The sequence below is a fragment of the Rhodococcus globerulus genome (genome assembly GCF_019334125.1).
Taxonomy (GTDB): domain Bacteria; phylum Actinomycetota; class Actinomycetes; order Mycobacteriales; family Mycobacteriaceae; genus Rhodococcus_F; species Rhodococcus_F globerula.
The window spans coordinates 5001966-5232651 of sequence record NZ_CP079698.1; the positions used below are offsets into that span (position 1 = coordinate 5001966).

Sequence of the window (230686 nt, forward strand, 5' to 3'; positions counted from 1 at the left end):
CATCCCGGAAGATGTTCTCCTGCTCGTCGCGCAGTGCGACTACCAGGCGGTGCCCCGGCTCATCGAGACTGCGCAGCTCGGTTGCTCCGACAAGAGCGTCTTCGCGCCGCGTCGTGTGGAACATGACCCAGGCGCGAACCAGCGCTTGCAGTTGGTCTTTCGGCTCTCCGCCCGAGCGGAGCAGCGCGCTACGCGTCATGCCGTGAGCGTCTCGCAGTGCCTGGAGCATTATTTCCTGCAGAATGTCCTGCTTGGATTTGAAGTGGTGATAGATGGATGCGACTGTCAGATCGGCGCCTGCAGCGATGTCGCGCATGGATGTGCCGTGGTAGCCGCGTTCGTTCATGTTTCGGACGGCGGAATCGAGAATGAGCTGCCGGACTGCGGCAGTTTTTGCCACGCTCATTTTTCGAACTCCTCGCGTTCTGCACGTCTTCCGGTATCCGGACACAGCGTAGTAGCCGAACGATCACAAGGTTCGACGGGCAGCAAATATCCGCCGTGAACTGTGAAGATCCACGTCCTGTGAGCTTATCGTTCGTTAACAAGAGGAGAATTGCCTGTGCAGCACATATCGCTGACCGTGGACGATGGCATTGCCGTCATTACTCTCGATCGACCGGACAAGCTGAACGCCTTCACCACAATCATGGAAAACGAGCTGATCGAGGCGTTCAACAACACCGATGCTGACGACTCCGTACGCGCCGTGATTCTGACCGGAGCAGGCCGAGCGTTCTGTGCCGGCGCCGATCTGTCCTCCGGGCCGGATACCTTCACCGCATGGAGCGCCGAGCAGAACGGCGCAGAGGAGAGTAGTGCCGGCGAACGGCGCGATGGCGGCGGTCGTGTGGTGTTACGGATGTTCGACTCGCTGAAGCCGATCATCGCGGCGATCAATGGTCCTGCGGTCGGCGTCGGTATCACCATGACTCTCGCAGCGGACTTCCGATTGGCGGCCGACGACGCCCGGATGGGGTTCGTCTTCAATCGCCGAGGCCTTGTGCCGGAATCTTGTTCCTCATGGCTGCTGCCGAAGTTGGTTCCGCTGCAACGAGCGCTCGACTGGATTTACTCCGGGCGCATCTTTCCGGCTACCGAAGCCCACGCCGCCGGATTGGTCTACCAACTCTATTCTGCCGACGATCTGCTTGGCGAGGCTATTGCCCTCGCGCGCAGCCTTACTCGCCACAGCGCTCCGGTTTCTGTTGCTCTCTCGCGTCAGATGGTCTGGCGCCTGCTGGGCGCCCCACATCCCATGGTGGCGCATCGGATCGAGAGCATCGGGATCAACGCCAGAGGGGCGCAAGAGGACGTCCGGGAAGGCATCAGCGCCTTCCTCGGCAAGCGTGACGCGAACTTCCCGGATCGGTGCAGCGACGCGATGCCTGACCTGTTCTCGGAACATCTCCCGCGACCGCAGTGGTGATGGAACCACAGTGGTGACGGAAACCCGTACCCGCCACCGGAATCGAGGATTCCGGTGGCGCATAGGGAACGGCTCAGCGGCCGGTCCAGACAGCCGGGCGCTTCTGTGCAAAGGCCAGCGGGCCTTCCTGTGCGTCGGCGCTGGTGAAGACCACCTTCATTGCAGCGGCGTTGGCTGCCCACACATCAGGCTCCCAATCCGATGCCGTTGCGGTTCGATGGATCATCGACTTCGACTCCCGCACCGACAGCGGCGCGTTTGCCGCAATCTGCTCCGCCAATTCGAGTGCAATGTCCAGTGCGGTTCCCGCCGGTGCCACTCGGTTGACCAGGCCGAGTTCCTTGCCCTGAGCGGCCGTGATCGGTTCGCCGGTCAGGGCAATTTCGAGCGCCACCTTCCGTGGGACTTGTTGCTGCAGCCGGATTACACCGCCGGCAGCGGCGAACAATCCGCGCTTGACCTCGGGCAGGCCGAGCTGCGCGTTCTCGTCGACCACTGCAAGGTCGCTCGCGAGCACCAGTTCGGTGCCACCGCCGAGTGCAAATCCGTTGACCGCGGCTATGGTCGGCTTGCTGATCCAGTGCTGTACGTAACCTGCGAAACCCCATTCGGGATGGCCGTCGGCGTCGGTGCTCTCTCCCGCCGACAGCGCCTTGAGGTCCGCGCCGGCGCAGAACGCGCGGCCGGAGCCGGTGATCACGACGACGCGCACGTCGGCGTCGGCTTCGGCCTGTTCCAGCAAGGTGCCGACCGCGGTCGACAGAGCCGCGTTCACCGCGTTCAGGGCCCGCGGCCGATTCAGGGTGATGATCGCAACCTGCCCACGAACCTCGTACAGTGCTGCTGCTTCGGATGTCTGGTGCTCGGGCGTGATTGCCATGGACTGCCTCTCGTCGTAAAGTCTTACCTAGCGCTCGTTAAACTGTTACCACGGGCGTGCCCGAACAGTCAAAGATGTCGGATCACCACGAGGAGCATGTATGCGCGCGGTCCAGCTAGCCGAATTGATCGGACCGGAAGGGTTGCGTTCGGTGGATATCGCCGAGCCGACAGACCCGACGCGGGTAGTGGTGGATCTGCATGCCGCCGGAGTGTGTTTTCCGGATCTTCTGCAGACCACCGGCAGTTATCAGATGGCGCGTGACTTGCCATGTGTTCTCGGATTGGAAGGCGCGGGAGTTGTTCGTAGTGTGCCGGCAGGGTCGGATCTGTCCCCGGGTGACCGCGTAGCTGTGTTGTCCACGGAGGACGGATCCTGGCAGCGTACTGTGGCCGTGAAGCCGTCCTCGGTCTTCCCGCTCCCTGATTCCGTTTCTCTCACAGCAGGATCCGGATTTCTGGTCAACTACCTGACTGTGCATTTCGCGCTCGACGAGCGAGCTCGGTATCGAGCTGGTGAGACGGTGTTGGTTCACGGCGCTGCTGGTGGAGTGGGTATTGCCGCATTGCATGTCGCTGCCGCGCTCGGGCTCGAAACCATTGCGGTCGTGAGCACGCCGGAGAAGGCCGCACTGGCTGCCGAGTCGGGAGCATCGCATGTCGTCTTGGTTGACGGCTGGAAAGATCAAGTTCGCGAGATCACGAACGGTCGCGGCGTCGATATCATTCTCGACCCCGTCGGTGGTGATCGTTTCACGGACAGCTTGCGCAGTCTCGCTCCCAACGGTCGCCTGATCGTCTTGGGCTTCACTGGCGGTGAGATACCGACTGTCAAGGTCAATCGACTTCTGCTGAACAATATTTCGGTGATGGGCGCCGGATGGGGTGAGTATCTGCGAACCGATCCCGGATACCTTGCCCGTCAATGGAATGTGCTTTACCCTTTGCTCGAGTCCGGAGTTCTGCGAGTGCCCGAACCGACTCTCTATCCGTCAGATCGTGCCGTGGATGCGTTGACATCCCTGAAAGACCGGTCTGCTGTCGGAAAAGTGGCTCTGTCCTTCGAATGAGCTGGAACCATTCATCTTCCGTGAACGAAACCTTGGAGTGAAAACCATGTACCCCGGAGCCTATGTCGCAACAACCCCGGACAAAGCTGCTGTCATCGTCGCGGAGACCGGTGCGGTGGTGACGTTTGCGGAGTTGGAAGCGAATTCGATTCGCATCGCGCGTGTTCTGCACGAATTGGGTTTGCGACGCGGCGACAATCTGGCGGTACTCGCGACCAACAACATTCAAGTTTTCGACATCTACTGGGCCGCCATGCGGTCGGGTGTTTATCTCACGATGGTGAACTGGCATTTGACCGCTCCCGAGGGTGCCTACATTGTCGAGGATTGTGACGCCAAGATTGTCATCGTCGATTCAGCGCTACCCGAATTGGCGGGAACATTGGCCGATCTCATTCCGGCGAATGTGATTCGGTTGTCCTTCGGCGGCGAGCTCGAGGGATATGCCTCGCTCGACGCGGCGGCGGCGCTCGAGTCCGATGTGCCGTTGCCGGATCAGCCTCGTGGTGCCGACATGTTGTACTCGTCGGGAACGACCGGTCGGCCCAAGGGGATCAAGCCGGCGTTGCCTGATCGTCAGATTCAGGATGCCGGTGATCAGATGACGGTGATGAATCAGACTGCTTGGGGCGTTACGGATTCCGATGTCTATCTTTCGCCGGCTCCGCTGTATCACGCTGCACCGCTTCGTACCTGTGCATCGGTACAGGCGTTGGGCGGAACCGTCGTGGTGATGAACAGGTTCAATGAAGAGAAGGCACTCGAGTACATCGAGAAGTACCGCGTGACGTACAGCCAGTGGGTTCCGACGATGTTTGTTCGGATGCTCAAACTTCCACAGGAAACGCGAGAGCGTTACGACATTTCGTCGTTGCGTCTGGCGGTGCATGCTGCGGCGCCGTGCCCGGTTGACGTGAAGCGTCGGATGATCGAGTGGTGGGGCCCGATTCTCGACGAGTACTACTCGTCGACGGAGTTGAATGGTATGACTATCGTCCATTCCGACGAATGGTTGCGTAAACCGGGAACGGTGGGCCGGGCGGCCTTGGGTGTTCTGCATATCTGCGGCGAGAACGGTGAGGATCTGCCTGCGGGAGAGGTGGGAACCCTGTACTTCGAACGTGATGCACTTCCCTTCAATTACCACAACGCACCTGAAAAGACCCGGGAGGCACAGCATCCCGAACATCCGACGTGGACAACGACGGGTGATGTCGGATATGTCGACGAGGACGGCTATCTGTTCCTGACTGATCGTAAGTCGTTCATGATCATCTCCGGTGGTGTGAACATCTATCCGCAGGAAATCGAGAACGCGCTGATCGAACATCCGTCGGTGTTGGATGCGGCAGTGATCGGTGTTCCCGACGACGAGATGGGCGAGATCGTGATGGCAGTTGTGGAGCCTGTTCCCGGTCTGGAGGCAGATGATGCGCTTCGCGACGAATTGCTCGATCATCTGCGGGGGCAGATTGCGAAGTACAAGCTGCCGAAGCGGCTCGTGTTCAGCACCGACCTTCCGCGCACCCCTACCGGAAAACTTGTCAAAGGCACACTGCGTGCTCGTTATTCAGACAATGCCGGCGCACGATGAGCGGCCCGTTGCATGGAGTGCGCGTACTGGAGTTCGCCGGCCTCGGGCCGGGACCGCACGCTGCGATGATGCTGGCCGATCTAGGAGCCGATGTCGTCCGCGTCGAACGTCCGTCGGGCGGGCTGGAAATCTCGCCCAAGGATCAGGACCAATTGTTGCGCGGTCGCCGCTCGATCGAGGCTGATCTCAAGACCGACGCGGGACGGGAACTCGTCAGGGCCCTCATTGCGAAAACCGATGTGTTGGTGGAAGGTTTCCGCCCCGGCGTTACTGAACGGCTGGGGTTCGGTCCGGACGACTGCAGGAAGATCAACGACCGACTGATCTACGCCCGCATGACGGGATGGGGTCAGGACGGCCCACTCGCTCAGCGTGCGGGTCATGACATCACCTACCTTGCGCTGACCGGTGTCCTCCATACGATCGGCCCAGCCGACAAGCCCGTGGTCCCGTTGAATCTCGTGGGCGACTTCGGTGGTGGCTCGATGTTCTTGATCCTGGGAATCGTCTCCGCGCTGTACGAACGCGAGAAGTCCGGTAAAGGCCAGGTGATCGACGCAGCCATAGTCGACGGAACATCAGTACTGGCACAGATGATCTGGTCGCTGCGGGGCAGCGGTCAGTGGAGTGATTCTCGCGCAACCAATCTGCTGGACGGTTCGACTCCGTTCTACGACACGTATCGCTGCTCGGACGGCAAGTTCGTTGCTGTCGGTGCACTCGAGCCGCAGTTCTACCGAGCGCTGCTCGACGGTCTGGGATTCGATTCCGCGTCACTGCCCGAACAGATGGATCAGGATGGCTGGCCTGAACTGCGCGAGCGATTCACCGAAGCGTTTGCCGCACGTACACGTGACGAGTGGACGGCGCTCTTCGAATCGACGGATGCGTGCGTTGCGCCGGTGCTGAGTCCGGCGGAAGCTGCAACTCACCCACACCTGGCGCACCGTGGAACTTTGGTCGAAGCCGACGGAATAGTGCAGTCGGCGCCGGCACCGCGATTCTCCCGGACAGCAACGACTCAGCCCGCGGGGGCGCCCAAACCCGGCGCGGATACAGCAGCCGTGTTGAGCGACTGGCTTGGGGCCTGAAGTGGCGGGCACCTGAAATGGGGGGACCTGAAGGCAGGTCCCCCCAGGTCGTCAACGCCGCCGGTAGGTCGGAGCCCGCTTATCGAGAAATGCCGCAGTAGCTTCTGCAGCGTCCTCGGTGAGAGCGGTAATGACCTGCTGGCGGTTCTCGAACTCGATCGCCGCATGCAGGGTCGGGGTTTCCAGTGCCAACCACATGCCCTTCTTTGTCATCTCGACCGAGACCGGCGGATTGTTCAGGATCTCACCGGCGATTCGAAGTGCTTCGGTGAGAAGGTTTTCCGAGTCGACAACTTGGGAAACGAGCCCGATGGATCGCGCATGCGCGGCGTCGAATCGACGCCCGGTCAGCATCAGTTCGTGTGCATTGCCGGCCCCGATGATGCGTGGCAACAACCACGAGACGCCAATATCGCACGCCGAGTATCCGGCGGTAATGAACGAGACCGCAAATACTGCCTCGGGTGCGGATATCCGGATGTCACTGGCGCAGACGAGTGCTAGTCCGCCACCCGCCGCCGGCCCGTTCACCGCGGCGATCACAGGCTGGGGGAGTGAATTGATTCGCTCGGTCAGATGTGCAATGTCCTGCTGTCGTCCGAACGCCGCAAGGGTTCTGCCTTCTGCCTCGTCTCGCTCGGAGTCGCCGTAGCCCTTGAGGTCGAGCCCGGCGCAGAACGCTCGTCCCGCACCGGTGATGACCACGACACGACATGTTCTATCCGACGCGATGTCGTCCAGCGCTGCAGTTAGTGCCGCGACCAGATGGACGTCGAGCGCGTTGAGTCGTTCGGGTCGATTGAGAGTGAGCAGGGCAATGCCCGGCGTTGGTGTACTGATTTCGAGTAGGTCGGACATAGTCTGTTTCTCCTTGTTACTTATCGCTCGCTAAGGTATGAATATCAGTGAATCGCTTACTTCGGCAAGACCCTTCCGTCGCCGCTTCCTGCCCCGACCGGACGACTGCCTGAACGACAAGGACCCGACATGACTGCAACACGACCAGACGTCTACTCGACCCATGACAACGGCGTACTTCGTGTTGTGATCAACCGCCCGCATCGAATGAATGCGGTGAACACCGAAGCGTTGCAGAATCTCTCTACGATCTTCGACGATCACGCGCGTCGCGGCGACGTACGGGTAGCGGTACTCGAGGGAGCAGGCAGAGCATTCTGCACCGGGGCGGACCTGGCCGATGCAGTGTTGTCGGGTCCGCCCTCCGCGGACACCATCGATGCCGCCAACGACCTGGCGCGTGCCATCAGGTCGTTCCCCACCCCCGTGATCGCAGCGGTGCGAGGTCCCGCTGCAGGAGTGGGTGTTTCACTGGCATTGGCGTGTGATCTCACCCTAGCTGCGGAGTCCAGTTACCTCCTGCTCGCCTTCACCAAGGTGGGCTTGATGCCTGACGGCGGTGCAACAGCTCTTGTTGCGGCGTCGATCGGCCGGGCTCGGGCCATGCGAATGGCACTCCTAGCGGAAAAACTTTCGGCACGAGACGCTTTCGACAGTGGACTGATCTCGCAGGTCTGCCCGGACGACGCATTCGACGACGAGCTTGCGGAGCTGATTCGTCGCCTGGGTAGCGGGCCGGGCAAGGCATTCCAGCAGACCAAGGACGCGATCAACGACGCCACCCTGACCGAACTGGACTCTGCCTTCGAGCGTGAGCGTGCCGGACAGATCTCACTACTCGCCGGTGCTGATTTTGCGGAAGGTGTCGCGGCGTTCCAAGGCAAGCGGGCGGCGGTGTTCGGCGGGTAGCGGTAGGCCGGGTGAACTGAGCGACGGGTTGCCGTCCGTGAATATTTGCAATACATCTCAGCTTTGACGTGGCACACTGGGTGACTCACAGCCGACGCACACGATCAGGAAGGACGCTCGAATGCACGCCAGCTTGTACTCGTACCGCAAGTCGCAGTCGATGATTCATTTCCTGGACCGGCTGGCGGAAAACTCCGGCACGGCCGCCGGATTCCGCATGTGCTGAAGCCCCACCACTCGGGGCGTGTGCGTCCCGATACCAGCTCACCCAACGGGTGACCTCACGGCCGACCTCGGCCACCCCGGACGATCACACCTCGAGAACCACCACTCCCTCTGTGAGAGAACAAGGTTGTCGATTGTCATGCCTCGCCCACCCACCGCCATCACCACCCGAACCTGGATGAACGCGCAAGTGCGAGTCCTCAACGCCACTTACGAGGACTTCGACCTCGTACCTGCCGCTCGCGCGGTCGTGCTGCTCGTCGAGGATCTTGCACTCACTCTGGTCGAGCATTCTCCGCGCTTCGTCGTGCGCTCCCAGCATGTGGCAATCCCGCTGCCGCGGACGATCCAGCTGTTCGAGTACGTGCACACCCCGCCACGTCCGACGATCGACGACGACACCCGCGCGAGTTTCGCCGGCGTTCTGGCGCGCGACCACTATCGGTGTGCGTATTGCGGCGTGGCGGGGGCGACGACGGTCGACCACGTGTACCCACGTAGCCGAGGCGGAAACAACAGCTGGTCGAACCTCGTAGCGTGCTGCCTGACCTGCAATAACGCCAAGTCCGATCAGACCCCGGAAGAGTCAGGCATGCCGCTCCTCTGGGTACCTCGAACGCCTCGCACCGACCGCAAACGCCAACACACGATCTGGCGTGAATTGACTCCTCATCTCTGAATTGCCTTGGAAGGAGGCACATCCCATGACGACGATGATGACCTTGGCTGACCTGCTGCCTGTCTCGGAGGAGGTCGGAGACTGGGCCGTCGCCGCCTGCCGAGGTGATCGGCACCCAGACCGGTGGTTCCCCCACCCGAGTGAGGCGTTCGACTACGCGGCCGAGACCTGCGCCCGGTGCCCCATCACCATCGCGTGCGGCGCCTACGCGGCCGATACTGCGCAGACCGGGGTCTGGGGCGGCTGTGAGTACCGGCAGGGCAAGATTGTCCGCTGACTGCACGTCGGACCCATACCAGTGGTGGTGTGGGTCCGACGGTTTCGATCGTCTCAACGCCTGTCAGTTCTTGGCGATGTCCCGACCGATGATCTCCTTCATGATCTCGGTGGTCCCACCGTAGATCGTTTGAATTCGACTGTCGACGTAAGCTCGCCCAATCGGGTATTCCATCATGTAGCCGTACCCGCCGTGCAATTGGACGCATCGGTCCACGACACGCTTTTGTAGTTCACTTGCCCACCATTTTGCCTGCGCCGCTTCGACGGCGGAGAGTTCCCCGTCGTTGATCGCCAGGACTGCATTGTCGACGTACGCCTGTGTCACGTCGATTTCGGTGAGCATCTCGGCGAGCGCAAATCGTGTGTTCTGGAAGTCGCCGATGGGCTTTCCGAAGGCACGGCGGTCGAAGGCATAGGCCTTGGTCCATTCGTAGGCTGCACGTGCCACGCAGATTGCGCTGACGGCAATCGAGAGTCGCTCGCGGGGAAGTCGTTCCATCAAATGGATGAGTCCGCCGCCCTCTGTACCGAGTAGGTTGCTTGCCGGAAGACGGACGTTCTCGAATGACAATTCGGCTGTGTCCTGGCCTGCAAGACCCACTTTGTGGAGCTTGCGACCGCGGGTGAACCCTTCCATCCCACGTTCGACGACCAGGAGGCTGAAGCCGCGCGATCCTGCGCTGGGATCGGTACGGGCAGCGACGATCACGATGTCGGCATGGATACCGCTCGTGATGAATGTCTTCTGGCCGTTCAAGATCCAGTCGTCTCCGTCACGAACGGCAGTGGTCTTGATGCCCTGCAGATCGCTACCGGTTCCCGGTTCGGTCATCGCAATGGCGCAGATGATCTCTCCGGCAGCCATTCCCGGAAGCCAGCGTTGTTTCTGCTCGTCGGTACCGAGATCGGCGATGTACGGGATGACGATATCGTCCTGGAGTCCGAGCCCGGCGCCGAACGAAGTGGTGGCGCTACGGGCGATCTCTTCGGCAACGATGTAACGGTAGCGGTAGTCGAGTTCTCCTGACCCGCCGTACTGTTCGGGTACGGCCAAGCCGACGATGCCCATCTTACCGGCGGCAAGCCATGCCGATCGGTCCACGAGACGGTTTGCTTCCCAGTCGTCGTAGTGTGGGCTCACCTCACGGGCGATGAACTCGCGGACGGAATCTCGATAGGCTTCGTGATCTTCGGTGAAGAGTGTGCGACGCATACTTCCCCTCCTGTCCTAGACGGAAACGCGTTCGGTCATCGAGCGCAGACGCGCTCCGATGATGTCCTCGGCTTCGGAGACCATGCGCTGCACCATGTCGTCGACGGTAGGGATGTCGTGGATCAGCCCCTGCGAGGTTCCGACGGTCCAGATGCCGGCGTCGGGATCGCCCTTCTCGTAGACGGTGCGTCCGCGGGCGCCGGCGACCAGTTCGCGGACGTCTTCGAATTGTCCTCCACGTGAGAGGATGTCGACCACCTCGCGGCTGACCGTGTTGCTGGCGACGCGAGCGGTGTTGCGCAGTGGCCGGAAGATGAGTTCGGTCTGGGTCTCGTCGGCGGCGACGATGGCTTCTTTGATGTTCTGATGAATCGGCGATTCGACGGTGCACATGAAGCGTGTGCCCATGTTGATGCCGTCGGCGCCGAGAGCCAGGGCGGCGACGAGTCCGCGGGCGTCGGCAAATCCGCCGGAGGCGATCATCGGAATCGAAATCTTCTCTGCCGCTGCGGGGATCAGAACCAACCCGGCTACGTCGTCTTCGCCGGGGTGACCGGCGCATTCGAAGCCGTCGATGCTGATGCCGTCGACACCGAGGTCCTGAGCCTTCACCGCGTGGCGCACGGTGGTGCACTTGTGGAGCACCTTGATTCCGGCGTCGTGGAACATCGGCAGGTGCGGTCCGGGGTTGGAGCCGGCGGTCTCGACGATCTTCACGCCCGAATCGACGATCACCTGGCGGTACTCGTCATATGGCGGCGGTGTGATGGACGGCAGGATCGTGAGGTTGACGCCGAAGGGCTGATCGGTGAGGTCACGGCAGCGGGCGATTTCGTTGGCCAGGTCCGCGGGTGTCGGTTGTGTCAATGCGGTGATGAATCCGAGTGCGCCGGCATTGGCTACGGCAGCAACGAGTTCCGCTCGCCCTACCCACTGCATACCGCCCTGCACGATGGGATGGCGAACACCGAACGTTTCCGTGAATGCTGTTGAGATCATGAGGGTCCTTGCTGTTGCGTCGGAGTGGAAGTCGGTCAGAGGTGGCTGATTCCGGCCAGGTCGCTGACGTAGTTTCGTGCCTTCGTGGAATCGAAGGAGCGTGCGATCTGCAGTTTCTCGGCTTCTAGTGAGCCTTCTGCGTGGGTTGCGAGTACGGATTGGTATCCGCCGTAGTCGCGGGCGGTGAGGTCGGCGATGAAGTTGAGTAGCCTCAAACGCTTTTCGGCAGGAACTGCTGCAGCGTAATACTTTTCGAGTACTGCGCGAATGTCGGGGTTGTCCCAGTCTTCGCCTCCGGGACCGGTGGCGAGCAGGCCGCCCGAGAGGTCGGTGAGTATTGCGACCGCGTTGTGAAATCCGTGGGCGAAGTGGTATTTGGCCATGTTGACGGCGAGCGGATCGGGCTGCTGAACGCCGTGCGCACCCGGCTTGGACCGGACGGCGGCCAGTTGCGCCAGCCCACGGACGGTTTCGCTCCAGGTGATCAGTTCCGTGATCTTGCCTTTGACGTGGCCGGCTTTGCTGATGCCGTTGGCTTCGGCGATCAGCGATGCCGCGCCGACCATGATGTCGAGCAGTGGCAGTTTGTAGTTGATGGCGGTGAAGCGGTGGTAGTCGACGAAAGCCAGTGCGAGCGGGCCGGCGAGTTCGGGTTGGCGGTTGAGGAAGACCCGATTCTTCGGTACGCGTACGTCGTTGAAGACGGTGAGCGATTCGAGCAGCTTGTGCTTCGTGGAGATCGGGAACTCGAACGAGTTGCGTTCCCCGGCAGCGTACGGGGAGACGTACAGTTCGAGGCCCGGCGTGTCGATCGGGATGGCGAAGGAGACCGCGTAGTCGGCGTCGTCGGGTCCCATGGCGCGGGTGGGTAGCACGATGAGCTCGTCGGCGTTCGCGGAGAACGAGGTGTGGCATTTGGCGCCGCGCACGGTGATGGAGTCGGCGTCTTCGTCGACGATGTGCAGGTAGAGGTCGGGGTCGGCCTGTTGACGCGGCGCGAGTGAACGGTCGCCTTTGACGTCGGTTTGGGCGACGGCCAGGGACAGGTCGCCTTCGCACACCCGCTGGTAGAAGGCGCGGGCGTTGTCGAGCTCTTCGCCGGTGGTGGCGCGTAGGAGTGCAAACAATGCGTCGCTGCCGACCTCTTTGAGGACGATGGTTCCGCCGCCGCGTCGTGATACCTCTTCGATGAGTGCTCCGCGGCGCACGAGGTCTTCGGCGGAGTTCGGTGCGACGTAGAACGCGCTGACTGGTTCGCCATCCACGTCGGTGATCGCGAGGTCGGGTCGGTCGTCGGCGATGTCGTAGCACAGTGCCGAATGATCCACTGCAAGAGTCAGTTCAGGCTCCGCGTAGACGTCGGATATCTTCTTCCCTCGGTAGAAGACCCGACGGTCGTCGTTGAGGCCTTTTCGGTACTGGTCACTGGACCGTATGCCCACGGGATACTTCCTTGCTCTTCGGTCGCGGTTATTGCCCTGAACATAGCTTAGCGATCGCTATATAAGCTATGTTGCACGGTCTTCAGATGTCAATGGGTTGGGTGAACGGCCATGCATCAGCGTGGTGACCCGTTCGGCGGCTTCGCGCACAAGTACGCCGAGTTCGGTAATGCGTTCCCCGGTTACGGATGACGGTGCGTCGACCAGGCAGAGAATCAGTGCGGGTGATGTGTCTTGATCGAATGCGGTCGCGTTCACGGACAGCAGTTGGTAGTGCGCGTTCGGGTCGATTGTTCCCACGGCAACGTCCGCGGACAGCAGTCGACGTGCCTCTCTCAGTGCGAGCGCGGCCCGCTGTCCGCCGACCCCCGGTGTGCGCAACTCTGCGACCGCATCGGAGATCGAACGGTCCTGTTGCCAAAGGCATTCCACGGCAAATCCGCGCTCCCGGACAGTGTCGAGGATCGGTTCGTACTCTGCCTGTAAAAAGTCGGTCTCCGTGCTCAGGGCTTTTGTACCGAGTTGGAGCCACTCGTCGAGTTGATCCTGCCCGTACCAAGCTGCCAGTGCGGCGCCTAATGGTGGTGCCATCAACACCTTGTCGCCGACGCGTAGTCCGAGCGTTCCGCTGCGTCCGGAGATCGGTTGAACAACTTCTGCGACAACCAGATCGGCGCCTGACCGGATGAATCCCAGGCATGCCAGTTCTGACGTGTCGGCCAATTCATGCATGACGGTTCGGGCGAGATCGACGACATCGGTTGCGCGAGAGGCGGCCTGACCGATCGGGACCAGGGCGGGGCCGAGTTGGTACGTCTTGCGAACGGGATGGCGGACGAGCCAGCCCGACTCCGCCAGCGCGACGACCATGGGATAGCAGGTTGCCTTTGCGACCCCTAGGTGCCGAGCAATGTCGGCGAGGCTTCGCCCCGTTTTGGGATCGGATGCCAACAGTTCGGTGAGCATGACGATGCGATCGGTCTGCGGTGAGTTACGTGCCATGTGTTCGCATAATGCCACTCTGGCGCCGCACTGTGACCCACGCTACTGTTCAGGTACTTAGCGATCGTTAATCAAGCGCCATGATTTCCGGAAGGACAACACATGACTGTCAATGGTGGCGAACTACTTGCCAGAGCCCTGGCCGAAGCTGGAACTACCGAGGTATTCACCCTGCACGGAGGGCATTTGGATGCTTTCCTCGTTGCCTGTCGGCGAAACGGCATTCGGCTCACCGACACCCGTCACGAAGCCACTGCCGGACATGCCGCCGACGCCTACGCGCGGGTGACCGGGACGTACGGCGTTTGTGTCGTCACGTCCGGTCCTGGCTTTACCAACGTCTACACCGCGCTGACAAATGCGCTCCTCGATCGCACCCCGACCATCTTCGTTGTGGGAGCTCCGCCGATGCGCGAGACCGAGACAAATCCGCTGCAAGGTGGGTTCGATCAGATAGCAGCGGCCACACCGGTGACCAAGTGGGCCTATCGCATCACCGACCCCGCACGCGTGCCCGAAATCGTTGCTCTGGCTATTCGTAAGGCTACGACCGGAATTCCGGGTCCGGTACTGCTCGAAGTTCCGATCGACGTGATGTTCGGCGAGGCCGACGAAAACGCCGTGAGATTCCCCGCGAACTACACAGTCGACGCCCGGCCCGGTCCAACTGCCTCGGCCGTCGAAGCCGCACTCGATGTTCTTGGCGAAGCGAACAATCCTGCGATAGTCATCGGCGGTGGTGTCACGTTCTCCCGCGCCGGCGAGGCTCTGGTGGCATTCGCGGAAGCAGTGGATGTACCCGTGTTCTACCCGGGAAAGTCGGATGGAGCGATACCCGCAAGTCATCGTCTCGCCGGCGGTGGACTGTTGGCGATCGGGTCTTTGCCTGCGCTCGGACAGCCCACTCCCGACGTAGTGCTGATAGTCGGAGCCCGGGCCGGAATGTTCACCGGCGGGCGCACCAGTTTGTTCCCTGGCGCGCGGTTGATACAGATCGACGTCGACGCGTCCGAAATCGGACGTATGCAGGATGTCGAGGTTCCGATCCTCGCCGACTGCCGCGAGGCGCTCGTTGCGTTGAAAACTGCTGCTGATCAACGTCAATGGCCCGACTGGAGGAGCTGGGTCGAGGCCGCCACCAGTGCGAAGCACGCACATCGTCATGGATTCACGGATGAGCAGACGCAGACCGGCAAGGCGCATCCGTACTTTGCGGCGCGCGCGATCGTAGAGGCGTGCCCTCCCGGCACGACCTTTGTCATGGACGGTGCCGAGGCGCCGTCATGGGGTGAATTCTTCACGACGACAGAACAAGTGGGTGGCGTTCTGCGCCTCGGATATCTCGGTTGTCTGGGAGTCGGGCCGGGATTTGCCATCGGCGCACATCGTGCGCGCCCGGAATCACCCGTCGTGCTGATCACCGGCGACGGTGCTGCAGGATTCCACATCCAGGAATTCGACACCATGGCCCGTCACGGAATACCCGTTGTGACAGTGGTATTCAACAACGCAGTGTGGGGGATGTCGATCCATGGTCAGGAAGCTGTGTACGGGGATGAAGGTATCGTCGTGTCAGAGCTCGCGGACAGCGCATATGAGAAGGTTGCCGAGGCCTTCGGCGGGTACGGCGAGCGAGTGAAGGATGTTGCATCCATCACCGACGCGATGAAGCGCGCATTCGACGCCGGGGTGCCCGCATGCATCAACGTCGAGGTGGATCCACACGTCGTCCACCCCATTACGACAATGATGCTCGGCGACGTCACCAGTACGGACGAAATCGTGGTCCCCTACTACGAGAACATTCCTCGCTGATGTCGACACGTGTTGCGGGGAAAGTAGCGGTTGTCATCGGCGGAGCATCCGGCATCGGTTGGGCAACAGCGCAATTGCTGGCGTCAGAAGGCGCAACTGTCGTGATCGGTGACATCGATGTCGACGGTGGACGGTCCCGCGCCGTCGAACTCGGCAGGGGAGCCGAAGCCGTGTGCGTCGATGTTGTCGACGAGGAATCGGTTCGCACGGTCTTCGAAGAAACTCGGGCGAGGCTCGGTCGGGTGGACATTGCGGTCAACTGCGCCGGCTTGAATCTGCCCGGATTCATCACCGAGTTGGACGCCGATACGTGGAGGCGCACGGTGGATATCTGCCTGACCGGTGGGTTCTTCGTCATCAAACATGCTGCCCGAGCGATGGAGGCCGGGGGAGCGATCGTCTCGATCACCTCTCTGAACGCACGCCAGGCTGCCGCAGGGTTTGCGGGATACTGCTCCGCCAAAGCAGGTCTCGCCATGCTCACCGAGGTTGCAGCGCTCGAGCTCGGTGAGCGCGGAATCAGGGTTAACGCCGTCTCACCCGGTCTGGTCGAGACACCCCTTGTCGAGGGGCTGACATCTGTCCCGGTCATCCAGGCAGATTTCACGGAGAACACCCCGCTCGGACGTAACGGGTCGCCGCGCGATGTTGCGGAAGCTGTGCTCTACCTGGCCTCCGACGCGTCGTCGTGGACAACGGGGGAGGTTCTCGACGTCAATGGCGGTGCGCATTTGCGTCGGTACCCCGATGTCATGAAACACCTCGGGGCCCTGTCGTAGCGGCAAGCTTCGAGGCTGCCCTGCCGCACATGAATCCGCTCCTTCGAACTGAGAAAGATCTACTCACATGATTACGGACTACCGCCTCGCCGACGAGAGTCGTCGTCATGCTCTTGCTCGACCCGACGCCCTTGCTCTGACTGGCCGTGATGGTTCGATCACTTTCGCGGAGTTGGACATTCGAACAAACAGGCTTGCGAATGTTCTGATCGCGCTCGGTTGTGGTCTGGGCTCTCGGGTGGCGGTCGTGGACAGAAGTTCCACGCAGGTGGTCGAGGCAGTGCTGGCCGCGGCGAAGATCGGGGCAGTGACCATCCCGGTGAATTGGCGATTGTCCGGTGCGGAGGCCGCCGAGGTGCTCGCCGATTCGGAAGCGCAAGTGTTGTTCTTTCACAGTGAATTCGACGGGGTGGTCTCCGCAGTCCGGGAATCCGGAGCGCCGATGCAGCGGTTGGTTCAGATCGACGGCACCGGCCCATTGGACTACGAAGCTCGATTGGCTGGTGCGAGCGCGGTGGATCCCGGTTGGCGTGGAGGCTCGGATGACGTTGTTCTGCAACTCTATACGTCCGGTACGACGGCAAAGCCCAAAGGTGTTCTCACGTCGAACCGGAACCTCGGGGCGTGCACACAGACCGGTGGCCCGTGGGGATTCGACGAATCATCCGTCAGCTTGTGTGCGATGCCGCTGTTTCACATCGGTGGATTGGGTTGGGTCCTCGTCGGTCTCGCGAACGGCGCGCACAACGTGATTCTGTCGGAGTTCACGCCGCCTGACCTGCTGGACGTGTTGGAGACCATGAGCATCACGAATACATTCCTGGTGCCTTCGGTGATCGGGATGATGGTCGAAGTACCGGGCGCGCGAGACCGAGATTTTGCAGCGCTCAGATCTATCGCCTACGGGTCCTCTCCGATCACACCGGCAGTGTTGAGGCGAGCTCTCGACACATTCGACACCCCGCTGTTTCAGGTCTACGGTTTGACCGAAACACACGGAGCTGTAACACAACTCGATGCGGCCGACCATTCGGTTGACGGAGAGAGAGCCTCGTTGTTGCGGTCGGTGGGCAAGCCGTACCCCTGGGTGGAGTTGAAGGTTGTGGGCCCGAGCGCATCCGAGGTAGCACTTGGAGAGGAGGTGGCACTTGGAGAGCCAGGGGAGATCTGCATCAGATCCGAGCAGACTACGCAGGGCTACTACGAACGTCCGACTGAGACGGCGGCTGCGATCGATGCAGACGGTTGGTTTCACACCGGCGATGTCGGACGGATCGACGACGATGGATACGTCTACATCACCGATCGGATCAAGGACATGATCATCTCCGGTGGCGAGAACGTGTACCCCGTCGAGGTCGAATCGGTGATCGCCGAATATCCCGGCGTTTCACAGGTTGCCGTTGTCGGAGTGGAGGATCCGGTCTGGGGTGAGGCAGTCAAGGCGGTGGTGGTCGCTGCTGCAGATCACGAACTCGATGCCACCGCGATACTCGCATTCACGCGAGCACGTCTCGCCGGATACAAGTGCCCGAAATCGATCGACGTCGTTGCTGAACTTCCACTTGGCGCTACCGGAAAGATACTCAAGCGCGAACTTCGAGCGCAGTACGCAGCACTGTGAGAACTAGCGAGTCCGCTTGCGGCGAGGCTTGTATCCCACCGTGTTCAGGGCGATCTCTGCGTATTTCTTGGCGACTTCCTCCGGGCTGAGTTCGCCTTCCGCGTGGTACCACCGCGGAATGGACTGACACATGGCGAGTAGTGCGCGAGTGGTCTCGGCTGTATCGGCGACAGAGAACACTCCTCGTTCGACGCCATCGCTGACGATGCCGAGGGCGAGTTTCTCGATACCCTTGCGGACAACGCGGTATCGCTGGCGGTTCTCGGGGCTGAGGTACCGCACCTCACCTTCGAGGGCCGCCAGGCGCGATCGGGTTGTCATGCGCAGCACGATTGCTTCGACGACATTCGTGAGCTGTTCGCACGGGTCGTCACCGCCGTCGGCCGATGCGGTGTGTGCACGCGCGAGCACGTCGCCGGTCGAGATCTCCAAGAGCGCGAGGAGAATCCCTTCCTTGCTCTGATGGTGGTAGTACAGCGCAGGAATCGTGACACCGACGCGACGCGCGATGTCTCGCACTGAGGTGCCGTGGAAGCCGTTGTCGTAGAATCCTTCGAGGGCAGCTTGGAGGATGGGGCTCAGTTCGAGTGGCTCGATCCGTCGCCAACTGGCCTCGGTGGTGGCGGTTTTCGCCGAATTCTTCGTGACCATGACTTCTCCATTAGCTATCGTTCGATAAGGCCTGGGGGGGATCGTACGCTGCGGAGGTCCGCGCTCCTTCGTGCGCCGGACTACGGACAAGGCGGTTGGTTTCCGCGACCAGGCCCTTCCCGATGTGTCGGAAAATCGCGGCGGGTGCACAATATTGAAATGCCGAATTCAAGTCCTAAGTCCGCCTGGAAGTCCCTCCGTGAGGGAAACGAGCGATTTGTGGGCGGCGAGTCCATCCATCCCAGCCAGGGAATCGCGGATCGCGCGAAGCTGGTCAACGAACAGCACCCCACCGCCGTGCTGTTCGGTTGTGGTGATTCACGTGTTGCCGCCGAGATCATCTTCGATCAGGGGTTGGGTGACATGTTCGTCGTCCGCACTGCAGGTCACGTGCTCGACGATTCCGTTCTCGGCTCCATCGAGTACGCCGTCCATGTTCTCAACGTGCCTCTCATCGTTGTGCTCGGGCACGACGGCTGTGGCGCCGTCAAAGCCACGCTCGACGCTCTCGACAAGGGCGCAGTGCCAGACGGTTTCATTCGCAGTGTGATCGAACGCGTTGCGCCGTCCATTCTCATGGGACGCAACGAAGGCCTGAAGACTGTCGACGAACTCGAGGGCCGGCACGTTGTCGAGACGGGCTCGCTCATCATGCAGCGGTCACGAATCATTGCCGACAAGGTGGCCAAGGGAGAGTGCGCGATCGCAGGTGTCACCTACACGCTGTCCGACGGACACATGCGCCTGCAGGGCGTAGTAGGCGAAATCGGCGAGTAGGCCGGGATAATCCCCGCAGTCCTTCGTCACACGGTGCCGACACGCCGTCTCAGCTGACCGTTTGTGAGCCTTTCGCCAACTACCGTTGAGACCGTGTTGGAACCGAATGGACCACTGCCCCCTCAGATCTACTGGCGTCGCCGGGCTCTGGCCATCGGTGCTGCCGTTATCGCCCTGGTGTTGCTGATCTGGGCGATTTCGGCACTGGTCGGTGGGGGAGACGATCCTGCCGAAGCAGATGCCGCGGCGGTGACTTCCTCACTGACGTCGGAGGTGTCGTTCACGCCGAACCCGTCAGGAAGCAACAGTTCCGGCGGCAACGGTGGCGGCGGCAGTGGTGATTCCGGTTCGAATGGTTCTGCGACGTCCGCTGCTGCGAGTTCGACAACCTCGGCGACCAGTGCGGTTCCGGTGCCTGCTGGGCAGTGCGCCGACTCGTCCCTCGCAGTCAAGGCAACCGCAGACAAGCCGACCTTCGCCGGTGGTGAGGAACCGACCTTCACGATTGTCATCACGAACATAGGTTCCGCCGCGTGTGACCGCGACCTGGCCGGTGGACTCCAGCAGGTGCTTGTCTACAGCATCGACGGTAAGAACCGACTGTGGTCCAACGTCGACTGCTACCCGCAGCCTGCTCCGGATGTGCGCAACCTCGAACCGGGTGAGCAGGCCGCCTTCAAGGTTGCCTGGTCCGCCACGACGTCGACTCCGGACTGCGCCACTTCGCAGAATCCGCAACGCAATCCCGTGGGCCCCGGCGCGTACACCGTGGTCGGCCAGCTCGGTGCACTACGTAGCGGCGCGGAGCCGTTCAATATCGCCTAGTAGCGGCGCGGAGCCGTTCAATATCGCCTAGTAGCGGCGCGGAGCCGTTCAATATCGCCTAGTTGAACGAACCGGTAATCGAAGATTCGGCGAGCCGTGACAGACCTTCGCGGATGTGACGAGCCCACAGCCCACCGATACCTTCGACGGACTGAAGGTCGGCCGCAGTAGCAGCCAACAGAGCTTGCAAGGTGCCGAATGATCCGACCAATCGGTGGATCTGATGGAACTGAAGCCGCGGTACCCGCATGAGAACCCGGTATCCGCGGGGCGTCATCGGGGTATCGAGGGCTTCGATCGTGCCCGGGTAGCCGAGCACTCGGGCGAGTGTTGTCAGGTCGAGGAGATCGGCATCGGTGACACGGTCCAGGGCAGCGAGCACATTGTCCATCGCGGCGGTTCCGACCGGCTCGGGGCCGGCAAGGTAGTCGCGAACGATGAGCTGACGCGCAATGTCGTTGTCGCCGACCAGTTCTTCGAGCTGAAGGGCGAGCTGGCGACCGTCGGTGCCGAGTTCGAGGACGTCTTGTTCGATTTCTAGCGATACGCGTCGAACCATCTCGAGTCTCTGCACCACCGTCAATGCGTCGCGCAGAGTTACGAAGTCCTCGATCTCGACGACGGACAGTGATCTGGTGACCTCGTCGAGACGCGCCTTGTATCGCTCGAGTGTCGCAACGGCCTGATTTGCCCGGGAAAGGATCGTGGCGGAACCTTCGATGACGTGTCTGATGCCACCGACATAGACGCTCACGATCGACATCGACTGACTTACCGACACGACCGGGTATCCGGTCTGGATTGCCGTGCGTTCCGCCGCCCGGTGCCGAGTGCCGGATTCGACGGTCGGGATCTTGTGGTCCGGAACGAGTTGAACGTTTGCGCGGACGATGTGCGAGCCGTCCGTGGACAGCACCACGGCACCGTCCATCTTCGAGAGTTCCCGAAGGCGGGTGGGCGCGAACTCGACGTCGAGGTTGAAACCACCGTCGCAGAGCGCTTCGATCTCGTCGTCGTAACCGAGGACGATCAGGGCGCCGGTGCGACCTCGAAGAATGCGTTCGAGGCCGTCGCGCAGCGCGGTTCCGGGGGCCAATCTGGCGATGGTTTCTCTCAACGCCGGCGACGACTGGGGATCCGCCATCGCACTGATCATTGAGAAACTCCCTGCTGAGGTCGATGTCACTAAGTCCGGGTCCGATAGCTGGTACTGGCAGATCCTTCGATTAGATTACCTATCCGTGAGTAGCTCCTGGACTTTGCCTGACGACCTGACCGTGCCCGTGCCCGTCGAATTCTTCCCGGCGGCGGGTGAGAAGTTGCCTCAGCACTGGTCGAAGTGCTTCGGTTGCGGCGACGATCAGCCGGCCGGGATGGCGATGAGTTTCAAGGCGGGCGAGGGCCTCGAAGTGACCGGACGCCTCGAAGTCGCGAAGAAGTACCAGGGTGGACCCGGAGTCATTCACGGCGGAATTCTCTCCACCGCTTTCGACGAGGTGCAGGGCGTGGCATGCATGGTCCTCGGCACTCCGGTGGTGACCGGTCACCTCGAGATCGACTTTGCTCGGCCGATTCCGCTTGGTTCGGTTCTCGAGTTCCGGGCTCGCGTCGAGGGCACCGTTCGCCGCAAGGTCTACACCAGCGCAGAAGCTGTCATCGTCGAAGGTCCGGCGGCTGATCCGGACGTCATTGTCGGAACGTCGCGTGGACTGTTCCTGACCATCACGGCCGAGCATTTTGCCAAGACCCAGGAATTTGTGGACGGCGTTCCGACCTCGCCGTTCGGGACCTCGTCCGTCTGATTGCCCTGTGCTGAGCACCTCCGTCATTTGACGGGGGTGAGCTTGGGTCGAGGCGCGCCCTGCTTGCCACCGAGCAAACCGGCGTAGGTCAATGCTTCGGCTATGTTCGTCACTTCGTTGACTCTCATACCGGGAATGTTCGGCCCGGAGTCGACCGGCACTATTGCGCTCGTGAATCCCAATCGGGCAGCTTCGATCAGTCGTCGGTTGACGCCGGCAACTCGGCGAACCTCACCGGCGAGTCCGACTTCGCCGAGGATCACCATTCCCTTGGGAACTGGCTTTCCCTTCACCGCGGAGGCGACGGCAATGGCGAGGGCCAAATCGGCACCTGGTTCCGTCATTCGCATGCCTCCCACGGTTGCCGCGTAGACGTCGGCTTTGGCGATCGATACTCCGGCGCGTCGCTCGAGTACCGCCAGAACCATGGCGACGCGCGCGGTGTCCAGGCCGCTCACAGCGCGGCGGGGAGTGGGGAGTGGGGTAGGCGCCACTAACGCCTGTACTTCGCCGAGCAGCGGGCGTTTGCCGTCCATCATCACGGTGACAGCAGTGCCCTCCACCATCTCTTCCCGATGGTGGAGGAACAATCCGGACGGATCGCTGATTTCGTTGATGCCTTGTTCGGTGAGTTCGAAACAACCCACCTCGTCGGCTGCTCCGAATCGGTTCTTCACGCCGCGGACCATGCGAAGCGTGGAGTGTTTGTCTCCTTCGAAATGTAGGACAACGTCGACGAGATGCTCAAGCGACCGTGGGCCGGCCACGGCTCCGTCCTTGGTGACGTGGCCGATAAGGAGTACGGGGATTCCGCTGGACTTCGCCAACGACGTGAGCGCGCTGGTGACCGCTTTGACCTGTGTGACGCCACCGACAACGCCGTCGACGTCGGCCGCGAGCATGGTCTGCACGGAGTCGACGATCACCAGGGTGGGTTTGACCTGCTCGACGTGGCCGAGGATGGTCGCGAGATCATTTTCCGCGGCCAGATACATCCGTTCGTGGACGGAATTGGTGCGATCGGCCCGGAGCCTGACCTGCCCGGCCGACTCCTCTCCGGTGACGTACAGCGCGCGGTCTTGCGGACTCCGCATCGCCCACCGGTAGACGACCTCAAGCAGGAGCGTGGATTTGCCGACGCCAGGTTCCCCGGCGAGCAGGACGACCGACCCGGGAACGACACCACCGCCGAGAACTCGATCGAGTTCACCGATCCCGGTGGGCTTGGCCTTGGTGCTCTGGCTGTCGATCTGGGTGAGCGGAGTGGCGGGTGTGGTGGGCAGGACAGCGGCCGATCCGGCCTTGGCGAGCGATGCTCCCGCGCGACTGGCGACCGGAGCGACGACGGACACTTCGGACATGGAGCCCCACGTGTCGCACTCGGGGCAGCGGCCGACCCATTTGGGCACGACGGATTTGCATTCGGAGCACCGGTAGTTCGATTTCGCTTTGGCCACCGGAACAGACTAGAGGCGAGGTCCGACATGGACCCCGCCTCTAGTGTGGCAATTCGTGACCTTGGCGAAACGCAGTGTCCGCCTGAGGTTTACAAGCTCAGTGTCCTGAGCCCTCGACCGGTGACTTCTCGGACACGTCACGCTCGAGTTGCGGGCCCGCATCAACAGGGACCTGAACCGTGACGGGGCCGGCCTTCTCGAAGGTGAAGGTGATCGGGATGGTCAGGCCCGGGCGAACGCCGGCCTTGATGTCTTCGAGGACCACGAGCACGAGCGCTGCGGGAGCGTCTGTGTTCTGGTCCTTGTTCTCGATCTGCTTCTCGGCTTCGGCCTCAGCGGACTCGCCCGCGGGAAGCTCTCCGGCCTGCAGGGATGTCTGCGGCTTGAGCACCAATCCGGCGACCTCTTCACCGGCGACAACGCTTGCAGCGTAGTCAGTGGTGATGCTCACCAGCTTGTCGGTCGTCTCCGTGCTCTCGTTCACGATCGTGAAGGCCAGCACGGCCTTTCCGCCGGGTTCGATGCTGTATTCCTCGGACGAGGGGTAAGCGATATGCACGTTGCGCAGGGCGATGTCACCAACGGTGGCACTGTTGCCGTTCACGGCGGCCTGCTGGACGGCAGTCTGGCTCACCTGTCCCGAGCCGCATGCGGACAGCGCGATGGCTGCGCCTGCAGCCAGTGCAATGGCGGTAGCGACTCGGCGAGTCGGCTTGCGGATAGCAGTCACGGTTTGTCCTCCAGGGCGTCAGGTTCGCACTCCACTAGGCAGAGTAGTAGTCAGCTCTCGCGGGCCGGTCGCTGGGTAGCCACAACGGTTGTCCGCGTGGGCTTTCACGCCGCCGTGAACAGGCCGTCGACGCTGGTTGAATGCACGTCCAACAGGCACTGTCAACCCCTACGCTCGAGCAAGGATGCCCCTGACCTGCGCCGTTGATGCATGGCTGGTTCTTCGACGTGTTAAACTAGTGGAATCGAAAGGGGCACGGGACACATGATTTTCAAGGTCGGAGACACCGTCGTATACCCCCATCACGGTGCGGCGCTGATCGAAGCTATCGAAACCCGCACCATCAAGGGTGAGCAGAGGGAATATCTCGTTCTGAAGGTTGCTCAAGGCGATCTGACAGTTCGAGTTCCCGCAGACAACGCAGAATACGTCGGAGTTCGCGACGTCGTCGGCCAGGAAGGCCTCGACAAGGTTTTCCAGGTTCTGCGTGCACCGCACACCGAAGAGCCCACCAACTGGTCTCGTCGATACAAGGCGAACCTCGAGAAGCTTGCTTCAGGTGACGTGAACAAGGTCGCCGAGGTTGTTCGTGACTTGTGGCGTCGTGAGCAGGATCGTGGACTTTCTGCTGGTGAGAAGCGCATGCTTGCCAAGGCTCGTCAGATTCTCGTCGGGGAGCTCGCGCTCGCCGAGGGCACTGACAACGAAAAGGCCGAGATCATTCTCGACGAGGTCCTGGCGACCGCGTCCTGAATCAACACCACAACAAAGCTGACAGTGTCGGTAGTCGCACTGGTTCCTGCCGCAGGTCGGGGATTGCGCTTGGGTGAGCAAATACCCAAGGCATTCGTCGAACTCGGTGGGCGCACCATGCTTGCACGCGCGGTTGACGGGCTCCGGAAATCCGGAGCGGTCGACCGCGTTGTTGTGATTGTGCCGCCTGAACTTCTCGGATCAGTCAAGGCTGATCTCGGGCGTAGCGACGACGTCGACGTGGTTGCAGGTGGAGCAGAGCGCACGGATTCCGTGCGGGCCGGGCTCGAGGCGGCCGGAGACGCAGAGTTCGTACTCGTGCACGATGCTGCGCGAGCTTTGACTCCGCCGGCGATGATTGCGCGGGTTGTCGCAGAACTGAAGGCGGGTAGCGCTGCGGTCATTCCCGTGCTGCCGGTCACGGACACCATCAAGTCCGTCGATGTTGTCGGCATGGTTACCGGTACCCCGCTTCGCAGCGAACTTCGTGCGGTACAAACTCCCCAGGGCTTTTCCGCGCAGGTATTGCGCCAGGCCTACGATGCCGGTGATCTGGCGGCAACGGACGACGCGTCGTTGGTCGAGCGACTCGGCGTTTCCGTACAGACCATCGCCGGTGAAGCTCATGCCTTCAAGATCACGACGCCACTCGACCTGGTACTTGCCCGAGCACTTCTGGACGCGGATTCGTAAGGACGGAAACTAGATGCGAGTCGGTCTGGGGACGGATGTTCATCCCATCGAGGTAGGACGGCCGTGTTGGATGGCCGGTTTGTTATTCGAGGATGCTGACGGCTGCTCCGGGCATTCCGACGGCGATGTTGCCGTTCACGCGTTGTGTGACGCTCTTCTCTCCGCGGCGGGATTGGGCGACCTCGGATCCGTCTTCGGTACCGGGAGGCCGGAATGGGACGGAGTGAGTGGCGTCCGGATGCTCGCCGAGGTTCGGCGGTTGCTCGAGGAAAACCAGTTCACGGTGGGCAATGCCGCAGTTCAGGTCATCGGGAATCGCCCCAAGATCGGTCCGCGTCGCGATGAGGCGCAGCGGGTCCTCTCCGAGGTTCTTGGTGCCCCGGTTTCGGTCTCCGCCACCACCACCGATGGACTCGGTTTGACCGGGCGCGGCGAGGGGATCGCCGCCATGGCCACCGCGTTGGTCATGACAACCGGCAACGACAGGTAAGATCGCTGGTCGTGACCCTGCGCCTATACGACACCGGTACGCGGGCCCTGCGGGATTTTGTTCCGTTGGTCCCCGGACATGCATCGGTGTACCTGTGTGGGGCGACAGTCCAGGGTGATCCTCACATCGGACACGTGCGTAGCGGCGTCGCATTCGACGTGCTGCGCCGGTGGTTGCTGGCGCACGACAACGACGTTGCATTCGTGCGCAATGTGACGGATATCGACGACAAGATATTGAACAAGGCTGCCGACGCCGGCCGTCCCTGGTGGGAGTGGGCCACGACGTTCGAGCGTTCCTTCACGTGGGCGTACGACCAGTTGGGTGTATTGCCGCCGTCGATCGAACCGCGGGCCACCGGTCACGTCACGCAGATGGTCACGATGATGGAGCGTCTCATCGCGAACGGTCATGCGTACGCCGCGGGCGGTGACGTCTACTTCGACGTGCAGAGCTACCCCGAATACGGCGCTCTCTCCGGGCACAAGCTCGACGACGTCCATCAGGGTGAGAGTGCTGCCGAGGGCAAGCGTGACCCGCGTGACTTCACGCTGTGGAAGACGGCCAAGCCTGGCGAACCCTCGTGGCCGACTCCGTGGGGACCCGGCCGTCCCGGTTGGCATCTCGAATGCTCGGCCATGGCGGAGTTCTATCTCGGCGCCGCATTCGATATTCACTGCGGTGGAAGGGATTTGGTCTTCCCTCATCACGAGAACGAGATTGCCCAGGCAAAATGCGTCGGCGACGATTTTGCTCAGTACTGGCTGCACAACGGCTGGGTCACGATGAGTGGCGAGAAGATGTCCAAGTCGCTCGGCAATGTGCTGTCGGTGCCGAATGTCTTGAAAAAGGTTCGCCCGCAAGAACTTAGGTACTACCTCGGTAGTGCTCACTACCGTTCGAATCTCGAGTACTCGGACGAAGCCCTCGAAGAGAGTGCCAAGTCGTACCAAGGACTCGAGGCGTTTGTCCTGCGTACGCACAAGCGCGCAGGTGGCGTCGAACTCGGAACGTGGACAGAAGGTTTCGCGGAAGCGCTCGACAACGACTTGTCGGTCCCGATCGCGTTGGCCGAGATTCACGGCAAGGCGAGTGCGGGCAATACCGCGCTCGCAGCGGGAGACCTGGGCGCGGCGCGCGTGGCGGCAGGTCAGGTGCGAGCGATGCTCGCCATCCTGGGCGTCGACCCCCTCGACGCGCATTGGTCGCAGTCCGGTGGCGACACCGAGGCGGCAATGGAAGCTTTGGACGTGTTGGTGCGCGCCGATCTCGATCGGCGGCAGCAGGCACGGACGGAAAAGAACTGGGCGGTGGCGGATGAAGTCCGTGATCGCCTCATCAAGGCGGGTATCGAAGTAACCGATACTCCCGACGGACCCGAATGGTCCCTGAAGGCAGGGCAGTAACAATGGCTGGAAACTCGAGCAGGCGCGGCGCAGTCCGTAAGGGCGGCACCAAGAAGGGCCAGGTTGCCGGTTCCGGCGGTAAGCACCGTCGCGGTCTCGAAGGGCGTGGCGCTACGCCACCCGCCGAGGCACGCACCAAGCATCCCGCGGCGAAGCGTGCAGCGCGCGCCGCACGGGCCGACGAGAAGCAGGGTCGTGGTGGCCGTCCGGGTCCGGGCCGCAAGGTTCTCGACGGTCCCGAGACAGTGCTCGGACGTAACCCGGTGGTCGAGTGCCTGCGCGCTGGCGTTCCGGCGACGGCGCTGTGGGTTGCCGTCGGCACCGAGAGCGACGATCGCCTGAAGGAATCCGTTCAGCTTGCCGCTGATGCCGGAATCTCCATTCTCGAAGTACCGCGCACCGATCTGGATCGCCTGAGTGCCAACGGTCTTCACCAGGGCATCGCGCTGCAGGTTCCGCCGTACCGCTACGCACATCCGGACGATCTCCTGTCCGAGGCGCGTAAGCACGCCGAGCCGCCGTTGCTCGTCGCGCTGGACAACATCACCGACCCCCGCAACCTGGGCGCCGTCGTGCGCTCGGTCGCGGCTTTCGGTGGACACGGCGTCGTGATTCCGGAGCGTCGTAGCGCGAGTGTCAGTGCCGTCGCTTGGCGTACCAGTGCCGGTGCTGCTGCTCGTCTGCCGATTGCTCGCGCCACCAACCTCACTCGCACGCTCAAGGACTGGGCGTCCAAGGGTGTACAGGTTGTGGGCCTCGACGCCGGTGGCGACACCACTCTCGACGATTTCGACGGCAGCGGTCCAGTGGTGATCGTGGTCGGTTCAGAGGGCAAGGGACTCTCACGTCTCGTCCGCGAGAACTGTGACGCGATTCTGTCCATCCCCATGGCTGGACCGGTCGAGTCGCTCAACGCTTCGGTTGCTGCCGGAGTTGTGTTGGCCGACATCGCGCGTCGTCGCCGTAGCAGCTAGGGCCTTCGGCCCGGTGCGCGTTTCCGGTAGTGGGAACGACCAGAAACGCGCACGGGGGCTTAGCCGAATTCGATCGACGTGTTGATTTCCTCGACCTGGTCGGAGAGCGCCATGTCTTCCTTATCGGTGAACTGATTCGCGAAGCTCACCAGGTACACGGGAGACGATTCGTCAGCCTGGTAGGCGATGACGGTCATGACCGCCAACAGGGGAACGTCAACGTTCGGCGGCGACCAGGTTCCGGCGATGCGGATCGCCTTCTGTCCGTCGATGTCGAGGTCGACCTTGTTCACCTCGGTCCATCCGTTGAGCATGCCGAGCGACGCCTGGGCGCCGGCAAGAACCTCGTCGGGGCTTGCGGTGCCCTGGCTTTCCACCGTCAATGTCGTGTTCGGCATGAAGCCGTTTGCATCGGCCTGGTTGCTGGACAGGATGTCCGTGACGCTTCCGGTGGTGACTTTCTGGGTCTGCGACCATCCGTCCGGAAGGCTGACGCTGATGGCCGGTGCGTCGGCGTCGGTGCCGGAGTTGAGGGTGACACGTTCGCCGCTGAAGCTGATGCTGTCATCCGACGTTGTTGCCGCGGCGGCCGAGGTAGTTGCGGAGGTCGCTACCGAGGTGGCCTCCGAGACAGCCTCGCCGTCGTCGGAGCTGCTGCATCCCGAGAGAACAAGTGCTGCGGTGATCAAACTGGCTGCGCTCAGAGCGATTGTGCTGCTCTTCATACTCATATGTCAGTTTCCTTCGGCTTATTCACGACGGCCATGCGCCGACGCCAGCAGTGGCTGAGACTATCAGCGCCGCCTACGCCGCCCGGAAGGTAACCGAACTTCCCGGTCTCATTTGCGCCAGCGTGGCGATTCCGGGGTCGGTGACCACTGCGATCACCGGATACCCGCCGGTTACGGGATGATCAGCCAGGAATATCACGGGGTGACCGTTCGGGGGCACTTGAACCGAGCCGGAGACGACGCCTTCGCTGGGCAATTCGCACGTACGTGAGCGATGCAGCGGTCCGGGGCCGCGTAGCCGAACGCCGACTCGATCGGTGTCTTCGGTGACGGTCCAGGCGTGGTGCAGCAATGCGTGGACGGAGGCGGGTGTGAACCAGTCGTCGCGCGGTCCGAGGGTGATGCCGAGCGGAACGGGGCATGGGGTGGGCGCCGGCGGTGGGATGAAATCCTCGATCGGCCACTCGGCTTCGCCAACTCCGACGAGCAGGTGATCGCCCGCGCGGACGGGCGCTGGGCCGAGTTCGGCGAGTGTGTCGGTGGAGCGAGAGCCGAGAGTTTCCGGGACGTCGATGCCGCCGCGGACAGCGAGATAGGTGCGCAGTCCGGTTGTGCTGTAGCCGATTTCGAGGAGGTTGCCGCCATCGAGTCGGAGGGTCGAGTAGTCGGCAACGGGACGTGCGTTGACTGTCACCGGTGCCCTCGCGCCGGTGACTGCAACGGTCAGCGGCCCGACGGCCTGTGCGGCGAATCCACCTGTCGTGATTTCGAGCGTGGCGGCATGAGGTGCGTTTCCTACCAGCCTGTTTGCCGCGTCGTGGGAGATCAGATCAACCGCGCCGGAGCGGCCGACGCCGCTGGCCGCGCAACCTACCCGTCCATGGTCCTGGACGGTGGTCAACGGGCCGGGGCGAACGACATCGAGCCATGCCATGAAGCCATTGTCCCTCAGCGAGGAGTGCGGGCGCAGGAATCAGGTGAAGGGCGTGATCGTCACGTCGGACGCGGTGAGCAGTCTCCGGATTTCGGTGGCCATGTCGACGGCGGCCGGGGTATCACCGTGGACGCACACCGAGTCGGCGCGGACCGTCACGCGGCTGCCGTCAATGGCGTCTACGACGCCCTCGAGCACTATCCGGCGCACGCGTTCGGCAATGGCAAGAGGGTTGTGAAGCACTGCCCCTGGCTGGTTTCGGGGCACCAACGTCCCCTCCGGCGTGTACGCGCGGTCGGCAAAGGCCTCGGTCACAACTGTCAGACCGGCCGCTTCCGCTTCGGCCAGGAACACCGAACCCGGGAGCCCGAGAACGGGGAGGGACGCGTCGTAGCTACGAACGGCGTCGACAACGGCGCGCGCTTGTTCACGGTGATGCACTATCGCGTTGTAGAGCGCGCCGTGAGGTTTGACGTACGTGACGCGGGAGCCGGCGACACGGGCCAGTCCGTCGAGTGCCCCTAGTTGATAAATGACGTCGGCCGCGAGATCGGTGGGTGAGACGTCGATGAAGCGTCGGCCGAATCCCGAAAGATCGTTGTATCCGACCTGCGCGCCGATCCGTACGTTCTGCGCCACAGCGGAGCGGCAGGTCGCCAACAGTGTGGTCGGGTCACCGGCGTGAAACCCGCACGCGATATTGGCGCTGGTGACCACGGTCAGCATGGCGTTGTCGTCACCGAGCGTCCAGGCGCCGTATCCCTCGCCGAGGTCGCTGTTGAGGTCGACGCGGATCGTCATGCGTGCGCCGGAATCCGTCCGGCATTCTTGCGTCGCGCAGAACCGGTGAGGCGGCACACCAGGTAGATGACAAACGACACCGTGGTGACAAAGCTGGACACCGGAACTCCGGGTGCGAGGGAGAGCAGGATGCCGCCGACAGCGGCGAGTTCTGCGAAGACCACGGACAAGATGGTGGCCTTGAGCGGGCTCGCGGTGACGTAGGCGGCCGCAGCGGCGGGCGTGATGAGCAACGACATCACCAGCAGCGCGCCCACGATCTGCACACCCAGAGCGGCCGTGATGCCGACAAGAACCGCAAAGACGATGGACAGCGCGCGTACCGGAACACCGCGTGCCGCAGCCACTTCGGGATCGGTGCTGGCGAACAGCAAAGGGCGGTAGATGAATCCCAGCGTGCCGATCACGAAAACCGCGCACAGAAGAAGCAGTTCGAGTCCGCTGTTGCCAGGTGCCACGATCTGACCGACCAACAACGAGAAGCTGGTTCCGGTGCGGCCGTCGTACGCCCAGAGGAACAGCACCGACAGTCCGAGCCCGAAGGCCATGATCACGCCGATCACCGAATCGCGGTCTCGCGCTTTGGCTCCCAGTAGTCCGAAGAGAACTGCCGCGACCACCGAACCCACAATTGCTCCGGCGCCGACACTCACTCCGACCAGCAGGGCGGCCGACGCGCCGGTCAGCGACAGTTCACTGGTTCCGTGAACGGAGAACGACATCTGCCGGCTCACGATCAGCGGGCCGATGATGCCGGCCAACAATCCGAGGATCGCGCCGGCAATCAATGCCTGCTGGACGAAGTCGTACTGCAGAAGGTCGACAGTGGCGGACACGTCGAACATCCGCGACATCGCATCGGTGAATTTGTTGCTCACGCGTGATCCTCATCGCTGTGGTGGACGCCTTCGCCCGGACGCAGGCCGCCCGCGCTGCCGAGAGCGTCGATGGCGTCGCCGGTGCCGACGACAACCAGGCGGCCACGAACCTGCAGTACCTCGACGTCGGTGTTGTACAGATCAGAGAGAACCTCGGACGTCATCACCTCGGCCGGCGTTCCGATGCGGAACTTGCCGTCGACCAGATACAGCACCCGATCGACCAGCGGAAGGATCGGATTGATCTCGTGGGTCACGAACAGTACGGCCGTGTTGTGGGTGCGTCGACGCTTGTCGATCAACGTGGACACCAGATGCTGGTTGGCGAGGTCGAGGCTGAGCAGCGGTTCGTCGCACAGCAGGATCTTCGGATCGCCGACCAGTGCCTGCGCAATACGCAATCGCTGTTGCTCACCGCCGGACATGGATCCGATGGGGGCGTCCGCGAACGCTTCGGCGCTGACCTGCGCGATGGCGTTGTCGACAATCGCGCGCCGACGCCCCCGCCGAAGCAGGCCGGTGCCCCACTGATGTCCGTCGACCCCGAGACCGACAAGGTCGCGCCCGCGCAGCGGAAGTCCGTCGTCGATGGATTTCTGCTGCGGGATGTACCCGACGTGCGAGTTTCCGGCGCGGGCCGGGGTTCCGGCGATTTCTGCGCTGCCGCCGCTGAGTTGTAGCTGCCCCAGCAGAATCTTCAGAAGTGAGGTCTTGCCGGAGCCGTTAGGGCCGAGCACGGCGATGAACTCGCCGGGCTGAACCTCGAGGTCGAGGCCGTCCCAGAGGGTGCGGGCGCCGAAGGACAATCGGGCGTCCTTCAGGGCGACTGCTGGCACGGAGTTTGTTGCCGGCGCCGTTGTATTCGCGGAGGTTTCTGTCACAAGCCGATCGGTTCTTCTCGGAATTGAGTGGGAAAAAATTACTGGGCAGAGAGGGCGTTGGCTAGCGACTCCGCGGTCTGCGTCTGCCACTGAATGTAGTCCAGGCCTTCGGGGAGAGTCTCCGTAACCTCGACGACGGGCACGCCTGCTTTCTCGGCGGTGGAGCGCATGTCCTGCGTCACTTTGTCCTGCGTCTGAGTGTTGTAGACGAGGGCCCTGGCAGCCTTGTCCGACAGCAATTGGCGCGTTGCGGCGATCGCGGCCGGTGACGGATCGTTGCCGTCTTCGATTGCGCTGGTGAATTCCTCGGGGGTTGCGTCCTTCAGTTCGGCGGCAACCAACAGGTAGTGCGCGATGGGTTCGGTCTGCGCGACCGACTCGCCGCCGTGGGCAGCGGCAATCGAATCGGTGACAGCGGTGACGCCGGCCAGTTTCTGGCTGTATGCCTGCGCGTTTGCCTCGTACGTCGACGCATTGTCGGGGTCGAGGGCACTGAGTTGGTCGGCGACGGAGTGGGCCACTGCGTCGACGGTGGGGATGTCGAACCAGACGTGCTCGTTGACGGCACCGTGCGTGTGACCGTCGTGCGATTCTCCCGAGGTCTCGCCTGCGTGGATTCCACCGTCGAGCAGGTCGTACGCGTTGACGGTCTTCTGGTCGCCCTTGCCTGCGTCGAGGATGTCGGTGACAAATTGGTCGTAGCCACCACCGTTGTAGACGACAAGCGATGCGTCGGTGATCTTGGCAGCCTGAGCCGGGGTGGCTTCGAAGGAATGCGGATCCGCGGACGGCTCGTCGATGATGGAGGTGACGGTGAGAACGTCACCTGCGACGGCCTGCGCAACGTTGCCCCACACGTTTGTGGAGGCGACGACGGAGATGCCATCGTCCCCGGTCTTTTCGGAGCCGCAGGCCGTCAGTGCCATGGCCGCTGCGACCGAGATGGTGGCGAGGGCGGCGATGCGGATTTTGGACGACGAGCGCACGAATTTTCTCCTGAACGAAGGGTGGGCTAAATGCTATTGGAAACCGTTACCGTTACACATTAGCGCATAGTCGCTGGTAGGTCATGTTCGGTTCAGCCCCGTCGTGCCGACTTTGACGGGTACCGATAACGTCCGTCTATGCCCCGGTCCCGTCAGCCACGCCGTCAAGCCACTTTGGCGTCGCTCGCCGCCGAGCTCAATGTGTCGAGAACAACAGTCTCGAACGCGTACAACCGACCCGATCAGCTCTCCGTCGAGCTTCGGGATCGAGTGCTCCAAGCGGCCAAGCGACGCGGATATCCCGGACCCGATCCGGTCGCCCGTTCCCTACGTACCCGCAAAGCCGGTGCCGTAGGACTTCTCCTCACCGAAGCGCTCAGTTACAGCTTCCGTGACCCGGCTGCCATGAGCTTCCTGGCAGGCCTCTCGGAATCCTGCGAGGAAGCTGGGCAGGGGTTGCTCCTGATTCCTGCCGGACCAGGGCGAGACGACGTGGATGCCGCCGCGGTCGTGCAGCAAGCCGGCGTCGACGGTTTTGTCGTCTATTCGGTTGCCGACGACGACCCGTATCTTGCCGCCGTCCTCGAACGTCACATCCCGATCGTGGTGTGCGATCAGCCGCGCGAGATTCCCGGAGCGTCTCTCGTGGGCATCGATGACCGCGCTGCCATGCGCAAGGTTGCCGATTACCTCATCGGTCTGGGCCACACCGAGATCGGTGTGCTTTGCATGCGGCTGGGGCGAGACCGGATGGATGGTGTTGTCAGTCAGGAGCGCCTGAAGTCGCCGCATTTCCACGTTCAGCGTGAGCGGATCGAGGGAGTGCGCGACGCGATGTCGACGGCGCAGATTGATCCGTTTTCTCTGACTGTGATCGAGCGGTACGTCCACACCACGCAGTCCGGGCACTCCGCGGCAGCGGAGGCGCTCGCGACCAATCCGAAGATCACGGCACTGATCTGCACCACCGACGTACTTGCCCTCGGCGCTTTGGACTGGGCACGCTGGCAGGGCATCGACGTGCCCGGTCAATTGTCGATCACCGGATTCGACGGCGTGGGCGAGGCGCTTCGTGAATCGCTGACCACCGTGCGCCAGCCTCAGGAGGAGAAGGGCCGGCGCGCCGGTGCACTGCTGATGTCACCGTCCGGTTCCGGTGTGCCGATCATCGAGATGCTCGAGACGGAACTACTGGTCGGCCGTACGTCGGGTCAGGCCAAGATCTGAGCGGGTAAGTCCAAGAGCTGAGCGCAGCGTAGTAGGCCGAGATGGCTGTAAGCCTGGGGATGGTTGCCAAGTGACCGTTCTGCGACCGGGTCGTACTCTTCCGCGAGAAGACCGGTAGGACCTGCTGCTGCGACCAGTTGGTCGAACAGCGCCTCTGCTTGCAGGCGTTGTCCGATCAGCAGGTACGCCTCGACCAACCAGGCCGCGCAGAGGTGGAATCCACCCTCGATGCCGGGCAGGCCATCGTCGTGGTGATAGCGGTACACCGTTGAACCGCTACGCAATTCGGCTTCGGTGGCGACTACCGTCGCGGCAAATCGCGGGTCCTCCGGATCGATCAGCCCGGACAGTCCGATGTGCAGGGTTGCGGCGTCGAGATCTACGCCGTCGTATGCGGCGGTGTACGACTGGACGTCGTCCTTCCATCCCTTGTGGCGCACCTCGTCGGCAATCTGATCGCGCAATTCGGCCCACTCGGGCAGTGCCGTTCGGCCGAAGCGGTCGGCCAGTTTCACTGCGCGGTCGACGGTCACCCACCCCATCACCTTGGAGTAGACGTGATGGCGCGGGTTGTCGCGGATCTCCCAGATGCCGTGATCAGGTTCGAACCACCGTCGTTGCACGGCTTCGACCATTGCGCCTACCAGTTCCCAGTCGCGATCGCTCAAAGGCTCGGCAGCTCCGGCCTTTTCGCGGGCATCGGCAAGGTGGACGATCAGTTCGACGATGGGGCCGAAGACGTCGAGTTGGACTTGCTGATTGGCAGCGTTGCCAACCCGCACCGGGCGGGAGCCGGCGTACCCGGGCAGGGAGTCGATGACGGCCTCAGGCGGCAGTGACGTGCCGTTCAGCGTGTACAGCGGGTGTAGACGCTCGGGGCCCGGCAATGTTTCGAGGACACGGTGGACCCAGTCGAGGTACTCCTCGGCTTCGTGCGTCGACCCGACACTCACGAGAGCTGTTGCGGTGAGCGCGGCGTCACGCAACCAGCAGTAGCGGTAGTCCCAGTTTCGGACGCCGCCGATCTCTTCAGGCAGTGACGTGGTCGCCGCAGCCATGATGGAGCCTGAGTCGGCGTGGACGAGTCCACGCAGTGTGAGAGCGGAGCGTTTCATCAAGTCCGGCTTGAGTTTCGGCAGCTCGAGGGTTTTAGCCCAATCGGACCAGTAACTTTCCGACCTGGCGCGGCGATCCGCTTCGGGCGCCGGTGACGGGTCCATATCTGTTGTGCCGCAGCGCAGTTCGAGAACGATATCGCCGGCTGACGGCGTGACGATTGCATGGGCGGTCTGTTGATTGCCGTCGGTGGCAATATTCCACTGCACACCGGGGGATCGCAGCACGTACGGCTCGTTGGTGCCCAGGACGCGGATGCCGTCCTCCACGATCTCGAGGGTGACTTGAGCTTGGCCGAACTCCGGGCGCGGTGCAAACGAGACCACGGCGTCGGCTCTACCGGAGATGATGCGGGTGAAGTCGGTTCGGCCCTGTTGCACGTCGTGGGGGAGATAGTCGGTGACAGACAGGCTGGCCCACCGAGTTTGAACGGTCATGGTGCCGTCGAGGTACTTCTGGCTCAGCGGCAGCGCAGTCCGCCGTGGCCCGACGCTGAAGTGCCCGGCTGCTGTCCCGCCGAGCAGGTGGGCGAATACCGCTGCAGAGTCGGGTTCGGGGTGACACAACCAGGTCAGGGTGGCGTCGGGCGTAACCAACGCAACAGTGCGGGGGCTGGCAAGCATGGACAGCCGCTCGATGGGCGGCGCGTCCGCACCCGAAAGCCACGTGCGGCGCTCTTCGAGCAGAAATGCCAACGCGGCCGCGACGTCCTCGGTGCTGTCGACGCGGAAGGCGGCCATGGTGTCGCCCGGGCCGACCTTGACGCCGATGTCCGGGCCGGACAGCCTGGCGAACGCCTTTTCATCGGTGACGTCGTCGCCGATGAACACGGCGGCGGTTGCGCCGTCCTGGTGCCGGATGAGATCAAGCGCTTGGCCTTTGTCGGTGGCGATGACAGCCAGTTCTACGACGGACTTGCCTTCCGTGACCTGCACTCCCGGCCAGAGCGCGGATTCCGTTCGCACCGCGATCAGGGCTTTTTCGGCGTCGTCTTCGGGGGAGTTTCGAACGTGTAGAGCGATGCTGGCAGGTTTCTTCTCGACGGTCGCGCCGGGAGTGCGGGACGCGATCCGGGTCAGTTCGGTGCTGATCTCGCCGAGCAGTTTCTTGGCGTCGGCGTCGATGGCGTGAACAAATCCGATGTCGAATTCGGAGCCGTGACTACCGACCAGCTGTACTTCGGCGGGGAGTCGGGAGAGCGCGGCGAGGTCTTTGAGGGCACGTCCCGAGATGACGGCCGCTGTCGTGGAAGCCAGGCTGGCGAGCGAGCGAAGGGCGCGGACCGATTCCGCGCGTGGATACGCCTTCTCCGGATCCGCGACGATGGGCGCCATGGTCCCGTCGTAATCGGAGGCAACCAGCAACCGTGGCGTCTGCGCCACGGCTGAGAGGGCTCGACGGAGTTCGATGGGGAGATCCTGTGCGCTCACCTCTTCAAATCTAGGTGATTGCGAGCGTCCTGGCTCGGTACGTCGGCTCGGCAGGTGCCCAGAACCGATTATCGATCCGGATTATCCCTATGCGGGTCTGCGGGATCCGTCGCCGAGCAACAGTTCAACGGTCAATTCGAGTCGATTGGCGACGTCGGTGGCCGATGATCGGCGTGTGAGCCAAGCCACGAGGTTGGACAGCCACACATCGGAGATCACGCGGGCGATAGCCAACTGTTCGTCGTTCGGTTCCTCTTCGGTCATCGCGCGTGCAAACAATCGGTCCATCAGTTGGCCCACGTGATCGACCTCGGCAGCAGCAGACGCGTCGGCGAACATGAATGCGCGGGTCATTGCTTCGGTGAGCAGTGGATCGCGTTGCATTGCTCGGGTGATCAAACTCAGGATCAGCTGCATGCGCTCGAGCGGGCTTGTTCCGGGCGGAATCTTGCCTCTGGAGTCGATCTTCTCGAACTCACGCGCCAGAGCGGAAACCAGGAGGTGCACCTTCGACGGAAAATATCGGTAGAGCGTTCCGACGGCAACATCCGCACGCTCGGCCACCGCGCGCATCTGAACGGCTTCGTATCCGCCCTTGGATGCCAATGTCAATGTGGCATCGAGAATCCGCTTGCGACGTTCGCGTTGCGCGTTGGAGCTGAGATCGTCCTCTCCGAGCGTCGCGGATGCGACGGCAGTGGAGCGGGATCGAGATGTTGCGGTCATCGACAAATTCCTTCGCGCCTTGACTCATGGCCAGGTGTCATATTAGAACACGTTCTAAACAATTGTGTCACTAATGGAGAGGTGGGAACCAGTTGTGACTATCGCCACGACCGATGAACAACGGGCAGTCCAGGAGTCGATCGAGGCGTGGGCGCGATCAGCAGCGCCGATGGACATGGTACGCCGTGGACCAGCGAATTCGTGGCGCCAGGGTTGGCCGGATTTTGCCTCGTTGGGGCTTTTTTCCGTTGCTGTGCCCGAGTCGGTGGGCGGCTCAGGAGCTGAGATCGTCGATCTGGCGGCGATGATCGAGCAGGCTGCGATTGAACTCGTTCCGGGTCCTGTTCTCACTACGGCACTGGCCGCGTTGGTGGTCGGGCGCAGTGCAACTCCCGCGGCAAAGCGCTGGTCCGAGGCGCTTGCAGACGGTGCGATTCCCTGCGCCGTCGTATTGGACGAAAGACCAGTTGCTGCAACGGCTACCGAATCCGGAGGGCTCGAACTTCACGGTGACGGAGGTTTCGCGTGGGGCGCAGATGCCGGCGTGTCAGTACTGGTTTCCGCCGACAACGGCAATGACGTCGTGTGGGTGCTCGTCGACGGTGAATCGAGTGGAGTCACGTATGACGCGCTCGACACGATCGACAAGTCCCGTCCGTTGGCGAAGGTCTCCTTTGATCGTGTGGTCGTGGATGCTGATCGGATCATCGGCGACATAGCGACGGGATCGGTGGCTGATCTCGCTGCGACGCTCGCGTCGGCAGAGGCTGCCGGAATTGCCGCGTGGAGCCTGCGGACTGCGGTGGAGTACGCAAAGATTCGTGAGCAGTTCGGCAAACCGATCGGTTCCTTTCAAGCGATCAAGCATCTGTGTGCCGAGATGCTGTGCCGGGTTGAAAACGTCGGTGCAGTCGCCTGGGACGCTGCCGTGGCGGCAGAGTCGGGTGACGAACTTCCGATCGCCGCAGCAGTAGCCGCCGCGGTGTCCCTGGATGCGGCAGTCGACACGGCCAAGGATTGCATCCAAGTGCTCGGCGGCATCGGGTTCACCTGGGAGCACGAGGCGCATTTCTACCTTCGTCGCGCCGTGTCGCTGCGCCAGATGATGGGCGGCTCGTCTCGTTGGCGCGCCAGGGTGGCGGAGTTGACGCTCGCGGGATCGCGTCGTCACCTGCAGATCGATCTCAGTGCGTTGGAGTCCGATCGCGCCGAAATTCGCAGTGAAGTAGCACAACTGGTCGCTCTGCCGGAGTCCGAGCAGCGCACTGCCTTGGCTGAATCGGGTTACCTCGCGCCGCATTGGCCGGTGCCGTACGGCAAAGGGGCGAAGGCAGCTCAGCAGATTTTGATCGAGGAAGAGTTGGCCGCGGCAGGCGTCGGCCGACCTGACCTGGTCATCGGATGGTGGGCCGTGCCAACCATTCTCGAGCACGGCAGTGTCGAACAGATCGAACGGTTTGCCGTCCCCACCTTGAAGGGGGACATCACGTGGTGTCAGTTGTTCAGCGAGCCGGGAGCTGGATCCGACCTCGCCGCGCTGCGCACCACTGCCGAGAAGGTAGACGGTGGATGGAAGCTCAACGGGCAGAAGGTGTGGACTTCGCTTGCGCGTGAGGCTGATTGGGCGATCTGTCTGGCGCGTACCGATCGTGGTGTACCCAAGCACAAGGGCATCACGTACTTTCTGCTCGATATGAGAACACCGGGGATCAGGATTTCGCCGCTGCGGGAAATCACAGGCGATTCGCTGTTCAACGAGGTGTTCCTCGACGACGTTTTCGTCCCGGACAACTGTGTCGTCGGAGAGCTCGGTGGTGGTTGGAAACTGGCCAGAACCACACTCGCCAACGAGCGGGTCGCGATGAGCGGTGGCTCGTCACTTGGTGGTGCGATGGAGGAATTGCTTGTTCTGGCAGGAAGTCCGGATCCCGTGGTCGCGGACAAGCTGGGCGGTTTGATCGGCACCGCGATGGTGGGATCGCTTTTGGAGTTGCGAACCACATTGCGGCAGTTGGATGGCCAGGATCCAGGACCGGCGTCGAGCGTCCGCAAACTGGTCGGTGTTCGGCAGCGTCAGACCGTCGCGGAATTCGCGATGGAGTTGGGCGGTCCGGCTGGTTGGGTCGAGGGGCCGTTGTCCCGGGAGTTCCTCAATACGCGTTGCCTGTCCATCGCCGGCGGTACGACGCAGATCCTGCTGACCGTCGCGGCCGAGCGAATTCTGGGGCTACCGCGGGAGTAGTAGGTCTACAAATTTGGTCCCGTTGGTGATACAACTAGAACACGTTCTATATCGACGACGGGAATTTGCCAGCGTGGACTTCACCAGAGATGAAACCCAGGATGCGGTAGCCGAGGTGGCTACCGCACTCCTGGCGCGCGAACTACAGCCGGATGCCTTGTGGGCGGCCTTCGCCGAGGCGGATCTGCTCACGTTGGCGCTACCGGAGCGACTCGGAGGGGAGGGTCTGTCCGTCACCGACGTGGGCGCCTTGCTCACCGAAGTCGGCCGAGCTGCAGCGCCGATTCCAGCGCTGGCCACACTCGGATTCGGGGTGCTGCCCATAGTCGCGCTCGGCAGCGACGCGCAGCAGGATGAACTTCTGGCCGGTGTTGCCGCGGGACGGGTGTTCACGGCTGCCTTGGCTGAGCCGGGCCGCCAGTTTCCCGAGCAGCCGGCTGTTACGGCAAGGAAGACCGGTGAGAAGACCGGTGATCGGTACCGCGTCAACGGGACTGTGCTCGCGGTCCCCTTCGCTGCGAGTGCGCACCGCGTATTGGTTCCGACAGACGTCGGTGTTGTGTTGATCGACCCGAACTCGGCAGGTGTGACGCTTACGCCGACGCCGAGTTCGTCCGGCAGCCCCGAGTTTGCGATTGTTCTCGACGACGCCACGGGTGAGCTGCTGGGCGCCGGTACGGAAGCCGTGCAGACGCTCTATCGCATTGCGTTGGCGAGCATCGGAGCTGTGGTCGACGGATTGGTTTCCGGAGCCGTGGATCTCACTGCTGCCCACATCGGATCCCGCGAGCAATTCGGTAAGCCGCTCGCGACCTTCCAGGCCGTCGCACAACAGATCGCCGACGCCTACGTCACGTCCCGGACACTGCACGTTGTGTCGCTGTCGGCATCGTGGCGCGTGTCGGAAGGGCTTGATGCGCAGTCCGATCTGGATGTGATGGCGTACTGGATAGCTCAGGAAGTTCCTGCGACCATGCAGGTTCTCCATCATCTGCACGGCGGTTTGGGAGTGGATGTCACCTATCCGCTTCATCGCTATTACGGGGCAGCAAAAGACTTGGCGCGCCTGCTCGGTGGCGCTTCGCATCGACTCGACCTCGTGGGGGCCCGGTGTTCATCGATCTGACCGACAGTCAGCGCGCGTTGCAGGCTGAACTTCGTCGCTACTTCTCGACTCTGATCTCGCCCGACGAGGCGAAGATCATGCGTACCGAACGGCACGGACCCACCTACCGCGACGTGATCCGCCGAATGGGCAAGGACGGGTGGCTCGGTGTCGGCTGGCCGGTCGAATACGGCGGGCGAGGCTTCGGCGAGGTGGAGCAGCAGATCTTTGTCAACGAGGCTGTGCGAGCAGATGTTCCACTGCCGTCGGTTACGTTGCAGACGGTCGGACCGACGTTGCAGAAGTACGGTAGCGAGGAGCAGAAGCAGAAGTTTCTTCCCGCCATCCTGGCCGGCGAAGTGCATTTTGCCATCGGATACACCGAACCTGAGGCCGGAACCGACCTTGCGGCTTTGCGTACCGGTGCCGTCCGCGCGGGTGACGAGTACATAGTCAACGGTCAGAAAATCTTCACCACCGGTGGACATGATGCGGACTATGTGTGGCTGGCTGTGCGAACGGGAGCAGTAGACTCGCGGCACCGGGGCATCTCGATCCTGATCATGGACACGAAGGATCCTGGGTACACCTGGACGCCGATCATCACCTGCGACGGCGCCCACCACGTCAATGCCACCTACTACGAGGACGTTCGCGTTCCGGTGAACATGCTTGTGGGCGAGGAGAATCAGGGCTGGCGCCTCATTACCACCCAGCTCAATCACGAGAGAGTCATGCTCGGACCAGCAGGCCGCGTCGGTGGCATCTACGATCATGTCTTCGACTGGGCTCGCCGCGAGAATCTTCTCGATCACACCGACGTGCGACGCACGCTGGGGGAGATCCACGCAACCTATCGACTGAACGAACTCCTCAATTGGCAGGTGGCATCGAGTGATTCGGACTCGGTTGATGTTGCCGACGCCTCCGCGACCAAAGTATTCGCCACCGAGCGTATTCAGCGAGTCGGCCGACTGGCCGAGGAAATTGTCGGTCGATACGGCAACCCTCTCGATCCGGAGACCGCTGATCTCATGGAGTGGTTGGACATGCAGATCAAGCGCAATCTGGTGATTACCTTCGGCGGCGGGGTCAACGAGGTGATGCGTGAACTGATCGCGACCGCAGGCTTGAAGCTGCCAAGAGTTCCGAGATAGGAATTGACTGTGTCAGATCCCATTCTTACTGCTGCAGAGCAGGTTCGCGCCGCCGGACCGAGCGCGCCACGCACCGGCCGAGATCCCGTAAACGTGCCGATGGTCCGCAACTGGGTCGAGGCGATCGGCGACAAGAACCCGATCTATGTCGATGAATCCGCAGCACTCGCCGCCGGGCATGGCGGGCTGGTCGCTCCGCCGGCCATGGCGCAGGTGTGGACGATGCGAGGACTGGGCGCTGTACGCGAATCCGATGATCCACTCGGCCGTATGACGGAGATCCTCGACGAAGCCGGCTACACGTCGGTCGTTGCAACCAACTGCGATCAGACCTACCACCGCTACTTGCGACCGGGTGAGGACGTGACGATCTCGTCTGTCTTGGAAGACGTTGTGGGGCCCAAGAAGACGGGCCTCGGTGAGGGCTGGTTCTTCACAACTCGAAGCCTGTGGCATGTCGGTGACGAATTGGTGTCCGAGATGATGTTCCGGATCCTGAAGTTTGCTCCGGCGGCCGGTGAGACGGTTCCATCGGATGTGCCCGAGGATCTGGATTCTTCTCGAATGCTGCGCCCCACGCCGTCTCTGGACACACAGTTCTTCTGGGACGGAGTTGCCGCGCACGAGCTTCGGATTCAACTGCGTCCCGACGGTAGCGTGCAACATCCACCGGTGCCCGCGATCTGGAAGGACAAGTCGGCGCAGACCGACTACCTCGTGGCTTCCGGGCGGGGAACCGTATTCAGCTTTGTCGTCCATCATGCGCCCGCAGTGCCCGGTCGCTCTCTGCCGTTTGTGGTTGCACTCGTCGAACTACCGGAAGGCGTGCGTATGCTCGGCGAACTTCGAGGTGTCGCGCCTGTCGATGTGTCGATCGGGATGTCCGTCGAAGCAACGTATCTCGATTTTCCGGGAGATGAAGAGACTGGCGGAACTCCGTGGACTCTGTATGCGTGGGTACCGGTTTCGCAGCAGGAGGATGCTCGATGACTTTGGTTTCGGACATCACTGTGGGAGAGCAGCTTCCGGCGTTGGAGATCTACGGCGACCCGACGTTTGTCGTGTCCACGGCTTTGGCAACGCGCGATTTTCAAGACGTGCATCACGATCGCGACCTGGCGCAACAGCGCGGCTCGAAGGACATCTTTGTCAATATCCTCACCGACACCGGGTTGGTGCAGCGCTTTGTCACCGATTGGGCGGGGCCCCGTGCCGTCATCACCTCGATCAAGCTCCGACTCGGGGTGCCGTGGTACGCGTACGACACTTTGTCGCTCAGCGGAACCGTCACCAGCTTCGACGAGACGCTGGTGACCGTTGCCGTGGTGGGCAAGAACAGTCTGGGTGATCACATCACCGCCCAGGTCATGCTGACATTTACCCCGCTGACTTCCACGACGGCCGGAGATATCGAATGAATGCACTGTCGGGGAAAGCCGCAATCGTCGGTATCGGCGCGACGGATTTCTCGAAGGACTCCGGCCGAAGTGAACTTCGCCTGGCGGCGGAGGCCGTCCAAGCAGCTTTGGACGACGCGGGCCTGACCCCTGCCGACGTGGACGGGCTCACCTCGTTCACGATGGATACCAATACCGAAGTAGCCGTGGCACGTTCGGTGGGAATCCCGAACCTGAAGTTCTTCAGTCGCATCCACTACGGCGGCGGGGCTGCTGCGGCTACGATCCAGCAGGCTGCCATGGCTGTCGCGACAGGAGTCGCTGACGTCGTTGTTGCCTACCGTGCTTTCAACGAACGCTCCGGTGCCCGGTTCGGCCAGGTGAACTCCGGTCTTGTGGCACAGGTCAATTCATCAGGATCGGACAACGCTTTCTCGTACCCGCACGGCTTGGGAACTCCCGCTTCGTTTGTCGCGATGGTGGCGCAGCGGTACATGCACGTCTACGGTGCGTCGAGTGAGGACTTCGGCCGCGTTGCCGTTGCCGATCGCAGGCACGCTGCCACAAACCCCAATGCCTTCTTCTACGGAAAGCCGATCACACTCGAGGAACACCAGAATTCCCGCTTCATTGCCGAACCGCTACATCTACTGGACTGCTGTCAGGAATCCGACGGCGGTGTTGCCATCGTGGTCACCTCAGCCGAACGGGCCAAAGATCTGAAGAACACCCCGGCCGTCATCGCGGCCGCAGCTCAGGGCAGCGGGGCCGATCAGTACATCATGACCAGCTATTACCGTGACGGTCTGACCGGACTGCCGGAAATGGGGCTTGTGGGTGATCAACTCTGGGCGCAGAGCGGTTTGCGGCCGGCGGATATGCAGACCGCGGTTCTGTACGACCACTTCACGCCCTATGTGCTGATGCAACTCGAAGAACTCGGCTTCTGCGGTAGGGGAGAAGCCAAGGACTTCATCGCCGGTGGCGCGATCGAACTCGGTGGGAAGCTTCCGATCAACACTCATGGCGGTCAACTGGGCGAGGCATACATTCACGGGATGAACGGCATAGCCGAGGGTGTCCGTCAGATCCGCGGGACTTCCGTGAACCAGGTCGACGCTGCCCAGAACGTATTGGTCACTGCCGGTACCGGCGTGCCGACGTCGGGACTGGTTCTCACTCGGTAGGCAAAGTCTCTGCTGTGTCATTGTCCATCGGGACAGGTGACCCGGCCCGGTTGTGATGCGATACTCGGAACATGTTCGAGAATGCCTTGCTGATCGACGCGGCGGGTCGGCAGACCCAGCGGCACCACCAGGCCTTTTCTCAGGACTGGGACCGCATCAAGGAGTGGTCCGACAACGTCTACATGCCGTATACGGTCACGCCCATCGGTAGTCGACTACGTCCGGCGTCAGACATGTATTCGGCTACAGTCGGTCGGATCGACGTCACCCGTTTCTGCTACGGCATTCCCGTCACGGTGGGTGAGTGTTCGCCCGAAGCAGGGAACATTCTGGTTCTGACGACGATTCGCGGGAACGGGCGGCATGCCCTTGGTGGGGGTTCGTCCGTGAATACCGCTGTCGGAGAAACGTTTGTGGCGGACTGCAGTCGTACGGACTACTTCGTGGAGTTCGACGAGGATCATCTGCAGTTGAATCTGACTGTGCCGCATCAGCTTGTCGCCGATCATGCCCAACAGTGGTACGGCCGGGCGCCGGATGATCGTCTGTGGCAACACAAGTGCTCGATCGGTGGGCGCGGATCGAGCTGGCTGGCACTGATGGATTACGTGGTGCGGGCGGTCGCAGAGTCGCCCGAAGCCTTGTCGCGCGAGCGGTTGGGGGCGCGGGTACAGGAGCTGATCACTGCGCAACTGCTCGAGGAGTGGGCGGCGCAGGCCGGTATCGCACTCGGTGCGGGTATCGATTCTGCGGAGCCCGTGTATGTACGAGCGGCGGAGGAGTACATCGACACTTTCGCTCGTTCGGTTCCGACTGCCTCGGAGATCGCGGCTGCGGTCGGAGTCAGCGTTCGGGCACTCACCGCGGGCTTTCGCCGATACCGTGACACAACACCCGGCCAGTTGTTGCGGGAGCGTCGGCTTACCGGAGTGCGCAGTGAACTCCTGTTTTCGGACGGAAGAACAATTTCCGATATCGCCAACGCCTGGGGGTACGTCAACCTGGGCATTTTTGCTGCCGGATACCGGAAGCGATTTGGGGAATTGCCGTCGCAGACCAGGTCGCGAGTCTGAACGTGTGGTCTTGGGGAAGCCGTGACACCCCGTTTGCCTCTCCGAGGATCTAGGTCGATCCGTTGTTTCTTGTCGGAGCCTTCTGCAAGGATTGACGGTGAGAGTGACAGCAGGCCCGGAACATCAATCAGACCTCGCATTAGGAGCTCAGTCATGGCATCTCGACTCAATCCGTACATCAGTTTCAACGGCGACGCCCGTGAAGCGATGGAGTTCTACAAGAGCGTTTTCGGTGGCACGCTCGCGCTGAACACCTTCGGTGAATTCGGACAAGAGGGCGCCGGCTCGGACAAGATCATGCACGCAATGCTCGAAACCGACGAGGGCTACACCGTGATGGGCTCGGATACTCCTCCCGGCATGCCGTACAACCCGGGTGACAACATCACGGTCAGCCTCAGCGGCGACAACGGCGATGTACTGCGCGGCTACTGGGAGAAGCTGTCTTCCAGCGGAAACGTGTCGATGCCGCTCGAAAAGCAGATGTGGGGCGACGAGTTCGGAGCCTGCGTCGACAAGTTCGGAATTAACTGGGTCGTCAATATCGGCACTCCGCAGAGCTGAGTGATCCGGTCCGGTTCTGCCGAAATCAGACGGAACTTCTGCCGTTTCGAGGCAGAGCCGGGCATGTGATCGTCGTTACATTCTCTCTGACAGAAGAGTTTTCAGTCGGATGGAGAAGTGTGATGACGATCGAAGATGTTGCAGGAAAGGCTTTTTCGAAGGAGCGTTTCGACGGTCTGTTGGCAGATGCCGTGCACGGACCCGCTGGCGTCCCCGGTGTAGTTGCCATGATCACCGATCGTGACGGCAACGTCTACGAGGGTTCCGCAGGCGAGCGCGCTGCAGGCTTCGGAGACCCGATGTCCACGGATTCGGTCTTCGCCCTGTTCTCGACAACCAAGGCCATCACCGGAACTGCGGTACTGCAGTGCGTCGAGGAAGGTTTGCTCGATCTCGACGCGCCGGCGGCCACGTACGTTCCGGAAATCGGTGAGCTGAAGGTTCTCGACGGATTCGGCAATCAGGGTGAGCCGATTTTGCGGGAACCGAAGCGAGAGATCACAACTCGCATGTTGATGCTTCACACAGCGGGATTCGGCTACGACTTCTTCAACGAGTCGTACAACCGCCTCTCGCAGGAACATGGTCAGCCCAGCGTGATCACCTGCACCAAAGCTGCGCTCGCCACCCCGCTGCTGTTTGATCCGGGCGAGAAGTGGGAGTACGGAACCAACATGGACTGGGCCGGTCAGGTCGTGGAATCCATTCGTGGACAACGACTCGGCGACGTCATGCGAGAGCGGATCTTCGAACCGTTGGAGATGGCGGACACCGCATTTTCGATGACTCCGTCGATGAAGGACCGCCTTGCAACCATTCATCAGCGAGAATCCGACGGAACGCTCACTCCGCTCGTAGGATTCGAACTGCCCGCAGAGCCCGAGGTACACATGGGTGGACACGGGTTGCACGGCACCGTCGGTGACTACATGAAGTTCATCCGGATGTGGCTGAACGACGGTGCCGGCAGTCAGGGGCGGGTGTTGTCGCAGGAAACGGTGGCAGCAGCAACCAAGAACGGCCTCGAAGGCCAACATGTCGGTCTTCTGCCTGGCGTCATCCCGACATTGTCCAACGACGCCGAGTTCTTCCCCGGAGTGCCCAAAGGATGGGCGTACTCGTTCATGACAAACGAGGAAGTGGCTCCCACCGGGCGACCAGCGGGTTCACTTGCCTGGGCGGGACTGGCCAACCTCTACTACTGGATTGATCGCCAAAGCGGCGTTGGTGGATTCTGGGCAACGCAGATCCTGCCGTTTGCAGATGCGGGTTCGGTTGGCGGGTACTTGGATTTCGAGTCGGCCGTGTATCGCTGACGGCAACAGCTCCCGCTGTTCGGGATCGGAGACGGGAACGCTTGGAGTTCGGAGTACTCATGCAGTAAGCGAATATGTACAACGAACTAGGAGATGGCATGAACAGCCTCGAGGGTAGTTTCGAAGGCAAGGTTGCACTGATCACCGGTGCCGCTCGCGGGCAGGGACGAGCTCACGCAGTTGCGTTTGCCGAGCGCGGCGCCGACATCGTGATCTGCGATCGCTGCGAGAACAGTGACGCCGTCGCCTACCCTCTCGCGACCGAAGCTGATCTCGCCGAAACAGTGCGTCTCGTCGAGGCCACCGGGCGTCGTTGTATTGCAGTCAAGGCAGATACCGCCGACCGTGAGGCAATGGACGCCCTGGTGGCCCGCGCGGAAGCCGAGTTCGGCAAGGTCGATATCGCTGTCGCCAATGCCGGTGTATCCGTTCCAGCCCCCATTACGTCTATGACGTCGGCGCAGTGGAACGAAGTCATTTCCTCGAACCTCACGGGTGTTTTCAACACCGTCGCCGCCGTGTCCGGCGGAATGGCAAAGCGTGGTTACGGCCGTATCATCACGATCTCCTCGATGATGGGTCGATCCGGTGGCACTCAGATGGCCGCATACGGCGCCTCCAAGTGGGGTGTCATCGGACTGACCAAGAGCGTGTCCCTCGAGCTCGCGAATTCCGGCGTCACAGTCAATGCGATTGCGCCGGGCAATATTTCGACGCCGATGATCCACAACGACATGATGTACCACATGATGCGTCCGGATCTCGAAGAACCGACCATGGCCGACGTCGAACCGGTATTCGCGACATTGCACGCGCAGCCCGTCGGGTGGCTTGATCCGTTCGAGATTACCCGCGTCATTCTGTTCCTCGCGGCTGATGCCAGTGCCCACATGAGTGGCATCGTTGTTCCTGTCGACGCCGGAGTCGCTGCTCGTTCGAACGCTTGACCACAGTGTCGTCCCGCCGACATGTGCGGGCGTCGTGGGTTGTCGGAGTCTTGAGTCTGAGCGGTGTGGTGGTCGCACTGCAACAGACTTTGGTTGTTCCGCTTCTCCCTGAGTTCGCGACGGCATTGGGAGTCTCCAACTCGACTGCGTCGTGGTTGGTGACATCAACTTTGTTGACCGGTGCCGTCGCAACTCCACTTATCGGCCGGCTTGCCGATATGTACGGCAAGCGGGCCATGATGTTGCTGTGTCTCGGCGTCATGGTCGTGGGCTGCTTGATTGCCGCGACCAGTCAGAGCTTCCTCGTTCTTGTACTCGGTCGATCGATGCAAGGATTTGCCTCGGCGTTGTTGCCCGTGGGAATCAGCATCATGCGCGACGCACTGCCGCCCGAAAAGCTCAGTGGTGCAGTTGCTCTCATGAGCGCGACCGTGGGTATCGGCGGGATGGTCGGCATGCCGATGGCAGGGGTGCTCTCGGCACATTGGGGCCTGTCCTCGCTCTTCTGGGTGACCGGTGCCGTCGGAATTGCTGTCGCAGTTGTACTGCCTTTTGTCGTACCGGAATCGGCGGTGAAAAGCCGCGGACGCTTCGACTTCCTCGGCGCAATAGTCTTCACGGCCGCAATGACCAGCCTGCTTCTTGCCATCTCCAAGGGCACGGAATGGGGTTGGGGAAGCCCGGTCATTCTCGTGCTCATTGCGGCGGGAATTGTGTTGCTGAGTTCGTGGGTACCGTGGGAACTGCGCGCGTCGGCGCCGCTCGTGGATCTACGAACATCGGTCCGCGCCCCGATCCTGGTATCGAATATCTGCGCGCTGCTGCTCGGATTTGCCATGTTCATCAGTTCCCTGGCTGCTACGCAGGAACTGCAGCTTCCCGCGGAATCCGGATTCGGACTCGGGTTGTCTGCGTCAGCAGCGGGACTGGCAATGTCGCCGGGTGGGCTCTTGATGGTCCTCCTCGCGACGGTTTCACCTAAGGTCACTCGCCGCTGGGGAGCCAAGACAACACTGGCGACCGGTGCCATCGTCATCGCTTTCGGCTATGCCCTGCGTGTATTCCTCGCTCCGACGCTGTTCACCATCATTCTCGGCACAGCGATTGTGTCTGCAGGCGTCGCATTTGCCTTGGCGGCGATGCCCACGTTGATCACCGAGTCGGCTCCGCTCGACCAGACTGCTTCCGCGAACAGCGTCAACAGCCTGCTCCGTTCCGTGGGTACTTCGACCGGAAGTGCAGTCGCTGCTGCGGTATTGGCCAGTTCGACCGTGTTGATCGGCGCCGCGGTTGTGCCGACGCTGCATTCGTTCGAGGTTCTCTACTCGATCGGGGCGGGAGCTGCGTTACTGGCTGCGATAGTGACAGTCGCGGTTCGTGTCGAACGGAAAGGCGATGTTCAGCGGGATCGCTCCGCAGAGAACGTTCAGTCCGCAGAAGCTGTCCGCGAGTAATTCCGTAGAAATCTGTCGGGGCTCTGCGTCACACTGGGGTCTCGGGTTGGATTCGTGCTGACGCGGGAGGACGCATGACCGGAGCGATTGTGGCCGAGGGACTGGTCAAGAAGTACGGCGAGTTGACGGCGTTGGGCGGCGTAGATCTGGAAGTGCGCGAAGGCTCGGTGATGGCACTTCTTGGACCCAATGGCGCGGGAAAGACTACAGCGGTTCGCATATTCACCACGCTGCTCACTCCTGACGCCGGCCGCGCCGAAGTCGCCGGGCTGGACGTCGTCCAGGATGCGCGGGCCCTGCGATCCAAGATCGGGGCCTCAGGTCAGTACGCCGCAGTCGACGAATACCTCACCGGGTACGAGAACCTCGAGATGGTCGGACGGCTGTATCACCTGGGAGCAAAGAAGAGTAAGGCGAGGGCGCGCGAGCTACTTGACCAGTTCGACCTGGTCGAAGCCGGTGATCGCCCGGTCAAGGGCTATTCCGGCGGTATGCGCCGACGCCTCGACCTGGCCGGTGCCTTGGTGGCCCGGCCGCAGGTTCTTTTTCTCGACGAACCGACAACAGGACTCGATCCGCGAGCGAGGCTCGGCCTCTGGGATGTCATCGAAGGACTGGTGGCACAAGGCACGACACTGCTGCTCACGACGCAATACATGGAGGAAGCCGAAAGGTTGGCCGACCAGATTGCGGTGATCGACCGCGGTGTGGTGATCGCGCGTGGAACGTCCGATCAACTCAAGGCACGGGTTGGTGGCGAACGTATCGAACTGAGCGTGCACGAGAACGAACATCTCGACATCGTCCGGGAGGAATTGAGGGCACTGGCCGTCGGGGAGATCCAGATTCAGGAGAACGTCCGACGCATCACCGTGCCGGTCGACGACGGAACCGATGCATTGGTCACCGCCCTCAATCTGCTGTCGGCTCGCGGAATCAAGGTATTCGATGTCGGGTTGCGTCGGCCGACACTCGACGACGTTTTCCTCACGCTGACCGGGCACCAGGCTGAATTGGAGGACCAGAAATGACGGTGCAGATGGCACTCGAAGACGGCCTGACCATTGCCAAACGAAACCTGATCAAGATCAAGCGGGTTCCCGACCTTCTGGTGTTCACGACACTCTCGCCGATCATGTTCGTGTTGTTGTTCGCGTACGTGTTCGGCAGTGCGATCTCCGTTCCGGGGACGTCGTACCGCGAGTTTCTGATCGCCGGAATCTTCACGCAGACAGTTATATTCGGTTCCACCTGGACTGGTCTGGGTATGGTCGAGGATCTGCAGAAGGGGATCATCGACCGCTTCCGTTCCCTGCCCATGGCTCCTTCAGCGGTGCTGATCGGCCGCACGTCCAGCGATGTCCTGATCAACGTGATCAGCCTGGTGGTCATGTCGATCACCGGTCTGCTCGTGGGGTGGCGCATTCACTCCAGTTTCTTCGAAGCGCTGGCCGGATACCTACTTCTCTTGTTGTTCGCGTACGCGTTGTCCTGGGTCATGGCAGTGGTCGGCCTGTGGATCAGGACGCCGGAAGTGTTCAACAACGCCAGCTTCGTCGTCATTTTCCCGCTCTCGTTCATCGCGAATACATTTGTCGAAACCACCAACCTGCCAGGGCCTTTGAAGGTGATCGCGGAGTGGAATCCGGTGTCGGCCGTGACTCAGGCGGTGCGCGAGCTTTTCGGCAACACCAACCCCGCCATGACCGTTCCCGATGCATGGCCACTGCAGAATCCGATTCTCGCGTCGCTGTTGTGGACGGCCGGCTTGCTGATTGTCTTCGTGCCGTTTGCAATCCGTCGATATCAGAAAGCCGTCAGTAGGTGACTCGTGCTGCGGGTTTGGTGCCGGTCACCACTGTCGACGAGGTGGCATCGTGTGCGGAAATTTTCACGAGAAGTCCTCCGTGAGTGAATGATTCCACGGTGCGGTCCACCTGTTCGTTGCTTGTTTCGACAAGCAGGTGCCCGCCGGGTTTGAGCCACGTCGCTGCCTCGTCGGCAATCCTTCGTTGGATATCGAGTCCGTCGACACCGCCGTCGAGGGAGACACGGGGTTCGTGGAGTCGCGCTTCGGGTGGCATGAGACGGATCGAATCGGTGGGGACATACGGTGCGTTTGCCGCTATGACGTCGATCCGTCCGCGGAGTTGGGTGGGCAGCGGATCGTAGAGATCGCCAGCGAGAACCTGGCCAGGCTCGGCGATGTTGCGCCGTGCGCAATGAACCGCAGCGGGTTCGATGTCGATGGCGTACAACTCGATCGCCGGGACGTTCGCCTGCAGGACCGCCCCGACTGCACCCGAGCCGCAACAGAGATCAACGGCAACACCGCCAGGGGCAGTCAACGAACATGCCTGCCTGGCCAAGAACTCAGTGCGTCGGCGTGGCACGAATACCCCGGGTTCCAGCACTATTCGCAAGCCGCAGAATCCTGCCCAGCCGACAATGATCTCGAGTGGTTCGCCGGCCACCCGCCGAGCGATCATGACGTCAAGCTCGGCGGGGGATTGTGCGGCATTCAGTAGAATTCGCGCTTCGTCCTCGGCAAATACACATCCTGCGCGGCGCAGGACGGCGGTGGTGGATTTTTGCCGAGGACGAGAGTGCATCGGTGCGGACATAGGAGAGTGCCTTTCGGGAATTACCGTATGGGCGCTCTCGACCGCTACCGGAAGCTGAACGGAGGAGGCGGCGCCACTACTGACCTAGCGGTAATGGGACTCACCTCCTGAGTGTCTGCGTATCGACTGTGTCTGCATGTCGACTGTCTGCATGTCGACCTGCGCGTATTGAACGTCGATACTCTATCGAATCATGGTCGTCTGCGCGCGCCATTGAGCGCATTCACTCTGAATTCGGCGGCGATTTCCGGGTTGTCGAGCGGCCGAACCATCTGGTCAGACGGGTATTCAACTCCGCCTGTGTGTCGCCAACCCAGGCCACATGGCCGTCGGGACGAAGCAACACTGCGGGAGCGTCCAATTCGGTACTGGTGTCGACGATGTGGTCGACGCGATCGTTCCATCCATCGACCGACAGTTGACCACCCTGGTCGATCAGCAACCCTCGGCCGGAGTGCATCAGGTCGTAGAGGTTGCCGCGGGTCAACGCGATGTTCTTCAGCCGCCGGCCTAGTAGGTCATGGTCGTCGCCGAAGTCGTAGCGAATCGAGATCGCCGTGATCTTCTCGGTCAGGTAGCGGTTGACGTCGTCGAAATTCATCAGCTCGGAGATCAAGCGCCGCACAGCTTGTGGGCCCGCCGCGGTGGAGATCAACTCCGCCTGTGCGCGCGTGTTGTCCAGTACGTCGGAGGCCACCGGACGCCGTTCGGATTCGTAGGTGTCGAGCAGGCTTTCCGGTGCCCATCCGTTGATCTCTGCGGCGAGCTTCCAGCCGAGGTTGAACGCGTCCTGGACGCCGAGGTTCAGACCCTGCCCGCCTATCGGCGGGTGGATATGGGCGGCGTCGCCTGCGAGAAATACCCGGCCACGGCGGTAGTGATCGGCCAAACGTGTGGCGTCACCGAAGCGCGAGAGCCAACGCGGCGAGTGCACGCCGAAGTCGGTGCCGGCGATGACACGTAGCTGTTGTTTGATGTCGTCGAGGGTTGTCGGGACGGCACGACTGTCGGCAATATCGGCTGCGGGCACCACGACGCGATGAGCACCATTGCCGGCCGGGCCGATTCCGAATCGCTTGTGAGTTTCGCGGATCTTGGCGACCACGGCTGCCAGTTCGTCCGCCGGCATGGTCACGTCCATTTCGCCGATCAACGTGTCGGCCGTCGACGGCTCGCCGGGGAACCCGACGTCGATCAGCTTGCGCACGGTGCTGCGCCCACCGTCACAGCCGACTAGGTAGCGCGCCTGAAGTGTTGTGCCGTCGTCTAATTCGGCAGTTACGCCGTTGTGGTCTTGCCGGACCGCGACGACGCGCTTCCCACGCCGAATGTCCGCGCCGACTTCGGTGGCGTGTTCGGCAAGAATCCTGTCGATCTCGGGCTGGGGTATGCCCAGTACGTAACCGTGCTCGGTATCCAAGTAGGTGGGTGCGGGTTTGGAGATACCCGCGAAGAATCCGCCGAGTGGATACTTTCGGCCGTGTGCGAGGAATCGGTCCAGCAGCCCGCGCTGCTCCATGATCTCGATACTGCGCACATGGATGCCGAGGGCGCGGACAAACGGAGTCGGCTGCTCGGCCTTGTCCAGCACCACGACGTCGACACCCTGAAGCCGGAGCTCACCCGCCAGCATCAATCCGGTTGGTCCGGCACCGACAACGATGACGTCACTCATGTAGACCCCTCCTGTGGGCAAGGCATGCGCTTGCTCGCAGCGGCGAGTCTGCACCATCACCCGGGCCTTGCCGCAAGCCCCGGGGTACGCGATATGGTGAAAGGGGCGGAGGTTCGAAGGCCCGGAAGTTCGACGGCCCGGAAGTTCGACGGCCCGGAAGTTCGACGGCCCGGAAGTTCGACGACTCAGTGCCGAGCGGTTGCGGTGTCCGTTCCCGCGGTCCCTCGACTCATGGCCAGAACCGCGTCACGGCGGTCGATGCTTCCGAACGGTGACCCGCCGGTCGGGTTCTCACTTCCGAACAGCCAGGTGGGTCCGTCGGCCAGATGGTCGAGAGCTTCCCGGGCAACGTCGGCGGGATCGGCAAGGTCGGCACGCGATGTGGCCCGCGCGCCGAGTGCACGATGGAGAGATGGGGTGTCTGTTGCGCCAAGCACGAGGGACAGAACGTCGACGCCCTTCGGATGCCATTCCGCCCAGAGACTTTCGGCGAGAATGAGATCGAATGCCTTGGTGGCGCCGTACGTGGCGTGTGTTGCGCCCCCGGCCCAGGCTGCTCCGGAGGTCAGTAACACCACGGCGCCCCGTCCTCGGGCGACCATCGGCGCGCCGAAGCGGTAGGTGGCCTCGAGCACGCTGGTGCAGTTCCGATGAACGAGAGACAGATGGTTGTTCAGATCCTTGTCGAGGAATTCGGCGCTGTAATCGTCGCTACCGGCGTTGTACACAAAGAGTCCGACCTCGAGATCGGCTGTTATCCGTTCCAGTTCGGACATTGCGGCCGCTGCGCTGAGATCTAGTGCAACCGTGCGTACTTCGACATCGTGCTGTGCGCGGATGTCGTCGGCGAAAGATTCCAAGACGAGCGCTCGCCGGGCGACAAGAACGATGTTCACGCCGCGAGTGGCCAGTTCGTGAGCGAATGCGGCACCAACCCCGTCGGATCCGCCGGCAATGATCGCCCACGGTCCGTACTTCTGTGCGAGATGTGTTGGCATTGTGTGATTCCTTTCAATGTGGACTCTGTTCGACGTGTGTGGTCAAAGCGCGAATTGTCGTGCTGGTGCATCGCTCACGTCGAGGGCGCCAGCATGTTGCGGTGCTCGGGCGTCCCGTCCAGGTTGGCATTGATTCGCTCGACGGTTCGCCAACCCTCCGCGGTGCGCACCCACCGCCAGGTGTTGGCCGAGACGCGAGCCACCCAGAAGCGGTCCGCGTCACTGTCCCAACGGATGTTGAGTGCGTAGTTGCGTCCCGTCGCGTTGTCGCCGTCGATCTCGATGTGCGGTGCGGTCAATACATGACCGCACCCGTTGCGGATCAGACTCTGGTGACCGTCGCCGAGCACCATCTCGGCGATTTCTTCTCGACCCTTCATGTGACGTTGGGGGACGGCGTCGAAGGTGCCGTCTTCGGTCCAGAGTGCCGCAGCAGCCGCACCGGAACCACTGTCGACGGCCGGACCGTACTGCGCGACGAGTTGCATGATCTCGACCTGGTCTTCAAGAGTGCGAACTCGGTTCGTCAGATTCGTCACCGCGGTCCGAAGGTCTTCGTTCTCAACCATTTTCACACCTTTCCAGGAACGACGACTATGCGTGCCGGACCGTTGGCGTCGCGCGACGCATCGAGTGCCTCCGCGACTTCGTGGAGTCCGACCGTCCTTCCGAGCATCGGGCTGATGTCGACCTCGCCGGAGCACACTGCGTGGAATGCTTCGTCCCAGTGGGCAGGAAGTGGGCCTCCGCCGAATTGGATGTTGAGGCCCTTGCGCTTAGCGGTGAGCGTGTGGAGGTGATCGCCCTCCGGCGGTCCACCGGAGGAGAATATCCTGGTTCCACGCTCGCATCCTTTGACGATCGAATCGAGAACACCTGGTATTCCGACACATTCGAAGATGACGCAGCCTGGTAGTGCGGCTATCGCCATCATGTCCTTCGTTGTATCCGGCGATCCGTGTGCCACATCTCGCCAGGCTTGGTACGGGGAGATTTCGGCGGGATCTATGACAGCGTCAGCCCCCATTGCCATCGCGGTCTCGCGGCGAGAGGCAATGAAATCCACGGCAATGATCGGGCCGATTCCGAGACGTTTGAGGTTCGCAATCGTAGAAAGGCCGATGGCACCGCAGCCGATGACCAGCGGAACCTCGCGGGTACCCATCTGCGCACGTGCTGCTGCGGACCATCCGACCGAGAGTGCGTCGGCAACGCAGATCACCTCGCTCGGAAGGTCCGAGCGCACCACGCGTGTAATCGATTCGTCGAGGAGTAAGAACTCACCGAAACCGCCGGGCGATTCGGGATTCTGCCCGATGATCTTGCGGCCCAAGGGTGTGGCGAGCACCGGGAGGGAACTTACTCGGGTGCCGACGGGGATTCGCCGGTCGGTGCCGGGTCCGTAGTCGACGACTTCGGCGCAGTATTCGTGGCCCATGACGATGTCGACGTTCTGATCGTACGTGGACATTCCGCTGTCGTCGTGGATGCCGGCGTCCGGGTTGTCCATGAAGTGAAGGTCCGACGCACAGATTCCGCAGGCCAGCGAACGAACAAGTAATTGGCCGGGGCCGGGAACCGGATCGTCGACCACTCCGACGTCTACGGTGCCTTCTCGCAGTACTGCAGCGCGCATTCGATTCTCCTCCGCGAATATGTAGTTCTCATTCTGTGGGTGAACTGTATCCATGGATTGGCACTTACGGAAGACTCTCTCCTGTAAATTTAATAGAGCAATATCTCCTGTAAAGGTGCTGCGCACTTGCTGGCGGTCACTACACTCACTGGCATGTCAGAACCTCATCGCCGTCTGGGGCGACCCCGCGACATCAGCATTGACGAGCGAGCTCTCGAGGCGACGCGCGCACTCTTGATCGAACGAGGCTTCGAGGCGACGACGATTCAAGCCGTTGCCAGTCATTCGGGCGTGCATTCGTCGGCGATCTACCGCCGATGGTCGTCGCGGATCGAGTTGATCGAGGAAGCGGCGTTCCCTCGATTCACCTTTGCCGGCATCGTGCCGAGTGGGGATCTTCGACGCGACCTTCGCAGGTTCATCCGTGCGTACGTCGCGGCCTTCAGTGCGCCGGCGGCGCGAGCGGCCGCTGCGGGGCTTCTTGCTCATCACCAGAAGCCGGATCGCGATGCGTCATCAGAGGTGTATCCGAGGATGTCGGTGCGGCCGCTGTTCGAGGACATTCTGCGCGCCGCAGCTCCCGGAAGTGTTGATCCCGCAGTCGATCCCGACGACGCCTTCGACATGCTTCTCGGTGCAATTCTCACTCGCACAGTGGTATTCACGCCGACGTCGAGGCAGCGTCCCATTGAGCGCACGGTCGAGATGATGGTGCGATTGTTACGCCCGGTCGACTGAAGGTCCCTTCGCTAGCGGGCGCCGCGCAGATACGCATCGATCGGGATCCTCAGTTGAAGAACGAATTCCGACGATTCGGCGTGATGGGTCGGGGTTGATCTCGCTCCGATGCATCGATCGAATATCAGTCCTTCCAGCAAACTGACAAGATCGGTTGCCGCGCTCTCCGGATTCGTCACGCCGTGACGTACGAAGATCTCTTGCGCTCTGGCCGTGGAGAACAGGCTTTGCGCCAGGGCGTCGTGCAATTCGCGATTGCTTCGCGTCTCGAGGAGGAGTGCGTACCGGGCGATCAACTCGTCGCGGCGACGGGACAGGAGATCGCCGAGATATCGGGCGATCAGAGTTGCCGGATCGGAATTCGTCTCCAGCAGTTCGTCGAATGTCGATTGTGACCGTTCGACGATGTGTTGCACTGCCGCTGTCAGCAGCGCTTCTCGGGTTCGAAAGTAGTACGAGGTTGAACCCTGCGGGATACCCAGGGCGGCATCGACGGCGCGATGAGTCAATGTCCGCGGACCGTGTTCAGCGATGATCGTGACAGCGCACGCTCCGATGAGGTGTCTGCGATCTCCATTCATGCCTATCCCGTTCTGCGTAGTGCGGATCACGTTGACTTGGCTCCGAGCCGGTCTCTAGCCTCAACTCTACAGATGTAGAGGAGGGTCATGCGACTAGACGAAGAGCAGTTGTCGGCACGTGCATCACTCGACGCCCTGCGGGCCCGGATTGCGATCGGCGGCATCGGGGGTGGGATCTACCTCTGGGGTGGTGTCGGACGTGGAAAGACCATGCTGATGGACGAGTTCTATAACAGTGTTCCAGTGGCGAAGCGGCGCATTCACTTTCACCAGTTCTTTGCCGATCTGCACACCCACGCGCACAGTCTCGGGTCGATGGGCAAGGCGCTGGATCAGGTGGTCGACGGGATTCGGCTGCTGTGCTTCGACGAGTTCCACATCGACGACATCGCTGACGCACAGTTCATGGCGAGAGTTCTGGAGAACATTGTTGCGAAAGATGTGACTGTTGTTGTCACGTCCAATGTTCCGCCGTGCGATCTCCTTCCCAATCCACTTTTTCACGATCAGTTCGTGCCGTCCATCGAGTTGATCGAGAGGGTGTGGGAGGTGATCGAGTTGGGTGGAGCGGTTGACTACCGAATGCTGGGGGAACCGCGTCAGCGGGATCGACGGTTCGCGTCGGGAGCTTTCCACTCGAGTGCAGGTGCTTTTGACGGTGAACCGGTCGAATTAACAGTGGGGTCACGCACATTGATGTGCTCTGCGCTTCGCGACGGAGCCGTGTGGTTCGATTTCGATGTGCTGTGCGGTGGTTCGACGTCGGCGGCCGACTACCTCGATCTTGTCACCCGCTTCGATGAATGGGTGATCCACGGTGTGCCGATCCTCAGCACCGCAACGGAATTCGCAGTGCGGCGTTTCGGGAACGTCGTCGATGTTCTCTATGACGCCGACGTGCGGTTGACATTGTTCGCCGAAGGAGGCCTCGAGGACGTAGCCGGCCACCTTCGTGACGCCGCGGGGCTTGCCCGGCTGTTCAGTAGGTTGTCGCTGCTTCAGTCGATGGGGGTCATGGTGCGGTCAGAACAGTAGTCAGCGCGCTCGACAGTGCTGCCTTCACGTATGGCGTGAGGTTCTCGACGAGCCGCGACGCGATCGCGGTGGCGACCTCCGCCGGCTGTAGCGGAACAGTCGGTGATTCGGGAAGGCCAGGCTGCGGCGGCGGAGTGCTGTTGGTCATCATCGGCTGATACGTACCGTGTTTCGTGAAGTAGCCGAAAACCGAGTCCACAAACTCTTCCGGTGCATCGCGTGGTTTGGGCATGTTGCAGATGCCGTCTCCTTCGATGCATACCTCCTGGACGGGTATGTCGCCGAAGCCGGCGCGCGTCCCGGACATCGTTGCACCGGGAACAACATTCGGGATCACGGTTTCGATGCCGCCGTGAGAGTTTCGCGGGTCTGAATACAGGACGCCGGTCACCTGGGATTGGGGAATTGACCCGTCGCGGGCGATGTCACCGAGAACGTCGCCTGCAATCCGTGCACCTTGGGAGTACCCGGTGATGACAACGTCGCTCCCGGGGCATTGGCTGTGAAAGGTATCAACTTCAGCATGAAGTGCTTGGACGCCCACTGCCACGCTGGCGTCGTAGGTTTGGTCGCCGAGAGGCCAGAAACTAGCGGGGTAGCTCACGGGTTTTGCGACGTATCCCTGGGCGGCATAGCGATCGGTGACGGGTTGTGTGGTCTGGCCGGTCGGGTCCCAGGTTCCACCAACTGCGAATACCGCGCCGGTCGGGCATGAGTTCGGTGATGCCGTCGCAGCATTGGCGGACAGCAGCGCGGTCCCCAGGGCGAATGTGCACACCACTGACAGCGAGTATTTCCTCATCGGGCCGTCCCAATCCATCTTTTGCTCTCGTAGCTCCACTGGGAAGCTCGCGGTCCGACGCGGGTTGTTCGGTACTGAGCGCAATGGTGACGGTGTGATGAGTCCTGGAGGTATTCCTCAGGTAAATACGACGTTGCCAGTCACAAGAATGGCAGTGACAGAGAAAACTTGCTCTTACGGCCCTGGCACCTGCGGCGGGTTGTCCGGAACCATGACAGCACCGATGGCGTTGCTGATGGGGACAGCGTTGTTGCCGTTGGCGTTGGCTGTGGGGCCGAGGGTGGCATAGATGACAATGGTGGTTTCGGACTTCGGTTCGTAGAGCGCAACACCGTTGTATCCGCCGTACGACGGGTTCATGACAAGCCACCCGCCCAGGTGCGCCGTTCCGAACGTGAAGAACTTGTCGTCGGTCAGAGGTCCGAGACCTGCGGTTGTCGGGGCCATCTGTTCGTCGAAGACTGTGTCGGAGAGCAGCTCGCCGGTTCCGAGGGCGCGAACCCATTTCCCGACGTCGGTGACTGTCGAATTCATATTGCCGCTGTGTAGGAAGGCCGTGGGATTCCAGAACGTCGAGTCCTCGAAGACACCGCGTTCAGTGGTGTAGCCGTGCAGGACGGGATCCGGGATTTGCGGGTTGAGCGCAACCCGACTGTCGGTCATGCCGAGTGGGTCGAAAATACGCTGTTGCAGTAGGTCACTCAAAGATTGCCCGGTCGCCTTCTGGACAACTTCACCGAGCAGGGTCAGGTCGCTGTGTGAGTAGGCAAAACTCGTTCCGGGCGCGAACAGCGGTGGACGGGTGTTGGCGAGATCGAGGATTTCCTGTGCGGTCCACCCCAGGATCGGGTTGGCGTAGAAACGCTTCTCGAATTCGGGGTTGGTCACGTAGTCGGAGATTCCGGTGGTGCTGTTGGCGAGCATTCGCGGTGTGATCTGGTCGGAACGCGGAAAGCTCGGTTCCCACTTGGCAATCGGTTCGTCGAGTGGGAGAGTGCCGGACTCGTCGAGTTGGAGGAGGACGGTCGACAGCATCGGTTCCATGGGCTGTCCGACGCGTAGTTGCATATCGGTTGTTGCTGGCACGCCGAGTGGGGATTCGCCGACAGCGCCGGTGACCACGTTGGTGTCACCGCGCCACACCCCGTACACCGCGCCGCTGAGGCCCAGTTCGGTCACCTGGGTGCGGACAATGTCATCGATCTTCTGTGATTCGGGGCTGACGGTGCTGGACGCGGGACTGCTCGTGCCAGTGGTGGTGTCCTCGTTGGATCCGCAGGAGGCAAGAACTGTCACGGCGAGTGCAATCACGGCCAATCGAGTTCGTCGCTGTCGCGAGGTGGACTTCATCCGTGGCGATCCCTTCGTGTCCTCAGCGGAAAAGGAATGTCGCAATTGACTGAATCTACCGCGACCGGACAGTGCTCGTCGCTGAATTAAACGGGTGGAGTCAACAGAAAAGCCCGGCACCTTCGTAGAAGGTGCCGGGCAGTGCTGATCGAGGGCTTGTCGGCCGAAAACTACGGAAGTAGTTGGTCGAGGAAGGTGTTGCTGAAGACCTTGTGCGGGTCCAGTGCGTTGAAGGCGGCGTTGGCAGTGTCCCAGTTGTCGCTGGTGGGGACGCCGTCGCGGTAGGTCTGGGGGAGGGCGTTTTCGATGATCTGCGTGTCGGTGTACGGCTTGTCGGCGCTGAATGCCCAGCCCTTGGACCATTCGGGGCGGAAGGTGGCGTCGTTGTTGTTGTAGTGGCCGCGCATCCATTGCTCCATTTCGCGGTAGAACGCGAACATGCCGGGTGTTCCGGGGACTCCGAGGACGTTGAGCCAGATGGCGGTGTCCCATTCGGGGTGGTCCGGTCGCGGACGCATAGCGGAGATCGTGGGGGCGCCGGCGGATGCGACTTCGACGTCGGATGACTCGTCGAGGCCGCAGCATCGGATTTCGACGGGTCCGTTGAGAGGGAATTGCCCGATGGAGCGGTAGTACTCCATGCGGCCGTTGAACCACTGCGTGAAGTCGTGGATGACCTGGCCGATGTTGGCGCGGGACGTGATGACGGCGCCACCGCCTTCGGTCAGGCGCAAGGTGGTGGCCCGGATGTAGAACTGAACGTCCTTGGACCATCCCCATAGGTCGTTGGCGAAGGTCGCGGCAAGGCCGGCGACGGTGGTGGCGTACATAATCTGCCCGAATGCGGGTGCGATGCCCGGGTTTCCGGAGTTGATCTGTCCGATCATGTCGGTGATCGGTTCGGGGAGGTTGTCGGAGAAGATGTAGTTGTACGGTCCGGTGACTTCGCGGGAGAAGCGAGGCTTTTCAGGAGCGAGGGACCACACCTTCATCCACGGGCGTTCGGTGAAGGGGTACCAAATTGCCTCTGCGCGACCGTTTTCGCGGACGAACTTCTCGAAGGTACGTCCGGAAGCCCCGCGAGCGCCGAAGAGTTCCTGCCAACCGATGTCCGTGTGGCTGACGCAGCGCATGCGGTAGTTGGGCGCAGCCTGCAGTGTGACTGAGGTGAGGAAGGTGCGGCCGAGGTGAGTCAGGAGTGGCTTGATGGCGGTATCGGCCCGCGAGTACGTCTTCAGTGCGTATTCGTTGCCGTTCCAGACCACTGCGGTCAGGGAGGTGACGAGGTTGGAGAGTGAACCGAAAGTTTGTCCGGGAACGTGTGCTTCGCCTTCCGCGGGAAGGGCTGCGCCGTGGGCGTCGACGGCGAGGCAGCCTGCGATGGACAGGACGCCGGGCGCGGGGAGATTAGCGAAGCCAAGGCCCTGGGCCTGAAGTGCTGTGGTGATGGCGTCGAGGGTGGCACCGGGTCCCGCGGTGACCGTCGCCGGTGACCCGCCGGCGTCGACGTTGACCCAGTTCAGATGAACCATGGTGTCGGCGAGAATGACCTTGTCGATGGAAGCGCCGTTCACCACGGTCAGGGGTGTCCAGCCGTGCATGGCTCCGCGGGGCCGGATGGTGTAACCGTTGGCATGTCCCCAGTTGGCCAGGCGTACTACGTCTTCGGGTGTCTTGGGAGCACAGGTCCAGATGGTGTCGAGCATGATCTCTTTGGACCAGTTCTGGTATGCCTGCTGGTAGAGCGCGATGCCTTCCGGGAAGGCCGGGGGTGCAGCGAGGGTGGGTACTTGTCCGCCACTGGATCCGAACGGAATGGCGTAGGCGGGGGTCCAGCTGCCGGCAAGGGCGGTGGCGGCGACTGCGCCGGCTCCGGCGGCGAGGAATCCTCGTCGGGACAGTCGGGTTGTTTCGTCTTGGGCCGTCATCTTCGGGCTGCTCCATCGGGGGTTGGGAACTGCAATGAGTTCGACAGGTGAATCTCAGGCAAGAGTGAGAACTACGTCAGCTAGGGCGGGGGCGTCGCGCTCTGCGACAGATGCGGAGATCAAGAGTTGCCCTTCGCCTTTCCAGATTCGGATGCTCAGGTTCTCACCCGGGAATACCACCCCGGCAAAGCGTGCACGGAACCCGGCCACCTGCGTGCTGTCGCCGTCGAGCATTGTGTCCACTGCGGCCTTGCAGACCATTCCGTAAGTACACAGTCCATGCAGGATAGGCGCTGGAAAGCCTGCAGCGGAGGCGAATTGCGGATCCGAGTGCAATGGATTGCGATCGCCGCACATGCGATACAGCAAGGCCTGCTGCGGAAGTACCGGTATCACGACCTCACCGTCGGGCCTGTGATCAGGCAACGGAATCGACTCCGACGGCCCGCGCTGCCCACCGAATCCTCCTTCGCCGCGCGCGAAGATCGACGAACGGGCAGTCCACAACGGGTTGCCCTCCACGTCGACGGTGACTGATTCCTGCACGATGACTGCAGCTTTGCCCTTGTCCCAGATCTCGGCGATCCGAGTTGTGGTTCGCCCCGTGCCGCTGGCCGGAATCGGCTGATGGACCGTGACTTCCTGGCTTCCGTGAACAACTTTCGCGAGATCGATCTCGACACCGGGGAACGAGACCTTCGGTGCTTGGGTGGCGTGAAAGTTGGCCGCGACGGTGGCGAAGGTGGGCAGCACTTGTGGCTTCTCGTCGTCGAGGTATCGCAGTTCGTTCGGATCGAGCGGACGAGCCCCAGCGCCGAGCGCCAGGTGGTAGTGCTGCACGTCCGACGGCGTCCACGAGAACTCCTGTGGCGCAAGCTCTGCGCCGAGTGCGACAGAAGGATCAATTGGCATGATCGACCGCCGTGTTTGCGGCCTCGGAGGCCTCAGGGGTCTCGGCGGCCGTTGCGGTTTCTGTGACCTCAGCGGTCTTCACGCGCTCTGCGATGTCCAGCACTGCCAGGTAGCCGAAAGTCATTGCGGGACCGATGGTCGCGCCTGGTCCGGCGTACGTGTGACCCATGACCGGTGCGCTGGCATTGCCTGCGGCGTAGAGACCTTCGATGACGCTGCCGTCTTCACGCAGTGCTCGGCCGTTGACGTCGGTGCAGATTCCGCCCTTGGTACCGAGGTCGCCCGGAACCATCTTGATGGCGTAGAACGGGGCCTTGCTGATTTCGGCGAGGCTGGGGTTCTTCAGTCTCGGATCGCCGTAGTACGCGTCGTAGCCGCTGTCGCCGCGCCCGAAGTCCTCGTCCTTGCCGTTGCGCGCGAAGCCGTTGAACCGCTCCACCGTTTCGGTCAGGGAAGCGACGGGAAGTCCTGTCTTCTCGGCCAATTCGGCGATCGTTCCCGCCTTGACCACGATGCCGGCCTTGAGCCAGCGGCTGGGGAAGGGGGACCGGGGAGTAATGCCGGCAAACGTGTAGCGGTTGCGGTAGCGCTGATCGAGGATCATCCAGGTCGGGATGTTCTCGCCGGGGCCTTTGCCCTGGCCGTACTCGCCGCCGTACATCGCATGCGTTGCCTCGACGTACGGCGCCGCCTCGTTGCCGAAGCGCTTGCCCGACAGGTTCACCATCATGCAGCCGGGAAGAGTGCGCTCGGACAGGGCGAACCACGGTCCACCGGTGAGTGGGATGGACGGGCCCCACCAGGCGTCGTCCATGAAATCGACTGCGGCGCCGATCTCTTGGCCCGCTCGGATGCCGTCGCCGGTGTTTGCCTTAGCGCCGACGGTCCATTCGGTGCCGATGGGCCCGCGCTGGTACTTCTCACGCATTTCCTTGTTGTGCTCGAATCCGCCGGAGCCCAACACGACTCCGTGGCGAGCACGGATGACCTGATCTTCGCCGTCGACGAGAACATTGACGCCGCGAACCACGCCGTCTTCGGTGTAGAGGGACGTCAGGGGTGTGTTCAGCAAGATGGGAACACCGGCGGACTGAAGGCCGAGTCGAATGCCGGCGACGAGTGCCTGGCCGCGAACCAGCAGATCCTTCTTGGTGGCCTTGGCTACGAGGAATCGCATGCCTACCTTCATGGCGCGCAGAGGTCCGCGAGGATTGCGCATCAGCAGGTTGAGCCACTTGTAGTCGGCCTGGGTGATGACAAAGTTCTTGGGTGCCTTGACGTAGTCGGGTTCGAGATTCTTGCGATCGGCACCCAACTTGTTGCCGTCGAAAGGGGTGGGCTCGACACTGCGTCCACCGAGGCGTCCGCCGGGAGCTTCCGGGTAGTAGTCGGAGTAGCCGGGTACCCACTGCAGTTGGAGCGGAGTGTTCTTCAGAACGAACGAGAGCATCTCGGGCCCACGCTCGAGGTAGGTGTCGATGCGCTCGGGAGCGACGACGTCGCCGATGATGCTGTGCAGGTAGGAACGTGCGGCATCGGGTGTGTCGGTGACACCGTCTGCCTGCAGTGCCTCGTTGTTGGGGATCCAGACTCCGCCACCGGAACGGGCGGTCGATCCGCCGTAGTGGGCGGCTTTCTCCACGATGACCACACTCAAGCCCTGATGGGCTGCGGTCAAGGCCGCTGTCATACCTGCGGCACCACTGCCGACGACGACGATGTCGTATTCCTGCTTGCTCATGTAGAACACGTTATAGAATGATGGGGGTGTCAGTCCATGCTTTCTGCCAGGAAGTATTTGCGAACGTTGCCTTCGATAACGAAACGCGTTGCAGTAAAATTGAGGATGGTGCAGTGTGACCTGGGATACTTCGGTTGATGTCCTCGTTGTCGGATTCGGCGTGGCGGGGGCAAGCGCCGCACTCGAAGCGGTGGCGGCCGGTTCATCGGTGATGGCGATCGACCGGGCATTGGGAGGTGGCGCCAGCACCATTTCCGGTGGAATCTTCTATGCCGGTGGCGGCACCGCGATTCAGAAAGAAGCCGGTATCGAGGACACTCCGGAAGCCATGCTCGCGTACCTGAACCGCGAGGTCGGTGATGCGGTGACGCCCCAGACCTTGCGTCGGTTCGTGGAGGAGAGTCCGGCGACAATCGACTGGCTGCGCGGTCACGGTGTGCCGTTCGAGGCGTCGCTGTGCCCGTACAAGACCTCGTATCCGAGCAACAAGCACTACCTGTACTTCTCGGGCAGTGAATCGGCCGGCGGGTTCCGGGACATCGCCAAACCTGCTCCGCGTGGGCACCGTGCCAAGGGCCGAGGAACGTCGGGGAAGATGCTCTACGGCCCGCTTGCGAAGTCGGCCCAGGCCAAAGGTGTGCGGTTTCTCGGTCAGACCCGAGCAGATCGGTTGATCATCGAGGACGGCCGGGTGATCGGCGTCGAGGCGCTGACGCTTCGGGATGCACCCGCCGGGGTCCGGCGGCGTCACGCTGCGCTCAGTTCGATTTCCGCCAAACCGGGTGTGTATGCGCCCCAACTGCGTTCGATTGTCGACGCCCAAATCAGCAAGATCGAGAAGAAGTACGCCAAGAAAATCCGCATAAAGGCGCGTGGCGGCGTGATCCTCAGCGCGGGTGGATTTGTATCCAACCGCGAGATGATGCGCACTCACGCACCCGCGTACAAGGGTGGGATCCCGCTCGGCACGTCGGGCGACGACGGCAAGGGAATCAACCTCGGAATCGAGGCGGGCGGCGCCACCGACAAGCTCGGTAACGTTTCCGCATGGCGGTTCATCGTCCCGCCCAGCGCTTTTCTCGGTTCGATACTGGTGGGCGAATCCGGAGCGCGAATCGTCGACGAATCGCGTTACGGTGCGGCGCTGGGGCAAGCAATGGTCGAGAAGAGCAACGGAATCGGTTGGCTGCTGGCGGATTCCGACCTCGTTCGTGAAGCGAAAGCGCAAATCCCCGATCAGTCCATGTGGTTTCAGCGGGTGCAGACCGCCGGCATGATGCGTACCGCAGTACACGGCAACACGATTGCCGAAGTGGCGCACAAGGCGGGAATCGATGCAGCCGGCCTGTATGAAACGGTCGATGCGCACAATACTGCTGCGGCGAACGGTCAATCCGATCCGATGGGCAAGCCGTCCGACTTCATCAGACCGATACTCAACGCCCCGTTCACGCTGTACGACGTCTCGATCAAGCCCAACATGATGAATCCGTGTCCCATGCTCACACTTGGTGGATTGGTGGTCGACGAATCGACCGGCCTGGTGAAAAATGAAGCCGGGGAATCAATCCTGGGACTCTATGCAGCCGGACGCACAGCCGTCGGTATTTGTTCCAATTCGTATGTGAGTGGCTTGTCGCTCGCTGACTGTGTGTTCTCCGGCCGTCGCGCCGGACTTCATGCGGCCACGGTCACCGCGATGGCCCGTATCAGTTCACCCCCCAGCTTCAGCTCATCTAGGGAGTAGTCATGACCAAGGCAAGTGTGGCGATTGTCGGGTCGGGAAACATCAGTACCGATCTGCTGTACAAACTGCAACGTTCGCAGTGGCTGGAGCCGCGGTGGATGATCGGAATCGACCCGGAGAGCGAAGGATTGGCGCGCGCCGCCGCGATGGGGCTCGAGACCTCCGCCGAGGGGGTCGACTGGCTGTTGAATCAGGCGGAGAAACCGGACCTGGTATTCGAGGCGACGTCGGCCTACGTTCACCGTGACGCGGCTCCGCGTTACGAGGCCGCGGGAATCCGCGCTGTCGACCTCACCCCGGCTGCTGTCGGCCCGGCGGTAGTTCCTCCGGCCAACCTCCGCGAGCACCTCGACGCGCCAAACGTCAACATGATCACCTGCGGCGGGCAGGCAACTATCCCGATCGTGTACGCGGTATCTCGTGTGGTGGAAGTGGCTTACGCCGAGATCGTCGCCTCCGTTGCATCACTGTCAGCCGGACCGGGAACCCGCGCGAACATCGACGAGTTCACCAAGACCACCAGTCGCGGTATCGAGACGATCGGCGGCGCCCAGCGAGGCAAGGCGATCATCATTCTCAATCCCGCCGACCCGCCGATGATCATGCGAGACACCATCTTCTGCGCCATCCCCGAAGATGCAGACCACGCCGCGATCACCGACTCCATTCATCGCGTCGTCAAGGACATCCAGCAGTACGTGCCGGGCTACCGGTTGCTCAACGAGCCGCAGTTCGACAAGCCGAGCGTCGTGTCCGGCGGATATGCAACGGTCACAACGTTTGTCGAGGTCGAAGGTGCAGGCGACTTCCTGCCGCCGTACGCCGGAAACCTCGACATCATGACGGCGGCAGCCACCAAAGTGGGCGAGGAGATCGCCCAGAAGCTTCTGAGCGTGAAGGCATGAGCGACATGATTCACTTCGATTCGAGCTGGGACATCCGCGTCACCGACACCTCGCTGCGCGACGGTTCCCATCACAAGCGTCATCAGTTCACCCTCGAGGAAGTCCGGGCGATCGTCGGTGCCCTCGACGGAGCCGGTGTGCCGGTCATCGAGGTCACCCACGGTGACGGTCTCGGCGGGTCCTCCTTCAACTACGGCTTCTCGAAAACGCCCGAGCAAGAACTCATCAAAGCTGCTGTGGAGACGGCAAAAAACGCAAAGATCGCCTTCCTGATGCTGCCGGGGCTGGGTATCAAGGACGACATCGTCATCGCTCAGGACAACGGCGCGTCCATCTGCCGTATCGCCACTCACTGCACCGAGGCGGACGTCTCCATTCAGCACTTCGGCCTTGCTCGTGAGCGTGGACTCGAGACCGTCGGATTTCTCATGATGGCTCATTCGATTCCGCCGGAAACGCTCGCCAAGCAGGCTCGCATCATGGCCGACGCCGGTTGCCAGTGTGTATACGTGGTCGATTCTGCGGGGGCTCTTGTTCTCGAGCAGGTGTCCGAACGGGTCGAGGCGCTGGTCCAGGAACTCGGCAGCGACGCTCAGGTCGGTTTCCACGGACACGAGAACCTCGGTTTGGGTGTCGCGAATTCGATTGCCGCCGTTCGCGCTGGGGCCAAGCAGATCGACGGCAGTACCCGTCGTTTCGGTGCCGGTGCGGGCAACGCGCCGGTGGAGGCGTTTGTCGGAGTCTGCGACAAGATCGGCGTCAAGACCGGTATCGACTTCTTCGCGATAGCCGACGCCGCCGAAGATGTTGTGCGACCGGCCATGCCACAGGAATGTCTCCTCGACCGCCAGGCGCTGATGATGGGTTACGCCGGCGTGTACTCCAGCTTCCTCAAGCATGCCGAGCGTCAAGCCGAGCGGTACGGCGTGTCCTCTGCCGAGCTACTGGTGCGCGCGGGGAAGCGCAAGTTGGTTGGCGGACAGGAAGATCAGCTGATAGATATCGCGTTGGAGCTTCAGCGGGAGGCCGCCGCGTCGTAGACTCGGTGTGTGGCTGACGTACTGGACGGAAAAATTGCACTGGTGACCGGCGCGTCCTCGGGGTTGGGGCGCGCCGTCGCCGAGATCCTGACCGGCAGAGGCGCCAAGGTTTTCGGAGTTGCCCGGAGCAAGGACACATTGCACCAGGCAATGACCGAACTGACGGGAAGTGACGGTGCGGGCCGTTATTCGGCTTCCGACGTTTCCGACTCCGCTCAGTGCGACGCCGCTGTGCAGGCTTGCGTCGACGCCTTCGGCGGAATCGACATCCTCGTCAATGTGGCTGGTTCACATACCATCCGCCATACCGCAGACATTGCCGATGACGACTGGGCACATGACCTCGCGGTCAACCTGAACGGGCCGTTCTTCCTGTCACGAGCTGCGCTGCCCCATCTTCTCGCGCGTGGCGGCAACATCGTCAACGTTTCCTCGATCGCTGGACTCGAAGGGCAGGCATACTCGGCAGGGTACTGCGCTGCCAAGCACGGGCTGATCGGGCTTACCCGAGCGATGGCTATGGAGTTCACCGGAAAATCTCTGCGCGTCAACGCAATCTGCCCTGGCGGCATGATGACTCCGCAGGTCACGGGATTCACCTTCCCGGACGGCGTCGATTTCGATCTGATCATGAAGGTCGCGTCACCGCGCGGACTGATGGAGCCGGAGGACGTGGCGAAGATGGTGGCCTTTCTTGCTTCCGATGATGCCTCTGCGATTCACGGCGCGGTGTATTCGGTGGACAACGGAAAAATGGCATGACCCCGCTGGTTTCGGGACCGATCTTTCAGATCTGTTGGGTAGTAGCCGACATCACCGCAGCGGAAGAGGAGTTCTCCGAGAATTGGGGCGTTCAGCGATGGCTACGGATGCCCGACCTTCACTTCGGTCCGGAGACCACGACTTATCGGGGCCAGCCCGCCGATTACACAGCCCACATTTCCCTTGGTTATGCGGGAACTCAGCAAATTGAACTGATCCAACCGGTTTCGGGGCGCAGTCTCTATTCGGAGTTCCTCGACACCCACGGTGTTGGCGTTCATCACCTTGCATTTGTTCCGGACGATTACGACGAAACCTTGGCGGAGGTAGAGCGTCGGGGAATGTCGGTGTTGCAGCAGGGGTGCATCGAAGACGTGGGAATGGAATTTGCCTACGTCGACGCAGGCCCGATGGGCGGCTACGTGGAACTCATGAAGCTCTCGCCCGAGATCCGTTTGATGTTCGATTCGCTCATCACGTATTGAACGCAAAGACTTTCGATAAGTAGCCGGAGATACCGGCGCAGTCACCTCGGTATCCGAGGTACCCGTCCGGTCGGATTACCAACGCACAGTTCTCCTCCACGCCGTAGGCGGCACACAGCTGGGAATCGGAATCTCGAATGATCGGCAGTGTCGAATAGACGGAATCAGACGACGGTGGTGCGATCACGTACACATCGAGCTGTCCGTGTGCCGCGTGAACAGCAGCGGCAGAATGCTTTTCGCAGTCACCGATGCTGTCTTCGGATCCGTCCGAGCAGAGAAGAAGCGTGTGGTTGACACCGGCCAGCAATTCGAACAACCGGATGGGGAACTGCACGCAGTCGCGGGTTAGCCCACGTGCGTCCGGTGCCCGTTCGCCGGGGTGAACGTTCGAGACGTTCCCGGTTTCTCCGCCGTTGAGCGGACTGTCGGGATAGGCAACCAGTAGTTGTGCCTGCCGACGCATCGCGGTCTCGATCGAGGACTCTCCGGCGCCGATCCCTTCGCGGGCGTTGCGGACGGTCATTCCGACAACTTCTTCACCAACCGGCCGTCTCTCGGCGTCGTAGGTGTCGAGAAGGCCAGGGGCGGCGAAGTTCTGTGTTGCCAGTGCCAGTTTCCACGCGAGGTTGTGCGCATCCTGGATTCCGGTGTTCATACCTTGTGCGCCGGTAGGCGGATGAATATGCGCGGCGTCACCGGCGATGAAAACCCTTCCGCGACTGTAGGCATCGACAATTCGGTGGCTGATCCGAAAGACCGACGACCACCGCATCGCCGAGGCCGTCGCAGGTTCGGGCGACAATCGGTCGAGCACAGCCTGAATGTGGTGGAGTTCGGGCGCCTTTCCGGACGAAAAGCCGTGTGCAATACCGTCAGGTCCGGCAGGATCCGGGAGAAGCTCGTCGGGAACCAGCATCGACATCCGATATCGTTTGTGACCGGGGAGCGGGATACACACCAGGAGATCGTCGGTAGCTCCAGCGTCGTCGACATGACTGGCGCGAATCGCGTATCCACTGGGCATCGACCAGTCAACTTCGACGTCGCCGAGCATGTAGCTTTCGGCAAAAGCTCCACCCTCGAAGGTCAATCCCAAGCCCTTACGGACAACACTGTGCGCACCGTCGCATCCCACCAGATACTTGGCCCGCACGGTACTTCCATCGTTGAGTATGCAACTGACTCCGTCGTCGCTGTCCTCGAAACTGTCGAGTGAGAGCCCGCGTTCGATCGAGGTTCCGAGTTCTCGCAGCCTGGCCGTCAGGATTCTTTCGGTCTCGTACTGGGGGAGTCCGCAAAAGGTGTACGGCACGTCGCCGGGGAGTGTGAGATCCATCCGCCCCACTTCGGAACCGTTGGTGTAGCTGATCTGCCCGCGCAAGATGGTGGCGGCATCGAGAACCTGTCGCAGTACGCCCATGTTCTCGAATACTTCGAGGGTGCGGGGTTGGATGCCAACTGCTTTGGCGTACTGCGGAGGTTCGCCAAGCGGGTCGACGATCCGAACGTTCACCCCGCGACGGCGCAGTTCGATGGCGGCGGTCAGCCCGATCGGGCCGGCGCCTGCGACGAGTACATCGATATCCATGTGCACCTACTGGGTAGGGGGAAGCCTCCATTCCAGTATGGCGACCGAGATTATCGTCCGCGGGAAATCTCGCAAATCCGGCATCGCGCCATTCGAGTGAAAAAGCGTGGATGCAGAACTCAGGGAATCGGGGTCGACGCGTCCACACTGGCTCGAATGCTCTCCATTCGCTTCTCGACGTAGTCGAGATACTGCGGGTGTGTGACGATGTACGGGAGATTCTGCGCTATCCCTCGCGCAACGTATGCGCCTGCGGTCGCGGGCTCCATGCCGATGTTTCCCGTTCCTTTGATGTGGCTGACATCCTCGACCTGACCACCCAATTCGGTGGTGTTCCGATCGAGATTCGACATGACCAATCCCGGGCACAGCACGGAAACGCCAACACCGTGTGGCGCCATCTCGCTGCGCAGTGCTTCGGACAGAGCAATGACTGCGCTCTTTGCGGCACTGTATGCGCCCCGCCCGGGAGCGCCTGCGGTCAATCCCATGACGGAAGCGGTGTTGACGATATGCCCGTATCCACGTGCTCGCATATCCCCGCCGAAGGCGGACACGCCGTTGAACACTCCGGTCAGATCGATCGCGACAAGATTGTCGAAGGTCTCCGGATCCATGTCGACCACGTCGCGCCCGTTGAAACCGATGCCCGCGTTGTTGACGAGGATATCCACCGGGCCGAAAGTATCTTCGGACGTTGCCTTGGCCGCTGCCCAGGCCTTACGATCACGGACGTCGAGCGAGACACCACAAAATCCGGCGCCGCGTGACGCGATCACCGAATCCAGAGACTGCCGATTGATATCGGCGACCGTGACGGATAACCCGCGCTCTGCCAGCGCGTCGGCGATGCCGAGGCCGATACCGCTCGCGCCGCCGGTAATGAATGCGTGCCGCGCCGAGGACAACTCCATGCCTTTTCCTCCAGTGAATACTGTTCGATCAGAACTCGGTGACACCCGCGTCGGGTGCTAATTCGTGTGCGGTGATGTACTTCGATTCGTCGGATGCCAAGAACAACACCGTGTCTGACACATCTTCGGGTGCGATGATGTCGACGGGCAGCATGTTGATCATCATCGCGCCGATACGACTGTTGCCGGCAATCGCCTTGTCGAGCTGCCCGCCGAGGCCACCGTCGTTGACCATGGGCGTGTTCACTCCGGTGGGATGGACGCTGTTCACCCGAATGCTGTGTTGAGCGAGTTCCGCGGCGAACGCTTTTGCCATTCCGCGTACTGCCCACTTGCTCGTGGTGTACGGCATGGTGAACGGCTGAGCCTTCAATCCCGCTGCGGAACTGATCAAGATGATCGATCCGCTACCGCGCTCGACGAGATGTGGGGCCGAGACCATGACGGTGTTCCAGACACCGGTCACGTTGGTACCTATTGTGTCCTCGAAGGATTCGGGGGTTACCTCATGCCAGGGAGCGGCAGAGCAGATCGCCGCGTTCGCGACGACGACATCCAGACGGCCGAGACGAATGACGGCATCGTCGACGATCCCACGAAGCTTCTCGAGGTCCCGCACGTCGACGATCGCTGAAATTGCCTGCTGTCCAGTCTTTTCCACCAGTCGAACGGTCTCCTGTAGATCCTCGGGGGTGGCCGGTGCATACGGGACACCTCGGATGGGTGCGCACAGATCGACGACAATGACGTCTGCGCCCTCGGCCGCCAAGCGAACGGCGTGCGCTCGTCCTTGTCCGCGGGCGGCACCGGTGATCAGGGCGACTTTGCCGGATACACGCCCGTTTACGCGCTCGGTCATAGGTTTACCTTTCAGGCCGGCGACTTGGCGGGGTGGTTCGAGAACCACAGGTTCTCCTCGGTCACCCGAGCGCTCTTCCAGCCGTCGGCGGTGCGAACGACCTCATGGTGGTAGTTGCCGCCGCAGTAGGTCATCTCCGCAGCGCCCGGGAGTTGCATCGGGTTGTAGAACATCGCCCGTACGTTGGCGGTGTCACCGTCGAGTTCGACCTCGACGTTGGTGACAAAATGCTGAGTCATCGGAACCTGGCCGAGTGCTTGTGTGAGCAGCGTCAGCACTTGGTCCCGGGATCCGGCCGGGTAGCCGACGGCGCTGTAGTCGAGATGCGCATCCTCGGTGAACACGGTAGTCAGCAATTCCCAATTCTTGGTGTCCACGGCGCGGGCGTATCGGTAGATCAGTTCGGCGATCTCGATCTTGTCCTGAACAGTCTGCAGATCCACGAAGTTCCTTTGCTGACGGTGGGTTCCTGGCCCTCGTTTGCTCGATGAACTCTCGGCGAGGCGTCACGTTCATGAGAACGCAATTCTCATAAAGTAGAACATGAAGTGTGAAAAATCCATCGCCGCCGGATCTGGTGACGGGTTGCGGCTTCTGTCGACCTATGTGACCTCGTGCGAATTGCGATTGGATGTACCGATTCGACTGTCGAACAGCGTTGTGTTCCAGTACTCTACGCTGCTCATTTCGACGTAGCCGCACTTGGTGAATGTGTTCGGTGTTGCAACCAGAAGGATATTCTTGAGATAGAGAATTGCCTTTTCAAAGTGTGGTCGAATCAGGCATGATTCACCTATGAGTACCTTGGAACATCTCCACGACCTGACCGGCAAAGTTGCGATAGTCACGGGTGGATCCCGCGGGATCGGCCGAGCGATTGTCCAGATTCTTGCCGAAGCGGGAGCTGACGTTGTCATCGCGTCCCGCAAACTCGACTCGTGTGAACGCGCCGCCGACGAGGTCATGGCGTCGACCGGGCGAAAGGTTCTGCCGGTTGCGTGTCATGTCGGACGTTGGGACGATTGTGAGCAGTTGATCGACCGGACGCTCGAACACTTCGGCCGACTCGACGTGCTGGTGAACAACGCGGGTATGTCACCCCCGTACAAGAACCTCGACGATATTACCGAGGACCTGTACGACAAGACTCTCGGCGTTAATCTCAAGGGGCCCTTTCGTCTTGCCGTGCGCGCCGGAACGTACATGGCCGAGAACGACGGCGGTTCGATCATCAACGTCGGCACCGCGGGCTCCCTCGTCGCCAGCGTTCGAGAGTTGCCATACGCGTGCGCCAAGGCGGGCCTCAATGCCCTCACTGTCGGACTGGCTGAGGCCTTTGCGCCGACGGTGCGCGTCAACGCAATTCTTCCCGGGCCCTTCCTGACGGATATCTCCAAGTCCTGGGCTCCGGCCGAGGGCGAAGATGCGCCATTCGTGCCGCTCCGTCGGATGGGCCGTCCCGAGGAGATCGGTCCACTTGCACTCCATCTCGCAAGTGCGGCTTCCAGTTACACCACCGGGGCGATCATCCGCGTCGACGGTGGAGTTACCCGCAAGGTCTGACGAAAGGGAAACATGACCGACAACCTCCTACTCGAGGGCAAGGTGGCCATCGTTACCGGTGCCGGCGGCGGGATCGGCCGCACCTACTCTCAGGGACTCGCCGAGGCCGGCGCCGCCGTGGTGCTCGCTGACGTCAACCTCGAGGCCGCCACTGCAGCAGCAGGCGAACTGACGGCGGCCGGTCACCGTGCCCTTGCGGTGCATGTCGATGTCCGGGACGAATCGAGTACGACCGAGATGGCGGCTACCGCGGCCCGGCACTTCGGGTCCGTCGACATTCTCGTGAACAACGCCGGATTGATGGCCGAAGTGGTGGGCGAGGGATCCCTGACCACTATGGATCTCGAACTCTGGAACCGCACGCTGGCAGTCAATCTCACCGGTCCGCTCTTGTGCGCCCGCGCGGTAGTGCCCTATATGAAGGAACGCGGATACGGCAAGATCGTGAATCAGTCGTCGAGCGGTGCATTCATGGCTGCGCAGGCGTACGGCATCACCAAACTCGGCCTGGTGAGCATGACTGTGTCGTTGGCGCGAGAGTTGGCGCCGTTCGGTATTCGTGTCAATGCGATCGCTCCGGGAATGGTCAACACCGAAGCGGGTTCGATCGCGTCACCGCCGGAACTCAAGGAAATGGTCAAGCACGCCATTCCGTTTCCGTTCGGCGAGCCGGAAGAGCTGATTCCCGGTCTGTTGTACCTCGTCTCGTCGGGTAGTGACTGGGTGACCGGCCACACGCTCAACATCGATGGCGGTTGGGTTGTTCGAGTCTGAATCTGCACTGCCACCAGTACTTCTCACAGTGAGGATCCACATTGAAGCATTATCTGGTTGTCGAATCGCATCCCTCTCATCCGGATCGGCTGGACGAGTTCAATCGGTGGTACGACGAGATCCACATACCTGAAGTAGTGGCTCTTGACGGATTTGTCGGCGGCACCAGACTGGCGGCTGCTGACGCAGATGGCGGTCCTTCCGTGACGCTCTACGAGCTCGAGGGTGATCCCCATGAGGCCAAAGCGAAACGTTCATATCGCCGCTGCGGCAAAGAAGTTGAATATGTCGGACTCGCTGAGCTATGGCCCGATTCCGAAAATGCGGATCATGGCCGTGCAATCGGAGTATTCCAAGCCGCGTTGATCGTGCAAGGCACAGAAAAGGATCCGAGGCCGCCGCCGCACTGCGACGGCGGCCTCGGATGGTGTGGGCGGTCAGCTCGGCAGATTTGCCGGGATCCAGTTGGGGTCGCGCTTTTCCATGAAAGCGCGCATTCCCTCACGGGGCTCCGGTGACGTTTCGAGCGCGCCGAACATGGTTTCGTAGTCGAACAGTCCGTAACGCTCGTTGAGCATTCGCTTGACCTGGGCACGGGCCAGTGGCGCGCTCTGCAATACCTCGCGTGCGGCCTGGAGCGCGGCAGTTCGGAGATCCTCGTGCGGCACGACGCGGGAGATCACTCCGAGCCGAAGTGCCTCTGCGGCATCGAATTTACGTGCGGAGAGCATCAGATCGCGCGCAGCTGCAATGCCGACGTGAGCGGGCAGTACGGCGGCATAGGTCGCGTCAGGGATTCCTCGCAGAAGTTCGGGAACGCGGAATGTGGCCCGATCGCTGGCGACGGCGATGTCGGACATCATCGCAACAAGGAGGCCGCCGGCCTGACAGATTCCGTTGACCGCGGAAATCACAGGCGCGCGGCTGTCACGGATGGTCATGAACGGGACGACGTCGTTGCCCGAAAGCCCCTCCGGCATATTGTCTCCCGGATCGGAGCGTCCACCGAGATCGCCGCCGGGCGCAAATACGTCGTCGACGCCGGTGATGATCAGTGCTCCCAGATCAGGATCGGAGTTCACGAGGCGAACTGCTCGTTTCAGTCCGTAATACATTGCGGGGGTGAATGCGTTTCTCGCCGTTGGTCGGTCGATGGTGCACCACCCGATCGCGCCTTCGCGCTCGAACCGTAAACCGTCTGCTCCCAAGTCGTCTCCCATACGAAGAGCATACGTCATTCTCTGATGTAAGAATCACAATCTCGTCAAAAAGTAGGGCCCAGGAACACTGCTGTTCCCGGACCCCACTGATGACTTCTGCCTGTCAGGACGTCAGGTCGATGAGGACCTTCCCGACCGCCTGGCCGTCGGCGACCATCCGAAGAGCATCAGATGCCTTGTCCAGCGGGAACTCGGCACCGATGTGGGGAACTGTGCGGCCGGCGACCAGTAGATCGGTGAGTTCGGCTTCATTCCGACGGTATTCTTCCGGCGGTATGTCCTTGAACTGGAATCCGTTGACCTGCACACCCTTTACCAAGATCAGATTGAGCGGAATCTTGGGGATGACACCGGACGCGTACCCGATGGTGACAAAGCGGCCGCCCGGACGCAAAGCACGAAGCGCAGGTTCGGAGAGGTCGCCGCCGACTGGATCGGCAACAACGTCTGCTCCATGCGGGAGAGCCTTTTTCAGTGCCGTGCGCAGGTCCTCGGTGCGATGGTTGACGAGGTGCCCGGCGCCGTACGACGCCGCGACGTCAAGCTTGTTCGTGCTCGACGCGACCGCAGTGACCGACGCCCCGAGCGCAACACCGAGCTGAACGGCGGCAAGGCCGACACCGCCGCCGGCGCCGAGAACGATCAACTCGTCCCCGGGTTTGATATGAGCTACGGATCGGAGCGTGTGGTACGCCGTGCGGTGAGCCACACCGAAAGCGGCGGCAATGCGTGTCTCGACACCGTCCGGGATGCGGCCCAGCGTGAGTTTGTCGGAAGCTATGACAATTTCTTCCGCAAACGCACCGACAAAACCGGTTCCGGTGACGCGGTCACCCACGGAGACAGCTGTGACGCCTTCGGCAGTCTCGGACACGACTCCGGCGAACTCACTGCCGGGCGTGAATGGCGGTGGGACACTGACCTGATACTTGTTGGCAATCAACAACACATCGGAGAAGTTGACGGCTGCGGATTCGATACGGATCCGAATCTGCCCGGCCTCGAGCGGAGCCGAGGGGAGTGTTTCGACGGTGACGACCTCGGGAGGTCCGTACGCCCCGCACACAGCAGCGCGCATCGCAGGTTACCTACCCTGCCAGATCGGTGTGCGCTTCTCGATGAAAGCAGCAGCACCCTCCTTGGCGTCACCACTGCTGAACACCGTTGACTGCCATTGCCCGAGTTTCTGTGCAGCGCTGGTTGAATCGGTTACCGCGAGGCGGACGAGTTCCTTGCATGCAGCCAAGCCGAGTGGAGCGTTTGCGGCGACGCGTTCGGCATATCCCACTGCGGCCTCCAGAACCTGGTCCGGATCTACGACGGCGTTGATCAGTCCGAGTTGGTAGCCCCGGTCAGCCGTGATGAGATCGCCGGTGAGGGTCAACTCCAGGGCGACGTGCATCGGGATTCGGGTTCCGATGTCGGTGCCGCCGCCGCCGGGGAACAATCCCCGTTTCACTTCGGGGAAGCCGAATTTCGCGGCCGACGACGCGATGATGATGTCGGAACCGAGGAGGAGTTCAAGCCCGCCGCCGATGGCGGTGCCGTTGGCGGCACCGATCACCGGGGTTGCGAGTTTGCCCGCTGCGAGTCGAGCGAAACCTTCGGAGGTGAAGGCTCCCTCGCCTTCCGTGGCAAACGCCTTCAGGTCCATGCCTGAGCAGAATGCGCGGTCACCGGTGGCGGTGATGACGATTGCGCGGATGTCCGGGTCGGTGTCAGCGGCCAGTACTGTATCGCCGAGTTCGCGATACAGGCTGCCGGTGAGCGCATTTCGTGCGTCCGGACGGTTGAGACGCAGGATCAGGATCTGTCCGCGTCGTTCCTGGATCAGTTCGGGGGTTGTGTCGGTCATGACTTGTACTCCGTTGTCTCGGCGAGTTCGGCAGCAGCGATCATCGATTGGGCGACAATGGGACCGAACGCGAGGAGCTTCTCGTTGTCACCGGCGCGCTGGAACCCCTGTTCGAGGATGATCGCGAGCTTCCACTTGGCGAGGATGCGGTAGTAGTCGAGGTCGTCGACCTGACGGCCCGAGATCTCGGAGTAGTGCCCGGCCAACTGTTCCATCGACGGTATGCCCTGCAGGTTGACGTAACTGCTGGTTGCTGCCTCTGGAGCGCTGGTGTCCTTGGGCCAGCCCTCTAGCATCCAGGCGAGGTCCAGTTTGGGGTCGCCGACCGTTCCCATCTCCCAATCGACGATGGCGGAAAGCCGGGCAGGTGCGCCGTTTTCGAACATCACGTTCGCGAACTGGTAGTCGCCGTGCATGATTCCGGGGATGAAGTCGAGCGGCTTGTGGTTCCGCAGCCACTCGGTGGCGACTTCGATTCCTTCGAGTTCGCGGCCCTTGATCTTCTCGAACAAGCTGGTCCAGCGATCGACCTGACGCTCGTGGAAACCGTCGGGTCGACCAAGATCCTGGAGGCCCTTGGCTTTCCAATCGACCTTCGACAGAAGTGCGATGCCTTCGGCCAGCTGGTAGCCCAGTCCGCTCCGTGCTTCGAGGTCGCTCTTGAAGGGCTCCGGCCAATTCCGGTCGTCCATGGGGGACCAACCGTCGACAAATCCCATGAGATAAAACGGCCGGCCGAGTACGGATGCGTCCTCGCACACGGCGATTGCCTCGGTGTGGGGCACATCGGTGCCGTCGAGTGCCGAGATGATCTGCCACTCGCGGAGGATTCCCTTGTCGCGGTTTGCGGGAGCCTCCGGCGGTGGTATCCGGATCACGCAGCGAAAGTCGTCACGGGTGAGTTCGTAGATTTCGTTCTGGGTACCGCCGGAGAGGTATCGGTGCTCGAGCGGCGCACCCTTGCCGAGGCCCTCGCCGTCCATCCAGTCCGAAAGCCGTTGAAAATCGATCACAGGTTCCCCACTTCCAGTTCGATGTAGTCGGCGTACTTTGCCTTAGCGGCTTCTTGCTTGCGTGGGATCCATTCCGTAGGCCAGAGGTCGTCACTGGGGCTGTAATCCCGCAGTACCTGCTTGGCGACGGTGGTCTTGTGTACCTCGGTCGGGCCGTCGGCGAGGCCCATCACTGCGGCACCGTGAATCATCTGGAAGAGCGGAAGCTCGTTGGTGACACCGAGCGCACCGTGTATTTGCATTGCCCGCCAAGCGATGTCGTGTAGCACAGTCGGCATGATGACCTTGGCGGCGGCGATGTCCTTGCGGACCTTCTTGTAGTCGTTGTACTTGTCGATCTTCCATGCCGTGTGCAATACGAAGAGCCTGAACTGAGCCAGTTGGGCGTAGGAGTCCGCGATGTAGCCCTGCACGAACTGCTTGTCGGCGAGCCGGCTGCCCGCGGTTTCGCGGCTCAGTGCGCGCTCGCACATCATGTCGATTGCCTTCTGTGCAAGGCCGATCGTCCTCATGGCGTGGTGGATTCGTCCGCCGCCGAGGCGCGTCTGTGCCACGGCAAATGCCTGACCTTCGCCGCCGAGGAGTGCATCCTCGTGTACCCGGACACCCTCGTAGTGGATGAGGGCGTGGGTGCCGTCGTTGAGGGGCTCACCGTACAGACCCACGTTGCGGACGATGTTGATTCCCGGTGTGTCCGACGGTACGAGGAACATCGACATGCCCTTGTACACACTGACATCGGAGTTCGTGACGGCCATGACGATCAGGAACGACGCGGTTCTCGCGTTGGAGGAGAAGTACTTCATTCCGTCGATGACCCAGTGGTCGCCATCCTTGACTGCGCGCGTGGTGAACTGCGCGGGGTCGGCACCGGCCTGTGGTTCGGTCATGGAGTAGGTCGAGAACATCTCGCCGTCGAGTAGTGGCTGCAGGTAACGCCGCTTCTGCTCTTCGGTGCCGTAGTGGGCAATGATCTCGGCATTGCCGGTATCCGGTGCCTGGCATCCGAATACGATTGGTGCCCAGGATGATCGACCGAGAATCTCGTTCAACAGAGCCAGCTTGAGTGCGCCGTATCCCTGGCCGCCCATGTCGGGTCCGAGATGCGTGGCCCACAGTCCTTGCTTCCGAACCTGCTCCTTGAGCGGGTCGATCGCTTTACGCCTGGCTCCGTCCAACGGCACGAACTGCTCGTGCGGCCAGACCAGGTCGAGCGGCTCGACCTCTTCACGTACGAACTTGTCCGCCCAGTCCAGTTTCGCTTGGTACTCGGGGTCGGTCTCGAAATCCCACGCCATGTGCGCCTCCTTGGTTACTTGGAGAATAGCGTTCTTATTGATAAAAATGCAATTCTTTTCGGGCAAAATTCTAATTCTTGATCGCCCCGACGGTCGGTGTGTGATCCAGTCAAACCTGTTGGGCTGGTGAGGTTCTCCAGCAGGCGCACCGCCCGCGTGTGGGTACGACAAATGCCGCCGACACGGGTGTCGGCGGCATTTGTCCAAGCATGGAGGCTACGAGTTGGCGAGCTCGTAGCGTCGACGGTATTCGGCCTTGGATGTCTCGCTGATATCGACATCGGTTGCCCGTGCACGCAGGGCGCCCACGGTGGCGTCCTCGCGCTTGATGTGCTTGAAGGGATCCCAGTCGAAGAACCGGGCAACGTTTCCGAAGGTGATCTTGTCGATCTCCTCGTCGGTGAGCTTGGCGTCGACGAGTTCTTCCATCAGCATCTCCGGCGAAATCGGCCAAGTGGAGTCGGAATGGGGGTAGTCGCATTCCCAGGCGATGGTGTCGATGCCGAGGCGGTCACGGTTGTTCAGTCCGCTCGGCTCGGTGATGTAGCACGCCAGGAAGTTCTTGCGCCACACGTCGGTTGCCGTCATTCCCTTGGGTAGGAAGCTGGTTCCGGTCCAGGACTGGTTGACGACGTGGCGTTCGACGCGGTCGAGCCACGGTGCAACCCAGCCGACGCCACCCTCGCTCATGGCGACCTTGAGATCCGGGAACTTCTGGAAGGCTCCGCTGAGCATCATGTCGTTTGCCGCGATAGTCGAAATGAGCGGTGTCAGAACCATCATGTCGTCGATGTTGAAGCCCTCGGGGCGCTTGACCAAGCTGAAGCCGCCACCGATGTGCAGGCTCAGGACGATGTTGGTCTCGACGCATGCCTTGAAGATCGGATCCCAGTAGCCGGACTTGAAGTCGGGGTAGCCCTCACCCACGCCGTACGGAGTCTCAGGGATGCTGATGGATCGGCAACCCATCGCGGCGAGACGGTGGATCTCCTTGACGGATTCCTCCACGTCGAAGAACGGGATGATGCCGAGGGGGATGAAGCGCCCGGGGTGAGCATTCGGTACCTCACCGACGACCCAGTCATTGAAGGCCCGAGATGCCGCTAGGGACAACTTCTTGTCCGGCAGGCTCGCAAGGTGGGTTCCGGCGAATCCGGGGAAGGTGGCAAAAAGTGTTGCGGCCAAGGTGCCGTTGGCATCCATGTCGCGTACACGCAGGTCCATGTCGTAGACGCCGGGACGCATCTCGGCGTAGCCCGTGGGATCCATGCCCCATTCTTCCTTGGGCCAGGAGACGACGGCGTTCAGGCCGGAACTGCCGACCACCGTGTCCTGGAAAAGCCAGGCCTGCACGTTGGGGTTGCGGGGGTGGGCCGTCAGCTTGGGGGCCTGGTCCATGAGGCTTTTCGGGAAGTGCTTTTCGAAGATGTCAGCCGGTTCGACCACGTGGTCGTCGATGCTGACCATCACCATGTCGTCAATGTTCATTGAGAATCCTCTCCTGCGCTGCGCAGAGATGCCCGGCAGCGGCGCCTACTGCAATGAGAATATTGTTTTCGCTATTGAGAATCAATAGCTGGACGAGCGGAGAATCACATATTCGCTGTGTCCGGTCACCGCAACACCGTGCCGCCGTCGACGTTGACGACCTGCCCGTTGATCCACTCGCCGTCATCCGACATCAGGTAGGCGACCATGCTCGAGATGTCGCTGGGTCTGCCTCCCCGTGTACTGCGAGAACGCGCGATCAACGACTGCAGCAGTTCGGGCGACGCGCCCTCCTCGATCTCTTTGGTGAGGATCAGGCCGGGAGTGATGGCGTTGGCGCGGATGCCGTCGCGGCCCCAGCGCGACGCGACGTGCCGGGCCAGGGAGTTGATAGCGGCTTTGGTTGCCGAATAGGCAGGACGCTGCGGATCACCCGTGAACGAAGCGATCGACGATGTATAGACGATCGTGCCGCCACCGCGTGCGAGGAGTTCGGGAATGGCGTGCCGGGTCACGAGCATGTGGCCGCGGAGGTTGACGGCGATGGTGCGGTCCCAGACCTCGAGGTCGATGTCGACGATATCGGTGTCCTTGGACACCGAACCCATATCTCCGGCATTGATATGGACGGCGTCAAGGCCGCCGTAGGTCCGGACGCTGAATGCCACCAATTTCTTGACTGACGTGTCGTCGGAAATGTCGAATTGTGCTGCAACGGAACGCCCACCGGCTTCGTTTATTGCCGCAGCGGTCTTTTCGGCACCTTCGAGGTTGAGATCACCGATCACGATCTGTGCGCCCTCGTTTGCCAGTCGCTGCGCGGAGGCGGCGCCGAGGCCGGTGGCGCCGCCGGCAATCAGAATGACCTTGTCTGTCAAACCCTGCACGAGGGTCTCCTGTTCTGTCGTCAAGCGATAGGGGTGACGTTGCTCGCCCGATAACGGTCACGCAACAGGCGCTTGTACAACTTGCCGTTGGGATCTCGGGGGAGGGCGTCGACAAAATCGATACTTCGGGGGCATTTGTACGACGCGAGCGCTTTGTGGCAGTACTCGATGAGCTCGGCGGCGAGGGTAGCGTGGGCTGCCGCTGGATCGACCAGTTGCACAACAGCCTTCACCGACTCGCCCATCTCGTCGTCGGGTACGCCGATGACTGCGACATCGGCGACGGCAGGATGCCCGGCGAGTTCGTTCTCCGCTTCTTGCGGATAGATGTTCACTCCACCCGAGATGATCGTGTGCGCCTCGCGGTCGGTCAGATAGAGGTATCCGTCCTCGTCCAGACGTCCGATGTCGCCGAGTGTGCGCCACCCGCGGTCGTTGGTGACGGACGCGGTTTTCTCGGGATCGTTGTGATATTCGAACGGACGGCCGCCGGAGAAGTACACCGAGCCGACCTGTCCGACGGGGAGTTCCGCTCCGTCCTCGCCGACGATGTGGCATTGCTGCATCGGTCGCCCGACGGATCCGGGGTGCGTCAGCCACTCCTCGGGTGTGATGGTCGAAGCGCCGACATCCTCGGTGCCCGAATAGTATTCGTGGATTATCGGCCCCCACCAGTCGAGCATCTGCTGCTTCACGAGGATCGGGCACGGCGCCGCTCCGTGTATTGCGTTGCGCAGGCTCGACAGGTCGTATCGCGCTCGCTCCTGCGGTGACAACCGAAGCATGCGCACGAACATGGTCGGCACGAACTGCGCGCTTGTCACTCGGTGACGCTCGATCAGTTCAAGGCATTGGAGTGGGTCGAAGTTCTCCATCACCACGACCGTGGCGCCGAGACGGTGCCATGACATCGAAAAGACCAGGGGCGACGCGTGATACAGCGGTGCGGGCGACAGGTACACCGCATCGGTGACGGTGTTGCCGGCCATCAGGCCCCTGGCGATCAAGACGGGTGCGGCACTCGGATCTCCGAACGCCGTTCCTGGCAACGGTTTACGCACACCTTTGGGACGTCCGGTGGTCCCGGACGAATACAGCATTTCGCGGCCCTCGCACTCGTCGTCGAGTGGTGTGGCCGTCTCGCCGGCCAGCACGTCGTCGTACCGATCGAATCCGGAGATGTCACCGAGCGCCGATATCCGGATGGAAATACGCGAGACGTCGAGGCCGGCCACGACGTCGGCAAGTGCTTCGCTCGAGATCAAGGCGCGGGCACCACAATCGTCGAGAACGTACTGCACCTCGAGCGGGCGTAAGTGGCGGTTGATCGCGGTGTAGTGAATGCCGGATCGCTGCGCTGCCCAGGCAATTTCGAGAAAGGGGCGGTTGTTCTCCATCAGGATCGCGATGTGGTCGCCGACGCCCAGCCCGCGTGCCCGCAATGCCCGCGCAAATCGCGTCGAGCGTTCGTCGAGTTGGGCGTATGTCGTGACCTCACCGCTCGACGCCATCACGATGGCCGGGGTGTCCGGGCTCCGGCGAGCGTGGTAGCTGGGTGTCATCGTCGCGGTCGTCATTGACGCGCCTCCACTATCGATCCGTTCGAAGGAGCATTGCGCCGCCGGGGGACAGGCCACCCGTGGCCGCGACGGCGACCTTGGCGCCGACGACCTGACGTTCACCGGCCTCGCCGCGCAACTGTGTGACCGCTTCGTGAATCAGCCCCATGCCGTGGGTGCGGCCGTGTGAGAGTTGTCCACCGTGCGTGTTGAGTGGGATCACGCCGTCGCGGGCAATGTTGTGGCCGCCGTCGAGGAAGTCCTTTGCTTCGCCGATGCCGCAGAAGCCCAGCGCTTCGATCCAGGACAGGCAGTTGAACGAGAATCCGTCGTAGAGTTGCGCGACGTCGACATCACTGGGGCGCATCGTGGTTCGTGTCCACAGGTGAGCAGCTGGGCCGAGAACCTGAGGCTCGTGTGTCAGTGTGCTCTGATCCCATTCGATACGTTCGACAATCTGCGTTCCGACAGCTTCGACGAGTACCGGCGGCTTGGCAAGATCGTGTGCTGCATCGATGGCGGACACGATTACTGCGACCGAAGCGTCGCACGGTACGTCGCAGTCGTAGAGACCGAATGGCGTGGTGATGGTGCGGGCCGAGAGGTAGTCGTCCATCGTCATCGGGTCGCGATAGATCGCGCTCGGATTGAGTGCGGCATTGGCTCGTTGGTTCAGCGCAATCCAGCCCAAGCTTTCGCGAGTTGTGCCGTACTTGTGGAAGTGGCGCTGCGCATTCTGCGCGAGAGTGTGTGCTGCGGAGGTCGCTCCGAACGGGAACATCCAGCTCGGGGTGCGACTCGGCGCAGGTGGGCTGATTTCGCCCAGACGCATCAATTCGTTGTGGGTGGCTTCCCAGACGGTTCGGTAGCACAGCACGTGGCGGGCAAGGCCGCTGGCGACGGCGATCATCGCCGCGATCACCGAACCGCTGGGGCCGAAGGTTTCAATGCCGCCGTTATGCCAGGTCGGCCGGATGCCGAGAGCCGCCTCGACGCCGGTCACCCCGCCGCCCTCGCCGAACCCCCCTACCGGTCCGGCGCCGGGATAGCTTGCGAGACCGTCGATGTCGTCCATCGTGAGGCCGGCATCGGCGACAGCGCGTTCGCACGCCTGCACCGTCAGCTCCATGGGGGAGAGCATCAAGCGTCGGCCGATCTCGGACATGCCGATGCCGGTGAGCGCCGCCTTGTCCTCGAACTTCACGGTGGTGGACATCGGTCGCACGCGTCGCCGGATCTCTTCCGGATCACCCTCGGCCTGTGGCAGCGGCGCAGGTTCTGGTTGCTCGGCCGTCGGCCGGAACAACGGGAGCCACACATCCCCGTCCTGGTGGAAGACAACTTCCATGCGCATGCCCAAGTGCAGCTGCGCAGGATCGCACTCGATGACGTTGGTAGTCAGCCGAACCCGAGGATCGTCTTCGATCGCGACCTGAGCCACCACGTAGGGTGCCGGAAGCCCAGGCATGCTGAAGCGTTCGTTGACCGTGAATCCGATGAGGGTGGCGTAGCCGGAAACCACGCGCACGCCCATCTGATGTGAACGGCAGTACCTGCAGACCGGCTGCGGCGGATGGATGAGAGCCGTACAGGACTCGCACTCCTGTACGCGCAGCCGGCCATCCGCGCCGGACGTCCAGTAGAACCGGTTTTGCCGGGTCACAAGGGGAAGAGGACGCCCCGACTCGGCTACCTTGTTCTCGTTTACCGGATCGACTACCGCGGAATCAGTCACTTACTTCAGTTTCCTTACTTCTGCGCAGTGATCGGTGCGGCGAGTCCCTGCTCGTCGACGATCAGTTGGATTTTCTCGAGGGTCTCGTCGAGGCCGGCACCGAGACGCGGGCCGGGGGTGAAGGTCGCCGGGAGGTGACGCATGCCCTGGATGACGCCGATGGAGTCGTAGTGCACGGTGCCTTCGGGGTCGCACGTGAAGTCCGGCATCCGGTCGAACACTGCGACGAGCATGCGCTTGAAGACCGTTCGGGCCAGGTTCGAGCCGATGCATCGGTGTACTCCCAGACCGAAACTGAAGTGTCGGTTGGCCGTTCGTTCGAGGTCGACGGTATTCGGGTCCTCGAAGAGTTCGGGGTCGCGGTTGGCCATTGCCCAGGAGAGCCAGAGTCGATCGCCCTCTTTGAACTGCACGCCGCCCAATTCGCCGTCGGCGGAGAAGGTGCGGCCGTCGCCCGGTGTCGGGCAGAAGAAGCGGAGAAATTCTTCCGTTGCCGAGTCCAGCATGGTGTCGCGTTCCCGGCTGAGGATCTCGCGCTGATCCGGGTTCTGTGACAGCCACTCGAGTGCGTGTGACGTGAGCGCCGTTGTCGTGTCGAACCCGCCGCCGATGAGCAGGCTGAGGACTCCGAGAAGTTCGAGATCGTCCGGCTTTTCGCCGTTGACGGTGGCTCGGGCGATCGCGTCGACCATGCCGGGCCTGGGGTTCTCGCGGATCTGGTGGAGATTGGTGAGGAGGTCCAATCCCATGGCGCGGTGGAGTTCACCGATCCGGGCGATGTCAGGTGAATCCGGCGGGGTGTACATAGCCGCGTGTACCGGCTCGCAGTAAACGGACCATTTGACGACGGGGATACCGAGCATTGCCAGCGTGATGACGGCCGGGACGATGTTTGCCAGATCGTCGATGAAGTCGATCTTGCCGGACTCGATCTTCTCGTCGAGGCTGGCGCGGATCACCTCGTCGATCAGCGGAACCCACTTCTTGATAGCAGCAGGAGACAGGTAGGGGTTGAGAACCGCACGGAACTCGCGATGCTCGGGGTCGTCCATTTCCAGGATGCCGCCACGGACACCGGACGCGCGTTCCGCGGTCGGAATCATGATTCCCTTGTAACCACGACGAACTCCCTTGAGGTCGTGATCATTCGAGATGTCAGCGGACCGAGCGAGAGCGAAGACCTCGTCGCCGCCCGACGCAACCCAGTGCCCGCCGTGGGTATCGGACCAGGCCATCGGACACTTCGAGTGCATCTCCTGGGTGATGTCCAGGAAGTTGTCGCGATAGTCCGCTGCGTGCCGGTCGAACTGGAATACGGGCTTCTCGTGGTTGTCTTGCGCTGGCGCATTGTCGATGCTCATGGAGCTGTCCTCTCTGGCGTCTTGGCGTCGGCGTTCTCGGAGGCGGAGTTGCTCGCAAAGATGGTGATGGCCTGCTCCGGGCAGGAATGGGCAGCTTCCCGCACCTTGTCCTCGAGATCGGCAGGAACATCGCCTTCGATGGCCGTAGCGTGGCCGTCGATGTCGCTCAGTTCGAACACATCCGGTGCAGCCATAGCGCACAGTGTGTGCCCTTGGCACAGTTCTGGGTCGACCTTCACCTTCACAATATTCCTCCTGTTTGCACGTGAATCTTTTTGTTATTCAGGCTGTTTCGACTAGCTGATCGGGGATGGCCGGCAATGACGATGTTGATCGAACTTGCGTCGTAGACGGACGGAAGGTGGGCACAGAACGTGTCCATGCCGCGAGATGGGCTGGGCTGGGAAATGGCTCGGGCCTGAGTGCGTGACTCACCGGCGACGGGGCTGCCGTCGTTACAGGTGAGCGTTCGAGTGTCGCATTCTGGTTCACAAGAATCTCCAATTCAATTTTGGAGAATCCTACTCTCGCTCTGACGTGGCCGCAAGATCCCGAGTAGAGACTGCTCAGGTGCAATGCAACCTTTCGGTGGGGGGTATGCGTACGACTTCACAGTTGCTACATTCACACCACCAGGATGCAATATTCTCGAATATGAGAACTCTATTTTCATACTTTAGTGAGGAGAACGGATGTCATCTCAGGAAACGGTGTCGGCCAACGAGGGCACCGCCGTGCTGGATGTCGATCGGCGCTTGCTCATCGACGGAAAGCTCGTGACAACAGAGCAGACGTTTGCGTCGATCAACCCCGCTACCGGTGAGATCCTCGGTTACGCACCGAATGCGGGTGTCGCGGAGGCAGAAGCCGCTATCGCAGCAGCGCGCAAGGCCTTCGACACCACCAGCTGGGCAACCGATGTGGAATTCCGCATCAAGTGCCTCGACCAGCTGCATCAGGCAATGCTCGACAATCTCGAAGAGTTTCGTGCGCTGACGATCGCCGAGGTCGGAGCTACCTACCTCAATACGCAAGGCAACCAGCTCGAGGCGCCTATCGGCATCATTCGCTACTACGCTGATCTCCTGCGCACCTACCCGCTGACCGAACAGCTCGGCGAGGTAGACATCAAGGGGCAGAAGCACAATCGCTGGATCGAGAAGGAAGCCGCCGGAGTTGTCTCCGCGATCATTGCGTACAACTACCCGAATCAGCTGGCGTTTGCCAAGCTGATTCCGTCGCTCGCCGCGGGTTGCACGATCGTCCTCAAGGGCGCTCCGGACACACCACTCATCACGTTGGCGCTGGGTGAACTGATCGCCAATCACACCGACATTCCGGCCGGTGTGGTCAACGTACTGTCCTCGTCCGACGTGGAGACCGGCAAGATCATGACCACCCACCCCGACGTGGACGTGGTCACCTTTACCGGATCCACACCCGTCGGCGCGTCGATCATGGCTGCGGCAAGCGCGAGCCTGAAGAAGGTCTTCCTCGAGCTCGGCGGGAAGTCGGCATTGATTGTGCTCGAGGACGCGGACTTCGGCACGGTTGCACAGTTCGCGGCATTCTCCATCTGCTCCAACACAGGTCAGGGTTGTGCGCTCACCACCCGGTTGCTCGTGCCGCGGGAACATCACGACGAGATCGTCGCGAAGGTGGCCGGAATGATGGCGCACGTGCCAGTCGGAGACCCGACCAACCCGAAGATCTACATGGGCCCGCTCATCAGCGAGAAGCAGCGAGACAAGGTCGACGGTTTGGTTCAGCGGGCCGTCGAGGCGGGCGCGACGCTCGTGACCGGTGGCACGCGGATCGATCCCGGCTACTTCTACGCGCCGACCCTGCTGGCAAATGTCCACCCGGACAGCGAAATTGCGCAGGAAGAGGTCTTCGGACCCGTGCTCGCAGTCATCCCGTTCGATGACGACGATCATGCCGTGGAGATCGCCAACAACTCGAAGTACGGACTCTCCGGTGGCGTGCTTGGTGCCGACGACGATCGCGCGATCGCCATCGGCCGCCGTATCCGCACCGGAACCTTCAGCGTCAACGGTGGCAACTACTTCACCCCCGATGTTCCGTTCGGTGGCTACAAGCAGTCGGGCATCGGCCGTGAGATGGGTACCGCCGGACTGGAGGAGTTCCTCCAGACCAAGGCTTTTGCGACGGTGGTCAAGTGAAGCCACTCGAGGGGATCCGCGTTCTCGAGGTCGCGATGTACGGCTTCGTTCCGTCGGCGGGCGCAGTGCTCGCCGACTGGGGCGCCGAGGTCGTCAAGGTGGAACACGCCGTCACCGGTGACCCACAGCGCGGCCTTCGTCAGGTCGGTGCGTTGAAGGTCGAGGGGGATCCCAACCCCAACGTCGAGCACGCCAACCGAGGCAAGCGCAGTATCGGCATCGACATGGGAACCGCCGAGGGTAAAGAGGTGTTGGATGCACTGATCCGCACAGCGGACGTGTTCCTCACAAGCTTCCTGCCCCAGGCTCGGACCAAGTTCGGAATCGACGTGGACGACGTCCGCGCCGTGAACCCGAAGATCGTCTACGCCCGCGGCAGTGCACTCGGGCCGCGCGGTGTCGAGTCCGACAAGGGTGGGTACGACATGACGGCCTTCTGGGCCAGGGCCGGAATTGCCGCTACTCTCACGCCTCCTGGAGTGGACGGCATGATCACCCCGCCGGGGCCGGCGTTCGGTGACACGATCTCCGGCACGAACCTTGCCGGCGGTGTTGCGGCAGCGCTGCTCAAGAGAGAACGTACGGGCGAGACCTCGGTAGTCGACGTCTCCCTCCTGGGCAGCGGCGTGTGGGCCATGGGACACGGGATTGCGTTGTCGGCGCATCTCGACCAGGCCATGGTGGCGCCGGTGCCGGGTGGTCATGGTGCACTGACCAATCCGTTGTCCGGGTTGTACCGCACATCGGACGGGCGCTTCCTTTCGTTCGTGATGCTCCAGGCCGGCAAGTACTGGGCCGATGTGTGTCGCCACATCGATCGCCTCGACCTCATCGACGACCCTCGTTTTGCCGATTCCAAGCAGATTGCCGCCAATACCGAAGCCGCAGTGGCTATTCTGCGTGAGGTGCTGGGCAGCCGCACACTTGCGGAATGGTCGGAGAAGTTTGCCACTCTTGCCGGTCCGTGGGCGCCTGTGCAGGACTCGTTGCAAGTGTCGAGCGACGCGCAGGTTCTGGCCAACGAATATCTGCTCAAGGCAGGGGAACTCGAACTGGCCGCAAACCCGGTGCAGTTCGACGTCACTGCACCCGAGCTGCGTGCAGGACCGGAATTCGCCGCTCACACAGACGAAATTCTGACTGAGTTGGGATTCGACTGGGAACGTGTCATCGCTTTCAAGATCGCGGGAGCAGTTACCTAGGAACTGTGACCACACCTGACAAATGAGGGCCGACCCGTTGGGGTCGGCCCTCATTTCAGTTCTCGTGCAACTGTTCGCGGTGCTCAGCTGTTTTCGGCGTCGCGAACCGTAATTGTGCCGTCCCTGACGGCGTCGGCGATGCTCTCATGGAGCATCGGGCAGCCGTCCTTGAGTGCAGATTTCTGCCCCGACGCGATGGCGTCCTTGAACGTGTGACACCGACGTGCCGGGTCGGAGGTCCACTGAATGCTGGTGTGCTTGTACGTGTTCTTGCGAACCAGTACGCACGCGCCGCATGTCTTGCAATCGACTTCCTGCATCCCCGAGTCGAGGTATTCCTGCTTGTCCTCGACGGTCTGGGCTTCGATTGCGCCCCGCCGTTCCGGTTGCCCGGCAAAGTCCGGAGCCTTGGCCCAACGGAGGTCACGGATCGAGGCGCTCACGACTAGACCTCTGCTTCCTTCTTTGCAGCGGCTTCCTTCTCGGCCTTCTGACGGGCGAGGTTTTCCTCGACCTCAGCGTGCCAGGCTTCGTTGGCCTTGGTGGTGTCCACTTCGAACTCGAAGCGCTGCGTCATCTTCTCGGTGACGTCGGCCTTGTCGACGTAGAACTGCTCGTACCAGCGTCGTAGCTGGTAGACGGGGCCGTCCTCCTCGCAGAGGAGTGGATTTTCGATCTTGGTCTTGTTCTTCCAGATCGCGACGTCCTGAAGGAATCCTTCGCTGATGCCCTCGGTGAACTTGCCGGCCAACTTGTCGGCCATTTCGTCGGAGACGCCCGTCGGCTTCTTGACCGTCACGCCCCACTGCAGCACGAATGAATCCGGGCTGATCGGGTAGTGGCAGTTGATCAGGACGCTTTCGACCTCGTATCCGCTGTAGCTGTTCCACAGAGGATTGACCATGTACGACGGTCCGTAATACGCAGCCTCGGAGCGAAGTAGCGTATCGCCGCCGTACTGGGATGCCATTCCGATGTCGGGACGGCCCGTGGTGTTGAGGTACTGAGTGGCGATCTCACCTTCGAAGACGTTCTTGAAGTACGTCGGGAAGGCGTAGTGGATGTAGTAGAAGTGCGCCATGTCCACGACGTTGTCGATTATCTCGCGGCAGTTGGAACCCTCGATGACCATGGAGTTCCAGGTCCAGTCTGTCCACTCGTCGCTGTACGCGCCCTCGATGCGAGGGATCACGATTTCCTCGGGCGGAGGATTGCCCTCCGGGTCGTTCCAGACGAAGAGCTGAGCGTTCTGTTCGAGTGTGTGCCACGCCCGGGTGCGGGCGAGCGGGGGCACGCGGCGGGCGTAGGGAATGCCGGTGCACTTTCCGTTTCCACCCCAGCGCCAGTCATGGAACGGGCACGCGATGGAATCGCCTTTGACCTCGCCTTGGGTGAGGTCACCGCCCATATGTCGGCAGTACCCGTCGAGGACTTTGATATCGCCCTTGCTGTCGGCGAACACCACGAGCTTGGTACCGAAAGCCTCGATCGCGTGCGGTTTGCCGTCCTTGAAGGTCTTCAGAAGACCCAGGCAATGCCATCCACGCGCGAACCGTGTCTGCACCGTTCCCACGTCGATCTCGCGAATCTGCGCCATAGTGACCTCACATCCCTTCTAGCTGTTAATAGAACACGTTATAGAATGAACTCTGATTTCGCTAGATTTCGGAAGCACTTGTTACAGCGTTGCGGCCCTCAATGACGCGATTTGCGACATCTCGACAGAAAAGAGAACGTGTTCTAGTCTCAAAGGTAAGTGAACTATCCGAGCGAGACAGACGGGAGCGTCGAAGTGGGTAACCATGAGAGCCACGAGGTGATGCAGAAGCTCGACGCATTGTTGCCGGCACTACGTGAGCGGGCGCAGGAGACCGAGGATCTTCGTCGTATCCCTGACGAGTCCGTCAAGGCATTGCAGGAGACCGGTTTCTTCCGTCTACTGCAGCCGAAGCAGTGGGGCGGATACGAAGCCGATCCGGTCCTGTTCTACTCGGCGGTCAAAAAGATCGCGAGCGCCTGCGGATCGACGGGGTGGGTCTCCTCGATCATCGGTGTTCACAATTGGCACCTGGCGCTGTTCTCTCAGCAGGCGCAGGAAGACGTGTGGGGCAAGGACTCTGACGTTCGCATCTCGTCCTCCTACGCGCCCATGGGTATGGGTGAGGTAGTCGAGGGCGGATACAAGGTAAACGGCGCGTGGGCGTGGTCGTCGGGTTGCGACCATGCAACGTGGGCAGTTCTGGGCGGGCCGGTCTTCAAGGACGGTCGCGCCGTCGATTTTGTCAGCTACCTGATTCCCCGCGAGGACTACCAGATCGACGACGTCTGGAATGTGGTCGGACTGCGCGGAACCGGCTCCAATACCGTTGTGGTCAAGGATGTATTTGTTCCGACCCATCGCGTGCTGAGCTTCCGGGCGATGAGCGAACTGACTGCTCCCGGACTCGAGAACAACACCGCTCCCGTCTACCGGATGCCGTGGGGCACCATTCATCCCACTACGATTTCGGCCCCGATCGTCGGAATGGCCTACGGTGCTTACGAAGCGCACGTCGAGCATCAGGGCAAGCGGGTTCGCGCAGCCTTTGCCGGCGAGAAGTCCAAGGACGATCCGTTTGCGAAGGTACGTATCGCCGAGGCATCCAGCGACATCGATGCAGCCTGGCGTCAACTGTCCGGCAATGTCGCCGACGAGTACGCGTTGATCCTTGCGGGCGAAGAGGTTCCGATGGAACTGCGTCTACGAGCGCGACGCGATCAGGTCCGGGCCACCGGTCGCGCGATCGCGTCCATCGACAAGCTCTTCGAGAACTCCGGAGCAACAGCACTGCAGAACGGCACGCCGATTCAGCGATTCTGGCGCGACGCTCACGCCGGACGCGTCCACGCAGCCAACGATCCAGAACGCGCATACGTCATGTTCGGAACAGGCGAGTTCGGTCTGCCGATCACCGACACGATGGTCTAGGGGAGACGTCCGTGACAACCACCGAAGAAGTGTTCACCTACGAATCCACGTCGCGTTTTGCGCAGGTGCGCCCCGATCTGAAACTGCATTTCCACGAGGCAGGCGTCGGAAACGACAAGACCATCGTGCTGCTGCACGGCGGTGGCCCAGGCGCATCGTCGTGGTCGAACTTTGCCCGCAATATTCCGGTGTTGGCGAAGAACTTTCACGTCATCGCGGTCGACCAGCCCGGCTACGGACAGTCGGACAAGCCGACCGAGCATCCGCAGTACTTCGTGCACAGTGCGTCGGCGCTCAACGACCTCCTGGACACGCTCGAGATCACCGGTCGCGTTGATCTTCTGGGCAATTCGCTCGGTGGTGGCGCTGCTGTTCGCTTTGCGCTCGACTACCCGGACCGTGCCGGCCGGCTGGTCCTCATGGGGCCAGGCGGTCTGAGTGTCAATCTCTTTGCGCCGGACCCCACCGAGGGCGTCAAGAACCTCGGGAAGTTCAGCTACCAGCCCACACGTGAGAACCTCGAAGCATTCCTCCGGATCATGGTCTTCGATCAGAAGCTGATCACGCCGGAACTCGTCGACGAACGTTTTGCCGCAGCCAGTACTCCCGAGTCCCTGGCTGCGGCCAAGGCGATGGGTAAGTCCTTCTCCAGCGGTGACTTCGAGCTCGGCATGCTCTGGCGCGAGGCGTACAAACTGCGCCAACGGGTGCTGTTGATCTGGGGCCGTGAAGACCGCGTCAACCCGCTCGACGGCGCACTGGTGGCGCTCAAGATGATTCCGCGCGCGCAACTGCATGTCTTCGGTGGTTGTGGGCACTGGGCGCAACTCGAGAAGTTCGACGAATTCAACCGGCTCGCAACCGACTTCTTGCTCGACGGAGGTAAGTGATGGGTATTCGATCTCTGGCATACATGCGTATCGGGGCCACCGATATGGGCGCATGGCGCGAGTACGGGCTCAAGGTTCTCGGCATGAGCGAGGGCAAGGGCGTCGACCCCGATTCGCTGTACCTTCGCATGGACGATTTCCCGGCACGTCTGGTCATCGTTCCGAACGAGTCGGATCGTCTGCTCGTCTCCGGGTGGGAGACAGCGAATGCGGCTGAGCTGCAGGATATCCGTGACAGGTTGTCGGCAGCCGGGGTTCCCTTCAAGGAGGGCACGTCGGAGCAGTTGAAGGACCGTCGCGTGGTCGAGCTGATTGCGTTCGAGGACACCTCGGGGAACTTGCTCGAGGTGTTTCACGGTGTAGCGCTCGAACATCGACGCGTCGTGAGCCCGTATGGACACAAGTTCGTCACGGGGGAGCAGGGGCTCGGACACGTCGTGCTCACCACCGATGACGACGACGCGTCGTTGCGCTTCTACCGCGACGTCCTCGGATTCAAACTGCGAGACTCGATGCGTCTGCCACCGCAGATGGTCGGCCGACCCGCAGACGGCGATCCGGCGTGGCTGAGGTTCCTCGGCTGCAACCCGCGTCATCACAGCCTGGCGTTCCTGCCGTTCCCCAACCCGACGGGCATCGTGCACCTGATGCTCGAGGTGGAGAACTCAGACGACGTCGGACTGTGCCTTGACCGTGCGCTGCGCAAGAAGGTCAAGATGTCGGCGACCCTCGGGCGCCACGTCAACGACGAAATGCTCTCGTTCTACATGAAGACTCCCGGCGGCTTCGACATCGAATTCGGTTGTGAGGGACGCGAGGTCGAAGACGAGAGTTGGATCGCGCGGGAAAGTACGGCAGTGAGTCTGTGGGGTCACGACTTCACGGTCGGACTGAAGCCGTGAGTGCCCCTGCACTCGACCCGCGGCAGTTCCGTACCGTCCTGGGCCAGTTCTGTACCGGTGTCACCATCATCACGACCGTCGACGACGGCGTGCCGGTGGGTTTTGCGTGTCAGTCGTTTGCCGCGCTCTCCCTCGACCCGCCCCTGGTGTTGTTCTGCCCCACCAAGGGTTCTCGGTCGTGGGCGGCAATCGAGAAGACCGGAAAGTTTGCCGTCAACGTGTTGGCGGAGGAACAACAGTCGGTATGCGCGCGCTTCGGTTCGCGTGAGCCGGACAAGTTCGCCGGTATCGACTGGACACCGTCGCCGTTGGGTTCACCGATCATCGACAAATCGCTCGCGCACATCGACTGCACCGTCGAAACCGTCCATGACGGCGGCGATCACTTCGTGGTCTTCGGTCGGGTCTCGTCGATGAGTGAGGTCAAGACCGAGCGTCCACTGCTGTTCTATCGCGGGCAGTACACCGGGATCGAACCGGACAAGACCGTCCCCGCGCATTGGCGGGACGATCTCGAGGCGTTCCTGACAACAACGACGGAAGACACCTGGCTGTAGGGGCCTGCGGCCGCTGTGCGCCTTTTTGGTAGTGGGGACTGCTGGAAAGGCGCACAGGGGCGGAGCCCCTACAAGGAAAAACACGTCTGGCAGAAGTCCTCACCGAACGGCGTGAGCAGGATGCTACGACGCACTATCTTGTTGGACCGGCCCGCGCGTCGCACGGCGTCGATCACCGCGGGCTGGACTTCGACGACCTGATATCGATCCGCTTCGACAGGTTCTCGAGAGAACGACACCAGCCCGAGTCGGTGCAGGTTGTTGAGGTAGGCATTCGTACGATCCAGGTGCCGGCACCCGGCGAGATCGCCGATCATCGACAGGCCTTCGTCGATCATTTCCGACCCGACGCCGAAGGGCCGGGCTGTCCGGACGTCGACGCTCGGTTGTGCGCCCGACAATGCGAGCAGGCGCAGGATGCGTGCTTCGTCCGGTGCAATCTCGTCGAGGATTCGGTCGTAGGCGGGGTGAAGATCGTCGCGGTCGGTGACGTCGGCGGAACGGTCGAGCAGGTTGTCGCCGCGCTGGCGAAGGGCCGCGAGCATGGCCTCGGTGCTCTGTTTACCGGTGGGGCGAGCACGCATGGCCGATCGCAGGTTTTCGGATCGGGAGGGCCCGGCACTTGCCGTTCGCTTTGTCGAAGGTTGAACGTTGGCGGCTTCGGCGGCCTCTGCTGCCGCGTCGGCGGCGGCTGCAACGATCTGCCGCGTCGCCTCGCGCGCTGTGCCCAACGCCCATCCCGTTATTTTCAGGGAGGTGAGTGTGGTGGTGGCGGTCAAGCCGACCAGGCTACGGATCAACCGCTTTTCGACGGATTCTTCGGTGCCCGTGTCGATATCCCAGTCATACGTGGGTTCTTCGCGCTGCTCACTCATTCTCATACTCCGAATATCGCGAGGTGCAGGAAACCGGCCAACGAGCCGAGTACCGCTCCGTGGACGAACAACAACCATTCATCTTGTTTGACGGCAGATCTCAGCAGTTCGCTGAAGTCTTCCGGTGACAGTTTGTTCATTTGCGCCGTGACGAATATCCGGATTTTCTCGGACTGACTTTCGGCAAAAGCCGCGTCCTCGAATACTCGTGGAACGAGGTCGAGCACTTCGGTTGTCGCGAGGCTCGGCAGACGCTTGTAGCTTTGCGAGCCGACCGTCATTTTCACGACGGATCGTGCCCATCCGACAGCGTCGTCGACGGATTCACGCAGTACCTGATCGAGCATTCGGCGGGTTCGGTCCGAGCGTGGTCCTTCGAGAAGTTCTGTGCCGATGTTCTCGAGTGTGATGACGTGATCGGCGAGCGTTTTTGCGTACCCCTCGATGATCTCGGTGCGTCGTTTGAGGAAAAGACCTTGCCGCCACGGCACCCATCGGCTGGGCGCGATGGGCTCGAAGATCATTGTGATTCCGAGGTAGTTGACGATGTAGCCGATGATGACGCCGCCGATGGGCAGGATCCACCAGTACGGCAGGAAGTGCAGTACGGCCACCAGGACAAACCCCATCGGAAACCCGAAGTAGAAACCGAAGTTCTGCATGAATCGCAGTTCTTTGTTTCCCATGGTCCGGAAAATGTCGTTGAGTAGTTTCGGGTGCGACGACAGGTACCGGATCACCATGAGTTTGGCGTCGATGAATTCGTCGATGTTCTCTTCGATGCGGTCCGTGATGGTGCGGACGCTGGCCGGCAGATCTTCCTCGACCTTCCGGAAAACAGCTTCTTTCACCGGGTTCGGAAGGTTGTGCCAGAGCTGAGGATTCTCGGCGGTCATGATTCTGGTGACCACGCCGCGGACTTCGCTTCGCGAGATGGTGACCAGATGTTCGGCGATGCTGTCCGGATCGAGTTCACGGTAGAAGTCGGCGATGCTGCCCACTTTTGCCAACGATTTGTCCACTGCGATCGACGCCATTTTCTCGGCCCGGGAGGGCACAATTCCTTGCCAACCGAAGCGGCCGTCGCTGGTGATCGCCGGGATTACCTGGACCCGGCGCGGGAGCAGTGGGAACAGGATCTTGAGGCCCGGAATTCTGACTCCGTGGAATTCGAGTGGGGCGAAGAGCATCAGCACGCCCGACCAATTGGTGATGTACCCGATGATTCCCGTGAACAAAGGAATGGTGATCAACTGTTCGAGCAAGTGGTCCGGCACCGTCGCACATCCTCCTCATATCCGAGAACCTCACGTTCGGACATGATTGCCGAAACTTCGCTCTTCGTGGGTGTTTCGTTGGCTACTGCTGCGCCTTCCCAGTTGCGTCAGCATAGAGGCCCGACAATTCGGGCTGTAGGTGGGTAGGAAGTTGATGTAACCTCACGTACATGGTCAGTATTGCGCACAACACGACGACGCCGGTTCTCTTCCGGCGCATCGTTTAGCAACTGCTGACCGAACCCTTTCAGCCCCGGGAGTTATCGCCCCGGGGCTTTCCTGTTTCGTCGCTCCGTGTGCGTCTCCCCTTGAACGATTTGGAGAGCTCTCATGAGCGTTGACCACCGCGAACTCGGGCGCGACCTGGAGTTTTTCGCTACCACCCCCATAGTCGGAGCCGGCCTTCCACTCTGGTTGCCGGACGGCGCCGTCATCAGGAACGAACTCGAAAAGTTCGCCGCCGAACAAGCAGCGCGCTCCGGTTGTCGGGGTGTCTATACCCCCGTTATGGCGAAGAAAGAGTTGTACGAGAGATCTGGTCATTGGTCCAAGTTCTCGGAAGACATGTTCCCCGAAATGAAGATAGGCGGAGAGTCATTTCTCCTTCGTCCGGCTAACTGTCCTCATCACGCTCAGGTATTCGCCGCTCGCGGTCGTAGTTATCGCGAGCTACCTTTCCGCGTTCGTGAACTCGGCTCGATGTTCCGTAGCGAACTCTCCGGAGTTCTCAGCGGATTGAGTCGAGTCCGACAGATCAATCTCGACGACGCACATGTCTTCTGTAGTCGTGAACAAGTGCAAGCGGAAGTGATCGTCGCGCTCGACGCGATCGAGCGCTGCTACTCGACTCTGGGGATTGCCGAACGGGAGTACCGCCTCTCGATCAGAGGGGGAGAGGGGCAGTACCTCGGCACCGACGAGCAGTGGGTGGACGCCGAGGATCACCTTCGCGAGGCGCTGAATGCACGCTCGATCGAGTACGTGGAAGCGAAGGGGGAGGCAGCGTTCTACGGTCCCAAGATCGACGTCCAGGTGCGAGACGCGCACGGCCGCGAGGAAACACTCTCGACCGTGCAACTCGACTTCAATCAACCGGAGCGGTTCGACCTCGAGTACACCGCTGAGGACGGATCCAAGGCTCGCCCCGTCATGATCCATCGGGGCTTGCTCGGGTCGATGGAACGCATGACTGCGCTTTTGATCGAAAGGTTCGAAGGGCGGATGCCGCCGTGGCTGGCACCCAACCAAGTCTCGATTCTGCCCGTCGGCGACCGGCACCAGGTTGAGGCCGAGCGTCTACGGGCAGATCTCGAGGCTCGCGATGTCCGCGTGGCCGTTGCGTCCGAAGGGTCGTTGGGACGCCGCATCCGCGAGGCTCGTACTCACCGGGATTCGTACGTCGCCGTGATCGGGGACAACGAAGTGCGGGGCGGCACCGTCGACACTCTGATCCCGGCGCGGGATGAGCGGGCCGTCGTCGACGCGGGAGTGTTTGTCGATCAGGTGGTCGCGGACATCAACGAGCGTGCCCTGCTTCCGGCAGGGTTCTAGCCGACGGGAAGTTCGTGGAGCGCCCGCACCAACGGCGCGAGTTCGGGTGTCTTGCATGCCTCGTCGAGTGCGGCTTCGAGGGTGGCGTCGTGCGTCGGCCGTGCACTTTCGAGAAGCTCGCGGCCGGCCGGCGTCAACTCGGTGTAGATGCCTCGACGGTCGTCGGCGCACAGGATTCGGGTCAGTAGTCCACGATCTTCGAGACGGTTGACCAATCGCGTCGTGGCACTGCTGCTCAGCGCGGCAGCGCGAGCCAGCTGGGCCATGCGCATGTGCCAGCCGTCTTGGCGGCTCAACGCGTCGAGGACTGTGTATTCGACGACGGACAGTTTGTGCTCACGCTGGAGAGCGCGTTCCAATTCGGTGTCGAGGGCGCCGTGCAGCGCTGCGAGCGTGCGCCACCCTTGCGAACGGATTTCGACGGCGTCGTCGGCGATCCCCATGTGATTCTCCTTGTCCGATTCCTGCCGCTCCAGGTTACCAGCTTGCGCATGTAGCGCGCGCGTGCAACTATTTATAGCGCGTGTGCAACTACTGCACACGCCCGCTAACGGCTTACGCGTAAATCTGTGAAAGGAACATCGAGATGCCATTGGGTCTCATTGCCCTCGCTATGGGCGGGTTCGGGATCGGCCTCACCGAATTTGTCATCATGGGCCTGCTGCCCGAGGTCTCCGCCGATTTCGAGGTCACCGAAGCCGTAGCGGGCTACCTGATCTCCGGCTACGCACTGTCCGTCGCGATCGGTGCAATTCTGGTGACCGCGGCCGTCATCCGGTTCGAGCGCAAGAAGGTCCTACTCTCGCTGATGGTGCTGTTCATCATCGGCAACCTGATGTCCGCGCTGGCCCCCTCGTACGAGGTGATGATGGGTGGGCGCATCGTTGCGGCCCTGTGCCACGGCGCGTTCTTCGGCATCGGATCGGTGGTCGCCGCCGGAATGGTCGCACCGGACAAGCGTGCAGGTGCCATCGCAATGATGTTCTCCGGGTTGACCATTGCCAATGTTCTCGGCGTTCCGTTCGGCACGATGCTCGGCCAACAGTTCGGATGGCGCTCGACCTTCTGGGCGATCACCGTCATCGGCATTGTTGCACTGATCGGGATCGCGGCTCTGGTGCCTACGACGCCGGCACCAACGGCGGGCGGCGGCCTGCGTGGCGAACTCGGAGCCTTCCGCAACAAACAGGTGTGGCTCTCGATCGCGATCACGATTCTCGGCTACGGCGGAATGTTCGGCGCGTTCACGTACATCGCGTTCACTCTCACCGAGGTGAGTGGCTTTGCAGCGTCCAGTGTTCCGTGGTTGCTGATCCTTTTCGGTTCCGGTCTGTTTGTCGGCAACGTCCTCGGTGGGAAGGCTGCCGACCGTTCGCTGACGAAGGCGCTGGTCTGGATTCTCGCGATCTTGACCGTCGTTCTGATCGTGTTCGCGGCGACTGCGGAGAGCAAGGTCATGACCGTGATCTCACTGTTCTTCATGGGCGCCTTCGGTTTTGCGATGGTACCAGGGCTGCAGATGCGGATCATGAATTACGCGTCGGAGGCGCCGACTATGGCATCGGGCGCCAATATCGCCGCTTTCAATGTCGGAAATGCATTGGGCGCGTGGCTCGGTGGTCTCACCATTGCCGCCGGGCTCGGCTTCACCTCCCCGATCTGGATGGGAGCGGCAGTTACCGTCGCCGGTCTACTGGTCCTGATCGTCGCCGCCAAGATCGATCGCACGACGGTGTCAGAGCAGTCGGGGCAGACCACCTCGCTGCACCCGACCGCCGTGTGAACCTTGCCCATCGCGTGAACGTATCGCTCCCCCTGTCAGACAAGGGCAGCGATACGTTCACGCGGGTCAGGTGAGGCGGAATTCGGACGTCACTCCGGAAAATGGCGTGATCGCGCCACTACCCCGAGCCTTCGACGCGCCGAAGTGCTGGACTCGATAGGTACCAGCCGGAGTATCGGCCGGGACATCCCACGTGATGCGAACGACGGAACCGTTGCTCCCGACTCGGCGCCAGTGCAGTTTGGTGGACCAGTCGTTGTCGTCGGCGACCCGCGTCCAGGATCCACCGGTATTGCGCTGGATCTCGTAGAAGGTCCCGTTTCGGTGAGTGTCGTTCTTGGGGTGACCCGTGACGAACTCGACCGCAACCTGCCCGCCTGGTGAGCTGTCGCCAGGCTGAACGGTGGTATCGCCGAATTGTGTTCCCGGCAAAGGTTCGTCGAAGTCGACGCCAGGGCCGAAGCTGGGTTGGAACCCGGACAGGTTGGCGGGCGCAGGGCCTCGAGGAGGTTCGTTGCCATCGCGCATCGTGGCCGCGAGGGTGGCATACCCCTGCTGATAGGCCGGCAGCGTGTAACGGCCGAACATCGTCGAACCGCCCTCGTACTGCTGCGAATCGTATTCTTGCGGCGTGGTGCAGTAGCTGGAGTACGAGTTCGCGTATCCCTGGAAGATGACGTTCTCGAGGGGTATACCGAGTTCTTCGGCGACGGTTCTGCGCACTCGTAGGCCGGCGACAATGGTGAATTCCGCAGGGCCGCCGACGATGTAGAACTGGCCGATCCGCAGGATCTGGATCTTCAGCACGTTCGGCACCCATCCGCTCGGTGGCAAAAGGCCGACCGGAACGACTACGAGTTTGGGGGCCTGTGCATCCTGAAGCCATTGAGGCACAGGAGCATCCATGCCGCCCAAGGCGTCGATCATGGGGTTTCGGGTGCCCTCGGGGAAGATCGGAATTGCCGGCCCGTCCTCGACGCTTCCGGCACTCATCGCCGCACCGATCGCGGCCGGAGCGGTGCGGTGCTCGCGTCCGTCCGGGGTGAATCTTCCACTCACCACCTGATCTGCCATGTCCAGGTACATGATCCGACTGTCCACGCCGCTGGCGACGGTTTCGGAGGCCGAGTCGAAGGCAGTTTGAGCAGCCGCTACCTGGCGGAGCCCGATGATCCGTGCATTCTCGAATTCGTCGTCGGTCGGTCCGCGGCCGGGCTCGAGGAAGAGGTTGGGTGACATGTCGCCGCTGTTGGTCTGCGGAAAAGCAGCAATGAAGCTGGTGTCGCCGTCGAGGTAGCGCACACCCTGATCATCGTGCTCCCAGAAGTACGCCGCGGCGCCCTTGTTGTCCCCGGAGATGAGATGGTTCTCGTTCGTGAGCGAGGCGCAGTGGGTGGCGAACCAGTTGATCGCTCCGATGTCCTTGCTGCCCCGGCTGATCCGCATGACACGCATATGGTGATCGTTGCCGCCGGGGTAGTAGGCCTTGTCCTCTTCGGGATTGAGGTCGAACGCCACTCGTGATCGGTTGACGCTGGCATCGGTGAGATCGGACCGGCCGAAACGAACGGTGCCCGGCGCCAGGTTCTCGTGGGCGGCGCTGATCGCCTCGACGATGCCGTTGACCTCGGCTTCGAACACCTGCAGTTCGAATCCGAGAACTGCGAGGTTGTATGCGTAGTTGTGCGACGCCCCACCGCACGCCGCGTGTGAATGGATAGCGGTCAGCATGACATTGCGTTCGGTGTAGATGTCACCGAATTTCCCGGCCAGTCGGCGCAGGACCTCGTCGTGAACGGACTGGAAGATCATGCAGTTGTCGACGCAGACGTAGGCAATCCGCGACCCGCCGGACTCGAAGACGAAGGCGCGTGCGCGCATTCGCTGGTGCAGGCCTTCGGCGCGTTGGTCGAAGCTCGAGTAGCCCATCATGCCGACCTCGGCGACCGGTCCGGTCACGTCGGAAATTCCGACGCCCACCTGCAGCGAGGATGACGACTTGTCGGTGCGTGCGGGTGAAACGGTGCGTGCCGGCGACGCTGCGACGGCCGGGCTCGTCGACAGAGCGGCGAGCGCAGGTGCGGCGGCAGCGCCGGCCAGTACGGTGCGTCGGGTGATCTGCACGAGTGTCCTTTCGGGCGGTCTGACGCGAGTTGGTCAACCGTCCAGGAGTGTAGCCTGAGTCACACGTGATCGAAAGGGGTGCGTCGGTCCACCGTGCCCCAACCCCAGCGAGCGAACGTACCTTTCGGCGCATCCAAGGCGCCGAAAGGTACGTTCGCTCGTTCGGGCAGGAGCCCTGGCAGCCGCAACCGCCTTCCTGTTTAGAACGTGATCACATCGCCCACGAAAATCTGGTCAGGATCAGTGATCCACGCGTTCATCGCCCAAACCTCTTGCCAATTCTTCCCTCTCGTTGAAGCAAGGTCGAACAGTGTGTCGCCCTCGGATACCGTCACCGTGTCGCCGACTGCCGATTCAACTGGATTTGGTGCCGGAGCATCCAGCGCGGGTGCAAAGATCGGTGCGGGAGCGACGCTCGCCCCGGTGTCGCATGCACCGACCGACTTCAGGAATCCGACGGGGTCGACTGCGCCGCCACTGTGGATGCGGAGATGCAGGTGCGGGCCGGTTGAGCTACCGGTATTGCCCGTGGCGCCGATTTCGTCGCCGACCTGGACATGGGTGCCTTTGCCGACCCATGTTTCGGAAAGGTGGCCCATCTGAATCTGCTCGCCGGTATCGGCTTCGAGCTGGATATAGGTTCCGTATCCGCTAGGATCAAATGGTCCGGCAACCGAGATCGTGCCAGAGGTCGGGGCATGGAGAACTGTTCCGACGTCGACTGCGAAGTCCGCTCCATCGTGTCCGGCATGGAATCCCTGCGAGATTGCCCCATCGACCGGCCACTCCCAATTGCACCTGGTATCAGTATGAAGTGCTGCCGGGGCCACATGGACGGCTTCTCCGGCAGAAGGCAGAGTTGATACGTCGCCTGAACCGGGAGTGACACCACCCCAGCCGAGGTGTGTGCCGCACACCGGCCACGCACCGATGCCTTGAGCGTCGAGGGTTGCCTCCGCTGCCGCGACTTGATCCGCGATCGATGCCATGTCGGCACGGGCGGGTGCACCGTCGGGTTTGTAGGCATCCCACGTCGACTGTGTGAATTGCAGTCCGCCGTAGAATCCGTTGCCCGTGTTGATGCTCCAGTTTCCGGAACTTTCGCACATGGCTACTAGTGACCAGTCGTGTGCGCTGGCCACGCCCGTATTTGCGAAGGTGCCGATGGCTGTAAGAGCTCCTGCTCCTGCCGCTAGTGCGACGAATCTTCTGGCGCGAGGTCGATGTTGTTTCCTGTGTTTTCCCATGATTTTCCTTGATCGGGGTCGGCAATCTCGCCGCACGCGTCAGCGATCGACTGTTGGGCAACGTTGTTTGCGAGATCGCCTATGCTGGAGGGCGATTCAGGTGAGTTGGCAGCACGTGTGCCAACAGTTCTCGCTATCCGTGGACAATTATGTAGCTGGTGACTGAACCGATCAGACCAATATCCCTGTTGCAGTGCGAATCTCGTGAAGAGGATGCGTGTCGGGAAACCTGCTGCGTGTCCATTCACTGTCGAGGACGCCGATAGTTCCTTCCGGTCTGGGACCTGAGTGATTCGCGTCCCGTCGGGAGACGCAACTTACCCGGAGCGTCGGGGAGAATCGGTGAGGCGTGGGCAAGTCTCATGGTCACGATTTGTGAGTCACGACAAGGCTGTTGCCTCACGCAGGTGGCAACAACGGCCCAATTACCCGGTGGCATACCTATTTTGCGGATCATCCCAAGCTTCAGCGGACTGAACCAGGACGACCGGTATCACGTATCGATGAGGCAACTGGTCGATGAATTCCACCTGACCGGATTGGTGGAGTTGTCGCAGGCATGAGGTATTCCACTGTGCCAGAATCTTTCTGGGTGGGATTTCCGGCCGGGCGAAGGTTGCGGCCTGGTCGGTCGGTTGCAGGTCAGGGCAGGCGCGAGATTTCACCCGCGGTGCGAGCAGCATCGCGTGACCGGAGGTCTACGACAACGGCACGCGTCAAACTGTTTGATTGGACCTTCTCCGTCGGCGCCGGCGGCTGTGGTGACGCTCGACAGCCCGAAAACAGGTACCCGAATGGGTCATTCGACCCGTGTGACGAATAACGGCGGATGCCATGGTGGATCAACACCGAAACGGTCTCGTCCGAAGCCGTTTTCCAACACTGAAGTTTCCAACACTGAAGTTCTCCAACACTGAAAGCATGCGACACGCCGTGCGCTCCTATCGATCGATTGGCGCCCCCTTGTGAGGGATCTGTGTCGCTCCCTCAGGGTCGCAGTCTTTGCGCCCGGGGATGAGCCCTCCTGCGGAGCCGACAAGGTGGCGCCGCAGGAGGGCATTCAGAACAGGTGCGCTCGATCAGGCGGACGCCGTCAGATCGCTGTCGACTCCCCGAACGTCATGGCGAGGTTGGAAATCGTGGTGGTCATCAAAGCTCGTTTCGGCAGGCCGAGGCGTCGTAGTTCGGCGGCCATCGGGTGGGTGCCAAGCTGGAGCTCCGCACCACCCGGGCGAGATTTGACGCCGGTGGGAGCCATGTCCCAGGACGTACAGCGGGTGATGCCGTCGAGATGTGAATATGCGGCAAGTGACATGTTTGCTCCCGAGCCGGGAACGCTCACTCCGGGCTTCACGCTCAACTGCGCGATGAGTCTGCCGTCGTGAGATACCGAACCGCGTTTGACGGATCCGACATGCTCGGTATCGAACTCCGCCATCACCTTCGGGAATCCCCAGATCTCACGGCCGGCGGCCTTGGTGAACTCGCCGTCGACGGGCAGTTCATGGATGAGGGCCCCCGCTGTGCCGGACGTGAGCGCACGAAGGTCGCCCAGCACCGAAATCTCCGGTGGGGCGGTATGGCTTCGCACCATGTATGTCACGCCGAATTCGTTGTACGGTCCCAGATCTCCGTCCACGTAGTCGACAAATACCAGTCCGCACAGTGCGCGCCCCGGGCGGAATTGCAGAACGGTCAGTCCGGTGTGGTTGATGATCGACTGGGCAGTAACACTCGGAACGGAGAACATCGCCATGAACGCGGAGGCGGTACGGACTTCTACGGGCATCTCGACGGTCTTGCCCAGGATGGTATAGCTCATGCCACCACCCCGCGGAGTCCGTCGGCGCCGTACACGGATTCGAGCATCGAGCGGAAATCCGGTCCGCGACGCAGCATTTGACCGCCGTCGACGTTGATGATCTGTCCGGTGATCCACGTGGAGTCCGGTCCGAGGAGGAATGTCGCGAGTGCTGCGATGTCCTCCACTTCGCCGACACGTGCGAGGGGAGTGTTGGCCATGTAGTCGTCGAGAATCGGTCCACCGTCGGTGATGAGCGCGACCAGATCGGTCCGGGTGAGGCCGGGACGAATCGCATTGACTCGAATATTGCTGGCACCCAGTTCATCTGCCGCCAACTGTACGAGATGGTCGACGCCGGATTTCGACACGCCGTACGCTCCGAACCATCGATGTGTGTTGCTGCTCGCGATCGACGAGATCGCCACGATGGAACCACCGCCTCCGGAGACGAGGGCACGTGCGCCGTGCTTGATCGTCAGCATCGTGCCGGTCACGTTGAGGTCTACCGTGCGGCGCCACGCATCGACGTCGAGTTGGGTCACCGGGGCGATGGTTTCGTTGCCACCGGCGCAGGCAACAACGCCGTCGAGTGTTCCCGTTGCCTCGACCGCGGATGCGACTGCAGCGATGACCTCGGCTTCGACGGTTATGTCGGTGGGTACAGCAGTGACGGAGCCGGACCCGTTGCGGGCACGAATCGAGTTGGCCGCAACATCGAGTTTGTCCTTGTTTCGTCCGCAGATCGTGACGTGGGCACCGGCTCCGGCGAGCGCACCGGCAATGCCGAATCCGATGCCGCTTCCGCCGCCGGTCACAAGTACCGATCTGCCTGCAAAGGCGGTGTTGTCGCCCATGTCCATCTCCCGGTTGTCGTCTGCGCGGTGTACACGGATCGAGGTGCGCCGAAGAACTTCGGCAATAACGCCCCGAGCTCTATAGGAACAGGTTCTACTTGTTGAGGCAAGGGTTTCTCGAGAGAGGACGGCGAGATGGCGAATCGGCCGAACTTCGACCTGATCGACGGGCGCTTCTATTCCGGTGACCTCGGCGATGTGCGCGACGCATACGCGTGGATGCGTGAGCACGAACCCGTGTACCGAGACAGCGCGAACGGCATCACCGCCGCTGCAAGCTACGCCGCCGTCATCGCGGCCGAGCGAGACCCTGCGTTGTTCTCCAATGCCGGCGGCATCAGACCCGAAACCGGTCCGCTTCCGCAGATGATCGACATGGACGATCCAGAGCACCTCACGCGTCGACGCCTCGTCAATGCCGGATTCACCAAAAGGAAAGTCGAAGCAAAACGCGATCGGATTCGACAGATCTGTGACCAGTTGATCGATGCTGTCTGTGAGAGCGGGGAAGCGGACTTCGTGGCCGATCTTGCCGCGCCGTTGCCGATGGCGGTCATCGGCGACATGCTCGGTGTGCGTCCGCAAGAACGCGCGGTGTTCCTGCGGTGGTCGGACGATTTGGTGAAAGCGCTGGGTAGTAACGCTTCCCCAGAGCAACTTCAGGCGATGATGGCGGCGTACGTCGATTTCACCGAGTACATGACCCGGACGATCAGGGAGCGTCGGTCAGCCCCAGCAGACGACTTGATCAGCACGTTGATTCACAGCGAGATCGACGGAGAGGAGCTGTCGGACCAGGAAATTGTCAACGAGTCGTTGTTGATTCTGATCGGCGGCGACGAAACAACGCGCCACGTGCTCAGCGGAGGGATGGAACAACTACTGCGCCACCCCGATCAGTACCGAACGCTGGCCGCCGACCCGGAGATGATTCCGTTGGCGATGGAAGAGATGCTGCGATGGTCGTCGCCGATCAAGAACATGGCCCGCACACTTACCCGCGACACGGATTTCTTCGGTGCGCGTCTGAAAGCGGGAGAGAAGATGCTGCTGCTCTTCGAGTCGGCGAACTTCGACGACGCTGTGTTCGTGGATGCGCCGCAGTTCGATATCGGTCGGACACCGAACCCACACGTCGCGTTCGGGTTCGGCACGCATTTCTGCTTGGGTAATCAGCTGGCGAGGCTGGAAGGAACGATCATGTTCGAGCAGCTTTTCCAGCGTTTACCGGGGATGGAATTGGCGACGGACGAACCACTACCGCGTCGCGCCGCCAACTTCGTGTCCGGCATCGAATCGATGCCGATACGATTCCCGCTCGCCAATCCGCTACCCGGGTAGTTGGCAGTTGGGCGCTGCCGCGTCCTCGGACAAGGGACTGCCCGTGGGGTTGACGTAAACGACAAGGAGAACCAGGGGAGTGGTCTGCGAATTGTTGCCGATGTGAACGTGATCCGATCCGCTCGGTTCGATGAGGGTGTTACCGGTCTGATAGATGCCGTCGACCGAGCAATCGGATCGGTAGTGGCTCAAGGTGCCGCCGGCAACGGCGGCGTACAGAACACCGTCGTGGAAGTGCCAGCCGGTGGATCCACCCGGGTCGACAGTGATTTTGCGCAGCACATAGTCCTTGTCGCCGAACGTCACCTGCCCGAGGATTTCGCCGTGCACCCCGGTGCTCGGTGTCGCCGACGCGACGGTGGGAGTCACCGCAAGACCGCAAGCTGCAGTCAGAGCAAGTAGAACTCGATGTCGTATACGCATGAGCAGGCCTCTCGAATGGGTGTGCTCATGAGTGTCCCCCGGCAATGCTTGAATTGTCGGATATTAGGGACTGTGGTTGTAAACAGTCAGGCGTATTACGCGGACAACGCAGTTGGTACGTGAAGTTCTGTTTCGGTAAACCCGTTCCTCGTCCGGAACGTTGCCTCCGAGGTGATGTCCGTGGTGTTACCCGTGCTCGGTGTGGGACTTTTCCGAGTCGGGACGATTGAACGCATCAGTTGCGGCACGGTGGTGCAGATCCGTCACCGTGGAAATCTGCTTGGATACCAGTGCATTGAGTTCGCGATGCTGGTCCTCGGTCTCGCCGGCCGGGATATCACGCAGAACTTCCCACATCGCACTTTTTCCGCAGAGCGCGGTTCGCATGACTTCCAGGGCAGCTAGTTTCACGAGACGACGCTGCCACAGTGCATCGATGTGAACCAGTTTTCTCAGCCGATTCAATCCCGCATCGATCACCGGATAGCGAGGTAGCGAAATTTCCTGAGTGTCTTCGATCAGTTGCAATAACTGTCCGATTTCGTACTCCAATTCGTTCGGCAGCGAATCCAGCCGTCCCTCCGCCCACGATCCGTAGGAGTCGACGAGCGATCTCGCGAGCTGTAGACCCAACGTTGCACCACAGAGGTGTGTGACCAGGTAGGCCGTGGCGATGTGTTCCTCGGATGATCGAGATCGATTTCCGAACATGTTCGCCCTTCCTTGATGCTGTGTGCAGTGTTTTCCTTCGCGAGATGCTCGCGATCAGCTGAACGCGGTGGCGCCGATTTATGCGTGGAGCACGGCATATGTGGGATTGTGCTTGCTGATTCTTCGTTTGCCGACAGTGGCTTCAGGGTATTCCGAGAGTGGTGATCGCGGTAGAGCAACTAGCCGTGTGTATCCGTCGATACTACAGTCGCGCGCGACTTGTCGGGACTTGATCGAGCGGCCCCTGGTTCGCGCACGACAAGGAGTGGAATCATGTTTCGTCAGAATGCATCTCGGCACGAGAGGCATGAATCGTCTGCAGGCGATGCAGCCCCGGCAAATGATTACGCAGCCTCTGATCGCGCGGCGGTGCCGGTTCGAGAAACAACGCCTGGTCGGATGTGGGTGCCTCGCACCCGTGGTGCTGTCAGTGGCCTGGCCCTGATTCTGCTTGGACTCTGGGGAGCGTTGATACCGTTTGTGGGTCCGTACTTCTCGTTTTCTTTTACGCCGGATGAGGCGTGGACCTGGACTTCCGCCCGGGGTTGGCTCGAAGTGTTGCCGGGTGCAGTGACCGTGGTTGGCGGGATCCTGCTCTTGTTCAGCGCCAACCGCGCCGTCGCCGGCTTCGGCGCGTGGCTCGGTGTTGTCGGCGGCGCATGGTTCATCGTCGGACCGGTGCTGGCGCCCGTGCTGCACATGGGAGACCCTGGAAGCCCGACAGCAACCCGGCCCGGGATCCAGGCTTTGCAACAGTTGGCGTTCTTCGAAGGCCTCGGTGCGGTGATCCTGTTTTTCGGCGCGGTCGCTGTCGGGCGTCTTTCCCTGCGAAGTCATCGAGACGTGCGACGCGCGCAGCGACTCGCAGATACGCACGTTGCAGATACGGCAGCCCCGTGACGGCGAACTTCGACGGCATCATGAAGGCATGATGCCGTCCACCCATTTCTTGCCGTTTGCCTGTCCCAGGCGAAGCTGAATCTGCTTGTCGAACATAGTCATCAGTGGAAGTGGATCGATCATCCCGCCATGGAGCCCGCTCAGCGAATTGCTGCCACTCATTCGCGTGCCCGAAACTGCATGGATGCAAACACAATCAGTCGGGGTTACGGTGAATGGGACGGATCCGAGCTGAGAGCCAAGGTTGTTTTCACTGGGGCAGACTTCGAACAACAAGGAGTTCACATCGTGAGTGCAGCGTCGAAAGCTATGTACAAACCACTTTCGCTCGCAACGAGTGTTCTCGGCGGAATCGCCGCCGGTGCTGTGTTTCAACAAGTTTGGAAGCGTGTCGCGCACGAGGGCGAAGCGCCTGACCCGCACGATCTGACCAGGTCAAGCAAGGAGGTTCTCATTTCCGCAGCACTGCAGGGAGCAATTTTTGCAGTGGTCAAAGCGGCAGTGGATCGCATGGGTGCAAAAGGCTACCGCGCACTCGCACATGAGAATCCGGTCTGACTTCGGCTTCACCGCGACCACACCGACGACGGTAGGGATAGATTGATGAGCGAACAGCTACTGAACCGGCTTCCGAAGAATTTGGCGAGGACCGGAGCGTTTACCACCGTCACGGCTCTCGTCGGGTCTGCGGCCGGCCGTAGCCCCGAAAAAACATCGTGGTTCAGGAACTTGCGCAAGCCGGCATTTCAACCGCCGGCCGTTGTTTTTCCGGTCGTGTGGACCGCCTTGTATGCCGATATTGCTGTCAGTTCCGCCATCGCACTTGATCGACTCCAAGAGGAGGGAGACCGTGCCGATGAACGAAGGTTGGCACTGTCGCTGCTGGCTAACCTCGCCGTCAATGCAGGCTGGAGTTGGGTCTTCTTTCGCTCACATCGACTCGCTGCTGCACCCGTCATCGCGGCAGCCCTAGCCGTCAGTAGTTCTGACCTGGCGATGCGAGTTGGGCGCGTCGACCGCTCTGCAGGCCTTGCACTGGTTCCGTATCCGCTGTGGTGCTCGTTCGCCACAGTCCTCTCTGCTGCAATCTGGAGAAACAATCGCTAAAAGTAGGATTGCGAGATGCACAAAGTTGCGAGTCGACGCCGGAGTCAGCCGCCACCCGCGCGGTTCTTGTTCGAAGCTCTGATCGATCCGCATCGGGAGCCGGTTCGGCACTGGCTCGATTTGCGGGACAACGAGATTGAGCCGAGGATTATCGAGGCGGTTGAACCGGAGTTGGTGGTCTGGTCTTCGATCTGGCCCGACCGCCCCGATGCGATAATCCGTTTCGACGTCGAGGCGGTCGGCAACATCGGTCAGTAGCGTCAGATGAGATCCGGGTTCTCGGCGTACACCTCCTCGAGGATCGACAGGTCAAACAGTTGATCTGCTGAGATCTCCAGTCCGGCTTTGGCCAATGCCGCGATGTTCTGTTCGATCAATGCCGGGGTCATCGTGAATAATCCGTTTGCCTTGGTGTCGGCCGAGACCACAAGATCGTTCTGTGCGGTCGCTTCCTTGGTCTGTTCCTCGAGTTCGAGGTTCTGGTCCTTGCCGTACACCTCGACTGCGAGGCGGGCGGATTCTGCGGGATCGGCGACAGCGTCGCGCCAGCCCTGAATTTCGGCCTTCAGGAAGGCTTTGAGCTTGTCTCGCTCGTTGTCGATGGTCGATTGTAGGACGGTGAACGATTCGGCTACGAGTGGCAGATTGTAGTCCGCGAACAAGAAGTGGGCGTTGGGAAAACCTTTTGCCGCCAGGGTGATCGGCTCGTTGGTGACGTAGGAGACCCAACCGTCTACCTCGCCGTTGGCCAGTGGGCTGGGGTCGAATTGAGCGGGCACTATGGTCATCTGACTTTCGGTGAGCCCGTTCGCGGCCAGGAGAGCGCCGAAGACCAGCTGGTTGGAATCCTGGACACCGATCTTCTTGCCGATCATATCCTGCGGCGAATTAATCGGTGCTGCAGCGGAACTGACTATCGCAAACGGATTCTTCTGGAAGGTTGCGCCGACGATCTTCGCCTCGAGTCCGTCGAGAACAGCGGGAGCGGTGAGCTGCGGAGCTGACATGCCGATCCACACCTTGCCGGTGTCCAATCCGGCTTCGACACCGGTGCCGGCGGCGCCGCCCGCAACAAGTTCGACGTTCCCGAATCCGGCGTCCTTGTAGTAGCCCTTGTCGAGGGCGAAGTATTCACCGGCAAATTCGATGTTCTTGATCCAGGACAATTGCACTGCAACAGTTCCGAATTCGGATCCGTCGTCGGAGGTGCCACCGCTCGAGGCTGTGGAATCACTACTGCAGGCGAGCAATGACGCGCTGCCTGCCACAGCGATGCCGGTCAGTGCGGAGTAACGGAAGAAAGCTCGGCGGTCCACCTGGCGGACGGGCTTGAAAGGCGTCATGAATCGGAACACTAGGGGCAGTCGATTTCGTCGAGTTTGCTTGGCGGACACTATTTGTTGAGGTTGTGTTAACAGTTCTCACGCTTTGCCTGCCGAAGGACCGAAATGGGACAGAGCGAGGTTCTCGAAGATTCCGACAATGGCGTAAAGGATGATCGACACGACCGTGATCACCACGATGGACGCCCACAACTCGTTGTACTGGTAGCGCGGAATCGCCTTGATCATGCTCGATCCCAGGCCTTGCCCGCTACCGAGCCACTCGCCGATCAGCGCTCCGATCAGTGCTCCGGGCACGGAGACGCGCGCGGCGGCGAACACTGCGGGAAGTGCCGAGGGAACCGACACCATTCGCAGTGCAGTCCAACGACTCCCGCCGTATGCGGCAATGAGGTCCTGAGCTTGCGTTGGCGCTGCCCGCAATCCGACCATTATCATGACCAGTGCGGGGAAGAATACGACGATGGCGACCATTACTGTGACGCCGACGATTCCGCGTCCGAAGATCAACACGATGATCGGGGTCATCGCGACGAGCGGCACGGACCGCAGCAGCATCGCTACCGGCATGAATGTCTGTTCTACGGTGCGGGATACGACAAAGATCGAGGCTACGACAATCGCGGCCGTCATTCCGACGGCAAATCCGACACCCGCATCGCGCAGGGTGATGAGCAGATCGTCGAGGATTCCGGCCCTCGCGTCAGCGGATTTCGGTCCGGAGAACAGGTATTCCCACACATCGGCCGGTGTTTTTCCCACGCGCGGTCCGACTTGGGGAAAGGCGTTGAGAAAGACGACCCAGATGACGAGCAGCAGTGCGGACGCAACGGCGATCGGAGCGAGGAATCTGAATGTTCCTCGTACCGCGGTCATTTCTGTGCTCCCGGAGCCGACGTCCACGGTGTCACGATCTTTGCGACCGCGGCAACGAGGGCGTATCCCAGGCCGGCGAGCAGAGCTGCGGCGATAGCCATTCCCCACGTCCGAGGGACGTTGTACGACGATTGCGCGGCCGTCAAGGCAACTCCGATTCCGCTGTCGACACCGCCGAGGTACTCACCGAGGATGGCGCCGAGGACAGCCGACGGCGCGGCAATCTTGAGAGCGGCAAATGTGCTCGGAAGTGCGCTCACCAGTTGTACTTTGGTGAACTTCTGCCAGCGCCCACCGCCGTATGCGGCGACCAGGTCGAGGCTCGCTTTGTCGGCGGATCGTAGGCCGGCGAGAGTTCCGACCATGGTTGTGAAGAAGCAGTACATCGCCGCCAGGAAGATCGTCGGGGTCCGTCCACCGAAGACCACCAGGATGATCGGGCCGAGGGCGAGCAGTGGTGTGCAGTAGCTGAGGATCGCAAGTTGAGTGGCGAGACTCTCGATCGGCGGGATGAGAACAACCAAGACTGCCAGGATGATCGCCAGCAAGTTTCCCCACAGGAAGCCTTGTAAGGCGCCGTAAGCGGTGACAGTGAAATTGGGGCCGTAGAGCGCCCAACCGTCGTCGAACATCGTCGAGATCACAACCCACGGTGTGGGGATCGTGCCGCCCGCAACGCCGGCAGCCGCGAGAATCCACCAGATTGCTATCAGCCCACAGATTCCGATGGCGCCGCCGAGCCAGGTGGGACGCGTGAAGCCCCGCCGCCTCGTCGGAATGGGTTCTGCAGCTGCGGTGGCAACATTTTCGATGTCGGTAATTGTCATGCAACGCCTGCTTTTCCGAACAGGAGACCCGACAGGTAGTCGTGGATCGCGTGGAATTCGGGCGTACGCATCATCTCGGGGGTGCGCGGACGAGGGAGATCGATGGGAACAACTTCGAGGACACGTCCGGGCCGAGGACTCATGACGGCAACAACATCCGAGAGGAACACCGCCTCCGAGATGCCGTGAGTCACCATCAACGTTGTCGCCGGTTTCTCGGTCCAGATTCGAAGTAGTTCCATGTTGAGACGTTGGCGGGTCATGTCGTCGAGCGCACCGAATGGCTCGTCGAGGAGGAGGACACTCGGCTTGACGACAAGCGAGCGAGCGATCGAGACGCGTTGACGCATACCGCCCGAGAGCTGAGCGGGTTTTGCCTTCTCGAATCCTTCGAGGCCGACAAGAGCGATCAGATCGGCTATCAACTCCGGGTCCGGATCGATTCCGGCGACCTGGAGTGGCAGCTTGATGTTGGAAGTCACGGTCCGCCACGGGAGGAGAGCAGAATCCTGGAAGGCGATTCCGAGTTCCCGGCGTTTTGTCAGTTCGGCGGGCGTTTGCCCGTTGACCAGCGCAGTTCCCGCGCTCGGAGTGTCGAGTCCGGCGAGGATGCGCAGGACAGTGGACTTACCGCAGCCGGACGGCCCGAGCAGGGACAGAAAAGTTCCCTCGCTCGTCTGCAATGAGACGTCGGTCAATGCGGTCACCGACCGCCGTCCCATCGTGAAGGTCTTACCGAGGCCCGATATGTCGAGACCTGTTCCGAGAGGACGAGGTGTGGTGATGGGACTGGTCATTTCCGCACAGTACGAAGGTTCGATTGCAGGCATGTTGCCTGCTCGTCACTGCTGTGTGAGGGGCTTGCGGCCGCGGGTGCGAGTTCGTGTCGCACTCGCGTGGTGAGATGGACGCATCCGAGTTCAGGACATCGCGGGATCGAAAGGGGCGAGGGTTGCTGAAGTTGTATCGTGCCGAGCGGGCCGACACATTGGTCTGCGCTCTGTCCACTCTTCTCCGCTCGCCGTTGTCGGATCCGTTTGCCCGGGAGATAGTCGCTGTGCCGGCAAAAGGGGTGGAACGCTGGCTCAATCAGCAGCTTTCCTCACGATTGGGCACTGCGACGGAATCCTCGCAGGACGGCATCTCCGCGAACATCAGTTTTCCCTCTCCGGTTCGACTGGTCGACGACGTCCTCGCTACGGTGAGTGGTGTCGGCGCGGACAATGATCCGTGGGCGCCGACGCGCTTGGTGTGGACAGTTCTGGGTGCCATCGATGATTCCATTTCCGAACCATGGTGCGGCGTGCTTGCCAAGCATCTCCGTGGGCTCGGGGTGGGGCGACGCTTTGCGTCGGCGTCGCATGTCACCGATCTGTTCTCCAGTTACGCGGCGCAGCGTCCCCAGATGCTGATCGAGTGGGCGGCCGGTCGGTTCACCGACGGCCACGGGTTACCGCTTGCCGAGGACTTCGAATGGCAAGCCAAGTTGTGGACGGTTGTCGCGGATCGAATCGACGTGGCAGGTCCGGCCGAGCGACTCATGTCGGTGTGCAGCAGGCTGAGTGATGACGCTACTGTTATTTCTCTACCGGAACGTATTTCGGTGTTCGGTCCCACCCGACTTCCAGTTGATCAACGAATGATTCTCGAGGCCTTGGCGACCCATCGTGACGTGCACATCTGGCTGCCGCATCCAAGCCCCGCGCTGTGGGACGAGATGAGCTCCCAGTTGTCGTCGGGGGCGGTCGCCACTCGCCGTTCGGACGACAACTCTGCGTTGATCTCGCCGAACCCACTGTTGTCCAGTCTTGCCCGTGATGTTCGTGAAATGCAATCAAGTCTGGCAAGCATCGATCTCACTTCGGAATATCTGCCTGCCACATCAGGCGCACCGACCCTTCTGGCGGCAATACAGGCGGACATCGTGTCCGATCGTGCCCCTTCGGGTGGAGTGAAACCCGATGGGAGCGTACAGGTTCACGCGTGCCATGGCGCGGCTCGTCAGGTCGAGGTCCTGCGAGAGTGCCTGTTGCGGTTGTTCGAAGACGATCCGACGCTCGAACCCCGTGATGTCCTGGTGATGTGCCCGGATGTCGAAACATATGCGCCGCTGGTGCGTGGCGCGTTCGGGCAGGGTGTTCACGGACACCCCGGTCACCGCCTTCGCGTCCGCCTTGCGGATCGTGGTCTGCGTCAGACAAATCCGATGCTGGCTGTGCTGGGCACTCTGCTCGAACTGGCAGACGGCCGCGCCACGGCCAGCCAGGTTCTCGATCTTGCCACCAGCATGCCGGTACGTACCCGATTCTCGTTCTCCGACGACGAATTGGAGCGTCTGCGAGAGTGGACCGGAGCGGCCGGGGCGCGATGGGGCATCGACATCAGGCAGCGGGCAACGTTCGGTCTGGCCGGTTTCAAGCAGAACACGTTCAACACCGCCGTCGACCGTATTCTGTTGGGAGCCAGTGCAGACGAGTCGGAAAATGCGTGGCTGGACCTTGCATTGCCCCTTGACGACGTCGAAAGCACAGACATCGACCTCAGCGGGCGCTTTGCCGAGTACATCGACAGACTGGCGGTTTCGTTGCGTGATCTCGCGGGCCCCCATTCGCCGTCGGAGTGGCTTCGGGTGTTGCTCAGAGCGTTGGACCTTCTCACCGATGCGGCACCGGACGATGCCTGGCAGAGCGCGTCGGCCCAGCGCATTCTTGCGAGTGCGGTCGAGTTCGGTTCGGACACCACACTTCAACTCTCCGACATCCGTGCACTTCTTTCGAAGAGTCTGGCGGGGCGGCCGACTCGGGCCAATTTCCGTACTGGTGAATTAACCGTGTGCACCATGGTGCCGATGCGGTCTGTACCGCACCGGGTTGTTGTACTGCTCGGACTCGACGACGAGGTGTTTCCGCGTTCCGGCGGCGTCGACGGAGACGACATCCTGGCTCGCGATCCTGTTGTCGGGGAGCGGGATCTGCGTAGCGAAGACAGGCAACTGCTGCTCGACGCGGTGATGTCGGCCGGTGAACATCTACTGCTGCTGTACACCGGTGCAGATCCCGTCACCGGTGCATCCCGCCCACCGGCTATTCCGCTCAGCGGGTTGCTCGATGTCCTGAAGTTGGCGGTGAGGCCGAACGGCCTGGACCAGGTTGTGACCCGGCACCCGTTGCAGTCATTCGACAAACGGAATTTCGAGGTGGAAAGTCCGTTCAGCTTCGACGCCGCAGCGTTGGCAGGTGCCAGTGCCATCACCGGAACGCCGATCCCGCCGCCGTCGATCCGCTCGGCGTCACTGCCGTCGATACCGCCACGCGACGTCAACCTCGCGGACCTGTCATCGTTCCTCACCCACCCGGCCCGCGGATTCCTGCGCCAGCGACTCGGTGTGCGGGTACCGGAACTCGGCGACGACATCGCCGATTCACTCGACGCGGAACTCGACGGGCTTGCGACCTGGGAGCTGGGAGATCGAATGCTCCTCTCTCGCTTGACCGGACGCAGTTCGGCGGACTTCCGGGCTGCCGAATGGCGGCGAGGCACGTTGCCGCCGTACAAACTGGGCAGCGCCGTGCTGGGAAACATCGAGTGGGTAGTGGATCAGTTGGCGTCACTCGCACTGCCACACATGGCCGGAGATGCCGCTTCCGTCGATGTTGCCGTCGATCTTGGTGGAGGTAGACGGCTGAGCGGAACAGTGACGGGACTGTACGGAAATTCGATTGTGCGGGCGCAGTACTCGTCGTTGGCGCCCAAACATCGGGTGAGCGCGTGGGTCAATTTGCTGGCGCTTGCCGCTGCCGGCGATCACGGGCAGGTCAACGCGATCACGGTGGGGCGCGGTGGAAACCAGCGCGCGGCAACACGTTCCGTTCTGTCCGCTCCCGAGAACCCGCTCGATATCCTTCTTCAGTTGGTCGATCTGCTCGATCGGGGCTTGCGCGGTCCGATTCCGATGTGGGTCAATACCACCGCCGAATACGCGAAAAGGCGCTTTGCCGGACAGTCGATCGACAATGCCATGAGCAGTGCCGAGGCCACATGGGGGCGGCAATTCAGCGACGGTGACGATCCCAGCAATGTCTACGTCTTCGGTGAATCCAGTTCCTTTGCCGACCTCGCCGCTACGGCGCCACTCGAGGACGAAGGTGTCTGGGCCGAGGAGCCAACCCGGTTCGGCGTCCTTGCCAACCGGTTGTGGTTGCCCTTGTTGCTCAACGAAAGTGCGGAGTAGTCATGGACTTCGACCTGCTTGGCCCCCTTCCTTCCGGCACAACGGTATTGGAAGCAAGCGCGGGCACGGGTAAGACCTACGCCATTGTGGGTTTGGCAACTCGGTGTGTCGCCGAAGGTGTGGCGGATATTTCGCAGGTATTGCTGGTGACGTTCAGTAGGGCTGCAACACAGGAGCTTCGGGAGCGGACGCGTGAGCGGTTCGCTGGTGTATCGGCTGCGCTGGCAGACCCGGACGGTGCTCGTCACTCGGAAGACGTGTTGGTTCGTCATCTGGCATCTGCCGGCGACGAAGAGGTGGCACGTCGCCGCCGCCGACTTCTGCAGGCACTCGCGGAGTTCGATTCCGGCACCATGACCACAACGCACAGCTTCTGCCAGCGGATGCTCGACGGTCTGGGTATCGCGGGTGAGCGCGAACCGGATGCGACGTTTGTCGAGTCGGTCGACGATCTGATCGACGAGGTTGTGTCCGATCTCTACCTCGTCCGCTACAGCGCGCTGGATACGTCCCCACCGTTTTCTGTGAAGGACGCACTGGCGATCGCGCGGAGTGCGGTCGCAGACGGGCAAGCTGTACTCGAACCCGATGCCGACGAGGACACCATCCCGGGGCAGCGGGTGTTGTTCGCGGCGGCAGCGCGGGATGAGGTCGAACGACGCAAACGTGCCAGGGGGATTCGCGACTTCAATGACCTCCTGACGTTGCTGCACGGGGTGCTCGCCGACCCCGACTACGGACGGGAAGCCTGTCGCCGCGTGCGCGAGAAGTTTCGTGTGGTCCTGATCGACGAATTCCAGGACACCGACCCGCTGCAGTGGGATATCTTGCGCCTCGCATTTCACGGGCACACCACGCTGGTTCTTGTCGGTGACCCCAAGCAGGCTATCTACGCGTTCCGTGGAGCCGAGGTGCTGAGCTACCTCGACGCCGTACAGCAGGCCGATTCGCATCAGGAACTCACTACCAATTGGCGCAGTGATCCGGGTCTGCTGGCTGCGCTCGAGCATCTGTACGGCGGTGCCGCGCTGGGCAACGACAGCATCGTCGCTCATCCGGTTGCGGCGTCGCACAAGGTTTCTCGGCTTCCTGGACAGTCGCCGATGCGTTTGCGTTATCTGCCGCGCACCGGCGCAGGTCCGCTCAATCGGTCGCAATTTCCCGCGGTCGGCAGATTGCGGAGCCGCATTGCCGACGACCTGGCCGCCGACGTCGTGCGCGTGCTCTCGAGTGGTTCCGAGCTGAGTCTCGGTGGTGTGAGCCGGCCGGTTGTACCCGGCGACATTGCAGTCCTGGTGCGTAATCACAAGCAAGCCGAGATGATTCGTGGCACGTTGGAACTCGTCGGTGTTCCGTCTGTATTGACCGGCGGCTCCAGCGTCTTCGCGACGGCGAGCGCAAAACACTGGCTGTGGCTGTTGCAGGCCGTCGAGCAGCCTCACCGTGCAGATCGGGTGCGGCTGGCTGCGCTGTCGCCGATTCTGGGCCATACGCCCGAGGCGATGGATTCCGATGGCGACGCCGTCGTGGCTGCCGTGTCCGGGCAGTTGCGAGTGTTTGCCGAGCTGTTCCAGCGAATCGGGTTTGCGGCGGTGTTCGAAAGAATATCGGGTGAAACAGGTTTGGAGCGAAGAATCCTGTCGTCGCCGTCCGGCGAACGTGATTTCACCGATCTGCGTCACGTGGCGCAATTGCTGGGCCGAGTCGCGGCCGAAGAATCGTTCGGCCTGAGCGCCCTCGTACGGTGGTTGGGGGATCGGATCAAGGACCCGGCGTCGGGAAGCGTGAGTGATCGCAGCAGACGTCTGGACAGCGACGCAGCGGCAGTGCAGATCGCCACGGTTCACGCCAGCAAGGGCCTCGAGTTCCCGATTGTGTACGTGCCCTTCGGTTGGGACAGCGTCGGCGGATTCGCCGCTGCGACCCAGATGCTCCACGACGGCGACGGACGCCGGATTCTCGACGTCGGTGGGGCTGAAGGGCCGGGTTACAACACTCGGAAGCTGACTGCTGAAACGGAGGGAGCGGGCGAAGAGTTGCGTCTGCTGTACGTGGCGCTCACCCGGGCGCAGTGTCAGCTTGTTCTTTGGTGGGCACCGGCATACGGTACGTCGCGGTCTGCGTTGCACAGGTTGCTACTCGGGCGTACACCCGGAATCGTGGAGCCCGCCCGAGTGGTGAAAGTACTTGATGACGGCGCCATTGCCACGCGATTGGAATCGTGGCCGGCGGACCACTCGAACGTGATTTCCGTCGAGTCGGTCGGGCCGCACCCACCGTCGGTCGATCGTTGGTCCGAATCCGTCTCGGAGACCTACGAGTTGGAGGCAGCCCGCTTCGATCGTGACCTGGATACGCTGTGGCGCCGGACGTCGTATTCGGCGTTGACGGCGGGCGCTCATCATGCGCCCACCACCGGCAGTGAGGTCGAGGATCCGGGGAAGGACGACGAACCGGCGGACTTCGTGGACGTCGGACCCGTGGAAGCCTCACCGCTGGAGGCATTGCCGTCGCCGATGAACGGACTTCCCGCGGGCGCCGCGTTCGGCACGTTGGTTCACGAAATTCTCGAAGTTGTCGATACCTCCGCTGTGGACTTACGCAGCGAACTCGAGATGCGATGTGCACAGGCGGTTTCTGCGCGGGCTGCGGACCTGGACCCAGTGGCGCTGGCGAACGCGCTCTTTGCAGTCATGCACACGCCACTGGGCTTCGGAACGCTGGCGACAATCGATCCTTCGGATCGACTGCCGGAGTTGGACTTCGAATTGCCGCTGGCCGGTGGTGACGATCCGGTGTCATTGATGGTCACGCTGCGTCAGGTGGCCGAACTTCTCCGAAAGCATCTGCCGCACGACGACATTCTGGCGGGTTATGCCGATCACCTTGGGCGGGTCGACGCCATACCGATGCGGGGATTCCTGACCGGCAGTATCGATGCAGTACTGCGCATTCCGGGGCCGTCGTTCGTGATCGTCGACTACAAGACCAACAGGTTGGGGCGCGGTGATCTCACGGCTGCGCATTACACCCGGGACCTGATGGCAGCTGAGATGATTCGCTCGCATTACCCGCTTCAGGCTCTGTTGTACTCGGTTGCATTGCATCGCTATCTGCGGTGGCGACTTGCGGATTACGATCCGGGGCGGCATCTGGGCGGAGCGCAGTATCAGTTTGTCCGGGGGATGCTCGGACCGGAAAGTCCGCCGGAATGCGGTGTCTTCGAGTGGAAACCACCGGCCGCGCTCATCGTCGAGTTGTCGGATCTGCTCGCGGGTCGATCTTCGCCTGACGTACTGGAGTTCTCATGACCGAAGCGCAGTTGGCCCAGCGAGCACGTGGGATCGTGCGCACGTTCAACGAGGCCGGGGTCCTTCTGGCCGCCGACGTCCACGTTGCTGTCAGATTGTGCACGCTGGGCGGGGAACCGTCGCCAGGCGTGATGTTGGTGGCCGCGTTGGCGGTTCGGGCGGTGCGCTCGGGATCGGTTTGCCTTGATCTACGACGCATGCAGGATGTCAGCGTCGACGGGGCCACCGAAGCCGAACTTGCCGCGTTACCCTGGCCGGAACCTGAAGCGGTGATCAGCGCGTTGCGGTTGAGCCCCTTGGTGATCGGCGGAACTGCCGGGCCGTTGCGACCGCTGCGACTGGTGGATAGCGACGACGGAGAGTTGCTGTACCTGGATCGGTACTTTTTGCAGGAGCAGACAATTCGGCGGGTGCTCGACGAGCGAGCCGAGACGCATCCGACAGTCGACACCGAACAGTCGCGCACCCGATTGCAGACAACTTTTCAGGGGGATTCAGGCCATACCAGTGGCCCTGACCGTCAGCGCATTGCGGCAGCCCTGTCGCTTACACACTGGACGACGGTTATCGCGGGTGGCCCGGGTACCGGCAAAACTCACACGGTGGCACGTATTCTTGCGCTGCTTCTCGAAGAGCACGGCAGCGAGTTACGAATCGGTCTGGCTGCGCCCACCGGCAAAGCGGCTGCGCGATTGCAGGAGTCGGTGCGCGAGCAGGCGGAGCAGTTGAAACTTCCGGCAGACCTCACGGCGATGACGCTGCACCGTTTGTTGGGCTGGCAACGGGGCAGCGCCAGCAGGTTCAAGTACAACGCGTCCAACCGCCTGCCGTTCGATGTGATCGTGGTGGACGAGACGTCGATGGTGTCGTTGACGTTGATGGCTCGATTACTCGAGGCCGTGCGTCCTGACGCGCGACTGCTGTTGGTCGGAGATCCGGATCAGTTGACGTCGGTGGATGCCGGCGCGGTCCTCGCGGATCTTGTTGCACGACCGTCGAATGCGGAGGGAAACAAGGCGCTGGCCGACATTGTCGGTGCGGACTTGGAACCTGGAGGTACTGCCGAATCACTCACCGCGCACGATCGTGAACGTCTCCGCGGCGGCATAGTTCAACTTTCCCGTGGCCGACGATTCGGCGGAATCATTGCGCAGTTGGCAAGCGCGGTTCGGGAGGGCAAGGCAGAGGAGGTTATCGGCCTTCTTCGTAGCGGTGATTCCGCCGTGTCGTTTCACGCGCCCGAAGACCTCGACGCGCTGCGTTCCGATATCGTCACGAGCGCTGAGTCCGCGACTGGATTCGCGAAGCAGGGTGACGCGATGAGAGCGCTGAAAGCGATGGAATCGCATCGGCTTCTGTGCGCACACCGCGACGGCCCGTACGGCGTCAGTCGGTGGGCAAAACAGGCCATGGACTGGGTGGGGGCTGCGGCAGGGGAGTTCCTGAATCCTGAACAGTGGTATCCCGGCCAGCCGCTGTTGGTCACAGCCAACGACTACGAGGTCGGCATCTACAACGGAGATACCGGAGTGATTGTCGAGGGCGAGGGCGGAGTGCTCATGGCAGCCTTCCAGCGCGGCGACAACAATTTCCAGTTGCACCCGAGCTCATTGTCGTCCGTGCAGACGGTCTATGCGATGACCATCCACCGAAGCCAGGGCAGTCAATACGACACCGTCTCCGTCATGTTGCCGGCCGAGGCGTCGTCGCTGCTCACTCGGGAGTTGTTGTACACCGCGATTACTCGCGCGCGAACTCATGTTCGCGTGATCGGAACAGAGGAGTCCGTGCGCGCCGGCGTCGAACGCCAAGTGCTCCGGGCCAGCGGCTTGCGTCGTGCCATCCGTCCCTACGACGGTTGAAATGGCTGCATAAGTTCCTCTGGAAGCCCTCGACCTTCAGGTGAGATTGAGTGCGTTTGTATCTGGGTATGTACTTCTGTGCATGCTCCGCTGTCGATGCTTCATCGAGAGATACGAGACACTAGATGGACTCTGCTGATGCTGAACCCCTCAGTAAGTCGGAACGCGCCGAACTCGAGAAGTTACGCGCCCAATTTGCGGCTACCAAGCCGACTGAGCGGCAACGGGCTGAGCATTCGGGGCTTCGGTGGATCGGCGTCTGGATCTTGCTCATTTTGATTCTTGTGCTGTCGTTCGCCGGTGTTCTCGCGCGTTATGCACGCAGCGAATTGCTCGATTCCGAACGCTACGTGCAGACTGTTGCGCCGCTGGGGTCGAATCCTGTCATCCAAGGTGAGATCACCAACCGGATCACGGATGAGATCGATTCACAGCTCGACATCGAGAAAGTGACAGCGGACGCGTTGGCAACGCTGACCGAGAATGCGGAGCGGGTGCCACAGGTAGTGGTCGGTCTCGCGCCGGTCATTGCTGATCAGGCAAAATCGTTCATCCACCAGACAGTCGGCTCCGTGGTGTCCTCGGACGCATTCGAGAATCTGTGGGTCGAGGCGAATCGTGAAGCCCACCAATCCTTGACGGCGGTATTGACCGGCGACACGCGAGCTGCGGTCGATATCAGTGACAAGGGTGAGGTCAGCATCTCGCTGGCCCCGCTGATCGAGAAGGCGCGCAGCGCACTCGTCGATCGTGGGTTTGCTTTTGCCGACAAGATTCCCGATGTCGACAAGTCCTTCGTGATCTTCGAATCCCCGAAGTTGGTCAAGGCTCAGCGTCTTGTGTCTGCGCTGGACAAAGCGTCCTCGGTTCTTCCGTGGGTGATCATCATCCTCGCAGCCGGGGCAATCTGGTGCGCACCCAAGGGATCGCGTCTGCGGACTTTGTCGCTGGTCGGAATCACCGTTGCCGTGGCGATGGCGCTCCTCGCGGTCGCACTCAGCATCGGGCGCGCGGTGTACCTGGACGACATTCCTGCCGACGTGTTGTCGCCCGCGTCAGCCGGGGTTATCGTCGACACCCTTCTCCTGCCGCTCAAGACCAGCCTGCGTGCCGTCTTCGTTCTCGGCGTTGTGATTGCGATCGTCGGCTATCTGACGGGTGGATCGTCGTCGGCGCTTGCCGTGCGCCGCGGATTCAGCAAGGCAGTCGACTCTGTCAGATCACCGAGTACGGATCGTGAACCACGTGCCATCGAGACGATATGCGCAAAATACATTGTGGCGCTTCGTGTTTTGGTCGTTGTCATCGCCGTGGCTGTACTTGTCTTCTGGCGCTACCCGTCGGGAGTTGTCGTAGCGGTGACGGTGCTTGTGACAGTGCTCGCGTTGGTTGCGCTAGAGGTGATTGCGCGGCCGGCTCGGGTGCATTAGGGCCTTCGGCCCCGTGCGCCTTTTTGGTAGTCGGCACTACCAGAAAGGCGCACAGGACCCGCAGGGCCTCAGACGTACGGCGAGTACGCGGGCAGATCCAGCTGACCGTTGCCGGACAGGCCGATCACGATCACCTCAGGTTCGGTGACGGAACGCGCGTGAGCGATCGCACCCGCAACTGCGTGGGTGGATTCCGGAGCCGGGATGATGCCCTCGGCGCGGGCGAAGATCAGACCGGCGTTCAGTGCATCGTCCTGATCGATGGCGATGGCATCCATCAGTCCCAAGTTGACAGCATGGGAGACCATCGGCGACATACCGTGGTAGCGCAGTCCGCCGGCGTGGATGGCCGGGGGAACGAAGTCCTTGCCGAGCGTGTGCATCTTGAGCAGTGGGGTCAGGCCGGCAACGTCGCCGAAGTCGTAGCGGTACTCGCCCTCGGTGAGGGACGGGCAGGCCGACGGCTCGCAGGCAACCAGACGAGTCTTGGTGCCCTCACGCAGATTCCGTCCCAGGAACGGGAAGGTCAGGCCGGCGAGGTTGGAACCGCCGCCGGCGCAACCGAATACGGTGTCAGGGATGGCGTCGCCGGCTTCTTCGAGCTGAACCATGGCTTCCTGGCCGATGACGGTCTGGTGCAGCATGACGTGGTTCAGGACGCTACCGAGTGAGTAGTGCGTGTTCGGATCCTGCGCGGCAACCTCGACTGCTTCGCTGATCGCCATGCCTAGGGAGCCCGTGGTGTCAGGGTGCGATTTCAGCAGTGCGCGACCGGCTTCCGTCAGATCCGACGGCGACGGGTGGCAGATTCCGCCGTAGGCCTCCATCTGGATGCGGCGGTACGGCTTGGAGTCGAAGGACGAACGGACCTGCCACACCTCGACGTCGAGTCCGAGCAGTGCGCCGGCGAAGGACAGCGACGCGCCCCACTGGCCGGCACCGGTTTCGGTGGTGAGCTTGGTGGTTCCCTCGATGGCGTTGTAGTACGCCTGAGCCACAGCGGTATTCGGCTTGTGCGAACCGACGGGGCTTACGCCTTCGTACTTGTAGTAGATGCGGGCAGGCGTTCCCAGTGCTCGCTCGAGGCGGTGTGCGCGGAAGAGCGGGGAGGGCCTCCACATGCCGTAGATCTCGCGGACGGTCTCGGGGATCTCGATGTACCGCTCCGTCGACACTTCCTGCGCGATGAGATTCATCGGAAACAGCGGTGCCAGGTCCTCAGGACCGAGTGGCTCGCGGGTGCCCGGGTGCAGGTGCGGGGGAACGGGTTCGGGGAGGTCGGCCGCCAGGTTGTACCAGTGCGTCGGAACCTTCGACGGGATGGAAACGCCCAATGGTTCGAGCGAACGGTTGAGTGGGGTGGTGGTCAACTAACTCTCCTTCATGGATTTCGGTACCTGGTTCGCGGTATCGGGTGATCCAATGCTGGAGCGTTGCGGACCACCCGATCTCGTCTGGGCAGCACACAGTTGCGGCTGACCGTCAGCGGTCAGGCCACCAGCTGTGCGGGGCGGGGAAGGTCACGAGCCGATGGTACATCGAGTGCCCGCATGGTTGCTGAACCGTCTCGGTCTGTGGACTGGGCGAGGATCGAGTGAGCACGGTTTGTCTCGAGTGAGCATGGACTTCAGCAGGCAGGAAACCGTGCTCACTGTGCAGAAAGGGTGCTAGCTCCGGCACGTACCATGAACCCGAGACAGCAACGAGATGAACGGAGGCGCAGTTGCGATGGCAGACCTGAGCTCGCGTGAGCGGATGATCCGCAGCGCCGTCGAGTTGATCAGCCGCAACGGCGTCGACGCGACCTCGTTCAACGACGTGATCAAACACAGCAGCGCCCCGCGCGGGTCCATCTACCACCACTTTCCTGGCGGCAAAACTCAGCTGATGGTCGAGGCCGTGCAAGCTGCAGGCGCCGTCATCACGCGTCGGATCAGTGCGGCGTCGGCTACCGGATCGCCGGCCGACATCATCGATGCCGTCGGCGATATCTGGCGTCGCAACCTCGCGAACTCCGATTTTGCGATCGGCTGTCCGATCATCGCCGGTGGGCTCGCCCGGGCGAGCGAACCCGAAGTTGCGCAGGCCGCTGCCGAGGTTCTGGCGGGTTGGCAGACACTTGTCGAGACCGCGCTTGGCGAGGCAGGCTCACCGCCGGATCAGGCGCGATCGATGGCAAATCTGACCATCGCCTCGATCGAGGGGGCCGTTGCGCTGTGTCAGACGACGCGCAGCATCGAACCCCTCGAACGAGTGATGTCAACTCTGCAGGATCTCTCGAAAATTACTGTGGCGCACCGATATTAAGTTCGTCGGGATGGGCGCCGACGCGAGTGCCGTCGTCGAGCGTGGCGATTTCGCTGAGGTCGAGTTCGGTGAGTTCGAAGTCGAAGACGTCGATGTTCTCCGCGATGCGGGCATCGTGCACGGACTTCGGAATGACGATGAGGCCGTTCTGCAGATGCCAGCGGATCAGTACCTGCGCGGCCGACTTGCTGTGCCGATCACCGATTCGGGTGATGATCGGGTCCGTCAAAAGTGTGTTCGGCTTCGACGCCGGACCCCATCCCGCGTTGCTGGTTCCGCCGAGTGGGCTCCACGATTCGACCGCAATTGCGTGCTCGGCAGCCTTCTCACGAATGGCGTGCTGGGGGAGATGGGGATGCAATTCCACCTGATCCACAGCGGGAAGCAGCCCACCTCGATCGACAAGAAGTTGCAGGTGGTGGGGTTCGAAATTACAGACGCCGACGGCTTTCGCGCGGCCTGATTCAGCGATCTTCTCCATGGCGTCCCAGGTGCGGAGCAGTCGTTCCTTGTCCTGGAGCGGCCAATGGACGAGGTACAGGTCGACGTAGTCCACGCCCAATTTTTTGATGCTGGTATCGAACGCTGCCAACGCCGGTTCGTAGCCCTGATCGGAGTTCCACAGCTTTGTGGTCAGGAAAACGTCCTCACGGGCAACGGATGATGCCGCGATGCCGCGTCCTACTCCCTCTTCGTTGCCGTAGGCGGCAGCGGTGTCGATGTGGCGGTAGCCGGCGTCGTCGAGTGCAAAGCGCACGGCGTGTTCGGTTTCGTCGTTGGTGGCCTGCCAGACTCCGAGGCCGAGTTGCGGGATCGTGGTTCCGGAATTCAGGCTGATGTCGGGGATGCTCATGTATTCAGGCTAGCGAGGCTGCAGACGGATTGCCTGGCATCATGTATTCACGTGACCCGAATCCGAATGTTTGCCACCGACCTCGACGGCACCCTGCTGCGCTCCGATCGAACGATTTCGGAGCGGACGGCGCAGGCGATGGAGAGCGCACGCCTGGCGGGAATCGAAGTGGTGTGGGCGACGGCTCGGGCTCGGCATTCGGTGCATACATTGGCGAGCTCATGCGGGTTCCGGGGCAAGGCCGTGTGCGCCAACGGTGCTGTGATTCTTGATCTTGCCGACGGTACACCGAAGATCGTCGATACTGTCTCGATCGAAACATCCTTGGCGGCAACGGCAATGGAACAAATCCGCACACTCCTTCCCGGCGTCGTGTTCGCGAATGTCGGGCCGACACAGTTCTTTGCGGAACCCGAATACGCTGCGCTGTGCGACTTCACGGATCACCACAGGCACGTCCACGAGATGGTTCTTGCCGATACGTTGCCGCTGGAGATCGAACCGATGGTGAAGATTGTCGCCCGGCATCCGGACGTGTCGAGTTCCGATCTCTACCGAACCGCCGCGGCAGCCGGAATTACCGGCGTCGAACTCACTCATTCCGGTGCCCCGTACATGGAAATGGCGGCATCCGGGGTGTCCAAAGCCAGTGCACTCGCACAGTTGTGCGCCGCTGAAGGCATTGACCCGTCGGAGGTCGCGGCCGCAGGTGACGCCGTCAACGACCTGCCGATGTTGATGTGGGCAGGTACCGCCTTGGCGCCGTCGAACGCGCTACCGGAAATTCTCGAACTTGCAGACCGAGTGCTGGCGAGCAACGACGAGGACGGGGTGGCGAGCTACCTGGAGGAATTGGCGTCTTCGAACCACGGCTAACTCGCCAGTCTGGTGTGATCGCCGCCGGCGGCATGCTGCGCTAACAGTTTGATCGCATGCTCGACTGTCGCGGCGAGAATGTCCTCCGGCTCGCCGCTGAATACCTGTTTCTCAGTCTCGGCGACACCATGATCGACAACCCCGAACCACACTGTTCCAGGATCTTGGTCCTCCTGGGGTTCTGGGCCTGCCTCCCCGGTGACGGCCAGAGCCAGCGTGGCACCCATCAGGGTTGCAGTGCTGTGGGCCATGACTCGCACCGCGTCTTCACAGACGACGGGGCCGTCCGGAACGTGGAGCACGGAATGCTTGACCGCCGGACTGTACGCGACAATCCCACCACTGAACCAAGACCCGGCATCGGGCGCCTTTCCCAGGTGCGCAGCGATATTTCCGGAGGTCAGCGATTCTGCTGTTGCGACAGTCAAACCGCGTCTTGTTGCTGCGGTTGCCAATTGCTCACATACGTCGTCGAGGCCGCGTTCAATGGGGAGTTCGGGTTGCGGATCGGTGCTCACCTCTATTGTCCTTTCAGTTCGCAGAAGAAGTGTGAAAACGTTCCCATACCCGGTGCGTTTTCAGCAGTTCTGTTACGGCGGTGACTGCTTCCTCCGGGGTCGGGGCAACTACCACCCCCGAATGCCGAGTCGTCGATTCCGGCAGCCCCAGTGCAAGAATACGGGAATGTTGTTACCTACCAAGTCGAATACACCTTCCTCGGTGTAGAACTTGGTCGCGAACCCGCGAGTGTCGCGCACTGTATCGGCTGAGCCGCGTGAGCCCAGTACCGTCGAGAAGCGAACGAATGTGGGGGTTTGTGTTCCTTTGGCAAAAAGTGCTGCCTTGCAGATACTTTCGGCGGATCCGTTCGCGACGAAGTTGCCGTGTGCGGCAGCGCCACCCGTATGCATAACCCGCTCGGCAATGTGCTCGTGATCGAAGTGAGTGATCTTCTCGGTCTTGTAGAGGTGAGTTCCGATCGCAGTCGTGAGAAATTCGCCTTGTTGTGCCCGGCCGTGGCTGTCCGTCGCGGGCTCGGCTCCTGCGACAGTACGTACTTCGGGCTGTCTCTGATATTCTTTGGGAGGCAGCGGCGGGCGTGGTTGGACGGGCTCTCGGAGGTCCGGCGCCCTGGGAGCAGGTGCGCCTGGGATGTACGGTGATGAAGGCATCGGACAGCCCCTTCTGTTCGTCACACATCGTGCGAAGAGAATTCCTCTGACAGAGCCCTACCCAACAGATGATTCGACAAACATGGTGCTGCTGAGAACCGGTCGTGTTGTTATTCGACCATCGGTAGTGGACGCGAGGCGCGGCGGCAATTTCAGCCCGTGACGGCTTTCGGTCCGAATCCCACACCACAATCCGTCATGAACTCCGTGAATACGCGATCGAACCGGTCCGGGTAGTCCAGGTGCGGGAAATGTCCTGCGCGGGGGAAGATCTCGACCCGACCCAGGGGTAGTTCGGCGCGGGCGTTCTCGGTGTGCGCGTTGGGGATGATGGTGTCTTCGGCGCCCCAGACCAAGAGTGCCTGCAAGTTCTGGAACTTCGCGAAATGTGGTGTTGCGGCGACTGTTTGGCCCTGGTAATTGATCACCGAGCGGGCAGTGGCAAGGAAAGCCTGCCGGGTTGCGGCGTCGGATACCGTCGCAAGGCTCTTGCGAGCTTCACTGGCGCTGGCACCCAATTTGAACAGCCCGATCTTGTTGAACAGTTCGAGAGCTTTGTCGGTGACGTCGGTCAGCGTCTTGGACGCCAGGACGGGAAGAACCAGTTCGCTGCCGGGCAAGGTTGCGGCCCGAAGGAGTGGGCTGACTTCGGGGCCCAGGCCACCGCTGGCCACCAGGCACAGGCGCTCGACGCGGTCGGGGAACAGATACATGGCTTGCATGGCAACACCGCCGCCGAGGGAGTGGCCGACCAACGTGGCGGAGGGGATGTCGAGTGCTTCCAGGAGATCGCGCACGGTCGCGGCGTGGGCACTCAGGGAGTAGTCGCCGGCCGGCTTGTCGGACGCTCCGTGCCCGAACAGGTCGGGTGCGATGACGCGGTAGCGCCGCGACAGCGTCTCGATCTGCGGTTCCCAATTGGTATGTGAGCCGAGAAGGCCGTGGATCAGGACGACAACGGGGCCTTTGCCCTGGTCGACGTATTTCAGCTGGTCACCGTGCAGTACAACGGTCTGCAATTGATCGGTTGCCATGGTTGAGCCTTTCGGAGCGGCCGGTTTGTCCAGCGCTCGCGTGTTGTGAGGGCCGCATCTCCGCCCCGACGCGGATTCACGGTATTTGTGACCGGGAGTTACCCCAGTTCCCTCAGTATGCCCATTGCAGGTCGTCCTGTCGTGGTCATACCGGGTGTTGTGACGAACCGCGATTGCTGTTGCGGCGGGAGACGTAGAACTCACTTGGCTGCGGATCAGGCAAAATCCTCGAGCTTTCCGAAGGTCAGAGCAACATCCCAGGGATGGACGTTCCACGTCTGGATGGCTGTTGTGGCGAAGATGCCTGCCGCTTCGATGGTCTCCTGCGACGCCGGCGCCGCGACGGAAACCCCTGGTTGAGCGCTGGGAACCTCAGGCCAGACGCCGGTATCGGCGGGTGCGGGTGCTGCCTCCATGACGGCATTGGCTGCGCCGTCCTCGCTGATCACGGCAAACAGACAATGCGGCTGCGCTGGAGCGTCCCAACCACCCTGTTCTACCAGCCAGAATTCGCTGCGCGCCGCAGCGGAGAGAGCAACGTGTGCGAGTGCCAGCTCGAGTTCGTCCCACGGATCTCCGTCGACGGGGATGGGTTCGCCGAGTTGGAACGATCCGGCGGCTTCGGCGTTGTCGGAAGAGGCGAAGCGCGGTTGCACCGACAGGGTGCCAGACTGTGCGTCCAGGAAGGCAATTTCTCGAGATCTGTTGTCCGGCATCATGGTACGGGCGATTCGTCCACGACCGAGCAGCTCGGCAAGACCTTCGGGATTGTCGATGCTCCACAGACGGGTCTCGTCCTCGGACCAGGTGCGGATCATTCCACTGACGACAGGACTGATCAATACGGGTTCGAGATTCGTAGTGTCTGTCTGTTCACTCATCGCGCGCTCCCACCGAAGTTCGTACCGCCGGACGGGTTCCAGGGGACTCTCGGACAAGTATGCCGCCTCGCGCTGTGCGCCTTACTAACCGCGGACGGTTGGTAAAGGCGCACAGTAGGCGATCACATATGCGTGCCGCCATCGATGCGGATTTCTGTCCCGGTCACAAATGAGCCGTCGTCGGATGCGAGCATCGCGATCACCCCTGCCACCGCGGACGGGGGAGCAAAACCGTCACCGATGGCCGGTAGCAGCTTGCCGAGCAACGTGTAGTCGATGTCGGCGGGGAATCCGGGGTCGGACGTCATTCCCGACGCGATGCTTCCTGGCGCGACGGCAACGGCACGCAGTCCCTGCTTGCTGTATTCGAGAGCAAGTGCATGCGTGAAGGATTGGATACCGCCCTTGGATGCCGCATAGGCAGCCATGTAGGGGTGGGCAAACGTCGCGGAGGTGGAACTGAAGTTGACGACAACACCGTTGCCGCTTTCCAGCAGAGCGGGAAGCGCCTCGCGTGTCATGAGAAAGGTACCGGTGAGGTTGACGCCGATGACGGTGTTCCAGAAGTCGAGCGACATCTCGTGGGTGCGTTCGGAGCGCAGAATTCCAGCGGCATTGACGAGGACGTCCAAACCACCGAGTGCCGTGATCGCAGAACCGATCTGTTGCCGAACGGAGTCCTCTTTCGAGATGTCGACGGTGACGACGGTGAGGCGGTCGCCATGGCCGGCGGCAGCTGCTGCGGCTCGAGTGAGTTCGAGTCCTGCTTCGGAAATATCCGCGGCAACGACGGTGCCGCCTTCCTCCAGGATTCGAGCCACCGTGGCTTGCCCGATGCCGGACCCGGCACCGCTGATGAGGATGCGCTTGTTGTCGAATCGGTTCATGAAAAATCTCCGGTCTGTGGAAGAAAACGGCGCTGCTACTTTTGATTCTCCGGAGAAGAAAAGCTCGAAACCAGGGGTTATCCCATTGAGCGAACAGGTGACCGGTAACGCTGAGCGAACACGTGGCAGTCGAGCATGCCACAGCCGGATGTGTGTACAGCGCAAGGCTGTACGTAGCGCGGCGCTGGTCGGGTCACCGCGAGATGAAAGGAGGAATCCTGCTCGCCGACCATGCATTCCCCAACCGCCATGAGTCACGGGTGGAGCGAGTTTGACGCCAAAGCTCTTTGACCGTATTCCTGCTGCGAGGTCTTCGGCGAGCGTTAGGGCGAAAGATGCAACTTCGTAACGTGATCGTGCTGTGTGCTCGACACAAAAGCCCCCTCGGCCTTTGCGAGGCCGAGGGGGCTTTCGGATGTAGTTGCTACAGACCTGCGGCCGTTGCCAACTCGGGCAGGTATGCACTCGGCTGGCCGAACAACTGCGCGCTGCTGTGCGCGCGCTTGAAGTACAGCTGAGCGTCGTGTTCCCAGGTGATGGCGATTCCGCCGTGCAACTGAACGGCTTCGGAGGTGATCTGCTGGAAGGCCTCGGAGCAGTACACCTTGGCGATTGCTGCGTCACCGGCTGACTGTGTGGCCACCGCGGCGTAGGTCATGGACCGTGCCGTCTCGACCAGCGTGTACATGTCGGCCATCCGGTGCTTGAGGGCCTGGAAGGACCCGATTGCGCGACCGAACTGTTTGCGAGACTTCGTGTATTCCACCGTCTGTTCGACGATGGCTGCGGCAGCACCCACCTGTTCGGCGGACAGTGCAATCAGGACAACCGTTCGGATGCGATCGGCCAGATCCGCAGACCATGCGAGAGGCCGCCCGCGAACACCGGAGAACGTGACCTCCGAGAGCGTGCGCGTTGGGTCCATGGTGGGGACGCGTCGGCGGGAAACACCCTCGGCCTCGGGATCGACTTCGTAGAAGCCGTCGGCCGTCAGCACCAGTAAGGTGTCGGCGACGTGTCCGTCGAGGACATAGGCAGCGGTGCCGTTCAACGCGTCTTCAGTGGCGGAGACTCCGAAGGAATCCCAGCCGCTCGCACCCGCCCAGCACAGTGCAAGTGTGCTTTCGCCGGCAGCAACGCCGGGGAGTAGACGCGAGCAGGCGTCGGCATCGCCCGAGAGCAACAGGGCCTGCGCAGAGAGAATCGCGGAACCAAGCATCGGCGACGGCGTCAGCGTGCGTCCGAGTTCTTCCTGGACCACATGAACTTCCGCCAAGCTTGCTCCGACGCCGTCGAACTCCTCGGGAATCGCCAGTGCGGCGACGCCGATCTGCTCGCACAGCTTGCTCCACAGCGCGGCGTCGTAACCGTTGTCCGTGGTGATGGCGGCGCGGACGGAAGCTGAGTCTGAATGCTTGCTCAGGAGATCGCGTACCGACGCGCGCAATGCTGCCTGGTCTTCGGTGTCGATGCTCATGACGCAACCAGGGATGCGACGACCCGGGCGCGGTGCTCGGACGGAGTGCCCCACGCGGTAAGCAATGCTCGTACCTTGGTGAGCCACAGCGAGAGGTCGTGTTCCATCGTGTAGCCGATGGCGCCGTGAACCTGGAGTCCGACGCGAGCGGCCTTGTAGGCAGCATCGCCGCAGGCAACCTTGGCAGCGGAGATGTCACGCGAGGCATCGGCCGACTGATCGCGCACCGACAGCGCGGCGCCGTGCAGGAGCGGGCGAGCCATTTCGAGAGCGACGGCAACCTCGGCCAGGTGGTGCTTCATGGCCTGGAACTGTCCGATGACCTTGCCGAACTGCTTGCGCTGCTTTGCGTATTCGGTGGTGACCTCGAGGAGAGTCTGCCCGAGGCCCTGAAGCTGAGCAGCAGTGGCGAGGGCGCCCATGTCGAATGCGGCGGAGAAGTCGGCGGAGCCGAGCGACTCGCCGGCGGATACCTCGAAGAGCTTGCGCGAGAGGTCAACCGACGCCTTGGCTTCGCCGGGAACGCCGAGGCTGACTTCGCCGTCCTGTGCCAGCAGAACCAGGTCAACAGAGTTGGCATCGAGCGCAAACGGTGTGTGCGGGGGAGCTGCGACCGTGGCGAGCGAACCTTCGGCAAGAGCGGAGAGGCGCTCGGGTGCAACAGAAGCCAGCAGAGTCGGTGCTACTGCGATGGTTTCGACGACCGGGCCAGGTACCGCATGGCGACCGAGCTGCTCGAGAGCAACAACCAGGTCGACGGCGTCGGCGCCCAGGCCGTCATGCTCTTCGGCGATGACAAGTCCGTTGACGCCGGTCTCGGCGAGGCGCTGCCACAGCTTCTTGCCTGGTGCGGTGTCACCGTCGTTCCAGGATCGGATGACGGCGGGCATGTCGGACTTGGTGAGCAACGCATCGATGCTCGCAGCGAAGTCCTGGTGGGAGGAGTCGAGCGCGAATCTCATCGGTCCGCCTTAGGTAGGCCGAGCAGACGCTCAGCGATGACATTTTTCTGAATCTCGTTGGTGCCTGCGTAGATCGGGCCGGACAGGGAGAACAGGTATCCGTCCATCCAGTTGTCGGCCAGTTCAGCTTCGGGGCCCTGCAGTTCGAGGGCGGTCTCGTGGGTAGCGATGTCCCACTCGGACCAGAAGACCTTGTTGATCGAGGACTCGGCACCGAGTTGTCCACCGTCGGCGAGACGGGTGACGGTCCCGAACGTGTTGAGCTGGTAGGCGCGAGCGCCGATCCAGGCGTCGGCGACCTGATTGCGCAGAGCGCTGTCGTCCGTGCGTCCGCTGGCCTTGTACAGCTCGAGAAGGCGGTCGACGGTCGCGAGGAAGCGGCCGGGGCTACGCAGCGAGAGGCCACGCTCGTTGCTGGCGGTGCTCATCGCGACGCGCCATCCTTCGTTGACGCTGCCGATCACACCGGACTCACCCGGGTTGGCCGGGTCGTCGGGAACAAAGACGTCTTCGAGGAAGATCTCGGCGAAGCCGGGCTCACCGTCGAGCTGATCGATCGGACGCACGGTGACGCCGGGCGAACGGAGGTCGAACATGAAGTAGGTAATGCCCTTGTGACGCTGTGCATCCGGATCGGAGCGGAACAGGCCGAAGCCCCAGTCCGCGTAGCTGGCGCGTGAGCTCCACGTCTTCTGGCCGTTGAGCAGCCAGCCGCCGTCGACCTTCTTCGCGCTCGAACGCAGGCTGGCGAGGTCGGAACCGGACTCGGGTTCGGACCAGGCCTGTGCCCAGATGTCGTCGGCGCGTGCCATGCGCGGCATGATGCGTGCCAGCTGCTCGGCGTTTGCATGTTCGAAAAGTGTGGGAGCCAGCAGGAAGATGCCGTTCTGGCTCACGCGTCCGGGTGCACCCGAGCGGTAGTACTCCTCCTCGAAGATGACCCACTCGAGCAGTGACGCGTCGCGTCCGCCGAGTTCCTTGGGCCACGAGACAACGGCGTAGCCGGCGTCGGCGAGAGTGTGCTCCCACTGACGGTGCTCTTCGAAGCCCTCGGCGGTATCCATCGACTTCAGGGGAGTGGCGGGCACATTCGCCTCCAGGAACGAGCGGACCTCGTCACGGAATGCGGTTGTGGCGTCGTCGAATACGAGATCCACTAGTTTGTTCCTTCCTGCGGTGTGCGAGCACTGGCAGCCATAGCTTTGGCGTCGAGACCACCAAGCGAGTCTTTGCCTACCTCGGCGTTGTGAGCGTGAGCGAAGTGATGCAGACCGAAGACGGAATCGATGCCGTTACGCATCCCCATCTGATCCTCACACTGGTTGACGGCCTTCTTGGTGAGTGCCAATCCGAAGCGCGGCATCTCGGAGATGCGTTCGGCAAGTGCAAACGTCTCCTTCTCGAGATCGTCGCGGGAAACAACGCGGTTGACCATGCCGATTTCGTAGGCACGTTGCGCGGTGAATCGATCGCCGGTGAAGAGCATTTCCTTTGCAAATCTCGAGCCCACCATCCACGGATGGGCAAAGTACTCCACACCGGGGATGCCCATGCGGACAACGGGATCGGAGAAGAACGCGTCGTCGGCGGCGACGATCATGTCGCAGACCCACGCGAGCATCAGGCCGCCCGCGATGCAGGCGCCCTGGACCATGGCGATGGTGGGTTTGGGGATCTCCCGCCACCGGCGGCACATTCCCAGGTACACCTCCATCTCGCGCGCGAAACGTTGGTCACCACCGGGCTTGTCGACGTGATCCCACCACATGGCGGCTTTGTTCTCGTACTCGACGTGATGGTCGCGGCCCGGAGTTCCCAGGTCGTGTCCCGCACTGAAGTGCGGGCCGTTGCCTGCCAGGACGATGACTTTGACGTCGTCGTCGTCGACAGCGCGCTGGAAAGCGGCGTCGAGTGCGTACGTCACTACCGAGTTCTGGGCATTGCGGTAGTCGGGACGGTTCAGGGTCACGACGGCCACAGTGCCGCGGACCTCGTAGGTCACGACATCGGCTTCGAAAGGAACGGTCATGACTGTTCCTCGCGCAGAACTGTTTTGAGGACCTTGCCGGAGGGATTACGCGGGAGGTGATCGACGAAGCGCACTTCGCGCGGCACCTTGAATCCGGCGATCTTCTCCTTGAGGAAAGCGATGACGGATTCTTCGGTCAGTCCGGCACCGTCGAGCTGAGCGATGTAGACACGGCCCACCTCACCCATCCGGTGATCGGGAATGCCGATGGCAGCCGATTCGTGGACACCGGGCAGGCGAGCCAGCATTCCTTCGATCTCGGCGGGGTAGACATTGAAGCCACCGCTGACGTACATGTCCTTGAGACGGTCGGTGATGTCGAGATATCCACGCTCGTCGAGGGTTCCGACGTCTCCGGTGTGCAGCCAACCGTCGGCGTCGACGGCCTTGGCTGTGGACTCGGGATCGTCGAGATATCCGAGCATGACGTTCGGTCCGCGAAGCAGGATCTCGCCCTGGTCGCCGATCTTGACCTCGAAATCAGCCGTCGCGCGGCCCGAGCTCGTGGACACCGTGACCGGGTCGTCGTCGGTGCGGCACATGGTGGCCACCACTGCTTCGGTCAGGCCGTAGGCGGTGAGGACTGCGTCGAACAGTTCGCTTTGCATGCGCTCGACCAACGCGACGGGAACCGGTGCGGCGCCCGTGATGGCGATGCGCAGCGACGAGAGGTCGTACTCGCCGCGGCGAGGGTGATCGAGGATCGTCTGGTAGATCGTCGGCGCGCCCGGGAGGATGCTGACCTTCTCACGGTTGATCAGTGACAGGGTCTCGTCGATGTTGAAGACGGACACCGGCACGATGGTCGCGCCGTTGAGGAGGCAGACCAGAATTCCGGCCTTGTATCCGAAGGTATGGAAGAAGGGGCTGATGATCAGGAAGTTGTCATCGGCAGTTACCTCGGCATTATCTCCCCAGGCCTGTGCGACACCGATCGACTGGCGATGAGCGCTGATGGCGCCCTTGCTGCGACCCGTCGTACCGGAGGTGAAGAGGATGTCACTGACATCGTCGGGCGTCACCGCTGTAGCCCGAGCGTCGGCTTCGGTGCGGGTGTCGTCCGTCGCGAGGGCGAGGAAGTCCTCGAACTCGATGACGCCGTCGCGAGCGTCGTCGCCGTCTACCGGTACGCGGATCACAGTCGGAATCGACAGGTCGGGATTAGCGTCGAGCAACTGCTGGTATCGATCGGCCTTGAGGAACTTGCCGACGACTACCAGGGCAGCCGCGTCGACGCGCTCGACGATGTCGAGTGCCTCGGTGCCCGTGTATCTGGTGTTGATCGGGATAATTGCTGCTCCGGCGTACTGCGCGCCCATAAGCGCAATCACCCAGTGGTGGGTGTTGGGCGCCCAGATGACAACACGGTCGCCTGCCTTCACTCCACGTGTGATCAGTGCGCCCGCAAAATCACGAACACGCTGGTGCAACTGTGCAAAGGTCAGTCGGGTGTCGCCATCGGCAATTGCCGCGAGCTCACCGAACTCCTCGGCGGCCCTGATAAGGGCTGATGGGATGGTTCTCGGTTGATCGGTCACTGGACTCCTACCTGACACGCTACCTAGCAAGTGCTTGGTAGGTTATCTTACATATGTGGACCAGAGCGAGAGCCCGGACGGGCAGATGACCGACGACGAGTTTGCGGCAGAAGTTTCGCAGTGGCTGGCAGAGAACCTGACCGGCAAATTTGCCCAGCTCAAGGGTAAGGGCGGACCGGGCAGCGAGCATGAGTTCTTCGAGCAACGCCTCGAGTGGGACAAGCATCTCGCGGCCGCGGGCTGGACGTGCCTTGGATGGCCGAAGGAGTTCGGTGGCCGCGGAGCGACCATCTCCCAGCAGGTTGTCTTTCATCAGGAGTACGCGAAGTCGGGTGCCCCGGCACGCGTCAGTCACATCGGCGAGGAACTTCTCGGTCCGACCCTGATCGCTTACGGAACCGACGAGCAGAAGCGTCGCTTCCTTCCGGGCATCAACACGGTCAGCGAGCTGTGGGCGCAGGGGTACTCCGAGCCTGGAGCCGGCTCCGACCTTGCCAACGTCTCGACGACGGCCCGTCTCGAAGACGGCAAGTGGATCATCAACGGCCAGAAAGTGTGGACGTCGCTCGCGCACGTTGCGCAGTGGTGCTTTGTCGTGTGCCGCACCGAGGTCGGATCCAAGCGTCACCAGGGCCTGAGCTTCCTGCTGGTGCCCTTGGATCAGCCCGGTGTGACCGTGCGTCCCATCCAGCAGCTCACCGGCACCTCCGAATTCAACGAGGTCTTCTTCGACGACGCCGTCACGGACGCAGACCTCGTGGTCGGCGAACCGGGCGAAGGCTGGAAGATTGCCATGGGCCTGCTCACTTTCGAGCGTGGTGTGTCAACACTCGGTCAGCAGATCGGGTTCGCCCGCGAACTTCAAGGCGTCGTAAACCTGGCGAAAGCCAATGGCAGCGACCAGGATCCGCACATCCGCGAGAAGATCGCCCGCGCATGGGTCGGGCTACGCGTCATGCGCGCCCACGCTATGCGTACTCTCGACGCGGTCGACGCCGGAACCGGTGGCGGCGAAGCATCCGTCGCAAAACTGTTGTGGGCCAACTGGCATCGCGACCTCGGGCAGCTCTCGATGGACGTCCAAGGTGCGTCGTCGTTGGTCGCACCGTGGGAGAATTCCGAAGGCCAGCCATCGGACATCACCGATCCCGAACATCTCGAGTTGGACGAGTGGCAGCGACTGTTCCTCTTCACTCGCGCCGACACGATCTACGGCGGCTCCAACGAAATTCAGCGCAACATCATTTCCGAGCGTGTGCTCGGTCTTCCCCGAGAGGCTCGCTAAATGTCTGACTCCACAGTGGTTTCGCCCTTGTCCGTAGCGCCGGAGGAAACTCCGGGCCACGGATTGCTGAAGGGCAAGAAGGCCGTCATCACCGCCGCCGCGGGAACGGGTATCGGTTTCTCGACCGCGCGTCGTGTCCTGATGGAAGGCGGCGACGTCCTCGTCTCCGACTTCCACGAGCGTCGTCTCGGCGAGACCGTCGAGAAGTTGAAGGCCGAATTCCCCGGCCAGCAGGTCGAATCGATCATCTGCGACGTCTCCAGTACCGCACAGGTCGACGCACTCTTCGACGGCGCAGCCGAGAAGCTGGGTCGCATCGACATCGTGGTCAACAATGCAGGCCTCGGCGGGGAAACACCGGTCGTCGACATGACCGATGACCAGTGGGATCGTGTCATCGACATCACCCTCAACAGCACGTTCCGTGCGACGCGCGCCGCACTGCGCTACTTCAAGAGCGTCGAGCACGGCGGTGTTCTCGTCAACAACGCATCGGTTCTCGGCTGGCGTGCACAGCATTCGCAGGCCCATTACGCAGCGGCCAAGGCCGGCGTCATGGCCCTGACGCGTTGCAGTGCGATCGAGGCTGCCGAGTACGGCGTCCGCATCAACGCCGTCTCGCCGTCCATCGCCCGCCATGCCTTCCTGGCAAAGGTCACCAGCGAAGAACTGCTGGACCAGTTGGCGTCGGGTGAGGCTTACGGCCGCGCGGCCGAGGTGTGGGAAATCGCTTCGGTGATCGCGATGCTGGCGAGCGACTACACGACATACATGACTGGTGAGATCGTTTCTGTTTCTTCGCAGAGGGCGTAGGCCTGCCGTGCGCCTTTCTGGTAGCACCGACTACCAGAGCGGCGCACAGTGAAGCCCTGGATAGGATTGAAATCATGACGCCATCCCGAAATTCCGACGACACTGCAGGAAAATCCGGTCGCCGCGACGAACTTCTCGCGATCGCAGCCGGCCTGTTTGCCGACCGCGGAGTACGGGCGACGACGGTACGCGATATTGCCGATGCAGCCGGGATACTGTCGGGCAGTCTCTATCACCATTTCGATTCCAAGGAGTCGATGGTCGACGAGATTCTGCACCAGTTCCTCGACGACTTGTTCGGCAAGTACCGCGAGATCGTGGCTGCAGGTCTTGACAGTCGGGCAACGCTCGAAGCGCTGATCGTCACGTCGTACGAAGCGATCGATGCGTCGCATTCGGCCGTCGCGATCTATCAGGACGAGGTCAAGCACCTGGTAGCCAACGAGCGATTCTCGTACCTGGTCGAACGCAACACCGAGTTCCGGGACCTGTGGGTGGGAGTGCTCGAGGCGGGGGTCGCCGACGGAAGTTTCCGCTCCGATCTCAATATCGAACTGGTCTTCCGCTTCATGCGCGACACCGTCTGGGTTGCCGTGCGTTGGTATCGGCCGGGTGGCACATTGACCGCGCACACCGTTGCAGCTCAGTACCTCGCAATTGTTCTCGACGGACTCTCTGATCCGTCTGCGGCAGCTGCCGCACCCAAAACTACTGCTGCACTATCGAACTAGGAGTAAAGATCATGTCCGAGGTTTACATCGTCGATGCTATCCGCACCCCGATCGGTAAGCGCGGCGGCGCACTGTCGGGAGTGCACCCCATCGATTTGGGCGCACACGTCATCAAGGCGGTTGTCGAGCGCACCGGCATCGATCCGGCAGAGGTCGACGACGTCATCTTCGGTTGCGTCGACGCCATCGGTGGCCAGGCCGGCAACATCGCCCGCATGTCTTGGCTCGCAGCAGGATTGCCCCAGCACGTTCCGGGTGTGACGGTGGACCGTCAGTGTGGTTCCAGCCAGCAGGCCGTCCACTTCGGTGCGCAGGCAATCCTCTCCGGCACCGCAGACCTGATCATCGCCGGTGGCGTGCAGAACATGAGCCAGATCCCGATCTCGGCAGCCATGATCGTCGGCCAGCAGTACGGATTCGACACTCCCTCTTCCGGTTCCGTCGGCTGGACCGAGCGCTACGGCGACCAGGAAGTGTCGCAGTTCAAGGGCGCAGAGATGATCGCCGAGAAGTGGGATGTCAGCCGCGAAGACCTCGAGAAGTGGGCACTGCAGAGCCATGAGCGCGCCAAGGCCGCCATCGCAGCAGGCCGTTTCGACAACGAGATCGTCACCATGGGCGACGCGACCGTCGACGAAGGCCCCCGTGAGACCAGCCTCGAGAAGATGGCGTCGCTCAACGTCCTCGTCGAAGACGGCCGGATGACAGCTGCTGTCGCAAGCCAGATCTCGGACGGAGCGAGCGCACTGCTCCTGGCGTCGGAAGAAGCCGTCAAGAAGCACGGTCTCAAGCCCCGCGCCCGGATTCATCACCTCAGCGCCCGCGGTGACGACCCCATCTTCATGCTCAGCGCGCCCATTCCGGCAACGCAGCATGCGCTGGAGAAGACGGGGCTGACCATCGAGGACATCGACATCGTCGAGATCAACGAAGCCTTTGCTCCCGTTGTCCTCGCGTGGATCAAGGAAATCGGCGCGGATCCGGCCAAGGTCAACGTCAACGGTGGCGCAATTGCCCTCGGTCACCCGCTCGGCGCCACCGGCACCAAGCTGATGGCAACGCTGCTCAACGAGCTCGAGCGCACCGGTGGACGCTACGGCCTGCTCACCATCTGCGAGGGTGGCGGCACCGCAAATGTGACGATTATCGAGCGTCTCTGACAAATCTGCTGTGCGCCGTTGTTAACCGCCCGCGGTTAACAACGGCGCACAGCAGTTAGTTCGGGGTATCCGCCACCTGCACGTCGAACTTGACGTTGTCGCCGTCGACGCTGGTCACAGTTCCCGTCACGTCGTATTCGGTGCCCTGGTCGGTCAAGGCGCACACGACGGTCGCACCGACCTCCGCGTCGAGTCCTTCTGGGCAGGTGACGTCGTCGGGTGCCCTACCGACAGTCGCTGCAAGCTGGCTGGACATCTGGGCTGCGACCTTGTCGGCAGGTACCTGCTTCTCGCCGACGCTGACCGATGCCGAGCACGCGCCGGAAGCCAGTGCGGCAGCTACGCAGATTGCCGCAACAAGGTAATTTCTCTTCACTGTGTTCTCCCAGGTGAGCGCGGTTCCAGCCTCGGACCGGCAGGCCCTCGCTGATAGTAGACCTGGAATCAGCTCTTTGGACGATTCGGGCACGATGGATCAGCGTCGGCGAACCGACAGCGTGAATCCCTCCGGCATCAGGGTCAGACGCTCGACAACTTTCAACCGGTACTCGGGATCCGGTTCGACGGTGTACTTCTGCAGGATCGTTCCCAGAACGAGAACTGCCTCATGGATGGCGAATTGCCTTCCGATGCACGCGCGTTCGCCGGTTCCGAAGGGCTTGTACGTGTGGGCGGGGCGCGCCTTGATGTTTGCCGGCAAGAATCTGTCCGGATCGAAGGCTTCCGGATTGTTGCCCCACACGGGATCTCGGTGCAGCGACGGGATGAGGACAAGCATCCAGTCGCCCTTCTTCATCGGGTATTTGTCGATCAACGTGGTGTCCTGCCGAGCGGCGCGGGCATAGGCCGGGGCCGTCGGCCACAGCCGCAATGATTCGTCGAGGACGCGTCGGACGTACCGCAATTTTGCGATCTTCTCGAATACCGGTTCTTCCGTGCCCCACACGGCATCAACTTCTGCCTGCGCTTTGGCCAAGACCTCCGGATTCTGCGACAGGTAGTAGAGCGCGAACGACAAAGCGCCGGAGGTTGTTTCATGCCCAGCGACCAGGAAGGTGACGACCTGGTGCCGGATGTTCAGCTCGTCGATCCGGTTGGGATCATTCTCCCGGGCAGCACGCAGCATCAGTTCCAGAAGATCTTCGTGTGCGCCGCCAGGGTTCTCTCGCCGAGCGCGAATCACCTCGTCCACAACTTCGGCCATGTATGCCTTGCGCACGTCGTCGCGTTGGTCTGCTCGCCGTGCGAGGCGTCGGCCGAGGGCTGTGGATTTGAGGAACGTAGTCCGCTGTGAATGGGACAGGGTGCCGATCATCGCCTTCACAAACGGATGCTGTTCTTCGCGCTCGAACGAATCGAAGGAGTAGCTGAACCCCGTGCGGCCGATTGTCTCGAGCGTCAATTTGGTCATGTCAGCCGAGACGTCGATGGGGGAGTCGGTGCCATGACGGTCCCAGTACGCAACCAGTTCGCCGGCCACGTCGAGCATCGTGCGGTGGTACGAGCGCATGGCCGTCTGGCTGAACGCCGGAGCCAGAAGATTGTGGGCCTTGGCCCAGTTGGGTTCGCTGTTGTAGGCCGTGAAGAGTCCGTCGCCGCCGATCCCTCGTAGGGCTTTGACGCCTGGTGCCAGGTGTTTTGCAAACCTGGACTCATCGGAAAGGTCGGCAACCATGTCTGCGCCGGATACGAAGACAAAGCGATTTCCGACTACATTGCGTTCGAAGATCGGGCCGAGTTCGCGGCCGATGCTCACTGAGTTCTGCAGTGGTGTACGGACGTTGACACCCAGAATGTCGCCGAGGAGGGGGAGGCGCCAGGCCGGATGCGGAATAGCAGGCGCGCCCGTGTTCGGCGTTGCGTCGACGCTCATCGTTGTCCCCCGAGAAGAGTTCGCTTACTGAATTGGTGTCTAGTACGCAAAGTACGCCTTACTGAATCGGTGTCAAGTAGTAATCTGAGTTCGCCATGGTCACCCCACGTAAGCGTCTCGATCGCGAGCAGCGACGCACGCAACTCCTCGACATCGGTGCGCAACTATTTGCCGACCGGTCGTACGAGGATGTCTGGATCGAAGAGGTCGCCGAAATCGCGGGCGTCTCGCGTGGGCTGATGTACCACTACTTTCCGACCAAGCGCGACTTCTTCGCGGCGATAGTCGAGCGAGAGTCCCAGCACCTCCTCGACGTGACGGCGCCGGATTCGACGCTGCCCATCCAGGAGCAAATCGCGGCTGGGCTGGATGCCTACTTTGCGTACGTGAAGTCGCACAGTAAGGGAGTGCGCGCAATCAATGTCGGGACGTTGTCGGCTGAAGCGGGTATCCGGGCAATAGTCGAGCGCGAGTTGGAACAGCAACAGATTCGGATCCTCGACGCGCTGGGATTCGACGACGAGCGCAGGCAGATTGCCGCTGTCGCGGTGCGCGGCTGGATTGCCTTCGTTCGTGCGGTGTGCCTGAACTGGCTCGATCAACCGTCGATTCCGCAGGAAGAATTGCGTGTGATCTGTCTTCGCACTCTTGCCGGGGCGCTCGGAACGGATCTGAGCAGCACGCAAGAGAATTAGCGAAAACAGGCTGATCTCAGTCGATCTCGGCCATATTTCGAGATTTTCGCGTGATGACCGCACCGAATGCCGCGGCCAACGGGAACATGACGACGCCGTAGACCGCGGCCGGTACTGCCAGACGCACGTTGTCCATCAAGCTGACGGCAATGGTGATGGCCAAGGTGCTGTTGTGGATCCCGATTTCCATCGAACTGGCAATGGCTTGGCGGTCCTCGATACCGAAAAGCTTGGGAACGATGTATCCGATCGACAGACTCAGCAGGCAGAACAGTGCTGCGACAACTCCGATGTCGACGAGGTAGTCCGCAATATTCTCGCGCTCCGATATGACAGTGCCGACTATGACCAGCGCCAGCACGATGGCCGACCCGATGCGCACCGGCTTGTCCATTCGCTGGGCAAAAGCGCTACTGCGCAGGCGAACCCACATCCCGATTGCCACCGGAATCAGGACGACGGCAAAAACCTGCACAACCTTCGTGAACTGGAGGCCGAGGGTGTCGTCGGCGTCGGTAGGTTCGAAATAGCCGAGGGCGAAGTTGGTGATCACCGGCAGGGTAACCACGGCGATCACTGAATTTACTGCTGTGAGTGTCACATTGAGCGCAACATCGCCGCGAAAGAGGTGGCTGAACAAGTTGGCTGTGGTGCCGCCCGGCGATGCTGCCAGGAGCATCATGCCGACAGCGAGCAGGGGATCGAGATCGAAGGCGGTGACAAGCCCGAACGCGGCGGCCGGCAGCAGTATCAACTGGCAGACGAGGGCGATCGAGACTGCTTTGGGTGCTTTTGCGACACGGGCAAAGTCCTCGAGGGTCAGTGAGAGTCCGAGGCCGAACATGATGATCGCGAGTGCAATCGGAAGACCGACCGATGTGAGAGCTGAGTCCATGTGGCCACTTCCAGTCACTTGGGGAGAATTTTACTGAAACTACCGTGATGCTTGGGTTTGCGTGGCCATTTGGATGCATTCGTGTATCGGTCCGTGACGAGGTGGCTGAGCGCGGTTATCGTCGAACTATGTGCCGAAACATCACCGAACTCCGAGGACTCGAACCAGCTGCCACAGCGGAGGAGATCGAGGCAGCCTCTCGCCAATACATACGTAAGGTGAGTGGGATTGCCAAGGTCTCCGATGCCAACCGTGATGCCTTTGAACAGGCAGTTCGCGAGGTCACCGAAACCACGACGCGTTTGCTGAGTGCACTGCCGCCGCGCAAGCAGCCACCCCAAACCGTCCCGCCGTTGCGTCGACCCGAGGTTCAGGCTCGAATCGCTGCTCGTTCGTCCTGACCCGAGTGGATCTCACTGACATCGACGTGTGGGACGTCGAACCACTCGAACAACTTGCCGGAGGACTCGAGGGTGTCCTGGTTGCGCACCGTGTTCGAGACATGCGACGACGGCTGGACTTGTTGCGCAGGGAGGCTGCCTCCGACGAATTACAGATCCGTGAAGACGGTTCGGTATCGGCAGTCGCTCCCATTGCCGAAGGGCATCCCCTTCACGTTCACGCAGAGCTGCTCTCGGCTGCCGCGCGTGAGTTGATCGGGGAAGCTCTGCTGGTATCCGCGGATCTGCACCACGCACTGTCCGTGCGGTCGCAGGTGGGTACGGATCTGCGGGACAAGGCTTTTCGTGTCAACGAAGAGTGGCGCGCTTTCAGTCCGGCGCGCCGACGAGAAATAGTGCAGCGCGCGCCGGATCTGATTGCGAATCTCGACGGTATCCCGACAGGTGTGCGCAGTCCGGTGAATCTGCGACGTGTGCAGGCCGAACGGGCACGGCTACAAGATGATTCGGTGCGTATCTCTCAGGAACTGCACCGCGAATACTTCGGTGGACGTTTGAGCAATACCGGTGCGGGCCTCTGGTATGCGCAGCGGAAACTCGAGGATCTGAATGCGCTGGACGAGCTCCTGCACGAACAACCCGATCGCAAGCTGGTCCTGATGGATATGCGTTCCGGCGAGCGCGGGTTTGCCGCGATAGCGATCGGCGATCCGGATACGGCTGATCACATTGCCGTGACCGTTCCGGGGCTCAACACCAATGTCAAAGACTCACTGCGCGGAATGGTCGGGGAGGCAACACGATTGCGCGACGAGGCACAGCGTCAGCTCCACAGTGCCGGACGTGACGAAAGCGTTGCCACGATCGCCTGGATCGGATACGACGCCCCTCAAGTCATCGGCCCCGGAAAATTCGACCTCGGTCGGGCAAGTTTCGACGTGAGCCGTTCCGCGAAAGCGGGTATCGCGGCCGATGCACTGGGGAGTTTCTTTCACGGCCTGCGAGCGGGCGCTGCGAAGCCGGATGTGCACATCACCGCACTCGGTCATTCCTACGGATCCCTCGCGACTTCGCTTGCGCTGCAACGGGGTGCAAGTGCATCGGTCGACGATGTGGTGTTCTACGGATCTCCGGGTGTGCGAGCAAAGGTGGAGGCGGATCTCGGGATCGCGGATCGACACGTCTACGTCATGAAGGCCGAAGGGGACAGTATCGCCGGCTTCGGGCGCTTCGGTGGTGATCCGACGCGTACGGAGTTCCAGCGATTGTCCACAGCGGAGGGAATCACCCCCGACGGCGTGAAACATGAACGCGCCTTCGGGCATGCGGAGTACGCAAGAACCGGAGACAACGGTGAATTGCGGATGACAGGCTACAACCTCGCCGTTGTGGTGGCGGGGTTGCCGGAGCTTGCTGTCCTGGCCTGAATGCGCCGCCGGTAGTTTCGGTACACACTGTGAGGGTTGTTCCTTCATTCGATCTCGAGGAGTGTTCATGCCTGTTTCCACCGTCACCCTGGCCGAAGGTCTGACCGTTAGCGCGCAAGGCTACGGCGCTATGTCGGTAGCCCCCGTGTACGGCCCGGTGGATCCGGCAGAAGCACTCGCGACGCTTCATCATGCGGTGGATATCGGGATCACCTTCATCGACACTGCAAACATCTACGGCGACGGTGCGAGCGAGCGGGCCGTGGGTAAATTGCTCGAAGGTCGGCGCGACGAGGTTCAGTTAGCCACCAAGTTCGGGTTAGTGGGCGGCATGTCGGCAGGTCAGCGGGGGATCAACGGCGATCCGGCCTACGTGGCACAGGCACTCGAGGAATCGCTCGGTCGACTCGGCGTCGACCACGTCGATCTCTACTACCTCCATCGTGTTGATCCGAGCGTTCCGATCGAGGACACCGTGGGCGCGATGGCAGAGCAGGTGAAGGCCGGCAAGATCCGCCACATCGGGCTTTCGGAAGCAACGGGAGACGAATTGCGCCGCGCCTATGCGGTCCATCCCATCTCCGCGATTCAGTCCGAATGGAACATCTCGAGTCGCGACGTGGAGAACAAGGTGGTGCCGGCCGCCGCTGAGCTCGGCGTGGGATTTGTTCCGTTCTCTCCCGTAGGACGAGGGTTCCTCGCAGGGTCGTTCGATCCCAGCGAGTGGGGCGAGAACGATCTGCGTCGACGCTTCCCGCGTTTCACGGACTCCGCGCTTGCCACCAACCAGAAGGTGCTCGACGTCGTGCGCGACGTGGGCGTCGAATCGGGAGCCACTCCGGCGCAGGTGTCACTGGCGTGGCTCGACGCCAAGGGACGGCATTACGGTCTGCCGTCGGTGTCCATTCCCGGCACCCGTTTTGCGGCGCGCGTGAGCGAGAACGCCGGCGCACTGGACATCGTGCTGACCGAGGATCAGATCGCCCGACTCGACGCGCTTGCGGCCATCACCGAAGGGGAGCGTTCGGCAGATCTTAACTGGATCTCGCAAGGCCGCGAGTAGTCAAAAAAGCCGTAAGCCTGGCGAACTACTAGTAAGATAACTGCGCGATGAAAAAAGTGTGGTTGGTCTGGGGTATCGGTGTATTCGCGTATGTAATCGCCGTCCTTCACCGCACTTCATTTGGTGTCTCGGGTCTGGCTGCAGCAGAACGTTTCTCGATTACTCCCAGTGTGCTGTCCAGTTTCGTAGTGCTGCAGATCGTGGTGTACGCGGGTATGCAGATCCCGGCGGGAGTGCTGCTCGATCGATACGGCTCTCGCATCATGATCGGCGTCGGCGCGTTCATCCTGACGTGTGCGCAGCTGACGTTGGCGTTCACGGAATCGCTGCCCGTCGCGATTGGCGCACGCATCGCGGTCGGGGCCGGCGACGCTCTCACCTTCATCTCCGTGCTTCGACTGGTTCCGCAGTGGTTCCCACCGCGGCAGGTACCACTGGTGTCACAGTTCACGGGAATTCTCGGTCAACTGGGACAAGTACTTTCGGCCCTGCCGTTCATGTTGCTGCTGACCGGGACCGGTTGGACGCTGGCTTACGGCAGCGCGGCCGGCCTGGGGCTACTCGCTTTTGCATTGGCGCTCAGCCTGATTCGTGATTCTCCGCCGGGAACCGAGATTGTTGCGGTTCCCGCCGGGGCAAAGGAGATCGGCCGCCAGATCAAGACGGTCTGGATGCGTCCGGGCACACGCCTCGGGTTCTTCAGTCACATGGGTACACAATTCTCGATCACGACATTTGCGTTGTTGTGGGGAGTTCCGTACCTGTCGTCGGCGCAAGGCCTCGACGCCGCAACAGTCGGTTCGCTACTGACCCTGTCGGTGATCTCCGCCATCGTTGCGGGCCCCATCCTCGGCATCCTCACCGGCCGGTATCCGATGCGCCGATCCTGGCTCGTTCTTTCCATCATGGTGAGCAGTGCGGTGATGTGGACGATCGTGCTGGCCCGCAGCGAACCGTCACCGCTGTGGTTGCTGACGATATTGATCATCGTGATCTCAATCGGCGGTCCGGGTTCGGTGATCGGCTTCGACTACGCCCGCACGTCCAATCCCAGTTCGTCGATGGGCACCGCTCAGGGAATGGTCAATATCGGTGGATTCCTGGCGTCGTTGATCGTGATCCAGGTGATGGGTGTGATTCTCGGCCACATGGGCGGCTATACCTTCGACGGCTTCCGGGTGGCCTGGTTGGTTCAGTACCCGGTCTGGATTCTCGGCATCATCGGTGTGCTTGTCACCCGGGGCAAAGCCCGACGCCAACTCGAGGCAGACCGAGTTCGGTTCCGTCCGATGCGCGAGGTTCTCCGAGGTCGTCGGCAGTAATTCATCCGCGACGGGTGAAGCGAGTGCATGTGCGCTCGTACCACCCTTGATGGATGAACGATCCATTGGACATCGGCCCGGTTGAATTGGTGGTGCTGGGGTTCCCAGGTTCGAGAGTGGACCCGGATACCGTCGCCGCATTGCAGAATATCGTCGAGCGTGGGTTCGTGACCCTGCTCGATCTCGTGTACATCGCCAAAGATCTCGATGGCAGCATCAGGCAGGTCGACGTCGATGAAGACCTCACCGACATCGGCCTGGCGATCCTGTCGATCGAGGCAAAGGCTCTGATCAGCGACGAGGATCTCGACGTGGTTCGTGAGTCCCTGGAACCAGGTACCTCAGCGGCAGTCATCGTCTACGAGCAGACGTGGGCGCGAGACTTCACCACCAAGGCCCGCGCAGGCGGTGGCGAGGTAGTTCTCCATGTTCAGATCCCACACGACGTCGTAGTGGCCGCAGTCGCTGCGGCGCTCTAGGTAGCTCAGGCATCGTCTCAAGCAGAGGAGATCAGCATGGTTTTTCGAGGTGGACGCAGAGGACGGCCGGGATTGCTCGGCACCGTCGCGCGCACAGCAGTGGTGGCCGGAACGGCAAAGGCGACATCCAATGCCATGGATCGGCGTAGCCAGCGGAAGGCGAGCGAGCAGCAGGCGCAGTATGACCAGTACGAGCAGCAACAGGCGCCGCCGCCGCAGCAACAGGCTGCCCCGGCAGCGCCGCCGGCCGGTGACGACCTTGTCTCGAAGCTTCAGGAACTAGGTCGCTTGCATCAATCGGGAGTCTTGTCCGACGAAGAATTTGCGGCGGCAAAAGCTCGGTTGCTCAGTTAGCTTTCACGCCAGCGTGATGTCGGCAATCAGACCGTGATGGTCGGATCCTTTGACGTCGATACGGTCGAGTGACGTCGCCACCGGGCCTCTGGTGAGGATGTGGTCGATGCCGACTATTGCGGGGTATGGCTTGTCGGTCGGGTAGGTCGGGATCAGCCCCGCACCTACCTGATCGGCTGCGCTGGTGTACCCGTTCGTGAGGAGATCACGAAACTCCTTGTGTGAGTAAGTTGCATTGAAATCTCCGCTCGCTATGACGTTATCGCGACCGTCGACGTCGGCCAGGTAGCTGCCGAGCGTGCGCTGTTCCGCTGCCCAGATCGAGGCGGGGGAGATGTACGGCGGTGCGGTGTGGACGGCAAACAGTGTGACCGGCTGCGCCAGGCCGACATTCAACTCGGCCGCTAGGGTTTCGGGGGAGAAGCCGTCCAAACTTCGTGTGGCGGACAGAGGGAAGCGACTGTAAATTCCCGCTCCGCCTCCGCCGCCGCCATAGGGAACCAAGAACTGGTGGGGCAGAACATCCTCGAGCCCAGCGGTTTTCAGTGCTTCGGCCGCACCTGACGTCAACTCCTGCACCGTCAACACATCCACATTGCGGTCGCGGACGGTGGCAACCAGAGATTCCGGGTCCGCTGAACCGACCATCAGGTTCGCCTGCATGATTCGAATGGACGGTCCGTTCGCGGCGCCGGTCGGTCCACCCACGTACAGCGGACCCACCGTCCACGCGAACAGGCCAAGGACTACCGCCGATCCTGCGCACAAGATCCAGCGTCGGCCGAAGCCTGCCGCCACCCCACCGATCAAGGGTGCAAGCATCGCCACCGGGGCGAAGGACGCCAGAACAATCACCACATTGCGCTCTACGGCCAGACGCGTTGCGATCAAGGCAACAAGCCCGACGACGATTCCCGCCACCCCGATAATCATCGCGAGGCGACGTAGAGTTCGTCGTCGGGTTGTTGTCGTATCGGTGTGCATGTTCTCTATAGAAGCAGAACACCAAGATTCAGAGTCCGTGTCAGATGGTATTTCTTGCCCTGCGGTCCCGGTCACGGTCGGCGAACATGACCTCCATCCGAGCTTTGATCTCTGCGGTACTGATTGCTCCACCGCGTGGGGCAGAGTTCGTGGCGGTAATCGGGGATGTCGAGGATTGCGGAATCTGGAAGCCCATGGTGAATGTCCCTGTCCTGGTTGCGGATGTGGCGATCGTTGCAGGAGTGGTGGATTACAGGCCGGCGCCGGTTTCGAGGAGTTCGAGTTCGGTGCCTAGGTGATCGAGCAGGGGGTTGAGGTCCGGAACGGTTCTTCGGCAGCTGGTCAGCCCGAATGAAATCTGATCGTCGCTGCTGGTGCAGGTGATGTTGAGAGCTTGTCCGGTTGTCGGGATCGACAGGGGGTGGAGAGTGTCGAGACGGAATCCGTTCCAGTACAACGGTGTACGCGGACCGGCAATATTGGAGATGATGATGTTGAACGGCGGCCGCTGCGGTCCCCGCTGCCCGACAAGCATTTCCATTCCGAGGGGAGCGATTCCGAGGGCGCTCATGGCGAGTACCTGGGCGGGACTCATCGCGCGGAGTGAGTCTTTTCCTTCATTCATGCAATTGCGTATCACGTCGAGTCGGTCGGTGGGGTTGTCGAGGTGAGTAGCCAAGTTGCACATGAGCAGTCCCACGCGATTACCGCCAGCGGTGCGATCGTCGGCGTTGTCGGTGGCGCGCAATGACACGGGGACCATAGCAACCAAGGGGGCGGACGGTAGCGCGTCTCGCTCGTGCAAGTAGTGGCGGAGGGTGCCGGCGGACATTGCCAGAATGATGTCGTTGATGGTGGCGTCGGAGTGCTTGGCCAGCAATCGGATCCGTTCGAGAGGGAAGGAACGGGCGGCGATGTGGCGGCTTCCACCGATCGGAACGTTGAACAACGTGTGGGGCGCGGTCACGGAGACAGCGCTGCCTTTGCCGCGTACGGCGCGGTCCATGGTGCGGACCGTCGTCGGTATCAGTCCGGCCACCTCACCGACGGCGGCCCGAGATGCTCCCCACAAGGTTGCAGGTAGGGACGATCCTTGCGCGCTGGACTTTGCCGCGATCGGTGTCGGCACCGATCTCAGTGAGTGCGGAACCTGCCAGGGGGCGGACATGTTTCGACGGTGGGGATCTTCACTCATGCTCTCGCGGAGCAGCCTCATCGCGCTGGCTCCGTCGGCGAGGGCGTGGTGGATCTTGGTGTACACGGCGTAGCGGCCGTCGGTGAGCCCTTCGATCAAGTGCATTTCCCATAGTGGGCGGCTGCGGTCGAGCAGAGTGCCGTGCAATCTCGAGATCAATGCGGTGAGTTCGGTCATGCCGCCCGGGGTGGGAAGTGCGTCGCGGCGTACATGGTGCTCGATATCGATCTCGTTGTCGGCGAGGGTTTCCCATCCCCACTGGCCAAGCGAGGTGAGGGAGCGCCGGGCCCGCTTACGGAACACTTCGGCTACTTTGCCGCCGGTGAGGGCGATATCGAACATCGCGCGCATGTCGGTTGCGGATGCTCCGTCGGGTGGGGTGAAGATCGCCAGGCCACCGACGTGCATCGGGTTCTCGCGGGACTCGCCGAGAAGAAATAGCGAATCGGTGGGTGCCATCGGTAACAGCATGCATGTCCTTCACTCATGAAGTCGGGGTTGGTGCGCGTAGGTCTTCCCGAGAACTGGTATTCGAGTGGGTGTTATCGATAGGTCGTGGACTTTCGGCGTGGTCGAAGTCACATTGAAGTATCTCGCTATCGGTTCTACAGCCCGGGCACGGTCGGCGCTATTCGACATGTCAGGGCACTGACCTGGACGTTTGCATAGGTGGCAGGTAGGGCATTGTGGGTTGAAACTAATCATCAAAATGAAGTGATATGTCTCACATTTCGAGTGTTGGTCGGTACCTGCGTCCGTTCCGACCGCACTCCTTTTTTTGAGGCGTCTGCGCCCGGGTGTCGAAAGTGCGCTGCGTTGACGGCCAGGCCCGTGTGGGCACATTATCGAGAGGTAACGCGACGGTGCATCATCGACGATGCCGCGGAATCGAAGTAGCACATGGACGAGAACGATCCACTCCAAACGCGTCGTGACGTGCTTCCGTTCATTTCGGATGAGCTGCGAGAGGCGGGATTCGACGATGCCCGTGAGATCGGGCGCGGCGGCTTCGGTGTGGTGTACCGCTGCACGCAGGCCGGGCTGGACCGCACGGTGGCCGTGAAGGTCCTTACCGCCGACCTCGACGAGGAGAATCGGGCGCGCTTCTTTCGGGAACAGCGAGCGATGGGGCGACTGACCGGGCATCCGAATATCGTGGGTGTCCTGCAGGTTGGAACCACCGATACCGGTCGTCCCTACTTGGTGATGCCCTACCACCGTCAAGGGTCCGTCGACACCAAGATTCGCGAGAACGGGCCGCTCGACCTGGAGGAAGTCCTGCGGCTCGGGGTGAAGATGGCGGGGGCGCTCGAGACCGCGCACCGACTCGGCATTCTGCATCGCGACGTCAAGCCTGCCAATATTCTGCTCACCGACTACGGTGAACCGGCCCTGACGGACTTCGGAATCGCACACATTGCAGACGGTTTCAAGACCGCGACCGGCACTGTCACGGGCTCGCCCGCGTTCACTGCCCCGGAGGTTCTCGGTGGTGAACCGCCAAGTCCCGCCTCGGATGTGTACGGGCTCGGGGCCACTCTGTTCAGCGCCCTCACCGGGCACGCGGCATTCGAGCGCCGCAGCGGCGAGCAGGTTGTTGCCCAGTTCCTACGGATCACCGCGCAGCCAGTTCCCGACATGCGTGAGCACGGTTTCCCCGACGACGTATGTGCCGTCATAGAGAAGGCAATGTCCCGGGATCCAGGGGACCGTCCTTCTACGTCGGTGCTCGGTGAGAATCTTAGGGAGTTGCAGGTCCGCCGCGGTTTGCCGGTCGATGAGATGGCGCTACGCGCCGCCCCAGGGGCCGACCCACGGGATCCGCAGCCGCCGTCGACGCGATGGCATCCACCCGCATCGCCGGTGGCTCGGAAAGCCGATAGAAATCTGCCGCTGGAGCTGACGAGCTTCGTCGGTCGTCGCACCGAGCTGGCGGAGGTGAAGAATCTGCTGTCGGTGTCCCGGCTGGTGACGTTGACGGGGATCGGTGGTGTCGGTAAGACGCGTCTCGCGTTGCGGGTCGCGAGCAATGTTCAGCGGGATTTCGCCGATGGCGTGTGGTTGGTCGAGCTGGGCGAGTTGCACGACGAGTCGCTTGTGGTCGGAGCGGTGGCCGCAGAACTCGGCGTGCGCGACCAGTCGTCGCGACCGTTATCGGAGATTTTGGTGGAGTTCCTGGCCACTCGGACATTGCTACTGGTCCTCGACAACTGCGAGCAGGTGATCGATGCGGTGGCAGGATTGGCCGAAGTGCTGTTGCGTGCGTGCCCGCAGCTGCGGATTCTGACGACCTCGCGCGAGCCCCTGGGTATCGGCGGGGAATCCGTATTGCGAGTGTCCCCGCTGGCGGTGCCCGACCCGGATCGGGAGCCGTCGCTACGGGGCTTGCCCCGGTACGACGCGTTGACGTTGTTCTCCGAACGTGCGGCCGCTGCGGTGCGCGGCTTCGAAATCACGGAGGAGAACAAGGCGACGGTAGCCCGGATCTGCCAGCGTCTGGAAGGGCTGCCGCTGGCGATCGAGCTGGCGGCTGCCAGACTGCGCGCGATGTCGCCCGAGCAGATCCTGCAGCGGCTGGACGATCGTTACACGCTCCTGACCAGCGGCAGCCGGGGCGCGCCGACGCGTCAGCAGACCTTGCGATGGAGTATCGACTGGAGCTACGACTTGTGTACGCCCGGCGAGCAGCATCTCTGGGGCAGGTTGTCGGTGTTCGCGGGAAGTTTCGAACTCGACGCGGCGGAGGAGATATGTCGTGGCGACCTGACACCCGAGGGGCTGCTCGACACGTTGGGGTCGCTGGTGGACAAGTCGATCCTGATCCGGGAGGAATCGGACACAGTGGTCCACTTCCGATTGCTCGAGACGCTCCGTGACTACGGCCGGGAGAAGATTGTCGAGGCCGGCGAGTACGAGGTGCTGCGTCGTCGGCACCGGGACTGGTACCAGCAGTTGGCGCTCGACGCGGCAGCCGGATGGATCAGTCCCCGGCAACTCGAGTTGATTGATCGGCTAGACCGGGAAGTTCCGAATATGCGGGAAGCGCTCGAGTATTGCCTCTCCGACAACGACGACGGAGTCGCCGCCGGACTGAGTATGTCCACCGCGCTTTATCACTTCTCGCTGACTCGCGGTCTGTACACCGAGTCGCGGCATTGGCTCGATACTTTCCTGGCTCGCGACGCCGGAAAGCCCACGGTGGAACGCATTTGGGCGATACACGCCGACAGCCTCCTGGCAGTGGTGCAGGGCGATCTTTTGGCAGCAACCGCGTTGGTGGAGGAGGGGCACGCTCTTGCCGAGCACCTCACCGACCCCCTTGTTCACGGACTCCTCGACCAGTTGGACGGGATGCTGGCGCTTTATCGCGATGATCTTCCCCGCGCATCCTCGGGGCTGGAGAGCGCACTGGAGGTTTTCGACACTCGTGGTGATCTCACACTGCAAGTGGGCGTGCTGCAGATACTCGGGTTGGTGTACGAGCTGCTCGGTGAAACGAAGCGGTCTGTTGGCTGTTACGAAAAAGCGCTCGCGATCTGCGAATCTCACGGGGAATCGGTCTATCGGTCGTACACCCTGTGGGCCATGGCTGTCGCGGTGTGGCGGCAGGGTGATCAAGATCGTGCCGTGGCGTTGCTCGGGCAGGCGTTGCAGCTCACCGAGCAGGTGAACGATCCACTCACCTGCTCGGCATGTCTGGAGGTGTTGGCCTGGATTGCCGCCGCGGAACCGGATCCTCGACGCGCCGCCGTGCTGATGGGAGCAGCAGAGGAGTTGGGTCACTCCGTGGGCAGCATTACGATCGTCTTTCCCTCCCTGCAGCCTTACCACGAGGAAAGTGCGGCGACGACGCAGCGTGCATTGGGAGAGAAGGCATTCGGGACGGCACGTCGTCAGGGTCGACTCATGAGCATGAATGAGGCGGTCGCATTTGCGCTCGGCCGGCAACCTGTGGATACAACGCCCACCGGGTCGTCGGTGGTGCTGACCAAACGTGAGCGTGAGGTCGCCGAACTCGTCGCTCAGGGGCTGACGAACAAACAGATTGCTGCCAAATTGGTGATCTCGCTCCGCACCGCACAGGGCCATGTGGAGCATATTCTCACCAAACTCGGATTCAACTCGCGTGCGCAGATCGCAGCATGGGTGGTCGAGAAGTCGGGCGGGCAGGCCTGAATGTGCTGCGCACAGCAAGTGATTCGCGGGCGCCGATCCCGGGCATTCGAGGTCAAGTAAAATCCCTGTGACCAGTAACGAGAAGAGAAGGGGATCGAAGTGACCGCGCATACCGAGCAGCTCGAGTTCCAAGCAGAAACACGTCAGCTGCTGGATTTGATGGTTCATTCAATCTATTCGAACAAGGACAGTTTCCTTCGTGAGTTGATCTCCAACGCTTCGGACGCGCTGGACAAACTCCGTCTCGAGGCATACCAGGACAAAGACCTCAACGTCGACGTCTCCGATCTTCACATCGAGATCGATATCGACAAGGACGCACGCACGCTCACGATCCGCGACAACGGTATTGGTATGTCGCGTGACGAGGTCGTCGACCTGATCGGCACGCTCGCGAAGTCCGGCACCGCCGAGGTCCGTCGCAAGCTCAAGGAAGCAAAGGATGCCGCAGCTTCCGAGGAACTGATCGGCCAGTTCGGTATCGGTTTCTACTCCACGTTCATGGTCGCGGACAAGGTGACGCTGCTGACCCGCCGCGCCGGTGAAGACCACGCGACGCGCTGGGAGTCGACCGGCGAAGGCACGTACACGCTCGAGCATGTGAACGAGGCGCCGCAGGGCAGCTCCGTGACACTGCATCTGATGCCCGAGGATTCCGAGAACGGCCTGCACGACTACACGTCGGAATGGAAGATCAAGGAACTGGTCAAGAAGTACTCCGACTTCATCGCGTGGCCCATCCGTATGGATGTCGCTCGCACGTCGACGCCGGCCGAGGGTGAAGAGCCCGAGGTCACCATCGAGACCGAGACCATCAACTCGATGAAGGCTCTGTGGACTCGCTCCAAGGACGACGTGTCCGAGGAGGAGTACAAGGAGTTCTACAAGCACGTCAGCCATGCGTGGGACGAGCCGCTCGAGGTCATCCCGATGAAGGCCGAAGGTACGTTCGAATACCAAGCGCTGCTGTTCATTCCGTCGACGGCGCCGTTCGATCTCTTCATGCGTGAGCGCAAGGCCGGCATCCACCTGTACGTCAAGCGCGTCTTCATCATGGACGACTGCGAAGAGTTGGTGCCCGACTACTTGCGTTTCGTCAAGGGTGTTGTTGACGCACAAGATCTCTCGCTCAACGTCTCTCGAGAAATTCTGCAGCAGGACCGTCAGATTTCGGCGATCCGTCGTCGACTGACCAAGAAGGTCCTCTCGACGATCAAGGACATGAAGGCAAACGAGCCCGAAAAGTACTCGACCTTCTGGACCGAATTCGGCCGCGCGCTCAAAGAAGGCCTGATGGCCGATGCCGACAACCGTAAGACGTTGCTCGACATCTCGTCTTTCGCCTCGACCAACAGTGAAGACGGCGTGACCACTCTCGCCGAGTACGTCGAGCGCATGAAGGACGGTCAGGAACAGATCTACTTCATGACCGGCGAATCTCGCCACCTCATCGAAAGCTCCCCGCACATGGAGGCTTTCAAGGCCAAGGGCCTCGAGGTTCTGGTTCTCACCGATCCGGTCGACGAGATGTGGGTCGACGCTGTTTCGGACTTCGACGGCAAGACCTTCCAATCGATCGCCAAGGGTGAGGTCGACCTCGACACCGAGGACGAGAAGAAGGCAGCCGAGGCTGAACGTGAGGAGAAGGAAAAGGAATTCGGTGCGCTGCTGACGTGGCTGACCGAAACCTTGTCAGACGACATCAAGGAGACGCGGCTCTCGACGCGACTCACCACGTCGGCTGCCTGCATCGTCGGCGACGCATTCAGTATGTCGCCGACGCTCGAGAAGATGTACCGGGCGTCGGGGCAGCCGGTTCCGCACAGCAAGCGGATCCTCGAACTCAACCCGTCGCATCCTCTCGTAACGGGTCTGCGCGATGCGCAGGCGGCAGATGGTTCTGCTGAAAACCTTACGGAGACAGCGCAATTGTTGTACGGGATGGCATTGCTCGCCGAGGGTGGCGAGTTGAGCGATCCGGCGCACTTCACGCGCCTGCTGGCTGACCGTTTGGCTCGCACCGTCTGATCTTCGTTCCCGTTCGGTTGAACTCCCGGCATTCGCCTTCATCGGCGGATGCCGGGAGTTTTTTTGTGGAGAAGTTCTAATGAGGACCGTTTCTGTCCGCATTGGGTTCTACCGTTGTTTTCACAGGCAAGATCCCACAAACAAAGGACGAACCGATGAACGCATCGACCAGCACCCTCACCGGCGAGCGCGCGGACCTTATCCAGACCTTGCGCGAGCATCGCGGGTTTCTACTTGTCACTGTTCGGGGCTTGACCGACGAACAGGCAGCGTCGCGGCCCACCGTGAGTGAACTGTGCCTCGGCGGATTGATCAAGCATGTGGCCCACACCGAGCGGGGATGTGTGGATTTCATCCTGGAAGGCCCATCCGGTATGGGTGGGGATGTTGATCCGGCGAAATTCACGCCGGCGATGCTTCAGGCGCGCGTGGACGAGTTTGCCATGGTGGGAGACGAGACCTTGGCCGGCATTGTGGCCGAATATGAGCAGATCGCGGCGAGGACGGATGAGTTGGTGGCATCCTTGGACAGTCTCGACATCTCGCATCCGCTGCCGTCTGCGCCGTGGTTCGAGCCTGGTGCGCGCTGGTCGGCCCGGCGTACGCTGCTCCACATCATTGCCGAGACTGCCCAGCATGCAGGCCATGCGGACATACTTCGCGAAGCGATCGACGGTTCCAAGACAATGGGATGATCGACCCACCTATGTTTACACATCACACTGATGTGTAACACTGGTAGGCATGAGTACCGAGAAATCTGCCTTGCAACCGCCGATGCAATGGGACGCGTGGGGCGATCCGGCAAAGAAGCGTGAGCTGTCGGACGCGGTCGTAGCTTTGCTGACCGGATTTCTTGGTGTATCGGCCCCGAAGCAATCCCGACTTGCCATTGGGGACGTGCGAGTGACGCCGTCCGCTCTGTCTCAGGCGCACGTCGACGCGCTGGCTGACGTGGTCGGCGCGGAGTACATAACTACGGAGGATTCGGATCGGATTCTTCGAGCCGGTGGCAAGAGCACCCCGGACTTGTTGCGTCGCCGTAGCACCGAACCCCAGGACGCGCCGGATGCAGTAGTCACACCCGGCACGGACGCCGAGGTGGAGCAGGTTCTGCGGTACTGCGGGGCCAACAAGATTGCCGTAGTGCCGTTCGGCGGCGGTACCAGCGTCGTCGGCGGATTGGATCCCATCCGGGACGGGTTCGACGCGGTACTTTCTCTTGATCTTCGACGGTTCGATCAGCTTGTCTCACTGGACGAGGAATCCGGCATCGCCACGTTCGGCGGCGGAACAACGGGACCGCACGCCGAGGAATTACTGCACGAGTACGGCTTCTCCGTCGGACACTTCCCGCAAAGTTTCCTCTTTGCCACGCTCGGTGGTTTCGCGGCGACGCGTTCCTCGGGACAGGCGTCGGCCGGTTACGGACGTTTCGAGGATATGGTCCAGGGTCTCACCGTGGTCACTCCGAGTGGTGTGCTCGAGACCGGTAGAGCGCCGGCATCGGCCGCGGGTCCTGATCTCGGGGAACTGTTTGTCGGCTCCGAGGGTACTTTCGGCGTCATTACGCACGTGCGAGTGCGGGTTCACCGACTTCCGGAGACGACGGTTCGCGAGGGATGGAGTTTTCCCGACTTCGCTACCGGCGCAGCAGCATTGCGCGAGCTTGTTCAGGAAGGGTCAGCACCGACAGTGCTGCGGTTGTCGGACGAAGCCGAGAGCGGCGTGAACCTGGCGACCACCGACAAGATCGGCGAAAATGCCTTCACGGGTGGCTGCCTCGGCATCACCACCTATGAAGGCACGGCCTCGCATACCGCAGAGCGAATGGCTGAAGCCCGCGCAATTCTCACCGCGCACGGCGGAACGTCGCTCGGCGCTGAACCTGGAAACAGTTGGGAACACGGACGGTTCGATGCACCGTATCTGCGTGACGCACTGCTCGACGTCGGCGCGCTGTGCGAAACTCTCGAGACGGCAACGACGTGGGGCAATCTTGCGAACCTGCGCTCGTCGGTCACAGAGGCATTGACCAAGGCATTGGTCGAGCAGGGCACCCAGCCGCTTGTGATGTGCCATATTTCGCACACATACAAGACCGGTGCATCCCTGTACTTCACCGTGGTGTGCGCTCAGACCGAAGATCCGATTGCTCAGTGGCATAAGGCCAAGACAGCAGTCGGCGACGCCATCATCGCTGCCGGTGGCACGATTACTCATCATCACGCTGTCGGTGCGGACCATCGGCCGTGGATGAAGGACGAAATCGGTGAATTGGGCGCGAATATTCTTCGCGCAGTAAAGAATGCAGTGGACCCCGCCGGCATCCTCAATCCTGGAAAGCTGATTCCTTGAGCCAAACCCGCAGTCAGATCGAGAAGGTAACCGTCCTGATCAATCCGATGGCGGGACATGGGCATGCGCCCACAGCCGGCCGCAAAGGTGTTGCGCGACTGCGTGAACGTGGAGTTGCCGTCACCGAGATCATCGGCACTGATGCTGACGACGCCAAGAAACTGGCGCGTCGGGCGATCGAAGACGGTACCGACGCTCTCGTGGTGGTCGGTGGAGACGGTGCCATCAGCATCGGACTGCAAGCGGCGGCGCTGACCGACACGCCGATCGGACTCATTCCGGCGGGCACGGGAAATGATCACGCCCGCGAATTCGGAATTCCCACAGGTGATCCCGAAGCTGCCGCTGACGTGATTGCCAACGGGATCGTGCAGCAGTCAGACCTCGCGAAGATCACGCTGGCCAACGGGTCCGTGGTGTGGTCAGGCACGATCATTGCCAGTGGCTTCGACTCGTTGGTCAGCGAGCGGGCGAACAAGATGACCTGGCCCAAGGGGCGAATGCGCTACAACCTGGCGATGCTTGCCGAGCTGGCGAAGATGCGGCCGCTGCCGTACCGGATCGAACTCGACGACGAGGTGATCACCATGGACGCGACGCTCGTGGCAGTCGGTAACGGGCGATCCTACGGCGGCGGCATGCTCATTACGCCTGGTGCGTCCAAGACCGACGGTTTGCTGGATGTGACTGTTGTCGGGCATGGTTCACGGCTGCGTCTGGTGCGCCTCTTTCCCCGGGTCTACAAGGGAACACACATCCATCTGGACGCGGTGTCGACGTATCGATCCAAGAAGGTCAGGCTCATCTCCGAGGGCATCATCGCTTACGCCGACGGTGACCGAGTGGGGCCGCTACCGATCACGATCGAAGCAGTGCCGGAGGCTCTGAGGATTCTGAGCGCTGAACCTGTGTAACCGGAAGGGGTTTGCCGTCCCGGCGCAGGCGGTGGTGTCAGACTTCCCCGATGAACGAATCGTCGAAGTCGGTGAACCGCACCGATAGCGATTTCTTCTCGGGCGCAACAGAGTCGGATGTACTGGCCAGCCGGTAATCACACACAACCGGGGTCAGTGATCACGTCACTCTGGAGTAGTCATATTTGCCGGAGGTTGACCTGCAAAGCTGACCTCGAATGCAGCACCGTCGAGTCGCGCTTCGATAGATCAGGGCACCGATAGGGTCTGTGGACGCGAGTTGCCCGACCTCTTACGGTCCAGAGGGCAGATACTCGACGGGCACACCTGACGGATCAGCTCCGATTCAATCCGAGTTCTTGTGCGACTGCAGAATGGGCACGTCGATACTTGTCAGTCATCGATCCACCGTCTGATTCGATGTATACATACAGGCGTTCAATGGTTCAACGCCCAATATCGGGTCACCGAACTTGCCAATGCCGGTCTGAGCCTGCAAGCGTTGATGGCGCTGCTCTGACATGTCATTCCCCAGATGACGTTTCGCCCTCGCGTCCATCGGTCGAGCGATCAGCCACTGCGAGTGTCCGCTCGGCGCAGTCGCACAGGATGCCGTGATCTGGATCGAAACATAAAATCCTTGTCGCACAGAGGGTTTGATACGGTTTTGAAGTATTTGGCGTCGGTTCGTATGTCGATAGGCGACCGCGCGTCGTTGATCGGGCTCGGTGGAGGGGTGCTCATAGCAATATCGCGATGGGGCCGAAGGTCTCCAATGCCTAGGCTCGATGATCCGGCCCAATCCTGTTTGGGTTCGCCAATAAGCTTCCTGATCGTCGTCGAGACCGCTCGACCCACCTAACAATTGCCACTTGCATATGACGTCAGTCACTTGTAGGTTTCCTTTGTCAAAACGTTTAACCAATGGGTGGCCAGGGGATTTCGGGCGGTTGGGATCCACTCAATCAGGATTGAGGAGAAGTCATGCACCAAAGTGACGGCATGGCCGTTCCGGCCGAAACGAGCATCTCGAGAACAGCCGAACAGAGTCGTCGTGCAACGCTCGCAGCTTATTTCGGCAGCATGCTGGAGTACTACGACTACTTCATCTACGCGTCGGCGGCCGCGTTGGTTTTCGGCACAGTCTTCTTTCCCGCCGCGGGAGATCTCTCATTGCTGATCTCGCTCACGTCATTCGGTGTTGCCTACGTGGCGAGACCGTTTGGGGCGCTGCTGTGGGGACACTTCGGTGACAAGCTCTCGCGCAAACAGGTTCTCATGATGACGCTGGTGATGATGGGCACTGCAACGCTCGTCATCGGTTTGATTCCGTCGTACGAACAGATCGGTATCGCCGCACCCATCGTCTTGATGCTGATGCGCATTGTCCAGGGAATCTCCGCTGCTGGTGAGACTGCGGGGGCGGTGAGTCTCGTGGTCGAGAGTTCTGGAGAGTCACGTAAGGCTTTCAACGCAAGTTGGATCCAGTCTGGGAATCTTTCCGGATTTATCCTTGCGAATCTGGTTTTTGTTCCTATCGCGATGCTTCCGGACGAGCAGCTCATGAGCTGGGGCTGGCGTATCCCATTCCTATTCAGTGCGGCGCTGATCGTTCTCGGATTCGTGATTCGACGGGGGCTGGAGGACCCAGCGGAGTTCATCGAAGCGAAGTCGGAATCTACTGAGTCAGTCTCTCCCCTGAGGGAACTCGCGCGAAATCACAAGGGAGCCGTGCTGACTCTCGCGGCCTTGGGGTTGTTCCAGGGAACGCACACGATGGTCACGGTCTTCGGTCTCGCGTATGCAACGAAGGTCGTAGGGTTGGCGAGCTCGACAGTCCTCTGGATGCTCGTGGCAGTCAGTGCTCTTGCACTGGTTACGGTCCCGTTTGGTGGTTGGTTGTCGGACCGAATCGGCTGCAAACCTGTATTCCTGTACGGATCGCTCGTGAGCATCCCCGCGTTCGCGTTCTACCTCTGGTCATTTACCACCGGAAACCTTGTTCTGATGTACGTCGCGGCAATCCTGACATACGCACTCGTTTACAGCATCGGCAATGGCAGCACGATGGCCTTGTTCGCAGGCCAATTTGACGTGAGGGTTCGATACAGCGGTCTGGCAATCGGTATGCAGCTCGCCGGTCTGGTCTTCGGTTTCGCTCCGTCGGTTGCCATCGCATTGGTCGGCGGGGATCCGAAGAACTGGATCTACGCAGCTCTCGCACAGGCGACGCTCTGCCTTGTGGCCTCTATCGGATGCATCTTCGCTCGCGAAAACCCGCGCACGTCGGCGTCCGGAATCGACGCTTCGGCGAAGGAAGACGCTAATGCGTAAGACTGCGCTGACACATCAGGCTCCTTGGGTTAATTTGACGGTAGATGCGGAAGATGTGCAGTCCATCGAATCCGATGTGTTGTGGTCGATGTATGCACACACCGTCATCATCAGAGGATTCGAGCGGTCCCTGATCCGAGTCACGAGCGAAGGTCTCGTACATGGGCCGATGCACTCGAGCATCGGGCAGGAGGGGGGTGCCGTTGGCTCCGCGCTTGCTCTTCATCCACAGGACACGATCAACGGAACTCACCGAGGGCATCATCAGTTCCTCGCGAAGTCACTGGCCTACTTGGGGAGTAAAGGGCACACGATTCTGCACACCGGCGAGCTTCCGGCATCTATCTCGAATTTGCTGAGTCAGTCGTATGCAGAAATCCTCGGCTTGCGTAGCGGATTCAGCCTAGGTCGTGGAGGGTCGATGCACCTGCAGTGGCTGGAAGCAGGGGCATTGGGGACAAATGCGATTGTCGGCGGCGGCATACCGTTCGCAGCTGGCAGCGCCTGGAGCCAACAGCTGGAATCGGGCGTCGACCGCGTCGACAATGTCACCGTCACATACTTCGGGGACGGAGCGGCGAACATCGGTTCTGCACTCGAGACAATGAACCTGGCTGGCGCATGGAAGTTGCCACTGTGCTTCTTCGTCGAGAACAACCAGTACGCGGTAGCGACCCACATCGACGAAGTAACAGCAGAGCCCCGACTATCCGCACGCGGTCAAGCTTTCGGAATTCCCTCTTGGAAAGTCGACGGTATGGACCCAGTCGCCGTGTATCTCGCCATGCGGGAGGCGCGCGAACACATGGCAACAGGCCAGGGACCGGTTCTCGTCGAGGCTGACGTCTACCGCTTCTACCATCAAAGTGGCGCATTTGCCGGCAGCGCTTTCGGCTACCGCACTCGCGATGAAGAGAAGCAATGGAAGCAGCGCGATCCGCTCGTGGCCGCACGAAATTATGTTGCCCAGCGAGGCCTCGCAAGCGAGGCTGACCTCCGATCCTTCGAGGCGACCATGAACGAGCGGTGCGACGACATCCTTTCCGGGTTCTTCGAAACAGGAGAAGACGGAAAACGAGCGATCGCGGAACGCTTCTGGCCGTCAACAGACCTGGTGGACGAGCACATCCGAAGCGACCTTTCTGAGCTCTCGGATATCGCGCACCAGGAGGACGCGGTCACCGACGAGACGTCGGAGGAGGTCGTATTTGTCGACGCGGTTGCGCGGTCCCTTGGAAACGCGCTGACGCGCGACTCGTCCGTTCTCTTGCTCGGTGAAGATATTCACCGCCTGAACGGCGGCACTAACGGGGCGACACGCGGAGTTTTCGAGCAATTCCCCAACCGCATCATCGGAACACCTATCAGCGAGAACTGCTTCGTGGGGGCAGCCGGAGGGCTTGCGATGATGGGCACATACCGGCCAATCGTCGAATTCATGTTTGCGGACTTCGTACTGGTTGCGGCTGATCAGATGTTCAACCAGATCGGCAAGGCGCGACATATGTTCGGCGGAAATGTAGAAATGCCGGTAGTGGTCCGCGCCAAGGTTGGGATCGGTTCAGGGTACGGTTCGCAGCACTCGATGGATCCAGCTGGCCTGTTCGCGATGTTCCCGGGATGGAGAATTGTCGCTCCCTCAAATCCTTACGACTACGTGGGACTACTCAATACCGCTCTCGAGATCAACGACCCGGTGCTGATCCTGGAGCAGACAGAGCTTTACCACGCCAAGCAGAACTGCGAACTAGGCTCCCTCGACCATCACCTGCTGCCGGGTATCGCTCGTATCGCGCGTACCGGCAGCGATGTCACCATTCTGACTTATCTGAACATGGTCGGAGAGTCACTCGCGGCAGCGGAAGACGCGCAGGTCGATGCGGAAGTGGTCGACCTCCGATGGCTCGACCGCGCCAGCATTGACTGGGACACCATCGAAGCCAGTATCAAGAAAACCAATCGGGTGCTCATCGTCGAGCAAGGTTCCTATCCCGCGGGGTACGGGGCGTGGCTTGCAGACGAGATTCAGCGCCGCCTCTTCGACCACCTCGATCACCCGGTCACCCGAGTGGCAGGAGGGGAGGCATCCCCTACGATCTCGCGTCGGCTCGAGCGTGCAGCGATAGCCCGGCGTGAAGAGATCGTCGTGGCACTCCAGCGGGACGTGGAGCTTGCCGGTGACCGCCCGTTGCCGACGAAGTTGGTGCCGAGCCTTTGATGAACCAGACACTCGATCAGCACCGCGTAAAGGCATCGCCCTTGGCTCGCAGACTGGCATCCATCGCCGGACTGGATATCGGAACCGTATACGGGACCGGGCCGGGCGGACGGATAGTTCGCAGGGATGTCGAGGCCATGATGTCCGTGTCCATATCGGCATCGACGTTGGCGTCCGACGATGAGGAGATGCTCGGGCACCGTCGTACGGACATAGTCGCGAAACAAGACGTATGTGTGTCACAACTGGTGGACTTGCACCGCACAGTGAACGCCGGTCGAGATCGGCCGATCTCGATGACGACTCTGGTAGCCAAAGCAGCAATTCTGGCGTTTCGGAACAGTCCACTACCGCCGCCTCCGGGAAAGACCGAGACTCAGTCGGCAAGTGTCCGCACGTGCAAAGTCGCTTTTTTCACTCCTCGCGAGGGAACCCAGATCATCGACAGTAGCGCTGACTACCCTCTCTCGTTTTCAGGCGACGCGATCGGTATCGATGCTGGGTCGGCCTGTACGGGAAGTGGACTACCTGACGGGGTCTCCGTATTCGTGGCCGATCTCGGAGACGCAGGAGTGACCGAATACTGCTATCCGCGGCCCGAGTCCGTAGTGCTCAGCCTCGCCATCGGTCGAGTCGAGGAGCGGGTCGTCGCTGCCAACGGGGGAATCGGAATCCGGAAGATGCTGACGTGTACGGCAAACGCAGACGGTCGCGTCGTGTCTGTACTCGCGGTATGTACATGGCTCCGCGACCTCCAACATCATCTCGAACAACCCGCAACGTCGTTGCTGTGAAATAGAAAGTGAGCGTGAAACATTGACCTCCAGAAGAAATGTTGTCGTCACCGGAGCCGGCAGTGGCATCGGAAGAGCAACTGCGAAGGTACTCTCTGAATTCGGATACGGGCTCGTCCTCTCCGATCGCAACGAACAGGGCCTTCAGGAGACCATCTCGGAGTTATCTCCCCAAGCGGCCGTGACGTCACACGTTGTCGATGTCACGGACACCTCAAGCGTCGCGGATTTGTTCGCGCGGGCTGCGAGTTTGCCTGGCGGCGTTGGAGGATGCGTCCACGCGGCCGGTGTTGTTGGAACTTCGACAATCGACACCACCGAGTTCACAGAGTGGGAGCGCATCATCTCAATCAACCTCACCGGAACATTCCATGTGATCGCGGAATCTACCAAGACATTTGGGCAAGGAGGCTCGATCGTGTCGATCTCGTCGATGGCCGCCCAAACGTCGTCGCGGTTCGCATCGCCTGCATATGCAGCCTCCAAGGCCGGGGTAGTCGGACTCACTCGATCGCTCGCGACACCACTCGCGGAACGCGGTATCCGGATCAACTCTGTCTCCCCAGGGGCGATCGACACCGCCATGCTGACGGAGTTCGGCTCCGAACGTCGTGAGTCTTTGAAAAGCGCAAACCCGATGGGACGTCTGGGGACACCTGAGGAGATCGCTAGAACAGCAGAGTTTCTGATTTCAGACGCGAGTTCATTCGTGACAGGTCAGGTGATCGCCGTCAACGGTGGTGCGTTTGTAGGGTGAATGGGTGAGCTGTAAGCCCACATGATTGCCGATAATGACTTGGCGATCTGCCAAACAGCACTGGCGCGATCGCGGGTGTAGGCACGTTAGAGAGAGCGGAACCTACACCCGGCCGGCTGGGGCGGCTACAGATTCTCGGACTACGAGGTTGCAGGGCAGCAAGACCTGCGATGGCGTGGGAATATCGCGTTCGGATTTCCCCACACGATCGAGAACGGACTGCACCGCCGCCGCACCCATTTCGAAGTAGGGAATGGCAACAGTGGACAACTGAGGCATCAGCCCGGCAGAAATGAGTTCCAGATCGCCGAATCCGACAATCGACAAATCTTCAGGGATGCGTAGGTTCAGTATGTTTGCTGCCTGATATACACCCATCGCCATATGGTCGCTGAAGCAGAAGATCGCCGTCGGACGGTCTGAACGATCGAGCAGTTCCATGGCCGCGTGCCGTGCACTGGCCGGGTTGGTTTCCCCTGCTTTTACAAGAGTCGGATCGAACTGGACGTCGCTCCCGGCCAGTGCATCGCGATAACCCATGAGTCGCTCGACAGCGGCTACGAGATCTTCTGTGGTGGTGACGAATCCGATACGACGGTGGCCGTGGTCGAGCAGATGCCGAACGGCACGATGCGCCCCCTGTCGCTCATCGGAGACAACCGACGGATGAGTGGTCGAAGTGGGGAGTCCGTGGACTACGGTCGTGATCGTGTTGTCGAGTATGGCCGGTACGTGGACGACCTGCTTGACCAGGGCTGCATAGAGAACACCGTCCACCTGGTGCTGCATCAATGACTGAATCGCTCGACGTTCAGCATCTGCGTTTCCTTCACTGTTCACGACCATCAGGACCAGACCTGCTCGTTGCGCAGCGTGCTGCGCGCCCAATACGAGTTTTCCTGCGTATGGCGTGGTGACGATCTGATTACTCACCATTCCGATCACACCGGACCGCTGTGTGCGTAGCCCACGGGCAAACGAGTTGGGCTTGTATCCGATGCTGACGGCCGACTCGTGTACGAGACGTTGTGTTTCGTCGCTGTAGCGTTCGAGACGTCGACCGTTGAGGATCTGCGAGACTGTCGCAACTGATACCCCACACAACGCTGCGACATCTCGAATGCCGGGCGTTGTTGCCATTACGTGCTACTTCCCCCGGATCAAAGTTCGTATCGTCACAAGATTGAGTGTCACGTTGACACTACCTGGTGGCATTGTGTAAATACCATTGCGAGCCACCAACGCCGAAACTCCATCCCATTCGCGCGGCCCTCTATGGCTCGCGGGCTCTGCTGTCGAATTCTCGTCAGTCGATAGCCTTGCGGATTTCGTCGAAACCGCTTATGTGCCCCGCATACTGAGATCCGAACCAGTGGCCGAAGACTATGAAAGTCTGGGTGCGAGCGACTGCGGGGTGGCGGCTGACCTTGGCAGCGACAAGATCACGTAACTGTTCGCTCGACGTACAGACGACGTGCACCAGAAAGTCGTCGGCACTGCCGAGGTGGAAGACGTTGACCACTGCCGCAAGACCCACGACGGTAGCTGCGAAGTCATCGATGTTCTGTCGAGATTGGGTGTGGAGACGTACAGAGATGATTGCTTGTAGGGGCAAACCCACTGCTGCAGTGTTGATTTGAGCGTGACTTGACTGCAAGATGCCTTCGTCGATGAGCCGCTGAACGCGTGTCAACGTCGTGGACGGTGCCACTCCCACCTTGTCTGCGAGGGCCCGGTTCGAAATTCGTGCGTCCAGGACGAGTTCCCACAGAATCCGTTCGTCAAGCTCGTCCAACCGGCTTCCCGGATCAGGGTTTCGGGGGTTGGACCCGGCGCGTGAGATTGGCATGAGTTGATGTTAACGAGTCTCTTTATACCGCCGGGATGCCAGTTGTCCGAAGGCAACTGGCATCCCGGCGTAAGAAGTTATGCATTCTGTGTGAGTTGCGCGAGCGCTGCGGATACCGTTGTGGCTGCCGTTTCACCGGCGCGAACGGCTCCCTCCATATATCCTGTCCATCCTGATGCCGCCTCGGTGCCTGCGAAGTGAAGGACACCGATCTGCTGGCGCAAAGCGGTGCCTACCGTACTGAGAACACCAGTCGGCATGAACGTGGCAGGGCCGCCGAGGGCCCCGTCCTGTTGGGACCAGTCGGTCTCGTGGAAGTAGGTAGGGCTGGCGGCTTGTGGGCCGTAGCACTGCTCGAGCAGTCCGAGGATCTTGCTGCGCCGTTCGTCTTCGGAGAGTACGGCGAAACGGTCGAGCAGTCTTCCGGCGATGAAACCAATGAGAGTCGCTTGGCTGTCGGCTGGCTTGGTGCCTGGGAAAATCATGATTCCTAGGGTCTCGGTGTCAGTTATCGCACCGGAGTACCCGTGGTCCTCCCAGAAGGCACTCGGGTATCGCACCTGGATCTTGCTCATGCGACCCAAAGGGGCTCGCATCTGGAGTTGGGCGCGTTGGCGCGGCAACCGGGGGGAGAACGATATTGCGCTCGCTGCGGCGGGTGGTGTGGCGATGATCACCTGCCGAGCCCGAAATGCGCCGTGTTGGGTGCTCACGGTTGCGCCGCCCTCGTCGTGCTTGATTGAGGTGGCGCGGGTGCTCAGATGGATGGCATCGCCGAGTTCGACGGCGATCCGCTCACTTATTTGCCCCGCCCCGCCAATCCACCACTCGTTCTGTGCGCCGCCATGTGTCGCAAGCAGCGTGCGGATGCCTTCGCATTGGGCGACGTAGTAGGCCAGGTACAGGAGTGACGCGTCTCCAGTGCCCGCGCCGAGCACACAGTTGAGGTCGACTTCGAGCAGGGCTCGCACATCGGGGCACGTGACTTCTTGGTCCAACCAGTCGGCGACGGTCAAGTCGTCCAACTCAACGGCCCTGGCGTGGTCCCAGGGTGCCTTCGCACCAACAGCTTCGGCCAAGGCGTCCAATCGGCGGTAGGCATTGGCGAGACTCTCACGGATTGGTGAGCCTGCAGGCAATTCCCCGTCGGGGGCGTCCATACGGCCGGACGGGACGATCAACACATCGGTGCCGGGCTTGATCGCGCTGACAGTGGTGAGGCCGAGCGAACGTCCGAGAGCCAGCGAGCGGTCGTGTGTTGAACCGATGAACATGCCACCGAAGTCCACAGGACCTCCTTCGGTTGAGGCTGACCAGGTTCGACCGCCGACGCGGTCATTCTGCTCCAGGACGACAACGCGGTAGCCGTCATTGTGGAGGCAGCGAGCCGCGGTGAGGCCGGAGATGCCTGCTCCGATGACAACAACGTCTGTTTCGGTCGTAGTGCTAGTGATCATGGGATGCTCCTTGGGTCTTGGTTCGGTAAAAGTCGGGTTGGTTGGGTGGGGCGATGCAGGTCGTTCAGCAGTCTGCGAGTGCGGCCCATGCGGCAGGCTTGCGATGACGAAGGGCGATGGCTTGTATGACGCCGACGCAGAAAGCAAGGACTACAAAGATGCCGACGCAGATTGCGGCGGAGGCGCTTCCGACAATGAGCGGGAAGTTTGCGAGCACGGAAGCGGCCACGACGAGGAGTCCGACCAGTGCAAGTAGAGGGGCGATCAGAGTCGTCCAGATGTTGCCGCGGTGAGGGGCACGGCGAAAGAACACGATTATCGCTGTCGAGGTGACGGCCATCAGCAGAATCAGACCGAGGGTGCCGATCCCGCCGCAGATTGTGTAGATGTCGGCGACCGGGTCCAATTCCGTGAGGATCGCAATGAGGGTCAGTGCCGCGAACACAGTGGTGACGGTCAGTGAAGCGTTCGATGGCGCTCGGTGGGTCGTGTTGATCTGACCGAGAATGCGTGGCAGAGCTCCGGCGCCACCGAGCGTGAACAGATAGCGGGCCGCGACGTTGTGGAAGGAGAGGACGCAGGCGAAGAAGCTTGTCACGATGAGGATTTGGGTGATATCGGCCAGAATGGGCGAGACGTAGCGTCCGGTTAGATCGAGCATGAAGGATTCGGCGTCCGCTTCTGCGGCAGACACCACCTTGTCGGTGCCCCAGCCGAGGGCCATCGTCCAAGAGGACAGTCCGTAGAAGGCTGCAATTGCGATGACTGCGATGTAGGTGGCGCGGGGGATTGTCTTCTCCGGATTACGGGCCTCGCTGCGGAACACTGCTGTCGCTTCGAATCCGAAGTATCCGCCAAATGCGAAAACCAAGCCCAGGCCGATCGCGCCGCCGACGGTGTTGGTCGGGTTGATCGGCTCCGTGTTCAGTCCGGCGTCTCCGCCGTGTGCGACGATGGCAACGTTCATAGCGACGATGACTAGTGCTTCCAGAATCAGTGCGACACCAAGAACTTTGGCGCTGAGGTCGATGTCTCGATACCCGAGCCACCCGCACACAGCGCAGGAAAGCAGCGACCATATCCACCACGGAGTCTGTGGGCCGCCGAATCCGGCAATCAGGTTCGTGGTCGCTGCGCCGACATAAGCGTTGGTGCCAACGAGGAACACGGCGTAACAGGTCATTGCCAGAGTTGCTCCGCCGAGTCCTGCCGTTCGGCCGAGGCCGGCGCGAATGTAGGAGTAGAAGGCTCCGGCGTTGTGGACACAGCGACTCATGCGGGTGAATCCGACTGCAAACAGGAGCAATACGATCGCTGCCGCAGCGAAATAGAGTGGAGCTGTGACGGTGCCACTGGTGGCGAAGATCAGCGGTACGCTGCCCGCCACGACCCCTAAGGGTGCCGCAGCTGCAACGACCATGAAGACGATCGACGTTACTCCGAGTTGGCGGTCGAGTTCGGTTGACGGACTTTCAGAGGTAGTTGGCATGGCAGAGTTCGTCACTTCAATTGGTGTGGTGCTCATAAGTTCGCTCCCGGTCTAGGGATGGTGGCAATGTTCGCTGGAACGCCATGAGCATCGCGAATGATTGTTAATCCGTTGTTTCAACTGAACTTTGTTGCGAAACTGGTGTGAAAATCGAACAGTTGGAGTTTTTGGGCTTGCCGCCGGGCCGAGTGACGCAACGAAATTCGCTGTAATTTCTGAACGAATCAAGTCGGTGACAGTTGGCGTCTGTTGGGGGTTAGGGCAATGCGTGCATAACGGGTTGCGTCTTTCGATTGGCTCCCCGCAACGAAGAACGAGCCGCCGAGCCGTGCTCGAGCTTGCCGACCAAAACGCAGAAGAGGAGGTGCTTTCTCGCTCTTACGGCCAAGTGCGATCTACGTCGCTTCGAGCAGGTGCCCCAAACGTGCGCGGATGTCGTTCGGCGGCCCTCGGGACTGCGGCCCGAACCGTGCTGGTGCCGGTGGCGTTTATGTCGGCACTCGGTATGTCAGATTATTGCAGATGGAGTGGCATTCTGGTCCTTTCATGATTGCGAAATACTAAGTCGGACTTCAGAAATCGCACATTAGGGCCCAATCGTCGCGCAGAATACGATCGATCCGGCCATGGCGCACCGGAGCGCAGCGGGTAATGCAAACGATCACGATCAAATGTGGGTCGTCGATCTTTGCTCGACCCGACCGGCGATCCCGCCCATTCGATGTTTGAGGGTGGGCCCATCCGATTGCGCATGCGCGCAAAGGGTCGTGCAGCACGGGGCTGGTTGACATTTCCTGTCGCGCAAATCACAATCGTAGAAACGAACGCTCGTACGTTTGTTGATCGTCCACTCCGCTGCACGGCGGGGGGAACTTGAGAGATTGGAATCGCAATGAGCCGCTTGGAAGGCAAGGTCGCGCTGATCACTGGGGCCGCTCGCGGCCAGGGTCGCTCGCATGCATTGGGCCTGGCCAAAGAGGGTGCCGACATCATCGCCATCGACATTGCCGGCCAGGTCGGCAGCGTGCCGTATCCGATGGCAACGTCCGGCGACCTCAAGGAAACCGCTCGACTGGTTGAGGCATTGGGCCGTCGCGTGGTCATCGCGGAAGCAGACGTACGTGATCTCAAACAGATGCAGGCGGCGGTCGCTGACGGCCTTGCTGAGCTGGGGCGAATCGACATCGTGTGCGCCAACGCGGGAATTATTTCGGCTAACAAGGTTCTGGACCTGACCGAAGAGCAGTGGAACGACATGATCGACACGAACCTCACAGGGGTGTGGCACACAGTCAAGGCGGCAGTTCCGAACATGGTCGAACGTGGTGAAGGCGGGTCAGTGATCTTCACTGGCTCAACCTCGAGCCTTGGTGGCTATCCGAATGTCGGCCACTACGTCGCTGCCAAGCACGGAATCGTCGGGCTTATGCATAGCCTCGCGAATGAACTTGGACCGCAAAATATTCGAGTCAACGCAGTACATCCCACCAACGTCGACACCAAGCTACTGCAGAACGAAACCTTCTACGGCCTCTTCCGCCCTGACCTCGAACAACCCACACTCGAGGATTCGCGAGACGCATTCGCAACGATGCACTCTCTCCCCAACCTTCCCTGGGTGGAGCCAATCGACATCACGAACGCCGTCGTTTTTCTGGCATCAGAGGAGTCGCGCTACATCACCGGAGTGAACCTACCGATCGATGGCGGCGCAAGCCAGAAGGTCGGCGGCTGACCCGCGTCATCTCGGCGACGGCTTGTAGTGGGTGAACGGGCCGGTCAGATCCTGGTCCACACGCCACCTGCACGGGAAGGCCCGCGATTGTCCACCACCGTCGACAATCGCGGGCGGCTGAGGAAATGTTGCCAGTGCACAACACTCATTGGGAACCGTCATGCTGGCCGTCGACAACGTGTCGGCCAATAAAGTTTCAAGTACAACTGATTGTCTGCTGGTGGTAGATCCACCTCGTGATATCCATACCAGCGTTGACGAGATTCTTGTCGTCCACTTCGGACGCAAGTGCTTTCGTGCACCTGGGATGAAGCTCAACGTTAAGGAGAAGTAATGTCCGAGAGTGGTACCAGTCGGCACCAACTGCTGATCGACGGCAAGTGGGTCGACCCAGTCGAGGGTGGCACAGTTGACACCTTCAACCCGTCGAACGGTGAAAAGCTGGCTGAATTGGCTGCCGGAGGCCCGAAGGATGTCGAACTCGCGGTCCGGGCAGCTCGGCGAGCATTCGACGATGGTCCCTGGCGTCGCATGCCGGCAGAGGCCCGTGCCCGCATACTTCACCGCTTCGCAGATCTCGTCGAAGTCAACGCAGACGAGATCGCTCTCATCGACACTCAGGACTGTGGCAAGCCCTACGCATTCATTCGCGACATCGATTTGCCGAACATGGCCGATCTGCTGCGCTACATGGCCGGATGGACGACGAAACTCGAAGGTCGAACGATCCCCCTGTCGCGCCAGAATCCGGGTGACTTCTTCTCTTACACCCGTCGGCAGCCGGTGGGTGTTGTCGCGCAGATCATCCCGTGGAACGGGGCCGCGCTCGCCACTGTATGGAAGCTGGCTCCTGCACTGGCGGCCGGTTGCACTGTCGTCCTCAAGCCGGCGGAATTGGCCTCCTTGGCGCCACTGCGCATCGCCGAGTTAGCAGTCGAGGCCGGCGTACCGGACGGCGTAATCAACGTGATTACCGGAACCGGGGTTGACGCAGGAGCGCCGCTGGCCGGCCACCCTCAGGTAGACAAGGTTGCGTTCACCGGGTCTGTCGAGACGGGCAAGAGAATTGTTGTAGCGGCTGCGACCAATCTCAGCAAGCTGACCCTCGAACTTGGTGGCAAGTCCCCCAACGTAGTTTACGACGACGCCGACCTCGATATCGCTGTGGATGGTGTGCTCGGTGCCGTGCTCTACGCACAGGGTGAGGCTTGCACCGCCGGCTCTCGACTGTACGTGCAGCGCGGAATCTTCGATGAGGTTCAGGCGCGAATCGCAGCGCGCGTACCGGAGCTCTCGATCGGGCCGAGCGCGGAACGTGGCGTCCTGGTCGGGCCGATGATTTCTGCGCAGCACCGGGCCAAGGTCAAGGCATTCGTAGACGGCGCGGTCAGTGAAGGTGCGCAGATCATTGCCGGCGGGGCCGAAACGCGCGAGCCTGGCTACTACCTCGAACCTACAGTGCTGGGCGGCGTCAACGACGACATGACTGTTGCCAGGGAAGAGATCTTCGGTCCGGTGGTCTCGATGATGCCGTTCGACGATGAGGCAGAGGTGCTGCGCCGAGCGAACGACACAACGTTCGGGCTGGCAGCCGGAGTCTGGACCGCGAATGTCGGTCGCGCCCATCGGTTTGCAGAGTCAGTGAATGCCGGTGCCGTCTGGGTCAACTGCTACAACGTCTTTGACGCCGCGCTACCTTTCGGCGGATTCAAGCATTCAGGATGGGGCAAGGAGATGGGCGGAGAGGCCCTCGACGGATACCTGCAGAGCAAGGCTGTCACAATTTCACTTGCCTGATCACCTCCATAGGCACAACGCTGCGGCGCCCGGTCAGTCACTGGCCGGGCGCCGCAGCGTTGTTGGTACTGATCTCCACAAAGTGTTCGCTCTATTGCTCTGACTGCAGGGCCGACTAGATATTCCAGCGCCGGAAATAGTGAACATGTTTCCCATTGGCATTGGGCTGCAGCGGTGCCGGTGCAACCTGTCGTGCTCTCGGACCGGGCAGAGTCGAACCGTGCGCCCCAAAGAGTTCGACCCCTTCCCAGAGCGTGTCCACATGCCTTCATTGCCGTACTGCGCAGAGTGGGTGCAGACAAGACGCCCGTTCAACCCCAGGTGCTACTCAGGGCTGAACGGGCGTCGGCAAGTTGGTTCGGGCAGCGCGGATGAGGAAGTGGATTGCACTGCTTGATCACTCACGGAAGGGTTGCTTGACCCAGCCTTGGTCCCAGTTGGAGACCTGGTGAGTCCGGCCCTTCAGTTCCTGGAAGTACCAGGTGCCGTCGCGTTTGACGAATTGATCTGTGTAGTTGATGGTCAGGATGACCGGGTCCTTCTTGGTGCTGTCCTGACTGTTCTCGATGGTGCACAAGCACAGCAGATAGAAGTATCCGATAGCGCTTTGTCCGTCGTCTGCGAGGTCGATACGCGGGGCGATCATGTAGTGCAGGGCCCAGGTGATCTTTTCCGACAATGCGCGGAAGTGTGCCTTGATCTCGTCGTGGCCGATCATCGAGCCACCTTCGCCGTCGACAACCCAGCGCCCGTCTTCGACAAAGAGACTCGCGATGCCATCAGGGTCGTAACCGTTGTCGCAGTACCCGGCATACCGATATTTGAGCTGTTCGATCGCGCGAACGTCTTCGAGTCGAGTCAGTCGCTGCGCAAGGTCGTTGACGGTCACGTCGTCGGTAGTCATTGTGATGTGTCCTTTGTTCGATTTCGAAACGATGTACCCACCATGCGGTGATAGAAAGCACCTGGCGGTCAGGAGATCTGGGGGAGGACCTTGGAGGCTGCCTCGAGGTTGCGCATCCCCTCGCCAGGGTCGTCGGCCGGGTCCACCCACAAGACCGCTCTCTCGACGCCTAATGCACGGTAGTTATCGAGAATCGCCGGATCCGATGGCGCGGAGGCAACCGCGATCCCGACGGAGTCGGGGTCACGGCCGCTCTCCTCGACGAGCCGACGGAACTCCGGCACGCTCCGCGAGAGAGTCGGATCGTCGGTGGGTGGCACGACATACCAGGTGTCGGCCCACTCGGCTGCATGTCTCATCGTTGTGGGGCCGGCTCCGCCGAGATAGATGCGCGGACCGTTGCTCTGCGCCGGTTTCGGCCATGCCCATGACGGGGCGAGCGAGGCGCGTGCACCGTCGAAGCTGGCTTCGTCTTGCGTCCACAACGCCTGCATCACCTTGATCTTGTCCCGAACGGTGGAGTAGCGCTGCTTCCACACCACGCCATGTGCTTCTGCTTCCTCGACATTCCAACCCATCCCGACGCCGCAGATGACTCGGCCGCCGGAGAGGTGATCGAGCGTAGCGATCTGCTTGGCTTTCGCGATCGGATCGTGTTGTGCGAGAAGGCAGACGCCAGTCCCGATCATGATCCTCTGGGTGTGAGCCGCGATCATCGACATCGTGACGATCTGATCGTAAGTCCGCAAATAGAACTCGGGAAGCTCCGGGCCACCGTAGGAGATCGGATACTCGGTTGTGCGAGAAACAGGGAAGTGAGTGTGCTCGGGTACGAACAGCGACTCGAAACCGTAGGCTTCTGCCGCCTGCCCGAACTCGACAGGGTTCGGGCCCCGGTCCGTGAAAAAGTAAACTACGCCTACATCCATGATCGACTCTCTCAGTTCACTGATTGCTAGATGTAAGAATCGGCTCAGTCGCCGACGACGACGTGGTCATCGAGAACAACGACGAAATGCTTGCCGATGAAGTTTTCCACATCGGCAAGTGCTGCTTGACCCGCTTCCGATGCCCAACCGGCATCCATGGCCTCAGCGCTCTCGTAGTCCAGGACCGCGAGACCATCGATACCGAAACCGTTGTCGGGTTCACTGGCCCCCTCCTGCGGGACGACATGTCGCTGCACATAGCGAATCACACCAGGAACCTTCGCTGCCAGAGGGGCGTGCTTCTCACGCCAGTACTCGTCAAACTCAGCGAAAGACATTCCCGGCTTGCGGCCGATCAGAGCGATGGTGCGGACCGGTGCATCGTTGTGTGACATGGGTAGATCCCTTCTGTAGGTAATTGTTGTTGTCAGCCAGGGTATTTCGCGAGCATGCCAGCATCGACAGGCAGCGCGGTTCCGGTCACGTACCGAGATTCGTCCGAGGCGAGCCACAGCACCGCCTCGGAAATATCACTGCTGTCGACCCACGGCACCGGTAGTAGGTTGATGCGGCCGAGGACTTCACGTCCGTCGTCGAGGGTGGGTGTATCCAGATCAGGGCGGAAGATCCGAGCGGAGGTCGGATTGTCGATCATCTCGGTACGTACGTTGGTCGGATGCACGGTGTTGACCCGGATGCTGTGCGAGGCAACTTCGTTGGCCAGTGAATTCGCCAGACCGATCACCCCATGTTTGGCAGCGGTGTAGTTCGCAACGTGCGGTACTCCACGAATACCCGCGATCGAACTGATGGCAATGATCGAGCCACCGCGGCCACCGGCAATGATGTGCGGAACCGCGGCCTTCATTGTCTGCCAAACCCCGGTGAGGTTGATGTCGACGACTGCGTCCCATTCTGAGCGAGTCAGTTCCCACGACGGCTTAGCCGGACCCAGGATGCCGGCATTGGCGACGGCGATGTCCAAGCGGCCCAGTTCGGCGACTGCGGCGGCGACCGCGCCGATCACCTTCTCGTCTCGAACGTCCGATTCGATTGTCACGACTCGTCGCCCACACTGTTCGACGAGTCGTGCGGTCTCCTTCAGGTCAGCCGCGGTCGGCATCGAGTAGCCGACGGTATCGATCGGGCTCACAGAATCGAGCAGGATCAGGTCGGCGCCGTGTTCGGCGAAGGTCACGGCATGTGACCGCCCCTGGCCGCGGGCTGCACCGGTAATCAGTGCGACCTTCTCTGAAAGGCGTTGATCCGGAGGGATATTCATGAAGCTTCCTTTCGGGGACGTAGACGATGTGAGAGTTCTCGCAAATCCAGTTGCTGTACTCCGACTGCGATCGCGATTACTGCCGCCTGAACGAGGAACTGCGTCGACGACGGCGCGCCGAGTGAGAGCACGAGTTGGGTCAGTTGGCTTAGGAACAGGGCACCTACCGCAGAGCCGATGATATTGCCGCGGCCACCGGTGAGGGCCGTTCCACCGACCACCACCGCAGCAATCGCGGGGAGTAGGTAGCTGGTACCGGCATTGGTGCTCGGAGTGCTGACATATCCGGCGAGCAGAACTCCGGCGGCGCTGTAGCACAGGGAGGCGGCGACGTAGCCACTGATCTTGATTCGGCCGGTGCGTACGCCGGCAGCCCCGGCAGTTCGCTCGTTCGAACCCACGGCGACCACCCGACGGCCCCATGTGGTGTACCCGGTGGCGAACACGGTGACGATAACCAGTAGGACCGCAAGCCAGACCGTATTTGACACTCCGAGTGTCTTCTCCAGAGCGAAGTCGGACACGCTCTTCGGTGCTCGGGTCGGGGTTCCTCCAGAGTAGGCGAGGGCCGCACCCATCAAAACCGCGTTGACTGCGAGAGTAGCGACCAGCGGAGTCACCGAGAACACGGACACAACGATCCCGTTGACGAGGCCGACGACAACCGCGATAACGGCGACAACTGCGAGAGCCCCGAGGATGCTGCCATGATCTTGCGCGTACTGGCTACTGACCAGCGCAGCGAGGGTCATCATTCCGGGCAGGGACAGGTCGATGCCCTTGAGCATGACCACGATGGTCTGGCCGATCGCGGCGATTGCCAGGATGCCGGCGAAGGGAAGTAGCGAATCGATGGCACTGCCTGAGACACTGCCGGGCGCGATCAGCCAGCTGAACGCGAAGAGTGCTGCGGTGATGGCGATGACCGAACTAGTACCCGTCAGGGACACCGACCTGCGTCGACGGCTTTGGTCGGCGTGCTTAGGTTCGGCAGGGGTGGGTGTGGGTGTAATGGCCACGGTCAGCTCCGCTCGGTGAGTGTGCGAGTTCGCGAGTAGAGGGCTGCTGCAGCGACGGTCAGTGCACCGAGAAGCCACTGCTGCCAGTACAACGGAAGGTCGAGAAACTGCACCACGGTGTTGATCTGGATCACCAAGACCGCACCGAAGCATGCCCCGACAAACGATCCGCGCCCGCCGAAAATTGACGCCCCGCCCAGGACCGCAGCTCCGATGCTGGCCAAGGTGTAGCTGTCGCCGATGCTGGCGTTGCCGGTGCCTGCTTGCGCCATGAGAAGCAACGCGGCCGGCACTATCAGGATCGAACAGCCCACGTAGGCGGCGAGTGTGATCCTCTTGGTCCGAACTCCGATTCGATCCGCGGTGTCCTGTGCAGATCCTGTGGCGCGCAATCGGATTCCGAAGACGCTGCGATACATCGACACCTCGAGAATCACAGCCACCGCGATCGCCACGATCACCATTACCGGCACGAATCCGAGCTTGCTGCCGACATAGGAAAGGAAGACCGGATCAATGGTGCCGTCGGGCAGCGGTCGCAGCAGGTATGCGATGCCTTGAATGGCGGTGTAGGTGACCAGCGTCGCGATCAGGGGATTGATCTTCACAACCACGGCCAACGTCCAGTTCACTGCCCCGACTACCGCCGCGACGACGACCAAGACGATTAGCCCGAGCAACATCCCTACTGGAGTCTTGTATGCCGATAATACGAAGGATCCCACTACAACGAGAAGGCCCGCCAATGGCCCGACAGACAGGTCGATACCGCCGATCATCATCACGACCTGTTGCGCCATCGCGAAGAACATCAGGATTGCCAGCAATGGCAGAATCAGTCCGAAATTTCTTGTAGTTAAATAGAATTCGCTTTGACTGATCGCGACGATCCCCAACAAGATCGTGGCTGTTGCGAGGATCGCGGCCGGAGCCAGGTCATTACGGGCGATCTTGCGACCCAGTGTGACCTTCGCGAGCGTCGCTTCGACCCGGCTGCGACTACTGGTCGCACTCAGGACAGCTTGCGCGATGCCGTGTTCGGACAGATCCTCGCCGGAGAGTTCCTTCGCGACGGTCCCGCGAGAGAACACGATCACGCGGTCGCAGAGCTGTTCGAGTTCTGCCGCCGAGGATGAGAGCACGATGATCGCCGAACCTCCGGCAGCCGTCTCTCTCAGTATCGAATAGATCTCCTCCCGCGCGCCGATATCGACGCCCTGAGTGGGTTCGTCGGCGAGGATCAGTTCTGATTCGGCCATCAGCACTCGACTGAGTACCACCTTCTGCTGGTTTCCGCCCGAGAGGGTGGAGATATCAACTTCGGGTGATGGCGCCTTGACGCGCATCGCTGCGAACGCTTGGGAGGTGATCTTGCGTTCGCGATACCCCCGAATCACTCCGAATCGTGAGATCCGGTCGAGCGCAGACAGTGAAGCATTTTCGCGCAGGCTCAACCCGGGCAAAATGCCTTCATTGTGTCGGTCATGGGACAAGTAGGCGATGCCGCCGGCCAGTGCTGCAGTTGGGCTGGAGGTCTTCACGTTTCGGCCCGCGAGGGTGACTGTTCCCCGGTTCGAAACCAGTCCGCCGAGCGCCCGCAGAACTTCTCGCTGTCCCTGCCCCTCGACACCGGCAAACCCTATGATCTCACCGGAGCGAACCGAGAAGTCCACATCCGAGAACCGGCTACCGGAAAAGTCTGCGACGTCGAGCAATGTATCCCCGAGTGTGACCGTGCTGGCCTCTGCGCGGGTGTAAGTGCGGGTAAGTTCTTTTCCGACAACGAGATTGACAACGTCTTGCTCGGTAACGTCGGCGCCAGCAAAGGTCCCCACCAGTGCACCGTCCCGTAGGACCGAGACTGTATGCGCGATCTGTTTGACCTCGTTGAGGCGGTGTGAAATGTAAACCACCGCGCCACCGGAGTCGATCAGCTCCGAGATTAACCGGAACAGCTCTGTGACCGCGGCGGGCAAAAGATGCTCGGTCGGTTCGTCGAGTACGATGACCTTGGGCTCTTCCGCCAGTGCTTTGGCGATCTCTACGACAAATCGTGCATCGGGCTGCAGTTCGCGCACCGGGGTGCCGGGATCGATCGACGCCACGCTGTTCCAGCGGTCGAGAATTTTTGTAGCCCAGCCGATTTGGTCTTTCACGGCTGGACGACGGTGGTTGGGCATGCTCAACCGCATGTTCTCGGCCACCGTCAGATCCGGAAGCAGCGCCGGCTCCTGATAGACGATCGCCAATCCCTGTTCGCGGCACCACTGTGGTGTCAGATGACTGGTGCGCGCTCCGCCGATTTCCACAGCGCCGGAGTCTGCGGTGATCGAACCGGCCGCGATGCCGACCAGAGTCGACTTGCCGGCACCGTTCTGGCCAACCAAAGCGTGTACTTCGCCGCGGCGGACATCGAGGGAAACGCCCTTGATGGCGTGTACACCGGGGTACTTCTTGTCGACGGAATCGAGCCGTAGCACGACTTCCTGGTCCGTGTCGGTGGTCACGGCTCTGCGCTGGCTCTGCGTATCAATCACGGACATCACGTCGTCCGGAGGTGTGATGGTCACGGGGACTCCTCGTGGTTATGCTCGCCGAATCTCACTGGAAGACGGCTTGCAGCTGCTCGGGGGAGAGCGCCGATGACAGGTCGGCGTCCGGGGGCAGGTCCTCGCGGCAGGTAGGGAGCTTGCCGTTGAGAGTATCGACGAAGGTGGGGAGCTTGAAGTTTTCCGGCTCGTTGTCAGGTTGGCCGTTGATCGCAGCCAGAGCCTTGCGAGCCGCGATGCGGACGACAGTGGTAGTGCCGTCGAGAGTCAACAGTTGAAAGTCAGGGTTCGTCTCGTGGTACTGCAGCCACATGCATCCGAGCTCGTTGTCGGTTGCAGAGGTCGCCAATGGCGGTATAGGTCGACCCGCGTTGACAAACGCGCGGAGTCCGCCCTTCGAGGAAACTCCGTAATCTGATGCGAGGGAGTCGATCTCGGGATACTTGGTGAGTGCGCCGGCCATCGCGCGCTGCTCGTACGCGGCATCCCAGTTGGAGGGCTGCGGTTCGTTGGTCAGCGGGGAGAATGCATTGCCGAGCTCCGCGGAGGTCTCCATAAGTCCGTCCCACAGTGCCACCGTCGAGGGGCTGCCACCTGGGAGTCCACCACTGAACAGAAGCTTGCTGCCGGGTTCGACCTGGCGGTTCAGCCATTTGGCCATGGTGTCGCCTTCGGTGTCGAAGTCGTATTGGACGTACCCGTCGTAGTCGACACCGACCGTGCCGCCAGGATCGGCAATGTAGGGGACGACGACCACACCCGCGTCGTGCGCGTTCTTCAGTGCGTTGAGGGCCTGACTTCCGAAGTCATCGTAGGTGATGATGGCGTCGAAACCCTTTGCAGTGTATGAGTTGATCGCGGTGATGTACTTTTGCAGGTCGCTGTCCGCCTGGGCGTACTCGACGGTGACGTTGGGGCAGGCGGACAACTCGTCGACAAGCTCCGCCTGGGTGATCTTGCGCCAGGAGTTTGCTCCGAAGCCGGCGACGTGGGCAATTTTCAGGGGTTGGTCTCCGCACAGCTGATCGATCGGCAATGCCTGGCCGCCGTCGCTTGTAGATCCGGCGGTGCCGCCATTCGATCCGGCAGGCGCACTGGCCGAGCAGGCTGCAACAGAGAGCGCTGCACTGAGCGCAACGGCGGCAATGGCCGTGCGGCGGCAGGTCGAAATGTTCATTGAACTTCCTTAACTCGTGCTGATCACATTCCGAGGTTTGATCTTTGCCGTGAACACATACGAACGTTTGCTCGTTGGTGTGGCGTATCGCACACTCTTCGTCATTTTGTGATGCACGTCAAGTCTTTGGTGGAAGTTCATTGACCTGAAGAGTTTTCCGCCAATCTGTAGCGATTGGTTGACGGGATCGCATTCATGGTTGATACTATTCATACGAACGCTTGTACGTTTGAGGAGGACGGCCATTCGCCCTTTTGTGGGGAATAGTCTCTAAATATGTTGTCGCACTCAAGTTTTAGTTTCGATAGTGCAATGTGATTGCTTACCCTGGGTGTACGGCGTTGGTTTTGAAGTCTGCATTCGGGTCAAAGCTCTGACGGTCACGAGCGGGGCACTGGCTGTATGTCGCTGTGTCGAGGGCTCCGGATTCCCCGCGCACATCTCCTGCATTGTTCGAAGGGTGTGCCGCCCGCTATCGCGACGCGACAACATGAACTGTTATCCCAAGCTCGCCAGAGCGCCCTGCGCCGAATTCGAGCAGGGGCTTCCCGGCTCCACTGCCCAATCCCGTTGACATCAGGAAGACATATGAATTCACTGTTCGACAACCACAAGCTCGGTCCGATCGAGCTTTCCAGTCGGGTCGTCATGGCGCCCATGACGAGGGTGCGTGCCAGCGCAACTGGCATACCCTCCGAAAGTGCGGCGCTGTATTACGCTCAGCGCGCGAGCGCCGGTCTCATTGTCAGTGAGGGTATCTCGCCGTCCAAGCAGGGGCAGTCCGAACCAAACATTCCCGGGCTCTACAACGATGAGCAGGAAGCGGCGTGGCGGCCCGTCACTGCGGCGGTTCACGATGCGGGCGGTCGGATTTTTGCTCAGCTGATGCATGGCGGCCGGGTAGGGCATCCGGAAATCAATGACATGCAGCCGGTCGGTGCATCGGCAATCGCGGCTCAGGGCACTATTTTCAACTCTGGCGGTCGACTTGCGTTCGTGACGCCCGTCGAGATGAGTGTGGCGCAGATTCACGAGCAGATCGAGGTGTTTGTCGATTCGGCCAAGCGGGCGATCAATGCCGGTTTCGACGGGGTTGAGATCCACGGTGCGAACGGATACCTGATCCAGCAGTTCTTGTCGGACAACAGTAATCAGCGCACCGATCAGTACGGCGGCTCGCACGAAAATCGTGCGCGATTCGCGATCGAGGTGGCGACAGCTGTCAGCGCGGCCATCGGTGCTGATCGTGTCGGCATCCGGTTCTCCCCGGGGGGAAAGTTTCACGACATGAACGAAAGCGACCCCGCAGGTTTGTACAGCACGCTCGTCGGGTCGCTCAACCAGTTGGGATTGGCCTACCTTCACATCCTCGAGACCGCATCAAGCGAGATCAATGACGACATCCGGAAGGGGTGGGATGGAACGCTTATGGTCAATCCTGCCACCGTTGGCAGCGCCACCTTCACGGGCATGGACGACGCCGACCGTTGGCTCGAGCGCGGTGCCGATCTGATTGCATTCGGTCGGTATTACATCTCCAACCCCGACCTGGTCCGACGACTTCGTGATGGCCTCGGGCTTACCGAACCAGACCTCGACACCTTCTATTCCGGTGGCGACAAGGGTTACATCGATTACCCCGAGGCAACTGCACGTTGATCGACTGAGGTGTGCGTGACGAATCGGCAGATGAGGGAGCGTCGCGTCGCCTCGATGAAAATGCTTGGTTTGCCATGGCGCATGCGGTTCTTGGTGTGAGTCGGCCTCGACCGGTGAACGTCACGGTCGGGGACGAATCGTTTGTAGTGGTCGGCAGCTACCCAGGCTCCCACTAGCGAACGTACGTACGTTTGTCGTAGTGTTGGGGAACACATTTTGTACACGTAATTGTGCAGGCAATAAAGGAGAACCATGCTTACTCTCGTCGACGCCATCCGCCGCAACGAGCGTTTGGTACCGGACCGCGAAGCTATCTTCGACGGAAGTCGTCGACTGACGCACGGTGAACTCGCGGATCGCGCGTGGCGAGTCGCCGCAGGCCTGCGACGACTCGGGGTTGCGCCTGGGGACACGGTTGGAGTCCTTGCCGGAAATACCACGTTCAGCATCGAGACCTTTCTTGGAATCGTGGCTGCAGGCGCCGCGTTCGTTCCTTATAACTGGCGCTGGACCACCGAGGAACTTTCCCACGGGATCAACGAAACCGGCGCCCGCGTGGTATTGGTGGGCGACGGATTCGACGCAGCGATCGCAGACGTCGAAATCGGCGGCGCGTTGGCCGCCCCGATCGTCGTCGTGCAAGAAGGTGAGGAGTTCGAGCGTGTCGTCGCCAGTGAGGCATCGGGCTACAAGAGTGGCCCGATATCGCCGTCCGACACGGCATGCATCTTGTTCACGGGCGGAACCACCGGCTTCTCCAAGGGAGTAATGCTCTCCCACTCGGCGGTTTTGGCCAATGCGATCAACGAAATCGCAGACTGCCGCATAGGCGCCCGCCCCAATGATCGAGGTTTGATCGTCACCCCGCTCTTCCATTCCGCGGCGTTGCTGTGCTGGTTCCTCCCGCTCTATGTGACCGGAAACAGTTCTGTGCTGGCACACAAGTTCGTAGAAGACGAGATCGCCGACCTCGTCGGAACAGAATCGATTACCAACATGTTCCTGGTCCCGAACATGATCCGTCGGATGCTCAAGGCAGGAGCATTCGACACCGATGGGTTCCGGCGCAACTTCAAGGCGCTCCACAGCGGCGCAGGACTACTGCGCATGCCCGACAAGCTTGCTGTCTCCGAACTGATCCCCGACGTCGATCTGTACTTCCGCTACGGCTTGACCGAAGCAGGCCCGATGGTCAGCCGGTTGCTGCCTCAGGACATGCTGCGCCCCGAAATCGACGGCTCGATCGGTACGGAGTATCTCCTCACCGAGGTCACACTGCGTGATCTATTCGAGGATACGTCTGCTGCAACTGGCGAGATCGGCGAAATCTGCGTGCGCGGCCCGAATCTCATGACGGGATACTTCGGGCGACCTGAGGCCACAGCTGAGGTTCTGCGTGACGGGTGGCTGCGCACTGGCGACCTTGCGGTGAGGGACGAGCAGGGTTACTTGTTCTTCCGGGACCGCGCAAAGGACATGATCAAAACAGGTGGTGAGAACGTGTACAGTTCCGAGATCGAACAGCTGCTTCACACTCATCCGGCTGTCATGGAAGCGGCAGTCATCGGAGTGCCCAGCGACGAATGGGATGAAGAAGTACGCGCAGTCATCGCCGTCCGACCTGGAAAGACAGTCACCGAGCCCGAGATCGCAAGCTTCCTGCGCAAGCATCTCGCCGGATACAAGGTTCCCAAGCTAATTGCCTTGGTCGGGCCGGATGCGCTGCCGATCAATCCAAGTGGAAAGATCGTCAAGACCAACATTCGCAGCGCTATGGGATGGTGACAGCCCCGTCCATTACCCCCGGATGTGTGACGCAAGCGCGCGTTCCGGCTAACGTACGATTGTTCTCGGAACCTCTCAGACGACCCATCATGCGTCGACTCAACCCTTCGGAGGCACAGTGACTCGGGCAACTCGGGCGACACGCGGCGGTGCTCGCACCAGCACTGCAATTCGCGAAGCTGCAGCCAAACTGTTCTATTCCCACGGCTACGAGGCCACCTCTCTGCGCGCTGTTGCCAGCGAGGTCGGGATCCAAGTGGGCAGCTTGTACAACCACATCAGCGGCAAGGACGAGTTGCTCAGCGACATCATGATTTCGGTGATGGACGAGCTACTGGAATCGGTTCACGAGGCAATCGCACAGGCCAAACCCGGTGCGGTCAACAAGTTCAAAGCTGCTGTCGACTGCCATATTCGGTACCACGCCGAGCATGCTCGCGAGGTGTTCATCGGCAACTCGGAGTTGCGTGCGCTGAGTGCAGAAGACCTCGACGAGGTGCTCGGCAAACGCGAGGAATACGAAAAGCTGATTCAGTCCTTGGTGAAGAACGTGGCCAAGGAAACCGGTGCCGACGTCCTCGACGCGAAACTGCAGACGTATTCGGTTCTTGCCCAAGGAGCTCATGTGTCGTCCTGGTATAAGCCGGGTGGGCCGAAGTCTCTGGACAAAGTCGTAAAGACCTACATCACAATGGCTTTGCGGCAACTGGGAGTCGACGAGAGTAGCTGAACAAACCAAGTCGAGATGCCGGTGGAGCGATAGTCGCTCCACCGGCACTTTTGGCTTTGTGGCTGGATAAGTCAATCGACCTGTGCAGCTTGATGGTGCAATCGAGACTGCCCAGGTGTCGTCGTGACGCACGTTCGTCGCGATAGCACCTGGGCAGCTGTGGGAACGGGTTGGTCAGACCGGCATTACGCCGTTCCGTCGGGCCGGCGCCGTCCGGTCACGCTTGCGGTAGAGCGCGAGTCGGTTGATCAACTCGCGGCGCAGTTCGTGGGCCGGAACGACCGCCTCGACAGCGTTCTCGTTCGCGATCTTGAATACGTCGATTCCCTCGGCATATTCGGCCTGCTTCTCTGCGATGAACGCAGCCCTTTCCTCCGGATCTTCGATCGCCTGGATGCGGTTGTAGTGGATGCCATTGACTGCAGCGTCCGGACCCATCAGTGCAGGCTTAGCCGTCGGCAGCGCGATCAAAGCGTCGGGTTGCATCGGCGCACCGGACATTGCCAGGTACCCACCGCCATAGGCCTTGCGAAGCAGCACAGTGACACGCGGTACTCGGGCCTCGGATACGGCGAAGATCATCTTCGCGCCATGCCGGATGATGCCCTGACGCTCGACCTCGGAGCCGATCATGTACCCGGCGATGTCCACGAGGAACAAGATCGGGATGTTGTAGGCGTTACAGATCCAGATGAAACGCGCTGCTTTGTCAGAGGAGTCGGGGAAGATGACCCCGCCCTTGACTGTGGGCTGATTTGCAACGATGCCGACGCTCTGGCCGTTCAGCCGCGCGAAGCCAGTGACCAGTTCCGGCGCGAAGAGGTGCTTGTAGGGGAAGAAGCTGGCATCGTCGACGAGTGAGTCGATGAGCTCGTGGATATCGAAGATCTCGGACTCGACCTCGGGAACGATTTCCTTGATCGTCCGTAGTCCTGATGGCTCTGCCGGCGCAGCGATTGGGGGCTCTTGCTCCCAGTTGGATGGCAGGAATGACAGCCACACGCGGATCGCAGCGATAGCTTCTTCGTCGTCCTCGACGAGGACGTCGGACAAGCCCGAGACGGTCGAGTGCATCTCTGCGCCACCCATTTCCTCGAGCGTGACGTCCTCTCCCGTGACCATCTGCGCCAGGCGCGGCGAACCGAGGTACGCGGTGGCGTGACCACGAACCATGATTGTGAGGTCGCACAGTGCGGGAACGTACGCAGAGCCTGCGGGCGAGGGGCCGAACAGAGCGCAGACCTGCGGAACACGGCCGGAGATCTGCACCTGGTTGTAGAAGATGTTGCCCCAGGCGCGGCGGCCGACAAAGCTCTCGAACTGCTCGTCGATGCGGGCTCCGGCCGAGTCGAAGAGGTACACGATCGGGGTACCGGTCGAGTCGGCAAGCTCCTGGGCGCGAACAATCTTCTCGTAGGTCCGCTTGCCCCAGGTGCCGGCCTTGACGGTGTAGTCGTTGGCGATGACAACCACATCGCGACCGTCTACCTTGCCGACAGCGGTCACGACGGCGTCGCCAGGCAACCCCTCGTCGAAGCGGGCGAGCAAGCCGTCCTCAAAGCTCCAGCTGTCGTCGAAGAGCAGTTCGAGCCGGTCGCGTACGAGCATCTTGCCCGCGTCGATCTGTTTCTGCCTCTGCTTCTCGGAACCGCCGAGTCGGGCAGCGGTCAACCGAGCCTCCAGCTCCTCGTGAGGGCTCCGGGCCGGTGCGGTATGGGTATCGTCCAAGGTGTCAGTCATCGGATTTCTCCAAGTTTCTTCGTGATCAGAGTGATTCGTGGATGGCTACTTGTAGCTGAACAACAGAGAGGCACCTCCGTCGATCACCGTGGTGGTTCCGTTGACTCCACGGGAGGAACGGCCGGCAAGGAACGCGATCACCGCCGCGACGTCCTCGGGGTCGAGGATTCGCCCAGTGGGGGTCTTGGCGGACATGCGTTCGGCGGCCGCTCGGTCGAGCATGGGGGTGTCCATCGCACCGGGTGCGACAGCGTTCACCGTCACCGATGTTCCCCAGAAATCGAACATCAACGAACTAGTCAGGTTGATGAGCGCTGCCTTCGAGGCCGCATAGGCCGGGTACTCGTAGCCGCGCGTGCCTGCGAAGGATGCGCAGTTGATCACTCGACCGAATTCGGCCCTACGCAGGTCGTCCGCAAACGCCTTCGTGAGCAGAAATGGCGCTGTCACGTTGACATCCATGACCTGTCGCCACGAGGCCGCATCCGTGTCGGCAAGATGGGTGCGACGCAGGATTCCCGCGATGTTGACCAGGTGCGAGACAGCTCCGAATTCGACGTGTACGGCCTCGAGCAGTGAGGTTGCCGCCGATTCCGACGTGATGTCGACTCCGAAGGCAGCGCTTTCAGTGCCGGTGCTTTTCAGCTCGTCTGCCGTTCGTTGGGCGGCAACTTCGTCGATGTCGACGCATGCAACGGCCAAGCCGAGATCGCCCAGGATCTTTGCTGTCGCTGCGCCGAGTCCTCCGCCCGCCCCGGTGACGACAGCGACCGCCGAGCCGAGCGTAGAGGACACGTCACTCACCTGCTGCGACGACCGTGGCCAGTGCGATGCCCGCTCCGACGACCTGACCAACCGTGACGGCCAAAGACTCGACGATGCCGGTGATGGTGGCGCGGATGGGATTCTGCATCTTCATCGCTTCGAGGACCATGAGGATCTGTCCGGCCTCGACCTGTGCCCCGACCTCGACGTCGATCTGTGCGACGGTGCCCTGCATCGGGCTCTTGATTTCCCCGCTGGCTGCTCCGCCCCCTCCAGCGCGCTTCTTTCGTGGACCGCTGCTGGCCGCGCGGCGAGGACCCGGTGCGGGGATTGCGTCGGCCGAAGAGGCCAGGGCACTGGTACCGGCGAAGAACGGGATGACATAGCGGCGCTCGCCCACCCAAACCTCGTTCCGTGGCAGGGCGACCTCGACCTCGTCGTCGATGTCGACAGGTTCTTTCACCGCCGGAAGCAAGGAAGCGAGGTCGATGTCGCGCTCGAGCCAGTTGGTATGCATCGTGACGTTGCGAAAGTCCTTGTGCGCGATTATCGCTCGTGCAGCCGGAACGGTCGTCGGAACTCCGTCGATGACAAGTTCGTCCAGCGCCAGAGCCAGTCTGTCCAGCGCTCGGTCACGGGTGGGCGCCCAGACGATCAGTTTGCCGACGAGGCTGTCGTAGTAGGGCTGTACCTCGTCACCGGACTCGTATCCGCCGTCCCAGCGAACACCGGTGCGCGTCGGAGCCGTCAGAGTGCTGATCGGCCCGGGGCTGGGCATGAACAGGGCACCGCCCGTGTCCTCGGCGTTGACACGAACCTCGATCGCGTGGCCGCGAGGAGTCGAGCCGGACTCGGTGATAGAGAGCGGTTCGCCGGCGGCGACAGCCAACTGTTCGGCGACCAGATCAAGTCCGAGAGTCATCTCGGTGACGGGGTGTTCGACCTGGATACGAGTGTTCATCTCCAGGAAATAGAATCGGTCCTGCTCCGCCTCGACGAGGAACTCGACCGTTCCAGCGCCGACATATCCGACTTTCTCGGCCAGCCGTACCGACGCCTCGCCCATGGCGCGGCGTAGTTCGTCGGACAGCCCTGGCGCCGGCGCTTCCTCGATCAGCTTCTGGTGGCGGCGCTGTACCGAGCAGTCACGGTCACCGATCCACACTGTATTGCCGTGTTTGTCTGCGAAGACCTGAACCTCGACGTGGCGGGCGGACGACAGGTAGCGCTCGAGGTAGACGTCGTCGCGTCCGAATGCTGCCGCGGATTCTTGTTTGGCGGCCGCAAATGCGGATTCGGCCTCGTCGGCCGAAGCGACGGTGCGCATGCCGCGACCACCGCCGCCGTAGGTGGCTTTGATCGCGACAGGATAGCCGTGCTCGGTGCCGAACGCGATGACATCCGCGGCTGAGGTGATCGTGCTTTGCGAACCCGGAACCTGCGGCACCTGGGCTTCGGCAGCGATCTCACGGGCGGCGATCTTCGAGCCCATCACCTCGATTGCCGACGATGGTGGACCGATGAAGACCAGGCCGGCATCCTCGACGGCCTTCGCGAATGTTGCATTCTCGGCAAGGAATCCGTATCCGGGGTGGATCGCCTGTGCATCGACGCTCTTCGCTGCGTCGATGATCTTGTCGATGGCCAGGTAGGATTCGCCGGCGGCTGCCGCGCCGAGCAACACCGCTTCGTCGGCCAGACGAACATGCAGCGCATTCGCATCAGCCTCCGAATAGACTGCGACGCTTGCGATTCCCTCTTCAGCGCATGTGCGGATGATGCGGGCCGCGATTTCGCCACGATTGGCAATGAGGACCTTGGACAACATGCCCGGACTCCTTAATTCGAAAACGTTCGTCGGCAGTGCATTTCGCTGCCTCGGGGTTGAAAGTCAACACTCGCCTTAAACAAACGAGCGTACGTTTGTACTTACGGTACAGTTCCCAGCAACACAGGTCAATGCACTTCACGGACCAATACGCACGAGGAGAAAGCGCCGGTGACAACTTCCAGTGCACAGCTTGAATCCCTGATCCAGGCACTCGACGTCGAACGTACGCATGTCGGCCGATTCATCGGTCCGACCACAGAGCGTGCCCTGCCACGACTCTTTGGCGGGTATGTCCTCGCCCAAGCAGTCATGGCGTCCGGACGGACCGTGCCATCCGACCGCAACCTGCATTCGATGCACGCGCTCTTTCTTCGTGGCGGTGACTCGACGGTCCCTGTCACTTTTGACGTCGCCGAACTGCGCGACGGTCGTTCGTTCAGCGCGCGCGCAGTCACTGCAACGCAAGCAGGTGCGGTTCTCGCCGCTGTTCAGTTGTCCTTCACGACGGAGCAGAGTGGCCTCGACCACGAGCGGATCGAAAGTTCGTTCACTCCACCACCGCACTCGCTGCCACTGCTGGGGGAACGACTGCGACCCGAACTGGATTCGTTGCCACCTTGGTGGGCGGACATGCATCCTTTCGACATCCGATTCGTCGATCACCCCACAGCTCTTGCATCGGGTGAAGTTCGAGACCCATTGCAGGACTACTGGGTTCGTGCGGCCGGTGTGGTACCGAATGACCCGCTGCTGCATGCGGCACTCTTGACGTACGTATCGGATCTGACGCTTCTCGATCCATCCTTGATGCCCCACGGTCGATCCTGGTACGGAAACCGGATCATCGCCGGCGCCAGCCTCGACCATGCCATGTGGTTTCATCGACCTGTGCGGGTCGACGATTGGCTTTTGTGCCGTCAAGTCAGTCCGATCGCCACCGGCGGCCGGGCATTGTGCGAGTGCACTTACACCCTCTCGACCGGCCACCGCGTCGCGTCGGCGACTCAAGAAGGACTACTCCGCGAGCCTTGATGGGACCCGTATTCTCAGTCGAGCCGCTCGACCGGCACCTCGTCCGCGAGAAACCACGTGAGTTCACCGATGAACTTCTCCTCGTGTTCACGCAGGGCGTCGGCTGCTGGGGTAGTGAATGCGACTGCAACCGCCTCGACCGACGGGAAGTACAGCTCGGCCATACCGTCGAACGGCCACGATTTGCGATGCTCGATCGCCGGGTTCTGTACGTATCGCTCGAGTTCGGGTAGCTCCCATACGAACTTCGGATGTTCGACCTGCCAATGACGGAGGAAGTCCTCGGTGGTGACATCGGGATGAGCCTTGATCAGTGCTACAACTTTGACAGACATGTCTCTCCTTGATCGAAGTTAACGTGGATCAATGTTCGAGGGTTTTGGTCTTGTCGAGTCCTGCGCCAGTCAGCGCGCGTACCTGCAATTCGTCGTAAGCGGCATCGTTTGCCTCTTCGCGACTGAGATAACTACCCACGATGCAACCGAGGAATCCGGCGGGGACCGACAGCAGAATCGGGAAGGCCAGCGGGAATGGTGCGACTGTTGACAATGAATCTGACAACAACGGCGCAAGACTCGGCCACACGAGCGGCCCGGTGAGGATCAACGCGAGTGCAGATAGTAGGCCCGACAGTGCACCGATCACCGCGCCGAGCGTCCGCATTCGTCGCCACAACAACGTCATGATCAGGACAGGAAAATTTGCACTCGCGGCAGTGGAGGTGGCAAGGGTCGCCAGGAACGTCACGTTCTGGGTACCGCCGATTGCCAGTGTGGCACCAACAGTGATGATCACCAGGGCAACGGCGGCGACGCGGCCGACCGTCATCTCTTCACTTTCGGACCGATGGAACGTCTTGGACCACAAGTCGTGAGCCACGGCGCTCGACGCACTCAGAACCAGACCCGCCGACACCGCGAGCAGCGTCGCGATAGACACCGCGACCACAAGTGCGAGCAGCAAGTCGGCCGCGAAACCGTCACCACCACCGAGCCATACGGTCAGTGCAGGTAGGGCAAGGTTTCCTCCCTTGCCTGCGATCTCTTCTCCGCCGGATCCGAGCGCTGCACGGGCAGAAAGGCCGAGGAATGCGATGAGCACGTTGAAGCCGCCGATCAGGCTGATCGCCCACACAGCTGATTTGCGTGCCTCGATGGCATCAGGGACGGTGAAGAACCGCATCAGAACGTGTGGCAGGCCCACCGCTGAAAGCGTCACCGCGACAGCCATCGACACAATATTCCACGAGCCGTTGAACGAATTACCGGTAGCCAGGTAGTCATCACCGAGACTGCTCTGCGAGATGGCCTGTTCGACGATGTTGAGCGGGTTGGGGTCGATCCTGATCAGCACGAGAATCACCAGGAGTGCAACGACGGCCATCAGCGCGACGGCCTTGATGATCTGCAGCCATGTCGTCGCGAGCATGCCACCGAAGAGCACGTAGGTCAGCATCAGTACCGCCGCGATGATGACGCCCCACGAGAAGTCGATTCCCGCCAGCGCTTCCATCAGTACGCCACCGGCAACCATCTGCGCCAGAAGGTAGAAGACACAGATGAAGAGCGTAGAGATCGCGGAGACGACGCGCACCGGTCCGGATCGAAGCCTGGTGGCGAGGGCGTCCGCAAATGTGAATCGCCCTAGGTTTCTCAGTTTCTCGGCGATGAGAAACAAAACCATGAGGAAGATCCCGCACGCGAAAATTGCGTACACGATGCCATCCATACCGTAGAGGTAGGCAAGGCCGGCATAGCCGAGAAGCGAAGCGGAGGAAAGGAAGTCGCCGGCAATGGCGATGCCGTTCTGGCGACCGGACATCGCACCTCCAGCGGTCCAGAATTCCGCAGACGTCCGGGTTCGTCGAGAAGCGAAGTAGGTCGCGACGAAAGTTGTGCCGAGCAGCAGGATGCTGACTACAACGGCGGTAGTGTTGAATCCGTCAGACATTGTCGCTTACCTCGCTCCCTGCGGCCGCGGGTGATTGCAGTACAGCTGCGGCGAGGTGGTCCCAGTGACGTGCGCGGCGCACATACCAGGCACCCAGGCACATGACGGTGACGACGTAAAGGCCCGAGAGCATCAGGCCGACGCTGAGTCCGTGAACAGGGCGCGTTGCGACCAGGTCCGGCGCGAACGCCGCCGCGCCGACAAGAGCACCGAACGCTGTCCCGAATATTGTCCAGGCGGTGGTGAAGAATCTTCGTCGATCACGCCGTAGCCGTAGCATCGCCGAGTCGCTCCAGAGTCGACTCCAATCGACGCCAGTGTCGTTGTGAAGCATGGCCATTCCTTTTTCGTCCGATGTGCCACCGCGAGATTCGCGCTGTAATGCACATCACAAATCATAAACGAACGGGTGTTTGTTTATCTAATGGTGCGCTCTCGTAGAATGCAACCTTGGAAAAACGTGCGTTAGTTTGTATTGTCGCAAGGAGGCCAGATGACCGGAGGGTTGCCCGGCAGAGTCGAGGAGTCCCATGACCGGAATTGGTACCCAGGCGGATACCACGGCACAAGCAGACCTGCGCGAGATGGTGCGTGACATCGTCAACCGTCACGCGCCGCCGGAGAGGGTCCGCGAATGCGACATCGCCAACATGTTCGACCTCGCGCTGTATCGAGCACTGGGAGAAGCGGGGCTCATCGGACTTGACGCACAGGTCGGTAGCACCCACGGGGCCGATCCGCGCAACCAGATCGTTGTCCTCGAAGAACTCGCCGCCGGCCCGACCTCGATGGCCGTCTGCCTGGTCGTGCAATATATGGGTGTCGGGTTGCTCAGCGAGTACGGCACCGACAACCAACGCCGCGACGTACTCGCGCCGTTGCTGGACGGCCGGGAGCGGGTTGCGTTTGCATTGACCGAACCCGACGGGGGTACCGACGTCGCTCGCGTGATGCGAACTCGTGCAAGACGTGTTGAAGGAGGTCGTTGGATTCTCGACGGCGCCAAGACCTGGATTTCCGGCCCGAAGAACGCGACAAACCTGATCGTTCTCGCGCGAACGAGCGTTTCGGAGACGTCCACGATCGATGGCATCACCATGTTCGTGGTCCCCACTGACGCAACGGGGATCACAATACGAGAGCTCGACACTTTCGCGATCCACAGCCTCGATACGTGCGAGATTATCTTCGACGGAGTCGAACTCGACGAATCGTCTGTCCTTGGGCAGGCTGACCGAGGATTCCGGCAGGTACTCGGGACCCTCAACGGGGAGCGCCTCAACGCAGCGGCTGCCGCACTGGGAATTGCTCGCGGCGCCCTGGAAGCCGCGGTCGACTACGGCCGTCAACGCCAGGTTTTCGGACGCCCAGTCGGTAGCTTCCAGGCCGGCCAGCACAGGTTGGTCGACGGTGCAATCCAGATCGAAGCCGCCCGCGCATTGATGCTCCAGGCTGCCGATGCCACCGCTTCGGGAGCACGAGCCGACATCCTCAGCGCCATGGCCAAAGTCGCGGCATCCGACGCAGCTGTCGCAGTGACCGACGCCGGTATGCGTCTGATGGGAGGATCAGGCTTCAGCAAGGAATACCCCATGGAACGTTTGTTCCGTGATGCGCGCCTCTATACCTTCGCGCCGTTGACCAACGAGATGCTGCGCAATCACATTGGCGAGAAGTATCTCGGATTGCCTCGATCGTTCTGACCCCCTGACCCAACCAAAGAAAGCGAACACGACATGACTGCCATCACCCCGTTTGCCGACGAATTGAACTCGCTGCCCCCCTTGGCCTCTCGATATGTCAATGTTGACGCCTTGCCATGGCGTCCCTCCGGCTACGACGGGATTGACATCAAGGTGCTGCTCAAAGACGAAGAGTCAGGCCTCCTCACTGCCCTGTTCCGGTGGCAGCCCGGATCAGTTCTGCCGCTACACGAACACGTGCGAATCGAGCAGACTTGGGTGCTCGAAGGGAGCATCGTGGACGAGGAAGGCGAAACCACGGTCGGTAATTTCTCCTGGCGCCCACAGGGCAACCAACACCGAGCTTCCGCGCCGAACGGCGCACTGGTGCTGTGCTTCTTCCTGACCCCTAACAAGTTCCTGGAAGGACCGAATGCAGGCTCGACCCTCGAGTGACTCCACGAAGCGAAGGACGGGCATGACTAGCACCAAAATTCGTTACACACACCTGTTTTCGCCGTTCACCCTCCGTGGGCTGACGTTCGAGAATCGGATCTGGGTGGCGCCGATGTGCCAGTACTCGGCCACCGACGGTGTTCCGAACGACTGGCATATCGTCCACCTCGGAGCGTTTGCCAAGGGAGGCGCGGGACTCGTCCTGACTGAAGCGACCGCCGTGACCCCCGAGGGCCGAATTAGCCTCGGCGACACCGGGTTGTGGAACGACAAGCAGGTCGACGCCTTCGCCCGTATCAACCGATTCATCGCAGACCAGGGTGCAGTGCCTGGTATCCAGCTCGCACACGCCGGTCGCAAAGCCTCCACACAATTGCCGTGGGAGGGTGGCGCGTCGCTTGCACCTGAGAGCGGAGGATGGTCTACCCTAGCTCCGTCCGCTGTGGCCTCGGGAGACCTGGCCGGCCCTGTTGCTATGTCGGAGCACGAGATCGGCGAACTGGTCTCAGCTTTCGCCGATTCTGCCCGGCGTGCCGATCGGGCAGGGTTCGAGGTTGTGGAGATCCACGCCGCGCACGGATATTTGATCCACCAGTTTCTCTCACCGCTGTCGAATCTACGTGACGACGAATACGGTGGGGACTTCCACCGTCGGACGCGCCTGCTGCGCGAGATCGTGTCCGCGGTACGCGCCGTTTGGCCGCAGGACCGGCCAGTATTCGTCCGCATCTCGGCAACCGACTGGGCGGAGGGAGGTTGGACAGTCGATGACAGCGCAGCACTGGCCCAGACCTTGACCGGATTTGGTGTCGATCTCATCGATGTATCCAGCGGCGGATTGACACCTGAGCAACAGATCACTGTTGGACCGGGCTACCAGGTGCCCCTCGCGCGGCATATCCGCGAGGCGTCGCCGATTCCAGTTGCGGCGGTCGGATTGATCACCGACTCGGCGCAGGCCGAGCAGGTGCTGGTCGACGGATCCGCTGACGCGGTATTTCTCGGTCGTGCTCTGTTGCGCGAACCGTTTTGGCCGCTCAAGGCGGCGAAGGAACTCGGCGCCGAGATCCGGTGGCCGATGCCGTACCGATCCGCGAAGTACCGCGGAAGTATCCCCTGAATCAGGTGGCGCCCGATCGGCTCAACCCGAGAACAGCAGAATGAAGCGCCGGTTCATGCCCCTCGGGGAGAATGAACCGGCGCTTCATTTGCGGACGCGGCAGGTTAGTTCACCGGAACCGTCGCGTGGACCCGCACCGTATTGCGGAGCGTCCCCAGCCCGTTGATCGAGGTCACCAGCGTAGATCCGTCACTGAGGTAGGTGTGGTTGGCATGACCGACACCTCCGGGAGTGCCTGTCAGGATGACGTCTCCGGCCTGCAAGGTCACGATGTGGGATATGTACTCGATCAACTTGGCAGGGGTGAACACCAGATCGCTCGTCGAGTCTTGCTGTTTGATCTCTCCGTCGACCGACGTCGTCAGGGATGCTCCGTCGACGAACTCGTCTGATGTCACGAGAACCGGGCCGAGAGGGCAGGTCTTTTCGAATGTCTTCCCCTGCAACCACTGAGGAGTCCGGTTTTGGTAGTCCCGCATGCTGACGTCATTGGCGACTGTGTATCCGGCGATGTAGTCGGTGGCTACGTCCTCGGATACCGCAGTCGCTGTGCGTCCGACGACGACGGCGAGTTCACCCTCCCAATCGATCTGCTGGTCGGCGTACGCGGGTACTTCGATGTTGTCGTGGGCGCCGATCAACGCTTCGGGGAACTTCGCGAACAATGTGGGGTACTCGGGCCGAGTGCGACCCATCTCCTCGATGTGATTCGCATAGTTCAGACCGACACAGACGATCTTCGTCGGCGCCGGAACAACCGGTGCGTAATCGGCATCGCCCATCGGGACCGTCGGTCCCGTTGCGCCTGTGGCGAGCGCGCGCCAGTTCGGGTTGCGCAACAGCTCAGATACATTGCTGTACGGAGTGATTGCGACTGCAGCATTACCGTCGACGCGCACGGCGACTGTGCTGCCGTCTCGACGCAGAGTGGCGAGCTTCATGAGGCCGTGACCTCGGCCGGCTTCTTGACCATCAACCCGGATCGCTGCACTCGGCAGACAAGCTTGCCCTGCTGGTTGAAGCCGCGGTGCTCGAACCGTACGATCCCGGTGTCGGGGCGCGATTTCGACTCTCGCCGCGACAGGATTTCGGTCTCGACACGTAGCGTGTCACCTATGAGAACTGGTGCAGGGAAAGCGATTTCCTCGAAACCGAGGTTGCCTAATGTGGTGCCCAGAGTGGTTTCCTGCACCGGAATGCCGACAACGACGCCGAGCGTGAAGACGCTGTTGACGATCCGTTCGCCGTAGATGCTGTCCTTTGCGAATTCGGCATCGAGGTGCAAGGGCTGTACGTTCATTGTCAGTGTCGTGAAAAGTAGGTTGTCGGTCTCGGTCACCGTTCGGGTGACTCCGTGCTCGATTGTGAGTCCGGGCTCGAGCTCTTCGAAATACAGTCCAGTCATGGGATTTCGTCCTTACGTGGTGTTGGTGGTCAGCGATTGTTGATGGATTCGGCGAGGGCAACCACGCCGCGGGCGGTTTTGACGTGTGCGATGTCGACGTGCTCTCCCTCGAAGAGTGCCGCGGCCTGTCCGTTGGCCTGAGCTTTTTCGAAAGCCTCGATCATGCGGCGGAAGCGGTCGACAATCTCCGGATTAGGTGCGTACACGTCGTTTACGGTCTCGATGTGCGAAGGATGGATGAGGACCTGCCCAGCGAAGCCGAGTCGACGGTTGCCCTCCGCGAACTGCCGAAGGCCGTCCAGGTCAGCGATTTCCTGCCATAGCCCGACAATCGGGTGCGCTAAGCCGGCAGCTCGGCAGGCAAGGACTGCTTTACTGCGGTAGTGCAGGGTTTCCAAACCTTCAGCGGTCCATTCGAAGCCAACTTCCCGGGAGACGTCGGCGTCGCGCGCGGCGGCGACCATCAGTGACGCTACTCGGGGATGTGCTGCCGCGATCTCTTCGCAATTCACGAGCGATTTCGCTGTCTCCAGCGTAGGTATGACCTCGGTGCAGCCCTTGGGTAGACAGGCTTCGATTTCGAAGTGCGTGAGCAGTGCCGCGAAATCGAGGACTTCGCGCGCCCCGTACACCTTCGGGAGTAACAATCCGTCGAGTCCTGGTCGCACTACGGCGGCGAGATCCTTTCCGAAGTACTCGGTGTCGAGAGCATTGGGTCGAACCAGCACTGTTACATCGGGATTGGTTGTCCGCAGCGAGTCGATCGTAGCGGCCGCAACGATGCGAGCTTGATCCTTGAGGCCGGGTGGGACCGAGTCCTCGAGGTCGAGAATTACCGCGTCGGCACCGGCGCGGACTGCTTTGTCCGCCCAGCCTTCTCGGTGGGCGGGCACAAACAACAGAGAACGTAGAGGGCGCATTGAATCCTCACTCGATAATCGGGCCCGGCAACACGGTTGCCGGAGTGTCATGACTGGTTCCGGGACCAGGAAGTTGCATCGCTCGACAGTGGAAACTGGTCGCTGTACGCACAGTTGGGGATCGAAATCCGAGGTAGGTGGCCTGGACCACATTTACTACCTCCCGGCGGCCGATGGAAATGGTTGACCTGCGAGTTCATCACCCGTAACCTTAAACGAACAATCGCTCGTACGTTAACATGATCAGTGCACCCGGCGCTATGAGGAGCATCAATGACAACTCATCCAACAGGCATCGCACCCCGCTTACTCGGGCAGCCTGAACGTTGGTGGAACGACCTGAATGTCGGCGACATCGTGCAAGGCCCTGGTATGACAGTGACCAGCGCTCATTTGGTGAACTGGGCTGGCCTCACCGGCGACATCGTCTCGCTCCACCTCGACGAGGAATATGCGTCGACCACGCAGTTCGGCCAGCGAATTGCGCATGGGCCGTTCACCCTCTCATTGGCACTTGGTTTGATCACTCAGACCGGATACTTCACCAATGTTGTTGCATGGCTTGGTCTCGACGAAGTGCGAGCGCTGCAGCCGGTAGTTATCGGCGACACTCTCCGACCCGAAGCCGAACTGATTGTCGGTAGGCCGACGAAAAAGCTGAATCAAGGTATCTGGACGTTTTCCTACCGAGTTGTCAATCAGAAGGGAGAGGTCGTGATGACGTTCCGAAGCTCCTTCATGGTGCGTCGGCAGCCCGAGCACCCCTGACAGATACCCCAACAGTCACTGTTGCATGTTCGAAGAGGAGTAGAAATGGCACAGCACGACAAGCCCGTGGTCACACGCAAAGGCGAGGAAGAGCGCAACACCGGACAGTCCGGGGGAGCCGTTCGCGTCTCCGGAGTCAGCACCCAACACACACCCGCTACCAAAATCTGGTTCGGAAAAGTCTTCAACGAACCTGGCTACCGTTCACTCCCACATCATCACGGTGAAGCGGAAACTGGCGGCTACGTACTAACCGGTAGCGCGCGAATCTACTTCGGCGAGAACTACAGCGAATACATCGACATGGCCGAAGGCGACTTCGTCTTTGTCCCACCTTTCATGCCGCATGTCGAAGTGAACATGAGCACCACTGAGGAACTGATCTGGCTGACCACCCGCACACCCGAGAACATTGTGGTCAATCTGCCTGACATCGAGGACGACGTTCTTGTCGGATACACGCGCGTGGCACCGAGCGGGGCACACTGACAGGCACGTTCGGAAACGCGGTTTGACACACTCTTGATATGGATCTGGCGTGCTCTGCACAGCCGGCGCCGATGGATGACCGACTTGCCGAGCACGCCAGCGCCGAGCACACCAGCATTGTGTGAATCGAGTGGCAAATTGTGTGAAGAGCCGGATAAAGACGCGGGTCTGTTCGCGTAACTTGGCAACGCGGGCAGAAATTCCCGGCTCCAGGCACTCGGATCATCGATTCTTGTCTGTTGAGGTTCGGAACCGCTCATATGCAGTGATCTCAGACGGATCAACTGTCGTCACGCCAGCCAACCGCTTGTCCCAGACGTCGACAGTGAGCAATGCGTGACCTTCGGTGACAGTGCGAGCAACCAATTCGGTTTCCGCATGGTCGTTTTGACCGCGGTCCGTACCCATTCGCGCGTATGTACGTCCGCGTTTCTTGGCGTGAGACTAGATTCTGCCTCGTGTATTCAGGTCGACTGTCTCGAAAGACCTACAACACTCCAGTGCTGGCCCAACCACTCCGGAACATTTCGTCGCTGTCAGATTCCATGACGTTGCGCAGTACACCGCACGCCTTGCTTGGGAATCGTCCTTGAACGCGGTTGAACATGAATCCCTCGACCTCGCGAGGCAACGGTCCGAAGATCTGCGCGTGATATCTGCGCTGCGCTATCGCGACTTGGGTGTTGGGGAGGTCATAAATTCGGCAATCGGCAATAGATAGGGAGGACTGTCAGGGGGCCCCAGAGTCAGACGGTCCGCCGCGTCGGTCCCAGACCGTCGACGATTCGGCTCGGAACGATGGCCGAACTCGAACTGGTCAGAACTGTGTGCTCCGCACGAACTGTGCTATCGCACTGAAGATCTCCGCTTCAACTCAACTTGTTCAGGGGCGCATTCCCTGAACAAGGTCGACTACGACGACTGTTGTTTCGGCCGACCAGGGAAGGCTGATCCGTCGAATTACTGCAACGGCAGTGTCGCGGGGAAGATTTGGGGACATAAGAATTTTCAAGCGGTCCGCTAGATTCGTTCTGTCGCGGAGTCAGGTTTCGGACACCGATTCATCGCCGACGAATTATCTGGGCAAGGCATCATCGACGGCGAGAATCGAATCGCGCGGTTGTGCTTGTAGAAACGTATCTGGTGGGTGTTCGGGAAGAAGCGAGGGCTGAACAGGCGGTCGGGCTCAGCGGTTCATGACGATCTCGTGGCTGGAAGCTCACGGCAAATAATCTGAACCCGTTGTGGCGTAGACATTACCGAACACTGGACTGACACCGGAAGATGTACTTGTGCGTGATCAAGGACGTATGTTCGAGCAAAGATTGTCGGCTATTCGATCGACTCGCGACTGCGAGGGTTGCTGGCCGTCCATGCACTGTCCAATGCCGTCACTCTCCGGAGCTATCGCACATTCCGGCACGGGAAGCGATTCGATCGAGAATCTCTCATATACATTGTCCAGCAATGGTTTACGAGTTTGTATAGGAAGGATTGGTGCATGCCTGTTGACCGGCTAATCGGGACATGCGGGCAGGTCGGGCCAATATGCATACAGGTACTTATTCTGCAAGGAATGCAGAATATGGGAACCGGCGCAGCTTGCATTCGTAAGCCGGAGTTGAGACTGTCGATATCGATCGGGAAGTCCTCATATGCAGACTGGCGATCAGATATTACGGAATGAGGGACGTTGGTAGCCAGTCCCGTTCGAGTATGGGAAACGTATCGCCTTCGCTTCGAACCCCCGAGTGGTTCGTTCAGTATATCCACGTTCAGTCCGACAGGCCCCATCAAGCGTCGCTGCGTTCGTAGACATTGCACCTGGTGAGTCCCGAGAATGAACATCGTGGCGAATGCCGCGACGTGGACTGCCCTTGATATCGCCGTGTTTTTCAATGCTGTTGTCGGGCTGAGATATACATGAGTCTTGTCATCTCTGTAGGTCCCGACGCGGCGCCGACAGGCGGCATTTGACGGCGGTTCATTGTTACGGTGATGAACTATTCCGCACGGCGTTGAAGATCTCTCTGTCTCGATTGGCCAGTCAATGTGGTGTCACGCGGCTATGGCATCTCCTCTCTCCCGTGCAGGAGAATGGCTTCGGCCGGCAACGATTTGATCGGTGGCGGCGCGAGAGGCGCCGAGGACCGAGATCGTGTTTGAAAAGCTGAGAGTTCCGGCGAGATGCGCGGTCAAGTTGTGGTGCAACTCATTGCTTCGAAATGCTGAGGGCTGGTTCCGTCCCGGTGTGCGGAAGCTTCCTTCTTGCTAATCGACGCGAAATTTGCTTCTACCACTGGAGTGGGGGTGCCGGATGCACTGCCCCGTGGAGCGAATCGAGCATTCCAAGTCCTATAAGTTCAGTGCAAGAACGTCTTTCGAAGACTGGGGCAACCGATCTTGATAGTCGGAGGTGTTTGACTCTCCGGTTCGAAGTGATGCCTGTGTGATGACGTACCGCTGAAAACCGAAACGCCCAAGGGCTTGACATGAGCGATGTGTGACGTGAAACTAATCACAAGACGAACAAACGATCGCTTTTTAAAGTGGCCAGGCATTGCCTCGAGCCCGAAGGGGAAACCACGTGAAGACTCGAACCCAAAAACTGCGCGCCGCCGGTGGCGCCGTTGCCGTACTCACATCGCTGTTCTTGGCGACTTCTTGCTCGAACGGCGTTTCGTCCGGCGAGGACGGTTCCGGCAACGTAAATCTGAAGGTTGCGACCTACGAGGGGCTGTGGCTCGAAGCGCCGGTATACGTAGCGGAAGAGCGGGGAATCTTCGCTGACCACGGCCTCGAGATCGAACGAATTAATATTCCCACAGGCCCCACCCAGATCGCGGCAGCCCAGAGTGGAAGCGTCGACGTGGTGACACTGACGACGAACGCGATCATGCAATCGAATGCGAAGGGAGGTCTTCCCTTCGTTCAATTGATCGGAAACATCCAGCACCAGATCTACGGGGTATCCGGACTCGAGAGTGTGATGGCTAACTGCCCGTACGCCAACAAGCCGTACCCCGAGCCGATCAAATGTATGAAGGGAAAGCGTTTAGGCGTCACCGCGCTGGGATCGGACAACTACAACGTCGCACTCTCATTGCTCCAAGACGCCGGAATGAGTAAGGACGATGTGGACATCCTGCCACTCGGTGGTGGGACGCAGTTGCCACTGGCCATGCAGAACGGGCAGGCCGACTTTGCAGTGAATACCGAACCCGGTCCGACACAGGTAGAAAAGGTGTGGAAAATTGCAGTGCCGGTAGTGCCATTGCAGACCGGGGACACAAACAAGTACTTCAGCACGTGGAGCGGTTCGGGTTTCTTCGCGACCGAACCGGCTGTGGAGAAGAAGCCGCAGGCGTACCAGAGGTTTGTCGACGCGATGGTGGAAGCATCCGACTGGGCTGCCGACCCTGCCAACGAGCAGGAACTGGTCGCGATCTTTAAAAAGTATGCGCCGAATACAGCGGACGAGACGATTCGCGAACTCGCCAAGACTGCGCCCGAGACCTTCGGTGCGCGCATGAACTGTGACGGCGTCATGAATGCGGCTGAGTGGCTGGCCGCAACCGACCAGGCTGTCGCCGAAGACCTGCCGACGAATTGCGAAGACTTTGTCTGGAGCTACACAACCGAAAAGTACCTCGTCAAGTAATCGAATGGGGTCGACTCAAACGCCAGCCAGCCAGAGCAGTGGGGAAGGAGCTTTCATGTCATCACGCAACTCAACGCCACGCGTGGCGATCGTCACTGGGGCGGGCAGTGGAATCGGCGCAGCTGTCGCAGCCAAGCTCGCCGACGACGGCTACCGAGTAGTCGCAGCGGATGTCAACCAGGCCGCCGTTGAGAATCTGACTGCCGAACTCGCCGAGCGGGGACACAGTGTCTTCTGTGCGGAAGTTGATGTGGCGAGTCCCGAATCTGTTGCGGCACTGTTGCATCGAGCCTCGACTTGGGCCGCGAATCCGATTACAACGCTGGTTAACTGTGCCGGTGTAAATAGTCACCACGACGTTCTGGATCTGCCTTTCGAAGAATGGGAACGCGTCATCCGGACCAACCTCACCGGTACGTTCTTGGTCAGCCAGTTGGTTGCCAAGCTGATGGTCGAAAACGGCAGGGGCACGATTGTGAATATTTCCTCCGTGAACGCTGAATTGACGTCCGGCAACGGAGCTCACTACGCAGCGTCGAAGGGCGGTGTCCGACAGCTCACCAAAGCATTTGCGGTGGGGTTGGCGCCCTACAACATTCGGGTCAATGCCGTCGGCCCTGGGCCGGTCGAAACCAACCTCACCGCACACCGGATCGCCGACCCGGAGATCCGTCAGAACATGATGCGCGGCGTTCTTCGTGGACGCTTCGGCCAGCCCGACGATATCGCCTCGGCGGTCGCGTTCCTAGCTTCCGACGACTCCGACTACATCACCGGAACCACTCTCTACATCGACGGAGGAATCCTCGCATGCCGATAGACTTCATTATTGACGATCTGGGACCGATCACCGATTTCCGGGCCCGGCCGAACACCCCCGAATACATGGCGATCTATGACCAACCCGGCCGCCGTGACCCCTGGCCACGGTTCGGTTATCCACGACCAGGCAACGAGTCGCTATCCGAGTTCGTGGAGAACGTCGCTCAAGTTGGTATCTCACGTGCGGTCTTCACAGGCCGACAGGGATCGTTGGCGGGTGAATGTCCCATACCCAACGACTACATAGCCGATTGCGTTGGGCAATTCCCCCAGCGACTGGCCGGCTTCGCTGGCATCGACCCCCTTATAGGCGACGCCGCCTTGGTGGAGGTTCGACGCGCCATTACCGACCTGAAGCTCTCCGGCATTGCGATTGATCCGCCGCGTCAACTCCCGGGGGAGGCAATCGGCTACGACAACGAGAAACACCTCTTCCCCGTGTACGAGCTTGCTCAGAATCTCGATGTGCCGGTCGTTCTGACGATGGGGCCAATGGTGGCCCAATTCGGTGATCCGTGGCCTGTGGACCGCGTCGCGACCACATTCCCGAACCTCAAGATCGTCTGCTCGCACGGGTGCTGGCCTCAGGTCACCGAACTGATTAGCCTGGCCTACCGTCGGTCTAACGTCTATCTCGAAGCATCGATTTACGAATTCTTACCCGGAGCAGAGCCGTTCATCGACGCCGCGGCAACGATCATCTCCGACCAGGTCTTGTACGCCAGTGCATTCCCGTTCAACCCGCTGCGAACACTTGAGAAATTTCTCCAGTTTCCAATCCCATTCGAGGCCATGAAGAAGATCGTCTCCGAGAACGCGACGAGGCTGCTGGGTCCGATTTCCGCAACGACCGACGTCGTGACGGCCGCAGTTAAGGCATCGCGATGAAGAGCGCAGGCATCGACAGTGGCGTCGATTTTCCGGGAGAACGTGTGACGCGCGAGGCAACCATCGGTTCGAATTTCCCAGGCTCGCAGCCGAAAACGCAGGAGCTCGCCTTCTCTGTCAAGTCGGTCCGGCATTGGTTCGGCGGTCCGCGCGAACAACCGCCGGCACTGGATGACGTCTCGATCAACGTCCGCGAGGGAGAGTTCCTTGCCCTGGTCGGACCGAGCGGTTGTGGAAAGACGACCCTGCTGAATATGCTGGCCGGTTTGATCCGCCCGGACGAAGGCAATATCGCGGTCCGAGGAGAGCAGGTTGTCCGGCCGCGTGCTTCTGTCGGCTACATCTCGGCCAGGGATGCGCTTTTGCCGTGGAGACCTGCATGGAAGAACGTAGCTTTCGGCCTTGAGACCCAGCGAATGACCCGTGCCGCCCGCAAGGAACGCGCTTATGAGATGCTCGAACTTGTCGGTCTCAAGGGGTACGAAGAGCTCAAGCGTGGAGAGCTGTCACAGGGGATGCGGCAACGGGTTGCGATCGCCCGGACGCTGGCGGTCTCGCCGGAGATCATTTTGCTCGACGAGCCATTCTCTGCGCTCGATCAGCAGACGAAGTTGATCCTCGAAGGTGTGTTCATCGACATCTGGGAGAAGTCACGCAAGACCATCGTGATGGTCACGCACGACATCGAAGAGGCTGTGGCCATGGCTGATCGCGTCGTGATGCTGACGCATAGACCTGGTCGGATTCGGGTGGACATGGAGATCGATCTTCCTCGACCACGGGATGTCGCCGAGATCCGGTACGACCCGAGGTTCCGCGAGATTACCCACACAATTTGGGGTCATCTGCGCGAAGAGTTGCAGTCCATCAACGTCTTTGAGGAGGGTTAGCATGGAGTCTCAGGTTCTCCCCGCGACCAAAATGGCCCAGGATCTTCCCGCGACCAGTATGTCCGATGGGGCAGTGCGAGGCAGGCCGTCAATCCGAATGCCATCCAGGCGCCGAGTGGCGATCACTACAGCCCAAGTCGGAATTGGCGTGCTGTTCTTGGCGCTGTGGCAATGGGTGGTGGATGCCGGAGTGGTCGCGGAATTCTCCGTATCCAAACCCACGAAGGTATGGGCTGCTCTGACGGCTTATGTCACAGGCCCCGACTTCTGGGCAGACAGCCTGGCCACGATGACCGAAACCTTGGTCGGATTCGTGATCGGGGCCACCGTGGGAGCGATTGCAGGGCTGATGCTTGCCCGCTTCAGCTTCTTCGACGCGGTTCTCTCCCCCTACCTGACTGCCTTGAATTCGCTGCCGCGTGTCGCACTCGCGCCGATGTTTATCCTCTGGTTCGGGATCGGTATGGCCTCGAAGGTGTACCTGGTGATCAGTATCGTGTTCTTCATCGTCATGATTGCGACTCAAGCGGCAGTCAAGACCGTCGACCCGGACTTCATGATGATGGGCCGCGCGATGGCGATCGGCGAGTTTCGGATGTTTGTCAAGATCGTCTTGCCGGCTTCGGTTCCAGGTATATTCGCCGGGCTCAAGCTGGGTACGGTGTATGCCTTGCTGGCAGCTGTGTTCGGGGAGATGCTGTCGTCTCAGCAGGGCTGGGGTCAAAAGATCAGTTTGTACTCACAGTCTTTTCAGCCGGACGCCGTCATCGCCGTGTTGTGTGTAGTGATGCTGTTCTCGGTCGCAATAAATGGGCTGATGAGTCTTGCCGAGCGTCGACTGTTGTCCTGGCAGAGATGATGATGCGGCGCCCGACTTGATCCTTACTAGGTCCGCGATCATGAATCGATAGCATTGAGCTGCAAACGATTTGGTCCTCTTTCTGAACTTCGGGCCGGTGCATCGAACCGATTCAGGTGCTGCGTTATGCAGAATAATCATCAGTTTTAGTGCTGGAAATGGGACAGCTTCACGTCAAGGTCGGGTCGGTTACCGCAGCGCGGCGGCCGGCCACCTTCGGAGTGTTGCCCTCTTGGACGATGAGCATTCCAGGAGGCTCATCGCGGACTGTCCGTTCCACAATATAGAAACCTCAAGGAGAGCTGTGATAGTCGACTTCCGGGTTCGCCCGCCGTACAAGAGTTTCACAAAGCTGCACATCTTCCAGCCACGCGATCCGAACCCAGACCCACTCACGGCGAAGGGGTTTCAGCTGGATCTTCCTCCCTATAGATCCAGGGATGAGTCTTCGATGGGCGCATTTGTTGAGGAGATGGACGAGGCCGGCATCGACGTTGGCGTTGTGATGGGTCGCACCGCGCCGCCTGCCGCAGGTTCGGTTTCCAATGATGAGATCGCCGAAATCCTCACTGCGCACCCAGGCCGCTTCGTCGGCTTTGGATCGGTGGACGTCACCAACCCGAAGTCTGCCATCGCCGAGGTGGACCGATGCGTCGACCTTGGGTTCAAAGGCATTGCATTCGACAACGGCTACTTTCCGTTGTACGACGACGACGAATCCATCTTTCCGATTTACGAGCGCTGTCAGGAGAAGGGGCTAGTGGCCTCGATTACGAGCAGCTTGTTCCTGGGGCCGGACCTGACGTACTGCGACCCGGTACATCTGCAGCGAGTTGCATCGCGGTTCAGTGATCTCAAAATTGTTGTTCCACACGGTGGTTGGCCGCACGTCACACAAATCTGTGGCGTTGCGTACCGGCACACAAACGTGTACTTGGTTCCTGACATCTACCTCAACATGCCTAACACTCCTGGCACTTCCGGGTATTTGGAGGCGGCGCACTCGTACCTGGGGCGTCGGTTGCTGTTCGCCAGTTCGTACCCGGTGCGTCCGATGGGGCAAAGCGTGGAGCAGTTCCGGAACCTTCCGTTCCAGACCGAAGAACTTCGGGCGCGTTGTCTCGGCCAGAATGCCGTCGACTTACTTGGCCTGGGCGCATGACGACAGCAGCCGATTCGACAGCCTCGGCGACTGACCGGGAGCTCACAATGGACGATTTGAGAAAATTCATCATCCGAGTGGATCCACCTCACTCGCACCCAATCGCCGCAAGTGAGGCGCACTACCGGGGCGTCCACGTCCCGCTCGCACGGATCGGCGCGACGAACGACCCTGATCGCATTGCGTACCACACCCGTCGGGTCGAACGACAGTACGACAGGTCCGGTGGTTGGGAGCACCGACCAACAGCCTGGCGATTTGTCACCAACTGGGTACGGCGCCCATCAGAGCAAGGGGAAACGAAGCCTCAGGGTCTGTCGCGTGCAGTTGCCAACGACGTGGTCCACTGCGTCCGTGATCTGCGGCGCTGTGAGGTGACTGAACACATCCTGCTGGACTGTCGGGCAGGGCTGTCATCATCGGCAGTGGTGTTGTTCGAGTACGACCGCGAGCTGACCACCACGGCAGACGACGCCCGAGCCCGATTGGCCTTCTTAGCGGGCTCGGTAGCAGGGGCGGCCAGGGAACAGCCCGGGATCAGGTTGATCACGGCCAACTACGTTGTCAACGAGGACGAGACTGCCCCCGTTACTGAGCCAGGCCAATTGTTCACTGGGCGACTGTTGCCCGAATCCGACAAGGTCGGGTACCTGGAGTTCGTCTTCGACAACCAACATTGGGCTGAGCAGTTTTTCGAGAATCCGGAGATTGCAAACCTGCTGCTGGACCTGACCTTCAAGCACGCGGCCGGATATCTCGTTGCCGAACGTGTGGAGTTCGATCGCCGGTGACTTCGATCGCCGTCGATCGCAATTGTCTGAACCATTGTCGAGAGGACCAGTAGATGTTGAAGAAGGATTTTTTGTTCGTCGGTGGCGAGTGGGTCGAGCCGAATGGCTCGGACCGCATCGATGTGACATCGCCTATCACCGAAGAATCGATCGGGTCAGTGCCGATGAGCGAGCCGGCCGACGTGGACATGGCGGTGGCTGCCGCGCAGCGAGTCCATGCTGAGGGCGAGTGGCGACGCCTGTCGATTAAAGAGCGCGCTGCCTATCTCACGGAAATCGCCCGGCTGCTTGAGCCTCGGATCGAGGAGGCTGTGCGCCTCCAGGTGGACGAAATGGGGGCCCCGTACCGCTGGATCAAGCGCCAGACCGAGGGGCGCATTTTGGGCGTCCAACGCTACATCGACGATGCGCTAGCGCTGGAGACGAGGGAGATGCGTGATGGGCCCGCCGGTACCGTGCTTGTTGATCGGCAGCCGGTGGGGGTCGTTGCTGCGGTTATTCCGTGGAATGGTCCGGTGCCGTTGGTGCTGGGCAAGATCTATCCCGCGCTTCTCGCAGGATGCCCTGTAATTGTGAAGCCTGCACCGGAGACTCCGCTGTCGGCGTATCTGGTGGCCGAGGCTGCCGTCGAAGCCGGCCTGCCCAAGGGGCTGTTGAGTATTCTGCCGGGTGGTCGCGAATTGGGTGAATATCTGATCAGTCACCCAGGAGTGGATCGGGTCTCGTTCACCGGAAGTACTGCTGCCGGCCGCAGGATTGCGTCGATCTGCGGTGACCGCCTCACCCGAACCACTTTGGAGTTGGGCGGTAAGTCTGCCGCGGTGTTGCTGGACGATGTGGACCTCGACGCCCATCTTCCGCTACTGATCGACAGTTCATTGCCGAACAATGGTCAGGTGTGCCACGCCACCACCCGAATCCTGGTGCCCCGGTTGCGTTCCGCAGAGGTCACAGAGCGGTTGGTCGAGGCTGTCTCGCAGATGCAGGTGGGCAACCCGCACGATGAGGGGATCGACGTCGGCCCCTTGGTTTCGGATCGACAACGTGACCGTGTGGAGAGCTACATCGAAGTTGGAGTGCGCGAGGGGGCCACAATCGTTTGCGGCGGTCGTCGCCCTGATATTGGTATGGGGTGGTATGTGACTCCGACCATCTTCAGTGGTGTGAGCAACTCGATGAAGATAGCTCGGGAGGAGATCTTCGGACCGGTGTTGTGCCTCATCGAGTACGACACAGTAGATGAGGCGATCGACATAGCCAACGATTCCGAGTACGGCCTTGGTGGTGCGGTTTTCACTTCAGACGTGAAACGGGGTGTCGAAGTCGCGTCCCGGATTGAGACTGGCACCTGCCGGATCAACGAAGGTTTATCCGGCGGCGGCGGCGGGCCTTTCGGTGGCGTCAAGCATTCCGGTCTCGGCAGGGAATACAGCAGGGAAGGCATCGAGAGTTTCTACGAGATCAAATCGATCACTTTGCCTCTGGGGTTCGACCCTGCTGAGCTCTGATTCGGTTCCACCAGGTCCCGGATGTCGTGGGGAAGTGCCGACGGGTTTGGCGGCATGGGCATTCACCCATGAAACGGAATAAGCAGATCAGTCCTCTAGACCCCTGAACAAGGAGAGTATTCAGATGGAACTCACTGTCCCAACCTCGCGTACTGCTCTCGCAGCAGTGGTACCAGATTTCGGCCAGAAGTTAGAAGTTCGAGAAGTTCGTGTGCCGCGACCCGAGCCCGGCGCCCTAGTGGTGGCGGTTGAGGTGAGCACGGTATGCGGGTCCGATGTGCACATGTGGAAAGGCTCGATGTCGGCGACCATCCCGGCGGCGCCGCCGATCATCCTCGGGCATGAGATCGTCGGGCGGGTCGTCGAGATCGGAGCCGGCGCCGACGTCGACTCGGTGGGTAGACCTGTCAAGGTCGGAGATCGCGTGATCTGGGAGCCCGGACCTTGCGGACGGTGCCTCATGTGCTCGGTCGAAAACGAGACCTCACTGTGCACGAATCGGCAGGTGGGCATGCTTCAGTCGCTCGACGTATTCCCTTATTCCGCAGCCGGTTTCACGCAGTACTCATACGTGTGGCCTACCGCAGGCAGGCTCCTGGTTCCGGAGGCGCTCTCCAGCGAATTGGCGTCCGCTGCCTCGTGTGCAGCGCGCACCGCCGTGGAGGCACTCACGAAGGTAGGTCAAATCGACTACTCGTCTCGCGTCGTGATCCAAGGCAGCGGGCCGCTGGGTTTGTTTGCAGTCGCTATGGCTGCCGAACACCGACCGAGCAAACTAGTGGTAGTGGGCGGGCCAGCTGACCGCCTCGAGTTGGCCAGGGCATGGGGAGCCACCGATGTCGTTTCCGTAGAGCAGATCCCGGACCGTGCGGAACGCCTGCAGGCGGTGCGAGAGCTGACTAATGGTGGACCGGACGTAATTATGGAGATGTCCGGCGCCCCGGGAGTATTCAGCGAGGGTATCGACATGGCCGCGAAGAATGCGCGCTACGTCGTGGTCGGCTCGCTCGGTGGAGTTCCGCAAGAGGTCGTGGCATCACAGATCGTGACCAAGGGCATGCAGGTGACCGGGAGCTACGCCGCAAAGATCGGCAGCTATCACAAAGGAATGGAGTTCCTGGCAGCGCGATCAAGCGAGTACCGATGGGACGACATGTTCACCGGTAACAGCTATTCCCTGGAAACGGCGACCGACGCTCTGGAAGCGCTGTTGCAGCAAACCGAGATCAAGCCGGTGGTCCGCCCCTGGGCGACGTCATGAAGCCGACATCGGATCGTCCTTTGCGCACGATCTCATTGATGTGGCGCAAACCCGGCATGTCGTTTGCGGAGTTTGACACCTACTGGCGTGACGTACATGCGCCGCTGGCTGCCCAAGTGCCAGGAATCATGAGCTATATCCAACGGCACCGAGTCTTCCCGGCCGGAACAGCGGGCGAGGGCGACGGTCTCGACGGTGCGCCCGACGGATTCGCGATAATCGAGTACGCGAATCACGAGGACTTCGAACGTGCCTGGGCCAGCGACGAGGGAAAGGTCGCGCTGGCAGATATCGAGCACTTCCGTGGGGAACGCCAGATGCTCCACTTCGAGGACATAGTCGTCGTCAACCGAGCAGCGGTCGTCGACACAACGCACCCGCCGTTGGTTACATTCACGGAAGTTCCGGCCGAGGAGGAAGGATGATTCGGGTCGGTGCGTGGCTGCCGACCCGTGGACATCTGTCGCTCGAACCCGGGATTGTGAAATTGGCGCAGAACGCGGAACAGGCGGGCTTCGACAGCGTGATGATTCCCGATCATGTGGTGATGCCCGCTGAGACACGTTCGAGGTATCCGTTCTCTGCCGACGGAGTTCCCTCATGGGATCCGCGTACCCCTTGGAACGATGCGGTCGTGTCGATGGCACTTTGTGCCGCAGCAACCGAGCGAATCGAGATCGGGACAGGTGTCCTGATTCTGCCGCAACGGAACCCGGTCACTCTTGCCAAACAACTGGCGAGCATTGACGTAGCCAGCGGTGGACGAGTGATGCTGGGCGTGGGTGCCGGCTGGCTTGCAGAAGAGTTCGAGGCTCTCGGGGTGCCTTTCGGTTCGCGCGGTGGTCGGATGGATGAGTGGCTACACCTGCTGGAGGATCTGTGGACGGGGGAGCCCGCTGCCTTCGATGGCGTGCATTATTCGTTACCGGGAGGGGTTCTTTCGTATCCGACGCCGGCTCACCGGATTCCGATTGTCGTCGGGGGTATGTCGAAGGCTGCCTTGCGGCGAGCTGCATCTGCCGATGGCTGGTTTGCGATCCAGCGGATGGACACCCTCGATGTCGATGAAGTGAAATCCGGGATCGAGGCGATCAAATCGCAGAGACGAGGCCGGGGGGTACCTCGGTTGCTGCTGCGCGCAATCGGTGATGTTGAGCGGTTGCTCCCGAAGGTCGAGCAATTCATCGACGTGGGGGTTACCGATTTTGTGATTGATGCCGACCTCGAAGATCCGACCGCGGCACGTCAGGCCCTGGACATGGTGCGACAGGCCACGCGCTAGGCCCGAGACATTGGCCACCGTCGTTGGGCGTGGTAGCTCCGGGACGTGAGGTACATCCGTGTACACAATGTCCCGGAGCTCACCGAATTCAGGCGTTCCTTCGGGGGCTGAGCTTGTATCAGCATGTGTTGGAACTTGATTCATCGGTGTCAGACTATGCAAATCCTGGTGAGGTCGCCGTCGTGGGCCAGTCTGGCAACAGCTGCGTACTGATGCGGTTGATGTCATGCGTGTGGAGCCGTGGTGCAGCAGCCGAATGCGGCCAGGATATGACCGATTTTGGAATTGAGATACGTCTTACGCCAACGGAATTGGAGTCGTTGGAATCGGGGCGCGCGAGATCGCTGCGGCGGTGCGCAACTTGTACTTGACGTTTGCGGAGATGCCTCCCCGAGGCGTAGGTGAGATTGTCGGCACCCCGGACGCATGATTAACACAACGTGCTTTCTGCACAGGTAGTTGTGGCCAGGATGGGTGCTCCGTGTGTGCCCGCTCAGGGGTAAAGCTTCTGCGTGCCCTCTTGAATGACGTATCCACGGAACCTGAACTACAGGCTTCGTAACTCTTGCAGTCGATTTCGACGGGATTGTCGAGGTATCGATGACGTGGCCAGATAGGCTTTGCGCTTTAGCATCTGAAAGGATTGCTCAGGAAGGAATCATCGGTTGCCGGCCTGGCGCATCCGCTCCAGGGCATCTTGTGCAGTGTTCATGTCAGTGAGGTCGGCATCGATGACGAGATCGGTGACGCCTGCACATTGAAACTCGCCGATCATCGGCAGCAGAGGGTCCAGGTCTCCGACAGCGCGGAGCACCACTCGGTTGGCTGTGTCGTGGCGGACCCGACGCAGGGACTTGACCCCGGAACGGATTCGGTCGACGTCGAGTGCATCGGTGTGCTGTAGCGCGAACCACCCGTCGGCCGACGCTGCTCGGCGGATCGCGGCAGGTGACATACCGCCCACCAGAATTGGAAGTCGGCCGGGCGGCGTCGGGTACGTCAATACCCCATCCGGTAGCGAGTAGTGTTCGCCATTGAATGCTGAGGGTTCTCCGCTCCATAGGTTCCGCAACAGAGCAATCCACTCATCCATACGCTGACCGCGCCCTTCGAACGGGACATTGAGGGCTTCGTACTCCTCGGCGAGCCATCCGGCGCCTACCCCTACAAACAGTCTCCCGCAGCAGGCTGCATCGATGGTGGCCAACTGCTTGGCCAGGATCACGGGTTCGCGTTGAGGCAACACCAGCACGCCAGTTCCGAATTCGATCCGGTTGGTGACCGCAGCGCACAGGGCTAGAGACACAATCGCGTCGATCCAAGGTGCACGTGGGTCCCAGGCGGGGACCCCATCAGCGGCGAAAGGGAACCAGGAATTGGTTTCGGTTCGCATCACGATGTGGTCCGGGATGATCATGAGATCGAAGCCTGCGTTCTCTGCGTTTTGGGCGAGAATCTGGATTCCAGGATCGACAGATTCGGTACCGCGAGTCGGCACCCATGCTCCGTAACGCATCATGACCGAGTCAACCTCCTGATTGTCGGACCGGAATCTCCGTGGTCCGGTTATGGCATCGTGCGGTGGATGGGCGCGGTCCTACCGTCGTGTGATGTTCTGCAGACCGCGCCCAAAGGCGCCCACGGACTTGTGTTCGGTTATCGGGGCAACTATCAATTCCGCAATTCGGGACGGTCGTACTGGAGGATCCGGATGGGCTCGGCGCGTAGTTGCGTGGCGGCGTTCTTGGCCCAGTACGGGTCGTCCAAGTGGCGGCGACCGATCATGACAGCATCGGCGTTTCCGCTTGAAATGATGGCTTCTGCGTGTGTGGGGTCGGTGATCAAACCGACAGCTGCCGTTGGCATTCCGGTCTCCTGTCGGATCTTTGCACTGAAGGGTACTTGATAGCCAGGGCCGGTCGGAATGGTCGGTTGGGCCACATTGCCGCCGGTGGAGACGTCAATTAGATCGACTCCGCGTTCCTTCAGCAGATTGACGAGACGGACGATCTCCTCGACGTCGCGGCCTTGGTTCTCCCAGTCAGTCGCCGACACTCGGACGAACAATGGCATTGACTCAGGCATTCGTGCCCTAGCCGCTTCGACGACCTCGAGCGTCAACCGGGCTCTGTTTTCAAAGCTGCCACCGTAGTTGTCAGTACGTGTGTTGACCACGGGCGAGAGGAACTGGTGGAGCAGGTAGCCGTGCGCCGCGTGGATCTCGATGACCTCGAATCCTGCCATCACCGACCGAGTTACTGCATCGGCGAATGCCTGAACGAGTTCCTTGAGATCCTTGTCGGTCGCTGATGAGGGTGCGTGTAGTACGCCGAAGGGCTCGGCGGTTGGTCCCAAGGTCGGCCAACCTCCGGCGTCAATGGGGACAGAACCTGTGCCGTCCCAGGGACGGTACGTGGAGGCCTTGCGTCCAGCGTGGCCCAACTGGATCGCCGCGACGGCTCCGTTCTCGCGGAGAAATTCTGTGATGCGTGCCCAAGGAGCGATATGGGAATCAGCCCAGATGCCTGCGTCGTAAGGGGCGATACGGCCGTCGGCTCGCACGCTTGTGGACTCCGCCATCACCAGTCCAGCGCCTCCCACGGCTCGCGATCCCAGGTGTACCAGGTGCCAGTCGGTTGGGTGTCCGTCAATCGCTGAGTGTTGGCACATCGGGCTGACCCAAACCCGGTTACGAGTCTCGATCGCCCGTAGTGACATTGGGGAGAACAGTTGTACTTGGCGTTGGGGTCGGGCGTGGATTTGATCTACCTGCGATGCGTGCAGAGTGGAGTGTGGCATTTCTTCCCGCCATTCTTTCGTTAAAACGAGCGTTCGTTCGTAGTGTTGGATTTCACAACCCTAGATTTCGGTTAGATGAAATGTCAAGGGGTACTGCTCTTCTGGGTATCCCATTCTGTGTGTCCGGGCCGTGGCCTGACCGCCATTTTGTGGCGATCTTTCGGGTAGTGTGTTTCCTGGTGAAAGCGACGTGTCGGGATGGTCTGTTCGGAATGGAAGTCCGCCTGCTGCGTCCTCGCTAACATGCCGGCATATGGACACATGCAGACTCCCGGGCCGAGGTCCGGGTCGCATCGAATAAGCAATCATGTTGTCCGGCAACAAGTACGAAGCGGTGTTGCACCGCCCTGATTCAGCTCGAACCATGAGTAGTGTGCCACGCCGGAGTGGGAAGTGCTGAGGGCCGCAAGTATGACGCCCGGACAGTCCGATCCGTTCCAGCGAACGATCCGCCAACTGCAGTCGACAAGGAATCCCGCGCTTCCTCAGTAGGGTGTCGTACGCACCTGGTGTGAGGAATTCTGGCGATCTGCATATCGTGCAGAGGGGCGAGCCGGTCCCGGCTGGCCAGTGTTTCGATACTCTGAATGGAGTGAACGCTTTCACGGCTGCACTGAATGCCAATGGTGTCAGAGCCGCTGAATTGCTGCGATCAGGTCTTTGCCAGGTAGACCTGTTCTCGTTAGTTGCTATTAGATGTGCTGGTCCGGCGCACCAGTTTGACCAGTTCGCCGGCCGGCCCGCCGAGTTGGCGTGGCCCGCGCCAGACTGCGCGTAGTACGCGGTCCAAATTCAGTCCATCCACAGCGAGTGTCCGTAGTTCGCCGGATGCAACCTGGTCGGCTACGGCGAGTGTGCTCATTACTGAGGGGCCGACTCCACCGAGAACGCTTGTGCGGATAGCGGCTCCGCTGCCCAATTCGAGGAGCGGGGTCGCACGGTCGTATTCCTGCAGCGCCACATCTAGGGTGGTGCGCGTGCCAGAGCCGGGCTCGCGAACTAGAAGAGGTGTGCTTGCAAGCTCTGCAACGGTCAGCGCCTTTCGCCGACGCGCCCAGGGATGGGCGGCGTCGACAACCACGACGAGGCTGTCGCGCGCTACCATGATGTTGTTCAATCCGGTTGGAATGGTAGGCGATTCGACAAATCCGACATCGCAGGAACCGTCTGCGATTCGTTCGAAGACATGTGTCGAATTGTGAACCTGTAAGTGAATCTTGACGTCGGTATGCAGTTGGCGGAAACTGCCTAACCATCCGGGCATGAGGTGTTCGGCGACGGTCATGCTGGCGGCCACTGTCAGTTCTGCCGAGCGTTCGACTTGCAGGCCTTCTGCGACATCGATCAGTTGGTTGGCACCGGTCAGGACTTGACGGGCCCAGTGAGCAATCACGGTGCCCTGCGGTGTGAGAGTGGAACCGGTAGTGCTGCGGCGCAGCAGAATTACTCCGAGTTGCCTTTCGAGTTTCTTGATCGTTCTACTCGCATTCGGTTGCGCCATGTCGACAATTCGACTTGCTGCGCTGAGGCTTCCGTGGTCGTCGACGCCCACAAGTAGTTCGAGGTCGTTCAGGTCGGGAAATCGTCGGGACATTCGCTGAGTATATGCATTGCCGATTAGTCATATCAGTGTTATATGCCGTGATGCTTAACTAGGGGCTACCGGCGACATGGTTTGTGCCGGATTCTGGAGCCATGAGTAAGCAGATGAGTGGACTGAAGTCCGGAAGTCGCGATGCCGGAACGGGTCTGGCTCGTCGAAGGAGCCGGCCGGTATCGTTTGAACTGCTTCCAGGTCTCGTGCTGTGCGTAGTTGGGGCTCTTCTGGCAATGGGAGTGGCGCGCTTGCTCGGAACAGTCAGCCCGTTGTTGGTGGCCATCGTGCTCGGTGCCCTGCTGTCGAACCTCGTGAGCCTTCCTGCAAGATTGCAGCCGGGACTGACTTTCTCCGCCAAACGTCTTCTGCGCCTGGGTATCGCCTTGCTCGGATTGCAATTGATGTTTAGTGACATTCTAGGTTTGGGATGGGGCGTGATCGCGGTTGTCGTCGCCATCGTCAGTCTCGGAATTGTCGGAACTATGTTCGCCGGGAAACTCCTGGGTCTGACCTGGACCCAGTGTATATTGATTGCGTGCGGATTCTCCATATGCGGCGCCGCTGCTGTTGCAGCTGTTGACGGGGTAGTGGATGCGAAGGAGGAGGAACTCCTCACCGCAATTGCACTCGTTGTCATCTTCGGTACGCTGATGATCCCGACAATTCCACTTCTGTCGGGTATGTTCGGACTCGACGAGATGACTGCTGGTATGTGGGCTGGCGGTTCAATTCATGAAGTGGCACAGGTAATTGCGGCTGGCGGTGCACTTGGCGGTGCCGCTTTGGGAGTCGCCGCGATTGTCAAACTCGCACGAGTACTGATGTTGGCACCGGTCATTGCAATTCTCAGTGTGCGCCAACGGAAGCTATCGGATTCATCCTCAACGGGAGGAAGTCGTCCGCCGTTGGTTCCGCTGTTCGTGCTCGGCTTCGTTGCCTGTGCTGGACTCCGTTCGGCAGACGTGGTTCCTGAAAGCGTTCTCGATCTCGCAAAGCTACTACAAAGCGCGCTACTGACCGCCGCGATGTTTGCACTAGGTGTCGGAGTACGTATTGCGATGTTGAAGAAGGTGGGTGCGCGGCCGTTCATTCTCGCAGCACTTTCGACACTATGGGTGGCGACTATTGCACTGGTAGGGGTACTACTGGTCTCGTGACCCCATCATGGCACTGAGGGTCTTCCTTCCGGTTCAGGTATTCGCCAGGGACTGAGAATGCAAACCTGGGAGGGTGCGGAGTCGATCGCAGTGGTGAACGCCTCGCAGACATCGCGCCCCTGTGCGAAAGACTACCGTGTTGGGATCAGACAGATCCGATGCAACGGCATCCCGTCTGTCGCAGCACTCGCTGCCCACGAATCGAGTGCGTTTTTCGACTCCGCACATGCAGCACCGCGAAAAGTCGCGTGTTCACAAGAGGTCTCCACCCATCTGACTGTTCAGGCGATCCGCAACGGTCCCTGGTCGTAGACATCGAGCTTGCTGCATATTTCGGGAAGGAGGACCCTGCGTCGAAGTCCAAGTGCAGCCTCAGTGTTCGTCGAGGATCAGCGTTCGTACCCGCGGCGAATGCGGTGCAAGTGAACCATTCGGAATCGGACACACGCGATGATCCATCCCGACGTGGTTCGGGAGACAGCTCAGGGCGGTCCAATGGGTGAACCCGCGTGACCGCCCCGAGTTAAGAAGTCATGAATTCCGAAGCTGCGCAGTGTCGTTGCGTGCCGCCAATGCCCTCATTAACTGCTCATCACGCCAACGTACGCGATCGTCCCACTCCTCGAGTCCTAGCAGTGTTCGGCGTTCCGCCGTGGCGCGCGCGACCAGGTCAGGTGTCCACGGGTCGTCCTGTCCGCGTTCGGCTCCCATTCTCGCGTACGCGGGCCCCATCTTCGTTGCGTGAGACTCAATCCCGCCCCTGGTATTCAGATCGACGGTCTCGAAGGGGCCGATGACGCTCCATCGGGGGCCCAAACCGCTCCGCACCACCTCGTCGATGTCGTCGACCGAAGCAACGCCGTCGCGCAGCAAGCAGTACGCCTCGCGGAGAAGGGCACCTTGTAATCGATTGAACACGAAGCCCTCGACCTCGCGGTGGACGACGACCGGACGCAGCCCCGCCTGGCGGTAGATCTGCTCCGCTCGCTCCGTCGTGATCGCGTCGGTGCGGGGCGAGGGCACGACCTCGATCACCGGCAGCAGGTACGGGGGATTGCCGGGATGCCCGACCACCAATCGCGCCGCTGTGGCATCGTCGAGGCGCTCTGCAATCCTGCTCGGCACGATCGCAGAGCTCGAACTGGCGAGGACCGCCCGGGTTGGCGCGAATTGCGCTACCTCAACGAAGATTTCGGCCTTCAGTTCCACCTTTTCGGGAGCGCATTCCTGAACGAGGTTGACCTCCCGCACGGCGGCTTCGATCGAGGCCGGGAAAGTGATCCGGCTGGCGATCGCGGCGGGGTCCTCGACGAGGAGCCGGTGATCTGCGAGCAACTTCAGTCGATCGAGGGCGTCCTTTTTACCGCGTCTGCGTGCGTCGGGGACTGGATCGAAGACGCGGGCTTCGAAACCGGCCTTGGCGAACAGGACCGCGAAGGCGACACCGATCGAACCGGCGCCGATGATCGCGACAGACGACCGTGCCGAATCTGGCTGTGCGGTCATACGGTCCACCAGCTGCGATCGCCGGCCCATCCGCGTTCGAGAATGGATCGCACCGCACCGTGGTCCAGATCGCGGGGGTTGTTCGCCGTGAGTCGTGTCGCCAGCAGTGCCTGGTTCGCGACGGTGTCGAAGTCGTCGGGGGAGAGCCCGAGGGTCTTCAGGTCGATCGGCGCCCCGATCGACTCCAGGATGTTCTCGATCCCCGTGATGCCGGCTCGCGCCTGCTCCAGTTCGGACCCCGCAGCGTTGGCAGTGCCGAGGAGCCGGCCGATCTCGGCGAACTCCGGAACCCGAGCGGGCAGGTTGTAACGCATCACGTACGGCAGCAGTGCACTGATCCCGAACCCGTGTGGGGTGTGGGTGAGAGCTCCGATCGGGGACTGGATCGCGTGGGCCCCAGCGGTGCCGGCGGTGTTGATCGCCATCCCCGCGCAGTATGCGGCGAACAGGGTGTCCGAACGTGCCTCCAGGTCGGCAGGGTTCGCGCATACGCGACCGAGGGCGGACTGCAGCAGCGGAATTCCGGTGCGGGCGTAGAGATCTGTGAGTCGGTTCTTGCCGACGTACAACTTCGTCGCGATGTCTTCGGCGGATGGGTTCTTCGCGCGGCCGGTGAATGCTTCTACGAGGTGACTGAGCGCGTCCGCGCCTGCGGCGGCCGTCAGACCGGGCGGGCAGGTGAGGGTCAACTCAGGGTCGATTACCGCGGCGAAGGCCTCGAGGTGGGGGCTCGCGACCCCAATCTTCATGCCCTTGTCCTTGTCGTAGACAACTGAGATCGAGGTGACCTCGGCGCCCGTTCCTGCGGTCGTGGGAACGGTGATGACCGGGCATCCCGGACCGGGGACGAGGTATTCGCCGTAGTAGTCACGCACGTCCCCGCCGTGGGTGAGGACGATGGACACGACCTTCGCGAGGTCCATGCATGATCCTCCGCCGATGCCGAGGATGGCGCCGATCCCGGTGGAGCCGAATCGCTCGGCCACTTCGAGGATGTTCTCGCGGGGAAGGTCGGGCTCTGTCCCGGCGTACACGGACACGGTGAGGCCGCGCGTCTGCAGTTCTTCGCTGATTGCGATGAATTCTGCACTGGCGGCCATTCTTTCGTCGGTGACGACGAGGACGTGTTCGGTGAGTGATTCGAGGATCGCCGGGATTTGGCGTCGCTGTCCGGGGCCGAACAGCACGCTGGTCGGTTGGCGCAGCAGGCCGAGTCCGAGTTCGTTGTTGGTGCGAACTGCGGCGGGGGCCGAGGCGGTGTCAGGGGCGGTGCTCATGCAAGGGCTTCCTTCTCGTCAACGGTGATCGCGAGGTATTTCGGTTCGAGGAATTCATTGATCGCGTCGTGGCCACCCTCGCGGCCGAGGCCAGAGGCCTTGATGCCGCCGAATGAGGCCGCTGGATCAGCCATGATTCCGCGGTTGACGCCCACCATCCCGAAGTCCAGGTGCTCGCTGACCGCGACCGCACGGGACAGGTCGCGTGTGAACACGTACGCGGCCAAGCCGTAGGTGGTGTCGTTTGCGAACTCGATCGCTTCGGTGGTGGATCCGACGGTGTAGATCGTGGCGATCGGCGCGAACAGTTCCTGGTTGCAGACGGCGCTGGTGCGGTCGCGGACCGCGAAGACCGTCGGTTCGAAGAAGTATCCGGTCGATTCGACTGGGGAGCCGCCGGTCAGGAGTTCTGCGTCGATTTCGCGCAATTGCTCTACGAGCCGAGTCACGGTGTCGAGTTGGCGCTCGGAGATGATCGGACCGATGTCTGTCTCGGGGTCGAATCCGTCGCCGACCTTCAGTGCGCGGGCAGCGGCAACGAACTTGGTGGTGAATTCGTCTGCGACGGACTTGTGCACGATGATGCGGTTGGCGGCGACGCAAGCTTGACCGGCGTTGCGGAACTTGCAGATGATCGCTTGTTCGACTGCAAGGTCAACGTCGGCGTCTTCGAGCACGAGGAACGGACCGTCGCCTCCGAGTTCCATCGAGGCGTTGACGATTCCGGGCGCAGCTTGTCGCAGCAGGGTGGAGCCGACTCCCGTAGAGCCGGTGAAGCTAACCTTGCGCAGACGTCGGTCGGCCATCACTGCCTCGGACACCGACGATGATGATGTGGTGTGGACGAGGTTCACGACGCCGGCAGGGAAGCCAGCTTCCTCCAGTACTCGGACGAATAGTGCACAGGTCAGTGGGGTTTCCCTGGCGGACTTGACGATCACCGGGCAGCCGGCCGCGAGTGCGGCCCCGGCCTTGCGGGCGATCATCAGCAAGGGAAAGTTCCACGGGGTGATGAGGAGCGCCGGCCCGACCGGCTGATGGGTGGTGACGATGCGGTATCCGCCGCGCGATGCCGGAGCGTAGGTGCCGTGGAGGTGGGCGATCTGCTCTGCGTACCAGAGGAAGAAGTCGGCGGACAGCGCGAATTCGCCTCGAGACTCGGTGAGTGGCTTCCCGCTCTCGAGCGTCATGACAGTCGTGATCTCGTCGGATCGGGAGAGTAGTGCCGCGTGTGCGCGCCGGAACAGATCTGCTCTGTCGCGTGGTGCGACGGACCGCCAAGACTGCTGAACACGGTCTGCGGCGTCCAGGGCGTCCAGAGCGTCCTGTGCGGAGCCGGAGTGGACCTGTGCGATCTCCTCGCCGTTGGCGGGGTTGTCCACTGCGAACGAATCCTCGGTGGTGCGCCACTGCCCCCCGATGTACAAGGCGGTGGGGACTGTGTAGCCGTGCAGTGTGACGCTGTCCGGGAGCGTGGTCGATGAGGTCATTGTCGTGTAGGTCCTTTTAGGGGTCGCGGTGTGGTTCGCCTGTTCGATCTCGTATTACGGTAGGACTGTCCGATGCGGGTCCGCCCGGACTGAATCGATTTGAGACAGTGATGAAAGGGACCACTCGTGAGGACCGTCAACATCGAGCACCATGCAGCCCCGCTGCGGCAACAGGTTCTGCATGCAATGCGTGATCAGATACTCGACGGCACTTTGGTGCCGGGGCAAAGGCTCCGCGAGAACACACTGTGTGAGCAGTACGGCGTGTCCCGCACTGTGATCCGTGAGTCTCTTCGCCAGCTCGAGAGTGAGCATTTGATCAACGTTCTCCCGAATCGCGGGCCGATCGTAACGGTGTTGTCCGAGGATGACATCGAGGCCATCTACCAGGTGCGGCGCGCGCTCGAAGGGCTTGCCGGGGAATTGTTCGCGGTGAACGCGAGTGATGCGCAGGCCATCGCCCTGTTGGGGCACATCGTGGACATGGAGGAGACGTACCTGCAAGGCTCAGTCGAGTCCCGGGAGATCAGCAAGCATCGCTTCTACGAGTTATTGCTCGCAGGAGCGGGCAATGAGGTTCTTGCAGTGTCCTTGTCAGGGATTCACAGCCGGATCGCGATGTTTCGCCGCGCAGCGTTTCTCGACGACGACCGGGTCAAGGAGTCGATGCGCGAGCTCCGCGGAATTGTTGTC

Annotated in this window: 206 protein-coding genes and 3 pseudogenes (2 of these 209 only partly in view); 104 read left to right on the forward strand and 105 right to left on the reverse strand. The window is 61.2% G+C overall.

The features are described from left to right. Positions 1–406, reverse strand: partial view of a TetR/AcrR family transcriptional regulator gene (locus KYT97_RS22785; RefSeq protein ID WP_141486570.1) — the 5' portion only. The gene continues 182 nt to the left of window position 1, outside the view; only the first 406 of its 588 coding nucleotides appear in the window; its start codon is at positions 404–406; its stop codon lies beyond the left edge, outside the window. Positions 407–562: 156 nt separating this feature from the next. On the opposite strand from KYT97_RS22785, the gene KYT97_RS22790 reads away from it, so the two are divergent. Further along, positions 563–1429 carry a crotonase/enoyl-CoA hydratase family protein gene (locus KYT97_RS22790; RefSeq protein ID WP_141486569.1) on the forward strand — a complete coding sequence of 289 codons (867 nt, stop codon included), beginning with the start codon at positions 563–565 and terminating at the stop codon, positions 1427–1429. A gap of 73 nt (positions 1430–1502) precedes the next feature. Here KYT97_RS22790 and KYT97_RS22795 read toward each other — a convergent pair whose 3' ends face one another. Then, a complete protein-coding gene (locus KYT97_RS22795) occupies positions 1503–2309 on the reverse strand; it encodes a crotonase/enoyl-CoA hydratase family protein (RefSeq protein WP_141486568.1) in 807 nt (268 codons plus the stop codon). A gap of 100 nt (positions 2310–2409) precedes the next feature. On the opposite strand from KYT97_RS22795, the gene KYT97_RS22800 reads away from it, so the two are divergent. The 3 genes from KYT97_RS22800 to KYT97_RS22810 are packed head-to-tail and all read left to right on the forward strand — an operon-like array spanning position 2410 to position 6063. Then, positions 2410–3378 carry an NADPH:quinone oxidoreductase family protein gene (locus KYT97_RS22800; RefSeq protein WP_141486567.1) on the forward strand — a complete coding sequence of 323 codons (969 nt, stop codon included), beginning with the start codon at positions 2410–2412 and terminating at the stop codon, positions 3376–3378. A gap of 46 nt (positions 3379–3424) precedes the next feature. Next, positions 3425–4972, forward strand: a complete 1548-nt coding sequence (locus tag KYT97_RS22805) for an acyl-CoA synthetase (protein WP_219110718.1) — start codon at positions 3425–3427, stop codon at positions 4970–4972. Continuing rightward, the gene (locus KYT97_RS22810) at positions 4969–6063 is read left to right on the forward strand and encodes a CaiB/BaiF CoA transferase family protein (RefSeq protein WP_219110719.1); all 1095 of its coding nucleotides are present in this window, start codon (positions 4969–4971) and stop codon (positions 6061–6063) included. The genes KYT97_RS22805 and KYT97_RS22810 overlap by 4 nt, the downstream gene beginning before the upstream one ends. A gap of 51 nt (positions 6064–6114) precedes the next feature. Here KYT97_RS22810 and KYT97_RS22815 read toward each other — a convergent pair whose 3' ends face one another. Then, a complete protein-coding gene (locus KYT97_RS22815) occupies positions 6115–6921 on the reverse strand; it encodes an enoyl-CoA hydratase/isomerase family protein (RefSeq protein ID WP_219110720.1) in 807 nt (268 codons plus the stop codon). Positions 6922–7050: 129 nt separating this feature from the next. On the opposite strand from KYT97_RS22815, the gene KYT97_RS22820 reads away from it, so the two are divergent. From KYT97_RS22820 to KYT97_RS22830, 3 genes are all read left to right on the forward strand, one after another. Beyond that, positions 7051–7830 carry an enoyl-CoA hydratase gene (locus KYT97_RS22820; RefSeq protein ID WP_033236361.1) on the forward strand — a complete coding sequence of 260 codons (780 nt, stop codon included), beginning with the start codon at positions 7051–7053 and terminating at the stop codon, positions 7828–7830. Between the two features lie 364 nt (positions 7831–8194). After that, a complete protein-coding gene (locus KYT97_RS22825) occupies positions 8195–8734 on the forward strand; it encodes an HNH endonuclease (protein ID WP_245005903.1) in 540 nt (179 codons plus the stop codon). A 25-nt stretch (positions 8735–8759) separates the two neighbouring features. Next, positions 8760–9011, forward strand: coding sequence for a WhiB family transcriptional regulator (locus KYT97_RS22830; RefSeq protein ID WP_033236363.1), 252 nt, complete (start codon positions 8760–8762; stop codon positions 9009–9011). 63 nt (positions 9012–9074) lie between these two features. Here KYT97_RS22830 and KYT97_RS22835 read toward each other — a convergent pair whose 3' ends face one another. The 4 genes from KYT97_RS22835 to KYT97_RS22850 form a co-directional block, all read right to left on the reverse strand. Next, positions 9075–10226, reverse strand: a complete 1152-nt coding sequence (locus KYT97_RS22835; RefSeq protein ID WP_219110721.1) for an acyl-CoA dehydrogenase family protein — start codon at positions 10224–10226, stop codon at positions 9075–9077. Between the two features lie 15 nt (positions 10227–10241). After that, complete coding sequence (locus KYT97_RS22840; protein WP_033236365.1) at positions 10242–11225, reverse strand: NAD(P)H-dependent flavin oxidoreductase; 984 nt, start codon at positions 11223–11225, stop codon at positions 10242–10244. A gap of 35 nt (positions 11226–11260) precedes the next feature. Beyond that, a complete protein-coding gene (locus tag KYT97_RS22845) occupies positions 11261–12667 on the reverse strand; it encodes a 4-hydroxyphenylacetate 3-hydroxylase N-terminal domain-containing protein (RefSeq protein ID WP_219110722.1) in 1407 nt (468 codons plus the stop codon). A 66-nt stretch (positions 12668–12733) separates the two neighbouring features. Further along, on the reverse strand, positions 12734–13669 hold the full coding sequence (locus tag KYT97_RS22850; protein WP_045068383.1) for an IclR family transcriptional regulator: 936 nt from the start codon (positions 13667–13669) through the stop codon (positions 12734–12736). 102 nt (positions 13670–13771) lie between these two features. Between KYT97_RS22850 and KYT97_RS22855 the strand changes: the two genes are divergently transcribed. The 3 genes from KYT97_RS22855 (at position 13772) to KYT97_RS22865 (ending at position 17887) form a co-directional block, all read left to right on the forward strand. After that, on the forward strand, positions 13772–15484 hold the full coding sequence (locus KYT97_RS22855) for a thiamine pyrophosphate-binding protein (protein WP_116104135.1): 1713 nt from the start codon (positions 13772–13774) through the stop codon (positions 15482–15484). Continuing rightward, on the forward strand, positions 15484–16263 hold the full coding sequence (locus tag KYT97_RS22860) for an SDR family NAD(P)-dependent oxidoreductase (protein ID WP_116104133.1): 780 nt from the start codon (positions 15484–15486) through the stop codon (positions 16261–16263). Before KYT97_RS22855 ends, KYT97_RS22860 begins: the two co-directional genes overlap by 1 nt. Before the next feature lie 67 nt (positions 16264–16330). After that, positions 16331–17887 carry a long-chain-fatty-acid--CoA ligase gene (locus KYT97_RS22865; protein ID WP_116104132.1) on the forward strand — a complete coding sequence of 519 codons (1557 nt, stop codon included), beginning with the start codon at positions 16331–16333 and terminating at the stop codon, positions 17885–17887. A gap of 3 nt (positions 17888–17890) precedes the next feature. Here the strand turns inward: KYT97_RS22865 and KYT97_RS22870 are convergent, their stop codons facing one another. Further along, positions 17891–18538: a TetR/AcrR family transcriptional regulator gene (locus KYT97_RS22870; protein WP_219110723.1), complete on the reverse strand. Its 648-nt coding sequence runs from the start codon at positions 18536–18538 to the stop codon at positions 17891–17893. 159 nt (positions 18539–18697) lie between these two features. On the opposite strand from KYT97_RS22870, the gene KYT97_RS22875 reads away from it, so the two are divergent. After that, complete coding sequence (locus tag KYT97_RS22875; RefSeq protein ID WP_033232570.1) at positions 18698–19315, forward strand: carbonic anhydrase; 618 nt, start codon at positions 18698–18700, stop codon at positions 19313–19315. Between the two features lie 93 nt (positions 19316–19408). Beyond that, positions 19409–20140: a DUF4232 domain-containing protein gene (locus KYT97_RS22880; RefSeq protein ID WP_033232568.1), complete on the forward strand. Its 732-nt coding sequence runs from the start codon at positions 19409–19411 to the stop codon at positions 20138–20140. 58 nt (positions 20141–20198) lie between these two features. On the opposite strand, the gene disA is transcribed toward KYT97_RS22880, so the two are convergent. Continuing rightward, positions 20199–21284, reverse strand: a complete 1086-nt coding sequence (gene disA, locus KYT97_RS22885; RefSeq protein WP_033232701.1) for a DNA integrity scanning diadenylate cyclase DisA — start codon at positions 21282–21284, stop codon at positions 20199–20201. A 97-nt stretch (positions 21285–21381) separates the two neighbouring features. Between disA and KYT97_RS22890 the strand changes: the two genes are divergently transcribed. Continuing rightward, a complete protein-coding gene (locus tag KYT97_RS22890) occupies positions 21382–21942 on the forward strand; it encodes a PaaI family thioesterase (RefSeq protein ID WP_045068397.1) in 561 nt (186 codons plus the stop codon). 23 nt (positions 21943–21965) lie between these two features. On the opposite strand, the gene radA is transcribed toward KYT97_RS22890, so the two are convergent. Next, positions 21966–23399 (reverse strand): DNA repair protein RadA, encoded by a 1434-nt coding sequence (radA, locus tag KYT97_RS22895; protein WP_116104130.1) that lies wholly within the window; start codon positions 23397–23399, stop codon positions 21966–21968. A gap of 97 nt (positions 23400–23496) precedes the next feature. Beyond that, positions 23497–24129, reverse strand: coding sequence for a copper chaperone PCu(A)C domain-containing protein (locus KYT97_RS22900; protein WP_033232562.1), 633 nt, complete (start codon positions 24127–24129; stop codon positions 23497–23499). A gap of 264 nt (positions 24130–24393) precedes the next feature. On the opposite strand from KYT97_RS22900, the gene KYT97_RS22905 reads away from it, so the two are divergent. Genes KYT97_RS22905 through rlmB form a run of 5 tightly spaced genes read left to right on the forward strand, consistent with a single transcriptional unit; the run spans position 24394 to position 28445 of the window. Further along, on the forward strand, positions 24394–24882 hold the full coding sequence (locus KYT97_RS22905) for a CarD family transcriptional regulator (protein WP_033232561.1): 489 nt from the start codon (positions 24394–24396) through the stop codon (positions 24880–24882). Between the two features lie 24 nt (positions 24883–24906). Beyond that, a complete protein-coding gene (ispD, locus tag KYT97_RS22910; RefSeq protein WP_116104129.1) occupies positions 24907–25575 on the forward strand; it encodes a 2-C-methyl-D-erythritol 4-phosphate cytidylyltransferase in 669 nt (222 codons plus the stop codon). A 13-nt stretch (positions 25576–25588) separates the two neighbouring features. Next, positions 25589–26065 carry a 2-C-methyl-D-erythritol 2,4-cyclodiphosphate synthase gene (ispF, locus tag KYT97_RS22915; RefSeq protein ID WP_033232559.1) on the forward strand — a complete coding sequence of 159 codons (477 nt, stop codon included), beginning with the start codon at positions 25589–25591 and terminating at the stop codon, positions 26063–26065. An 11-nt stretch (positions 26066–26076) separates the two neighbouring features. Beyond that, positions 26077–27471: a cysteine--tRNA ligase gene (cysS, locus tag KYT97_RS22920; RefSeq protein WP_033232556.1), complete on the forward strand. Its 1395-nt coding sequence runs from the start codon at positions 26077–26079 to the stop codon at positions 27469–27471. Positions 27472–27473: 2 nt separating this feature from the next. Then, positions 27474–28445 carry a 23S rRNA (guanosine(2251)-2'-O)-methyltransferase RlmB gene (rlmB, locus tag KYT97_RS22925; protein ID WP_033232555.1) on the forward strand — a complete coding sequence of 324 codons (972 nt, stop codon included), beginning with the start codon at positions 27474–27476 and terminating at the stop codon, positions 28443–28445. Between the two features lie 59 nt (positions 28446–28504). On the opposite strand, the gene KYT97_RS22930 is transcribed toward rlmB, so the two are convergent. The 6 genes from KYT97_RS22930 to KYT97_RS22955 all read right to left on the reverse strand — a co-directional run bounded on the left by KYT97_RS22930 (position 28505) and on the right by KYT97_RS22955 (position 33656). Beyond that, positions 28505–29176 (reverse strand): LpqN/LpqT family lipoprotein, encoded by a 672-nt coding sequence (locus KYT97_RS22930; protein ID WP_095888173.1) that lies wholly within the window; start codon positions 29174–29176, stop codon positions 28505–28507. 73 nt (positions 29177–29249) lie between these two features. Beyond that, on the reverse strand, positions 29250–30110 hold the full coding sequence (locus KYT97_RS22935; protein ID WP_116104127.1) for a 5-oxoprolinase subunit C family protein: 861 nt from the start codon (positions 30108–30110) through the stop codon (positions 29250–29252). A 39-nt stretch (positions 30111–30149) separates the two neighbouring features. Continuing rightward, a complete protein-coding gene (locus KYT97_RS22940; protein WP_116104126.1) occupies positions 30150–30911 on the reverse strand; it encodes a LamB/YcsF family protein in 762 nt (253 codons plus the stop codon). Then, entirely contained in the window at positions 30908–31789 is an 882-nt protein-coding gene (locus tag KYT97_RS22945) for a metal ABC transporter permease (protein WP_219110724.1), read from the reverse strand. Before KYT97_RS22945 ends, KYT97_RS22940 begins: the two co-directional genes overlap by 4 nt. After that, the gene (locus KYT97_RS22950; RefSeq protein WP_116104124.1) at positions 31786–32670 is read right to left on the reverse strand and encodes a metal ABC transporter ATP-binding protein; all 885 of its coding nucleotides are present in this window, start codon (positions 32668–32670) and stop codon (positions 31786–31788) included. Before KYT97_RS22950 ends, KYT97_RS22945 begins: the two co-directional genes overlap by 4 nt. Positions 32671–32708: 38 nt before the next feature. Then, positions 32709–33656, reverse strand: a complete 948-nt coding sequence (locus KYT97_RS22955) for a metal ABC transporter solute-binding protein, Zn/Mn family (protein ID WP_116104123.1) — start codon at positions 33654–33656, stop codon at positions 32709–32711. A gap of 138 nt (positions 33657–33794) precedes the next feature. Here KYT97_RS22955 and KYT97_RS22960 point away from each other — a divergent pair, with 138 nt between their 5' ends. Further along, positions 33795–34883: a LacI family DNA-binding transcriptional regulator gene (locus KYT97_RS22960; RefSeq protein ID WP_033232541.1), complete on the forward strand. Its 1089-nt coding sequence runs from the start codon at positions 33795–33797 to the stop codon at positions 34881–34883. Here the strand turns inward: KYT97_RS22960 and otsB are convergent. Together otsB and kstR are read right to left on the reverse strand one after the other, a co-directional pair. Then, positions 34868–37429 carry a trehalose-phosphatase gene (otsB, locus tag KYT97_RS22965; protein WP_045068411.1) on the reverse strand — a complete coding sequence of 854 codons (2562 nt, stop codon included), beginning with the start codon at positions 37427–37429 and terminating at the stop codon, positions 34868–34870. The genes KYT97_RS22960 and otsB overlap by 16 nt on opposite strands. Before the next feature lie 87 nt (positions 37430–37516). Next, positions 37517–38155 carry a cholesterol catabolism transcriptional regulator KstR gene (gene kstR, locus KYT97_RS22970; protein WP_033232537.1) on the reverse strand — a complete coding sequence of 213 codons (639 nt, stop codon included), beginning with the start codon at positions 38153–38155 and terminating at the stop codon, positions 37517–37519. A 94-nt stretch (positions 38156–38249) separates the two neighbouring features. On the opposite strand from kstR, the gene KYT97_RS22975 reads away from it, so the two are divergent. The 13 genes from KYT97_RS22975 to KYT97_RS23035 all read left to right on the forward strand — a co-directional run bounded on the left by KYT97_RS22975 (position 38250) and on the right by KYT97_RS23035 (position 52425). Further along, a complete protein-coding gene (locus KYT97_RS22975; RefSeq protein ID WP_116104121.1) occupies positions 38250–40397 on the forward strand; it encodes an acyl-CoA dehydrogenase family protein in 2148 nt (715 codons plus the stop codon). Positions 40398–40470: 73 nt separating this feature from the next. Continuing rightward, entirely contained in the window at positions 40471–41523 is a 1053-nt protein-coding gene (locus KYT97_RS22980) for an acyl-CoA dehydrogenase family protein (RefSeq protein WP_033232534.1), read from the forward strand. Next, on the forward strand, positions 41508–42659 hold the full coding sequence (locus KYT97_RS22985) for an acyl-CoA dehydrogenase family protein (protein ID WP_219110725.1): 1152 nt from the start codon (positions 41508–41510) through the stop codon (positions 42657–42659). Before KYT97_RS22980 ends, KYT97_RS22985 begins: the two co-directional genes overlap by 16 nt. 9 nt (positions 42660–42668) lie before the next feature. Next, positions 42669–43649: a bifunctional MaoC family dehydratase N-terminal/OB-fold nucleic acid binding domain-containing protein gene (locus KYT97_RS22990; protein WP_033232532.1), complete on the forward strand. Its 981-nt coding sequence runs from the start codon at positions 42669–42671 to the stop codon at positions 43647–43649. Continuing rightward, positions 43646–44077 carry a MaoC family dehydratase gene (locus KYT97_RS22995; RefSeq protein ID WP_219110726.1) on the forward strand — a complete coding sequence of 144 codons (432 nt, stop codon included), beginning with the start codon at positions 43646–43648 and terminating at the stop codon, positions 44075–44077. Before KYT97_RS22990 ends, KYT97_RS22995 begins: the two co-directional genes overlap by 4 nt. After that, on the forward strand, positions 44074–45243 hold the full coding sequence (locus KYT97_RS23000; RefSeq protein ID WP_219110727.1) for a lipid-transfer protein: 1170 nt from the start codon (positions 44074–44076) through the stop codon (positions 45241–45243). The genes KYT97_RS22995 and KYT97_RS23000 overlap by 4 nt, the downstream gene beginning before the upstream one ends. A gap of 71 nt (positions 45244–45314) precedes the next feature. Next, positions 45315–46316: an AraC family transcriptional regulator gene (locus KYT97_RS23005; protein ID WP_116104115.1), complete on the forward strand. Its 1002-nt coding sequence runs from the start codon at positions 45315–45317 to the stop codon at positions 46314–46316. 153 nt (positions 46317–46469) lie between these two features. Next, positions 46470–46880 carry a VOC family protein gene (locus KYT97_RS23010; protein ID WP_033232525.1) on the forward strand — a complete coding sequence of 137 codons (411 nt, stop codon included), beginning with the start codon at positions 46470–46472 and terminating at the stop codon, positions 46878–46880. A gap of 122 nt (positions 46881–47002) precedes the next feature. Further along, a complete protein-coding gene (acmB, locus tag KYT97_RS23015; RefSeq protein WP_219110728.1) occupies positions 47003–48196 on the forward strand; it encodes a methyl acetate hydrolase AcmB in 1194 nt (397 codons plus the stop codon). A gap of 98 nt (positions 48197–48294) precedes the next feature. Then, positions 48295–49143, forward strand: coding sequence for a mycofactocin-coupled SDR family oxidoreductase (locus KYT97_RS23020; RefSeq protein WP_033232524.1), 849 nt, complete (start codon positions 48295–48297; stop codon positions 49141–49143). Between the two features lie 5 nt (positions 49144–49148). Continuing rightward, the gene (locus tag KYT97_RS23025; protein WP_245005904.1) at positions 49149–50597 is read left to right on the forward strand and encodes an MFS transporter; all 1449 of its coding nucleotides are present in this window, start codon (positions 49149–49151) and stop codon (positions 50595–50597) included. Positions 50598–50671: 74 nt separating this feature from the next. After that, on the forward strand, positions 50672–51628 hold the full coding sequence (locus KYT97_RS23030; protein ID WP_033232523.1) for a daunorubicin resistance protein DrrA family ABC transporter ATP-binding protein: 957 nt from the start codon (positions 50672–50674) through the stop codon (positions 51626–51628). Beyond that, positions 51625–52425, forward strand: coding sequence for an ABC transporter permease (locus KYT97_RS23035; protein WP_033232521.1), 801 nt, complete (start codon positions 51625–51627; stop codon positions 52423–52425). The genes KYT97_RS23030 and KYT97_RS23035 overlap by 4 nt, the downstream gene beginning before the upstream one ends. On the opposite strand, the gene KYT97_RS23040 is transcribed toward KYT97_RS23035, so the two are convergent. The 5 genes from KYT97_RS23040 to KYT97_RS23060 all read right to left on the reverse strand — a co-directional run bounded on the left by KYT97_RS23040 (position 52415) and on the right by KYT97_RS23060 (position 57530). Further along, entirely contained in the window at positions 52415–53221 is an 807-nt protein-coding gene (locus KYT97_RS23040) for a putative protein N(5)-glutamine methyltransferase (protein ID WP_116104112.1), read from the reverse strand. The genes KYT97_RS23035 and KYT97_RS23040 overlap by 11 nt on opposite strands. A gap of 223 nt (positions 53222–53444) precedes the next feature. Continuing rightward, entirely contained in the window at positions 53445–54896 is a 1452-nt protein-coding gene (iri, locus tag KYT97_RS23045; protein ID WP_219110730.1) for a rifampin monooxygenase Iri, read from the reverse strand. A 185-nt stretch (positions 54897–55081) separates the two neighbouring features. Next, entirely contained in the window at positions 55082–55894 is an 813-nt protein-coding gene (locus KYT97_RS23050; protein WP_033232515.1) for an SDR family NAD(P)-dependent oxidoreductase, read from the reverse strand. Positions 55895–55968: 74 nt separating this feature from the next. Further along, positions 55969–56463 carry a nuclear transport factor 2 family protein gene (locus KYT97_RS23055; RefSeq protein WP_033232513.1) on the reverse strand — a complete coding sequence of 165 codons (495 nt, stop codon included), beginning with the start codon at positions 56461–56463 and terminating at the stop codon, positions 55969–55971. 2 nt (positions 56464–56465) lie between these two features. Continuing rightward, positions 56466–57530 (reverse strand): zinc-binding dehydrogenase, encoded by a 1065-nt coding sequence (locus tag KYT97_RS23060; RefSeq protein ID WP_172935919.1) that lies wholly within the window; start codon positions 57528–57530, stop codon positions 56466–56468. 153 nt (positions 57531–57683) lie between these two features. Here KYT97_RS23060 and KYT97_RS23065 point away from each other — a divergent pair, with 153 nt between their 5' ends. Further along, entirely contained in the window at positions 57684–58268 is a 585-nt protein-coding gene (locus tag KYT97_RS23065) for a TetR/AcrR family transcriptional regulator (RefSeq protein ID WP_172935918.1), read from the forward strand. 11 nt (positions 58269–58279) lie between these two features. On the opposite strand, the gene KYT97_RS23070 is transcribed toward KYT97_RS23065, so the two are convergent. After that, complete coding sequence (locus KYT97_RS23070; RefSeq protein WP_219110731.1) at positions 58280–58849, reverse strand: TetR/AcrR family transcriptional regulator; 570 nt, start codon at positions 58847–58849, stop codon at positions 58280–58282. A gap of 87 nt (positions 58850–58936) precedes the next feature. Here KYT97_RS23070 and zapE point away from each other — a divergent pair, with 87 nt between their 5' ends. Further along, positions 58937–59884, forward strand: coding sequence for a cell division protein ZapE (gene zapE, locus KYT97_RS23075; RefSeq protein WP_172935916.1), 948 nt, complete (start codon positions 58937–58939; stop codon positions 59882–59884). Here zapE and KYT97_RS23080 read toward each other — a convergent pair. From KYT97_RS23080 to kstD, 5 genes are all read right to left on the reverse strand, one after another. Next, complete coding sequence (locus tag KYT97_RS23080; RefSeq protein ID WP_245005905.1) at positions 59862–60686, reverse strand: PE-PPE domain-containing protein; 825 nt, start codon at positions 60684–60686, stop codon at positions 59862–59864. The genes zapE and KYT97_RS23080 overlap by 23 nt on opposite strands. Before the next feature lie 174 nt (positions 60687–60860). Further along, the gene (locus KYT97_RS23085) at positions 60861–62036 is read right to left on the reverse strand and encodes a serine hydrolase domain-containing protein (protein WP_172935915.1); all 1176 of its coding nucleotides are present in this window, start codon (positions 62034–62036) and stop codon (positions 60861–60863) included. Between the two features lie 170 nt (positions 62037–62206). After that, the gene (locus KYT97_RS23090) at positions 62207–63964 is read right to left on the reverse strand and encodes a cholesterol oxidase substrate-binding domain-containing protein (RefSeq protein ID WP_172935914.1); all 1758 of its coding nucleotides are present in this window, start codon (positions 63962–63964) and stop codon (positions 62207–62209) included. Positions 63965–64018: 54 nt separating this feature from the next. After that, positions 64019–64876, reverse strand: coding sequence for a MaoC/PaaZ C-terminal domain-containing protein (locus tag KYT97_RS23095; RefSeq protein ID WP_045068442.1), 858 nt, complete (start codon positions 64874–64876; stop codon positions 64019–64021). Next, positions 64866–66617 (reverse strand): 3-oxosteroid 1-dehydrogenase, encoded by a 1752-nt coding sequence (kstD, locus tag KYT97_RS23100; protein WP_219110732.1) that lies wholly within the window; start codon positions 66615–66617, stop codon positions 64866–64868. Before kstD ends, KYT97_RS23095 begins: the two co-directional genes overlap by 11 nt. A 115-nt stretch (positions 66618–66732) precedes the next feature. On the opposite strand from kstD, the gene KYT97_RS23105 reads away from it, so the two are divergent. The 5 genes from KYT97_RS23105 to KYT97_RS23125 are packed head-to-tail and all read left to right on the forward strand — an operon-like array spanning position 66733 to position 71556. Continuing rightward, entirely contained in the window at positions 66733–68364 is a 1632-nt protein-coding gene (locus tag KYT97_RS23105; protein WP_219110733.1) for an FAD-binding protein, read from the forward strand. A gap of 2 nt (positions 68365–68366) precedes the next feature. After that, positions 68367–69269, forward strand: coding sequence for an acetaldehyde dehydrogenase (acetylating) (locus KYT97_RS23110; RefSeq protein ID WP_045068448.1), 903 nt, complete (start codon positions 68367–68369; stop codon positions 69267–69269). Then, the gene (dmpG, locus tag KYT97_RS23115; protein WP_033232497.1) at positions 69266–70309 is read left to right on the forward strand and encodes a 4-hydroxy-2-oxovalerate aldolase; all 1044 of its coding nucleotides are present in this window, start codon (positions 69266–69268) and stop codon (positions 70307–70309) included. Before KYT97_RS23110 ends, dmpG begins: the two co-directional genes overlap by 4 nt. A gap of 9 nt (positions 70310–70318) precedes the next feature. Then, the gene (locus tag KYT97_RS23120) at positions 70319–71071 is read left to right on the forward strand and encodes an SDR family NAD(P)-dependent oxidoreductase (RefSeq protein WP_092806142.1); all 753 of its coding nucleotides are present in this window, start codon (positions 70319–70321) and stop codon (positions 71069–71071) included. Continuing rightward, entirely contained in the window at positions 71068–71556 is a 489-nt protein-coding gene (locus KYT97_RS23125) for a VOC family protein (protein ID WP_219110734.1), read from the forward strand. Before KYT97_RS23120 ends, KYT97_RS23125 begins: the two co-directional genes overlap by 4 nt. Here KYT97_RS23125 and KYT97_RS23130 read toward each other — a convergent pair. The 4 genes from KYT97_RS23130 to KYT97_RS23145 all read right to left on the reverse strand — a co-directional run bounded on the left by KYT97_RS23130 (position 71546) and on the right by KYT97_RS23145 (position 75363). After that, the gene (locus KYT97_RS23130; RefSeq protein ID WP_219110735.1) at positions 71546–73147 is read right to left on the reverse strand and encodes an FAD-dependent monooxygenase; all 1602 of its coding nucleotides are present in this window, start codon (positions 73145–73147) and stop codon (positions 71546–71548) included. The genes KYT97_RS23125 and KYT97_RS23130 overlap by 11 nt on opposite strands. Before the next feature lie 119 nt (positions 73148–73266). Beyond that, positions 73267–74061, reverse strand: a complete 795-nt coding sequence (locus KYT97_RS23135) for an SDR family NAD(P)-dependent oxidoreductase (RefSeq protein WP_219110736.1) — start codon at positions 74059–74061, stop codon at positions 73267–73269. Positions 74062–74089: 28 nt separating this feature from the next. Beyond that, positions 74090–74920 (reverse strand): mycofactocin-coupled SDR family oxidoreductase, encoded by an 831-nt coding sequence (locus KYT97_RS23140; protein ID WP_045068460.1) that lies wholly within the window; start codon positions 74918–74920, stop codon positions 74090–74092. 11 nt (positions 74921–74931) lie between these two features. Further along, on the reverse strand, positions 74932–75363 hold the full coding sequence (locus tag KYT97_RS23145; protein WP_033232488.1) for a nuclear transport factor 2 family protein: 432 nt from the start codon (positions 75361–75363) through the stop codon (positions 74932–74934). Between the two features lie 352 nt (positions 75364–75715). Between KYT97_RS23145 and KYT97_RS23150 the strand changes: the two genes are divergently transcribed. Both KYT97_RS23150 and KYT97_RS23155 read left to right on the forward strand, forming a co-directional pair. Then, positions 75716–76483 (forward strand): SDR family NAD(P)-dependent oxidoreductase, encoded by a 768-nt coding sequence (locus KYT97_RS23150; RefSeq protein WP_033232487.1) that lies wholly within the window; start codon positions 75716–75718, stop codon positions 76481–76483. Between the two features lie 12 nt (positions 76484–76495). Beyond that, positions 76496–77257: an SDR family oxidoreductase gene (locus tag KYT97_RS23155; RefSeq protein ID WP_033232486.1), complete on the forward strand. Its 762-nt coding sequence runs from the start codon at positions 76496–76498 to the stop codon at positions 77255–77257. Between the two features lie 437 nt (positions 77258–77694). On the opposite strand, the gene KYT97_RS23160 is transcribed toward KYT97_RS23155, so the two are convergent. From KYT97_RS23160 to KYT97_RS23210, 11 genes and pseudogenes are all read right to left on the reverse strand, one after another. Continuing rightward, on the reverse strand, positions 77695–78477 hold the full coding sequence (locus KYT97_RS23160; RefSeq protein ID WP_045069635.1) for an enoyl-CoA hydratase/isomerase family protein: 783 nt from the start codon (positions 78475–78477) through the stop codon (positions 77695–77697). Positions 78478–78580: 103 nt separating this feature from the next. Next, positions 78581–79555 carry an NADPH:quinone oxidoreductase family protein gene (locus KYT97_RS23165; protein WP_095888193.1) on the reverse strand — a complete coding sequence of 325 codons (975 nt, stop codon included), beginning with the start codon at positions 79553–79555 and terminating at the stop codon, positions 78581–78583. A gap of 6 nt (positions 79556–79561) precedes the next feature. Next, positions 79562–80332, reverse strand: coding sequence for an enoyl-CoA hydratase-related protein (locus tag KYT97_RS23170; protein WP_172935909.1), 771 nt, complete (start codon positions 80330–80332; stop codon positions 79562–79564). Then, complete coding sequence (locus tag KYT97_RS23175) at positions 80329–81345, reverse strand: phosphotransferase family protein (RefSeq protein WP_245005906.1); 1017 nt, start codon at positions 81343–81345, stop codon at positions 80329–80331. Before KYT97_RS23175 ends, KYT97_RS23170 begins: the two co-directional genes overlap by 4 nt. Beyond that, the gene (locus tag KYT97_RS23180; RefSeq protein ID WP_045068471.1) at positions 81342–82643 is read right to left on the reverse strand and encodes an acyl-CoA dehydrogenase family protein; all 1302 of its coding nucleotides are present in this window, start codon (positions 82641–82643) and stop codon (positions 81342–81344) included. The genes KYT97_RS23175 and KYT97_RS23180 overlap by 4 nt, the downstream gene beginning before the upstream one ends. A gap of 216 nt (positions 82644–82859) precedes the next feature. Beyond that, the gene (locus KYT97_RS23185) at positions 82860–84131 is read right to left on the reverse strand and encodes an amidohydrolase family protein (protein WP_033232474.1); all 1272 of its coding nucleotides are present in this window, start codon (positions 84129–84131) and stop codon (positions 82860–82862) included. Positions 84132–84256: 125 nt separating this feature from the next. Then, positions 84257–85018, reverse strand: coding sequence for an SDR family NAD(P)-dependent oxidoreductase (locus tag KYT97_RS23190; RefSeq protein WP_033232472.1), 762 nt, complete (start codon positions 85016–85018; stop codon positions 84257–84259). A gap of 20 nt (positions 85019–85038) precedes the next feature. Continuing rightward, positions 85039–86595 carry an acyl-CoA synthetase gene (locus KYT97_RS23195; RefSeq protein WP_080711652.1) on the reverse strand — a complete coding sequence of 519 codons (1557 nt, stop codon included), beginning with the start codon at positions 86593–86595 and terminating at the stop codon, positions 85039–85041. A gap of 13 nt (positions 86596–86608) precedes the next feature. After that, positions 86609–88312, reverse strand: coding sequence for a thiolase C-terminal domain-containing protein (locus KYT97_RS23200; protein WP_045068474.1), 1704 nt, complete (start codon positions 88310–88312; stop codon positions 86609–86611). Positions 88313–88326: 14 nt separating this feature from the next. Beyond that, positions 88327–89673, reverse strand: a complete 1347-nt coding sequence (locus tag KYT97_RS23205) for a cytochrome P450 (RefSeq protein ID WP_033232470.1) — start codon at positions 89671–89673, stop codon at positions 88327–88329. A gap of 59 nt (positions 89674–89732) precedes the next feature. Further along, positions 89733–89918 (reverse strand): annotated as a pseudogene (locus KYT97_RS23210) (ferredoxin); the annotation flags it as partial. A 447-nt stretch (positions 89919–90365) separates the two neighbouring features. On the opposite strand from KYT97_RS23210, the gene KYT97_RS23215 reads away from it, so the two are divergent. Both KYT97_RS23215 and KYT97_RS23220 read left to right on the forward strand, forming a co-directional pair. Continuing rightward, positions 90366–91856 (forward strand): aldehyde dehydrogenase family protein, encoded by a 1491-nt coding sequence (locus KYT97_RS23215; RefSeq protein WP_219110737.1) that lies wholly within the window; start codon positions 90366–90368, stop codon positions 91854–91856. Next, positions 91853–93058, forward strand: a complete 1206-nt coding sequence (locus KYT97_RS23220; RefSeq protein ID WP_045068482.1) for a CaiB/BaiF CoA transferase family protein — start codon at positions 91853–91855, stop codon at positions 93056–93058. Before KYT97_RS23215 ends, KYT97_RS23220 begins: the two co-directional genes overlap by 4 nt. 83 nt (positions 93059–93141) lie before the next feature. On the opposite strand, the gene KYT97_RS23225 is transcribed toward KYT97_RS23220, so the two are convergent. Together KYT97_RS23225 and KYT97_RS23230 are read right to left on the reverse strand one after the other, a co-directional pair. After that, positions 93142–93501, reverse strand: coding sequence for a hypothetical protein (locus KYT97_RS23225; protein ID WP_033232465.1), 360 nt, complete (start codon positions 93499–93501; stop codon positions 93142–93144). 2 nt (positions 93502–93503) lie between these two features. Next, positions 93504–94655, reverse strand: a complete 1152-nt coding sequence (locus KYT97_RS23230; RefSeq protein ID WP_033232463.1) for a 3-ketosteroid-9-alpha-monooxygenase, oxygenase component — start codon at positions 94653–94655, stop codon at positions 93504–93506. A gap of 195 nt (positions 94656–94850) precedes the next feature. Between KYT97_RS23230 and hsaA the strand changes: the two genes are divergently transcribed. Genes hsaA through hsaB form a run of 4 tightly spaced genes read left to right on the forward strand, consistent with a single transcriptional unit; the run spans position 94851 to position 98375 of the window. Beyond that, positions 94851–96026, forward strand: coding sequence for a 3-hydroxy-9,10-secoandrosta-1,3,5(10)-triene-9,17-dione monooxygenase oxygenase subunit (gene hsaA, locus KYT97_RS23235; protein WP_280639068.1), 1176 nt, complete (start codon positions 94851–94853; stop codon positions 96024–96026). Between the two features lie 11 nt (positions 96027–96037). Then, positions 96038–96916 (forward strand): 4,5:9,10-diseco-3-hydroxy-5,9,17-trioxoandrosta-1(10),2-diene-4-oate hydrolase, encoded by an 879-nt coding sequence (gene hsaD, locus KYT97_RS23240; RefSeq protein WP_219110738.1) that lies wholly within the window; start codon positions 96038–96040, stop codon positions 96914–96916. Then, on the forward strand, positions 96916–97818 hold the full coding sequence (gene hsaC / locus KYT97_RS23245) for an iron-dependent extradiol dioxygenase HsaC (protein ID WP_045068484.1): 903 nt from the start codon (positions 96916–96918) through the stop codon (positions 97816–97818). The genes hsaD and hsaC overlap by 1 nt, the downstream gene beginning before the upstream one ends. Further along, positions 97815–98375, forward strand: coding sequence for a 3-hydroxy-9,10-secoandrosta-1,3,5(10)-triene-9,17-dione monooxygenase reductase subunit (hsaB, locus tag KYT97_RS23250; RefSeq protein ID WP_033232457.1), 561 nt, complete (start codon positions 97815–97817; stop codon positions 98373–98375). Before hsaC ends, hsaB begins: the two co-directional genes overlap by 4 nt. A 68-nt stretch (positions 98376–98443) precedes the next feature. Here the strand turns inward: hsaB and KYT97_RS31010 are convergent, their stop codons facing one another. Both KYT97_RS31010 and KYT97_RS23260 read right to left on the reverse strand, forming a co-directional pair. Then, a complete protein-coding gene (locus KYT97_RS31010; RefSeq protein WP_045068486.1) occupies positions 98444–99250 on the reverse strand; it encodes an Abi-alpha family protein in 807 nt (268 codons plus the stop codon). Between the two features lie 2 nt (positions 99251–99252). Then, positions 99253–100527 (reverse strand): hypothetical protein, encoded by a 1275-nt coding sequence (locus KYT97_RS23260; RefSeq protein WP_033232453.1) that lies wholly within the window; start codon positions 100525–100527, stop codon positions 99253–99255. A gap of 330 nt (positions 100528–100857) precedes the next feature. Between KYT97_RS23260 and thrS the strand changes: the two genes are divergently transcribed. Next, complete coding sequence (gene thrS / locus KYT97_RS23265) at positions 100858–102078, forward strand: threonine--tRNA ligase (RefSeq protein ID WP_219110739.1); 1221 nt, start codon at positions 100858–100860, stop codon at positions 102076–102078. Here thrS and KYT97_RS23270 read toward each other — a convergent pair. Further along, complete coding sequence (locus KYT97_RS23270; protein ID WP_003945852.1) at positions 102075–102521, reverse strand: MarR family winged helix-turn-helix transcriptional regulator; 447 nt, start codon at positions 102519–102521, stop codon at positions 102075–102077. The two genes, thrS and KYT97_RS23270, sit on opposite strands and share 4 nt — an antisense overlap. Positions 102522–102664: 143 nt before the next feature. Between KYT97_RS23270 and KYT97_RS23275 the strand changes: the two genes are divergently transcribed. Next, complete coding sequence (locus KYT97_RS23275) at positions 102665–103861, forward strand: MFS transporter (protein WP_219110740.1); 1197 nt, start codon at positions 102665–102667, stop codon at positions 103859–103861. A gap of 66 nt (positions 103862–103927) precedes the next feature. On the opposite strand, the gene KYT97_RS23280 is transcribed toward KYT97_RS23275, so the two are convergent. The 4 genes from KYT97_RS23280 to KYT97_RS23300 all read right to left on the reverse strand — a co-directional run bounded on the left by KYT97_RS23280 (position 103928) and on the right by KYT97_RS23300 (position 109890). Beyond that, positions 103928–105985, reverse strand: a complete 2058-nt coding sequence (locus KYT97_RS23280) for a neutral/alkaline ceramidase (RefSeq protein ID WP_092806170.1) — start codon at positions 105983–105985, stop codon at positions 103928–103930. 200 nt (positions 105986–106185) lie between these two features. After that, positions 106186–107232 carry a transglycosylase family protein gene (locus KYT97_RS23285; RefSeq protein ID WP_415395079.1) on the reverse strand — a complete coding sequence of 349 codons (1047 nt, stop codon included), beginning with the start codon at positions 107230–107232 and terminating at the stop codon, positions 106186–106188. 1093 nt (positions 107233–108325) lie between these two features. Then, positions 108326–109054, reverse strand: a complete 729-nt coding sequence (locus KYT97_RS23295; RefSeq protein ID WP_219110741.1) for an acetoacetate decarboxylase family protein — start codon at positions 109052–109054, stop codon at positions 108326–108328. Beyond that, the gene (locus KYT97_RS23300) at positions 109051–109890 is read right to left on the reverse strand and encodes an SDR family oxidoreductase (protein WP_084702952.1); all 840 of its coding nucleotides are present in this window, start codon (positions 109888–109890) and stop codon (positions 109051–109053) included. The genes KYT97_RS23295 and KYT97_RS23300 overlap by 4 nt, the downstream gene beginning before the upstream one ends. Positions 109891–110025: 135 nt before the next feature. Between KYT97_RS23300 and KYT97_RS23305 the strand changes: the two genes are divergently transcribed. Next, entirely contained in the window at positions 110026–111231 is a 1206-nt protein-coding gene (locus KYT97_RS23305; RefSeq protein WP_092806174.1) for a cytochrome P450, read from the forward strand. Here the strand turns inward: KYT97_RS23305 and KYT97_RS23310 are convergent. After that, complete coding sequence (locus KYT97_RS23310) at positions 111220–111654, reverse strand: cupin domain-containing protein (RefSeq protein ID WP_045068504.1); 435 nt, start codon at positions 111652–111654, stop codon at positions 111220–111222. The genes KYT97_RS23305 and KYT97_RS23310 overlap by 12 nt on opposite strands. Positions 111655–111840: 186 nt before the next feature. Then, positions 111841–112365 carry a hypothetical protein gene (locus tag KYT97_RS23315; protein WP_092806176.1) on the reverse strand — a complete coding sequence of 175 codons (525 nt, stop codon included), beginning with the start codon at positions 112363–112365 and terminating at the stop codon, positions 111841–111843. 273 nt (positions 112366–112638) lie between these two features. Here KYT97_RS23315 and KYT97_RS23320 point away from each other — a divergent pair, with 273 nt between their 5' ends. Further along, entirely contained in the window at positions 112639–113265 is a 627-nt protein-coding gene (locus KYT97_RS23320) for a hypothetical protein (RefSeq protein ID WP_092806178.1), read from the forward strand. Positions 113266–113289: 24 nt separating this feature from the next. Here KYT97_RS23320 and KYT97_RS23325 read toward each other — a convergent pair. Next, positions 113290–113421 (reverse strand): annotated as a pseudogene (locus KYT97_RS23325) (glutathione-dependent formaldehyde dehydrogenase); the annotation flags it as partial. A 132-nt stretch (positions 113422–113553) separates the two neighbouring features. Here KYT97_RS23325 and KYT97_RS23330 point away from each other — a divergent pair. The 3 genes from KYT97_RS23330 to KYT97_RS23340 are packed head-to-tail and all read left to right on the forward strand — an operon-like array spanning position 113554 to position 114630. After that, on the forward strand, positions 113554–113823 hold the full coding sequence (locus tag KYT97_RS23330) for a DUF4235 domain-containing protein (RefSeq protein WP_092806826.1): 270 nt from the start codon (positions 113554–113556) through the stop codon (positions 113821–113823). 45 nt (positions 113824–113868) lie between these two features. Continuing rightward, positions 113869–114372, forward strand: a complete 504-nt coding sequence (locus KYT97_RS23335; RefSeq protein WP_219110742.1) for a TspO/MBR family protein — start codon at positions 113869–113871, stop codon at positions 114370–114372. 15 nt (positions 114373–114387) lie between these two features. After that, complete coding sequence (locus KYT97_RS23340) at positions 114388–114630, forward strand: hypothetical protein (RefSeq protein WP_245005907.1); 243 nt, start codon at positions 114388–114390, stop codon at positions 114628–114630. Positions 114631–114632: 2 nt separating this feature from the next. On the opposite strand, the gene KYT97_RS23345 is transcribed toward KYT97_RS23340, so the two are convergent. The 4 genes from KYT97_RS23345 to KYT97_RS23360 all read right to left on the reverse strand — a co-directional run bounded on the left by KYT97_RS23345 (position 114633) and on the right by KYT97_RS23360 (position 118248). Next, positions 114633–115715: an ABC transporter substrate-binding protein gene (locus KYT97_RS23345; RefSeq protein ID WP_033232660.1), complete on the reverse strand. Its 1083-nt coding sequence runs from the start codon at positions 115713–115715 to the stop codon at positions 114633–114635. A gap of 78 nt (positions 115716–115793) precedes the next feature. Next, positions 115794–116591: an ABC transporter permease gene (locus KYT97_RS23350; RefSeq protein WP_219110743.1), complete on the reverse strand. Its 798-nt coding sequence runs from the start codon at positions 116589–116591 to the stop codon at positions 115794–115796. Then, positions 116588–117418, reverse strand: a complete 831-nt coding sequence (locus KYT97_RS23355; RefSeq protein WP_033232426.1) for an ABC transporter permease — start codon at positions 117416–117418, stop codon at positions 116588–116590. The genes KYT97_RS23350 and KYT97_RS23355 overlap by 4 nt, the downstream gene beginning before the upstream one ends. Beyond that, positions 117415–118248 carry an ABC transporter ATP-binding protein gene (locus KYT97_RS23360; protein WP_080711649.1) on the reverse strand — a complete coding sequence of 278 codons (834 nt, stop codon included), beginning with the start codon at positions 118246–118248 and terminating at the stop codon, positions 117415–117417. Before KYT97_RS23360 ends, KYT97_RS23355 begins: the two co-directional genes overlap by 4 nt. 122 nt (positions 118249–118370) lie before the next feature. On the opposite strand from KYT97_RS23360, the gene recC reads away from it, so the two are divergent. From recC to KYT97_RS23380, 4 genes are all read left to right on the forward strand, one after another. Continuing rightward, positions 118371–121649, forward strand: a complete 3279-nt coding sequence (recC, locus tag KYT97_RS23365) for an exodeoxyribonuclease V subunit gamma (RefSeq protein WP_219110744.1) — start codon at positions 118371–118373, stop codon at positions 121647–121649. Between the two features lie 2 nt (positions 121650–121651). Continuing rightward, positions 121652–124960 carry a UvrD-helicase domain-containing protein gene (locus KYT97_RS23370; RefSeq protein ID WP_219110745.1) on the forward strand — a complete coding sequence of 1103 codons (3309 nt, stop codon included), beginning with the start codon at positions 121652–121654 and terminating at the stop codon, positions 124958–124960. Next, on the forward strand, positions 124957–126822 hold the full coding sequence (gene recD, locus KYT97_RS23375) for an exodeoxyribonuclease V subunit alpha (protein ID WP_141486543.1): 1866 nt from the start codon (positions 124957–124959) through the stop codon (positions 126820–126822). The genes KYT97_RS23370 and recD overlap by 4 nt, the downstream gene beginning before the upstream one ends. Before the next feature lie 125 nt (positions 126823–126947). Then, positions 126948–128252, forward strand: a complete 1305-nt coding sequence (locus tag KYT97_RS23380; protein WP_045068530.1) for a hypothetical protein — start codon at positions 126948–126950, stop codon at positions 128250–128252. A 68-nt stretch (positions 128253–128320) separates the two neighbouring features. On the opposite strand, the gene KYT97_RS23385 is transcribed toward KYT97_RS23380, so the two are convergent. Further along, positions 128321–129622, reverse strand: a complete 1302-nt coding sequence (locus tag KYT97_RS23385) for a TrpB-like pyridoxal phosphate-dependent enzyme (RefSeq protein WP_033232418.1) — start codon at positions 129620–129622, stop codon at positions 128321–128323. 358 nt (positions 129623–129980) lie between these two features. Between KYT97_RS23385 and KYT97_RS23390 the strand changes: the two genes are divergently transcribed. Next, positions 129981–130559, forward strand: coding sequence for a TetR/AcrR family transcriptional regulator (locus KYT97_RS23390; RefSeq protein ID WP_219113098.1), 579 nt, complete (start codon positions 129981–129983; stop codon positions 130557–130559). On the opposite strand, the gene KYT97_RS23395 is transcribed toward KYT97_RS23390, so the two are convergent. Then, positions 130537–131412 carry an aldo/keto reductase gene (locus tag KYT97_RS23395; RefSeq protein WP_219110746.1) on the reverse strand — a complete coding sequence of 292 codons (876 nt, stop codon included), beginning with the start codon at positions 131410–131412 and terminating at the stop codon, positions 130537–130539. The two genes, KYT97_RS23390 and KYT97_RS23395, sit on opposite strands and share 23 nt — an antisense overlap. A 51-nt stretch (positions 131413–131463) precedes the next feature. On the opposite strand from KYT97_RS23395, the gene KYT97_RS23400 reads away from it, so the two are divergent. After that, positions 131464–132288 carry an HAD family hydrolase gene (locus tag KYT97_RS23400; RefSeq protein ID WP_219110747.1) on the forward strand — a complete coding sequence of 275 codons (825 nt, stop codon included), beginning with the start codon at positions 131464–131466 and terminating at the stop codon, positions 132286–132288. On the opposite strand, the gene KYT97_RS23405 is transcribed toward KYT97_RS23400, so the two are convergent. From KYT97_RS23405 to KYT97_RS23455, 10 genes and pseudogenes are all read right to left on the reverse strand, one after another. Then, the gene (locus tag KYT97_RS23405; protein WP_045068535.1) at positions 132285–132806 is read right to left on the reverse strand and encodes a CinA family protein; all 522 of its coding nucleotides are present in this window, start codon (positions 132804–132806) and stop codon (positions 132285–132287) included. The genes KYT97_RS23400 and KYT97_RS23405 overlap by 4 nt on opposite strands. 156 nt (positions 132807–132962) lie before the next feature. After that, positions 132963–133460 (reverse strand): annotated as a pseudogene (locus KYT97_RS23415) (catalase); the annotation flags it as partial. Positions 133461–133612: 152 nt separating this feature from the next. Beyond that, on the reverse strand, positions 133613–134494 hold the full coding sequence (locus KYT97_RS23420) for an alpha/beta fold hydrolase (RefSeq protein ID WP_219110749.1): 882 nt from the start codon (positions 134492–134494) through the stop codon (positions 133613–133615). A 215-nt stretch (positions 134495–134709) separates the two neighbouring features. After that, positions 134710–135375: a hypothetical protein gene (locus KYT97_RS23425; RefSeq protein ID WP_219110750.1), complete on the reverse strand. Its 666-nt coding sequence runs from the start codon at positions 135373–135375 to the stop codon at positions 134710–134712. A 122-nt stretch (positions 135376–135497) separates the two neighbouring features. Continuing rightward, positions 135498–136262, reverse strand: a complete 765-nt coding sequence (locus KYT97_RS23430; protein WP_219110751.1) for an SDR family NAD(P)-dependent oxidoreductase — start codon at positions 136260–136262, stop codon at positions 135498–135500. Positions 136263–136686: 424 nt separating this feature from the next. Then, complete coding sequence (locus KYT97_RS23435) at positions 136687–137739, reverse strand: acyl-CoA dehydrogenase family protein (protein ID WP_219110752.1); 1053 nt, start codon at positions 137737–137739, stop codon at positions 136687–136689. Continuing rightward, on the reverse strand, positions 137736–138701 hold the full coding sequence (locus tag KYT97_RS23440; RefSeq protein WP_219110753.1) for an acyl-CoA dehydrogenase family protein: 966 nt from the start codon (positions 138699–138701) through the stop codon (positions 137736–137738). The genes KYT97_RS23435 and KYT97_RS23440 overlap by 4 nt, the downstream gene beginning before the upstream one ends. After that, positions 138698–139858, reverse strand: a complete 1161-nt coding sequence (locus KYT97_RS23445; protein WP_033232408.1) for an acyl-CoA dehydrogenase family protein — start codon at positions 139856–139858, stop codon at positions 138698–138700. Before KYT97_RS23445 ends, KYT97_RS23440 begins: the two co-directional genes overlap by 4 nt. Next, positions 139858–140730 (reverse strand): enoyl-CoA hydratase, encoded by an 873-nt coding sequence (locus tag KYT97_RS23450; protein ID WP_033232406.1) that lies wholly within the window; start codon positions 140728–140730, stop codon positions 139858–139860. Before KYT97_RS23450 ends, KYT97_RS23445 begins: the two co-directional genes overlap by 1 nt. Continuing rightward, positions 140727–142268 (reverse strand): FadD3 family acyl-CoA ligase, encoded by a 1542-nt coding sequence (locus KYT97_RS23455; RefSeq protein ID WP_219110754.1) that lies wholly within the window; start codon positions 142266–142268, stop codon positions 140727–140729. Before KYT97_RS23455 ends, KYT97_RS23450 begins: the two co-directional genes overlap by 4 nt. A 55-nt stretch (positions 142269–142323) precedes the next feature. Here KYT97_RS23455 and KYT97_RS23460 point away from each other — a divergent pair, with 55 nt between their 5' ends. From KYT97_RS23460 to KYT97_RS23475, 4 genes are all read left to right on the forward strand, one after another. After that, positions 142324–143553 (forward strand): acyl-CoA dehydrogenase family protein, encoded by a 1230-nt coding sequence (locus tag KYT97_RS23460; RefSeq protein WP_033232403.1) that lies wholly within the window; start codon positions 142324–142326, stop codon positions 143551–143553. Then, on the forward strand, positions 143554–144366 hold the full coding sequence (locus tag KYT97_RS23465) for an SDR family oxidoreductase (protein ID WP_033232401.1): 813 nt from the start codon (positions 143554–143556) through the stop codon (positions 144364–144366). 74 nt (positions 144367–144440) lie between these two features. Then, positions 144441–145097: a TetR/AcrR family transcriptional regulator gene (locus KYT97_RS23470; RefSeq protein ID WP_045068555.1), complete on the forward strand. Its 657-nt coding sequence runs from the start codon at positions 144441–144443 to the stop codon at positions 145095–145097. An 11-nt stretch (positions 145098–145108) separates the two neighbouring features. Continuing rightward, entirely contained in the window at positions 145109–146257 is a 1149-nt protein-coding gene (locus KYT97_RS23475) for an acetyl-CoA C-acetyltransferase (RefSeq protein WP_033232400.1), read from the forward strand. Positions 146258–146312: 55 nt separating this feature from the next. Here KYT97_RS23475 and KYT97_RS23480 read toward each other — a convergent pair whose 3' ends face one another. Continuing rightward, positions 146313–146633: a DUF4333 domain-containing protein gene (locus KYT97_RS23480; protein ID WP_219110755.1), complete on the reverse strand. Its 321-nt coding sequence runs from the start codon at positions 146631–146633 to the stop codon at positions 146313–146315. Between the two features lie 99 nt (positions 146634–146732). Next, a complete protein-coding gene (locus tag KYT97_RS23485) occupies positions 146733–148130 on the reverse strand; it encodes a cytochrome P450 (protein ID WP_219110756.1) in 1398 nt (465 codons plus the stop codon). 95 nt (positions 148131–148225) lie between these two features. On the opposite strand from KYT97_RS23485, the gene KYT97_RS23490 reads away from it, so the two are divergent. Continuing rightward, positions 148226–148825: a TetR/AcrR family transcriptional regulator gene (locus tag KYT97_RS23490; protein WP_033232397.1), complete on the forward strand. Its 600-nt coding sequence runs from the start codon at positions 148226–148228 to the stop codon at positions 148823–148825. 16 nt (positions 148826–148841) lie between these two features. Here KYT97_RS23490 and KYT97_RS23495 read toward each other — a convergent pair whose 3' ends face one another. Then, positions 148842–149720: a bile acid:sodium symporter family protein gene (locus KYT97_RS23495; RefSeq protein WP_172935851.1), complete on the reverse strand. Its 879-nt coding sequence runs from the start codon at positions 149718–149720 to the stop codon at positions 148842–148844. 128 nt (positions 149721–149848) lie between these two features. Between KYT97_RS23495 and KYT97_RS23500 the strand changes: the two genes are divergently transcribed. The 6 genes from KYT97_RS23500 (at position 149849) to KYT97_RS23525 (ending at position 154766) form a co-directional block, all read left to right on the forward strand. Further along, a complete protein-coding gene (locus KYT97_RS23500; RefSeq protein WP_033232393.1) occupies positions 149849–150121 on the forward strand; it encodes a DUF2277 domain-containing protein in 273 nt (90 codons plus the stop codon). A gap of 5 nt (positions 150122–150126) precedes the next feature. Further along, complete coding sequence (locus tag KYT97_RS23505) at positions 150127–151548, forward strand: alpha/beta hydrolase (protein WP_172935850.1); 1422 nt, start codon at positions 150127–150129, stop codon at positions 151546–151548. A gap of 67 nt (positions 151549–151615) precedes the next feature. Next, complete coding sequence (locus tag KYT97_RS23510) at positions 151616–152611, forward strand: aldo/keto reductase (RefSeq protein WP_172935849.1); 996 nt, start codon at positions 151616–151618, stop codon at positions 152609–152611. A 47-nt stretch (positions 152612–152658) separates the two neighbouring features. Further along, positions 152659–153933, forward strand: a complete 1275-nt coding sequence (locus tag KYT97_RS23515; RefSeq protein ID WP_219110757.1) for an MFS transporter — start codon at positions 152659–152661, stop codon at positions 153931–153933. A gap of 53 nt (positions 153934–153986) precedes the next feature. Next, positions 153987–154412: a DUF6325 family protein gene (locus KYT97_RS23520; protein WP_045068561.1), complete on the forward strand. Its 426-nt coding sequence runs from the start codon at positions 153987–153989 to the stop codon at positions 154410–154412. A gap of 36 nt (positions 154413–154448) precedes the next feature. Next, on the forward strand, positions 154449–154766 hold the full coding sequence (locus tag KYT97_RS23525; protein ID WP_033232387.1) for an SHOCT domain-containing protein: 318 nt from the start codon (positions 154449–154451) through the stop codon (positions 154764–154766). Positions 154767–154769: 3 nt separating this feature from the next. On the opposite strand, the gene KYT97_RS23530 is transcribed toward KYT97_RS23525, so the two are convergent. Beyond that, the gene (locus tag KYT97_RS23530) at positions 154770–155750 is read right to left on the reverse strand and encodes an endonuclease/exonuclease/phosphatase family protein (RefSeq protein WP_051730359.1); all 981 of its coding nucleotides are present in this window, start codon (positions 155748–155750) and stop codon (positions 154770–154772) included. Positions 155751–156000: 250 nt separating this feature from the next. Then, on the reverse strand, positions 156001–157416 hold the full coding sequence (locus tag KYT97_RS23535; RefSeq protein ID WP_219110758.1) for a WS/DGAT/MGAT family O-acyltransferase: 1416 nt from the start codon (positions 157414–157416) through the stop codon (positions 156001–156003). A gap of 429 nt (positions 157417–157845) precedes the next feature. On the opposite strand from KYT97_RS23535, the gene KYT97_RS23540 reads away from it, so the two are divergent. From KYT97_RS23540 to KYT97_RS23580, 9 genes are all read left to right on the forward strand, one after another. Further along, entirely contained in the window at positions 157846–161121 is a 3276-nt protein-coding gene (locus KYT97_RS23540) for a protein kinase domain-containing protein (RefSeq protein WP_219110759.1), read from the forward strand. 99 nt (positions 161122–161220) lie between these two features. Beyond that, positions 161221–163149: a molecular chaperone HtpG gene (gene htpG / locus KYT97_RS23545; RefSeq protein WP_045068594.1), complete on the forward strand. Its 1929-nt coding sequence runs from the start codon at positions 161221–161223 to the stop codon at positions 163147–163149. Between the two features lie 155 nt (positions 163150–163304). Then, complete coding sequence (locus tag KYT97_RS23550; RefSeq protein ID WP_092806222.1) at positions 163305–163844, forward strand: DinB family protein; 540 nt, start codon at positions 163305–163307, stop codon at positions 163842–163844. A 49-nt stretch (positions 163845–163893) separates the two neighbouring features. Then, the gene (locus KYT97_RS23555; protein WP_410055780.1) at positions 163894–165507 is read left to right on the forward strand and encodes an FAD-binding oxidoreductase; all 1614 of its coding nucleotides are present in this window, start codon (positions 163894–163896) and stop codon (positions 165505–165507) included. Then, on the forward strand, positions 165504–166421 hold the full coding sequence (locus KYT97_RS23560) for a diacylglycerol kinase (protein WP_141486535.1): 918 nt from the start codon (positions 165504–165506) through the stop codon (positions 166419–166421). The genes KYT97_RS23555 and KYT97_RS23560 overlap by 4 nt, the downstream gene beginning before the upstream one ends. A 984-nt stretch (positions 166422–167405) precedes the next feature. Continuing rightward, positions 167406–168755, forward strand: a complete 1350-nt coding sequence (locus KYT97_RS23565) for an MFS transporter (protein ID WP_219110760.1) — start codon at positions 167406–167408, stop codon at positions 168753–168755. After that, the gene (locus KYT97_RS23570) at positions 168748–170973 is read left to right on the forward strand and encodes a dehydrogenase E1 component subunit alpha/beta (protein WP_245005908.1); all 2226 of its coding nucleotides are present in this window, start codon (positions 168748–168750) and stop codon (positions 170971–170973) included. Before KYT97_RS23565 ends, KYT97_RS23570 begins: the two co-directional genes overlap by 8 nt. Next, positions 170973–171767, forward strand: a complete 795-nt coding sequence (locus KYT97_RS23575; RefSeq protein WP_219110761.1) for an E3 binding domain-containing protein — start codon at positions 170973–170975, stop codon at positions 171765–171767. The genes KYT97_RS23570 and KYT97_RS23575 overlap by 1 nt, the downstream gene beginning before the upstream one ends. 22 nt (positions 171768–171789) lie before the next feature. Then, positions 171790–172524 (forward strand): SDR family NAD(P)-dependent oxidoreductase, encoded by a 735-nt coding sequence (locus KYT97_RS23580; protein ID WP_219110762.1) that lies wholly within the window; start codon positions 171790–171792, stop codon positions 172522–172524. Positions 172525–172626: 102 nt separating this feature from the next. On the opposite strand, the gene KYT97_RS23585 is transcribed toward KYT97_RS23580, so the two are convergent. The 4 genes from KYT97_RS23585 to KYT97_RS23600 form a co-directional block, all read right to left on the reverse strand. Continuing rightward, positions 172627–173664, reverse strand: coding sequence for a LacI family DNA-binding transcriptional regulator (locus KYT97_RS23585; protein ID WP_219110763.1), 1038 nt, complete (start codon positions 173662–173664; stop codon positions 172627–172629). Positions 173665–173830: 166 nt separating this feature from the next. Next, the gene (locus KYT97_RS23590; protein WP_219110764.1) at positions 173831–174373 is read right to left on the reverse strand and encodes an Lrp/AsnC family transcriptional regulator; all 543 of its coding nucleotides are present in this window, start codon (positions 174371–174373) and stop codon (positions 173831–173833) included. Between the two features lie 77 nt (positions 174374–174450). Continuing rightward, complete coding sequence (locus KYT97_RS23595; RefSeq protein ID WP_219110765.1) at positions 174451–175830, reverse strand: flavin monoamine oxidase family protein; 1380 nt, start codon at positions 175828–175830, stop codon at positions 174451–174453. 64 nt (positions 175831–175894) lie between these two features. Continuing rightward, on the reverse strand, positions 175895–177319 hold the full coding sequence (locus KYT97_RS23600; RefSeq protein WP_219110766.1) for an APC family permease: 1425 nt from the start codon (positions 177317–177319) through the stop codon (positions 175895–175897). Positions 177320–178211: 892 nt separating this feature from the next. Between KYT97_RS23600 and KYT97_RS23605 the strand changes: the two genes are divergently transcribed. Both KYT97_RS23605 and KYT97_RS23610 read left to right on the forward strand, forming a co-directional pair. Further along, positions 178212–179054 carry a mycofactocin-coupled SDR family oxidoreductase gene (locus KYT97_RS23605; RefSeq protein ID WP_219110767.1) on the forward strand — a complete coding sequence of 281 codons (843 nt, stop codon included), beginning with the start codon at positions 178212–178214 and terminating at the stop codon, positions 179052–179054. Between the two features lie 333 nt (positions 179055–179387). Then, entirely contained in the window at positions 179388–180851 is a 1464-nt protein-coding gene (locus tag KYT97_RS23610; RefSeq protein WP_219110768.1) for an aldehyde dehydrogenase family protein, read from the forward strand. Positions 180852–181248: 397 nt separating this feature from the next. Here the strand turns inward: KYT97_RS23610 and KYT97_RS23615 are convergent, their stop codons facing one another. The 7 genes from KYT97_RS23615 to KYT97_RS23645 form a co-directional block, all read right to left on the reverse strand. Next, entirely contained in the window at positions 181249–181755 is a 507-nt protein-coding gene (locus KYT97_RS23615) for a nuclear transport factor 2 family protein (RefSeq protein ID WP_219110769.1), read from the reverse strand. Positions 181756–181823: 68 nt separating this feature from the next. Further along, positions 181824–182684: an LLM class F420-dependent oxidoreductase gene (locus tag KYT97_RS23620; protein ID WP_219110770.1), complete on the reverse strand. Its 861-nt coding sequence runs from the start codon at positions 182682–182684 to the stop codon at positions 181824–181826. A 44-nt stretch (positions 182685–182728) separates the two neighbouring features. Then, positions 182729–183079 carry an EthD family reductase gene (locus KYT97_RS23625; RefSeq protein WP_219110771.1) on the reverse strand — a complete coding sequence of 117 codons (351 nt, stop codon included), beginning with the start codon at positions 183077–183079 and terminating at the stop codon, positions 182729–182731. Between the two features lie 32 nt (positions 183080–183111). After that, positions 183112–183966, reverse strand: coding sequence for a mycofactocin-coupled SDR family oxidoreductase (locus tag KYT97_RS23630; protein WP_219110772.1), 855 nt, complete (start codon positions 183964–183966; stop codon positions 183112–183114). Next, on the reverse strand, positions 183963–184985 hold the full coding sequence (locus KYT97_RS23635; protein WP_245005909.1) for an ABC transporter permease: 1023 nt from the start codon (positions 184983–184985) through the stop codon (positions 183963–183965). The genes KYT97_RS23630 and KYT97_RS23635 overlap by 4 nt, the downstream gene beginning before the upstream one ends. Positions 184986–184987: 2 nt before the next feature. After that, on the reverse strand, positions 184988–187528 hold the full coding sequence (locus tag KYT97_RS23640) for an ATP-binding cassette domain-containing protein (RefSeq protein WP_219113103.1): 2541 nt from the start codon (positions 187526–187528) through the stop codon (positions 184988–184990). Between the two features lie 58 nt (positions 187529–187586). Beyond that, the gene (locus tag KYT97_RS23645; protein ID WP_219110773.1) at positions 187587–188711 is read right to left on the reverse strand and encodes a substrate-binding domain-containing protein; all 1125 of its coding nucleotides are present in this window, start codon (positions 188709–188711) and stop codon (positions 187587–187589) included. 588 nt (positions 188712–189299) lie between these two features. Here KYT97_RS23645 and KYT97_RS23650 point away from each other — a divergent pair. The 3 genes from KYT97_RS23650 (at position 189300) to KYT97_RS23660 (ending at position 192885) form a co-directional block, all read left to right on the forward strand. Next, the gene (locus KYT97_RS23650) at positions 189300–190370 is read left to right on the forward strand and encodes an alkene reductase (protein ID WP_219110774.1); all 1071 of its coding nucleotides are present in this window, start codon (positions 189300–189302) and stop codon (positions 190368–190370) included. A 252-nt stretch (positions 190371–190622) separates the two neighbouring features. Further along, complete coding sequence (locus tag KYT97_RS23655) at positions 190623–192155, forward strand: class I adenylate-forming enzyme family protein (protein ID WP_219110775.1); 1533 nt, start codon at positions 190623–190625, stop codon at positions 192153–192155. 118 nt (positions 192156–192273) lie between these two features. After that, positions 192274–192885, forward strand: coding sequence for a TetR/AcrR family transcriptional regulator (locus tag KYT97_RS23660; protein ID WP_219110776.1), 612 nt, complete (start codon positions 192274–192276; stop codon positions 192883–192885). A 174-nt stretch (positions 192886–193059) separates the two neighbouring features. Here KYT97_RS23660 and KYT97_RS23665 read toward each other — a convergent pair whose 3' ends face one another. Genes KYT97_RS23665 through KYT97_RS23675 form a run of 3 tightly spaced genes read right to left on the reverse strand, consistent with a single transcriptional unit; the run spans position 193060 to position 197218 of the window. Then, positions 193060–194625, reverse strand: a complete 1566-nt coding sequence (locus KYT97_RS23665) for an acyl-CoA carboxylase subunit beta (protein ID WP_219110777.1) — start codon at positions 194623–194625, stop codon at positions 193060–193062. A 45-nt stretch (positions 194626–194670) separates the two neighbouring features. After that, positions 194671–195420 (reverse strand): SDR family NAD(P)-dependent oxidoreductase, encoded by a 750-nt coding sequence (locus KYT97_RS23670; RefSeq protein ID WP_219110778.1) that lies wholly within the window; start codon positions 195418–195420, stop codon positions 194671–194673. Position 195421: 1 nt separating this feature from the next. Next, positions 195422–197218 (reverse strand): acetyl/propionyl/methylcrotonyl-CoA carboxylase subunit alpha, encoded by a 1797-nt coding sequence (locus tag KYT97_RS23675; RefSeq protein WP_219110779.1) that lies wholly within the window; start codon positions 197216–197218, stop codon positions 195422–195424. A 171-nt stretch (positions 197219–197389) separates the two neighbouring features. Between KYT97_RS23675 and KYT97_RS23680 the strand changes: the two genes are divergently transcribed. Beyond that, on the forward strand, positions 197390–198253 hold the full coding sequence (locus KYT97_RS23680; RefSeq protein WP_219110780.1) for an acyl-CoA thioesterase: 864 nt from the start codon (positions 197390–197392) through the stop codon (positions 198251–198253). A gap of 14 nt (positions 198254–198267) precedes the next feature. On the opposite strand, the gene KYT97_RS23685 is transcribed toward KYT97_RS23680, so the two are convergent. The 3 genes from KYT97_RS23685 to KYT97_RS23695 are packed head-to-tail and all read right to left on the reverse strand — an operon-like array spanning position 198268 to position 200537. Then, positions 198268–198588 (reverse strand): EthD family reductase, encoded by a 321-nt coding sequence (locus KYT97_RS23685; RefSeq protein WP_219110781.1) that lies wholly within the window; start codon positions 198586–198588, stop codon positions 198268–198270. Between the two features lie 28 nt (positions 198589–198616). After that, the gene (locus tag KYT97_RS23690) at positions 198617–200203 is read right to left on the reverse strand and encodes a solute symporter family protein (protein WP_219110782.1); all 1587 of its coding nucleotides are present in this window, start codon (positions 200201–200203) and stop codon (positions 198617–198619) included. Continuing rightward, on the reverse strand, positions 200196–200537 hold the full coding sequence (locus KYT97_RS23695; protein WP_219110783.1) for a DUF485 domain-containing protein: 342 nt from the start codon (positions 200535–200537) through the stop codon (positions 200196–200198). The genes KYT97_RS23690 and KYT97_RS23695 overlap by 8 nt, the downstream gene beginning before the upstream one ends. Positions 200538–200733: 196 nt before the next feature. Between KYT97_RS23695 and KYT97_RS23700 the strand changes: the two genes are divergently transcribed. Genes KYT97_RS23700 through KYT97_RS23710 form a run of 3 tightly spaced genes read left to right on the forward strand, consistent with a single transcriptional unit; the run spans position 200734 to position 203461 of the window. Further along, positions 200734–201906 (forward strand): acyl-CoA dehydrogenase family protein, encoded by a 1173-nt coding sequence (locus tag KYT97_RS23700; RefSeq protein WP_219110784.1) that lies wholly within the window; start codon positions 200734–200736, stop codon positions 201904–201906. A 33-nt stretch (positions 201907–201939) separates the two neighbouring features. Next, positions 201940–202341 (forward strand): cupin domain-containing protein, encoded by a 402-nt coding sequence (locus KYT97_RS23705; protein ID WP_219110785.1) that lies wholly within the window; start codon positions 201940–201942, stop codon positions 202339–202341. Positions 202342–202363: 22 nt separating this feature from the next. Continuing rightward, positions 202364–203461 (forward strand): NADH:flavin oxidoreductase/NADH oxidase, encoded by a 1098-nt coding sequence (locus KYT97_RS23710; RefSeq protein ID WP_219110786.1) that lies wholly within the window; start codon positions 202364–202366, stop codon positions 203459–203461. 104 nt (positions 203462–203565) lie between these two features. Here KYT97_RS23710 and KYT97_RS23715 read toward each other — a convergent pair whose 3' ends face one another. The 3 genes from KYT97_RS23715 to KYT97_RS23725 are packed head-to-tail and all read right to left on the reverse strand — an operon-like array spanning position 203566 to position 205786. Continuing rightward, complete coding sequence (locus tag KYT97_RS23715; RefSeq protein WP_219110787.1) at positions 203566–204402, reverse strand: fumarylacetoacetate hydrolase family protein; 837 nt, start codon at positions 204400–204402, stop codon at positions 203566–203568. Beyond that, the gene (locus tag KYT97_RS23720) at positions 204399–204866 is read right to left on the reverse strand and encodes a MaoC family dehydratase (protein ID WP_219110788.1); all 468 of its coding nucleotides are present in this window, start codon (positions 204864–204866) and stop codon (positions 204399–204401) included. Before KYT97_RS23720 ends, KYT97_RS23715 begins: the two co-directional genes overlap by 4 nt. 29 nt (positions 204867–204895) lie before the next feature. After that, on the reverse strand, positions 204896–205786 hold the full coding sequence (locus KYT97_RS23725) for an HpcH/HpaI aldolase/citrate lyase family protein (RefSeq protein WP_219110789.1): 891 nt from the start codon (positions 205784–205786) through the stop codon (positions 204896–204898). A gap of 273 nt (positions 205787–206059) precedes the next feature. Here KYT97_RS23725 and KYT97_RS23730 point away from each other — a divergent pair, with 273 nt between their 5' ends. Beyond that, the gene (locus KYT97_RS23730) at positions 206060–206554 is read left to right on the forward strand and encodes a MaoC/PaaZ C-terminal domain-containing protein (protein ID WP_219110790.1); all 495 of its coding nucleotides are present in this window, start codon (positions 206060–206062) and stop codon (positions 206552–206554) included. Positions 206555–206599: 45 nt separating this feature from the next. Beyond that, complete coding sequence (locus KYT97_RS23735; RefSeq protein WP_219110791.1) at positions 206600–207043, forward strand: cupin domain-containing protein; 444 nt, start codon at positions 206600–206602, stop codon at positions 207041–207043. A gap of 222 nt (positions 207044–207265) precedes the next feature. Here the strand turns inward: KYT97_RS23735 and KYT97_RS23740 are convergent, their stop codons facing one another. Beyond that, positions 207266–207451, reverse strand: coding sequence for a hypothetical protein (locus KYT97_RS23740; RefSeq protein ID WP_219110792.1), 186 nt, complete (start codon positions 207449–207451; stop codon positions 207266–207268). Between the two features lie 2179 nt (positions 207452–209630). Between KYT97_RS23740 and KYT97_RS23745 the strand changes: the two genes are divergently transcribed. The 11 genes from KYT97_RS23745 (at position 209631) to KYT97_RS23795 (ending at position 220167) form a co-directional block, all read left to right on the forward strand. Then, the gene (locus tag KYT97_RS23745; RefSeq protein WP_219110793.1) at positions 209631–210704 is read left to right on the forward strand and encodes an ABC transporter substrate-binding protein; all 1074 of its coding nucleotides are present in this window, start codon (positions 209631–209633) and stop codon (positions 210702–210704) included. Positions 210705–210759: 55 nt separating this feature from the next. Further along, positions 210760–211524: an SDR family NAD(P)-dependent oxidoreductase gene (locus tag KYT97_RS23750; protein WP_219110794.1), complete on the forward strand. Its 765-nt coding sequence runs from the start codon at positions 210760–210762 to the stop codon at positions 211522–211524. Beyond that, on the forward strand, positions 211515–212414 hold the full coding sequence (locus KYT97_RS23755; RefSeq protein ID WP_219110795.1) for an amidohydrolase family protein: 900 nt from the start codon (positions 211515–211517) through the stop codon (positions 212412–212414). Before KYT97_RS23750 ends, KYT97_RS23755 begins: the two co-directional genes overlap by 10 nt. Then, positions 212411–213304 carry an ABC transporter ATP-binding protein gene (locus tag KYT97_RS23760; protein ID WP_219110796.1) on the forward strand — a complete coding sequence of 298 codons (894 nt, stop codon included), beginning with the start codon at positions 212411–212413 and terminating at the stop codon, positions 213302–213304. Before KYT97_RS23755 ends, KYT97_RS23760 begins: the two co-directional genes overlap by 4 nt. A 115-nt stretch (positions 213305–213419) precedes the next feature. Next, entirely contained in the window at positions 213420–214163 is a 744-nt protein-coding gene (locus KYT97_RS23765) for an ABC transporter permease (protein WP_219110797.1), read from the forward strand. Between the two features lie 451 nt (positions 214164–214614). Next, entirely contained in the window at positions 214615–215325 is a 711-nt protein-coding gene (locus tag KYT97_RS23770; protein ID WP_219110798.1) for an amidohydrolase family protein, read from the forward strand. Positions 215326–215699: 374 nt separating this feature from the next. After that, positions 215700–216116 carry a hypothetical protein gene (locus tag KYT97_RS23775; RefSeq protein WP_219110799.1) on the forward strand — a complete coding sequence of 139 codons (417 nt, stop codon included), beginning with the start codon at positions 215700–215702 and terminating at the stop codon, positions 216114–216116. Between the two features lie 53 nt (positions 216117–216169). Next, positions 216170–217624: an aldehyde dehydrogenase gene (locus KYT97_RS23780; protein WP_219110800.1), complete on the forward strand. Its 1455-nt coding sequence runs from the start codon at positions 216170–216172 to the stop codon at positions 217622–217624. A gap of 124 nt (positions 217625–217748) precedes the next feature. Next, positions 217749–218885, forward strand: coding sequence for a zinc-binding dehydrogenase (locus KYT97_RS23785; RefSeq protein WP_219110801.1), 1137 nt, complete (start codon positions 217749–217751; stop codon positions 218883–218885). 38 nt (positions 218886–218923) lie between these two features. After that, entirely contained in the window at positions 218924–219310 is a 387-nt protein-coding gene (locus KYT97_RS23790; RefSeq protein WP_245005911.1) for an EthD family reductase, read from the forward strand. Continuing rightward, positions 219307–220167, forward strand: a complete 861-nt coding sequence (locus tag KYT97_RS23795; RefSeq protein WP_219110803.1) for a TIGR03619 family F420-dependent LLM class oxidoreductase — start codon at positions 219307–219309, stop codon at positions 220165–220167. The genes KYT97_RS23790 and KYT97_RS23795 overlap by 4 nt, the downstream gene beginning before the upstream one ends. 658 nt (positions 220168–220825) lie before the next feature. On the opposite strand, the gene KYT97_RS23800 is transcribed toward KYT97_RS23795, so the two are convergent. The 3 genes from KYT97_RS23800 to KYT97_RS23810 all read right to left on the reverse strand — a co-directional run bounded on the left by KYT97_RS23800 (position 220826) and on the right by KYT97_RS23810 (position 224560). Next, positions 220826–221686: a TIGR03619 family F420-dependent LLM class oxidoreductase gene (locus tag KYT97_RS23800; protein ID WP_219110804.1), complete on the reverse strand. Its 861-nt coding sequence runs from the start codon at positions 221684–221686 to the stop codon at positions 220826–220828. Between the two features lie 152 nt (positions 221687–221838). Beyond that, on the reverse strand, positions 221839–222966 hold the full coding sequence (locus KYT97_RS23805; protein WP_425332390.1) for an NADH:flavin oxidoreductase/NADH oxidase: 1128 nt from the start codon (positions 222964–222966) through the stop codon (positions 221839–221841). A 682-nt stretch (positions 222967–223648) separates the two neighbouring features. Then, positions 223649–224560: a LysR family transcriptional regulator gene (locus tag KYT97_RS23810; RefSeq protein WP_219110806.1), complete on the reverse strand. Its 912-nt coding sequence runs from the start codon at positions 224558–224560 to the stop codon at positions 223649–223651. A 101-nt stretch (positions 224561–224661) separates the two neighbouring features. Between KYT97_RS23810 and KYT97_RS23815 the strand changes: the two genes are divergently transcribed. After that, positions 224662–225720: a YeiH family protein gene (locus KYT97_RS23815; protein ID WP_425332391.1), complete on the forward strand. Its 1059-nt coding sequence runs from the start codon at positions 224662–224664 to the stop codon at positions 225718–225720. 531 nt (positions 225721–226251) lie between these two features. Here the strand turns inward: KYT97_RS23815 and KYT97_RS23820 are convergent. The 3 genes from KYT97_RS23820 to KYT97_RS23830 are packed head-to-tail and all read right to left on the reverse strand — an operon-like array spanning position 226252 to position 229993. Further along, positions 226252–227226, reverse strand: coding sequence for a 3-hydroxyacyl-CoA dehydrogenase (locus tag KYT97_RS23820; RefSeq protein WP_219110807.1), 975 nt, complete (start codon positions 227224–227226; stop codon positions 226252–226254). Then, positions 227223–228503, reverse strand: coding sequence for an iron-containing alcohol dehydrogenase (locus KYT97_RS23825; protein ID WP_219110808.1), 1281 nt, complete (start codon positions 228501–228503; stop codon positions 227223–227225). The genes KYT97_RS23820 and KYT97_RS23825 overlap by 4 nt, the downstream gene beginning before the upstream one ends. After that, complete coding sequence (locus KYT97_RS23830; protein ID WP_219110809.1) at positions 228500–229993, reverse strand: NAD-dependent succinate-semialdehyde dehydrogenase; 1494 nt, start codon at positions 229991–229993, stop codon at positions 228500–228502. Before KYT97_RS23830 ends, KYT97_RS23825 begins: the two co-directional genes overlap by 4 nt. A gap of 126 nt (positions 229994–230119) precedes the next feature. On the opposite strand from KYT97_RS23830, the gene KYT97_RS23835 reads away from it, so the two are divergent. Beyond that, a protein-coding gene (locus KYT97_RS23835) for a GntR family transcriptional regulator (RefSeq protein ID WP_219110810.1) crosses the window boundary here: on the forward strand, positions 230120–230686 show its 5' portion. Its footprint extends 129 nt past the window's final position; only the first 567 of its 696 coding nucleotides appear in the window; it begins with the start codon at positions 230120–230122; its stop codon lies off the right edge, out of view.

Coding starts and splice junctions, on each gene's coding strand:
- KYT97_RS22795 (WP_141486568.1), bottom strand. CDS start 2,309: ATGGCAATCACGCCCGAGCACCAGACATCCGAAGCAGCAGCACTGTAC.
- KYT97_RS22800 (WP_141486567.1), top strand. CDS start 2,410: ATGCGCGCGGTCCAGCTAGCCGAATTGATCGGACCGGAAGGGTTGCGT.
- KYT97_RS22805 (WP_219110718.1), top strand. CDS start 3,425: ATGTACCCCGGAGCCTATGTCGCAACAACCCCGGACAAAGCTGCTGTC.
- KYT97_RS22810 (WP_219110719.1), top strand. CDS start 4,969: ATGAGCGGCCCGTTGCATGGAGTGCGCGTACTGGAGTTCGCCGGCCTC.
- KYT97_RS22815 (WP_219110720.1), bottom strand. CDS start 6,921: ATGTCCGACCTACTCGAAATCAGTACACCAACGCCGGGCATTGCCCTG.
- KYT97_RS22820 (WP_033236361.1), top strand. CDS start 7,051: ATGACTGCAACACGACCAGACGTCTACTCGACCCATGACAACGGCGTA.
- KYT97_RS22825 (WP_245005903.1), top strand. CDS start 8,195: ATGCCTCGCCCACCCACCGCCATCACCACCCGAACCTGGATGAACGCG.
- KYT97_RS22830 (WP_033236363.1), top strand. CDS start 8,760: ATGACGACGATGATGACCTTGGCTGACCTGCTGCCTGTCTCGGAGGAG.
- KYT97_RS22835 (WP_219110721.1), bottom strand. CDS start 10,226: ATGCGTCGCACACTCTTCACCGAAGATCACGAAGCCTATCGAGATTCC.
- KYT97_RS22840 (WP_033236365.1), bottom strand. CDS start 11,225: ATGATCTCAACAGCATTCACGGAAACGTTCGGTGTTCGCCATCCCATC.
- KYT97_RS22850 (WP_045068383.1), bottom strand. CDS start 13,669: ATGGCACGTAACTCACCGCAGACCGATCGCATCGTCATGCTCACCGAA.
- KYT97_RS22855 (WP_116104135.1), top strand. CDS start 13,772: ATGACTGTCAATGGTGGCGAACTACTTGCCAGAGCCCTGGCCGAAGCT.
- KYT97_RS22860 (WP_116104133.1), top strand. CDS start 15,484: ATGTCGACACGTGTTGCGGGGAAAGTAGCGGTTGTCATCGGCGGAGCA.
- KYT97_RS22865 (WP_116104132.1), top strand. CDS start 16,331: ATGATTACGGACTACCGCCTCGCCGACGAGAGTCGTCGTCATGCTCTT.
- KYT97_RS22870 (WP_219110723.1), bottom strand. CDS start 18,538: ATGGTCACGAAGAATTCGGCGAAAACCGCCACCACCGAGGCCAGTTGG.
- KYT97_RS22875 (WP_033232570.1), top strand. CDS start 18,698: ATGCCGAATTCAAGTCCTAAGTCCGCCTGGAAGTCCCTCCGTGAGGGA.
- disA (WP_033232701.1), bottom strand. CDS start 21,284: ATGGCGGATCCCCAGTCGTCGCCGGCGTTGAGAGAAACCATCGCCAGA.
- KYT97_RS22905 (WP_033232561.1), top strand. CDS start 24,394: ATGATTTTCAAGGTCGGAGACACCGTCGTATACCCCCATCACGGTGCG.
- ispF (WP_033232559.1), top strand. CDS start 25,589: ATGCGAGTCGGTCTGGGGACGGATGTTCATCCCATCGAGGTAGGACGG.
- rlmB (WP_033232555.1), top strand. CDS start 27,474: ATGGCTGGAAACTCGAGCAGGCGCGGCGCAGTCCGTAAGGGCGGCACC.
- KYT97_RS22930 (WP_095888173.1), bottom strand. CDS start 29,176: ATGAGTATGAAGAGCAGCACAATCGCTCTGAGCGCAGCCAGTTTGATC.
- KYT97_RS22935 (WP_116104127.1), bottom strand. CDS start 30,110: ATGGCATGGCTCGATGTCGTTCGCCCCGGCCCGTTGACCACCGTCCAG.
- KYT97_RS22940 (WP_116104126.1), bottom strand. CDS start 30,911: ATGACGATCCGCGTCGACCTCAACAGCGACCTCGGCGAGGGATACGGC.
- KYT97_RS22960 (WP_033232541.1), top strand. CDS start 33,795: ATGCCCCGGTCCCGTCAGCCACGCCGTCAAGCCACTTTGGCGTCGCTC.
- kstR (WP_033232537.1), bottom strand. CDS start 38,155: ATGACCGCAACATCTCGATCCCGCTCCACTGCCGTCGCATCCGCGACG.
- KYT97_RS22995 (WP_219110726.1), top strand. CDS start 43,646: ATGACTTTGGTTTCGGACATCACTGTGGGAGAGCAGCTTCCGGCGTTG.
- KYT97_RS23000 (WP_219110727.1), top strand. CDS start 44,074: ATGAATGCACTGTCGGGGAAAGCCGCAATCGTCGGTATCGGCGCGACG.
- KYT97_RS23005 (WP_116104115.1), top strand. CDS start 45,315: ATGTTCGAGAATGCCTTGCTGATCGACGCGGCGGGTCGGCAGACCCAG.
- KYT97_RS23010 (WP_033232525.1), top strand. CDS start 46,470: ATGGCATCTCGACTCAATCCGTACATCAGTTTCAACGGCGACGCCCGT.
- acmB (WP_219110728.1), top strand. CDS start 47,003: ATGACGATCGAAGATGTTGCAGGAAAGGCTTTTTCGAAGGAGCGTTTC.
- KYT97_RS23020 (WP_033232524.1), top strand. CDS start 48,295: ATGAACAGCCTCGAGGGTAGTTTCGAAGGCAAGGTTGCACTGATCACC.
- KYT97_RS23030 (WP_033232523.1), top strand. CDS start 50,672: ATGACCGGAGCGATTGTGGCCGAGGGACTGGTCAAGAAGTACGGCGAG.
- KYT97_RS23035 (WP_033232521.1), top strand. CDS start 51,625: ATGACGGTGCAGATGGCACTCGAAGACGGCCTGACCATTGCCAAACGA.
- KYT97_RS23040 (WP_116104112.1), bottom strand. CDS start 53,221: ATGTCCGCACCGATGCACTCTCGTCCTCGGCAAAAATCCACCACCGCC.
- iri (WP_219110730.1), bottom strand. CDS start 54,896: ATGAGTGACGTCATCGTTGTCGGTGCCGGACCAACCGGATTGATGCTG.
- KYT97_RS23050 (WP_033232515.1), bottom strand. CDS start 55,894: ATGCCAACACATCTCGCACAGAAGTACGGACCGTGGGCGATCATTGCC.
- KYT97_RS23055 (WP_033232513.1), bottom strand. CDS start 56,463: ATGGTTGAGAACGAAGACCTTCGGACCGCGGTGACGAATCTGACGAAC.
- KYT97_RS23060 (WP_172935919.1), bottom strand. CDS start 57,530: ATGCGCGCTGCAGTACTGCGAGAAGGCACCGTAGACGTCGGAGTGGTC.
- KYT97_RS23065 (WP_172935918.1), top strand. CDS start 57,684: ATGTCAGAACCTCATCGCCGTCTGGGGCGACCCCGCGACATCAGCATT.
- KYT97_RS23070 (WP_219110731.1), bottom strand. CDS start 58,849: ATGAATGGAGATCGCAGACACCTCATCGGAGCGTGCGCTGTCACGATC.
- zapE (WP_172935916.1), top strand. CDS start 58,937: ATGCGACTAGACGAAGAGCAGTTGTCGGCACGTGCATCACTCGACGCC.
- KYT97_RS23080 (WP_245005905.1), bottom strand. CDS start 60,686: ATGAGGAAATACTCGCTGTCAGTGGTGTGCACATTCGCCCTGGGGACC.
- KYT97_RS23085 (WP_172935915.1), bottom strand. CDS start 62,036: ATGAAGTCCACCTCGCGACAGCGACGAACTCGATTGGCCGTGATTGCA.
- KYT97_RS23090 (WP_172935914.1), bottom strand. CDS start 63,964: ATGACGGCCCAAGACGAAACAACCCGACTGTCCCGACGAGGATTCCTC.
- KYT97_RS23095 (WP_045068442.1), bottom strand. CDS start 64,876: ATGCCAATTGATCCTTCTGTCGCACTCGGCGCAGAGCTTGCGCCACAG.
- kstD (WP_219110732.1), bottom strand. CDS start 66,617: ATGAGCAAGCAGGAATACGACATCGTCGTCGTCGGCAGTGGTGCCGCA.
- KYT97_RS23110 (WP_045068448.1), top strand. CDS start 68,367: ATGACCAAGGCAAGTGTGGCGATTGTCGGGTCGGGAAACATCAGTACC.
- dmpG (WP_033232497.1), top strand. CDS start 69,266: ATGAGCGACATGATTCACTTCGATTCGAGCTGGGACATCCGCGTCACC.
- KYT97_RS23125 (WP_219110734.1), top strand. CDS start 71,068: ATGACCCCGCTGGTTTCGGGACCGATCTTTCAGATCTGTTGGGTAGTA.
- KYT97_RS23130 (WP_219110735.1), bottom strand. CDS start 73,147: ATGGATATCGATGTACTCGTCGCAGGCGCCGGCCCGATCGGGCTGACC.
- KYT97_RS23135 (WP_219110736.1), bottom strand. CDS start 74,061: ATGGAGTTGTCCTCGGCGCGGCACGCATTCATTACCGGCGGCGCGAGC.
- KYT97_RS23140 (WP_045068460.1), bottom strand. CDS start 74,920: ATGACCGAGCGCGTAAACGGGCGTGTATCCGGCAAAGTCGCCCTGATC.
- KYT97_RS23150 (WP_033232487.1), top strand. CDS start 75,716: ATGAGTACCTTGGAACATCTCCACGACCTGACCGGCAAAGTTGCGATA.
- KYT97_RS23155 (WP_033232486.1), top strand. CDS start 76,496: ATGACCGACAACCTCCTACTCGAGGGCAAGGTGGCCATCGTTACCGGT.
- KYT97_RS23160 (WP_045069635.1), bottom strand. CDS start 78,477: ATGGGAGACGACTTGGGAGCAGACGGTTTACGGTTCGAGCGCGAAGGC.
- KYT97_RS23165 (WP_095888193.1), bottom strand. CDS start 79,555: ATGCGCGCTGCTGTGTGCGGGGCGTACGGACCTCCCGAGGTCGTCACC.
- KYT97_RS23170 (WP_172935909.1), bottom strand. CDS start 80,332: ATGACCGACACAACCCCCGAACTGATCCAGGAACGACGCGGACAGATC.
- KYT97_RS23180 (WP_045068471.1), bottom strand. CDS start 82,643: ATGGCGTGGGATTTCGAGACCGACCCCGAGTACCAAGCGAAACTGGAC.
- KYT97_RS23185 (WP_033232474.1), bottom strand. CDS start 84,131: ATGAACATTGACGACATGGTGATGGTCAGCATCGACGACCACGTGGTC.
- KYT97_RS23195 (WP_080711652.1), bottom strand. CDS start 86,595: ATGACGACCGCGACGATGACACCCAGCTACCACGCTCGCCGGAGCCCG.
- KYT97_RS23205 (WP_033232470.1), bottom strand. CDS start 89,673: ATGAGCATCGACAATGCGCCAGCGCAAGACAACCACGAGAAGCCCGTA.
- KYT97_RS23215 (WP_219110737.1), top strand. CDS start 90,366: ATGTCATCTCAGGAAACGGTGTCGGCCAACGAGGGCACCGCCGTGCTG.
- KYT97_RS23230 (WP_033232463.1), bottom strand. CDS start 94,655: ATGGCGCAGATTCGCGAGATCGACGTGGGAACGGTGCAGACACGGTTC.
- hsaC (WP_045068484.1), top strand. CDS start 96,916: ATGGGTATTCGATCTCTGGCATACATGCGTATCGGGGCCACCGATATG.
- KYT97_RS31010 (WP_045068486.1), bottom strand. CDS start 99,250: ATGAGTGAGCAGCGCGAAGAACCCACGTATGACTGGGATATCGACACG.
- thrS (WP_219110739.1), top strand. CDS start 100,858: ATGAGCGTTGACCACCGCGAACTCGGGCGCGACCTGGAGTTTTTCGCT.
- KYT97_RS23270 (WP_003945852.1), bottom strand. CDS start 102,521: ATGGGGATCGCCGACGACGCCGTCGAAATCCGTTCGCAAGGGTGGCGC.
- KYT97_RS23275 (WP_219110740.1), top strand. CDS start 102,665: ATGCCATTGGGTCTCATTGCCCTCGCTATGGGCGGGTTCGGGATCGGC.
- KYT97_RS23285 (WP_415395079.1), bottom strand. CDS start 107,232: ATGGGAAAACACAGGAAACAACATCGACCTCGCGCCAGAAGATTCGTC.
- KYT97_RS23295 (WP_219110741.1), bottom strand. CDS start 109,054: ATGAGCTATACCATCCTGGGCAAGACCGTCGAGATGCCCGTAGAAGTC.
- KYT97_RS23300 (WP_084702952.1), bottom strand. CDS start 109,890: ATGGGCGACAACACCGCCTTTGCAGGCAGATCGGTACTTGTGACCGGC.
- KYT97_RS23305 (WP_092806174.1), top strand. CDS start 110,026: ATGGCGAATCGGCCGAACTTCGACCTGATCGACGGGCGCTTCTATTCC.
- KYT97_RS23310 (WP_045068504.1), bottom strand. CDS start 111,654: ATGCGTATACGACATCGAGTTCTACTTGCTCTGACTGCAGCTTGCGGT.
- KYT97_RS23315 (WP_092806176.1), bottom strand. CDS start 112,365: ATGTTCGGAAATCGATCTCGATCATCCGAGGAACACATCGCCACGGCC.
- KYT97_RS23320 (WP_092806178.1), top strand. CDS start 112,639: ATGTTTCGTCAGAATGCATCTCGGCACGAGAGGCATGAATCGTCTGCA.
- KYT97_RS23335 (WP_219110742.1), top strand. CDS start 113,869: ATGAGCGAACAGCTACTGAACCGGCTTCCGAAGAATTTGGCGAGGACC.
- KYT97_RS23340 (WP_245005907.1), top strand. CDS start 114,388: ATGCACAAAGTTGCGAGTCGACGCCGGAGTCAGCCGCCACCCGCGCGG.
- KYT97_RS23345 (WP_033232660.1), bottom strand. CDS start 115,715: ATGACGCCTTTCAAGCCCGTCCGCCAGGTGGACCGCCGAGCTTTCTTC.
- KYT97_RS23350 (WP_219110743.1), bottom strand. CDS start 116,591: ATGACCGCGGTACGAGGAACATTCAGATTCCTCGCTCCGATCGCCGTT.
- KYT97_RS23355 (WP_033232426.1), bottom strand. CDS start 117,418: ATGACAATTACCGACATCGAAAATGTTGCCACCGCAGCTGCAGAACCC.
- KYT97_RS23360 (WP_080711649.1), bottom strand. CDS start 118,248: ATGCCTGCAATCGAACCTTCGTACTGTGCGGAAATGACCAGTCCCATC.
- KYT97_RS23370 (WP_219110745.1), top strand. CDS start 121,652: ATGGACTTCGACCTGCTTGGCCCCCTTCCTTCCGGCACAACGGTATTG.
- recD (WP_141486543.1), top strand. CDS start 124,957: ATGACCGAAGCGCAGTTGGCCCAGCGAGCACGTGGGATCGTGCGCACG.
- KYT97_RS23380 (WP_045068530.1), top strand. CDS start 126,948: ATGGACTCTGCTGATGCTGAACCCCTCAGTAAGTCGGAACGCGCCGAA.
- KYT97_RS23390 (WP_219113098.1), top strand. CDS start 129,981: ATGGCAGACCTGAGCTCGCGTGAGCGGATGATCCGCAGCGCCGTCGAG.
- KYT97_RS23395 (WP_219110746.1), bottom strand. CDS start 131,412: ATGAGCATCCCCGACATCAGCCTGAATTCCGGAACCACGATCCCGCAA.
- KYT97_RS23420 (WP_219110749.1), bottom strand. CDS start 134,494: ATGGCAACCGATCAATTGCAGACCGTTGTACTGCACGGTGACCAGCTG.
- KYT97_RS23425 (WP_219110750.1), bottom strand. CDS start 135,375: ATGAGTGAACAGACAGACACTACGAATCTCGAACCCGTATTGATCAGT.
- KYT97_RS23430 (WP_219110751.1), bottom strand. CDS start 136,262: ATGAACCGATTCGACAACAAGCGCATCCTCATCAGCGGTGCCGGGTCC.
- KYT97_RS23435 (WP_219110752.1), bottom strand. CDS start 137,739: ATGAGCATCGACACCGAAGACCAGGCAGCATTGCGCGCGTCGGTACGC.
- KYT97_RS23440 (WP_219110753.1), bottom strand. CDS start 138,701: ATGAGATTCGCGCTCGACTCCTCCCACCAGGACTTCGCTGCGAGCATC.
- KYT97_RS23450 (WP_033232406.1), bottom strand. CDS start 140,730: ATGACCGTTCCTTTCGAAGCCGATGTCGTGACCTACGAGGTCCGCGGC.
- KYT97_RS23465 (WP_033232401.1), top strand. CDS start 143,554: ATGTCTGACTCCACAGTGGTTTCGCCCTTGTCCGTAGCGCCGGAGGAA.
- KYT97_RS23470 (WP_045068555.1), top strand. CDS start 144,441: ATGACGCCATCCCGAAATTCCGACGACACTGCAGGAAAATCCGGTCGC.
- KYT97_RS23475 (WP_033232400.1), top strand. CDS start 145,109: ATGTCCGAGGTTTACATCGTCGATGCTATCCGCACCCCGATCGGTAAG.
- KYT97_RS23485 (WP_219110756.1), bottom strand. CDS start 148,130: ATGAGCGTCGACGCAACGCCGAACACGGGCGCGCCTGCTATTCCGCAT.
- KYT97_RS23490 (WP_033232397.1), top strand. CDS start 148,226: ATGGTCACCCCACGTAAGCGTCTCGATCGCGAGCAGCGACGCACGCAA.
- KYT97_RS23495 (WP_172935851.1), bottom strand. CDS start 149,720: ATGGACTCAGCTCTCACATCGGTCGGTCTTCCGATTGCACTCGCGATC.
- KYT97_RS23500 (WP_033232393.1), top strand. CDS start 149,849: ATGTGCCGAAACATCACCGAACTCCGAGGACTCGAACCAGCTGCCACA.
- KYT97_RS23510 (WP_172935849.1), top strand. CDS start 151,616: ATGCCTGTTTCCACCGTCACCCTGGCCGAAGGTCTGACCGTTAGCGCG.
- KYT97_RS23515 (WP_219110757.1), top strand. CDS start 152,659: ATGAAAAAAGTGTGGTTGGTCTGGGGTATCGGTGTATTCGCGTATGTA.
- KYT97_RS23520 (WP_045068561.1), top strand. CDS start 153,987: ATGAACGATCCATTGGACATCGGCCCGGTTGAATTGGTGGTGCTGGGG.
- KYT97_RS23525 (WP_033232387.1), top strand. CDS start 154,449: ATGGTTTTTCGAGGTGGACGCAGAGGACGGCCGGGATTGCTCGGCACC.
- KYT97_RS23530 (WP_051730359.1), bottom strand. CDS start 155,750: ATGCACACCGATACGACAACAACCCGACGACGAACTCTACGTCGCCTC.
- KYT97_RS23535 (WP_219110758.1), bottom strand. CDS start 157,416: ATGCTGTTACCGATGGCACCCACCGATTCGCTATTTCTTCTCGGCGAG.
- KYT97_RS23540 (WP_219110759.1), top strand. CDS start 157,846: ATGGACGAGAACGATCCACTCCAAACGCGTCGTGACGTGCTTCCGTTC.
- KYT97_RS23550 (WP_092806222.1), top strand. CDS start 163,305: ATGAACGCATCGACCAGCACCCTCACCGGCGAGCGCGCGGACCTTATC.
- KYT97_RS23555 (WP_410055780.1), top strand. CDS start 163,894: ATGAGTACCGAGAAATCTGCCTTGCAACCGCCGATGCAATGGGACGCG.
- KYT97_RS23565 (WP_219110760.1), top strand. CDS start 167,406: ATGCACCAAAGTGACGGCATGGCCGTTCCGGCCGAAACGAGCATCTCG.
- KYT97_RS23570 (WP_245005908.1), top strand. CDS start 168,748: ATGCGTAAGACTGCGCTGACACATCAGGCTCCTTGGGTTAATTTGACG.
- KYT97_RS23575 (WP_219110761.1), top strand. CDS start 170,973: ATGAACCAGACACTCGATCAGCACCGCGTAAAGGCATCGCCCTTGGCT.
- KYT97_RS23585 (WP_219110763.1), bottom strand. CDS start 173,664: ATGGCAACAACGCCCGGCATTCGAGATGTCGCAGCGTTGTGTGGGGTA.
- KYT97_RS23590 (WP_219110764.1), bottom strand. CDS start 174,373: ATGCCAATCTCACGCGCCGGGTCCAACCCCCGAAACCCTGATCCGGGA.
- KYT97_RS23595 (WP_219110765.1), bottom strand. CDS start 175,830: ATGATCACTAGCACTACGACCGAAACAGACGTTGTTGTCATCGGAGCA.
- KYT97_RS23600 (WP_219110766.1), bottom strand. CDS start 177,319: ATGCCAACTACCTCTGAAAGTCCGTCAACCGAACTCGACCGCCAACTC.
- KYT97_RS23605 (WP_219110767.1), top strand. CDS start 178,212: ATGAGCCGCTTGGAAGGCAAGGTCGCGCTGATCACTGGGGCCGCTCGC.
- KYT97_RS23610 (WP_219110768.1), top strand. CDS start 179,388: ATGTCCGAGAGTGGTACCAGTCGGCACCAACTGCTGATCGACGGCAAG.
- KYT97_RS23615 (WP_219110769.1), bottom strand. CDS start 181,755: ATGACTACCGACGACGTGACCGTCAACGACCTTGCGCAGCGACTGACT.
- KYT97_RS23620 (WP_219110770.1), bottom strand. CDS start 182,684: ATGGATGTAGGCGTAGTTTACTTTTTCACGGACCGGGGCCCGAACCCT.
- KYT97_RS23625 (WP_219110771.1), bottom strand. CDS start 183,079: ATGTCACACAACGATGCACCGGTCCGCACCATCGCTCTGATCGGCCGC.
- KYT97_RS23630 (WP_219110772.1), bottom strand. CDS start 183,966: ATGAATATCCCTCCGGATCAACGCCTTTCAGAGAAGGTCGCACTGATT.
- KYT97_RS23640 (WP_219113103.1), bottom strand. CDS start 187,528: ATGTCCGTGATTGATACGCAGAGCCAGCGCAGAGCCGTGACCACCGAC.
- KYT97_RS23645 (WP_219110773.1), bottom strand. CDS start 188,711: ATGAACATTTCGACCTGCCGCCGCACGGCCATTGCCGCCGTTGCGCTC.
- KYT97_RS23650 (WP_219110774.1), top strand. CDS start 189,300: ATGAATTCACTGTTCGACAACCACAAGCTCGGTCCGATCGAGCTTTCC.
- KYT97_RS23655 (WP_219110775.1), top strand. CDS start 190,623: ATGCTTACTCTCGTCGACGCCATCCGCCGCAACGAGCGTTTGGTACCG.
- KYT97_RS23665 (WP_219110777.1), bottom strand. CDS start 194,625: ATGACTGACACCTTGGACGATACCCATACCGCACCGGCCCGGAGCCCT.
- KYT97_RS23675 (WP_219110779.1), bottom strand. CDS start 197,218: ATGTTGTCCAAGGTCCTCATTGCCAATCGTGGCGAAATCGCGGCCCGC.
- KYT97_RS23685 (WP_219110781.1), bottom strand. CDS start 198,588: ATGTCTGTCAAAGTTGTAGCACTGATCAAGGCTCATCCCGATGTCACC.
- KYT97_RS23690 (WP_219110782.1), bottom strand. CDS start 200,203: ATGTCTGACGGATTCAACACTACCGCCGTTGTAGTCAGCATCCTGCTG.
- KYT97_RS23695 (WP_219110783.1), bottom strand. CDS start 200,537: ATGCTTCACAACGACACTGGCGTCGATTGGAGTCGACTCTGGAGCGAC.
- KYT97_RS23700 (WP_219110784.1), top strand. CDS start 200,734: ATGACCGGAATTGGTACCCAGGCGGATACCACGGCACAAGCAGACCTG.
- KYT97_RS23705 (WP_219110785.1), top strand. CDS start 201,940: ATGACTGCCATCACCCCGTTTGCCGACGAATTGAACTCGCTGCCCCCC.
- KYT97_RS23710 (WP_219110786.1), top strand. CDS start 202,364: ATGACTAGCACCAAAATTCGTTACACACACCTGTTTTCGCCGTTCACC.
- KYT97_RS23715 (WP_219110787.1), bottom strand. CDS start 204,402: ATGAAGCTCGCCACTCTGCGTCGAGACGGCAGCACAGTCGCCGTGCGC.
- KYT97_RS23720 (WP_219110788.1), bottom strand. CDS start 204,866: ATGACTGGACTGTATTTCGAAGAGCTCGAGCCCGGACTCACAATCGAG.
- KYT97_RS23725 (WP_219110789.1), bottom strand. CDS start 205,786: ATGCGCCCTCTACGTTCTCTGTTGTTTGTGCCCGCCCACCGAGAAGGC.
- KYT97_RS23730 (WP_219110790.1), top strand. CDS start 206,060: ATGACAACTCATCCAACAGGCATCGCACCCCGCTTACTCGGGCAGCCT.
- KYT97_RS23735 (WP_219110791.1), top strand. CDS start 206,600: ATGGCACAGCACGACAAGCCCGTGGTCACACGCAAAGGCGAGGAAGAG.
- KYT97_RS23740 (WP_219110792.1), bottom strand. CDS start 207,451: ATGGGTACGGACCGCGGTCAAAACGACCATGCGGAAACCGAATTGGTT.
- KYT97_RS23750 (WP_219110794.1), top strand. CDS start 210,760: ATGTCATCACGCAACTCAACGCCACGCGTGGCGATCGTCACTGGGGCG.
- KYT97_RS23755 (WP_219110795.1), top strand. CDS start 211,515: ATGCCGATAGACTTCATTATTGACGATCTGGGACCGATCACCGATTTC.
- KYT97_RS23760 (WP_219110796.1), top strand. CDS start 212,411: ATGAAGAGCGCAGGCATCGACAGTGGCGTCGATTTTCCGGGAGAACGT.
- KYT97_RS23770 (WP_219110798.1), top strand. CDS start 214,615: ATGGGCGCATTTGTTGAGGAGATGGACGAGGCCGGCATCGACGTTGGC.
- KYT97_RS23780 (WP_219110800.1), top strand. CDS start 216,170: ATGTTGAAGAAGGATTTTTTGTTCGTCGGTGGCGAGTGGGTCGAGCCG.
- KYT97_RS23785 (WP_219110801.1), top strand. CDS start 217,749: ATGGAACTCACTGTCCCAACCTCGCGTACTGCTCTCGCAGCAGTGGTA.
- KYT97_RS23790 (WP_245005911.1), top strand. CDS start 218,924: ATGTGGCGCAAACCCGGCATGTCGTTTGCGGAGTTTGACACCTACTGG.
- KYT97_RS23795 (WP_219110803.1), top strand. CDS start 219,307: ATGATTCGGGTCGGTGCGTGGCTGCCGACCCGTGGACATCTGTCGCTC.
- KYT97_RS23800 (WP_219110804.1), bottom strand. CDS start 221,686: ATGATGCGTTACGGAGCATGGGTGCCGACTCGCGGTACCGAATCTGTC.
- KYT97_RS23805 (WP_425332390.1), bottom strand. CDS start 222,966: ATGCCACACTCCACTCTGCACGCATCGCAGGTAGATCAAATCCACGCC.
- KYT97_RS23810 (WP_219110806.1), bottom strand. CDS start 224,560: ATGTCCCGACGATTTCCCGACCTGAACGACCTCGAACTACTTGTGGGC.
- KYT97_RS23815 (WP_425332391.1), top strand. CDS start 224,662: ATGAGTAAGCAGATGAGTGGACTGAAGTCCGGAAGTCGCGATGCCGGA.
- KYT97_RS23820 (WP_219110807.1), bottom strand. CDS start 227,226: ATGACCGCACAGCCAGATTCGGCACGGTCGTCTGTCGCGATCATCGGC.
- KYT97_RS23825 (WP_219110808.1), bottom strand. CDS start 228,503: ATGAGCACCGCCCCTGACACCGCCTCGGCCCCCGCCGCAGTTCGCACC.
- KYT97_RS23830 (WP_219110809.1), bottom strand. CDS start 229,993: ATGACCTCATCGACCACGCTCCCGGACAGCGTCACACTGCACGGCTAC.